Annotated in this window: 225 protein-coding genes and 1 tRNA gene (2 of these 226 cut by a window edge); 128 read left to right on the forward strand and 98 right to left on the reverse strand. The window is 63.9% G+C overall.

The features are described 5' to 3' along the window. From D618_RS0103205 to D618_RS0103230, 6 genes are all read right to left on the reverse strand, one after another. Positions 1–1,436: the 5' portion of an AMP-binding protein gene (locus tag D618_RS0103205; RefSeq protein WP_017670046.1), read on the reverse strand. It extends 343 nt beyond the left edge of the window; the window shows 1,436 of its 1,779 coding nt (coding positions 1–1,436); the start codon lies at positions 1,434–1,436; its stop codon lies off the left edge, out of view. After that, positions 1,433–1,864: a limonene-1,2-epoxide hydrolase family protein gene (locus D618_RS0103210; RefSeq protein ID WP_017670047.1), complete on the reverse strand. Its 432-nt coding sequence runs from the start codon at positions 1,862–1,864 to the stop codon at positions 1,433–1,435. The genes D618_RS0103205 and D618_RS0103210 overlap by 4 nt, the downstream gene beginning before the upstream one ends. Next, positions 1,861–3,087, reverse strand: a complete 1,227-nt coding sequence (locus D618_RS0103215; protein ID WP_017670048.1) for an acetyl-CoA acetyltransferase — start codon at positions 3,085–3,087, stop codon at positions 1,861–1,863. Before D618_RS0103215 ends, D618_RS0103210 begins: the two co-directional genes overlap by 4 nt. A 108-nt stretch (positions 3,088–3,195) precedes the next feature. Continuing rightward, complete coding sequence (locus D618_RS0103220) at positions 3,196–3,876, reverse strand: DUF2490 domain-containing protein (RefSeq protein ID WP_017670049.1); 681 nt, start codon at positions 3,874–3,876, stop codon at positions 3,196–3,198. A gap of 163 nt (positions 3,877–4,039) precedes the next feature. After that, a complete protein-coding gene (locus D618_RS0103225; RefSeq protein WP_152414512.1) occupies positions 4,040–4,642 on the reverse strand; it encodes a hypothetical protein in 603 nt (200 codons plus the stop codon). Between the two features lie 191 nt (positions 4,643–4,833). Next, positions 4,834–4,926 (reverse strand) — tRNA-Ser (locus D618_RS0103230). Positions 4,927–5,209: 283 nt separating this feature from the next. Between D618_RS0103230 and D618_RS0103235 the strand changes: the two genes are divergently transcribed. The 5 genes from D618_RS0103235 to dut all read left to right on the forward strand — a co-directional run bounded on the left by D618_RS0103235 (position 5,210) and on the right by dut (position 9,497). Continuing rightward, positions 5,210–5,995 carry a DUF1134 domain-containing protein gene (locus D618_RS0103235; protein ID WP_051041227.1) on the forward strand — a complete coding sequence of 262 codons (786 nt, stop codon included), beginning with the start codon at positions 5,210–5,212 and terminating at the stop codon, positions 5,993–5,995. Between the two features lie 245 nt (positions 5,996–6,240). Then, a complete protein-coding gene (locus D618_RS0103240) occupies positions 6,241–7,416 on the forward strand; it encodes an amino acid aminotransferase (RefSeq protein WP_026091231.1) in 1,176 nt (391 codons plus the stop codon). A 64-nt stretch (positions 7,417–7,480) separates the two neighbouring features. Then, entirely contained in the window at positions 7,481–7,804 is a 324-nt protein-coding gene (locus D618_RS0103245; RefSeq protein ID WP_017670053.1) for a hypothetical protein, read from the forward strand. A 33-nt stretch (positions 7,805–7,837) separates the two neighbouring features. Next, complete coding sequence (gene coaBC / locus D618_RS0103250) at positions 7,838–9,046, forward strand: bifunctional phosphopantothenoylcysteine decarboxylase/phosphopantothenate--cysteine ligase CoaBC (RefSeq protein ID WP_017670054.1); 1,209 nt, start codon at positions 7,838–7,840, stop codon at positions 9,044–9,046. Next, positions 9,033–9,497 (forward strand): dUTP diphosphatase, encoded by a 465-nt coding sequence (dut, locus tag D618_RS0103255; RefSeq protein ID WP_017670055.1) that lies wholly within the window; start codon positions 9,033–9,035, stop codon positions 9,495–9,497. The genes coaBC and dut overlap by 14 nt, the downstream gene beginning before the upstream one ends. Before the next feature lie 46 nt (positions 9,498–9,543). Here dut and D618_RS0103260 read toward each other — a convergent pair whose 3' ends face one another. The 4 genes from D618_RS0103260 to D618_RS0103275 all read right to left on the reverse strand — a co-directional run bounded on the left by D618_RS0103260 (position 9,544) and on the right by D618_RS0103275 (position 13,513). Continuing rightward, entirely contained in the window at positions 9,544–10,236 is a 693-nt protein-coding gene (locus D618_RS0103260) for a DUF4136 domain-containing protein (protein ID WP_017670056.1), read from the reverse strand. Between the two features lie 112 nt (positions 10,237–10,348). Beyond that, entirely contained in the window at positions 10,349–11,353 is a 1,005-nt protein-coding gene (gene trpS / locus D618_RS0103265) for a tryptophan--tRNA ligase (RefSeq protein ID WP_017670057.1), read from the reverse strand. A 36-nt stretch (positions 11,354–11,389) separates the two neighbouring features. Beyond that, the gene (murJ, locus tag D618_RS0103270; protein WP_017670058.1) at positions 11,390–12,967 is read right to left on the reverse strand and encodes a murein biosynthesis integral membrane protein MurJ; all 1,578 of its coding nucleotides are present in this window, start codon (positions 12,965–12,967) and stop codon (positions 11,390–11,392) included. Positions 12,968–13,006: 39 nt separating this feature from the next. After that, positions 13,007–13,513, reverse strand: coding sequence for a protein-export chaperone SecB (locus D618_RS0103275; RefSeq protein ID WP_017670059.1), 507 nt, complete (start codon positions 13,511–13,513; stop codon positions 13,007–13,009). Positions 13,514–13,718: 205 nt separating this feature from the next. Between D618_RS0103275 and D618_RS0103280 the strand changes: the two genes are divergently transcribed. From D618_RS0103280 to D618_RS0103290, 3 genes are read left to right on the forward strand one after another with little or no spacing between them, the layout of a single operon-like run. Next, entirely contained in the window at positions 13,719–14,381 is a 663-nt protein-coding gene (locus tag D618_RS0103280) for a Tim44/TimA family putative adaptor protein (protein WP_017670060.1), read from the forward strand. 23 nt (positions 14,382–14,404) lie between these two features. Next, positions 14,405–15,730: a murein transglycosylase A gene (locus tag D618_RS0103285; protein WP_017670061.1), complete on the forward strand. Its 1,326-nt coding sequence runs from the start codon at positions 14,405–14,407 to the stop codon at positions 15,728–15,730. Positions 15,731–15,733: 3 nt separating this feature from the next. Further along, complete coding sequence (locus tag D618_RS0103290) at positions 15,734–16,375, forward strand: Smr/MutS family protein (RefSeq protein WP_026091233.1); 642 nt, start codon at positions 15,734–15,736, stop codon at positions 16,373–16,375. Between the two features lie 117 nt (positions 16,376–16,492). Here the strand turns inward: D618_RS0103290 and msrB are convergent, their stop codons facing one another. The 5 genes from msrB to D618_RS0103315 form a co-directional block, all read right to left on the reverse strand. Further along, complete coding sequence (msrB, locus tag D618_RS0103295) at positions 16,493–16,891, reverse strand: peptide-methionine (R)-S-oxide reductase MsrB (protein WP_017670063.1); 399 nt, start codon at positions 16,889–16,891, stop codon at positions 16,493–16,495. Positions 16,892–16,937: 46 nt separating this feature from the next. Then, complete coding sequence (gene holA / locus D618_RS17515) at positions 16,938–17,975, reverse strand: DNA polymerase III subunit delta (protein WP_017670064.1); 1,038 nt, start codon at positions 17,973–17,975, stop codon at positions 16,938–16,940. A gap of 12 nt (positions 17,976–17,987) precedes the next feature. After that, a complete protein-coding gene (gene lptE, locus D618_RS0103305; protein ID WP_026091234.1) occupies positions 17,988–18,488 on the reverse strand; it encodes an LPS assembly lipoprotein LptE in 501 nt (166 codons plus the stop codon). A 120-nt stretch (positions 18,489–18,608) separates the two neighbouring features. Further along, positions 18,609–21,122 (reverse strand): leucine--tRNA ligase, encoded by a 2,514-nt coding sequence (gene leuS, locus D618_RS0103310; protein ID WP_017670066.1) that lies wholly within the window; start codon positions 21,120–21,122, stop codon positions 18,609–18,611. 24 nt (positions 21,123–21,146) lie between these two features. Further along, complete coding sequence (locus tag D618_RS0103315; RefSeq protein ID WP_026091235.1) at positions 21,147–21,590, reverse strand: DUF3576 domain-containing protein; 444 nt, start codon at positions 21,588–21,590, stop codon at positions 21,147–21,149. Positions 21,591–21,995: 405 nt separating this feature from the next. On the opposite strand from D618_RS0103315, the gene D618_RS0103320 reads away from it, so the two are divergent. Then, on the forward strand, positions 21,996–22,619 hold the full coding sequence (locus D618_RS0103320; RefSeq protein WP_238550577.1) for a hypothetical protein: 624 nt from the start codon (positions 21,996–21,998) through the stop codon (positions 22,617–22,619). Between the two features lie 314 nt (positions 22,620–22,933). Continuing rightward, complete coding sequence (locus tag D618_RS0103325) at positions 22,934–23,860, forward strand: hypothetical protein (protein ID WP_152414514.1); 927 nt, start codon at positions 22,934–22,936, stop codon at positions 23,858–23,860. Here the strand turns inward: D618_RS0103325 and D618_RS0103330 are convergent. Further along, the gene (locus tag D618_RS0103330; RefSeq protein WP_017670070.1) at positions 23,814–24,428 is read right to left on the reverse strand and encodes a thiamine phosphate synthase; all 615 of its coding nucleotides are present in this window, start codon (positions 24,426–24,428) and stop codon (positions 23,814–23,816) included. The genes D618_RS0103325 and D618_RS0103330 overlap by 47 nt on opposite strands. Before the next feature lie 23 nt (positions 24,429–24,451). Between D618_RS0103330 and D618_RS0103335 the strand changes: the two genes are divergently transcribed. The 4 genes from D618_RS0103335 (at position 24,452) to D618_RS19990 (ending at position 27,817) form a co-directional block, all read left to right on the forward strand. Further along, a complete protein-coding gene (locus D618_RS0103335; protein ID WP_040370198.1) occupies positions 24,452–25,123 on the forward strand; it encodes a YggS family pyridoxal phosphate-dependent enzyme in 672 nt (223 codons plus the stop codon). A 132-nt stretch (positions 25,124–25,255) separates the two neighbouring features. Further along, entirely contained in the window at positions 25,256–26,023 is a 768-nt protein-coding gene (locus D618_RS0103340; RefSeq protein WP_017670072.1) for a hypothetical protein, read from the forward strand. Then, positions 26,020–27,219, forward strand: a complete 1,200-nt coding sequence (locus D618_RS0103345) for a M48 family metallopeptidase (protein WP_017670073.1) — start codon at positions 26,020–26,022, stop codon at positions 27,217–27,219. Before D618_RS0103340 ends, D618_RS0103345 begins: the two co-directional genes overlap by 4 nt. Positions 27,220–27,541: 322 nt before the next feature. Next, complete coding sequence (locus tag D618_RS19990) at positions 27,542–27,817, forward strand: hypothetical protein (protein ID WP_017670074.1); 276 nt, start codon at positions 27,542–27,544, stop codon at positions 27,815–27,817. Positions 27,818–27,839: 22 nt separating this feature from the next. Here the strand turns inward: D618_RS19990 and D618_RS0103355 are convergent, their stop codons facing one another. Then, positions 27,840–28,592 carry a LuxR family transcriptional regulator gene (locus D618_RS0103355; RefSeq protein ID WP_017670075.1) on the reverse strand — a complete coding sequence of 251 codons (753 nt, stop codon included), beginning with the start codon at positions 28,590–28,592 and terminating at the stop codon, positions 27,840–27,842. Positions 28,593–28,804: 212 nt separating this feature from the next. Further along, positions 28,805–29,821, reverse strand: coding sequence for a tetratricopeptide repeat protein (locus D618_RS0103360; RefSeq protein ID WP_238550578.1), 1,017 nt, complete (start codon positions 29,819–29,821; stop codon positions 28,805–28,807). A 258-nt stretch (positions 29,822–30,079) separates the two neighbouring features. On the opposite strand from D618_RS0103360, the gene D618_RS0103365 reads away from it, so the two are divergent. From D618_RS0103365 to D618_RS18905, 25 genes are all read left to right on the forward strand, one after another. After that, positions 30,080–32,635: a cyclic nucleotide-binding domain-containing protein gene (locus D618_RS0103365; protein WP_017670077.1), complete on the forward strand. Its 2,556-nt coding sequence runs from the start codon at positions 30,080–30,082 to the stop codon at positions 32,633–32,635. A gap of 3 nt (positions 32,636–32,638) precedes the next feature. Then, positions 32,639–33,550 (forward strand): hypothetical protein, encoded by a 912-nt coding sequence (locus D618_RS0103370; protein ID WP_017670078.1) that lies wholly within the window; start codon positions 32,639–32,641, stop codon positions 33,548–33,550. A 46-nt stretch (positions 33,551–33,596) separates the two neighbouring features. After that, the gene (locus D618_RS0103375; protein ID WP_017670079.1) at positions 33,597–35,468 is read left to right on the forward strand and encodes a cytochrome c3 family protein; all 1,872 of its coding nucleotides are present in this window, start codon (positions 33,597–33,599) and stop codon (positions 35,466–35,468) included. A 44-nt stretch (positions 35,469–35,512) separates the two neighbouring features. After that, positions 35,513–36,361, forward strand: a complete 849-nt coding sequence (locus D618_RS0103380) for a phosphodiesterase (protein ID WP_017670080.1) — start codon at positions 35,513–35,515, stop codon at positions 36,359–36,361. 158 nt (positions 36,362–36,519) lie between these two features. After that, positions 36,520–38,691 (forward strand): M3 family metallopeptidase, encoded by a 2,172-nt coding sequence (locus D618_RS0103385; protein ID WP_017670081.1) that lies wholly within the window; start codon positions 36,520–36,522, stop codon positions 38,689–38,691. Between the two features lie 111 nt (positions 38,692–38,802). Next, a complete protein-coding gene (locus D618_RS0103390) occupies positions 38,803–39,792 on the forward strand; it encodes a cysteine synthase A (protein WP_017670082.1) in 990 nt (329 codons plus the stop codon). Between the two features lie 14 nt (positions 39,793–39,806). Next, positions 39,807–40,175 (forward strand): hypothetical protein, encoded by a 369-nt coding sequence (locus D618_RS18895; protein WP_017670083.1) that lies wholly within the window; start codon positions 39,807–39,809, stop codon positions 40,173–40,175. Next, positions 40,175–40,972, forward strand: coding sequence for a hypothetical protein (locus D618_RS0103400; protein WP_017670084.1), 798 nt, complete (start codon positions 40,175–40,177; stop codon positions 40,970–40,972). The genes D618_RS18895 and D618_RS0103400 overlap by 1 nt, the downstream gene beginning before the upstream one ends. Positions 40,973–41,271: 299 nt before the next feature. Then, complete coding sequence (locus D618_RS0103405) at positions 41,272–41,766, forward strand: division/cell wall cluster transcriptional repressor MraZ (protein WP_017670085.1); 495 nt, start codon at positions 41,272–41,274, stop codon at positions 41,764–41,766. Continuing rightward, positions 41,766–42,758: a 16S rRNA (cytosine(1402)-N(4))-methyltransferase RsmH gene (gene rsmH, locus D618_RS0103410; protein ID WP_017670086.1), complete on the forward strand. Its 993-nt coding sequence runs from the start codon at positions 41,766–41,768 to the stop codon at positions 42,756–42,758. The genes D618_RS0103405 and rsmH overlap by 1 nt, the downstream gene beginning before the upstream one ends. Next, on the forward strand, positions 42,755–43,348 hold the full coding sequence (locus D618_RS18900) for a hypothetical protein (RefSeq protein ID WP_017670087.1): 594 nt from the start codon (positions 42,755–42,757) through the stop codon (positions 43,346–43,348). Before rsmH ends, D618_RS18900 begins: the two co-directional genes overlap by 4 nt. Continuing rightward, positions 43,345–45,069: a penicillin-binding protein 2 gene (locus D618_RS0103420; RefSeq protein WP_017670088.1), complete on the forward strand. Its 1,725-nt coding sequence runs from the start codon at positions 43,345–43,347 to the stop codon at positions 45,067–45,069. The genes D618_RS18900 and D618_RS0103420 overlap by 4 nt, the downstream gene beginning before the upstream one ends. Positions 45,070–45,165: 96 nt before the next feature. After that, entirely contained in the window at positions 45,166–46,605 is a 1,440-nt protein-coding gene (locus D618_RS0103425; protein ID WP_017670089.1) for a UDP-N-acetylmuramoyl-L-alanyl-D-glutamate--2,6-diaminopimelate ligase, read from the forward strand. Continuing rightward, the gene (gene murF, locus D618_RS0103430) at positions 46,602–48,020 is read left to right on the forward strand and encodes a UDP-N-acetylmuramoyl-tripeptide--D-alanyl-D-alanine ligase (RefSeq protein ID WP_040370244.1); all 1,419 of its coding nucleotides are present in this window, start codon (positions 46,602–46,604) and stop codon (positions 48,018–48,020) included. Before D618_RS0103425 ends, murF begins: the two co-directional genes overlap by 4 nt. Beyond that, positions 48,020–49,090: a phospho-N-acetylmuramoyl-pentapeptide-transferase gene (gene mraY / locus D618_RS0103435; protein WP_017670091.1), complete on the forward strand. Its 1,071-nt coding sequence runs from the start codon at positions 48,020–48,022 to the stop codon at positions 49,088–49,090. Before murF ends, mraY begins: the two co-directional genes overlap by 1 nt. Then, complete coding sequence (gene murD, locus D618_RS0103440) at positions 49,087–50,412, forward strand: UDP-N-acetylmuramoyl-L-alanine--D-glutamate ligase (RefSeq protein WP_017670092.1); 1,326 nt, start codon at positions 49,087–49,089, stop codon at positions 50,410–50,412. Before mraY ends, murD begins: the two co-directional genes overlap by 4 nt. Further along, a complete protein-coding gene (locus D618_RS0103445; protein WP_017670093.1) occupies positions 50,409–51,647 on the forward strand; it encodes a putative peptidoglycan glycosyltransferase FtsW in 1,239 nt (412 codons plus the stop codon). Before murD ends, D618_RS0103445 begins: the two co-directional genes overlap by 4 nt. Beyond that, positions 51,644–52,834 (forward strand): undecaprenyldiphospho-muramoylpentapeptide beta-N-acetylglucosaminyltransferase, encoded by a 1,191-nt coding sequence (gene murG, locus D618_RS0103450; RefSeq protein WP_017670094.1) that lies wholly within the window; start codon positions 51,644–51,646, stop codon positions 52,832–52,834. The genes D618_RS0103445 and murG overlap by 4 nt, the downstream gene beginning before the upstream one ends. After that, complete coding sequence (murC, locus tag D618_RS0103455; protein ID WP_017670095.1) at positions 52,831–54,243, forward strand: UDP-N-acetylmuramate--L-alanine ligase; 1,413 nt, start codon at positions 52,831–52,833, stop codon at positions 54,241–54,243. The genes murG and murC overlap by 4 nt, the downstream gene beginning before the upstream one ends. Before the next feature lie 110 nt (positions 54,244–54,353). After that, entirely contained in the window at positions 54,354–55,229 is an 876-nt protein-coding gene (gene murB / locus D618_RS0103460) for a UDP-N-acetylmuramate dehydrogenase (protein ID WP_238550579.1), read from the forward strand. Then, positions 55,226–56,176 (forward strand): D-alanine--D-alanine ligase, encoded by a 951-nt coding sequence (locus D618_RS0103465; protein ID WP_017670097.1) that lies wholly within the window; start codon positions 55,226–55,228, stop codon positions 56,174–56,176. The genes murB and D618_RS0103465 overlap by 4 nt, the downstream gene beginning before the upstream one ends. Further along, complete coding sequence (locus D618_RS0103470; RefSeq protein WP_017670098.1) at positions 56,160–57,053, forward strand: cell division protein FtsQ/DivIB; 894 nt, start codon at positions 56,160–56,162, stop codon at positions 57,051–57,053. Before D618_RS0103465 ends, D618_RS0103470 begins: the two co-directional genes overlap by 17 nt. Then, positions 57,050–58,363, forward strand: coding sequence for a cell division protein FtsA (gene ftsA / locus D618_RS0103475; RefSeq protein WP_017670099.1), 1,314 nt, complete (start codon positions 57,050–57,052; stop codon positions 58,361–58,363). The genes D618_RS0103470 and ftsA overlap by 4 nt, the downstream gene beginning before the upstream one ends. A gap of 138 nt (positions 58,364–58,501) precedes the next feature. Continuing rightward, positions 58,502–59,911: a cell division protein FtsZ gene (ftsZ, locus tag D618_RS0103480; protein WP_017670100.1), complete on the forward strand. Its 1,410-nt coding sequence runs from the start codon at positions 58,502–58,504 to the stop codon at positions 59,909–59,911. Positions 59,912–60,048: 137 nt separating this feature from the next. Beyond that, positions 60,049–62,388, forward strand: a complete 2,340-nt coding sequence (locus D618_RS18905; RefSeq protein WP_017670101.1) for an SPOR domain-containing protein — start codon at positions 60,049–60,051, stop codon at positions 62,386–62,388. Between the two features lie 15 nt (positions 62,389–62,403). Here the strand turns inward: D618_RS18905 and D618_RS17540 are convergent, their stop codons facing one another. The 3 genes from D618_RS17540 to D618_RS0103500 form a co-directional block, all read right to left on the reverse strand. Beyond that, complete coding sequence (locus D618_RS17540; protein ID WP_040370201.1) at positions 62,404–63,738, reverse strand: AarF/ABC1/UbiB kinase family protein; 1,335 nt, start codon at positions 63,736–63,738, stop codon at positions 62,404–62,406. 74 nt (positions 63,739–63,812) lie between these two features. Further along, positions 63,813–64,781: a radical SAM protein gene (locus tag D618_RS0103495; RefSeq protein WP_017670103.1), complete on the reverse strand. Its 969-nt coding sequence runs from the start codon at positions 64,779–64,781 to the stop codon at positions 63,813–63,815. Positions 64,782–64,830: 49 nt separating this feature from the next. Next, positions 64,831–65,802 carry a bile acid:sodium symporter family protein gene (locus D618_RS0103500; RefSeq protein ID WP_017670104.1) on the reverse strand — a complete coding sequence of 324 codons (972 nt, stop codon included), beginning with the start codon at positions 65,800–65,802 and terminating at the stop codon, positions 64,831–64,833. A gap of 55 nt (positions 65,803–65,857) precedes the next feature. Here D618_RS0103500 and D618_RS0103505 point away from each other — a divergent pair, with 55 nt between their 5' ends. Both D618_RS0103505 and D618_RS0103510 read left to right on the forward strand, forming a co-directional pair. Beyond that, on the forward strand, positions 65,858–66,820 hold the full coding sequence (locus tag D618_RS0103505; protein ID WP_238550580.1) for a glutaminase: 963 nt from the start codon (positions 65,858–65,860) through the stop codon (positions 66,818–66,820). Between the two features lie 99 nt (positions 66,821–66,919). Continuing rightward, on the forward strand, positions 66,920–67,486 hold the full coding sequence (locus D618_RS0103510) for a hypothetical protein (protein ID WP_017670106.1): 567 nt from the start codon (positions 66,920–66,922) through the stop codon (positions 67,484–67,486). On the opposite strand, the gene D618_RS0103515 is transcribed toward D618_RS0103510, so the two are convergent. Further along, entirely contained in the window at positions 67,449–68,498 is a 1,050-nt protein-coding gene (locus tag D618_RS0103515) for a CaiB/BaiF CoA-transferase family protein (RefSeq protein ID WP_017670107.1), read from the reverse strand. The two genes, D618_RS0103510 and D618_RS0103515, sit on opposite strands and share 38 nt — an antisense overlap. Before the next feature lie 390 nt (positions 68,499–68,888). Between D618_RS0103515 and D618_RS17545 the strand changes: the two genes are divergently transcribed. Further along, on the forward strand, positions 68,889–71,378 hold the full coding sequence (locus tag D618_RS17545) for a TonB-dependent receptor (RefSeq protein WP_017670108.1): 2,490 nt from the start codon (positions 68,889–68,891) through the stop codon (positions 71,376–71,378). A gap of 148 nt (positions 71,379–71,526) precedes the next feature. On the opposite strand, the gene D618_RS0103525 is transcribed toward D618_RS17545, so the two are convergent. From D618_RS0103525 to D618_RS0103555, 7 genes are read right to left on the reverse strand one after another with little or no spacing between them, the layout of a single operon-like run. Beyond that, positions 71,527–72,525 carry a type II secretion system F family protein gene (locus tag D618_RS0103525; protein ID WP_152414515.1) on the reverse strand — a complete coding sequence of 333 codons (999 nt, stop codon included), beginning with the start codon at positions 72,523–72,525 and terminating at the stop codon, positions 71,527–71,529. A 16-nt stretch (positions 72,526–72,541) separates the two neighbouring features. Then, entirely contained in the window at positions 72,542–73,513 is a 972-nt protein-coding gene (locus D618_RS0103530) for a type II secretion system F family protein (protein ID WP_017670110.1), read from the reverse strand. A gap of 57 nt (positions 73,514–73,570) precedes the next feature. Next, positions 73,571–74,848: a P-loop NTPase gene (locus D618_RS0103535; RefSeq protein ID WP_017670111.1), complete on the reverse strand. Its 1,278-nt coding sequence runs from the start codon at positions 74,846–74,848 to the stop codon at positions 73,571–73,573. Next, positions 74,845–75,486, reverse strand: a complete 642-nt coding sequence (locus D618_RS0103540) for a CpaD family pilus assembly protein (protein WP_017670112.1) — start codon at positions 75,484–75,486, stop codon at positions 74,845–74,847. The genes D618_RS0103535 and D618_RS0103540 overlap by 4 nt, the downstream gene beginning before the upstream one ends. Before the next feature lie 30 nt (positions 75,487–75,516). Further along, on the reverse strand, positions 75,517–77,199 hold the full coding sequence (locus D618_RS0103545) for a type II and III secretion system protein family protein (RefSeq protein WP_017670113.1): 1,683 nt from the start codon (positions 77,197–77,199) through the stop codon (positions 75,517–75,519). Continuing rightward, a complete protein-coding gene (cpaB, locus tag D618_RS0103550; RefSeq protein WP_017670114.1) occupies positions 77,196–78,230 on the reverse strand; it encodes a Flp pilus assembly protein CpaB in 1,035 nt (344 codons plus the stop codon). The genes D618_RS0103545 and cpaB overlap by 4 nt, the downstream gene beginning before the upstream one ends. A 41-nt stretch (positions 78,231–78,271) precedes the next feature. Beyond that, positions 78,272–78,745: a prepilin peptidase gene (locus D618_RS0103555; protein ID WP_017670115.1), complete on the reverse strand. Its 474-nt coding sequence runs from the start codon at positions 78,743–78,745 to the stop codon at positions 78,272–78,274. 21 nt (positions 78,746–78,766) lie between these two features. On the opposite strand from D618_RS0103555, the gene D618_RS17550 reads away from it, so the two are divergent. From D618_RS17550 to D618_RS19245, 3 genes are all read left to right on the forward strand, one after another. After that, on the forward strand, positions 78,767–79,750 hold the full coding sequence (locus tag D618_RS17550; protein WP_017670116.1) for an alpha/beta hydrolase: 984 nt from the start codon (positions 78,767–78,769) through the stop codon (positions 79,748–79,750). Continuing rightward, on the forward strand, positions 79,750–80,862 hold the full coding sequence (locus tag D618_RS0103565; RefSeq protein ID WP_017670117.1) for an FAD-dependent oxidoreductase: 1,113 nt from the start codon (positions 79,750–79,752) through the stop codon (positions 80,860–80,862). The genes D618_RS17550 and D618_RS0103565 overlap by 1 nt, the downstream gene beginning before the upstream one ends. A gap of 62 nt (positions 80,863–80,924) precedes the next feature. Continuing rightward, positions 80,925–81,101, forward strand: coding sequence for a YegP family protein (locus D618_RS19245; protein ID WP_017670118.1), 177 nt, complete (start codon positions 80,925–80,927; stop codon positions 81,099–81,101). Positions 81,102–81,120: 19 nt separating this feature from the next. Here D618_RS19245 and rnhA read toward each other — a convergent pair whose 3' ends face one another. Genes rnhA through ispH form a run of 3 tightly spaced genes read right to left on the reverse strand, consistent with a single transcriptional unit; the run spans position 81,121 to position 83,531 of the window. Next, entirely contained in the window at positions 81,121–81,558 is a 438-nt protein-coding gene (rnhA, locus tag D618_RS0103575; RefSeq protein ID WP_017670119.1) for a ribonuclease HI, read from the reverse strand. A gap of 36 nt (positions 81,559–81,594) precedes the next feature. Beyond that, positions 81,595–82,566 (reverse strand): homoserine kinase, encoded by a 972-nt coding sequence (thrB, locus tag D618_RS0103580; RefSeq protein ID WP_017670120.1) that lies wholly within the window; start codon positions 82,564–82,566, stop codon positions 81,595–81,597. After that, on the reverse strand, positions 82,566–83,531 hold the full coding sequence (gene ispH, locus D618_RS0103585; RefSeq protein WP_017670121.1) for a 4-hydroxy-3-methylbut-2-enyl diphosphate reductase: 966 nt from the start codon (positions 83,529–83,531) through the stop codon (positions 82,566–82,568). The genes thrB and ispH overlap by 1 nt, the downstream gene beginning before the upstream one ends. 199 nt (positions 83,532–83,730) lie before the next feature. On the opposite strand from ispH, the gene D618_RS0103590 reads away from it, so the two are divergent. The 9 genes from D618_RS0103590 (at position 83,731) to tatC (ending at position 91,031) form a co-directional block, all read left to right on the forward strand. Next, positions 83,731–84,381: a hypothetical protein gene (locus tag D618_RS0103590; RefSeq protein WP_040370250.1), complete on the forward strand. Its 651-nt coding sequence runs from the start codon at positions 83,731–83,733 to the stop codon at positions 84,379–84,381. A gap of 181 nt (positions 84,382–84,562) precedes the next feature. Beyond that, positions 84,563–86,299: an arginine--tRNA ligase gene (gene argS, locus D618_RS0103595; RefSeq protein ID WP_017670123.1), complete on the forward strand. Its 1,737-nt coding sequence runs from the start codon at positions 84,563–84,565 to the stop codon at positions 86,297–86,299. A 47-nt stretch (positions 86,300–86,346) separates the two neighbouring features. Further along, positions 86,347–86,973 (forward strand): SPOR domain-containing protein, encoded by a 627-nt coding sequence (locus tag D618_RS17555; RefSeq protein WP_017670124.1) that lies wholly within the window; start codon positions 86,347–86,349, stop codon positions 86,971–86,973. A gap of 33 nt (positions 86,974–87,006) precedes the next feature. Then, complete coding sequence (nagZ, locus tag D618_RS0103605; protein ID WP_017670125.1) at positions 87,007–88,014, forward strand: beta-N-acetylhexosaminidase; 1,008 nt, start codon at positions 87,007–87,009, stop codon at positions 88,012–88,014. Positions 88,015–88,115: 101 nt separating this feature from the next. Next, complete coding sequence (locus D618_RS0103610; RefSeq protein ID WP_051041240.1) at positions 88,116–88,856, forward strand: ScpA family protein; 741 nt, start codon at positions 88,116–88,118, stop codon at positions 88,854–88,856. Continuing rightward, positions 88,853–89,497, forward strand: coding sequence for an SMC-Scp complex subunit ScpB (gene scpB, locus D618_RS0103615; protein ID WP_017670127.1), 645 nt, complete (start codon positions 88,853–88,855; stop codon positions 89,495–89,497). Before D618_RS0103610 ends, scpB begins: the two co-directional genes overlap by 4 nt. A gap of 29 nt (positions 89,498–89,526) precedes the next feature. Next, positions 89,527–89,775 (forward strand): twin-arginine translocase TatA/TatE family subunit, encoded by a 249-nt coding sequence (locus tag D618_RS0103620; RefSeq protein WP_017670128.1) that lies wholly within the window; start codon positions 89,527–89,529, stop codon positions 89,773–89,775. Between the two features lie 54 nt (positions 89,776–89,829). Beyond that, positions 89,830–90,192 carry a Sec-independent protein translocase protein TatB gene (gene tatB / locus D618_RS19250; RefSeq protein ID WP_017670129.1) on the forward strand — a complete coding sequence of 121 codons (363 nt, stop codon included), beginning with the start codon at positions 89,830–89,832 and terminating at the stop codon, positions 90,190–90,192. Continuing rightward, positions 90,189–91,031, forward strand: coding sequence for a twin-arginine translocase subunit TatC (gene tatC / locus D618_RS0103630; RefSeq protein WP_017670130.1), 843 nt, complete (start codon positions 90,189–90,191; stop codon positions 91,029–91,031). The genes tatB and tatC overlap by 4 nt, the downstream gene beginning before the upstream one ends. A gap of 1 nt (position 91,032) precedes the next feature. Here tatC and D618_RS0103635 read toward each other — a convergent pair whose 3' ends face one another. Together D618_RS0103635 and D618_RS0103640 are read right to left on the reverse strand one after the other, a co-directional pair. Then, positions 91,033–91,398, reverse strand: a complete 366-nt coding sequence (locus D618_RS0103635) for a hypothetical protein (protein WP_017670131.1) — start codon at positions 91,396–91,398, stop codon at positions 91,033–91,035. Further along, positions 91,398–92,078: an EI24 domain-containing protein gene (locus D618_RS0103640; RefSeq protein WP_017670132.1), complete on the reverse strand. Its 681-nt coding sequence runs from the start codon at positions 92,076–92,078 to the stop codon at positions 91,398–91,400. Before D618_RS0103640 ends, D618_RS0103635 begins: the two co-directional genes overlap by 1 nt. A gap of 134 nt (positions 92,079–92,212) precedes the next feature. Here D618_RS0103640 and D618_RS0103645 point away from each other — a divergent pair, with 134 nt between their 5' ends. The 6 genes from D618_RS0103645 to proC all read left to right on the forward strand — a co-directional run bounded on the left by D618_RS0103645 (position 92,213) and on the right by proC (position 97,078). Next, entirely contained in the window at positions 92,213–93,211 is a 999-nt protein-coding gene (locus D618_RS0103645; protein ID WP_026091243.1) for an adenosine kinase, read from the forward strand. 469 nt (positions 93,212–93,680) lie between these two features. Beyond that, entirely contained in the window at positions 93,681–94,460 is a 780-nt protein-coding gene (locus D618_RS0103650) for a TlyA family RNA methyltransferase (RefSeq protein ID WP_017670134.1), read from the forward strand. A 106-nt stretch (positions 94,461–94,566) separates the two neighbouring features. Continuing rightward, positions 94,567–95,136, forward strand: coding sequence for a TspO/MBR family protein (locus tag D618_RS0103655; RefSeq protein WP_017670135.1), 570 nt, complete (start codon positions 94,567–94,569; stop codon positions 95,134–95,136). Between the two features lie 95 nt (positions 95,137–95,231). Then, positions 95,232–95,501 (forward strand): accessory factor UbiK family protein, encoded by a 270-nt coding sequence (locus D618_RS0103660; RefSeq protein ID WP_017670136.1) that lies wholly within the window; start codon positions 95,232–95,234, stop codon positions 95,499–95,501. Positions 95,502–95,619: 118 nt separating this feature from the next. Continuing rightward, complete coding sequence (locus tag D618_RS0103665; RefSeq protein ID WP_051041230.1) at positions 95,620–96,147, forward strand: YbjN domain-containing protein; 528 nt, start codon at positions 95,620–95,622, stop codon at positions 96,145–96,147. A gap of 127 nt (positions 96,148–96,274) precedes the next feature. Then, entirely contained in the window at positions 96,275–97,078 is an 804-nt protein-coding gene (gene proC, locus D618_RS0103670; protein ID WP_017670138.1) for a pyrroline-5-carboxylate reductase, read from the forward strand. A 3-nt stretch (positions 97,079–97,081) separates the two neighbouring features. Here the strand turns inward: proC and D618_RS0103675 are convergent, their stop codons facing one another. Both D618_RS0103675 and D618_RS0103680 read right to left on the reverse strand, forming a co-directional pair. Continuing rightward, complete coding sequence (locus D618_RS0103675) at positions 97,082–97,951, reverse strand: TIGR00730 family Rossman fold protein (RefSeq protein ID WP_017670139.1); 870 nt, start codon at positions 97,949–97,951, stop codon at positions 97,082–97,084. Between the two features lie 25 nt (positions 97,952–97,976). Then, the gene (locus tag D618_RS0103680) at positions 97,977–98,720 is read right to left on the reverse strand and encodes an extensin family protein (RefSeq protein WP_017670140.1); all 744 of its coding nucleotides are present in this window, start codon (positions 98,718–98,720) and stop codon (positions 97,977–97,979) included. A gap of 255 nt (positions 98,721–98,975) precedes the next feature. Here D618_RS0103680 and D618_RS0103685 point away from each other — a divergent pair, with 255 nt between their 5' ends. The 4 genes from D618_RS0103685 (at position 98,976) to serA (ending at position 102,991) form a co-directional block, all read left to right on the forward strand. Next, complete coding sequence (locus D618_RS0103685) at positions 98,976–99,638, forward strand: ferric reductase-like transmembrane domain-containing protein (RefSeq protein WP_017670141.1); 663 nt, start codon at positions 98,976–98,978, stop codon at positions 99,636–99,638. A gap of 16 nt (positions 99,639–99,654) precedes the next feature. After that, positions 99,655–99,966 carry a PepSY domain-containing protein gene (locus D618_RS0103690; RefSeq protein ID WP_026091247.1) on the forward strand — a complete coding sequence of 104 codons (312 nt, stop codon included), beginning with the start codon at positions 99,655–99,657 and terminating at the stop codon, positions 99,964–99,966. A 153-nt stretch (positions 99,967–100,119) separates the two neighbouring features. Continuing rightward, positions 100,120–101,277: a phosphoserine transaminase gene (locus tag D618_RS0103695; RefSeq protein ID WP_017670143.1), complete on the forward strand. Its 1,158-nt coding sequence runs from the start codon at positions 100,120–100,122 to the stop codon at positions 101,275–101,277. 124 nt (positions 101,278–101,401) lie between these two features. Further along, a complete protein-coding gene (serA, locus tag D618_RS0103700; RefSeq protein ID WP_026091248.1) occupies positions 101,402–102,991 on the forward strand; it encodes a phosphoglycerate dehydrogenase in 1,590 nt (529 codons plus the stop codon). 58 nt (positions 102,992–103,049) lie between these two features. Here serA and D618_RS17565 read toward each other — a convergent pair whose 3' ends face one another. Further along, positions 103,050–103,526: a PilZ domain-containing protein gene (locus tag D618_RS17565; RefSeq protein ID WP_017670145.1), complete on the reverse strand. Its 477-nt coding sequence runs from the start codon at positions 103,524–103,526 to the stop codon at positions 103,050–103,052. A gap of 73 nt (positions 103,527–103,599) precedes the next feature. After that, entirely contained in the window at positions 103,600–103,863 is a 264-nt protein-coding gene (locus tag D618_RS19815; RefSeq protein ID WP_193746670.1) for a MarR family transcriptional regulator, read from the reverse strand. Positions 103,864–104,281: 418 nt separating this feature from the next. On the opposite strand from D618_RS19815, the gene D618_RS0103715 reads away from it, so the two are divergent. Together D618_RS0103715 and clpB are read left to right on the forward strand one after the other, a co-directional pair. Then, positions 104,282–105,169, forward strand: a complete 888-nt coding sequence (locus tag D618_RS0103715) for a CoA ester lyase (protein WP_152414516.1) — start codon at positions 104,282–104,284, stop codon at positions 105,167–105,169. A gap of 99 nt (positions 105,170–105,268) precedes the next feature. Beyond that, positions 105,269–107,848 (forward strand): ATP-dependent chaperone ClpB, encoded by a 2,580-nt coding sequence (gene clpB, locus D618_RS0103720; RefSeq protein ID WP_017670148.1) that lies wholly within the window; start codon positions 105,269–105,271, stop codon positions 107,846–107,848. 136 nt (positions 107,849–107,984) lie between these two features. On the opposite strand, the gene D618_RS0103725 is transcribed toward clpB, so the two are convergent. Continuing rightward, positions 107,985–109,115 (reverse strand): DUF2891 domain-containing protein, encoded by a 1,131-nt coding sequence (locus D618_RS0103725; RefSeq protein WP_017670149.1) that lies wholly within the window; start codon positions 109,113–109,115, stop codon positions 107,985–107,987. Between the two features lie 150 nt (positions 109,116–109,265). On the opposite strand from D618_RS0103725, the gene D618_RS0103730 reads away from it, so the two are divergent. The 7 genes from D618_RS0103730 (at position 109,266) to D618_RS0103760 (ending at position 115,554) form a co-directional block, all read left to right on the forward strand. Beyond that, the gene (locus tag D618_RS0103730; protein ID WP_026091251.1) at positions 109,266–110,693 is read left to right on the forward strand and encodes a circularly permuted type 2 ATP-grasp protein; all 1,428 of its coding nucleotides are present in this window, start codon (positions 109,266–109,268) and stop codon (positions 110,691–110,693) included. Between the two features lie 31 nt (positions 110,694–110,724). Continuing rightward, positions 110,725–111,666, forward strand: a complete 942-nt coding sequence (locus tag D618_RS0103735; protein ID WP_017670151.1) for an alpha-E domain-containing protein — start codon at positions 110,725–110,727, stop codon at positions 111,664–111,666. A gap of 54 nt (positions 111,667–111,720) precedes the next feature. Continuing rightward, complete coding sequence (locus tag D618_RS0103740) at positions 111,721–112,626, forward strand: transglutaminase family protein (RefSeq protein ID WP_017670152.1); 906 nt, start codon at positions 111,721–111,723, stop codon at positions 112,624–112,626. A 103-nt stretch (positions 112,627–112,729) separates the two neighbouring features. Next, the gene (locus tag D618_RS0103745) at positions 112,730–113,461 is read left to right on the forward strand and encodes a peptidase (RefSeq protein WP_026091252.1); all 732 of its coding nucleotides are present in this window, start codon (positions 112,730–112,732) and stop codon (positions 113,459–113,461) included. A 53-nt stretch (positions 113,462–113,514) separates the two neighbouring features. Then, a complete protein-coding gene (locus tag D618_RS0103750; RefSeq protein ID WP_040370257.1) occupies positions 113,515–114,906 on the forward strand; it encodes a sorbosone dehydrogenase family protein in 1,392 nt (463 codons plus the stop codon). Between the two features lie 91 nt (positions 114,907–114,997). Beyond that, positions 114,998–115,234 (forward strand): hypothetical protein, encoded by a 237-nt coding sequence (locus tag D618_RS0103755; RefSeq protein ID WP_017670155.1) that lies wholly within the window; start codon positions 114,998–115,000, stop codon positions 115,232–115,234. Positions 115,235–115,239: 5 nt separating this feature from the next. Then, entirely contained in the window at positions 115,240–115,554 is a 315-nt protein-coding gene (locus D618_RS0103760; protein ID WP_026091254.1) for an HPF/RaiA family ribosome-associated protein, read from the forward strand. A 72-nt stretch (positions 115,555–115,626) separates the two neighbouring features. Here D618_RS0103760 and D618_RS0103765 read toward each other — a convergent pair whose 3' ends face one another. Both D618_RS0103765 and D618_RS0103770 read right to left on the reverse strand, forming a co-directional pair. Continuing rightward, complete coding sequence (locus D618_RS0103765; RefSeq protein WP_017670157.1) at positions 115,627–117,828, reverse strand: M13 family metallopeptidase; 2,202 nt, start codon at positions 117,826–117,828, stop codon at positions 115,627–115,629. 164 nt (positions 117,829–117,992) lie between these two features. Continuing rightward, on the reverse strand, positions 117,993–119,678 hold the full coding sequence (locus tag D618_RS0103770; protein ID WP_081590403.1) for an alkaline phosphatase D family protein: 1,686 nt from the start codon (positions 119,676–119,678) through the stop codon (positions 117,993–117,995). A gap of 215 nt (positions 119,679–119,893) precedes the next feature. On the opposite strand from D618_RS0103770, the gene D618_RS0103775 reads away from it, so the two are divergent. The 9 genes from D618_RS0103775 to D618_RS17570 all read left to right on the forward strand — a co-directional run bounded on the left by D618_RS0103775 (position 119,894) and on the right by D618_RS17570 (position 132,162). Then, positions 119,894–120,304: a hypothetical protein gene (locus tag D618_RS0103775; RefSeq protein WP_017670159.1), complete on the forward strand. Its 411-nt coding sequence runs from the start codon at positions 119,894–119,896 to the stop codon at positions 120,302–120,304. A gap of 525 nt (positions 120,305–120,829) precedes the next feature. Beyond that, complete coding sequence (locus D618_RS0103780) at positions 120,830–122,290, forward strand: hypothetical protein (protein WP_238550581.1); 1,461 nt, start codon at positions 120,830–120,832, stop codon at positions 122,288–122,290. A gap of 77 nt (positions 122,291–122,367) precedes the next feature. After that, on the forward strand, positions 122,368–125,073 hold the full coding sequence (locus D618_RS0103785) for a TonB-dependent receptor (RefSeq protein ID WP_017670161.1): 2,706 nt from the start codon (positions 122,368–122,370) through the stop codon (positions 125,071–125,073). A gap of 259 nt (positions 125,074–125,332) precedes the next feature. After that, positions 125,333–126,175, forward strand: coding sequence for a type II secretion system protein N (locus D618_RS0103790; RefSeq protein ID WP_017670162.1), 843 nt, complete (start codon positions 125,333–125,335; stop codon positions 126,173–126,175). Then, a complete protein-coding gene (gene gspD / locus D618_RS0103795) occupies positions 126,172–128,367 on the forward strand; it encodes a type II secretion system secretin GspD (RefSeq protein ID WP_017670163.1) in 2,196 nt (731 codons plus the stop codon). The genes D618_RS0103790 and gspD overlap by 4 nt, the downstream gene beginning before the upstream one ends. Continuing rightward, positions 128,364–129,962 (forward strand): type II secretion system ATPase GspE, encoded by a 1,599-nt coding sequence (gene gspE, locus D618_RS0103800; protein WP_017670164.1) that lies wholly within the window; start codon positions 128,364–128,366, stop codon positions 129,960–129,962. Before gspD ends, gspE begins: the two co-directional genes overlap by 4 nt. Further along, positions 129,955–131,160: a type II secretion system inner membrane protein GspF gene (gspF, locus tag D618_RS0103805; protein WP_017670165.1), complete on the forward strand. Its 1,206-nt coding sequence runs from the start codon at positions 129,955–129,957 to the stop codon at positions 131,158–131,160. The genes gspE and gspF overlap by 8 nt, the downstream gene beginning before the upstream one ends. 8 nt (positions 131,161–131,168) lie before the next feature. Then, positions 131,169–131,639 carry a type II secretion system major pseudopilin GspG gene (gspG, locus tag D618_RS0103810; RefSeq protein ID WP_040370260.1) on the forward strand — a complete coding sequence of 157 codons (471 nt, stop codon included), beginning with the start codon at positions 131,169–131,171 and terminating at the stop codon, positions 131,637–131,639. Further along, positions 131,611–132,162 (forward strand): GspH/FimT family pseudopilin, encoded by a 552-nt coding sequence (locus D618_RS17570; protein WP_238550582.1) that lies wholly within the window; start codon positions 131,611–131,613, stop codon positions 132,160–132,162. Before gspG ends, D618_RS17570 begins: the two co-directional genes overlap by 29 nt. On the opposite strand, the gene D618_RS0103820 is transcribed toward D618_RS17570, so the two are convergent. The 3 genes from D618_RS0103820 to D618_RS0103830 all read right to left on the reverse strand — a co-directional run bounded on the left by D618_RS0103820 (position 132,163) and on the right by D618_RS0103830 (position 134,937). Then, a complete protein-coding gene (locus tag D618_RS0103820) occupies positions 132,163–133,329 on the reverse strand; it encodes an alpha-hydroxy acid oxidase (protein WP_017670168.1) in 1,167 nt (388 codons plus the stop codon). It lies immediately after the preceding gene. A 126-nt stretch (positions 133,330–133,455) separates the two neighbouring features. Beyond that, a complete protein-coding gene (locus D618_RS17575; RefSeq protein WP_152414519.1) occupies positions 133,456–133,998 on the reverse strand; it encodes a hypothetical protein in 543 nt (180 codons plus the stop codon). 63 nt (positions 133,999–134,061) lie between these two features. Continuing rightward, positions 134,062–134,937, reverse strand: coding sequence for a neutral zinc metallopeptidase (locus tag D618_RS0103830; RefSeq protein WP_017670170.1), 876 nt, complete (start codon positions 134,935–134,937; stop codon positions 134,062–134,064). A 155-nt stretch (positions 134,938–135,092) separates the two neighbouring features. On the opposite strand from D618_RS0103830, the gene D618_RS0103835 reads away from it, so the two are divergent. The 4 genes from D618_RS0103835 (at position 135,093) to D618_RS0103850 (ending at position 138,736) form a co-directional block, all read left to right on the forward strand. Then, positions 135,093–136,247, forward strand: a complete 1,155-nt coding sequence (locus D618_RS0103835) for a patatin-like phospholipase family protein (RefSeq protein WP_017670171.1) — start codon at positions 135,093–135,095, stop codon at positions 136,245–136,247. Positions 136,248–136,274: 27 nt separating this feature from the next. Continuing rightward, on the forward strand, positions 136,275–136,865 hold the full coding sequence (locus D618_RS0103840) for a DUF4893 domain-containing protein (RefSeq protein WP_017670172.1): 591 nt from the start codon (positions 136,275–136,277) through the stop codon (positions 136,863–136,865). A 42-nt stretch (positions 136,866–136,907) separates the two neighbouring features. After that, positions 136,908–137,324, forward strand: a complete 417-nt coding sequence (locus tag D618_RS0103845; RefSeq protein WP_017670173.1) for a DMT family transporter — start codon at positions 136,908–136,910, stop codon at positions 137,322–137,324. A 71-nt stretch (positions 137,325–137,395) separates the two neighbouring features. Beyond that, positions 137,396–138,736, forward strand: coding sequence for an amidohydrolase (locus D618_RS0103850; protein WP_017670174.1), 1,341 nt, complete (start codon positions 137,396–137,398; stop codon positions 138,734–138,736). 12 nt (positions 138,737–138,748) lie between these two features. Here D618_RS0103850 and D618_RS0103855 read toward each other — a convergent pair whose 3' ends face one another. Beyond that, positions 138,749–139,558 carry a division plane positioning ATPase MipZ gene (locus D618_RS0103855; RefSeq protein ID WP_026091258.1) on the reverse strand — a complete coding sequence of 270 codons (810 nt, stop codon included), beginning with the start codon at positions 139,556–139,558 and terminating at the stop codon, positions 138,749–138,751. Positions 139,559–139,680: 122 nt separating this feature from the next. On the opposite strand from D618_RS0103855, the gene panC reads away from it, so the two are divergent. Next, positions 139,681–140,526, forward strand: coding sequence for a pantoate--beta-alanine ligase (panC, locus tag D618_RS0103860; protein ID WP_026091259.1), 846 nt, complete (start codon positions 139,681–139,683; stop codon positions 140,524–140,526). Between the two features lie 106 nt (positions 140,527–140,632). Beyond that, positions 140,633–140,929: a sel1 repeat family protein gene (locus D618_RS0103865; protein WP_017670177.1), complete on the forward strand. Its 297-nt coding sequence runs from the start codon at positions 140,633–140,635 to the stop codon at positions 140,927–140,929. Positions 140,930–140,933: 4 nt separating this feature from the next. Here D618_RS0103865 and D618_RS0103870 read toward each other — a convergent pair whose 3' ends face one another. The 6 genes from D618_RS0103870 to D618_RS0103895 all read right to left on the reverse strand — a co-directional run bounded on the left by D618_RS0103870 (position 140,934) and on the right by D618_RS0103895 (position 146,422). Continuing rightward, positions 140,934–142,982 (reverse strand): S9 family peptidase, encoded by a 2,049-nt coding sequence (locus D618_RS0103870; RefSeq protein WP_017670178.1) that lies wholly within the window; start codon positions 142,980–142,982, stop codon positions 140,934–140,936. A gap of 77 nt (positions 142,983–143,059) precedes the next feature. Next, the gene (locus tag D618_RS0103875) at positions 143,060–144,208 is read right to left on the reverse strand and encodes a GNAT family N-acetyltransferase (RefSeq protein WP_017670179.1); all 1,149 of its coding nucleotides are present in this window, start codon (positions 144,206–144,208) and stop codon (positions 143,060–143,062) included. Continuing rightward, the gene (locus D618_RS0103880) at positions 144,205–145,005 is read right to left on the reverse strand and encodes a glycerophosphodiester phosphodiesterase family protein (RefSeq protein WP_040370207.1); all 801 of its coding nucleotides are present in this window, start codon (positions 145,003–145,005) and stop codon (positions 144,205–144,207) included. Before D618_RS0103880 ends, D618_RS0103875 begins: the two co-directional genes overlap by 4 nt. Next, positions 144,977–145,444, reverse strand: coding sequence for a RidA family protein (locus tag D618_RS0103885; protein WP_017670181.1), 468 nt, complete (start codon positions 145,442–145,444; stop codon positions 144,977–144,979). Before D618_RS0103885 ends, D618_RS0103880 begins: the two co-directional genes overlap by 29 nt. Positions 145,445–145,473: 29 nt before the next feature. Next, positions 145,474–146,145 (reverse strand): hypothetical protein, encoded by a 672-nt coding sequence (locus D618_RS0103890; protein WP_017670182.1) that lies wholly within the window; start codon positions 146,143–146,145, stop codon positions 145,474–145,476. Positions 146,146–146,161: 16 nt separating this feature from the next. Continuing rightward, positions 146,162–146,422 (reverse strand): DUF3572 family protein, encoded by a 261-nt coding sequence (locus D618_RS0103895; RefSeq protein WP_238550584.1) that lies wholly within the window; start codon positions 146,420–146,422, stop codon positions 146,162–146,164. Positions 146,423–146,528: 106 nt separating this feature from the next. Here D618_RS0103895 and D618_RS0103900 point away from each other — a divergent pair, with 106 nt between their 5' ends. Then, entirely contained in the window at positions 146,529–146,891 is a 363-nt protein-coding gene (locus tag D618_RS0103900) for a response regulator (protein WP_026091261.1), read from the forward strand. A gap of 29 nt (positions 146,892–146,920) precedes the next feature. Here D618_RS0103900 and D618_RS0103905 read toward each other — a convergent pair whose 3' ends face one another. Then, positions 146,921–148,168, reverse strand: a complete 1,248-nt coding sequence (locus D618_RS0103905) for an acetyl-CoA C-acetyltransferase (RefSeq protein ID WP_017670185.1) — start codon at positions 148,166–148,168, stop codon at positions 146,921–146,923. A gap of 67 nt (positions 148,169–148,235) precedes the next feature. Next, on the reverse strand, positions 148,236–150,101 hold the full coding sequence (locus tag D618_RS0103910; protein ID WP_017670186.1) for an ABC-F family ATP-binding cassette domain-containing protein: 1,866 nt from the start codon (positions 150,099–150,101) through the stop codon (positions 148,236–148,238). Between the two features lie 260 nt (positions 150,102–150,361). On the opposite strand from D618_RS0103910, the gene D618_RS0103915 reads away from it, so the two are divergent. From D618_RS0103915 to D618_RS0103935, 5 genes are all read left to right on the forward strand, one after another. Then, positions 150,362–150,985 (forward strand): EF-hand domain-containing protein, encoded by a 624-nt coding sequence (locus D618_RS0103915; protein WP_017670187.1) that lies wholly within the window; start codon positions 150,362–150,364, stop codon positions 150,983–150,985. A gap of 99 nt (positions 150,986–151,084) precedes the next feature. Next, positions 151,085–151,819, forward strand: a complete 735-nt coding sequence (locus tag D618_RS0103920) for a response regulator (RefSeq protein ID WP_017670188.1) — start codon at positions 151,085–151,087, stop codon at positions 151,817–151,819. Next, a complete protein-coding gene (locus tag D618_RS0103925) occupies positions 151,816–153,222 on the forward strand; it encodes a HAMP domain-containing sensor histidine kinase (RefSeq protein ID WP_017670189.1) in 1,407 nt (468 codons plus the stop codon). Before D618_RS0103920 ends, D618_RS0103925 begins: the two co-directional genes overlap by 4 nt. A 226-nt stretch (positions 153,223–153,448) precedes the next feature. After that, positions 153,449–154,462 (forward strand): porphobilinogen synthase, encoded by a 1,014-nt coding sequence (gene hemB / locus D618_RS0103930; RefSeq protein WP_017670190.1) that lies wholly within the window; start codon positions 153,449–153,451, stop codon positions 154,460–154,462. Between the two features lie 4 nt (positions 154,463–154,466). Further along, positions 154,467–155,018, forward strand: a complete 552-nt coding sequence (locus tag D618_RS0103935; RefSeq protein WP_017670191.1) for a gamma carbonic anhydrase family protein — start codon at positions 154,467–154,469, stop codon at positions 155,016–155,018. Positions 155,019–155,072: 54 nt separating this feature from the next. Here the strand turns inward: D618_RS0103935 and D618_RS0103940 are convergent, their stop codons facing one another. Continuing rightward, complete coding sequence (locus D618_RS0103940) at positions 155,073–155,327, reverse strand: hypothetical protein (protein WP_152414520.1); 255 nt, start codon at positions 155,325–155,327, stop codon at positions 155,073–155,075. Positions 155,328–155,499: 172 nt separating this feature from the next. Here D618_RS0103940 and D618_RS18910 point away from each other — a divergent pair, with 172 nt between their 5' ends. Both D618_RS18910 and D618_RS0103955 read left to right on the forward strand, forming a co-directional pair. Beyond that, the gene (locus D618_RS18910) at positions 155,500–155,727 is read left to right on the forward strand and encodes a DMT family protein (protein ID WP_081590422.1); all 228 of its coding nucleotides are present in this window, start codon (positions 155,500–155,502) and stop codon (positions 155,725–155,727) included. A 46-nt stretch (positions 155,728–155,773) separates the two neighbouring features. Further along, positions 155,774–156,304 (forward strand): thermonuclease family protein, encoded by a 531-nt coding sequence (locus D618_RS0103955; RefSeq protein WP_238550585.1) that lies wholly within the window; start codon positions 155,774–155,776, stop codon positions 156,302–156,304. Between the two features lie 10 nt (positions 156,305–156,314). Here D618_RS0103955 and D618_RS0103960 read toward each other — a convergent pair whose 3' ends face one another. From D618_RS0103960 to D618_RS0103985, 6 genes are all read right to left on the reverse strand, one after another. Next, entirely contained in the window at positions 156,315–157,298 is a 984-nt protein-coding gene (locus D618_RS0103960; RefSeq protein ID WP_017670196.1) for an aspartyl protease family protein, read from the reverse strand. Positions 157,299–157,378: 80 nt separating this feature from the next. Next, a complete protein-coding gene (locus D618_RS0103965) occupies positions 157,379–159,787 on the reverse strand; it encodes a ligase-associated DNA damage response DEXH box helicase (protein ID WP_017670197.1) in 2,409 nt (802 codons plus the stop codon). A gap of 53 nt (positions 159,788–159,840) precedes the next feature. Next, the gene (locus D618_RS0103970) at positions 159,841–160,521 is read right to left on the reverse strand and encodes an NnrU family protein (RefSeq protein ID WP_017670198.1); all 681 of its coding nucleotides are present in this window, start codon (positions 160,519–160,521) and stop codon (positions 159,841–159,843) included. A gap of 59 nt (positions 160,522–160,580) precedes the next feature. Beyond that, positions 160,581–161,891 (reverse strand): amidohydrolase family protein, encoded by a 1,311-nt coding sequence (locus D618_RS0103975; RefSeq protein WP_017670199.1) that lies wholly within the window; start codon positions 161,889–161,891, stop codon positions 160,581–160,583. Then, positions 161,888–163,306: an amidohydrolase gene (locus D618_RS0103980; protein ID WP_026091264.1), complete on the reverse strand. Its 1,419-nt coding sequence runs from the start codon at positions 163,304–163,306 to the stop codon at positions 161,888–161,890. Before D618_RS0103980 ends, D618_RS0103975 begins: the two co-directional genes overlap by 4 nt. Before the next feature lie 40 nt (positions 163,307–163,346). Continuing rightward, positions 163,347–164,930, reverse strand: a complete 1,584-nt coding sequence (locus tag D618_RS0103985; RefSeq protein WP_017670201.1) for a peptide MFS transporter — start codon at positions 164,928–164,930, stop codon at positions 163,347–163,349. 153 nt (positions 164,931–165,083) lie between these two features. Between D618_RS0103985 and D618_RS0103990 the strand changes: the two genes are divergently transcribed. Continuing rightward, a complete protein-coding gene (locus tag D618_RS0103990; protein WP_017670202.1) occupies positions 165,084–165,677 on the forward strand; it encodes a nitroreductase in 594 nt (197 codons plus the stop codon). Between the two features lie 5 nt (positions 165,678–165,682). Here D618_RS0103990 and D618_RS0103995 read toward each other — a convergent pair whose 3' ends face one another. The 3 genes from D618_RS0103995 to D618_RS0104005 form a co-directional block, all read right to left on the reverse strand. Further along, entirely contained in the window at positions 165,683–165,946 is a 264-nt protein-coding gene (locus D618_RS0103995) for a hypothetical protein (RefSeq protein WP_017670203.1), read from the reverse strand. A 123-nt stretch (positions 165,947–166,069) separates the two neighbouring features. Next, positions 166,070–166,288, reverse strand: a complete 219-nt coding sequence (locus tag D618_RS0104000) for a toxin-antitoxin system HicB family antitoxin (protein ID WP_017670204.1) — start codon at positions 166,286–166,288, stop codon at positions 166,070–166,072. An 8-nt stretch (positions 166,289–166,296) separates the two neighbouring features. Beyond that, on the reverse strand, positions 166,297–167,208 hold the full coding sequence (locus D618_RS0104005; RefSeq protein WP_017670205.1) for an SPFH domain-containing protein: 912 nt from the start codon (positions 167,206–167,208) through the stop codon (positions 166,297–166,299). A gap of 213 nt (positions 167,209–167,421) precedes the next feature. Between D618_RS0104005 and D618_RS17585 the strand changes: the two genes are divergently transcribed. Then, a complete protein-coding gene (locus D618_RS17585) occupies positions 167,422–167,700 on the forward strand; it encodes a hypothetical protein (RefSeq protein WP_017670206.1) in 279 nt (92 codons plus the stop codon). A gap of 23 nt (positions 167,701–167,723) precedes the next feature. Here D618_RS17585 and D618_RS0104015 read toward each other — a convergent pair whose 3' ends face one another. Then, positions 167,724–168,152 (reverse strand): hypothetical protein, encoded by a 429-nt coding sequence (locus D618_RS0104015; protein WP_017670207.1) that lies wholly within the window; start codon positions 168,150–168,152, stop codon positions 167,724–167,726. Positions 168,153–168,374: 222 nt separating this feature from the next. On the opposite strand from D618_RS0104015, the gene D618_RS0104020 reads away from it, so the two are divergent. Both D618_RS0104020 and D618_RS0104025 read left to right on the forward strand, forming a co-directional pair. Continuing rightward, positions 168,375–169,844: a M20/M25/M40 family metallo-hydrolase gene (locus tag D618_RS0104020; RefSeq protein WP_343207516.1), complete on the forward strand. Its 1,470-nt coding sequence runs from the start codon at positions 168,375–168,377 to the stop codon at positions 169,842–169,844. 60 nt (positions 169,845–169,904) lie between these two features. Then, on the forward strand, positions 169,905–171,026 hold the full coding sequence (locus D618_RS0104025; RefSeq protein ID WP_017670209.1) for a zinc-binding dehydrogenase: 1,122 nt from the start codon (positions 169,905–169,907) through the stop codon (positions 171,024–171,026). 149 nt (positions 171,027–171,175) lie between these two features. On the opposite strand, the gene D618_RS19635 is transcribed toward D618_RS0104025, so the two are convergent. Continuing rightward, positions 171,176–171,442: a hypothetical protein gene (locus D618_RS19635; RefSeq protein ID WP_152414523.1), complete on the reverse strand. Its 267-nt coding sequence runs from the start codon at positions 171,440–171,442 to the stop codon at positions 171,176–171,178. Positions 171,443–171,761: 319 nt separating this feature from the next. Then, positions 171,762–172,661, reverse strand: a complete 900-nt coding sequence (locus D618_RS0104035; RefSeq protein ID WP_017670210.1) for a LysR family transcriptional regulator — start codon at positions 172,659–172,661, stop codon at positions 171,762–171,764. Between the two features lie 123 nt (positions 172,662–172,784). Between D618_RS0104035 and D618_RS0104040 the strand changes: the two genes are divergently transcribed. Genes D618_RS0104040 through mmsB form a run of 3 tightly spaced genes read left to right on the forward strand, consistent with a single transcriptional unit; the run spans position 172,785 to position 175,583 of the window. After that, positions 172,785–174,284 (forward strand): CoA-acylating methylmalonate-semialdehyde dehydrogenase, encoded by a 1,500-nt coding sequence (locus D618_RS0104040; protein ID WP_017670211.1) that lies wholly within the window; start codon positions 172,785–172,787, stop codon positions 174,282–174,284. Positions 174,285–174,305: 21 nt separating this feature from the next. Beyond that, positions 174,306–174,707 (forward strand): VOC family protein, encoded by a 402-nt coding sequence (locus D618_RS0104045; protein ID WP_343207519.1) that lies wholly within the window; start codon positions 174,306–174,308, stop codon positions 174,705–174,707. Next, positions 174,708–175,583: a 3-hydroxyisobutyrate dehydrogenase gene (gene mmsB, locus D618_RS0104050; protein ID WP_017670213.1), complete on the forward strand. Its 876-nt coding sequence runs from the start codon at positions 174,708–174,710 to the stop codon at positions 175,581–175,583. Positions 175,584–175,728: 145 nt separating this feature from the next. Here mmsB and D618_RS0104055 read toward each other — a convergent pair whose 3' ends face one another. Both D618_RS0104055 and D618_RS0104060 read right to left on the reverse strand, forming a co-directional pair. Beyond that, positions 175,729–176,718: an aldo/keto reductase gene (locus D618_RS0104055; RefSeq protein WP_017670214.1), complete on the reverse strand. Its 990-nt coding sequence runs from the start codon at positions 176,716–176,718 to the stop codon at positions 175,729–175,731. Continuing rightward, complete coding sequence (locus tag D618_RS0104060) at positions 176,715–177,935, reverse strand: cation:dicarboxylase symporter family transporter (protein WP_017670215.1); 1,221 nt, start codon at positions 177,933–177,935, stop codon at positions 176,715–176,717. Before D618_RS0104060 ends, D618_RS0104055 begins: the two co-directional genes overlap by 4 nt. A 153-nt stretch (positions 177,936–178,088) precedes the next feature. Between D618_RS0104060 and glmM the strand changes: the two genes are divergently transcribed. The 4 genes from glmM to D618_RS0104080 all read left to right on the forward strand — a co-directional run bounded on the left by glmM (position 178,089) and on the right by D618_RS0104080 (position 181,654). After that, the gene (gene glmM / locus D618_RS0104065) at positions 178,089–179,432 is read left to right on the forward strand and encodes a phosphoglucosamine mutase (protein ID WP_017670216.1); all 1,344 of its coding nucleotides are present in this window, start codon (positions 178,089–178,091) and stop codon (positions 179,430–179,432) included. Next, the gene (locus D618_RS0104070) at positions 179,432–179,662 is read left to right on the forward strand and encodes a DUF1272 domain-containing protein (protein ID WP_017670217.1); all 231 of its coding nucleotides are present in this window, start codon (positions 179,432–179,434) and stop codon (positions 179,660–179,662) included. Before glmM ends, D618_RS0104070 begins: the two co-directional genes overlap by 1 nt. Before the next feature lie 110 nt (positions 179,663–179,772). Beyond that, on the forward strand, positions 179,773–180,918 hold the full coding sequence (gene thiD, locus D618_RS0104075; protein ID WP_026091267.1) for a bifunctional hydroxymethylpyrimidine kinase/phosphomethylpyrimidine kinase: 1,146 nt from the start codon (positions 179,773–179,775) through the stop codon (positions 180,916–180,918). 112 nt (positions 180,919–181,030) lie between these two features. Next, complete coding sequence (locus tag D618_RS0104080; protein ID WP_017670219.1) at positions 181,031–181,654, forward strand: superoxide dismutase; 624 nt, start codon at positions 181,031–181,033, stop codon at positions 181,652–181,654. Positions 181,655–181,760: 106 nt separating this feature from the next. Here the strand turns inward: D618_RS0104080 and D618_RS19640 are convergent, their stop codons facing one another. The 6 genes from D618_RS19640 to D618_RS0104105 all read right to left on the reverse strand — a co-directional run bounded on the left by D618_RS19640 (position 181,761) and on the right by D618_RS0104105 (position 187,626). Next, positions 181,761–182,057, reverse strand: a complete 297-nt coding sequence (locus D618_RS19640; protein ID WP_152414524.1) for a hypothetical protein — start codon at positions 182,055–182,057, stop codon at positions 181,761–181,763. A gap of 68 nt (positions 182,058–182,125) precedes the next feature. Continuing rightward, positions 182,126–182,770 carry an inner membrane-spanning protein YciB gene (locus D618_RS0104085; protein ID WP_017670220.1) on the reverse strand — a complete coding sequence of 215 codons (645 nt, stop codon included), beginning with the start codon at positions 182,768–182,770 and terminating at the stop codon, positions 182,126–182,128. Then, entirely contained in the window at positions 182,767–183,693 is a 927-nt protein-coding gene (gene ftsY / locus D618_RS0104090; protein WP_017670221.1) for a signal recognition particle-docking protein FtsY, read from the reverse strand. Before ftsY ends, D618_RS0104085 begins: the two co-directional genes overlap by 4 nt. After that, complete coding sequence (gene mtaB / locus D618_RS0104095) at positions 183,690–185,093, reverse strand: tRNA (N(6)-L-threonylcarbamoyladenosine(37)-C(2))-methylthiotransferase MtaB (RefSeq protein WP_017670222.1); 1,404 nt, start codon at positions 185,091–185,093, stop codon at positions 183,690–183,692. Before mtaB ends, ftsY begins: the two co-directional genes overlap by 4 nt. Before the next feature lie 5 nt (positions 185,094–185,098). Then, the gene (gene dapF, locus D618_RS0104100) at positions 185,099–185,893 is read right to left on the reverse strand and encodes a diaminopimelate epimerase (protein ID WP_017670223.1); all 795 of its coding nucleotides are present in this window, start codon (positions 185,891–185,893) and stop codon (positions 185,099–185,101) included. Between the two features lie 41 nt (positions 185,894–185,934). Further along, positions 185,935–187,626: an EAL domain-containing protein gene (locus D618_RS0104105; protein WP_017670224.1), complete on the reverse strand. Its 1,692-nt coding sequence runs from the start codon at positions 187,624–187,626 to the stop codon at positions 185,935–185,937. Positions 187,627–188,043: 417 nt separating this feature from the next. Between D618_RS0104105 and ffh the strand changes: the two genes are divergently transcribed. The 8 genes from ffh to D618_RS0104145 all read left to right on the forward strand — a co-directional run bounded on the left by ffh (position 188,044) and on the right by D618_RS0104145 (position 193,697). Next, positions 188,044–189,534, forward strand: a complete 1,491-nt coding sequence (gene ffh / locus D618_RS0104110) for a signal recognition particle protein (RefSeq protein ID WP_017670225.1) — start codon at positions 188,044–188,046, stop codon at positions 189,532–189,534. A 35-nt stretch (positions 189,535–189,569) separates the two neighbouring features. Further along, the gene (gene rpsP, locus D618_RS0104115; protein WP_017670226.1) at positions 189,570–190,019 is read left to right on the forward strand and encodes a 30S ribosomal protein S16; all 450 of its coding nucleotides are present in this window, start codon (positions 189,570–189,572) and stop codon (positions 190,017–190,019) included. 90 nt (positions 190,020–190,109) lie between these two features. Further along, entirely contained in the window at positions 190,110–190,583 is a 474-nt protein-coding gene (gene rimM, locus D618_RS0104120; protein ID WP_017670227.1) for a ribosome maturation factor RimM, read from the forward strand. 31 nt (positions 190,584–190,614) lie between these two features. Then, positions 190,615–190,890: a hypothetical protein gene (locus tag D618_RS0104125; RefSeq protein WP_017670228.1), complete on the forward strand. Its 276-nt coding sequence runs from the start codon at positions 190,615–190,617 to the stop codon at positions 190,888–190,890. Continuing rightward, complete coding sequence (locus D618_RS0104130) at positions 190,887–191,261, forward strand: type II toxin-antitoxin system VapC family toxin (RefSeq protein ID WP_017670229.1); 375 nt, start codon at positions 190,887–190,889, stop codon at positions 191,259–191,261. The genes D618_RS0104125 and D618_RS0104130 overlap by 4 nt, the downstream gene beginning before the upstream one ends. Further along, positions 191,258–191,989, forward strand: a complete 732-nt coding sequence (gene trmD, locus D618_RS0104135) for a tRNA (guanosine(37)-N1)-methyltransferase TrmD (RefSeq protein WP_017670230.1) — start codon at positions 191,258–191,260, stop codon at positions 191,987–191,989. The genes D618_RS0104130 and trmD overlap by 4 nt, the downstream gene beginning before the upstream one ends. Positions 191,990–191,999: 10 nt before the next feature. Next, positions 192,000–192,389 carry a 50S ribosomal protein L19 gene (gene rplS, locus D618_RS0104140; RefSeq protein ID WP_017670231.1) on the forward strand — a complete coding sequence of 130 codons (390 nt, stop codon included), beginning with the start codon at positions 192,000–192,002 and terminating at the stop codon, positions 192,387–192,389. Positions 192,390–192,671: 282 nt separating this feature from the next. Next, positions 192,672–193,697, forward strand: a complete 1,026-nt coding sequence (locus D618_RS0104145) for an aspartate-semialdehyde dehydrogenase (RefSeq protein WP_026091268.1) — start codon at positions 192,672–192,674, stop codon at positions 193,695–193,697. Between the two features lie 43 nt (positions 193,698–193,740). Here D618_RS0104145 and D618_RS0104150 read toward each other — a convergent pair whose 3' ends face one another. Genes D618_RS0104150 through D618_RS0104160 form a run of 3 tightly spaced genes read right to left on the reverse strand, consistent with a single transcriptional unit; the run spans position 193,741 to position 196,888 of the window. Continuing rightward, positions 193,741–195,336, reverse strand: a complete 1,596-nt coding sequence (locus tag D618_RS0104150) for a DHA2 family efflux MFS transporter permease subunit (protein ID WP_040370213.1) — start codon at positions 195,334–195,336, stop codon at positions 193,741–193,743. Between the two features lie 15 nt (positions 195,337–195,351). Continuing rightward, entirely contained in the window at positions 195,352–196,461 is a 1,110-nt protein-coding gene (locus D618_RS0104155; RefSeq protein ID WP_017670234.1) for an HlyD family secretion protein, read from the reverse strand. After that, the gene (locus D618_RS0104160; protein WP_017670235.1) at positions 196,454–196,888 is read right to left on the reverse strand and encodes a MarR family transcriptional regulator; all 435 of its coding nucleotides are present in this window, start codon (positions 196,886–196,888) and stop codon (positions 196,454–196,456) included. Before D618_RS0104160 ends, D618_RS0104155 begins: the two co-directional genes overlap by 8 nt. A 94-nt stretch (positions 196,889–196,982) precedes the next feature. Between D618_RS0104160 and D618_RS0104165 the strand changes: the two genes are divergently transcribed. The 3 genes from D618_RS0104165 to D618_RS0104175 all read left to right on the forward strand — a co-directional run bounded on the left by D618_RS0104165 (position 196,983) and on the right by D618_RS0104175 (position 200,302). Then, entirely contained in the window at positions 196,983–197,633 is a 651-nt protein-coding gene (locus D618_RS0104165) for a DsbA family protein (RefSeq protein ID WP_017670236.1), read from the forward strand. After that, positions 197,630–198,397 carry an alpha/beta fold hydrolase gene (locus tag D618_RS0104170; protein ID WP_017670237.1) on the forward strand — a complete coding sequence of 256 codons (768 nt, stop codon included), beginning with the start codon at positions 197,630–197,632 and terminating at the stop codon, positions 198,395–198,397. The genes D618_RS0104165 and D618_RS0104170 overlap by 4 nt, the downstream gene beginning before the upstream one ends. Positions 198,398–198,460: 63 nt before the next feature. Further along, positions 198,461–200,302, forward strand: a complete 1,842-nt coding sequence (locus D618_RS0104175) for a M2 family metallopeptidase (protein WP_017670238.1) — start codon at positions 198,461–198,463, stop codon at positions 200,300–200,302. Between the two features lie 135 nt (positions 200,303–200,437). Here the strand turns inward: D618_RS0104175 and D618_RS0104180 are convergent, their stop codons facing one another. The 5 genes from D618_RS0104180 to D618_RS0104200 all read right to left on the reverse strand — a co-directional run bounded on the left by D618_RS0104180 (position 200,438) and on the right by D618_RS0104200 (position 205,444). Beyond that, the gene (locus D618_RS0104180; protein WP_017670239.1) at positions 200,438–201,013 is read right to left on the reverse strand and encodes a hypothetical protein; all 576 of its coding nucleotides are present in this window, start codon (positions 201,011–201,013) and stop codon (positions 200,438–200,440) included. A 191-nt stretch (positions 201,014–201,204) separates the two neighbouring features. Continuing rightward, positions 201,205–202,830 (reverse strand): SulP family inorganic anion transporter, encoded by a 1,626-nt coding sequence (locus tag D618_RS0104185; protein ID WP_238550586.1) that lies wholly within the window; start codon positions 202,828–202,830, stop codon positions 201,205–201,207. 39 nt (positions 202,831–202,869) lie between these two features. Further along, positions 202,870–203,541, reverse strand: coding sequence for a carbonic anhydrase (locus D618_RS0104190; RefSeq protein ID WP_017670241.1), 672 nt, complete (start codon positions 203,539–203,541; stop codon positions 202,870–202,872). Between the two features lie 35 nt (positions 203,542–203,576). Next, the gene (locus D618_RS0104195; protein WP_017670242.1) at positions 203,577–203,918 is read right to left on the reverse strand and encodes a metalloregulator ArsR/SmtB family transcription factor; all 342 of its coding nucleotides are present in this window, start codon (positions 203,916–203,918) and stop codon (positions 203,577–203,579) included. Between the two features lie 86 nt (positions 203,919–204,004). Continuing rightward, on the reverse strand, positions 204,005–205,444 hold the full coding sequence (locus D618_RS0104200; RefSeq protein ID WP_017670243.1) for an AMP nucleosidase: 1,440 nt from the start codon (positions 205,442–205,444) through the stop codon (positions 204,005–204,007). 188 nt (positions 205,445–205,632) lie between these two features. Between D618_RS0104200 and D618_RS0104205 the strand changes: the two genes are divergently transcribed. Further along, entirely contained in the window at positions 205,633–206,127 is a 495-nt protein-coding gene (locus tag D618_RS0104205) for a YbjN domain-containing protein (protein WP_238550593.1), read from the forward strand. 220 nt (positions 206,128–206,347) lie between these two features. Here the strand turns inward: D618_RS0104205 and rplI are convergent, their stop codons facing one another. The 5 genes from rplI to D618_RS17595 all read right to left on the reverse strand — a co-directional run bounded on the left by rplI (position 206,348) and on the right by D618_RS17595 (position 210,432). After that, entirely contained in the window at positions 206,348–206,953 is a 606-nt protein-coding gene (rplI, locus tag D618_RS0104210; RefSeq protein ID WP_017670245.1) for a 50S ribosomal protein L9, read from the reverse strand. Positions 206,954–206,965: 12 nt separating this feature from the next. Next, positions 206,966–207,190, reverse strand: a complete 225-nt coding sequence (rpsR, locus tag D618_RS0104215; RefSeq protein WP_017670246.1) for a 30S ribosomal protein S18 — start codon at positions 207,188–207,190, stop codon at positions 206,966–206,968. Positions 207,191–207,210: 20 nt separating this feature from the next. Further along, positions 207,211–207,570 (reverse strand): 30S ribosomal protein S6, encoded by a 360-nt coding sequence (gene rpsF / locus D618_RS0104220; RefSeq protein ID WP_017670247.1) that lies wholly within the window; start codon positions 207,568–207,570, stop codon positions 207,211–207,213. A gap of 208 nt (positions 207,571–207,778) precedes the next feature. After that, the gene (locus D618_RS18915; protein ID WP_081590405.1) at positions 207,779–208,921 is read right to left on the reverse strand and encodes a GGDEF domain-containing protein; all 1,143 of its coding nucleotides are present in this window, start codon (positions 208,919–208,921) and stop codon (positions 207,779–207,781) included. A 113-nt stretch (positions 208,922–209,034) separates the two neighbouring features. Continuing rightward, positions 209,035–210,432: a phosphotransferase family protein gene (locus tag D618_RS17595; RefSeq protein ID WP_017670249.1), complete on the reverse strand. Its 1,398-nt coding sequence runs from the start codon at positions 210,430–210,432 to the stop codon at positions 209,035–209,037. A 141-nt stretch (positions 210,433–210,573) separates the two neighbouring features. Here D618_RS17595 and fabD point away from each other — a divergent pair, with 141 nt between their 5' ends. From fabD to mltG, 5 genes are all read left to right on the forward strand, one after another. Beyond that, positions 210,574–211,509: an ACP S-malonyltransferase gene (gene fabD, locus D618_RS0104235; protein ID WP_017670250.1), complete on the forward strand. Its 936-nt coding sequence runs from the start codon at positions 210,574–210,576 to the stop codon at positions 211,507–211,509. Positions 211,510–211,654: 145 nt separating this feature from the next. Further along, entirely contained in the window at positions 211,655–212,392 is a 738-nt protein-coding gene (fabG, locus tag D618_RS0104240) for a 3-oxoacyl-[acyl-carrier-protein] reductase (RefSeq protein WP_017670251.1), read from the forward strand. Positions 212,393–212,500: 108 nt separating this feature from the next. Continuing rightward, on the forward strand, positions 212,501–212,737 hold the full coding sequence (locus D618_RS0104245) for an acyl carrier protein (protein WP_023836488.1): 237 nt from the start codon (positions 212,501–212,503) through the stop codon (positions 212,735–212,737). Positions 212,738–212,963: 226 nt separating this feature from the next. Continuing rightward, positions 212,964–214,220 carry a beta-ketoacyl-ACP synthase II gene (gene fabF / locus D618_RS0104250; RefSeq protein ID WP_026091270.1) on the forward strand — a complete coding sequence of 419 codons (1,257 nt, stop codon included), beginning with the start codon at positions 212,964–212,966 and terminating at the stop codon, positions 214,218–214,220. Between the two features lie 9 nt (positions 214,221–214,229). Continuing rightward, positions 214,230–215,201: an endolytic transglycosylase MltG gene (gene mltG, locus D618_RS0104255; RefSeq protein WP_026091271.1), complete on the forward strand. Its 972-nt coding sequence runs from the start codon at positions 214,230–214,232 to the stop codon at positions 215,199–215,201. A 12-nt stretch (positions 215,202–215,213) separates the two neighbouring features. Here mltG and D618_RS17600 read toward each other — a convergent pair whose 3' ends face one another. Continuing rightward, positions 215,214–215,633 carry a hypothetical protein gene (locus tag D618_RS17600; protein ID WP_017670255.1) on the reverse strand — a complete coding sequence of 140 codons (420 nt, stop codon included), beginning with the start codon at positions 215,631–215,633 and terminating at the stop codon, positions 215,214–215,216. Between the two features lie 220 nt (positions 215,634–215,853). Between D618_RS17600 and D618_RS0104265 the strand changes: the two genes are divergently transcribed. Beyond that, positions 215,854–216,399, forward strand: a complete 546-nt coding sequence (locus D618_RS0104265) for a peroxiredoxin (protein ID WP_017670256.1) — start codon at positions 215,854–215,856, stop codon at positions 216,397–216,399. 82 nt (positions 216,400–216,481) lie between these two features. Further along, the gene (locus D618_RS0104270; RefSeq protein WP_017670257.1) at positions 216,482–217,024 is read left to right on the forward strand and encodes a 2'-5' RNA ligase family protein; all 543 of its coding nucleotides are present in this window, start codon (positions 216,482–216,484) and stop codon (positions 217,022–217,024) included. A 7-nt stretch (positions 217,025–217,031) separates the two neighbouring features. Here D618_RS0104270 and D618_RS0104275 read toward each other — a convergent pair whose 3' ends face one another. The 9 genes from D618_RS0104275 to D618_RS0104320 form a co-directional block, all read right to left on the reverse strand. Beyond that, positions 217,032–217,517, reverse strand: coding sequence for a hypothetical protein (locus D618_RS0104275; protein WP_152414525.1), 486 nt, complete (start codon positions 217,515–217,517; stop codon positions 217,032–217,034). 216 nt (positions 217,518–217,733) lie between these two features. Beyond that, entirely contained in the window at positions 217,734–218,159 is a 426-nt protein-coding gene (locus D618_RS0104285) for a MucR family transcriptional regulator (protein WP_017670259.1), read from the reverse strand. Between the two features lie 167 nt (positions 218,160–218,326). Then, complete coding sequence (locus D618_RS17605; RefSeq protein ID WP_017670260.1) at positions 218,327–219,004, reverse strand: GNAT family N-acetyltransferase; 678 nt, start codon at positions 219,002–219,004, stop codon at positions 218,327–218,329. Between the two features lie 89 nt (positions 219,005–219,093). Further along, positions 219,094–219,522: a winged helix DNA-binding protein gene (locus D618_RS17610; protein ID WP_017670261.1), complete on the reverse strand. Its 429-nt coding sequence runs from the start codon at positions 219,520–219,522 to the stop codon at positions 219,094–219,096. Then, on the reverse strand, positions 219,488–219,940 hold the full coding sequence (locus D618_RS17615) for a hypothetical protein (RefSeq protein ID WP_017670262.1): 453 nt from the start codon (positions 219,938–219,940) through the stop codon (positions 219,488–219,490). The genes D618_RS17610 and D618_RS17615 overlap by 35 nt, the downstream gene beginning before the upstream one ends. Before the next feature lie 32 nt (positions 219,941–219,972). After that, positions 219,973–220,323, reverse strand: a complete 351-nt coding sequence (locus D618_RS18920; protein ID WP_017670263.1) for a hypothetical protein — start codon at positions 220,321–220,323, stop codon at positions 219,973–219,975. 57 nt (positions 220,324–220,380) lie between these two features. Next, positions 220,381–220,857, reverse strand: a complete 477-nt coding sequence (locus D618_RS0104310; RefSeq protein ID WP_017670264.1) for a helix-turn-helix transcriptional regulator — start codon at positions 220,855–220,857, stop codon at positions 220,381–220,383. A gap of 215 nt (positions 220,858–221,072) precedes the next feature. Next, positions 221,073–221,990 carry a cysteine synthase A gene (cysK, locus tag D618_RS0104315; protein ID WP_017670265.1) on the reverse strand — a complete coding sequence of 306 codons (918 nt, stop codon included), beginning with the start codon at positions 221,988–221,990 and terminating at the stop codon, positions 221,073–221,075. Further along, positions 221,987–223,300, reverse strand: coding sequence for an MFS transporter (locus tag D618_RS0104320; protein ID WP_017670266.1), 1,314 nt, complete (start codon positions 223,298–223,300; stop codon positions 221,987–221,989). Before D618_RS0104320 ends, cysK begins: the two co-directional genes overlap by 4 nt. Before the next feature lie 190 nt (positions 223,301–223,490). On the opposite strand from D618_RS0104320, the gene D618_RS0104325 reads away from it, so the two are divergent. Continuing rightward, a complete protein-coding gene (locus tag D618_RS0104325; RefSeq protein WP_017670267.1) occupies positions 223,491–225,236 on the forward strand; it encodes a DUF885 domain-containing protein in 1,746 nt (581 codons plus the stop codon). A gap of 4 nt (positions 225,237–225,240) precedes the next feature. Here the strand turns inward: D618_RS0104325 and D618_RS0104330 are convergent, their stop codons facing one another. Further along, positions 225,241–225,582 carry a DUF2282 domain-containing protein gene (locus D618_RS0104330; RefSeq protein ID WP_017670268.1) on the reverse strand — a complete coding sequence of 114 codons (342 nt, stop codon included), beginning with the start codon at positions 225,580–225,582 and terminating at the stop codon, positions 225,241–225,243. Between the two features lie 103 nt (positions 225,583–225,685). Between D618_RS0104330 and tgt the strand changes: the two genes are divergently transcribed. After that, positions 225,686–226,080, forward strand: partial view of a tRNA guanosine(34) transglycosylase Tgt gene (gene tgt / locus D618_RS0104335; protein WP_017670269.1) — the 5' portion only. The gene runs 745 nt beyond the window's last position; 395 of the gene's 1,140 nt are visible here — the first part of the coding sequence; the start codon lies at positions 225,686–225,688; its stop codon lies beyond the right edge, outside the window.

The raw sequence follows: 226,080 nt of genomic DNA on the forward strand, positions 1-226,080 counted from the left end.
TAGACCCAGTTGCCATTGGCGAGCTTGAACTCCTCGGCCAGCCTTCCGGCAAAGGCGAGGCCTTGGCCGGGGTCGGCCTCATCATGGAACACCGCGACATCGCCGGTGCGGTAAAATCCCTCCTCGTCGAATGCCGCTGCGGTCTTGTCGGGCTCGCCCAGATAGCCCTGCATGACATTCGGCCCGGACAAGCGCACCTCGTAGCGGCCATCGCAGGGCACGAGCTTGAGCGTCAGCCCCGGCGCGGGCAGGCCGATGCCGACGCGGGTCGTCGGGAAATGGATCGCCATGCAGCCTGAGACGGTCTCGGTCATGCCATAGCCGGTGGTCATGTGGATGCGGTGGCCGGTTTCCTGCACCGCCAATGCCTGCAATCGGTCGTAGACCGGCTGGGGCAGGCCCGCACCTCCGTATAACATCAGCCGCATCTTGGCGAAGAAGCGGCTGCGCAGCTGAGCGTCGCTCTCCAGCGCCTCAACCAGCATCGCATAGCCTGCGGGTACGTTGTTGAAATAGGCCACCGAAATCTCGCGCAGGTTGGCGATCGTCTGGTCGAACAGACCGGGCAGCGGCTTGCCCGCGTCGATATGCAGCGTGCCGCCCTCGAGCAGGCAGGTGCGCATGACGGAAGCGCCTGCGGCATGATGCCAGGGGAGCCAGTCGAGCATGACATCGTCCCAGCCCGCCGCCTTGCCGATCATGTCGAGCCCCTGCGCGCCGCACGCTGCCAGCGTGGCCAGCGAATGCGGCACGATCTTGGGCAGGCCGGTCGAGCCGGAGGTCAGCATGTAGATTGCCGCCGCCTGCGGATCGACGGCGGCGATGGCGTCGTCGGCGACCGCACCGGGGTCCGTCACGATGACGTCGGAATACCTTATAGCATCGCTGAAGGCGGTTTGGTCAGTGGCGATGATGCGCGCACCCGCAGGTGCGGTTTCGGCCAGCGCCCTGGCGATCGCCGGGTGCGCATCGGCATAGATCGCGGCGGGCTGCGTCCGCGTCATCACATGGCGCAGCCGCGCATGCTCGCCGCCCGCGAGGCCATAGGCCACGCTGACCGGAACGATGATGATCCCCGCTGCCCAGGCGGCGAAGGTCAGCACCGCGACCGGAAGGCTGTTTTCAGCGATGATCAGCAACCGGCTGCCGCGCGGGACATTGTCGCTGAGCCAGCGGGTCGCGCCATCGATATCGCGCTTGATCTGCGCATAGCTGCGATAGGCCCACTGCCCGTCGGCGCCGCGCCAGCCGATCGCGGGGGCATCGCCTTTGAGGGCGGCGCGCGTCGCGAAGGCGCGGGGGATATTGGCATCAAATTCGCGCAGCGGAACGCGGCTTTTCAGCAGGATCGTGCCATCGTTGCGCCGCTCGACATCGAGGTCTACGGCCATGAACTCCGCCTCGCGAAACGGGGCCTCGGCAAGCTCCACGATCATGCGGCGGGCCGGTCGAGCAGTTCCTTCACTTGGGGCGGGTAGGGCTTGCCGGCCTTGATCGCGTCGACGGTTCCCCGGTCGAGATAATCGCGCCAGCCGATGATGGTGTCGCCGCTATATTCGATCACACCGGCGTACGGCGCGGCGACGCGGACGCCATCGGTGGTGACATATTCGTCCACGCCTTCGACGAACAGCCGGTCGGCGGTTTCGGCATGCGCGAAGATGCGCCAGTTGACCTCGGCAATCGTCGCCCCGAACCGTTCGATGAACGCGCGCGCCTCGGCCTTGCCGCGCGCAGGCGGGGCGATGGCGGCGGCATAATGCCACACGACATCCTCGTGCAGCATGCCGAGCACGGCTTCGGCATCCTTGCGGGTCCAGGCGGCGATCAGTTGCTTGAACTGGTTGAAACGGGTGTCGCTCATGCTGCCTGCTCCACGATAAAGCTGACTGTTGTGGTGGTCGATCCGCCGATGTTCAGCGTTTGCACGCGGCGCGCGCCCTCGACCTGATTGTCGGCGGCGTTGTCCGTCACCTGTCGGTGCGCGTCGAGCAGCATCCGCACGCCGGTCGCGCCGACCGGATGGCCCAGGCCGATGAGCCCGCCCGAAGGGTTGATCGGCAGCTTGCCGCCGATCTCGATATCGCCGTTCTCGACCGCTTTCCACGCTTCGCCGGGCGCAGTGAGGCCAAGATGGTCGATCGCCATATATTCGGTCATCGCAAAGCAGTCGTGCGTCTCGACCGCATCGATCGCCTCGACGCCAGAAACGCCCGCGCGGGTACGCGCGTCTTCGATGGCGCGCCGCACCTGCGGGAAGACATACTGGCTGTCGCCCGCCATCCGCAGCTTGTCGCGATAGCCGAGCGCCGCCGAACGATGGCCCCAGCCTGCAATGCGCGACAGCGATTCCAGCGGAATACCGCGCTTGGCGGCATATTCGCGCGCGCGGCTTTCCGACGCGAGGAAGACGACCGCCGCGCCATCGGTGACCTGGCCGCAGTCGTTCTTGCGGGTGCGGCCTTCAACGACGGGGTTGGCCTCGTCGTTCTCGGTGAAGCTGTCGGGGCCGAACTGCCATTGCCGGGTCTGTGCGTTGGGGTTGCGGCGTCCGTTGGCGAAGTTGATTTCGGCAATGCGGCCCAGATGTTCGTAGCTCAGGCCGTAGCGCGCGTCATATTCCTCGGCGAGGTCGGAAAAGGCACGCGGCCAGACGAACTGCGCGTCGCCGAACTCGCGGCCCTGATAGGCGGCGGCACCCAGATGCTCCGCTGCCTTTTGCCCAGGCACATTGCGCATCATCTCGATGCCGATCACGCAGGCAAGGTCATAGCGTCCCGCTTCGATCTCGGCGGCAGCGGCCAGCACCGAAACGCTGCCCGACGCGCACGCCGCTTCGTGCCGCGAGGTGGGGAGGCCGTCGAGCGCGGGATCTACATAGGCGAAGAAGCCACCGAGCAGGCCCTGGCCCGCAAACAGGTCGCCGACGAAATTGCCGACATGGCCGCTTTCGATCTCGTGGGCGTCGAGCCTGGCGGCGTCGAGTCCGTTTCGGACAGTGTCGACAAAGCCATCGCCTATCGAAAGCCCCTCGCGCTGCCAGTTGCGCGCAAAGTCGCTTTGCCATCCGCCAAGCACATAGACCATCAAACCTCTCCTGCTTTTATGGTATGCTTATACAAGCTAAGCAGGCGGCGCAACCGCGACGTTGTGTCGTGCGGTGCGAGGATGAGGGGCCAGCCCTGGCTCCGATGATCAGAACGTCATGAACAGGTTGACGTTGGCGGTGTGGTCGGACCGATCTTCGCCATCGCGGAAGACGTGCTGGTTGAGATATCCGGGCACAACCTCGATCCCCTTTGCCAGGGGAATGGAAACGCCTGCGAAATTGCGCCAGATGGAAAGGCCGCCACGCTGGACGCTGGTCTGGTTCAGATCGACGAACGGCTCGGTATAGGCGACCAGCTTGTTGTGCGCGCTGATCGGCACGCGCAGCTGCACGAACTGGCGCAGCCGCCATCCGGTGCCATCGCGTTCCTCGAAGGTGCGCTGTTCCAGTCGGGTCCGCGAATCGAGCGTCGCACCGCCCCGGGTCTGGAGCAGGCGGACGTTAAGCTCCTGGTAGAACCGGTGTTCATTGAGTTCGGACGGGCCCACCGGGTCGGTGAACACATAGGCATAGCCCATGCCGATGTTGACCCGGTCGTTCAGCCGGTAAGCGAGCAACGACCGCAACAGCAACTGGCCCAGCCGGTCGGCATCGTTGGTAAACCGCTCCTGCGCCTCCAGCCGGACATAGACCTTGTCGGAGGCAGGAATCGTCGCGAACTGGCCCGTCCAGATATTGAAATCGCCCTCGGTCGCGCGGGCAGGCGCTGCGAGCACACCGGCCACAAGCAGGCATGCCGACGCGCCGAAAAGCAGGCGAAAAAGCATGAACACGCAATCTGTTCCCATATGCTGTGCCGTCAAAACGCGTGTGCGAAGCGGCGGGCTTGTGCGGGAGCGAAACCTGGAGCGCTTGCCCGGAAACGTCCTCGACGCTGGAAGCGCGTTAAGCGGATTGCGGTCCGACAGCAACCTGGCTTTGCGTCAGTCCTTACCGGATCGTGACGGCCTGACTTTCGTCGAAATCGGTGCATCTGTTGTCAGCGTAGTTGGTGATCCTGTCATCGACACAGGCTTGAAGCACCTCGGTGACGCGCAAACGCCCTGGTTCGTCAAAGATCTCGTACATGGGCAGGCCTGTTGCCTCGTCGATGAAACGTCGCCCGGTGTCCGATGTCCTGATCGGAAAGGATATCTTTTCAGGTACATCGTAGATCACGGTCGATTTTGCCGGAAAAAACAGATGGTGCGTGGCAACAAAATCTCGTGCAACCGGATCGAACACGGGCAAATAGATAACATAGCCTTCGCACCGTTCAGAATAACATGAGATGTCATTGTCAGGTTCGATCCGGAGCTGATATTGCAGTGTCGCGACGTCTCCTGTCTGGGCCAGTTTTGCAACGCGATATTGAACCGCCTTGTCGCCTTGCAGATAGGTCCACTTGCCCCACTTGAGCTCGGCGCTGGACGTTGCGGCTGATTGAGCGAACGCCACTCCATTGGGCTGCATCGTCCCGGCAAGCGCGGCACACGCGCAACCCAGGCTCATAGTGGCAACCATTGTCCTTTTCGAAAAGACTCGCATCAGCATCCGATCCCCCCTTGTTCCCCCAAGCCGTCAAGTTCAGGGTGCATCGTTTTGTGAACGAGCAGGATAGGGGTCGGCGTTGTCAAAGTAAACGCGCTGGGGAGCTGGAAAGCATCGGCCAAGCCAAGCCGTTTTCAGCACGACCATATACCCGCTCGACGGTGTCCAGTGGTCCCAGCAGGCTTGCTATAAAGTGGCGGAGACGGAGGGATTCGAACCCTCGGTACCGGATTTACCAGTACGACGGTTTAGCAAACCGTTGGTTTCAGCCACTCACCCACGTCTCCGCATGGCGCGCATTGTTTGCGTGCAAGCCCCTGCCAGGGGGCCGGTCGATTGGCCAGAGCGCCCTATAGCGGTGGGGTGGCCGGGGATCAACTGGTTAAGTAGCCTGTCGCGGCAGCTTTTTTGATATTCTCCGCCAACCCGGAAATCCGGCGCCTGGTGCCGCGCTTTGCCGCCATCGAGACTCGGGTCACCGCGCCATCGACTCGGGTCATCGCCGGTTCATTGTGCCCCGCGCACAAATGCGGGATTCGTTTTGGCACGTGCATGGGCGGGAGGCAGAATATGCGATTGGGCTGGTTCAGACAGGGTCTGGCGGTTTTCGCCATCACGGCGATGGGGCTTGGCGGTTCCCTTGCCGGCGTGGCGCATGCGCAGGTGCAATCCATTGACCCCAATGATGCGATCGACGCCGATCTTCAATCGGTGACGCGCTCGAGTGAGGCAGATCCGGTCACCGAAGGTCCACTCGACCAGGGCTATGATTATGGTGCGCCCGATAGCGGCGTGGCCAATGACAGCGTGATGGCTCCACCACCAGCAACGCCTGCCCAGCCCGGGTTGGAAACGGTTCCGCCGGCCCCCGGCAAGGGATACCAGAAAGACGACCTCATTGGCGCGGCTGAAGGCGTGTTCGGCAAAGGTGCCGAAGGGCTGGCCGGGTTGATCGAGGATATCCTGCGCAAGCAGGGCGAGCCCAATGGCTATATCGTCGGTCGCGAGGCGTCGGGCGCGTTCGTCGTCGGCTTCCGCTATGGTTCGGGCACGCTGCACCACAAGGTGGAGGGCGAGCGCCCTGTCTACTGGACCGGTCCGTCGATCGGCTTCGACGCCGGAGCCAACGCAGGCAACACCTTCGTGCTGGTCTACAACCTGTATGACAGCGAAGACCTGTTCAAGCGGTTCGGCGCAGGCGAGGGCGCGGCCTATCTGATCGGCGGCTTCCACACCAGCTATCTGCGCCGCGGCGATGTGGTGCTCATTCCCGTCCGAATGGGGCTGGGGCTGCGGCTGGGCGTCAACGCGGGATACATGAAATTTACCCGAAACCGCAATTTCGTCCCCTTCTGATCACGGTGTCTCGAACACAAGGGAGCGCCACGCGATAGCCCGCAGGGTCGCAACTGCCAAAAGGGCAAGGGAAGGCCGGTTGTCGTGACGTTGCGGCAACCGGCCTTTTTTGCGTCGCCGGGTGGGGCAGGCGGGCTTTTGGCCTTGCCCCGGCGTGATTGGGTCGGCATGGGGTTTGCGCATTTTCCTGACGCCGGAAGGGTGTTTTCCGGCAATATTCAACCAAGCCTTTGGGGGATTGATCCGTGTTGGAACAACTGAAAGCGCAACCGGCAGACGCGCTGCTCGCGCTTATCAAGCTTTACGCCGCCGACGAGCGGCCCGAAAAGATCGACCTGGGCGTCGGCGTTTATCGCACTGCCGATGGTGCGACGCCGGTGTTCAAGGCGATCAAGGCTGCCGAGGCGCGGTTGCTCGATGGGCAGGACAGCAAGAGCTATCTGGGCCCCGAAGGCGACATGGGCTTTGTCCGCGCGATCATGCCGTGGATGCTGGGTGACTTCGATCCTGCAGGCCGCATCGATGGTCTGCAGACGCCGGGCGGCACCGGCGCGGTGCGCCTGGCGGCCGATCTGCTGCTGAAGGCGGGCGTCAAGCGGATCTGGATGGGCACGCCCAGCTGGCCCAACCACGTGCAGATTTTCAACGCCGTGGGCCTGGCCTGCGAAACCTTCCGTCACATGGATGTGACGACGCAGAAGCTGGACTTCACCTCGCTCGAAACCGCGCTGGACAAGGCCGATGCGGGCGATGCGGTTCTGCTGCATGGATGCTGCCACAACCCCACCGGCGCCGATTACAGCGAAGCGCAATGGCAGCAGATTGCCGAGACGGTGGCGGCCAAGCGCCTGTTCCCGCTGATCGACCTGGCCTATCACGGCCTGGGCCACGGTTTCGAGGCCGATGGCTATGGCCTGCGCACCGTGCTGGGGCAGGTGCCCGAGGCGCTGATCGCGTACAGCTGTGACAAGAACTTCGGCCTCTACCGCGAGCGAGTCGGTGCGCTGTACGTGATGACCGAAAGCCCCGCGCAGCAGCCCGCGATCCAGTCGAACCTCGCTTCACTGGCGCGCGCCAACTGGTCGATGCCGCCCGATCATGGTGCAGCATCGGTGCGGATCATCCTTGAAGACGAAGGCCTGACCAAGATCTGGCTCGCCGAACTCGAATCGATGCGGGCGCGGATGCGCGGCGTGCGCGATGCGCTGGCAGCGTATCAGGCGATCGGATCGGTCAACCTGGCGGCCGTCGGCCATCAGAACGGGCTGTTTTCGGTGCTCCAGCTGAACGCGGACCAGATCGCCGCGCTGCGCGCCGATTGGGGCGTGTACATGGCAGGGTCGGGCCGGATCAACATCGCGGGCTTTACCGACGCGAATATCCCGCACTTCATCGAAGGGCTGCGGGCGGTGACCACCTGAATTATCGGACGCAGATGCGATCTGCCGCACAGCGCAACGTCATCGCGCGGTGTAGGCAGATCGCATGAGCCCCGATTCACACATTTTCAGATTGCGCGATCACGCCATCGCGATCCTTGCCGCTTTGGCTTGCGCGCATGCCATCGGGCTCGTCGAGTTGTCGCGCAGCATTCCTCACGGAGCACTGCTGGCAGCCGGGACAGCGGAGCAGGGGATTGGCCTTGCATTGTGCACGCTTGCCCATGCGCTCGTCCTGACATGGCTTTACCGGCGCAGGATGAAGCCCGGCCCGCTCTACCGCTGCGGTGCAACGCGTCCGTATCGGGATTATGCCAAACCCTATCAGCGCGGCACATCGCAGTTGCTTGAGGGCTGGCACTATCGTTGACCGCAGGCCGTGCAGCAATTACCGCTGCTGGCCATGAAACCACCCCATATCCTCCTCATCGTCGGCGGCGGCATCGCGGCCTACAAGGCGTGCGAGCTGATCCGGCTGATCCGCAAGGCGGGCATGACCGTACGCTGCGTGCTCACTGACGGCGGGGCGCAGTTTATCACGCCGATGACGCTCGCTGCCTTGAGCGAGAACGAGGTGTTCACGACGCTGTGGGACCTCAAGAACGAGACCGAGATGGGGCATATTCAGCTCAGCCGTGAGGCGGACCTCATCGTGGTGTGCCCTGCGACCGCCGATCTGCTCGCCAAGATGGCAGCGGGCATTTCCGACAGCCTGGCGACCACCGTGCTGCTCGCCACCGACACGCCGGTGCTGGCGGTGCCTGCTATGAACGTGCGGATGTGGCAGCATGCCGCGACCCAGCGCAACGTGGCGCAGCTGCGCGGCGACGGCGTGACGGTGGTCGATCCCGATGATGGCGCGATGGCGTGCGGCGAATATGGGCCGGGTCGGTTGCCCGAGCCGGTCGCGATCATGGGTGAGATTGAAGCGACGCTGGCTCTCCCCTCCCGCATGCATCCGGGGCAGACGCTGCCGCTATCCGGCAAGCGCGTGCTGATCACTGCCGGGCCGACGCATGAGCCAATCGATCCGGTGCGCTTTATCGCCAACCGGTCGAGTGGGCGGCAGGGCTTTGCGATTGCCGAGGCAGCCGCTGCGATGGGCGCCGATGTGCAGTTGATCGCGGGGCCGGTTCACCTTTCGACTCCTCCAGGCGTCAAGCGGACCGATGTCGAGACCGCGCGCGAGATGGCGGCTGCGGTAGACGCCGCGCTGCCCGCCGATATCGCGATCATGGTCGCGGCGGTGGCCGATTGGCGCACCGCAGACGCCGCCGATCAGAAGATCAAGAAGACCGGCGGCGCGCTGCCGGTGCTGCATTTGGCCGAAAACCCTGACATTCTGGCAGGGCTCGCGCGCGACGCGCGGCGGCCTGCGCTGCTGGTCGGCTTTGCTGCGGAAACCGAAAACGTCATCGACCACGCGCGGGCCAAGCTCGCACGCAAGGGGTGCGACTGGATCGTCGCCAATGACGTGTCGGGCGACGTCATGGGCGGTACAGAGAACGCGGTGCACATCGTCACCGCACAGGGCGTGGAAAGCTGGTCCAACCTGCCCAAGGACCAGGTTGCGCGCAGATTGATGGAGAAGATCGCCGATGCCGTCCGCTGAGCACCCGTTGCTTGCCATCACCATTCGCCTCAAGCGGTTGCCGCACGGCGAGGAGCTGCCGCTCCCGGCTTATGCAACCGCTGGCGCAGCCGGAATGGATGTCGTGGCAGCAGAAGATCTCGACCTGCTGCCGGGACAGCGCCATGCGGTGGCCACCGGCTTCGCGATCGCGATTCCCGATGGCTATGAGGTTCAGGTGCGGCCCCGGTCAGGGCTGGCGCTGAAGCACGGCATCACCGTGCCGAATACGCCGGGCACCATCGACAGCGATTATCGCGGCGAATTGAAGGTCATCCTGATCAACCACGGCGATGCGCCGTTCGCGATCCGCAGGGGCGACCGCATCGCGCAGCTTGTCGCCGCGCCGGTTCAGCGCGCAGGCTTTGCCGAGGTCGACGATCTGGACGAGACGGATCGCGGATCAGGCGGGTTCGGCTCGACGGGCGTGTAAGACGTCTTCTCTCCCGATCACGGGAGAGGAGCGAAAAGTAACGCGGCTAGCGTCGCTCGCGGATCGGCTTGACCGACTTTCCTTCGGGCGCGATCGAGATCTGGACGGTCTCACCCGACTGTCCGGGAAAATCGGTGAAGATCGCATCGACCAGATTGGGCACCAGATACTGCAGGTTCTTGCTGCGCGACTGGGCTTCGGCCTTGCCTTCGAACAAACGCTGGTTGTCGGCCACGCGATCGATCTTGAGGTCGATCATGCTGGTGTAGACCGTGTAGCTGCGGACATCATTGTTCCAGCCGGGACCGAAGATGAACGGGTCGTAGAAACCATAACCAAAGGCGCGGCGTCCGTAGAAGCCGCCAAACGGTCCGCCCCACGGACCGAAACCACCACCAAAGCCTCCGCCCAGGCCATCGGACACCACCTTCTCGCGGCCATTGTCGACCGCATAGGCAAAGCTGACGACCATGTCGGCGCTGGAAGGATCGCGCGCCGGGACATAGCCGAGCTGCGACATCTGCCGGGTGACAAGGCCTGCATACTGGCCAAACTCGAGCCCGCCCTGCAGGCGCGGATCGGATGCGGTTACAACAAAGCTTTGCCCCTGTGGCGCGGGCAGCGCCTGGAACCGGGCAACATCGGCCTTGAACGGGGTGGCGCAAGCCGAAAGCGCGAGCGCCAGCGCGGGCACCGCGATCAGCGCGGCGCGGCGGGTAAAGCGGCTACGAGCAGTCATGTGTCTCTCCATCGCGGACCGGCGCGACCCTGCGCGGCCCGTATATCGATATAGGGCTAACTGGTCGCGAATGAACCCCGATTGAACGCAATAAGAAAATTGGGCTGTCGGTTCACCGCATCAGCCCAAGCGCCTCATACGCCCCGCTCAGGGTCGGTGCGGCAACGGCGCGCGCCTTGGCCGCCCCCTTGTCGAGGATCGCGTCGAGCGCGGCTTCGTCTTCCTTCAGTTCGATGAACCGCTGGCGGATCGGGCGCAGCGTTTCGACCAGAACTTCGGCGAGCGCGGGCTTGAACGCGCCAAAGCCCTGGCCCGCGAACTGCGCGCACACAGCGTCGGGCGTCTGCTCGGTCAGCGTGGCGTAGATGCCCACGAGGTTGAGCGCCTCGGCGCGGCCTGCCAGATCGGCTGCCAGTTCGGGCAGGGGTTCGGGATCGGTCTTGGCCTTGCGCACCTTCTGCGCGATGCCGTCGTCGTCATCGGTGAGGTTGATGCGGCTCATGTCCGATGGATCGGACTTCGACATTTTCGCATTGCCGTCGCGCAGGCTCATGATTCGCGCCGATTCCTTGGGGATATACGGATCGGGCAGGGTGAACACGTCCTCGCCGAAATCGGTATTGAACTTCATCGCGATGTCGCGGGTCAGCTCCAGATGCTGCTTCTGGTCTTCGCCCACCGGAACGTGCGTCGCCTGATACAGCAGGATGTCCGCCGCCTGCAGCACGGGATAGACGAACAGGCCGACGCTGGCACCTTCGCGGTTCTTGCCCGCCTTGTCCTTGAACTGGGTCATCCGGTTCAGCCAGCCGATGCGCGCGGTGCCGTTGAGCAGCCAGGCGAGTTCGGCATGCGCGGGCACGCGCGCCTGGTTGAACAGCACGCTGCGGTCGGCATCGATGCCGCAGGCAATCAGCGCGGCGGCCATCTCGCGCACGTTGCGCATCCGCGTTTCGCGCTCCTCGTGCACGGTGATCGAATGGAGGTCGGCGAGGAAGAAGAAACAGGCGCTGTCCGCGTCCATCTCGTCCTGCATCTTCACCCAGTTGCGGATCGCGCCCAGATAGTTGCCCAGGTGCAGATTGCCGGTCGGCTGGATGCCGGAAAGGACGCGCATGTGTTTACTCTTTCGCTTGGTTAAAGGGGCACTGCGTCACGCCTTGCGGCGCAGCATCGCCTTGATCTCGCTGACCCGGTACGTGCCCAGCGCCAGCGTTGCGAGCCCATATACCGCCGCGCCGCCGCCACACAAGACGGCCAGTGCGGCGATACGCTGCTCCAGCGGGCCTTCCATCCAGCTTTCGGCCAGGCGGCCGCCCAGCCAGAGCGCGGCTCCCATCAGCGCGGCGGACAGACCGATGCGCCACAGTTTGGCGATCAGCCGTGCATCGGGCTGGATATGCCCCCGCTTGTACAACACGCCGAACAGCAGGCCGACATTGACCCAGGCGGACAAGGCGGTCGCCACGCCGACGCCGACGGGGCCCAGCGGCCAGATGAGGATGAGGTTGCCGATGAGGTTGACCAGCATCGCGGCCAGCGCCAGCCGCACCGGGGTCTTGGTATCAGCGCGGGCGTAGAAGCCCGGGGTCAGCACCTTGATCAGCACATAGGCGGGCACCCCGCAGGCAAAGGCGGCGAGCACCTGTGCGGTAGCCAGCGTATCGGCCGGGGTGAACGCGCCATACTGGAACACGCCATGGATGATCGGGGATGCCGCGACGACCAGGGCCACGGCAGCGGGCATCGCCAGCAGCAGCGCGAGTTCGAGCGCACGGTTCTGCGTGTTGAGCGCCGCGCCTGGATCGCCGCTGCCGATCTGGCGCGAGAGCAGGGGAAGGATCGCGGTGCCCACGCCGATGCCGATCAGCCCCAAAGGCAGCTGGTTCAGACGATCGGCATAATAGATCCACGAAACCGCGCCTTCGCTCAGGTAGCGGGCGGCGAGCGAGGTGGAGATCAGCAGGTTGAACTGGATGGCACCCTGGCCGATCGCGGCGGGCGCGATCAGCACCAGCATCGCCTTGACATCGGGTGAGAGGCGCGGACGCGAGAGCCTGAGCACCACGCCGTTGGCGCGGCATGACAGGATCAGCCAGAGCAGCTGCATCGCGCCCGAGACCGTCACCGCAATCGCCTGCGTCAACGCGGTTTCGACTTCGGTATCGCCCCGGAAGAACAAGAGCGCCACGATCATGCAGATGTTGAGGAGGATGGGGGCAGCGGCGTTGACCCAGAACCGGCCCAGCGAATTGAGAATGCCGCCGAGCAGCGACACCAGAGAGATCAGCCCGAGATAGGGGAAGGTGACAATCGTCAGGTGCCGTGCGAGCGCGAACTTTTCCGGCCCGCCATCGGGAAAGCCTCCCGTCATCGCATAGACGACTGGCCCTGCCGCCAGCATCATCAGCGCGGTGAACAGGATCAGGAACGGCAGCAGCACCGAGAGCACCTGGCCTGCAAACGCCTTGGCGACGTCAAGGCCCGAGCCCGGTTCATCCTTTTCCGCTTCCGCCAGCTTGCGGTTGAACATCGGCACGAAGACGGCGGCAAACGCGCCCTCTGCAAACAGTGCGCGGAACAGGTTGGGCAGCCGCCAGGCGATCAGGAAGGCGTCCGATGCCATGCCTGCGCCGACATAGCGCGCCATCAGGATGTCGCGCACCATGCCCAGCACGCGGCTGACCAAGGTCAGCCCGCCAATGGTGGACACGGCGCGCAGCAGGTTCATGGCAGCAGGCTCATCGGGCGATGACCCGGCGAACGCGGATCAGGCGTTGCCTTCTGCCGGCGGCATCGGCGCGCCGAAATTGGGGTCCTGGCTCTGCTGTTCGTACAGGCCGTTGAAGTCGATCGGCTCCAGCACCAGCGGCGGATAACCCGCATCGCGGATGACGTTGCCGAGAATCAGGCGGATGTTGGGGAACACCATGCGCGGGGTGTCGGCGAACAGGAAGCGGCGGGTCTGTTCTTCGTCCATGCCGCGAATGCCCACCAATGCGCCATAGGCCAGTTCGACCAGATAGGCGGTGCCCTGCTCGGCCTTGGCGGCGATCGTGTAGGTGCACGACATTTCATGGACCTCTTCGCTCAACTGACGCGATTCGGCGCGAAACTGGACGTCGAAGCTCAGCTGGCCGGGCCATTGGAAGCTGTCGGGTGCGTTCGGGTTTTCGACCGAAAGATCCTTCACATATTGAGAGATCAGGCCAGCCTGCGGACCGGTTGCGCCGTTCAGCGCCGGATTTTGCGAAGTGACGGTGCCGTCTTCGGCCATGGAAATTCCCTTTCAATGCTCCGCGCTGCCAGCGCGTCTTGCGCGGCGCTCTAATGCCGCAGCGGCACAGGCGCAAGGCTTGCGACAGCACCACGTATATCCGCCCAAAGCAATTTGCATATTGGCGGACATGCCCTATGTTATGCATTCGACCTGCTGCAGTGTCAGCATTACCTTTCATGCGGGTGGGCAAACGGGAAAACTTGTGACGGTAGAAATCATCATCCTGGCCATGGTTGCAGCGTTTTTGGGCCTCAGGCTCTATTCGGTGCTGGGCAAACGCACCGGTCATGAACAGGAGCCGCTGACCCGCGGCATGGATACTCCCGCTGTCAAACGCCCGGCATCGATCGAACGCCCGCAGCTGGACGACAAGCCTGCGCCACTGACGCCGGGGACGTCGACCGTTTTCGATATCGCTGCCGAACCCGGCATCCGCCAGATTCTCGCATCCGATCGCACGTTCGACGTCGGCCGGTTCCGCGAGGGATCGAAGGCCGCTTATGCCATGATCCTCGAAGCGTTCTGGTCCGGCGACCGCGAGCAGCTGCGCACTTTGTGCGATGACGAGGTCTATCAGAGCTTTGCCGATTCGATCGATCAGCGCACCGCACGCGGCGAGACGCTGGAAAATCGGCTGGTTCGTATCGATGAAGCGCGCATCGTTGATGCCGAATATGAAGCGCCGATGGCGCGGATCACGGTTCGCTTCGATGCCGACATCGCTGCTGTCGTGCGCGGTCCCGATGGCGAGCTGGTCGCCGGCTCGCTGACCGATGCGGTGGAAACGCACGACCTGTGGACGTTCGCCCGCGATCTTCGCAGCAACGATCCCAACTGGATTCTGGTCGAAACCGACCAGGCCTGATGTCGACTCGACGGGGGATTGCGATGCGGCGGCTTGGTCTTGCCCTGCTGCCGCTGGCGCTTGCTGGATGCGCCGGGGTCGTACCCTCGAGCGAGGTTTCGTCTGCACCAGCATCGCCCTCAACGCGGCTTCCCTATGAAAGTGAACCTCCCAGCGCAGGGCGCGCGCCAGCACCAGCAACGCTGCCTGCGGGCGGCGATGGCGGTGCATCCAGCTATGTCATCCCCCGCGCCACGCCGCTGGCGGCTGTTGCCGGGGCGGGGATTGTGGCCAGCGCAGATATTGCCCAGGCGGCGGGGCAGACATTGCGCCGGGGCCCAGCCATCGCCAGCCTGCCGATCGCGCCCGATGACGCCCGCGCTGCGCTCGTCGCCTTTCGGCTGACCTGTCCCTCGGTCACCCGCCGGGCCGATGCCAGCGGTCTGACCCGGCCCGAGGACTGGCGCGCTGCGTGCGAAGCGGCAGGAAGCTGGAGTGATCAGGACGCCGCGCGTTTCTTTGCCGATCAGTTCGAGGCGGTGCAGGTGGGCGAGGGCGCGGCCTTCGCCACCGGCTATTTCGAGCCCGAGATCGCCGGAACACGCACCCGCCAGCCGGGTTTCAACGTTCCGGTCTATGGCCGTCCGGCAGACCTGATCGATGTAGACCTGTCGCAATTCTCCCCCGACATGGCGGGCAAGAAGATTCGCGGCAAGGTCAAGGGCAGCGATTTCGTGCCTTATGACGACCGAACCCAGATCGAGCAGGGCACGCTCAATGGCCGCGCTCCGGTGATCGCCTGGGCAGCGGATGACATCGAGTTCTTTTTCCTGCAGGTCCAGGGCTCGGGCCGCCTGCGCGCACCCGACGGATCGGTGATCCGCATCGGCTATGCCAGCCAGAATGGTCGCGACTATACCGGCATCGGCGCGCTGATGCGCACACGCGGCCTGCTGGCACCGGGCCAGGCGAACATGCAGGGCATCGTCGCCTGGCTGCGCGCCAATCCGGAAGAGGGCCGCGCGATCATGCGCGAGAACAAGAGCTTCGTGTTCTTCCGCGAGCTGACCGGCCCCGGCCCGCTGGGGGCGCTGGGCTATCAGGTCGAGGCGGGCAGCAGCGTGGCTGCAGACCCCAAGTTCATTCCGCTGGGCGCGCCGGTGTTCCTCTCGATGGACCGCGCCGAGCCCAACGGCCTGTGGGTGGCGCAGGATACCGGTGGCGCGATCAAGGGCGCGAACCGTTTTGATACGTTCTGGGGCGCGGGCGACCGGGCGCGGGTCATCGCGGGCGGCATGTCCGCACGCGGCCTGGCGCTGATCCTTCTGCCGCGCGGAAGTTTCGACCGACTGGCGCAGCAGGCGCGCTGAGCCATGAGCCGGAGGCCGCTGACCGATGCGGAGGCGGCACTGTGGAAGCGGGTGATCGCCACTTGCGAGCCGTTCAAGGACAGAGCCAAACCCTCTCCCCTCCCGACTGGTGCAGGGGCAGGGACGTCCGGCAAGGCCGAGCAGCCCGGTGGTGGGCCAGTAAAGTCCGGTTTGCCGATCAGGCCTGCCCCCGGCGCAAAACCTGCGACCTTGGCCGACCCCGCATGGTTGCGAGAGGACTTCCTGCGGTCCAATCCCGCCAAACCCACCCCCGCCTGGACCTTCACGCCTGCGCCGGTCCCTACCGTCAAGGGCAACCTCGACGGCCATTGGGACCGGCGCATGTCCAAGGGCGGCGTGCAGCCCGATGTCACGATCGACCTGCACGGCCATACGCTCGCCAGCGCCTATGCGCGGCTCGATATGGCACTGGGGCAGGCGGTCGCGGCGGACATGCGGCTGATGCTGCTGATCACCGGCAAGGCCCGCGCGCCCGACACCGGACGCGGCGCGATCCGCGCGGCGGTCTCCGACTGGCTCGCCTCATCGCGCCACGCTGCCGATATCGCGGCGGTACGGAACGCCCACCCCCGGCATGGCGGGGATGGGGCGCTATATATCGTACTGCGGCGGCGGCGGGGTTAGTTGACTCCGGCGTCAGCGCATACGTCCCTCGACTACGCTCGGGAACGCGGCATAGGTTGCCGCAAATATACTCCCCCCGCCGCCTGTCCCGAGCGAAGTCGAGGGACGTACGCGAACTCAATCCTCCTTCGGATCGAACTCCAGCGACGCGCTGTTCATGCAATAGCGCAGGCCTTCGGGGCCGGGGCCATCGGGGAAGACATGGCCCAGATGCCCGTCGCAGCGCGCGCAGCGCACTTCGGTGCGGATCATGCCGTGGCTGGAATCGACGATCTCGCTGACCGCTTCGCCCTCGACCGGGGTGGTGAAGCTGGGCCAGCCCGACCCGCTGTTATACTTGGCGTCCGATTCGAACAGAGGCGCACCGCATCCGGCGCAGCGGTACATGCCATCGCCCTTGTGGTCGTTGTACTTGCCGGTGAACGCCCGCTCGGTGCCGCCTTCGCGCAGCACGTGATATTGCTCGGGGCTCAGCTTGGCGCGCCATTCGGTATCGCTGATCTTGGTGTCTGCCATGTATCTCTCCTGGGGAATGATCAACATGGGCCGACTGGGGAAACAGTCAAGATGCGCGTGCGGCGGCGCGGGCGATTTCGAGGAGTTCCTGCTCCAGCAGCAGGGCAGGCCCGGGGCTGGAACGCATCATCGCCTGCTGCAGCGCGAGCAGCCGTTCGGACAGGCGCGCCATTGCCTGCGGCCGGCCCCAGGCGCGCAGCTGCCGTGTCCAGTCTTGCGCGCTGCCTCCGCCCCAAAGCCTGCGGCTTTGCATCTCCTGCTTCACCCAGGCGGCGACATCGCGGGCATTGCCCATGCGCTGGGCGTGCCCGGCGAGCTGCATCACCTGGCGTTGCATCACGATCACCAGTCCCACTTCGGACACTGCCTGTTCGCGCATCCGCTTGAGCTCTTCGGGTAGGCGCCTGAGGTCACCCGACAGCGCGGCGTTGATGATCGGCTGCATCGCGTCATCCTCCGCATCGGCGCGCAGCGCGGTGATCGCCTCGCGGGTCACCGCCTTCGGCTCTTGCGGGGAGGAATCGAGATACAGCGACAGCTTCTCGATCTCCTGCGCCGCCAGCCTGCGATCGGAGGCGGTGAAGGCGGCGATGACATGCGCCAGATCAGTGTCGATGGTCAGCCCCGCCGCGCGGCCCAGTTCGGTGACGATCCGCGCCATGTCGTCCGGCCCGGGCGTCTTGGTCTGCACCGCAATGGCATGGGGCGCAGCCAGCACCGCCTTGGCAATGCGCGACTTGTCGGTGACGCTGCTTGCCAGCATGACCACGGGGTTGACCGCCTTGTCCGCGGCCAGCAGCGCCTCGACTGCGGGCAGGCTCTCTTCGCCACTGGTAGTGACGCGAATATAGCGGGCGTCGCCGAACAGCGAGAGCGAGGCAGCTTCGGCCGCCAGCAGCGAGGGGTCCCTGGCGAGCTGGTTCCCGTCGATATCCGTGCGTTCGATGCCCTTGGGGAAGCTCGCGATGATATCGGCCATCAGCGCCGCGTTGCCGCCATCATCGGTGCCGAAAATCAGGTACAGGCGGATATCGGGGCGCGGCTTGCGGGCCAGCGCATGGATCGTGGCGGCGTCACCCTTCATCGGGGGCCGCCGTCATTGCGCTGCCGAAACCTCGCGCGCGAACAGCGACAGCCGCGTCACGATCTGGTCGGCAATTTCGAGCGACAGGTTCTCGAGCGCGCGGTTTTCCGCCGCGATGGTGGCATATTCGCTGCTGACAATATCGACGCCCGCGTCCGATGCTGCGGTGGCATCGAGCACGATCTCGCCGCTGGCAATTTCGACCAGCTGATAGCGTGCGCGCAAGGTGCGGCGTTCGCGGGTGACCTGGTCGTTGGCGAGCAGACCGAAGCCGGTGATCTTGTCGTCGAGCACCACCTGCAGCCGGAACCGCTGGCTGCCGTTGCCCAGCGCGTCAAGCTTGTCGTCGAGTGCGTTCTTGACCAGCCACCCGGCGCGTCCCTCGATCGCGCCGACGCTGACATCACCCAAAGTGGTCGCCACCGCACCTTGCGTGCCGGACGAATACAGCGGCTGCATCCCGCAAGCGGAAAGGGGCAGGGCGAGCAGCAATAAGTGAGCAATCCGTTTCATCTGCACCGACCTATAGACCAATACCGGTTTCCCGCGAAGGCGGGAATCCATCCCCTGCCATGGCGTTTGCCGCAAATATTTGGAGATGGGCCCCCGCCTTCGCGGGGGACCGGAAGAATGTCACACCACCAGATTGACCAGCCGGTCGGGCACCACGATGATCTTGCGGATCGGGGCGCCGTCCAGGCTACGCTGCACCTTGTCTGACGCCAGTGCAAGCCGTTCGAGTTCCTCGTTGGGCAGGCCCTTGGCCACCGTCAATGTATCGCGCAGCTTGCCCTTGATCTGCACCGCGATGGTGACCTCGTCCTCGACCAGCAACGCCGGGTCGACCTCTGGCCAGCTGGCATCGGCGATCAGGCCGTGGCCCTCAATCAGTTCCCATGCCTCTTCGGCCAGATGCGGCACCATCGGCGCGACCAGCCGGATCAGCCCGCGGATGGCGATATTGCGGCTCGCGGATTTCTCGGCCTTTTCGATGGCATTGGTCAGCTCGTACAGCCGCGCCACGGCCTTGTTGAACGCCAAGGCCTCGATGTCCTTGCTGACCAGGTCGATCGTCTGATGCAGCTTGCGCTCCAAGGCCTTGTCCTGGCCTTCGGCAGCCTCGACCGCGTTGAACACGCGCCAAAGCCGCTGGACGAAGCGCCAGCAGCCTTCGATGCCCGCCTCGCTCCACGGCAGATCGCGCTCGGGCGGGCTGTCGGAGAGCATGAACCAGCGCACCGCGTCCGCACCATAGCGGTTCACGATCTCGTCGGGATCAACCACGTTCTTCTTGGACTTGGACATCTTCTCGACGCGGCCAGCAATTGCAGCTTCGCCAGTGTCGGTGATGATCCAGTCCTCGCCGCGCTTTTCGACCTGATCGGGACCAAGCCATTTGCCGTTGGTATCCTGCCAGGTCTGATGCGTCACCATGCCCTGCGTGAACAGGCTCGCGAACGGTTCGGTCACATCCAGCTTGTCGATCCGGGCCAGCGCGCGCGTCCAGAAGCGGGCGTAGAGCAGGTGCAAAATCGCATGTTCGACCCCGCCGATATACTGGCCGACGGGCAGCCATTTGGCGATTTCCTCGCGGTCGAACGGCTTGTCCGATGGCTGGCTGGCAAAGCGCAGGAAGTACCAGCTCGAATCGACGAAGGTATCGAGCGTGTCGGTCTCGCGCTGCGCCGGCTTGCCGCAGTTCGGGCAATTGACATGCTTCCATGTCGGATGGCGCACCAGCGGGTTGCCGGGGATTTCGAAGCTGACATCCTCGGGCAGGGTGACCGGCAGCTGGTCCTTGGGCACCGGAACGACACCGCAATCCTCGCAATGGATGAACGGGATCGGCGTGCCCCAATAGCGCTGGCGCGAGACGCCCCAGTCGCGCAGCCGCCACACGGTGGTGCCTTCGCCCCAGCCTTCGGCCTCGGCGCGCGTGATGACGGCGGCCTTGGCCTCATCGGCGGTCATGCCGTCGAGGAACGACGAATTGATGATATTGCCCGGGCCGGTATAGGCCTCGTCATGGATCGGCGCGGCTTCCTCGCCTTCGGTGGCGACGACGCGGGTGACCGGCAGCATGTACTTGCGCGCAAAGTCCAGGTCGCGCTGGTCGTGCGCGGGCACGCCCATGACGGCGCCGGTGCCATAATCCATCAGCACGAAATTGGCGATGAACACCGGCAGTTCCCAGGTGATATCGAACGGGTGCAGCGCGCGCAGACCCGTGTCGAAGCCCAGCTTTTCTGCAGTTTCCAGCTCGGCTGCGGTCGTGCCGCCGGCCTTGCAGCGTTCGATGAACGCGGCTGCTTCAGGGTTGTCGGCGGCGATCGCCTGCGCGATCGGATGATCGGCGGCGATCGCGACGAAGCTTGCGCCGAAGATCGTGTCGGGCCGGGTCGAGTAGACGGGGATTTTCGTGTCATCGCCGCTCAGGGCAAAGCTGAATGTCAGGCCTTGGCTCTTGCCGATCCAGTTCGCCTGCATCGAGCGGACCTTTTCGGGCCAGTCCTCGAGCGTATCGAGGCCTTCAAGCAGCTCGTCGGCAAAGTCGGTGATCTTGAGGAACCATTGGCTCAGTTTGCGCCGTTCGACCTGCGCGCCCGAGCGCCAGCCCTTGCCGTCAATGACCTGCTCGTTGGCGAGCACGGTCTGGTCGACCGGGTCCCAGTTGACCGCGCTCTCCTTGCGATAGACCAGACCCGCCGCGTACAGATCGAGGAACAGCGCCTGTTCGTGGCCGTAATATTCGGGCTCGCAGGTGGCGAGTTCGCGGCTCCAGTCGAGCGCGAAGCCCAGGCGCTTCAACTGCTTGCGCATCGCGGCGATGTTGTCGCGGGTCCAGCCGCCGGGGTGGACGCCCTTTTCCATCGCGGCATTTTCCGCGGGCATGCCGAATGCATCCCAGCCCATCGGGTGCAGCACTTCAAAGCCCTGCATCCGGCGATAGCGCGCGATGACATCGCCCATCGTGTAGTTGCGCACATGGCCGATGTGGATGCGCCCCGAAGGATAGGGGAACATCTCCAGCACATAGGCCTTCTTCTTGGGGCTGTTGCTGTCCGCCTTGAAGGACTGGCGCTCGTCCCACACCGACTGCCAGCGGGCATCGGCGGCGAGCGGATTGAACCGCGTAATCTCGTTCATTGTATCCCTCTGAAACGTCGGGGCTTATTCGCGAATGGCAGACTGGCGCAGATCGCGCGCCTTGGTGAGGATGACCTCTTCCAGCTTCTGCACCGTGGCGGCGCGCACCGGGGCATCGACCCACTGACCGTTCTGGTTGACCTGGCGGCTGGCGGCGACGCGCAACGCATCGGCGCGCAGGTCCTGGTCGAGGATCGACACCGTGACCTTCATCCGCTCGGACGGCGACTGCGGGTTGGCATACCAATCGGTCACGATCACGCCGCCGGCGCTGTCGGCCTGCAGCAGCGGCATGAACGACAGCGCGTCGAGCGAGGCGCGCCACAGATAGCTGTTCACGCCGATCGTCGTCACCTGGCTGGCGGCGATATCCGCCTCGGCGCGCTTTTCGCCGCCACCGCATGCAGACAACAGGGCCAGCGTGCCCATGGCGCACAAGCCAATGCGGGCGAAACGGAGAACAGGCATGGCGGCATCCTTATATATCTGACGCGAGAAACAGCGGCCTTCTATAGTTGCTTTGCCGCCTTGGGCAAGCACTAGCGCATGGCCCGGCATGTTCAGCCCGCAGCAAGATTCTGCACGATATTCTGATGCCTGCGGGGTGTGCGTTACCCACCTGAACGCCGGGTGGGCTGCAACCGATTGTGGATTGTATGCAACGGTCGAAGATTATTTTCGCCGTTAAGGTCTTTGGGCATATATGTCCGCGTAATTATGATAACTCTGTCATCAGGGACGGAGCGGGGTCGGATAAAGACAATGAAAACGGGAGTTTCAAAAAAGCTGGTGATATCAGGGCTTTTGCTCGGATCTGCGGCATTGGTGCCGTCGATTGCGCTCGCCTTTTCCTCCGGTTTTGATTCGCGCCCCGTGTCGATCGATGCCCGCGGCGGCATCGGGTCGTTCACCCCTGCATCGGTCGACCCGCGACTGGCCGACAAGCTCAAGTTTTCTGCCCTGCGTGGCGACAAGATGTTCCGCTTCACGCCGGCCGCATCTGCGGCGACCGATGGTCCGCGCGCATTGACGATTGCGGTGCGCGTGCGTCCCGATTCGGCCAAGGCGATCAACATCCGGCCTGACCTTGCCAGCGACAGCGGCCAGGGCGCAGGTCTGGTCCAGATCACCCCGACCGCGTTCAGCCTGGGCGTCGCCAAGGGCTTCACCAAGTTCGCGCTGCCCGCCACGATCCGCCAGCAGGACGAAGCCCTGCCTGACATCAGCAAGCTGGGTCGCAGCGGCGCTGGCACCAAGAGCCGCTTCAGCCCGCGGATCGAAGTGGATGACATCCAGGCACCGACCACCCGCGCGGTTCGTCCGTTCAACGATCAGGGCAGCTATTCGCTCGATGTCGGCGGCGCGTACAAGCTCACGCGCAACCTTGACGTCACTGCCGGCATCCGCCTGCGCAGCGAGCGCGACCGCCTGACTGGCCTCACCAACGAGCAGTATGACAGCCAGGCTGTCTATGTCGGAACCGAATTCCGCTTCTGATCCCGTTGGTTCGCTGACATCGCTAAACATGGCTCCCCTGCGAAGGCAGGGACCCATCTCTTGCGAGTAGCGAGCGGGGCAACCTTGGTGTGTCGCGCCAGCCCAACCCAACCAACCCCGCTCAGGCTGAGCCTGTCGAAGCCGCCCCTCTCTGACGTGCATCCCCTGTTCCTGCCGGTCTGAAGGCGACCCAAAAGATCAGATCCCCAAGCAACCGTCGACCTTTGCTCCGCATTCATTCCAAGTTCAGCACGCGACCCGTCTTGTGTCGTTGATTGTTCAATGGGGAAGTTCGGCTTATGCAGTCGCGTGTATTGGTCCTCACAGCCACTCTCGCGCTCTACGCCGGTCAAGCGGCGGCGCAGCCTTCCAATGCAGCGCCGAGCGATCTCACCGTCCGGTTGGGCGACACGGTTGCAATGGTCATCAATGACCAGCCGGTGCGTTTTCGTCTGACGCCGGATGCGGTGTCGGTGCCGACCGTCAATGCCGATCTGGCAGCCAGAGTCGGCCTCAAGCCCAGCATGATCGGCTATGTGTATCTCATCGGACCAGTGCGGATTGCCTTGCGGACTGATAATGTGAAGTACATTGCAGGCAGCAAATCATTCAAGAGCCGCACGGCATTCAGCGATCGGCAGGTGGTCGATGGTGCTGATGGCGTTGCAGGCCCCGCAACATTCCCTTTCCGACGCACCATATTCGTCTTGCGGGACCCGCAGCCGCGCGACCGGGCGATAACCTTCCGCCTCAACAAGGACATGGGTCTCAGCCAGACCGGCATGAAGATCGATGTCGGTGGCAAACCGGTCTATGTTGCCTTCAGTCTGGACCGGGCCGAAAGCGTGGTGACCGCAACCGGGGGCCAATGGATCTCCGATGCGAATGGCGGACGGTTCAACGGCGATGCCCGCGAAGCGCCGATCCTTTATGACATATCGCGCCCCATCCGCCGCCTCGACCTCGATCGGCCACTGATGCTGGGTGAGCTGGAGATCCGAAATCTTGCAGTTCGCGTTTCGGACATGGGCAATGCTGAAGGCATTCCCGACGGCGCTAAATCCGATCAGGACCTCGACGAGATCGTGGTCACGGCCGACAGCAAGCGTAAGGTCCCGAGTCAGCGGCTCTATATCGGGATGGATACCATCGGCCATTGCGCGTCGCTGACCTATGATTTTGACGCTGGCACTGTCACCTTGATGTGCCCTGATCAGCCTTCGGCTGCGGCAAAGGGCTGAAACGCGAGCATTGCCGGGCGTCGGAAAGCCCGTCGATCGCCGCCCAACCGTTGATGATCCTGGCAATCTGCTGCGAACGCGCTCGCGTCATGCCGCCCAGTGCGATCACCGGGAGGCGCGAGTGCTGCGCGAGGGTGGCAAACCGGGGGACGCCGAGCGAGGCACTGCCCGGGTGCGTGCGGGTTGCGAAGACCGGGGAGATCAGTGCCTGCGCGTGACCTCGCGTGGCATTTGCGCGGGCGAGTTCGCGCAGGTCGTGCACCGTCAGCAGCCGGATCAATCCGCTCGCCGCACCGCCGCCGGGCGCGCCATAGCAGCCATCTGCGCGCCAGCGCCGCGCCATCTTGGCATCGCCTGCCAGCACGATCACGCCGCCGCGCGAGCGGATTTGCTTCGCGAGCCGGTCGAACCGCGCTCGCCGCGCTGTGGGCTCCAGATGATAATGCCGGAACACCAGCCCCGATCCCAACGGCAGCCGCCTGATCGCGCGCTCCAGCACTGCATTGTTGCGCGCGTCGCTGATCAGCCAGAGCGTGGGCAATGTGTTTCCGGGCTGGCGGCGGCGCATGACCGGGCTTATAGCGCCGCCCCATGACTATGCCCAGCCACTCCGCCGCAACGCCGCTCGCCACGATCCGAGCAAATATCGCCCAGTCCGAGAAGATCGCGGGGCGCCCCGCCGCATCGACGACGCTGATCGCGATCTCCAAGACCAAGCCGGCAGACGCAATCGAGGACCTGATCGAACAGGGGCAGCGGGTGTTCGGCGAGAATCGGGTGCAGGAGGCGCAGGCCAAGTTCACCGATCTGCGCGCGCGCCATCCTGACCTGGAATTGCACATGGTCGGCCAGCTGCAGTCGAACAAGGCCGACGATGCCGTCGCGCTGTTCGACTATATCCATTCGCTCGATCGCATGTCGCTCGCCAAGGCGCTCGCCGCCGCGATGGACAAGGCGGGCAGGCAGGTGCCGTGCTTCGTCCAGGTCAACATCGGAGAAGAGGACCAGAAGGGCGGCTGCGCGATTGCCGAACTGCCCAAGTTCCTTGCCGATGTCCGCGCCCTGGGTCTGCCCGTCATCGGCCTGATGGCGGTGCCGCCGGCCGATGTCGAACCAGCGCCCTATTTCGCGCTGCTCGCCAACCTGACGCGCGACCATGGGCTCGATCAGCTGAGCATGGGCATGTCGGGCGATTATGAAACTGCCGTGCGTATCGGTGCGACTCATGTGCGGATTGGCTCTGCGCTGTTCGGCGCACGTTGATAGATCGGTGCACAATTGCCCAGTATTGGGCTAATCAAACTATTGCATCCATAATGGCGTTACTAGCCGAATAGGCTGGATTGATGTAGAAGGCTCTGCCTATACACGCGCTCCGGCAATATGGGGGGCGGTATGCGGGGTATCTTTCAGGCGGTCGTGGCGGCGGCGGTGTTGCTTCAGGCATCCGCGCTGCCGGTTTTCGCGCAGGAACGGTCCGCCGTCCGGCAGGGATTTACGCTCGCACCGCAAAGCGGCAAGACGATCTTGCTGCTGCGACCCTCCGTCCGGGTGGGCGAACAATCGACCGCAGGCATGCCCGAACCGCGCGCCGAGTGGACCGATCAGGCGCGAAATCATATCGAGACCGCGTTGGGCGAGGTGCAGCAGCAGCTTGGCAATGTCGTGGTGGCCGCGCCCGAGCCTTTTGGTGACGATGCGCGCAGCGTTGCCGAGCATATGGCGCTGTTTGCGGCGGTCTCGCGCGCGGTGATTCAGTATCAGTTCTTCGTCGGCAACCGCCTGCCCACCAAGAAGCGCGACAACAAGGCGGGGCAGCTCGACTGGTCGCTGGGGCCGACGGTTGCCAGCCTGCCGGGCGCGGGCGGGGCGGACTATGCACTGTTCCTGTACACGGACGATCACTATGGCTCGACCGGGCGCAAGATGCTGCAGATCGTCGGAATGGTCGCAGGCGTAGGCGTCACGTCGGGCCAGCACATCGGCTATGCCGGTCTGGTCGATCTGAAGACCGGCGATCTGTTGTGGCTCAATGCCGACTTCCAGATGGGCGGAGATGTGCGCGAGGCAGACGGCGCGCAAAAGCGCGTGCGCCAACTGCTCGAGGACTTTCCGGGCAGCGCAATCCCCAAGGATGACACGCCCAAGCAGGCCGCGCCATGATCGCGCGGATTTGGCAGGCGGGCAGCGCGGCGATGCTGGCGCTCGCCAGCCCGGCCCAGGTCGAGCCAACGCTGCCGCCGCCCTACTCCGGCGCCTATCAGCCGCAGGGCATCGACGAGCAGGGGTTGTGGCGCGAGATGGACGAAGAGGAGCGCCGCTTCGCCCAATCGGACATGCTGATCCGCGATCAGGCATTGCAGGCCTATGTCACCAGGGTGCTGTGCGACACGGTGGGGCAGGACCGCTGCGGCGCGACCCGGGTCTATATCGTCCGGGTTCCGATGTTCAACGCCACCATGTCTCCCAACGGACTGATGCAGGTCTATTCCGGATTGCTGCTGCGCGTGCGCAGCGAGGCCGAGCTGGGCGCGGTGCTGGGGCATGAATTCGGGCATTTTGAATCACGCCATTCGCTGCAGCAGCTGAAGGCGAGGCGCTCGGGTAGCGATGTGCTGGCCTGGACCGCCATGCTGGGCGCGCTGGCACCCAGCTATGACACGCTGCGCACCTATCGCAATCTGGAACTCACGATCATTGGCTCGATCTTCCGGTTCGGTCGCGATCAGGAACGCGAGGCCGACAGTCTCGGCATCGGCTATCTGAACACAAGCGCGCTGCGCCCGCAGGCGGCAGCGCAGGTGTGGGAAAGGCTGATGGGGGAGTTTGAGGCCGATGCGCTGGCCAAGGGGCTGAAGAAGCCGCGCTTCGACCGGATTCCCTTTTATGCCACGCACCCGCCAGAGGCAGAGCGCGCCGCCACTTTGGCCTTGCTCGCTCGCCCCGATGCGGCGGCGCGTGACGATGGAGCGGAGCGCTATCGTGCGGCGCTGGCCCCCTGGCTGCCGCAGCTTCTCGATGACCAGATCAAGCTGAATGATTTCGGGGCGAGCGAGTATATCATCCAGACGCTGGCGCAGGACGGCTGGACCGCGCCGCTGCACCATGCCCGTGGCGAGCTGCACCGGATGCGCGGGGCGCCGCGTGATCTGGTGAACGCGGCGCAATTCTATGCGCAGGCGGTTGCGCTCGACCCCCTTCATGCCGAGGCGCATCGCGGGCTGGGCCTCTCGCTCCTGAAGACCGGCCAGACCGTCTCAGGCCAGGCAGCGCTGCGGACCTATCTCGCCCTGAAACCTGATGCACCCGATGCGAAGCTGATCGGGATGATGATCCCCAAAGAGGTGCCAGCACCATGATGTCCCGTCCCGTCCGCCTGCTCGCCGCAACGTTTCTTCTCGCGCTGATGTGCGCGCCATCTGCTGCCTACGCGCACAAGCTTCGCGCGCAGGGAGAGGCGGTTGCGGTGGCCGATTCCGCGCTGACCGTCACGCCGGGGCGCGACTGGAACCGGCTCGACATGCGCATCGGCAAGCTGACCGAAAGCTGGACGCTCGACGGCGAGCAGCTCAACGATGTGACCTTTTATGCGGGGATCGAGCCCGGCAAGCCATTGGTGCGCGAACGCAGCAAGAAGCGCGAACCCTTGCCCAGGTTCACCGCCACCACCCTGCGATCGAAGTGCCGGAACTGCTGGAAGCGACCTATCGCAGCTACAAGCAGATCGGCACGTTCCGCATGCTCGATGTGGCACCGGGGCAGTTTCTGGGGCGTGACGGGGTGGCATTCAGCTATGAATTCGTCGATCAGGACGAGCTGACGCGGCGCGGCGAGGCGCAGGCTGCGATCATCGGCGGCAAGTTGTACATGATCACCTTTGATGCGCCGCGGTTGCACTATTTTGCACGCGGGGTCGACGATTTCCGTGCTTTGGCGACCAGTGCGCACCTGCCCTGACGGCGTTGGGTTCTTTGGCCTGCTATTCGGTCACATCGTCGAGCGTGAAATACCCCAGTTTCAGCGATTTGAGCACCAGCTGGGCTCGATTGGACACGGCAAGGCGACGCCGCGCGTCGGTAAGATATTCGCTGACGGTCTGGTCTGAAATTCCCAGCACCGATGCGATTTCCCAGCTGGTCATGCCGCGCGCGACCAGCTTGATGCAATCGACCTGGCGCGGCGAGAGCCTCTCGTCATTGTTCACGGCGACTTCCGGCAACTGCGATTGCCACAGCGTGCGGGCCTGCTGCCCCGCCGCTGCCCCGATCAGCATCGCCAGCATGAACGGGCGCGGTTTCAGGTCCTGGCCATCTTCCACCACGAAATGGACGGAAATGGTCGGGTGATCGGGCATGTGGCTGGCAATGGTACAACCCGAACCCAGGCCCATCTTGCGCATTTCTTCAAGATATTCACGCTGGATGCGCGTGAGCGGAATGATCGAGCTCAGGTCAGACCAGCGGATGGCACCGCCCCGGCGCTGGCAGGCAGCCAGAATGGGGCTGGTCAGGCTGTAGTCGCGGCGCTGAAAGAGGTCGTGCCAGGTTTCCGGGTAATTGGTGACCATTTCGGGCTTCATCAGGCCCGACTGCACGTGGACATGGCGTGCCAGCGCGGCATAGGCAAAGCCGAAAGGGCGCGCTGCCTCTGCTGTGGCATGCAAAAGCGCTTCCAGCGACGTAGCCGCTTCAATAGCCGCAGACGCGCGCTCGACAAGGTCCAGTTCCGGCATATGACTGGTCTGATTCCCGACAGTTCTCGATGGCCCACAACGGCACGGAGCTGCCAGCGGGAGGAAAGTTAACTACAGTTTAGTCGTTACCTGCTATTTACATCTGGGTAAACAGGCAACCCAGATACGGTTACATTGGTCCAGATCGGAGCTATCTGTCTTGCCGTCGAAAAATTCAGCGGCTGTCCGGTCTGTCGCGCTGCACCGGCAGGTTAGGCACCGGGCACGCCCAGCGCTGCTGCCGCCTCACGCACGCGGCGCTGATCTGCAGCCTTGTTCTTCAGCGCAGCGGTGGCATCACGCAACGCAGCTTGTGCCTTGCCGGTCTCGCCCAGCTGCATGCGGCTGCGCAGCAGCATGATCCAGCCATCGGTATCGCCCGGCTCGCGCTTCAGACGCTCGGCGAGGCCATCGACCATCTGCGCGACCATCATGTCCTGCTGGCCCTGGGGCAGCGCGGCTGCGGCGGCCATCTGGTCCGGACTGGGGCCGGGGATGCCGGCGGTCGCGGTCTCGGCGCCATCGGTCCTGAAACCGGCGGTGGGCGGCGCGAATTTGGCCGAGGCCAGCCGCTTCTCGACCTCGATGCCGCGTTCCTTGCCGACATTGCGGATCACATCCCGGATATCCTTGGCATAAGGCGCGTCGGCCGGCGTTTCGGCGAGCAGGCCGAACCAGTCCTCGATCGCTTCGGCATGCTTGCCATCGATATCCTTGGCGGCGGCGAGGAAATAGCGCGCGCGCGCATCCTTGGGGTCGATCTCGACTGCTTTGCTGAAGGCGGCGCGGGCATCCTGGCTGATCGCCTCGTCCTTGCTGGCCATGACGAGCGCCTCGCCCAGCATCGAATGATATTCCGAATTGCCGGGGGCAAGCTGGACCGCGCGGCGCATGGCGGTGGCGGATTCGGCAAAGCGGCCGGTCTCGAAATAGCTCCAGCCCAGCATGCGCCAGCCTTCGGCATCATCGGGATTGTCGCGCAAGCGCGTTTCCAGCGCGGTGATGACCTCGTCGACCGAGGCAGGCTGGCCTTGCGCATTCAAGGGCGCAACCGGGCCCGATGCTGCGGGCTGCTGGTCGGTATAGACCTTGTATCCTACAGCGCTGACGGCGATCAGCGCGGCTGCAGCCAGTGCGATCCTTCCAGCCCCGAAACCGCCGCCAGATGCGCGGGCAGGGGTATCGGCTGCCGCAGCAGGGGTGGCGGGATCGGTCATGGGGTCTGTCATCTGGGGTCTCTTCGTACGCGTCCGGCGATCAAGCTAGCGGATCGGCCAAAATTTCCAAATTCTAAGTGGTAAAGATCACATTCTTTGCTAGAAATATCGGCATAGGGTTCGCAACCGAATTTGGGCAATTGCTTGCGGCAGCGGGGCATTCTGGCGATAGCGGCACCGATGGGGGAAGTCGGGCTGCGGGTTTCCGGACTGGTCTGATGGCCTGCGAGCGCAGGCGCACCTGCGTCTGCAACTGGGGGACGCGAACCTGTGAGCGAGATTTTCCGCGTTGCGATCATCGGGTCGGGCCCAGCGGGCAAGAGCGCCGCTGGTCGTGCGGCCAGCCTGGGCATGAGCCACATCCTGCTCGAAAAGACCGATCACCTTTCGGACACCATCTACAAATACCAGAAGGGCAAGCACGTGATGGCCACGCCATCGCAGCTGGTCCTGCGCTCCGACCAGGAGTTCGAGGCAGGCAAGCGCGAGGCGATCCTCGAAAAATGGAACGCGCGCACCAGGGAACTGGGCGTCAATGTGAAGTTCAATGCCGAGGCCAAGGCGATCCGGGGCACTGGCCCAGCGATCGAAGGGAGCGTGCATGTCATCGAACAGCGCGCGCGCGATGGCTCTGTCACCAAAAAGGAAATCCAGCGCTACGCCCCGCCCTATGAGATCGAGCTGACCAACGGCGAAAAGATCATGGCGGAAAACGTCGTCTTCGCCATCGGCACGCAGGGCAACCCCAACCGCATGCGCTGCCCGGGCGGTGATCTGCCGCATGTGCAGTATCAGCTGGATGACCCCACCGAATATGTCGACGAGCATATCGTCGTCATCGGCGCGGGCGATGCGGGGATCGAGAACGCGCGCGGCCTGGCCGAAGATTCGGCGCAGGGCAACGTCGTCACCATCGTCAGCCGCGGCCCGGAAGCGACCAGCCCCAAGGAGTCCTTCCCCACTGCCAAGGAAGCCAATGCGCTGGCGCTGCTGGGCGATCGCAATGCCGGCAAGCTCAACATCCGCTTCGAGACCGATACCGCCAGTGTCGAGCCGGGCTGGATCACCTTCAGCACCCGCGATGGCGAAGAGCGGGTGCGCTGTGACCGGATCATTGCGCGCATCGGCTCTGCCCCGCCGCGCGCGTTCATCGAGGAATGCGGCATCGCGTTCACCAGCGCCGACCGGCTCGCGTTCCCGCAATTGTCGCCGGTGTTCGAATCGACCGCGCCGGGGATTTTCGTCATCGGCGCGCTGGCAGGCTATCCGCTGATCAAGCACTGCATGAACCAGGGCTATGACGTCATCGAGTTCATCAACGGCAATACCGAACTGAAGCCGGCGGACGAGCCGATCCTCGAGGCCAAGTTCCGCGACCTCCCGGGGCGCAAGTCGGTGGCCGAATGGCTCGATCTGCTGCGCGAGAACGTCACCATCCTCAACGGCATGAACCCGCTGCAGATGCGCGAGTTCATGCTCGATTCGGATGCCAAGTTCTACCGCAAGGGCGACGTGATCTTCGAACGCGCAGCCCCCGGATCGTCGCTGTTTGCGATCGCGCAAGGCTCGGTCGCGGTGCAGATTGACCCCAATGACACATCGAAGACCGTGCCGATCGGCCAGGGATCGATCTTTGGCGAGGTCGGCCTGATTTCGGGCCGGCGCCGCGGTGCGACGATCATTGCTGCCGAGGACACGATCTGCGTGGAAATCTCGCGCAACGCCGCATTGAAGCTGCAGAGCCAGGTGCCCACCGCCAAGAAGGCGATCGAGCGCATCTCGACCGAACGCCTGCTGCTCCAGATGTTCGGCTCCGGCTTGAAGCCCGCCGACATTGCCGAGGTGGTGCAGACCAGCAAGATCCGCCAGATCAAGCCGGGCGAGGCGATCTTGAAGGAAGGCGACGAGGGTACCGAGATCTATGTGATCCGGGTGGGATCGATGATCGTGGAGAAGGAGATCGGCGGAAAGCCGGTGTTCCTCTCCTATCTTCCCGCAGGCTCGTATGTCGGCGAAATGGCGCTGATCGCAGGCGGACGGCGCACCGCGACGGTGAAGGCGGCAATCAAGTCCGAGGTCATCCAGATCGACGGCGATGCCTTCAAGAAGGTGCTTGAGGCCAACCCCGAGCTGCTCAAGCGCGCCAAGCGCGACATGGCCAGCCGCCAGGACATCAACGCGTTCATCGAGGCGAAGAAGGACAGCTTCTCGGGCGTGGTCGACATGTATTCGGGGGTTGCCAACTTCCTGGTCGAGAACGGCATCGGCGAGGCGACCGACGTGCTGCTGATCGACGAGACGTTGTGCGTGGGCTGCGACAATTGCGAAAAGGCGTGTGCCGATAGCCATGACGGCCTGTCGCGGCTCGATCGCGAGGCCGGGCGCACCTATGCGCACCTGCACGTGCCGACCAGCTGCCGCCATTGCGAACATCCGCACTGCATGGCCGATTGCCCGCCCAACGCCATCAACCGCGGCCCCGATGGCGAGGTGTACATCAACGATACCTGCATCGGCTGCGGCAACTGCCAGCGCAACTGCCCTTATGGGGTTATCCGCATGGACAAGGTGCCGCCGAAGAAGCCGGGCCTGTTGTCCTGGCTGTTCTTCGGCTTTGGTCCGGGTCCGGGCGAGCCAAGCAAGAAATGGTCCTATGCCAACAGCGAGCCCGGAGTCGAAAAGCCCAAGAAGGCGATCAAGTGCGACATGTGCGCCGGCATCGAGGGCGGCCCCAGCTGTGTGCGCGCCTGCCCGACGGGCGCTGCCATCCGCGTCGCGCCCGACGAGTTCCTGACCGTCGCCCGGCTCGAGCAGGAGGAGGCTTGACCCATGGCTAGCAAGGCCCAGCCCGCAGCGCCGCCCGTGCGCAGGAAGACCACCGGTCGTCAGCGCAATTCGATGCATGACGGCTTTTTGCGGCACAAGAACTTCCGCTGGATGAAGATCGCCACGGTGCTGTCGATCACCTGCCTGGTCAGCTATTTCCTCGTGGACGTGCAGCCGCGCCACAATGGCGGGTCGTGGTATGGCTATACCCTGGGCACCATCGGCGCCTTGCTGATCGTTTGGCTCACCTGCCTTGGCATGCGCAAGCGCGCGATCACGCCGGGGGGCTGGTCCTTGAAGGCCTGGACCAGCGCGCACGTGTATCTGGGGCTGAGCCTCATCGTCATCGGCACGCTGCACACCGGCTTCCAGCTGGGTTGGAACGTGCACACTTTGGCCTGGTCGCTGATGATGATCGTGATCATCTCCGGCATCGTCGGCATCTATTTTTACGCGACGCTGCCCGATAACCTGTCGAACAACCGGGCAGACAGTGACGGCGCGGTGACCGAGCGGATGATGATCGAGCAGCTGCGCTCGCTCGACCGCCAGTTGCACGATGCCGCCCAGCCGCTCGATCCTGGCCAGGCCGCCCTGGTGCAGGCCTCGCTCGAGCAGGACCCGTTCGACGGCAATTTCTTCCAGCGCATCGGCAACAGTTACGGTGGCTGCGAAACCCGCAAGGCGATGGCCGAGTTGCGACGGCTACGCGCCTATCAGCCGCGCATGGGCGATGACCCGCTCGACAAGGTCGATGGGCTTTTGCAGCGCAAGGAATCGACTCTGGCGCGGCTGCGCAAGCATCTGCAGATCAAGGCGATGCTGCAGGTCTGGCTGTACGTGCACGTGCCGATGACGTTTGCGCTGCTTGCGGCGCTCTCCGCCCATATCTTCAGCGTGTTTTTCTATTGGTGATCGCAGGTCCGGGGGCGGGGTTTCGGCAAGTTTTGGGGGCAGTTTCATGATGTTTATCGTCCGCCAGGTCGCCTTGAAGGCAGACGGCAGCGAGATTGTCCGCCAGACCGAAGTGGCGGGCGAAGAGCTCTTCATCGGTCGCAATGCCAGCAACGGCGTCCACCTGCCCGATCTGGCGGTCAATCCCGTGCATGCGCGCGTCGAGCGGCGCGGCGGCGAATTGTTCATCACATCGCAGTCGCAGCAGCCGTTCGATATCGATGGCCGCAGCGTGGAATCGACGAAAATCGATATCGCGCGCGGCGCGGAATTGCGTTTTGGCGGTCACATCATCGCGGTGGGGGCAGAGGGCGATGCGGTGACGCTCACCGTCCGCCGGATCGAGGCGGTGTCCGACAGCGCCGAGGACAAGGACGAGGCAGCGATCTATTCGCTCAAGGGCCTGCTGCCGGGCAAAAGGATGAGCGCCTGGGGCTTTGCGCTGCTGGTGCTGATCGCGTGCCTCGCCTGGCCGGTCTATACCTGGTCCAGCTACAAGGATTTGGCGTACAAGGAAAAAGTGTCGCGTCCCGCCGGTTTCCATGCCGACGGCCTGTGGTCATCGGGCAAGATGAGCCAGGCGCACAAGACGCTGAAGGACGATTGCCAGGCCTGCCATGTCGATGCGTTCGTGTCGGTTCGCGACAACGCCTGCATGACCTGCCATGAAAAGGACGCAGGGCCGCACGCGCCAATGACGCGGCAGCTCACCGCGCGCGGGGACCCCACCGGATTTGCCGCCTTCACCCGATTCGTCGCGACCAGTTTCAACAAACCGGCGGGGCGCTGTGTCGAATGTCACACCGAGCATGAGGGGGCAGGTGCTATGCAGCCCACTCAGCAACGATTCTGTGCTGAATGCCACGACGGGATGGACACGCGCTTGACCAATACCAAGCTCGATAACGCCGCCGATTTCGGCAATGCGCATCCGCAGTTCCAGCCTGCGGTGCTGGTGCGTCCGCTCGTCGGCGATGACTCCAAGGCTCCGCGCAAGCGCATCTCGCTCGACAAGCGCCCCCGCGAAAACAATGGCCTGAAATTCCCGCACGACCTGCATCTCGCAAAGACCGGCGGTGTGGCGCAGATGGGGCGGCGGCTGTCTGCCAAATACGATTTTGGCGATGCGCTCGAATGCTCCGATTGTCATGAGGCGGACAAGAACAATGTCGGCTTTGTAGCCGTCGACATGGAGAAGAGCTGTGCGATGTGCCACAGCTTGGCTTTCGACAAGATCGGCGGCACCTATCGCACGTTGCGTCATGGCGAGCCCGAGCAGGTAAAGGCCGATCTGCGCGCCTTCTACCGTTCCACGCCGCCTGCACGCCCGATCAACCTGGGCAGTCTGGCCCGGCAACGGCCCGGTGTGGTGAATTCCAGGCGCACGGCGGCGGATTATGCCCGCGCGGTCAACTTCCGCGGAGGCCGGGCCGATCAGGCGATCCGCCAGGTCTTCAGCCGGGGCGGCGCGTGCTACGACTGCCATGTCGTGGTGCCGCCTTCGTCATCGGGAGCGCTCGACTTCCGCATCGCACCGGTCGCGCAGACCAGCCGTTATCTGCAGAAGGGCTGGTTCACGCATGACGCGCACGACAAGGAAGAGTGCACCAGCTGCCACCTTGCCGAAACGTCGAAGGACGCAACCGATCTGCTTCTGCCCGGCATCAAGAATTGCCGCACCTGCCATGTGGGTGAAACCGGTGAGTCGCTGATCAAGGTGAAGAAACCGGTCGAATCGACCTGCGCAATGTGTCACGATTACCATGCCGACAAGGGGGCTCCATGGCTGCTTCGCGAGCAAGACAAGAAGAAAAAGCGGCCAGAGATCACGGCGGCGATGGCGCATCCGGGCGGAGCGGGAGCCCGGTTGCGACGATAACCGGCGGCCCTGACGATGCCCAGAACGAAGGATCAAAGCCCCGGATGCTGATTGCTCAGATTACCGATATTCATCTGGGCTTCGATCCGGACAATCCTGCCGAGTTCAATCGCAAGCGGCTGGATCAGGTCATCGCCATGTTGCGCGAGATGGACCCGATGCCGGACATGCTGCTGGCGACCGGCGACCTGATCGATCGCGGCGACGAGGACAGCTATCGTCGGCTGAAGAACGCGCTCTCCATCTGCCCTTTCCCGGTTTACATGTGCCTGGGCAATCACGACCAGCGCAACACCTTCCACGCACAATTTCCCGACGTGCCGATGGTCGATGGGTTCGTGCAATATGAGGTCGATGCCGGGCCCATCCGTTTGCTGGTGCTCGATACGCTCGAGGAAGGGCGGCATGGAGGCGCCTATTGCGAGGTTCGCGCCGATTGGCTGCGCGCGCGGCTGGCCGAACAGAGCGATCGCCCGACGCTGATCGTCCAGCACCATCCGCCGATCGAGGTTGGGATCGAATGGATGAACACGCACCCCGAAGAGCCCTGGGTGGAATGCTTGCGCGATTGCTTTGCCGGGCACAGCAACATCATCGGCATGGTGTGCGGCCATGTCCACCGCGCGATCGTGAGCAGCTGGAGCGGCTTTCCCGTCGTGATCTGTCCATCGAGCGCGCCGCAGGTGGCGCTGGAGCTGGCGCCCATCGATCCCGACACGCCCGATGGTCGCAACATGATCATCGCCGATCCGCCTGCCTTTGCGCTACACTGGTGGAACGGGCGCGAGCTGATCACCCATTACGAGACCGCCGATGAGCATGTCATGCTCGCCCGCTATGACGAGCGGATGCAGCCTCTGGTCCGCAGCCTGTTGGCGGAGCGGCCGGTTTAGCGTCCCTGCTTTTCCCTCAAGGCTGGAGTTCTGATCACAGCCATGCGACCAGAGCGCATGGGCGAGGGGTCGCCGGTTGCGCGCATGTCCCCTTGCGACCCTCGCTGCGCTGCCCACATGAAGGACAGCGGACGGGGCTTCGGAACAAAGGGAACATCATGGTGAAGACATTTCTGCTGATCGCAGCATCAGCGCTGGCAGTGGGCGCAGCGATGCCCGCGCTGGCACAACAGGCAGCGCCGGTCGCAACCGATGCGCAATCGAAGCTGATCTATCAGGATTGGACCGGACCTTATGAGGGCGTGCCGCCGTGGGACCAGGTGTCCACCGCCGCGTTTCCCGCCGCGATCCAGGCCGCGATGGACGAGCTGAAGGCCGAGTATGAGGTGATTGCCACCGACAAGAGCGAACCCACCTTCCAGAACACCAACCTTGCGCTCGAAATGGCCGGCGACAAGATGGACCGGGTGTTCGCGATGTGGGGCGTCTATACCAGCAACCTGGCCGACAGGCAGGTCCGCGCGATGCAGGCCGAATGGGCGCCAAAGATCAGCAAGTTCTACAACGAATTGACGCTCGATCCGCGCATTCTGGCCCGCATCAAGTCGGTCTACGACCGTCGCGAGACGCTGGGGCTCGATGCCCAGCAGATGCGGCTGCTCGAGCGTGATTATGACGGGCTGGTGCGCGGCGGTGCGCTGCTCGACGATGCCGCCAAGGCACAGCTGATCACGATCAACAGTGAACTGGCCGGGCTATATTCGACGTTCAACGAAAAACTGCAGGCCGATGAAGAGAAGTACCTCGTCATCACCGACAAGGCCGAGCTTGCGGGCCTGCCCGACAGCTTTGTCGCCTCGCTCAAATCGGCGGCGGAAGAGCGCAAGGTCGATGGCTGGGTGCTGGTCAACACCCGTTCGGTCATGCAGCCAGTGCTGGAGAACGCCACCAACCGGGCACTGCGCGAAAAAGTCTGGCGCTCGTACGTGATGCGCGGTGACAACAATGACGCCAACGATACCAACGCCACGATCGCGCAGATCCTCAAGCTGCGCCAGCAGCGTGCCGAACTGCTGGGTTTCAAGACCCACGCGCATCTGCGGATGGATGACACCATGGCCAAGGATCCGGCACGCGCGATGGACCTGATGATGAAGGTCTGGCCCGCTGCGGTCGCCCGCGTGAAGCAGGAGGTCGCCGACATGCAGGCGGTGGCCGACAAGGAGGGCGCGGGCCTCAAGATCGAGCCCTGGGACTATCGCTTCTATTCGGAGAAGGTGCGCAAGGCGAAATACGATCTCGATCAGAACGAGATCAAGCCGTACTTCCAGCTGAGCAAGATGATCCAGGGCATGTTCGATGCCGCGGGCAAGCTCTATGATCTGGAGTTCAAGGAAAACACCGGCGAGGTTCCGGTCTTCCATCCCGATGTCACCACCTATGTCGTCACCAACAAGCTGACCGGCGAGAATGTCGGGCTGTTCTACATGGATGCCTATGCGCGCACCGGCAAACGGTCGGGTGCCTGGGCGACATCGTATCGCGCGCAGCAGCGGCTGGGCGGGGATCGCAACGTGCTAGCGTCGAACAACAACAATTTCGTCAAGCCCGCAGCGGGCGAGCCTGCGCTGATCAGCCTCGATGATGCGTCGACGCTGTTCCATGAGTTCGGCCATGCGCTGCATTCGCTGCTGACCGATATCGAATATCCCGGACTGCGGGGCACCCCGCGCGACTTTGTCGAATATCCCAGCCAGGTGAACGAGAACTGGCTTCTGACGCCTTACATCCTCAACACCTACGCGACGCACTACAAGACCGGCGAGCCGATCCCGGCGGAGCTGGTGAAGAAGATCAACGCCAGTGAGACCTTCAACCAGGGCTTCTCGACCGTCGAGTATCTGTCGTCGGCGATTGTCGACATGAAGCTGCACAACCGCACCGACCCTGTCGCCGATCCGCGCGCGTTCGAGAAGGCGACGCTGGCGGAAATCGGCATGCCGTCCGAGCTGGTCATGCGCCACCGGCTGCCGCAATTCGGGCACCTGTTCTCGTCGGACAGCTATTCGGCGGGCTATTACAGCTATCTGTGGTCCGAGACGATGGACGCCGATACCTGGGCCGCGTTCGAGGAATCGGGCGATGTGTGGAACCGCGACATCGCCGACAAGTTCCGCAAGACGCTGCTCTCCACCGGCAACGAGACCGAGCGGGTCGAGGCGTACCGTGCCTTCCGTGGGCGCGATCCTGACGTGAATGCGCTGCTCAAGCGGCGCGGTTTCCCCACCACCACAACGGCGGCGGCGACACCGACAGCGGATCGCGACTGATTGCATCGCACCAGCAAAGGTTTGGCGGGGCACGTCCCGTCAAACCTTTGCTAGGGGCAGGGCAACAGCAACTGGCTTGCCGGTCAGCGGGCGCGCGCTTATCTAGCCAGCATGACAACGATCCCCAGTACGCTCGACCTGATTGGCAACACCCCGCTCGTGCGGCTCGCAGGGCCCAGCGAGGCTGCGGGGTGCGACATCTTTGGCAAATGCGAATATGCCAACCCCGGCGCATCGGTGAAGGACCGTGCGGCGCTGTACATCGTGCGCGATGCCGAAGAGCGCGGCACGCTCCAGCCCGGCGGTACGATCGTCGAGGGGACAGCTGGAAACACCGGCATCGGTATCGCGCTGGTCGCCAACGCCAAGGGCTACAAGACCATCATCGTGATGCCCGAGACGCAGTCCAAGGAAAAGATGGACACGCTGCGCGCGCTGGGCGCCGAACTGGTGCTGGTGCCGGCCGCGCCTTATGCCAATCCCGGCCATTTCGTGCACACCTCGCGCCGCATCGCCGAAGAAACGCCGGGCGCGGTCTGGGCGCAGCAGTTCGACAATATCGCCAACCGCCGCGCGCATATCGAGGGTACGGCGGAGGAAATCTGGGCGCAGATGGAGGGCCGCATCGATGGCTTCACCTGCGCGGCGGGCACCGGCGGCACGATCGCGGGCGTCGGCATGGGCCTCAAGGCGCACGATCCCAATGTCACCATCGCGCTCACCGATCCGCACGGCGCGGCGCTGTTCAACTATTTTGCCAATGGCGAACTGAAGGCCGAAGGTTCGTCGGTCGCCGAGGGCATCGGCCAGGGGCGGATCACCGGCAATCTGGAAGATGCGCCGATCGACACGCAGTTCCGCATCTCCGATGAGGTCGGCCTGTACTGGGTGCAGCGGCTGCTCAAGGAAGAGGGGCTGTGCCTCGGTCTGTCGTCGGGGATCAACGTGGCCGGCGCGGTGGAGTTGGGCCGGACGCTGGGCGAGGGCTCGCGTGTTGTCACGATCCTGTGCGATACCGGCTTTCGCTATCTCTCGACGCTCTACAATGCCGAGTGGCTGCGCGCGAAGGGATTGCCGGTCTTTCCCTGGCTGGCCGATTGACCTATACTCAGCCCATGGTCGCAGACAAAGCCCGCAACACAGCCCGCGCCCCTGCGGGTAATCCAATCATGCACCGGTTGCAGATCGGTATCGGCGGCATCTTTGCCGTGCTGGTGACAGTGGCGCTGGCCGACATGCTGTTGCAGCGCGCCGGGACCGAGACCCCGGTGGAGAGCGCGAGCGTCGTCGAACCCGGCATGACAGACCCTGTCGCGCCGCCCGTCGTGCAGCCTCCTGCTGCCAGCGAGCCGCTGGTCGATCTGGGCGTCGTGCCCGATCTTCCGACCGAGGGCACGCAGCACAGCGCAGGTGGCCAGACCCCGGTTGTTGGTCAACTGCAACCCGATCCGCAATCCGGGCCGCCTGCTCAGCCGCAGCAGTGATGCGGTTTGCGTCCGCGCTGATGGCGGCGATGCTGCTGGCAGGAGCGTGTTCGCCTGATCCGGGAGGCACTGGCAGCGCGCAGGACGGCGCTGCTGCCCAAGCCGCAGTATCCACCCCGATTTTCCCCAGGCTGCCGCGCCAGCGCATCGTGCTGATGAGCAGCCTTCCGCTCGTCTATGGCGATGGGATCGACATGGCAGGCAGGATCGCCGGCAAGTCCAGGCCGCACCCGCTGTACAGCGCAATGGCACAGGGGCACGATCTGGTGGTCGCCGACGTGCTCGACGCACAGGCGCTGTCTGGCGCGGGGATGATGATCCTGGTGCAGCCCCGCGCGCTGACGCCGCAGGAATTCGTGGCGATCGATGATTTTGTCCGCGCAGGCGGCAGGTTGCTGCTGTTCGCAGACCCGATGCTCGAATGGTCAGGCCATGCCGGGCTCGGCGATCCTGCAGGGCCGCTGCGCAGCGCGCTGGTTTCGCCATTGCTTGCCCATTGGGGGATCGAGCTGATCGACCCGCAGATCGAATCGGTGCGGACAGGGGATGCGGGCGGGCTGCTTGTCCATCCTGGGAAGTTTGCGGAATTGCCGGGGAAAATTGGGGACGCTTCATGTCGCATCGCGGAGCATGGCCTTATCGCCCGGTGCGCGGTGGGCGAGGGCAGGGCGCTGCTGGTTGCCGATGCCGATCTGCTCGATCCGGCGCTGATCAGCGATTCCGGCGAGTCGGGTCGCGCCAACCGGAAGATGGTGCACGATCTGATCCGCGAACTAACCATGAACGATACGTCTTGAGCCCGGACAGAACAGGGTCTTCCGTTCGTCCCGATTTTGAAGTACTCGCCCCGATATTGCCGGGCTAGACCCAAAAAAACCCTTCCATCCCCAATTCTCCCCTGTTATGGATGCCTTAATCGGGGTTCAACCATTTGTGATGTCCTGCCGACCTGTGGCGCTGATGTGCTGCGGGACGCCGAAGGCTTTATCCATCGCCCAGCGATGGAGCAGCTTTGGCGCGGCAGTGGCGACGCAAGGGAACACCCCCCGGACAGTCAGGGAAACGCATCGGCGCGGAATAAGGGGTGAATTACCAAGTGGCGGAAATCAGTGCCTTTCTTGGTTCTGCACTGACCACCATCGACCTCAAGGGCCGGATGGCCATTCCGGCTATCTTCCGTAATCCCATCATCGCCAACTCCGGCGGCGAAAGCTCGGTCGTCTTTTCGTATAATGCGCAGGCCCAGTGCCTGCAGGGTCATGGCACGCAGCGGCTGGCCGCATTGCTGGAACAGATGCGCCGCCGCGAGGAGCTGGCCAATGAGTCGGGTGAAGAGTTCCGCACGGAGCTGTTCGGCGGCCCGCGCTTCAACACCACCGCCACGATCAGCTTCGATGGCAGCGGCCGCCTGATCCTGCCGCGGATGCTGGTTGCCATGGCCAGGATCGAAAAGCACGTGTTCTTCAGCGGCAACGGCACCGATTTCAGCATCTGGGGCGTGGAGCATCTGCTGACGCTCGACGATCCACGCCTGGCATCGCAGCAGTTCAATGCGCGCTTCCTGATGGAAGAACTGGGGGGCAAGCGCTGATGGCCCGCCCGGAAATCACGACCGCCCAAGGCAACGCCCCGCACATCCCCGTGCTGCTCGACGAGGTGCTGGAAGGACTGGCGATCCAGCCCGGCGAGGTGCACGTCGATGCGACCTTCGGGGCGGGCGGGTACAGCCGCGCCATGCTGGCCGCCGGTGCTGCGGTGCACGGCATCGACCGCGATCCCGATGCGGCCGCCGCCGGTGCGGCGCTGACGGGAGAAGCCGACGGGCGCTTCACCTTCCATGCCGCGCGCTTTTCGCAAATCGCGCAGGTGCTGCGCGAGGCGGGGCTTACGCAGGTCGATGGCATCGTGTTCGATATCGGCGTGTCGTCGATGCAGCTCGATCAGGCCCAGCGCGGCTTTTCGTTCCAGTCCGATGGCCCGCTCGACATGCGCATGGGCCAGGACGGGCTGAGCGCAGCGGACTTCGTCAACACCGCCGACGAGGCCGACATCGCCGACATTCTGTACTTGTATGGCGAGGAGCGCCAGTCGCGCCGTATCGCCCGCGCCATCGTCGCCGCCCGTCCGTTGCAGAGGACGCTGGAGCTGGCGGCGGTGGTGCGCAAGGCCCTGGGCTATCGGCCCGGCGCGCCCAAGGATCCGGCGACGCGCACTTTCCAGGCGATCCGCATCCATGTGAATGGAGAGCTTGACGAACTGCGCGACGGGCTGGTCGCTGCCGAGGCGATGCTCGCTCCGGGCGGGCGGCTTGCGGTGGTGAGCTTCCACAGCCTGGAGGATCGCATCGTCAAGCGGTTCCTGAAGCTGCGCAGCGGCAGCGAAGGCGCAGGCTCGCGTCATCTTCCCGATCTGTCCGGCCAGCGCCGGCCCCCCAGTTTCGAGAAACCCGCCAGGCCGACCCGGGCGGGCGAGGCCGAATGCGCGCGTAACCCCCGCGCGCGTTCGGCCACCTTGCGGGTCGCGATTCGCAGCGAGGCTGAAGCTTGGGGCGCGGACGATGATGCAGAAAGGCGTGCGGCATGATCCTGGCAGTCAAGCGCCTCAAGACGATCGGCTGGATCGCGCTTATCTTCATCGTGGCGATCGCGCTCTATCCCTTGTCGTTGAGCGTGGCGACACTGCGCAGCGACCTGACGCGCACCGAGCGCGACATCCTGCGCACGCGCGCGGAAATCCGCTATCTCGAAACCGAATTCGCCACCCGCGCCAGCCTGGCGCAACTGGCGATGTGGAACGACCTGGAATATGGCTATGAGGCCCCCAGCGCCGCGCAATATCTGGACGGCGAGCGCGAACTGGCCAATCTGGGCGATGACACCAGGCCGCTGGACGAGCCGGTGCGGGTGGCCGCCATGACCATCAAGCCGCAGGCCGAGCCCGCCGCGATCAAGCCGGCAGAACTGGCCGCCAACACCGTCAAGACGCCCGAGCCCTTATCGGTCTCGGCCAGTGTCGCGATCATCAGCCCGGCGCGCGCCGCGACGGCAGCGACCGCGCCGAAATCCGCCAAGGCCGAACCGAAGGCGGAAGGTCGCCGTCTGCTCGATGATCGCCTGCTCGACCGGATCAACCAGCAGGCCGATGCCGAGCTGAAAAAGGTGGGAGGCCAATGACCGCGCTCGCATCCGGCAGCCACAGGGTCCGTCTGGCCAGCAAGCGCCAGCATCTCACGCTCACCGCACAGGTCCGCCTGGTTGCGGTGCTCGCGCTTTTTGGGCTGGGCATGGGCGCTATCCTGCTGCGGCTGACCTTCATCGGCGTGTTCGGCGAACAGGCGCAGGCCGCGTCGCGGTCCGCCATGGTCGATCCGGGTCGCGGTGACATTGTCGATCGCAACGGCGTGCCGCTGGCGCGCACGATCGATGGCTATGCGATCCGGGTCGTGCCTGCCCGGCTGATCGGTGATCGCAAGGTGCTGGCCGGCAAGCTGGCGGCGATCTTCCCCGACACCAGCGAAGAGCGTTTCCTGAAATTGCTCAGCCGTGACAAGCCCACCTATCTGCGCCACCGCGCGGTGCCCGAAGAGGTCAACCGCGTTCACGCATTGGGCGAGGTGGGGATCGAGTTCCCGCGCGAGAAGGAACGCTTCTACCCGCAGTTGCAGCTCGCCGCGCACGTGCTGGGCTATGTCCACCCCGATGGTCATGGCGTTTCGGGCATGGAACGCGCGATGGATGCCGATCTGCTCGATCCCAGGAAGCGGCTGACCCCTTCGGCCTTGTCGATCGACATTCGCGTCCAGGCAGCGCTCGAGGACGAGCTGGGCCGGGCGATGAAGTCCTATGATGCCAAGGCCGCAGCCGGGATGGTGCTCGATGTCGAGACGGGCGAGGTGATGGCGATGACGTCACTGCCCAGCTTCAACCCCAACCGGTTCGATGCCAGCAGCGCAGCGTTCGAGGCCAACCAGGTCACGTATCGCTTCTTCGAATTGGGATCGACCTTCAAGCCGCTGACCGTGGCCGCAGCGATCGACGCGGGCACCGTGACCGATCTGTCGCGTCGCTATGATGCCAGCCGCCCGCTCAAGGTTGCTGGTTTCCAGATCCGCGATTCCCACTCGTCGGGCCGCTGGCTGAACGTGCCCGAGACGCTGGTCCACAGCTCGAACATCGTCACCGCGCAGATCGCAGACGAGCTGGGCCCTGAGCGGCTGCAGGCGGTGATGCGCAAGCTGCACTTCGATCGCCAGGCCGAGATCAACCTGCGCGAACGTGCCAAGCCGCTGTGGCCCGCCAACTGGGGCAGGCTCACCAACATGACCGTCGGCTATGGCCACGGCATCGCGGTGACGCCGCTGCATCTCGCGTCCGCTTATGCCGCAATGGTCAATGGGGGGCTGTATCGTCCGGCGACGCTGATGAAGCTGAACCCTGCCGATGTCCCGCGCGGTGAGCAGGTGTTCAAGGCCTCGACCAGCGCGCGGATGAACCAGCTTCTGCGCATGATCGTGCGCGATGGCACCGGTCGCAAGGCCGAGGCACCCGGTTTCCGCGTCGGCGGCAAGACCGGCTCGGCAGAAAAGCCCGGCGCGGGTGGCTACAAGCGCAGCTCGGTCGTCGCGACGTTCGCTGCCGCCTTCCCGATGGATGCGCCGCGTTATGTCGTGCTGATCATGATCGACGAGCCTTCGGGCAACCAGGCATCGTCCTTCCAGCGCACGGCAGGCTGGACGGCCGCGCCGGTGGTGGCCCGGCTGGTGCCGCGCATCGGCCCGATGCTGGGCATCATCCCCGACGACCGCCGCGATGTCGATGTGTCCGAGTTGATGCCGCTGCTGTGGAAGGCACCGGTCAAGGCCGCCGCTTCGTCCAAGCGGGATGATCCGGCATAGGCGATTATACATGGGCTGTGCGTTGCAGGGGGTTGCATCTGTACGGACCAGACATAGAGGAGGCAGGGATTTTCAGGGTCGGTAAAGGGTACGCAGATGAAATTGGGTGAACTGGCCTCGGGCCTGTCCGGCGATGACGCTGCGCGGACGGTCACCGGATTTGCCATCGATCACCGCAAGGTTGCGCCGGGCACCGTTTTCGGGGCCTTTGCCGGCGCGCGCTTCAATGGCGAGGATTTCATTGCCGATGCCGTCGCCTCGGGCGCGGTTGCGGTCGTTGCCGCGCCCACCGCTCGTGTCGAGGGCGCCGTCCACATCGCCGATGCAGAGCCCCGCCGCGCCTTCGCGCAGATCGCCGCGCGCTTTTTCACTCCCGTTCCTGCTCATGTCGCTGCCGTCACCGGCACCAATGGCAAGACGTCGACGGCGGAAATGACCCGTCAGCTCTGGCGCATGGCCGGGCACAATGCCGCATCGATCGGCACCTTGGGCGTCACCACCTCGGTTGACCAGGCCTCCACCGGGCTCACCACACCCGATATCGTGACCTTCCTCGGCAACATGTCGGGCCTTGCGCGCGAGGGCGTGACCCACGCGATCTTCGAGGCATCGAGCCACGGCCTCTCGCAGTTCCGCACCGAAGGCCTGCCGGTGCAGGTCGGCGCGTTCACCAACCTCAGCCGCGATCATCTGGATTACCACGGCACGATGGAGGCCTATTTCGAGGCCAAGATGAGGCTGATTGATGAGGTTGTCGTCGACGGCGGGCATTTCGTGGCCTGGGCCGATGACGAATGGTCGGCCAAGGTCATCGACCGGGCAAAGGCGCGCGGGCTCGACCTGTTCACCGTGGGCAGCGCGGGCGATGCCATTCGCCTGGTCAGCCGCACCCCGACCCAGCTCGGTCAGCTGCTCGTGCTGGCGCATGATGGCAGCGAGGTAAAGGTCAATCTGCCGCTGATTGGCGCGTATCAGGCGGCCAACGCGCTGGTGTCCGCCGGGATCGTCATCGCAGCCGGCGGCGACCCCAGGCAGGTGTTCGATCACATGGGCCGGTTGCAGCCGGTGCGCGGACGGCTGGAGCGCGCGGTCATCACCCGCGCGGGCGCGCCGGTCTATGTCGACTACGCCCATACGCCAGACGGCCTTCAGGCCGCGATCGAGGCCCTGCGCCCGCATGTCAGCGGCAGGCTGATCACCCTGTTCGGCGCAGGCGGCGACCGCGACACCGGCAAGCGCCCTGAAATGGGCAAGGTGGCCAGCGACCTGTCGGACGTCGTGATCGTCACCGACGACAATCCCCGGTCCGAGGACCCCGCAGCCATCCGCGCCGCGATCATGGCGGCAGCGGCTGGCGCGACCGAAATCGGCGGGCGGCGTGAGGCGATTGCCCACGCCATCGAAACTGCAGGCGCAAATGATATCGTGCTGCTGGCGGGCAAGGGTCACGAACAGGGCCAGATCATCGGTGCCGGCGACACCATGCGCGTGCTGCCCTTCGACGATGTTCAAGTCGCGCGGGAGTGTGCGGCGTGACCCTCTGGACCTCTTCCGAGATCGCTGAAGCGACCGGCGGAACGGCATCGGCGGAGTTTGCCGTGACCGGCGTTGCGTTCGACTCTCGCGAGATCATGCCGGGCGACCTGTTTGTCGCGATGCGTGGCGAAGCGAGCGACGGGCACCTGTACATCGATCGGGCGATGGCATCGGGCGCTGCAGGCGTCATCACCGAGCAGCCGGTCGACCATCCGCACGTTCTTGTCGCCGATAGCGCCGCCGCGCTCACCGCGCTGGGCCGAGCCGCCAGAGCGCGCACGCAGGCGACGATTTTCGGTGTGACCGGTTCGGCTGGCAAAACCGGTACCAAGGAAGCGCTGTTCCAGGCGCTTGACCGCATGGCACCGGGCGCGGTGCACCGGTCGGTGAAGAGCTACAACAATCACGTGGGCGTGCCGCTCAGCCTTGCGCGGATGCCGCGCGATGCCCGCTTCGGTGTGTTCGAAATGGGTATGAACCATACGGGCGAGCTGGCCGAGTTGACCCGCATCGTGCGCCCGCACATCGCCATCATCACCACCATCGCGCCCGCGCACATCGGCAACTTCGTCAACGGCGAGCAGGGCATTGCCGATGCGAAGGCCGAGATATTCGAGGGGCTGGAGCCCGGCGGCACGGCCATCGTTCCGCATGACAATCGTCATTATCAGCGGCTTTATGATGCCGCGCGTCGCAGCACCGACAAGGTCGTGCGGTTCGGCAGCCAGGCGGACAGCGAAGCGCGGCTCATCGATGCCATCCGCGCGCCCGAGGGCGGGTCGCTGGTCACTGCAGAGATTGGTGAGGCGCGCCTGTGCTTCCGTGTTTCGGCACCCGGCGACCATTGGGTGATGAATGCGCTGGCGGTGATGAGTGCGGTGGAAGCGGCAGGCGGCGATCTGGCGGTGGCAGGGCTGGCGCTCGCCGATCTGCCGGGCCTCTCGGGTCGCGGCGAGCGTCGCGCGGTGGCGACGCCCGATGGCGGCAGCGCGCTGCTGATCGACGAGGCGTATAACGCCAACCCCGCCTCGATGGCCGCCACCCTGGCGCTGCTGGGGCAGGAGCAGGCGACGCGCCGCATCGCGGTGCTGGGCGCGATGAAGGAAATGGGCGAGACGTCCGATCATTATCACGCAGCGCTGGTCGCACCGGTCATCGCAGCAGGCGTTGCGCATGTCATTCTGGTCGGCGATGAAATGGCACCCTTGGCCGATGCGCTCGCCAATTCGCTTGAGTGGCAGGGCACAATCGCGCATGTGCCCGCCGCCGATGCCGCGCTTGGAGCGCTGCAGGGACTTTTGGCCAATGGCGATGCCTTGCTCGTCAAGGGGTCCAATTCCGTGGGATTATCCGCACTCGTGCGCGCGCTGGCCGAAACGCCAGCCACATCCGCCGTGGCGCGGGAGGGGGTTTGATGCTGTATCTTCTGGCGCAATATCTAGACTTTGAAGGCCCGCTCAACCTGATCCGCTATCTGAGTTTCCGCTCGGGCGCGGCGATCGTGACAGCCCTGGTCATCGGCCTCATCATCGGTCCGCGTTTCATCATGATGCTGCGCATGCGCCAGGGCAAGGGCCAGCCGATCCGCACCGATGGCCCGCAAACGCACCTCGCCAAGCGCGGCACGCCGACGATGGGCGGGCTGATGATCCTCATTTCGCTCACCATATCGGTGCTGCTGTGGATGGACCTGTCGAGCGCGTTCGTCTGGGCCTGCCTTGCGGTCACGCTGGGCTTTGGCCTGATCGGGTTCCTCGATGATTTCGACAAGGTCCGCAAGGCCAGCCACAAGGGCGTTTCGGGCAAGGTGCGGCTGCTGGGCGAGTTCATCATCGCGGGCGTCGCCAGCTGGGTGATCCTGAACGAGACCGGCACGTTGCTCTATGTGCCGCTCATCAACTACCCGCCGTTCGACCTGGGGCTGTTCTACATCCCGTTCGCCGCGTTCACCATCGTGGCGTTCGGCAATGCCGTGAACCTCACCGACGGGCTCGATGGCCTCGCGACCTTCCCGGTGATCATCGCCAGCCTCACCTTCCTGCTGATCGTCTACATGGTCGGCAACGCCAAGTTTGCGGCGTATCTGGGCATCCCGCACGTGCCGGGCGCTGGCGACCTTGCGATCTATTGCGGCTGCATCATCGGTGCATGCCTTGCGTTCCTGTGGTTCAACGCGCCGCCTGCTGCAGTGTTCATGGGCGATACCGGATCGCTCGCGCTGGGTGGCGCATTGGGTGCCATCGCGGTCGCCTCGCACCATGAAATCGTGCTCGGCATCGTCGGCGGCCTGTTTGTTGTCGAGGCGATGTCGGTGATCATCCAGGTGTTCTTCTTCAAGCGCACCGGCAAGCGGGTGTTTCGCATGGCGCCGATCCACCACCATTTCGAGCAGCTGGGCTGGGCGGAATCGACCGTGGTCGTGCGCTTCTGGATCATCTCGCTGGTGCTGGCACTGGCCGGTCTTGCCACGTTGAAGATCCGTTGATTACTTCGCCCGCCTTTGCCGCGAAACGCTATTGCATCCTCGGGCTGGCGCGCTCGGGGCTGGCAACGCTCGATGCGCTGATGGCATCGGGCGCGCAGTGCACCGTGTGGGACAATCGCGAGGAGGCGCGCGAGACGGCGGTGTCGCATCACCCCGACGTCGTGATCGGCGATCCGATGGAGATCGACCTTGCCGGTTTCGACGGCCTGATCGTCTCGCCCGGCGTGCCGCTCAACCGCCATCCGGTCGCAGATCGCGCACGCGCGGCCAACGTGCCGATCATCGGCGATATCGAGCTGTTCGCGCTGGCCCGGCCCGCCCTGCCGCCGCACCGCGTCATCGGCATCACCGGGACCAACGGCAAGTCGACCACCACCGCGCTGATCCACCATATCCTGCGCGAGGCGGGCGTGCCGACCATCATGGGCGGCAATATCGGCCTGCCGATCCTGTCGCAGCCGCCGCTGCCTCAAGGTGGGGTATATGTGCTCGAGCTGTCCAGCTACCAAATCGACCTGACCTTCAGCCTCGATTGCGATGTGGCGGTGCTGCTCAACATCACGCCCGACCATCTTGATCGCTACAACGGGTTTGAAGGCTATTGCGCGGCCAAGGCACGGCTGTTTGCGATGCAGTCCGAAGATCATGTCGCGGTCATCGCCACCGATGACGAACCGACCCGCGCGATTGCTGCCACGCTGACATCGCCCGTCGAGGTGCACGCTGCCGATATCTCGGCCACCGAGCAGCTGGCATGGCCCGCGCTGCAGGGGCCGCACAACGCGCAGAACATCGCGATAGCGCTCGCCGCATCCGATGCGCTGGGGCTCGATGCGCAGCGCACTCGCGCCTCGCTCGCCACCTATGCCAGCCTGCCGCACCGCATGGAGCGGACCGCCGAACATCGCGGCGTGCTGTACGTCAACGACTCCAAGGCGACCAACCCGGCCTCTACCGCGCCTGCGCTGGGCGCATTCCCGCGCATCCACTGGATCGTCGGCGGACTGCCCAAGGGCGACAATCTGGATGAGTGCGCTGGCCATTTCGATCATGTCGTGCACGCCTACACCATCGGCGAGGCGGGCCCCGCCTTTGCCGATCAGCTCGAACAGGTGATGCCGGTCACGCGATCCGAAATGCTGGCGAGCGCGGTGCGCAGCGCGATGGAGCATGCCAAGCCCGGCGAGGTGGTGCTGCTGTCGCCCGCTTGCGCCTCGTTCGACCAGTTCCGCGATTTCGAGGCACGTGGCGATTGCTTCCGCCAGGTCGTCGATGCGCTGATTGCCCAGGATTTGAGCCAGCAGGAGGATGCCGCGCAATGAGTGATCTGGCTGCCACCGCCCCCGCCACTGCTTCCGGACTTGCCGGTCAGCGCGCGTACAAGCTGCCGCGCAACCTCAGCCGCAGGCTGGGCCGCAGTGACCGCTCGCAGCTGGCGATCTGGTTCTGGGAACTCGACCGCGTGCTGCTGTCGATGATCCTGATGCTGATCGCCATCGGTCTGATCGCGGTGCAGGCGGCATCGCCTGCCAGCGCGCGTCGGCTTTCGACCGCGACCGAAACACTAAGCCCGCTCTATTTCTTCTACCGTCAGCTGGGCTGGGTGATCGTGAGCCTGGGCTTCATGTTCATCGTATCGATGCTGCCCAAGCGCGAGGCGCGGCGGTTTGCGATCATCATGGCGTGCGCGTGCTTCGTGCTGCTGATGCTGGTGCCGATCTTCGGCAACACGGTGAACGGCGCCAAGCGGTGGATCGGCTATGGCATCGGTATCCAGCCATCCGAATTCCTCAAGCCCGCCTATGCGGTGACGATGGGCTGGATCATCTCGCTGCGGATCAAGGATCCCAGCCTGCCAGTGCTCAAGCTGTCAGCAGCGATCACGGCGTGCATCGCAGTGCTGCTGATGCGCCAGCCGGATCTGGGCCAGACGATCATGTTCATCGGCATCTGGTTCATCCTGATGCTGCTCGCAGGCCTGCCGATGCAGGTGGTGGCAGGCGGCGTCGGGCTGGGCGCGGTCGGCATGACGGCGGCCTATTTCTTCTACCCCGTCGCCACGCAGCGCATCAACGGCTGGCTGTTCGGTGCGGGCGAATATGACCATGTGATGTTTGCGCACAAGACGCTCACCGGCGGCGGCCTGATCGGCACGGGGCCGGGGCTGGGCACCGCCAAGTTCAATCTGCCCGAGGCGCACACCGATTATATCTTCTCGGTCATCGGCGAAGAGTTCGGCCTGCTCGCCTGTGCGGCGATCGCCCTGGTCTATTTCGCCCTGATCGCGCGCATCTGCATGCGGTTGCTCGATGAGCGCGACCTGTTCACCATCATGGCGGTGGCAGGGCTGACCGCGCAGCTGGGTGGGCAGGCGTTCATCAACATCGCGGTGAACCTGCAGCTGTTCCCCTCCAAGGGCATGACGCTGCCGTTTATCAGCTATGGCGGGTCGTCGATGATCGCGCTGGGTATCGGCGCGGGATTGCTGTTGTCGCTGACCCGGCGTAACCCGTTCGAAGAGCGCAGCATGCTCGGATCGGACTGGAGCCGCAAATGACCGTTTCACGCCATTATGTGCTCGCCGCAGGCGGCACCGGCGGGCACCTGATCCCGGCCTATGCGCTGGCGCGCGAGCTGCAGCAGCGCGGACATCATATCGCCCTCGTCACCGACGAGCGCGGGGCGAAGATCCCCGGCATCTTCGAAGGCGATCAGGTGCATATCCTGCCGCCGGGCCGGATCGCAGGCGGGCCTCTGGGCTGGCTGAAGGGCATGAAGGGCATCTGGGCGGGCCGGAATATGGCGCTCAACCTGTTCGAGAATTTCCAGCCAACTGCGGTCGTCGGCTTTGGCGGATACCCCGCGCTGCCGACGCTGCTCGCGGCGCAAAAGGCGCGCATCCCGACGATCATTCATGAGCAGAACGCGGTGCTGGGCCGGGTCAACCGCTTCATGGCGGGCCGCGTCAATGCGATCGCCACGGCCTACAAGCAGGTCGATCGGCTCAACGCCAAATATGCCGATCGGGTGCATGTCGTAGGCAACCCGGTGCGCGATTCCGTGCTGGCACTGCGCGGCGAGAACTATCCGCCGCTGCTGGAAGACGGCGTGTTCCGCGTGCTCGTCACCGGCGGCAGCCAGGGCGCGCGGGTGCTGTCCGAAGTGGTGCCCGATGGGCTGGCGATGCTGCCGGTCAACCTTCGCCGCCGCCTGCAGGTGGTGCAGCAGTGCCGCGAGGAAGACATCGAAGCCGTGCGCGCCAAATATGCCGAGCACGGCATTCCGGCGGAGCTGGCCACGTACATGAACGACCTGCCCGAGAAACTGGGCTGGTCGCACCTGTTCATCGGCCGCGCGGGCGCATCGACGATCGCCGAGCTGACTGCTGCCGGACGCCCTGCAATCCTGGTACCGCTGCCGATTGCCACTGACGATCACCAGACCGCCAATGCGCGCGAGATGGTGAAGGCCGGCGGGGCGCGGTCGATCCGGCAAGAGGCGTTCACGCCCAAGGAGCTGGCCAAGCAGATCCAGAAGATGGCGCTCGATCCGCATGCGCTGGAGAATGCAGCGCTTGCCGCGCATAAATGCGGGTACCCCAATGCGGTGCGTGATCTGGCGGACCTGGTGGAAAGTTTTGGCGGTGCGCCGCTGGTCGATGTCATCCGCGTGGCGCCTTCCGCCAAGGGGCATGCCATCGGCGGCGAGGCGCTCGCGCGCGATACGGAAAGAGCAGAAGCATGAAGGGCGTCGGAATCGACATCGGGACCATCCATTTCATCGGCATCGGCGGCATCGGCATGTCCGGCATTGCCGAGGTGATGGCCAATCTGGGTTACAAGGTGCAGGGCTCCGACATTGCCGAGAGCTATGTCATCGATGGCCTGCGCAAGCGCGGCATCAAGGTGATGATCGGCCATGACGCGGCCAATCTGGGCGATGCAGCGGTGGTGGTGACCTCGACCGCGATCAAGCGCGGCAACCCGGAGGTCGATCTGGCACTCGAAACTCGCGTCCCCGTGGTCCGTCGCGCCGAGATGCTGGCCGAACTGATGCGGCTGAAGTCCACGGTCGCGGTCGCCGGCACGCATGGCAAGACCACGACGACATCGATGATCGCAGCAATGCTCGATGCAGGCGGCATTGACCCCACGGTGATCAACGGCGGTATCATCAACAGCTATGGCTCGAACGCGCGTCTGGGCGCAAGCGAATGGATGGTGGTCGAGGCCGACGAAAGCGACGGCAGCTTCCTGCGGCTCGACGGCACGATCGCGGTCGTCACCAACATCGATCCCGAACATCTCGACCATTATGGCAGCTTCGATGCGGTCAAGGATGCGTTCGTCGAGTTCGTCCAGAACGTGCCCTTTTATGGCGCGGCGATCCTGTGCCTCGACCATCCCGAGGTCCAGGCGATCCTTCCGCGGGTCAAGGACCGGCGGATCGTCACTTATGGTTTCAGCGCGCAGGCCGATATTCGCGGCGACAATGTCGTCTCGATCCCTGGCGGCAACCGCTTCGACGTCACCGTGCGCGAGCGCGATGGTTCGGTCCGCCAGATCACCGGGATCGAACTGCCGATGCCGGGCCGCCACAATGTGCAGAACGCCATCGCCGCGATCGCGGTGGGCCTGCAGATGGGCATGGAAGACAGCGACATCATCACCGGCTTTGCCAAGTTTGGCGGGGTGAAGCGGCGCTTCACCAATGTCGGCACGGTGGATGGCGTGACGATCATCGACGATTACGGCCATCACCCGGTCGAGATCCGCGCGGTGCTGGCCGCAGCCCGCGAGGGCGTGCAGAACCGCATCGTCGCCGTCGTGCAGCCGCACCGCTATTCGCGGCTCGGCGATCTGATGGACGAGTTCCAGCAGGCATTCAACGATGCCGATATCGTCTATGTCGCGCCGGTCTATGCGGCGGGCGAAGACCCGATCGAGGGCGTCAGCGCCGAAGCGCTCGCCAGCGGCCTCAAGGCGCGCGGTCACCGCCAGGCGCGCACGATCACCGGTGCGGACGAGCTCGCTGATCTGCTGGCGTCCGAAGCACAGGACGGTGACATGGTCATTTGCCTGGGCGCAGGCGACATCACCAAATGGGCAGCGGGCCTGGCAGAAGCCATCGGCGCGCGGAGAGTGCCTGCGTGAGCCAGTCGGTGCCTCTTGCCCCAGATAACCCCGTTCCGTCTGTCCCGAGCGAAGTCGAGGGACGTATGCGCGACGTCCCTCGAATTCGCTCGGGACAGACGGGGGTGGACGTGCGTGGGAGGCTGACCCCCAACGCCCCGCTGGCCCCGTTGCTGTGGTTCAAGACCGGCGGTGCTGCCGACTGGCTGTTCGAGCCCAAGGACGCCGACGATCTGGTGCAGTTCCTGAGCCAGCTTCATCCGTCCGTTCCGGTGATGGCGCTGGGGCTGGGTTCGAACCTGATCGTGCGCGATGGTGGCGTTCCCGGTGTCGTGGTGCGGCTGGGCAAGGCGTTTGCTCAGGTTGAGCGCACCGGCGACATGACGCTGCGCTGCGGGGCAGGGGCCTCGGGCATCCTTGTTTCATCGACCGCACGCGACGCAGGCATTGGCGGGCTCGAATTCCTCCGCTCGATCCCCGGCACGGTCGGTGGTTTTGTCCGCATGAACGGCGGCGCCTATGGCCGCGAGGTCAAGGATGTGCTGATCGACTGCGATGTGGTGCTGCGCGATGGTTCGCGGCGCACGCTGGCGCTGGCCGACCTGCATTACACCTATCGCCATTCGCAGCTGCCCGAAGGCGCGATCGTCATCGGCGCGACCTTTACCGGATCGCCCGCCGAGCCTGCCGCGATCCAGGCCGAGATGGACCGCATCGCCGCCTCGCGCGAGGCGAGCCAGCCGCTGCGCAGCAAGACCGGCGGGTCGACCTTCAAGAACCCCGATGGTCACAAGGCTTGGGCCCTCGTCGATCAGGCCGGATGCCGCGGCCTGATGATCGGCGGCGCGCAGGTCAGCGAGAAGCACACCAACTTCCTGATCAACACCGGCACCGCCACCAGCGCCGACATCGAAGCACTGGGCGAGGAAGTCCGTGCGCGGGTGAAGGCGCAATCGGGCGTCGAGCTGGAATGGGAAATCCAGCGGATTGGAAATGTAAGGTCATGACGTTGCCCAAGCTCCACATCGCCGTGCTGATGGGCGGCTGGTCCGCCGAACGCGAAGTGTCGCTGATGAGCGGCGAGGGCGTCGCCAAGGCGCTGGAATCGCGTGGGCATACGGTGACGCGCGTCGACATGGACCGCAATGTCGCCGCCGTGCTGGCAGGGATCCGCCCCGATGTGGTGTTCAACGCGTTGCACGGCACGCCGGGCGAGGATGGCAGCGTGCAGGGCATGCTCGATCTGATGCAGATCCCGTACACCCATTCGGGCATGGCGACCTCGGTGATCGCGATCGACAAGGTGCTGACCAAGCAGGCTTTGGTGCCGCATGGCATCCCGATGCCCGGCGGGCATATCGTGCGCTCGGAAAGCCTGTATGCGAGCGACCCGCTGCCGCGCCCCTATGTGCTCAAGCCCGTCAACGAAGGCTCGTCGGTCGGCGTTGCCATCGTCAAGACGGACAGCAATTATGGCGACCCGATCAACCCGGATGCGACCGGTCCCTGGCAGGTGTTCGACGAGCTGCTCGCCGAGCCCTTCATCAAGGGGCGCGAGCTGACCACCGCCGTGCTGGGCGACCGCGCATTGGGCGTCACTGAACTGCAGACCAAGTCTGGCTTCTACGATTACGACGCCAAGTATACCGATGGCCTGACGCTGCACATCTGCCCGGCGGATATCCCCGAGGATATCGCGGCGCTGTGCATGGACCTGGCCCTGCGCGCGCACAACATCCTGGGATGCAAAGGCGCATCGCGCTCGGACTTCCGCTGGGATGACGAGAAGGGTGCGGACGGGCTGTATCTGCTGGAGGTCAACACCCAGCCGGGGATGACACCGCTCAGCCTGGTTCCCGAACAGGCGGCACATATCGGCATCAGCTATGCCGATCTGGTTGAGATTATCGTGGAAAGCGCATTGGGGGGCACCCGGCATGACGACACGGATTAAACGCGGCACATCGGCCAAACGGGGCGCGACCCGCGCCAAGCCGCGCACCGCGCAAAGATCGCGCACCAACGCCGCGCTGGCGCGGCTGCCGTTCAGCGAAGACCAGCTGCAGAAGGCGGCGACCATCGGCGTGCTCGGCCTGCTCGCGCTTGCGGGCGTCATCACCGCGCAGTTCATGGGCCTGCCCGGCATGGTGCAGGAAGAGATGGCGCTGGCCGCCGGGCGCGCGGGCTTCGAGGTCAAGAAGGTCGAGGTGCGCAACGTCGACAAGATGAACGAACTCAAGGTCTACGAGATCGTGCTCGCACAGAAGGACCGGTCGATGCCGCAGGTCGATCTGGAAGAGCTGCGCCGCGAACTCACCCGGTTCAGCTGGATCGCCGATGCCCGCATCTCGCGCCAGCTGCCCGATACGCTGATCGTCGATATCGTCGAGCGCGAACCGCTGGCGGTGTGGGAAGATCGTGGGCGTGTGATGCTGGTCGATGCCGAGGGCGTCGCACTGGAGCCCAGCCCCGGCCAGATCGACCCCAAGATGCTGCGCATCGTCGGCAAGCGCGCCAATGTGCGGATCGGCGACCTCACCGAACTGCTCGACGCCGCGCCCGCGCTCACCCCGCAGGTCAAGGAAGCCGAATGGGTCGGCAACCGCCGCTGGAACCTCACCTTCCACACCGGCGAAGTGCTGGCACTGCCCGAGGGCGACGAGCTGTCGCAGGCCGCTTTGATCAACTTTGCGCGGATGGACGGGGTCAACCGGCTGCTCGGCAAGGGCGTGACCTATTTCGATCTGCGCGATCCTGAACGCGCGTATTTGCGCCGACCACGAAGCCCGGGCAAACCGGAGGGCGATGCGATGGCATCGGCAGCGCAATGAGCGGCGGCAAGGGACGCAAGGGCGGCGCAGCCGTCCCCCGGATCGAGAAGACCTTCGGCGCGCTCGACATCGGCTCGTCCAAGGTCAGCGCGATGATCATCGGACGCACCGATGCGGGCGAATTGCTTGTGCTGGGCACCGGCCAGCGCGCCAGCGAGGGCGTCAAGCGCGGCTATATCGTCGACATGGCGGCGACCGAACTGGCGGTGCGCGAGGCGGTGGAGCAGGCTGAGCGGATCGCAGGCCTCAACATCGATCACGTCCATGTCGGCTGCACCTCCGGAGGCCTCACCAGCACGATCGCCCGCGTCGAAATAGACCTGGGCGGCGGGCGCATCGACGAGGACGATGTCGATCATCTCCTCGCCGCCGGGCGCGAGACGATCCAGCCGGGCGGGCGCATGGTGCTGCACGCGCAGCCCGCGCTCTATACGCTCGATGGCGCGACCGGGGTGAAGAAGCCTATCGGGCTGCATGCCGAGCGGCTGGGCGTCGACATCCACGTGGTGTTCGCCGACGGTGCGCCGGTGCGCAACATCGACCAGACCGTAGCCGCTGCCTATCTGGGCGTCAGCGGCATCGTCGCCGCGCCGATCGCAGCGGGCACGGCATGTCTGGGCGAGGAAGAGCGCGAACTGGGCGTGGCGCTCGTTGAAATGGGCGCGGCGGTGACCAACATCTCGCTATACGCAGGCGGAATGCTCGTGGGTCTGTTCACCATACCCTTTGGCGGCGCGGACATTACCGATGCGATCGCGTCCGCCTTCGGCCTACGACGGGCCGAAGCCGAGCGGATCAAGTGCTTCCACGGCGCTGCCACATCCTCGCCGCGCGACAATCACGACATGATCGACCTGCGCCTGCCCGAAGAGGACAGCAAGCTGGTCGGGGCAGGGGCGCGGCCCGACGACCGGCATTCGATCAGCCGGGCGCAGCTCGTCTCGGTGATCCGTCAGCCGCTCGATTATCTGATCGGTGAGATCACCAAGGGGCTGAAGGAACTGGGCTTCACCGGCGCGCAGGGCCAGCGGATCGTGCTGACAGGCGGTTGCGCCGAATTGCGGGGCCTTGCCGATCACATGCAGGTGGCCTTGGGCCGCACCGTGCGGATCGGGCGGCCAACCGGTCTTGCCGGGCTCCCGGAGGCGCATGCAGGTCCTGCCTTTGCCACGCTCGCAGGGCTGGCGTTGTTTGCAGCGGACGAACCGGTCGACATTCGCAGCATTGCATCGAGCTACCAGCAGGTGCATCGCCATTCGGGCGCGGCCGTTCTGCAGCGGCTGTGGCGGGCGCTGGCGGGGAATTTCTGACAATGCAGCAGCTATTTGCCGACCATTACGCACGAAGCGGTGGAAAAACCCGATTTTTTGCGTGAATTAGCGAATCAATCTGTGCAATGTACACCTTGGAATTTGCTTCAAAATTATGAAGCGCAGGAGAATTAAGGCATGAGCATCACCATCGGACCGCCGACCGTCGACGAACTGCGCCCGCGCATTGCTGTAATCGGCATCGGTGGCGCTGGCGGCAACGCCATCGCCAACATGATTGCGGCCAATGTCGAGGGCGTCGATTTCATCGTCGCCAATACCGACGCGCAGGCGCTCAATTCATCGACCGCCGAACAGCGTATCCAGCTGGGCCCTGAAGTGACCCAGGGTCTGGGCGCAGGCTCGCGGCCCGAAGTCGGTCGTGCGGCGGCTGAAGAAACCGTCGGCGATATCGAGGCGATCCTGGAAGGCACGCATATGTGCTTCATCGCGGCCGGCATGGGCGGCGGCACCGGCACCGGTGCTGCTCCCGTCGTCGCCAAGGCTGCGCGCGATCGCGGCATCCTGACCGTCGGCGTCGTCACCAAGCCGTTCACCTTCGAAGGCACGCGCCGCATGCGCGCAGCCGAAGCCGGCATCGCCGAGCTGCAGAAGAATGTCGACACGCTGATCGTCATCCCCAACCAGAACCTGTTCCTGGTCGCCAATCCCAACACCACCTTCAAGGAAGCGTTCCAGCTGGCCGACGAAGTGCTGCAGCAGGGCGTTCGCTCGATCACCGATCTGATCGTCAATCCTGGCCTCATCAACCTCGACTTTGCCGATATCCGCTCGGTGATGCGCGAGATGGGCAAGGCGATGATGGGCACCGGCGAGGCTGAGGGCGATGGCCGTGCACTCGAAGCAGCTGAGCGCGCAATCGCCAACCCGCTGCTCGATGGCGTGTCGATGAAGGGCGCCAAGGGCGTCATCGTCTCGATCACCGGCGGCGACGATATGCGCCTGATGGAAGTCGACGAAGCGGCCAACCACATCAAGGAACTGGTCGATCCCGATGCCAACATCATCTGGGGCAGCGCGTTCAACCCCGATCTGGAAGGCAAGATCCGCGTGTCGGTGGTTGCCACCGGTATTGATGGCGATGCGTTGCAGCAGACCGAAGATTCGCGTCCCTTCTCGCTGAGCCAGAATGCACCGCGCAGCTTCAGCGCGCCTGCACCTGCACCGGCTCCCAGCTTTGCCGCTGCGCGTCCGGCACCCGCGCCTGCGCCCGCACCGGCGATGGCGGCAGAGCCCGAGGCGCTGGATCTGGGCGTTGCGGCCCAGTCGCTCGATGATGCCGATGCGGGTGCAGACGAGCTGCTGCTGGATAGCGCGAGCGCACAGCTTCCAGAATCGGCAGCGCCTGCTGCTGCGGACCCTGCAAGCAAGGCACCGCGCGTCGCCACCGGCGGTGGGACGCTGTTCGAACGGATGTCCAGCCTGTCGCGGGGCGGTGCTCGCAGCGAGGAAGAGGACGGCGACGACAGCACCGATGCGCCGCCGCTCAACATTCCCCGCTTCCTGGGTCGTCAGAACAACCAGTGACAAAACGGCCCGCCGCCGTTGATTGCGGTGGCGGGCAAAGCGTTCCCGCAAGCTGTCGAATACGCGCCACGCCCTGCCGTGCCGCGATGCTGCCCAAGCTTGCATTCGCCCCGACAAAGGACGACTGACGGGACGATATGGCATTGAAACCGTTTTCGCGTCCGCTGCGCCTGCGCATGGCCACCTGGCTGTGCGCAGCTGCAAGCCTCTCGCTGTTCCCTGTTCAGGCGCAGGAGGAAGGGCCGAATGCGCCTGATCCGGGCGAGACCGGCTATTCCTCGCTCGATGTATCAGCCCCCAAAGGCACCCGAGAATTGCAGAACGCGCTGCAACGGCTGGCGCTGAACCCGGCGGATATCGACGCGCTGATCGACGGTGGCAATGCGGCGCTGCTGCTGGGCGATCCGCAGGCGGCGATCGGCTTCTTCGCGCGGGCCGACGAAATGGCACCGGGCAATGGCCGGGTGAAGGCGGGGCTCGGCTCTGGCCTGCTGCTCAACGAAAATCCCTATGAGGCATTGCGCCTGTTTGAAGAGGCAAAGCGGCTGGGCGTGCCGGAATCGGTGTTCGCATCCGATCGTGGTCTCGCCTATGATCTGGTCGGCAATTCCGACGCTGCGCAGGCCGATTACGAGCTGGCGTTGCGGCGCGGCGGCGACGACGAGACGATCCGGCGTTATGCGCTGTCGCTCGGCATTTCCGGCGACCGGGCCGCCGCCGAGGCACAGCTCGATCCTCTGCTGCGCAAGCGGGATGCTGCTGCCTGGCGCACCCGGGCCTTCGTCCTGGCGGTAAGCGGTGATCCGGAAGGCGCGATCGCGATTGCCGATGCGACGATGCCCCGGCGGATGGCGGCATCGATCCAGCCGTTCTTCCGCTACATGGGCAAGCTGACCCCGGCGCAGCAGGCTGCAGCCGCGCATTTCGGCCAGTTTCCCCAATCGGCGGCGATGGGCAAGGATGACCCGCGCAACCGGCAATACGCATCGGCGGGGACACCGCGTGTCCGGCCTAACCGCGCAGATGCGGGCCTGATCCCCGCGGGCGAACCCCTGGGCCCGACGACTGACAGCAAGGCACGCAAGGTCGCCAAGGTCGACAAATCCCAGCGGCGCAGGCCCGGCAGGCTCTCCAGGAAGGAGCGCGAGGCCATTGCGCTGGCGCAGGCGGAGGCAGCCGCCAAGCCGGTTCCGGTGCAGACCCGGCCACCCGGTCCTGTGCCGCCGTCCGATCTGCTGATCCCCGGGCGCGGGACCGTGCAGACTGCATCGTCCGCGTCAGCGCAGGCTGGCCGCGCCGTCGTGCAGCCGCTGTCGGGCTCCTATGCCGCTGCAAGCAGTTCGCGCGCAACCGTGCAGCCTTTGCCGGCTGTGACCGATCAGAACCAAACGGTGCGCGCAACCGTGCAGCCCTTGCCTGGAGCATCTGCGACGACGGGGACGGCATCACAGCCTGCAGCGGCGTTGCCCGCCGCTTCCGCGCCGGTTCGCGTCGCAAACGCTCCGGTGCAGGCCCGCAGGACGAGCGGTGGCCGGGTCACGACCGCCGCTGCGCCTGTTGTATCATCGCCTTCAGCACCTTCGGCAGCGGGTTCCGACACGCTGCCGACCGTTCAGGCTGATGCCACTCGGGCAGGGCAGCAGGCGGCACAGGGCGCCAGCGCTGCATCGCCGGACGCCCAGGTTGCCAGCATCGCCACGGACAAACCGGTGTTGCTCGCCGGAATGACGGAATTGCCCAAGCCGGGTTTTTCCTCGCTTCCGCCAGCGGCCAAACCGCCCGTGCCAGCGCCAACCGGCCAGTCCTCGCAACCGCTGGCCAGCACGGCAGCCTCGCAGGCGTTCGACCTTGCTCGGGTTGGCGCATCCGCGCCATCCACCCCGGCAACCGTTCAGCCGATCCCCACCGCATCGGAACCCGCGCGCGTCAGTCTGGCCGCGGTGATCGCCAGCATCCAGGTGCCACCTGATGAGCTGGCCCCGGCGCCCGATGCGGTCGACATCACCAAGCTGATGCCTGCGGTCAAGAAGCCTGACGAGACTGATGCTGCGAAGAAGGCCGAGGAAAAAAAGGCGGCGGACAAGCTGCTGGCTGACAAGGCACTCGCCGAAAAGAAGCTCGCGGAGAAGAAAGCCGCCGACAAGAAGCTGGCGGACAAGAAGGCAGCCGAGAAAAAGGCCGCCGCCAAGAAGGCAGAGCCCAAGAACCCCAAGAGATACTGGGTGCAGGTGGCAGGGGGTGCCAACCGCGCGGATCTGTCGAAAGAGTGGAAGCGGCTGACCAGCACCTCGCCTGCCGTGTTCAAGGGCAAGCAGGGCTGGTGGACACCGCTCAACGCCACCAATCGCCTGCTGACCGGGCCGTTCGGAAGCGCCGCAGAGGCTCAGTCCTTTGTGAACACGCTGGCCAAGAACAAGCTGTCGGGCTTTTCGTTCACCAGTTCCGACGGGCAGGAAGTCACCAAGCTGGGCGGCTGATCTCAGGGCGCCGCGTCAGAGCGCGGCGCGGATCAGCCGGCTGACATTGGTGTTGGCCTTCAGGCGGCTGCCGATCAGGAACACGCCCCCGATCTTGCGTTGAATGAACAGCGTATCGACTGGTGGTATCTGCCAGAACGTCCGTTCCTTGGCGAAGGCCATGCCCTCGTCGCGCAATTCCATCGTCATCTCGTTCGAGGTGAAGTCGAAGGGTCCGTCGAGCCGCAGCGGTTCGAACGCCGTGTCGAACATGCCCAGCACTGCCACCTTGTGGCTTTCCGGCGCATCAGGATGCAGCATCCCCAGCGCCAGCCCGCCTTCGCGCATCAGGGCAACATCCCGCTCCATCCCGCCGCGCAAAAGCGTGCGATAGGCATCAGACACCCGGTCTGCCACGACGCGCGTGGCGCCGAAATCGAGCAGCACCAGCTTGCCGCTGGCCGGATCGAAGCGGTAGTTGGCGAAATTGGGGTCGGTCTGCATCAGCTGGAAGTCGAACAGTTCGCGCAGCAGCAGTTCGACCAGCAGTTCGACGATGCGGTCGCGTTGCGGCTGGTCCAGCTGCACGGTTTCTTCCACCGCGATGCTCTCGATATAGTCCATCGCCAGAATGTCGGATGTGGTGAGGTCGGCGTGCAGGGCAGGGACCCGGAAGTGCGGGCTGTCTGCGAGCAACTCGCCAAAGCGGGCGAGGTGGGCCGCTTCATGCGTGTAATTGGCCTCTTCGTGCAGCTGCGCCTTCGCATCGGCCAGCATCGGATCGATATCGAGTTCCGGCGGCAGCAGGCCGGTGAGCTTGATCAGCGAGGCGACATTGTCGACATCGCTGTCGATGCTCTGGCGCACGCCGGGATATTGCACCTTGATCGCAAGGTCACGGCCATCGAGCGTGCGTGCGCGGTGGACCTGGCCGATCGAGGCGGCGGCGATCGGCTTGAAGTCGAAGCTGGCAAAGCGCTTTTCCCAGCCGCGGCCCCAGTTCTGGTTGAGCACGTTGCGCAGCTGGCCCTGCGGCATGTGCTGCGCATCGGAACGCAATCGGGCCAGAATGTCGGCGAGCTCGGGCGGCAGGAAGTCGCCGGTGTCCATCGACATCAACTGGCCCAGCTTCATCGCCGCGCCGCGCATGGTCGCCAGCTTGTCGGCGATCTTGCGGGCATTGGCGGGTGTCAGCAGCAGTTCGCCGACGCTGGGTCGCTTGCCCTGCGCCCATTGCTTGGCGCCATCGACCAGCATCGTGCCGGCAATGCCACCGGCCATGCTGCCGAACCCGGCAAACCGGGCCAGGCGTCCGCTGGGGACAGCCTGTCCGGAGGAAGGTTCGGAACGACGGGTTTTGGGGGGAAGCATGCGGGGTGTTGACCTGTGCGCGCGGCAGCATCGGGATAGATGGGCGCCTGGTCGTTATGTAGGTGCGCTGCGGTTCAGCTGCAACTTGCCCCGCCCAATACGCAGAAGCGGGCGCAATGCGGATGGTTGAGCGAGACGGCGCGCGACGCCTGCGCCAGCGTTGCCCCCATGTCGAAGCCGGGATCATAGGGCAGCAGCGTGCACGCCGCGACGGTGGGGTGCTCTGCCCCCTTGTGCTTCACCACCATCCGGCTGGTCGCGCACATCATGGCATCGGGGCTCTTGCCTAGGATGTCCCAGCAGCCGGTGCTGATCTCGGCGATATCGACGTTCGCATCCATCTCGGGAAACATCACGAAGCGGGCAGGGTTGGTCACATCGATGACAAGGTCATGCCGCGCGAACAGCGCTGCAAAGCCTGCGCGTGCCTGAGCATCACTCTCGTGCGCCAGATGCCGCCCGGCGACCGCGATGGCAAAGCCGTGGCCAGCCAGCCATTGCAGCCCGCTGATCGCCTTGTCCCAGCTGTCCGCGCCGCGTTCTGCCTCGTGCACCGCGTGCGTATAATGGTCCAGGCTGACGCGGATGGTGAGCTTGCTGCCGAAACGGGCGTTGAGGTCGAGCAGCGCCGCCTCGTGCCGCCGCATCGGGCGCATCGCGTTCGACAGCACCAGCACATCGAACCCGCGCGACAGGCACAGGTCGAGGATTGCGATGATGTCCGGGTTCATGAACGGTTCGCCGCCGGTCAGCCCGATCTCGCGGGTTGGCAGGCCGGACAGCGCGATCTCCTCGAGATAGGCGGTGACCTCGGCCAGGCTGATATAGACCAGGGCATCGTTGCGCGGCGAGCTTTCGATATAGCAGCTCTTGCAGGCGAGGTTGCACAGGGTGCCGGTGTTGAACCACAGCGTTTCCAGCCGCGTCATCGCCACGCTGGCGCGCGCTTCGCCCTTGGCGGTGATCTGCGGATCGCGGAACTTGGCCGGGTCTAGCCGGGGGACGCCCTGCATGGCGAAGGGGCTGGCGGTATCGGTATCCATCGGGGCTGATGTATCACCGTGCCCGCGGGTTTGAGCAAGGCCAAATGCGTCAGTCGCTGCGATGTCTGGCCAGGCGCGACGCGAGCGGCGCCGACAGGACCAGCTGGAACTGGTGATAGATCAGCGCTGGCAGGATCACGATGCCCGCCTGGGGGCCCGCGAACAGGATCGCGGCAAGCGGCGCCCCGGTGGCGATGCTCTTGTGCGATCCTGCGAACAACAGGCTGATCCGGTCGGCGCGGGGCAGGCCCATCAACCCGCCCAGACCCCAGGCGGCCAGCATCGCCAGCACCAGCATCACCAGAATGATCGCACATAACAGGCCCAAGGCGCCCCAGCCCAGGGTCTGCATCTGCCCGCCCGCGACGGCAGAGCTGAACGCGACATACACTGCCAGAGCGATCGCGGTACGATCGAGCAGCGTCAGCAAGGGCTTGTTGCGCATCGCCCAGGCGTTGAGCCAGCCTTGCGCGATCTGGCCCAGCGCGAAGGGCAGCAGCAGGATGGCGACGATGCGCAGCACCGTATCGCTGCTGATCGCAGCGCCGCCGTCCGATCCGATCAACAGCGCGACCAGCAGCGGCGTCATGAAAATGCCCGCCAGATTGAGCAGCGCCGATGCCATCACCGATGCGGCGATGTTGCCACCGGCCAGCGAGGAATAGCTGATCGCCGACTGGACGGTCGAAGGCAGGATGCCCAGGAACATCAGCCCGATCACCAGACCCTGCGGCAGCATGCCCGCCGGCGCATTGGCTGCCGCCAGACCGAGCAGCGGCATGAAGGCGAAGGTGAAGGCAAAGATCATCCCCTGCAGCCGCCAGTTGCGCATCGCGACGATGACTTCTGCGCGGGGCAGGCGCAGGCCATGCAGGAAGAACAGCAGGAAGATCGCGACCGAGACCGCATGCCCCGCATAGACGGCGGCCGTGCCGGTGACCGGCAGCAACGCCGCGACCAGGACGGTCAGCAGCAGCATCAGCACGAAGCGGTCGGGGATCAGGCGCGTGAGAATCGACATGGCGGTTCCCCCTGCTATGTTTCGGCCAATGGCGCAATGACCTGGACGGGCAATCGTGCGCGACACCAGCATTGCAGAGGGCAGGGGGCAGGCGATGGATTGGCAATCGATCACGCAAGCGATCGAGAGGGCGGTAGCCCCGCATATCGGCAGCGGCAAGGTGGCCGACTATATTCCGGCGCTGGCGCGGGTCGATCCTGCCAAGTTCGGCATGGCGATCGTGCTGGGCAGTGGCGAGATGATCACGCTGGGAGACAGCCACGAGCCGTTCTCGATCCAGTCGATCTCCAAGGTGTTCACCTTGTCGATGGCTCTGCGCCAGAACGACGAGGCGGTGTGGGACAGGGTGGGGCGCGAGCCATCAGGCAGCGCGTTCAACTCGATCATCCAGCTGGAAAGCGAGAAAGGCATCCCGCGCAACCCGCTGATCAACGCCGGAGCGATTGTGGTCACCGACATGCTGGTCGCCGCCAGTGGCCGCGATGGCATGGTTGCAGAGCTGCTGACGCGCTTTCACCGGCTGTCTGGCGATGACAGCATCGCGATCGACGACGAGGTGGCGCAATCTGAATCGGCCACCGGATCGCGCAACCGCGCGCTGGCGCATTTCATGGCAGCGTTCGGCAACATGGCCAATCCGGTCGAAGACGCACTCCATGCCTATTTTCGCCAGTGCGCGGTGCGGATGAGCTGCCGTCAGCTCGCCCGCTCGGCACTGTTCCTGGCATTCGATGGCTGCGACCCGATCGCCGGCGAACGGCTCATTTCCCGCGAGAATTGTCGCCGGATCAACGCGGTGATGATGAGCTGCGGTCATTACGACAACAGCGGCGATTTCGCCTATCGCATCGGGCTTCCCGGCAAGAGCGGCGTCGGCGGCGGCATATTGTGCATCGCGCCCGGCCATGGCGCAATCGCCGTCTGGTCCCCCGGCCTCAACGCCGCCGGCACATCGATGGTCGGCGCCATCGCGCTGGAGGAACTGGTGGAGGCGACGGGGTGGAGTGTGTTTGGGTGAGGGGACCGAATGGCATGTTTGAGTCATCACCAAATTATGTCGGTCTGCAACCAAGCCTATATCTACCAGTTTGAAAGATTTCCGTGACACATGAGTTAAATGAACGCGATCACTCCGATAACTGCTGCTCATGATGGTCAGCGAAAGGCTGCGGCTGCCCTGTTGTGGAGCCAGCAACGGGGAAAGCTGATTGATGCGTTCACAAAAACAGAGTTTGAAGTCACGCAAACGCTTCAGGTTCTGGCGTCTATCGAAGGACAGGGCGCTGGGATCAAAATCAGCCCAAATCTGCAGGGGCGATTTGCACAGCTGCTTAAGCTTTTCGCTCCTGCTGGGGCATTTGCGTCCGAAGGCAAATCGATTTGGGTGCCGTTGGACGCAATTTCGCGCTTGATCGACCTGCGCAATATGATCTGCCATGGCCGCAGCACATTGTACTTCGATGAAAATGGGCGATGGATCGTCCAGCTGGAAATGCTGACGGTAGTCAAGGGGTGCGCAGTGCCGCGAGAGGCTTTGATCACCCAAGACGCGGTCAAACTGACACTCAAGTCACTGAATGCCCAAGCATCGATTACCGCAAGCCGTCTGGCCCAGCTGCGCAAAAATCTGACGACTCCCCGAAAAGCTACCCCATCCTCGGTACCGGAGCAGGCGTCTCGCTGAACCGTGGCGCAGGCGCGGGCTGCAGGATGCCGTCCACTTCGACGAATGTTCCGCGCTGCTTGTTATGCGGGTGTTCGGGCGCTTCGGTCAGGCTCAGCACAGGGGCAAAGCAGATGTCGGTGTGCTCCATGATCGCGCACCATTCGTCGCGGGTCTTGGTGAGGAACAAAGCGGTGAGCCTGTCCTTGAGCGGGCCCCACTGGCGCGGGTCCATCTGCAGGTCGAACGCCGGGTCGCTCAATCCCGCCTTCTCGCGCAACAGCGCATAGAATTGCGGTTCAATCGAGCCGATCGACACGTATTTGCCGTCCGCGCATGCATAGGTGTCATAGAAATGCGCGCCGGTATCGAGCAGGTTGACGCCGCGCTCGTCACGCCACTGGCCGTTGGCAAGGAAGGTGTAGGTCATCGCCGAGAGCACCGCTGCACCATCGGTCATCGCGCAATCGATCACCTGGCCCTTGCCGGTGCTGCGCGCCGACAGGATGCCTGCAACCATGCCGAAGGCCATCATCATGCCGCCGCCGCCGAAATCGCCCACCGCATTGACCGGCGGGGTCGGCTTCTCGCCGGCGCGGCCATAGCTGTGCAGCGCGCCAGACAGCGCGATATAGTTGATATCATGTCCGGCGAGCGGAGCATAAGGGCCGGTCTGGCCCCAGCCGGTCATGCGGCCATAGACGAGCGCCGGGTTGTCGGCGAGCAGCACATCGGGGCCCAGGCCCAGCCGCTCCATCACGCCGGGTCGAAAGCCCTCGATCAGGCCATCGGCGGTGCGCACCAGCTCGCGGACCTGTGCGATACCGTCTGCCGATTTGAGATCGACCGCGATGACCTCGCGGTTGCGGTTGAGGATATCGCGGTTGCCGGCATTGCCCACCGCGGGCTTCCCGCTGGCCCGTTCCACGCGCACGACTCGGGCGCCATGATCGGCCAGCATCATCGCCGCAAACGGGCCGGGACCGATCCCCGCCAGTTCGATTATGGTCACGCCTGCCAGTGCTCCAGCCATCTTGTCTCGCCTCTTTTTAACTGATCGGTTAAGCGCGGCACGCTAGCGCCGACGCCGTCCATTGCAAGGACCATTTGCCAAACCCTTGCTGCACTGCCGCAGACGCACAGCAGCATTTCCCGCATCTGCGGGCTTACCGTAACGTAAGGCTGATGCTGCACCGCAACACGGCGGTAATCCGCAGATTTCTGCGCATTGCACAAAGATGCAAAAACCTCATCGCGACATTAAAAAATTGCATTCATGCATGCGATGTGACAATTTTCTTCCTGCGCCAGACATCGCCTGAAGAGCGGTGGGAGGGCAACGGCATGACTTATAATGTGCTAGTGGGAGAAGAGGATGCGCACTTTGTGGAAGCCCGTTCTGGGCTTGCTTTGTACTGTCTCGATGACATCGGTTGCTCAGGCGCAGGACGCGCAAGATCGCGAGGCGCCTGAGCGCGAAGTCATCATCGTCACCGCGACATTGCGCGCGGCCGATGTGCAGGACATCCCGATCGCCGTCACCGCGGTCAGCCCGGATCAGCTCGATCGACAGAACGTTCAGGACATCAAGTCGCTGACATCGATCTCGCCCAGCTTCAACGTCCAGTCGTCGCAGACCGAAAGCCAGGGCACCTCGATCCGCATTCGTGGCGTGGGCACCACCGGCAACAATACCGGGCTTGAAAGCTCGGTCGGCGTGTTCATCGACGGCATCTACCAGTCGCGCCCCGGCATTGCGCTGGGCGATCTGCTTGATCTGGAGCGGCTTGAAATCCTGCGCGGGCCGCAGGGCACATTGTTCGGGCGCAACACCTCTGCCGGTGCGCTCAACATCACCACGCAGCGGCCCGACTTGAACGAAGTCAAGGCATTCGGCAATTTCACCTATGGCAATTACGACTTCTTCAACGTGCAGGCAGGCGTCAGCGTTCCGTTGGTGACCGACCAGCTCGGTCTGCGCATTTCGGGTGCCTATCGCAAGCGCGATGGCTATCTGCGCAGCGCCACCGTGCCGGGCGCCGAAAGCGGCAATCGCGACCGCTATATCGTTCGCGCCCAGATGCTCTGGGAACCCTCGCCCGATGTCAGCATCCGGCTGATCGGCGATTATGCCAAGGCGAACGAGAATTGCTGCGATGCAGTGATCGTCCGTGAAACTGAACTGGTGCCGTTCTTTGCCTTCCATGGCCTGCCCAACAACGGCGTCGTCGCTTCCGGGCAGCAGGCGCTCAACCGGCTGCAGACCAATAGCCAGCAGTTCAACAACGATACCGAGCAGTACGGCTTTTCGGGCGAGTTGAAATGGGACATCGGTCCGGTCCAGATGACCTATATCGGCTCCTACCGCCGCTTCGAGGCATCGTCCGACCAGGAATCCGATTTCATCGGTCTCAATGTGTTCAGTTCGGGCGCGGGCCAGGCTGCCGCGCCGACCACGCCGAGCAACGGCGGCCCCATCAAAACGATGACGCATGAGCTGCGCTTCCAGGGAAGCGCCTTCAACGATGCGCTCGATTTCCTCGTCGGCGCCTATTATTCGGACGAGCAGATCGATGAGATCCAGTCGCTGACGCTTGGTCCGGATTACCAGCGAGCCGTGAGCGCGGGCAATTTCGCCAATGCCGCGGGCGTCAATCCTCTGTTTGCATTGACCGCGCTTGGCAATGGCGGCGTACCGGTCAGTGCGGCGGGCAACTTCGCGATCAACCAGTTCCGCCAGGATGCGCAGAGCTTCTCGATCTTCACGCACAACGTGATCAACTTCACCGACAATCTCAGCCTCACGCTGGGTGCTCGTTATGTCGATGAAAGGAAGGAAGGCAGCTTCGATCAGCTCGCGGCGAATTCGCCGGCCTGTCAGGCGATCACCAATGGCGTGATTGCAGGGACCATCCCCGCAGCCCTTCGCGCCGGGGCGCTCGGCCTCACCTGCTTCCCGTTTGCGACCTCGGTGGGCATTACCGTGCCGGGAACCGGGGGCACGGTGCTCGCCAGTTCGATCCCCGGCCTGCCATTGCCGCGCGAATATGATCTGGTCTTCAAGGATGACGAGCTGACCTATACCGCGCAGGTCGCCTATAACAGCAACAACGGCTTCCTCGCTTATGCGGGCTTCAGCCACGGCTTCAAGTCGGGCGGTTTCAACCTCGATCCCGCCGCTGCAGCTTTGGGGGCGGATCCGCGGTTCAACTCGGAAAAGGTCGATGCCTATGAGGCGGGGATCAAGACCGAGTTTGCCGACGGCCGCATCCGGGCGAACCTGGCGCTGTTCCACATGGACATGACCGACTTCCAGGTGCTGGAGTTCACCGGTGTGCAGTTCCAGACGTTCAACGTCGCGGCAGCCAAATCGACGGGTGTGGAACTCGAAATGTTCGGACAGTTCAGCTCGGGCATCTCGGTCAACCTGGCCGTCACCTACGCCGACGCCCGCTATCCGCGCAATTGCGCCGCAGGCGTCGTCGGCACGGCACAGACCTTGGCCACCATCAACAGCCTGTGCGGTGCAGACCTGACCAACGCGCCCAAGTTCACCGGCGTCTTCGGTATCACCTATGACAAGGAGATCACCGATTCGGGCTGGAAGATGCTGGCCAACTTCAACGTCAACTATTCGGACGACCGCCGCACCAGCACCTCGCCGCTGGACAGCAATGGCCTGCCGATCCCGCTCGACATTCAGGACAGCTATTTCAAGATGAATGCCCGGCTTGGTTTCACCACGCCTGACGACCGCTATTCTTTCGAGTTGTGGGGCACCAACCTGAACAACGAGATCACGCGCGGCATCACGGCCAACACGCCGCTGCGCGGTGGGGCAGGCACCCGGTCGCGGATCGGCTTTGTCGAAGAGCCGCGGATGTACGGCATCACGGTGCGCGCAAAATATTGAGGTTTGCAAGATTGATGGGGGACACTGCCTGAACCCCGGCGATGCCGGACACGATCAGGTGGTGAACATCAGTGACCTGGGGCGGCTCCGGCAACGGCAGCCGCCCCTTTTTTCGTCTGGCTTACGCGATGCGTCGCGCGGCCCGGGATCACTGCTTGCCGAAAGCGTCGGCGATCGAACAGGCGGCAGGACCCAGAATGACGACGAACAGCGTCGGCAGGATGAACAGGATCAGCGGGATGGTCATGATCGCGGGCAGGCGCGCAGCCTTTTCTTCGGCGCGCATCATCCGTTCGTTGCGGAATTCGGCGGACAGCACGCGCAGGGCTGACGCCAGCGGTGTGCCGTATTTCTCGGTCTGGATCATCGTGGTGACGACACCGCGCACCGCGTCCAGCGCCACACGATAGGCCAGGTTTTCAAACGCCTGGCGCCGTTCGGTCAGGAACGCCAGTTCGATCGCGGTCAGCGCGAACTCGTCACCCAGTTCGGGATAGGCGCGGCCCAGTTCCTTGGCGACCCGGTTGAACGCAGCATCGACGGTAAGCCCTGCCTCGGCGCAGATCACCAGAAGATCGAGCGCATCGGGCAGGCCCTTGCGGATGGCATCGGTGCGCTTGGTGATGATGTTCTGAACAAACAGGTCGGGGGCCTTGTAGCTGCCGATCAGGATCGCAGCGAACAGGCCGAACTTCTTCATTGGGGTCCAGTCGGGCACCAGCACGCCCAGGCCGTAGATCAGCAGCGCAGCCATGCCGCCCAAGGCGATCGGCAGCACCATGCGGCCAAAGATGATGGCCACGGCGACATCTTTTGAGCGGATGCCGGCCTGCGCCAGCTTCTGTTGCGCGGCCTTCAGCTGTTCGTCCTGCAGCACCCGCAGCGATTGCAGCGTGCTGCGCATCTTGTCGGTGGTGTCGTTCTTGTGAACGATCCGCGCGCGCTTCTTGGCGGTGGATGCGGTGATCCCGGCCTTCAGCTGCTCGCGCCGTTCGTTCAGCGCCTTGACCCGCTTGGCCATGGGATCGCGCACCGTGGTTGCGGCATAGATCGCGATGATCACTGCCAGGGTCGCCACGGCGGCCAGCAGTGTCGCAACCAGGACCACGTCGACCCCCATCAGGGTAGGATTAGCCATGTTCTGCATGTTGTCCTCCCCCCGATCAGATTTCGAAACTGACCATCTTGGCCATGATGAACACGCCGATGGCCATCCAGAGCAGCCCGCCGAGGCCGGCGATCATCAGCCGCTCTTCAGCGAAAAAGCCGGCCAGATAGGCGGGATTGACCCACCAGATCATCAGGAAGACGAGAAAGGGCAGCGAACCCACGATATAGGCCGATGCCTTGGATTCAGAGGACAGCGCCCTGATCTTCAGCTTCATCTGCGAGCGCGAGCGCAGCACGGCCCCCAGGTTGGAGAGCGTCTCGGCCAGGTTGCCGCCGGTTTCCCGCTGGATGGCCAGGGTGATGCAGAAGAAGTTGAACTCGGGCGTTTGCAGCCGGTTGGCGCTTTCCTGCAGCGCGTCTTCCATCGATCGGCCGATCTTGATCCGCTCTGTCACCAGCTTGAATTCCTCGCCCACCGGGCCCGGAACTTCCTTGGCAACGACCTGCAGCGTCTCGGTGACTGGCAGGCCAGAGCGCAAACCACGCACCAGCAGATCGATAGCATCCGGAAAGCGGGCGGTGAACTGGCTGAGCCGGCGTTTGATGAAATGGCCGACGACCATATGCGGCAGGCCAAAGCCCAGCGCGGATCCGATGAACAGGCTCATCATGACCTGGCCGGAGCGAAGATAGACCAGCACCGCGACCGCCAGGCCCAGCCCGACCACGATCTGGGTGAACTGCGCGACCGTCCAGTGCTTGCCGGTCATCGCCAGACGGCGGGCCAGCATCTGGGTCTTGGTCAGCTCCTCGCCGCTCTGGTTGAAGCGCGGCTTGCGGTTGGCGATGGCCTTGCGCATCTGCGCTTCGACCTTGGCGCTGGCGCTTTCGCTGTGCCGTTCGCGGACGGCCAGAACCCGCCGCTGCAGCTCCTTTTGCGATGACGGACCCGCAAAGGCCATGACGACCATCCCGAGGACGCTCGCCAGGCCCGCCGCCAACAGCAATGTCTGCACCATATCCATGCGCCATCTACTCGCAATGTCGGCCCGCCACCCCGCGAACGGGGGTGGCTTTGCCGGTTACTTCTTGCTCGGCTTGGCAGGCAGCAGCGACTTGAAATCGCCAAACTTGCCCAGCAGCGATTTCTTCGCGCCGCCTGTATCCTTCTCGGCCACCGCTTCTTCCTCGGCCAGGCCCAGGCAACGATCGGTGAGCGATTTCATGACCGCGCCCGCCTTGGTCGACTTGCCGGCCTCGCAGAAGGGCTGACCCAGCTTGGCGGCCTGTGCCGCGGTCTTGGGGTCGGCGGGGATCAGAAAATCGATCTTGCGTTCGATCGTCGTCTCGAAGTCTGCCCGGGTGATTTCCAGCGTGGCGGGTTGCACCTTGTTGGCCACCACCAGCACCCGCGCGGCAGGCGCATTGCTCTTGAGCCAGGCGAGCAGACGGATCGCGTCGCGCGCCGATGCCAGGGTCAGTTCGGTTACCAGCACCGCGATGTTCGTATCGGCAACAAGGTGCGGGTAATCGATCAGCATCTGCCTGGGCAGATCGACGACGGTGTTTTCAAAGGCGTGACGGAATTCTTCCTGCAGCTGAAAGAATGCGGTGCCATCGGTGATCAGCGGAGAGCTGATCGGCGCCTCTGCTGACAGGATCGACAGCTTGTCATTGGCCTTGATCATCGCGCGTTCGATGAACAGGCCGTCGATGCGGCTGGGGTTGTCGATGGCGTCAGTCAGGCCGCGGCCCGGCTCCAGGTCCATCGTCAGCGCGCCGGTGCCGAAATGCAGGTCCAGGTCCAGCAGGGCTGTCATGCGCCCGGCATTCTTGCTGAGCTGCCAGGCGAGCGAGGTCGCCACGGTCGATGCGCCCACGCCGCCGCGCGTGCCGATGACCATGATGCTGACATGCGCGCGCTCGGTCGAAACCTCTCCGGCCTTGGGTGCGTTCAGCATCGCCTGCGCCTGCAGGATCGTATCACGGATCTGGTCTGGCCCCACCGGCTTGAGCAGATAGTCGTGCAGACCGCTGGCGATCAGGTCCCGGTACAGGCGCACGTCGTTGACCTGTCCCATCGCGATCACGACGGTGCCAGGCTCGCACACTTCGGCAAGGGCGTTGATATCGTTGAGCGGATCGCCCGATTCCGAAAGATCAACCAGCAGGATGTTGGGGCTAGCGGTGATCGATAGCGACTGTACCGCGTTGCGCAGACCGCCCTTGCTGCATTTTTCCGACGGCCAGCCCATGTTGATGGCCAGGGACCGCACGATGTCGAGCGTCGTATCGTCGCAGATATAGGCCGCGAACGGGTCGCGATTGGCGGTTACGCCTGGTTTCCAGGGTGCGTTCACTGCGATCCTCCCGGCGTTAGCGTGCTTTCCTTGAGACCCTGCGCTCCGGTGGGAGGAGCCTCGCGATACTGCTTGATGGCAGCGTCTGACCGTTGCGTCGAAACCGTCAATGCGCCCGGTTCGCCGCGCACAAGGTCTTCCTTGTTCGCGACCATGGCGGCAATATTGCTGTTCACGGCGCAACCGAAGTTGCTGCTGGTGGCGTTGCGATAGTTCATTTCAAGCTTGGTTTGCCAATCAGGGCATCCCGGCACGTTGGCAAAGCTGCGGGAGACGACAACGCGCACCGTGCCTGCGGCAATCTGGCCACCGGTGACCGGGGCGACATCCCCCACCAGCAGGCCATGGCGCGATGCGGCGGCCTCGATCGCAGCCTTCACGACAACGTTGCGGCCGGCGGGGTCGTCGATCGCGACGCGATCACCATAGCCAAGATCCATCGCCTGAAACCATTCGGCCAGCCGGCGCTGTTCCTGGCTCGGCAGCGATCCGCCCTGGGCGTCGAGATCAAGGGTGTAATTCTCCCGCGAGACCACGGGTTGATGGACGCTTTCGAGCATCCGATTGCTGGCCATGTTGCCACAGCCGGACAAGGTCAGCACGGCCGCTGCTGCGATGGCTGCATGATATGCGCGCATAGATATTCTCCTCAGAGCGGGTCGCTGGCCTTAATCGAACGAAAAACCGGGGGCGGCGGCCATATCGGAAGGCTTGCCGCCATTCTTGCCGGACGCCTTTGCCTTTTTCGCATCGCGCTGCGGCTTTGCGGGGGCAGAGGGCAGCGCGCGCGGCTGTGCGGGCAGCGCGCCGAATTCGGGTGCGCCGCCGCCCTCAGCCGGTGCCACGCTGGGCATGGGCCGGTTGCCGCCGCTGATCCCATCGGACTGCTGGTTGTTGATCAACCGTTGCAGTTCATCGGGGGTGCGGAAGCCATCGGTCGGCATCTTGATGTCATTGGCGTTGACCGGCTTCACCAGATACGGCGTCACCACGATGACCAGTTCGGTCTCGCCCTTGCGGAAGTTCGATGACTTGAACAGGTTGCCCAGCACCGGCATGTCGCCCAGGCCCGGGGCCTTGTCGACCAGGTCCTGCGAATTGTTGCTGAGCAGGCCTGCGATCATGAAGCTTTCGCCAGAACCCAGCTCGATCGTGGTTTCAGCCCGGCGCGTGGTCAGCGCGGGAACCTGGAAGCCCCCCAAGGTTACCGACCCTGCCGACGACAGTTCGGACACTTCGGGCCGGACGCGCATCGAGATGCGGCCATTGGCCAGAACCGTGGGCGTATAGGCCAGGCTCACACCGAACTGCCGGTACTCGATGGTTGTCGCGCCGAAACCCTGGTTGATGGGGATCGGGAATTCGCCACCTGCCAGAAAGTCTGCGGTTTCGCCTGACAGCGTCGTCAGGTTGGGCTGCGAGAGCGTGGTGACGAGGCCAACCTGTTCGGCCAGATCGAAGGCGCTGGCAATATCGACGCCGAACAGACGTCCTGCGGCCTGGATGGCCGTCTTGCCGTCAATTCCGTTGGTAAAGACGGTGGTGGCGCCGCCGGTGACGAACTGACCGGTTGCCGGATTGAACGGCAGCGACAGCGTGCCTGCGGGCAGGCCGAACTGGGCCGACGCATCAATGCGCGGCAGGGTGGTGATATCCAGCGTGTTGCCAATCGAGGCAAAATTGCGCGATGCACGACCGATTCCGAACTGGAAACCGCCGGTCGTGTCGCGAGTCAGCAGGTTCGCGCCGATCTCCTTGACCAGCGAGCGGCTGACCTCGGCGATGCGGACCTGCAGGTTGACCTGCATCGGGGTCGCGGTCGCCAGCCGGCTGATCACCTTGACGTTGTCGCCGACAAAGGCCTGTACCAGTCGCTCGGCTTCGGCGCTGTCCACTGGAGCGCCCACGGTTCCGGTCAGCAGGACCACCCCGTTCAGCGTGCTGACGCGGACCTTGGCATCGGGCATGGCCAGCGTCAGCATCTGATCGATCGAATCGAGGTTCGATCCGACTCGCACGGTGGCCGAATAGACCACCTGACCGGCCGCGTTGCTGGCATACAGGGTGGTCTCGCCTCCGGCCTTGCCGAAGACATAGAGCTGCTTGGACGACTTGACCTGAACGTCGGCGATGCCGGTGTCTGCTACGAACAGATCGGTCATCACGCCGGGCAGCTGGATCAGCTGGCCTCGGCCGATTGACAGGACCAGCGTTTCAGCCGGGCGCTGCGCGGCAGACTGGGCGATGGCCTGGCTGCCGGCAATCGGTGCGATGCCGGTCAGCGAACCGATCGCCGCCACTGCGCCGCAAAGAAGCGCGCCTTTGAGGACTTTGGAAAAACGCATGGTCATTTTCCTCCGACCGAAACTTCGGTCACTGTATTTCCACGCGCGACCCTGACGACCGGGCCGGTGGGCGCGGAAGGTGCGCTGACATAAGCGGCAGGTGCCCCAGCGGGAGCGGATGATCCGTTATATTCGCTCTGGCGACGGTTGCCGCCCGTGGACGGCATCGACCGGCGCTGGAAACGGGATACGTCGCCGCCCGTCACATACGTCACATCGGTGTCGACGGGCCGCGTGGCATAGGCCTTGAGCATCTTGTCTTCGGTCTTGCGATCCGCGCCTTCGGGCAGCTTGATGTCGCCTGCGGCCATCGAGCGTTCCAGTTCGGCTTCGTTATCGGCGATCGAGCGCAGCGACAGGCTGAGCGTGCCGATGGTCTGGGCGACCGCAATCTTTTCCGCCAGCTTGGGTGTGGCTTCCACCGTCACGGTGGTGAAGGCGATGACCTCGGTCTTGCCCTCGGCGTTTTCGGCGTTCACGCGCTGGTCGGTGGCCAGCACGCGCAGGTTGCGGATGATCGTTTCAGACGCGTTGAGCGAAGGACCCTCGTCGCCGCTGACGGACTGCGTCAGCACCAGATCGACCCGGTCGCCGGGAAAGACAAAGCCTGCAACGCCGGTGCGGGCCGAAACTGGCACCGTGACCGCGCGCATGCCGGGGCCCAGTGCCGCTGCAAGGAAGCCGCGGTCGCCGGGCTTGACCAGCGAACCCTGGGTGACGGGCTGGCCAGCGGTGACGGGGTTGCGCACCACGGTGCCGAGCAGCGAATCGATCTTGGACTCGGCTTCAAGGAAATAGGCGTTGCTCACCAGTTCGCTGGGCCAGGGCTGAAAGGCGACACTGTCTGGCGTGATGATGGTGCCGACGGGCAGCGAGCGGTTGGCCACAAGCACGCGCGGGCCGCTGGGGACGACCTGTTGCGGCGCGGCTGTCACTTCTGGCGCGGCCGATCCGGTGAAAAGGCTCCGGGCGAGAAAGGCCGTGCAGAGCGCGATCAACAGCGCTCCTACCAGCAGGATGACTTTCCGTTTATCCATGGCAAAAACAGCCCCCAAAGTCCTTCAGAATATTGATCTTTTCACGCAAAATGGTTAAAAAACCGTTCGCCAACGGGCCACAGCGTCGCAGCAGCGATGGCAACGCCATAGGGCACCTCGGGCTGGCCTTGCTTTTTGCGCAGACGGTGCTCGGCCAGGACGATCAGGGTCAGTGCCGCGCCGACCAGCGACATGATGATCGTGATCCGCGCCATATCGACCCACGGGAACCACAGGGCGACAGCCCCGAGCAGCTTGACATCACCGCCCCCCATCGCACCGATGGCGAACATCAAAGCAAAAAACACGAACACGCCCGCGCCCAAGGCGAGCTGCAGGGCCATGTCTGGCCAGAAGGAAAGTCCGCAGGCCCACCAGAACAGCGGGGCGGCAAGCGCGATGGCGGCATTCAGCCAATCCTCGATCTCGCGGCGCAGGATATCGGTATACGCCGCGTGCAACAGCGCGATTGCCAATGCAGCCAGCAGACCGTAGACGAGAGGACCGTTTTCCATGGGGCTTGGCGTATAGCGACGATGACTTACCAAAAAGTAACCATTGATCGGCGCGCAATTCCTGCAGGTGCCGTCGAAAGCCGCTGGACGGCAGCCGATGGCTGGCCTTTGCGGCGGATCGACTGGATGGCCGAAGGGTCACCGCGCGGTTCGATCCTGTTCATGCCCGGCCGCGGTGACATCTACGAAAAATACCTCGAAACGCTGGCATATTGGCAATCGCAGGGGTGGAACGTCACCTCTGCCGACTGGCGCGGGCAGGGCGGCAGTGGCCGCATGACCGATCACCAATATGTCGGCCATATCCAGGATTTTGCGCAGTGGATCGAAGACATTGCCGGGCTGTGGGCAGACTGGGCGGCGTCGCACCCCGGCCCGCATGTCGTCATCGGCCACAGCATGGGCGGGCATCTGGTGGCGCGCGCCATTCAGGAAAAGCGTATCGACCCTGACGCTGCGGTGCTCAGCGCGCCGATGCTGGGCCTCAAGGGCCTGGGCCTGCCGATGTCGTTCGGCCATCTGGTCACGCGCGTCATGCGCGGTCTGGGCAAGCCTGAACGCCCGGCGTGGAAGGTGAGCGAAAAGCCGGCGTCGCCGCTCGCCATCCGCCAGACGCTGCTGACCCACGACAATGATCGGTACGCCGACGAGCTGTGGTGGTGGGGTGAGCGCCCCGAGCTGGTGATGGGCCCTGCCAGCTGGCACTGGGTCGAACGCGCGTATGAATCGAACATCCGGCTCAATGCTCCTGGCCAATGGGAGAAGGTGCGCGTGCCGATGCTGCTGATCGGCACCAGCGCCGACCAGCTGGTCGACAACAAGGCGACGCTGGCCGCTGCCGCGCGGATTCCGGGGGCCGAACTGCTCGCCTTCGGGCGCGAGGCGCGGCACGAGATCCTGCGCGAGGTCGATCCGATCCGCGACCGAGTGTTGCAGACGATCGACGATTTTCTGGCGCGCAAGGCGATCGCGGCAGAGGCTGAAAGGGTCGAGGCGACCGCCTGATGTCGGACTATGACGTCGTGATCATCGGCGCCGGCATCGCCGGGGCCAGCCTTGCGGCGGAAATCGCGCCGCATTGCCGCGTGCTGGTCGCAGAGGCCGAGGACCGGCCGGGCTATCATTCGACCGGGCGCTCCGCGGCGTTCTGGGCAGAAAGCTATGGCGGCCCCAAGGTCCAGCCCCTGACAACGGCATCCGGCCCGTGGCTGCATTCGCCGCCGCCGGGCTATGGCGACCGCAGCTTTCTTGCGCCGCGCGGGGCGCTGACACTGGCGCGCGTCGGCGAAGAGACACTGCTCGATGTGTTCGAGGCGGATTTCGCCGGGACGGGCGTTGCCATGGAACGCTGGTCCCGCGATCGGCTGGATGCGCTGCTGCCGGGGCTGGCGGCAGATATTCAGGCGGCGGTCTACGAGCCGGATTGCCAGGATATCGATGTCGGCGGACTGCATCAGGCGTTTCTGTCCGTCGCACGGCGCGCGGGTGCGGCGATCGCGCTGCGCGCGCCGCTGGAGCGGGCAGACTATGCCGACGGGCGATGGACGATCACGCTGGCCGGACAGCAGCTTACCACCAAATGGCTGGTCAACGCCGCTGGTGCCTGGGCAGACCCGGTCGCAGCGCGCGCAGGCGTGCGGCCTTTGGGCGTCCAGCCTTTCCGGCGCACCGTGTTGCAGATCCGCACATCGCCGGTGCCGTCGCCCGATCTTCCGCTGACATTGGGGGTCAGGGGCGACTATTATTTCAAGCCCGAGGCAGGGCGTCTGTGGTTGAGCCCGCATGACGAGACCCCCGAAGATCCCGCCGATACCGCGCCCGACGAACTGGACATGGCGTTGGCAATCGACCGTTTCAGCCATGTCGTCGACTGGAAGATCGAGGCGGTCGAGCATCGCTGGGCCGGGCAGCGCAGCTTTGCGCCCGACCGGCTGTCACTGATCGGCTTTGCTGCCGATTGCCCGGGCTTCTTCTGGTTTGCTGGCCAGGGCGGCTTTGGCATCCAGACCGCCCCTGCTGCCGCACGGCTGGCGGCGACGATCCTGCTGGGTCTGACACCCGATGCCATGCTGAGCGGCATCGACGCGCAAATGTATAATCCCGCGCGCCTTGCGTGATCGCACTGGCAGCGCAGGCGCACATTTCATAACATCGGCTCCAGAATGAGGGAGTCGAGTCGATGGCGCACAGTTTCGAGATCACCAAGGACAAGGCCGGCGAGTTCCGCGTGCGGTTCAAGTACAATTCCGAAGTGATGTTCACGACCGAAGGCTATGCCAGCAAGGCATCGGCCAAGAATGCCATCGAATCGATCAAGAAAAACGGCCCGGACGCGCCGATCGAAGACAATAGCTGACCGAAGCTAGCGCCTGATCTTAGCGGCTCACCGCCATGGCAGCGGCGCTCGCCAGCTGGTCGGCGCGTTCGTTTTCCGGGTGACCGGCATGGCCCTTGACCCAGCGCCAGTCGACCTGGTGCCGCGCCACCGCGCCGATCAGCTCATGCCACAGATCGGCATTGCGCACCGGCTTCTTTGAGGCGGTCTTCCAGCCGTTGCGCTGCCAGCCTGCCACCCATTTGGTGATGCCGTCCTTCACATAGGTGCTGTCGGTATACAGCACGACGTTGCACGGCTCGATCAGCATCTCGAGCGCGCGGATCGCGGCCGTCATCTCCATGCGGTTGTTGGTCGTGTCCGGTTCGCCGCCCGAGAGTTCCTTCTCGTGCTTGCCGTAGCGGATGATCGCACCCCAGCCGCCCGGGCCGGGATTGCCCTTGCACGCACCATCTGTGAATATTTCGACCGTTTTCATGCCTGCTCAACCATTGCCTGATGCCTCTGGCCCGGTTCAGCCGAGCAGTCCGGACTGGGCCGGGTCTGCGTAGAACAAAAGCCGCCGGGCAAAGGCCATGGGATCCTTGCGGGTCACCAAAGCATCTGCGGGTGTATTTATCCAGTCATAAGCGCGACTTAAAGTAAAGCGTAACGCTGCCCCGCGTACCAAAATGGGAAGCGCAGCCAGTTCTTCGGCCGTCAGGGCAAGATGGCTGCGATATCCTGCAAGCAATGCTTCAGACAATGCCGCGTCGAATTCGGTGCCGTCGCCGGAAAAGCACCAGGCGCTGTGAGTCACTGCCAGGTCATAGGCGCGCGCATCACGGCACGAGAAATAAAAGTCGATCAGGCCGCTGACCGTATCACCCAGCATCAGCACATTGTCGGGGAACAGATCGGCGTGGATGACCGATTGCGGCAGGTCCGTCGGCCAGTGCGCGTCCAGATAGTCGAGTTCGCGCGCGACGATTCCCTCCAGATCGGGGTCGATCTGCTGCCATTGGCCCGCGCATTTGTCCGCCAGGTCATGCCAGCTGGCCAGCCCCATGCTGTTGGGCCGTCCGCCGGGGAAATCGGCAACCGCAACATGCAGCTCGGCCAGCGCCGCGCCCGCCGCATGGGCTTGCGCGGTATTGGGCGTGCTGAGCGAAATGCCTTCCAGAAATTCGATCAGGCAGGCCGGTCGTCCGCCGAGCTCGCGGATCTGGACGCCCTGCCGATCGGCAATCGCGCGCGGCACGCGGCATCCGCGCTCCGCCAGATGATCGAGCAGCGCCATGAAGAACGGCAAGTCGGCCGGGTCAACGCGCTTTTCGTACAGCGTCAGGATGAACCGGTGCCCATCGGCGCCGCCGCGCGTTTCAACCAGGAAGTTGCTGTTCTCGACCCCTTCGGCGATACCCTTGAAGCTGATCAGTTCGCCTGTGTCATAGTCGCCCAGAAACCGCGCCATCATCTCGGCGCTGACATGCGTATAGACGGCCATCAGGCAGCATCCACCTCTTCGGCGAGCGCGCGGGGCAGCTTGAAGGTGATGCGTTCATCGACGGTCTTGACCCGCTCTTCGGTCAGGTCGAAGTGCCGCCCCAGCACGTCGATGACCTCGCGCACCAGGATTTCCGGAGCGGATGCGCCCGCTGTCAGACCCAGCGTCTTGACGCCGTCGAACCAGCGCAGTTCGATTTCGACCGCGCGCTGGATCAGCTTGGCGCGGGTGCCTTCGCGTTCGGCAACCTCGACCAGCCGCAGCGAGTTCGAGCTGTTGGGCGCGCCGATCACCAGCACCAGATCGCAATCTTCCGCCATTACCTTGACCGCCGCCTGTCGGTTCGAGGTGGCGTAACAGATGTCTTCTGCTTTCGGGCCAACGATGTCGGGGAAGCGCGTGCGCAGCGCGGTCAGGATTTCCGCGGTGTCATCGACCGACAGCGTGGTCTGCGTGAGGAAGGCCAGCCGGGTCTCGTCCTCGACTTGCAGCGTGGTGACATCCTCGACCGTTTCGACCAAAGTCATATGGCCAGGCTCGACCTGACCGAAGGTGCCGACGACCTCGGGATGCCCCTTGTGGCCGACGAAGATGATGTGGCGACCCGCCTCGACCTGGCGCTCTGCCTGCCGGTGGACCTTGGAGACCAGCGGGCAGGTGGCGTCGAGATAGTTGAGGCCGCGTTCGGCTGCCTTGTGCGGCACCGACTTTGGCACGCCATGCGCGGAAAACACCACCGGTACGCCATCGGGGACCTCGTCCAGCTCCTCGACGAAGATTGCGCCCTTCGCCTTCAGGCTGTCGACGACGAACTTGTTGTGGACGATCTCGTGCCGGACATAGACCGGCGCACCATATTTATGGAGCGACAGTTCCACGATCTCGATGGCGCGATCGACACCGGCGCAAAAGCCGCGCGGCGATGCGATCTTGACCAGGAGCGGAGGCTGGGCGGTTTCGGTCATGTTCAGAAAGGCTTTCGTAGTTCAGTCCTTGTCTTAGGCGATGCAGCGCGCGGTGGAAAGCCCAAGCCGCACCGCGTTCGATCGCAAAGCCAGGGACGGAGCGCCGGAAATCTGCCCGTTGCGCTTAAACCCTTGGGCAGATAAGGAGCGATGCACTGTGGCCTCGAAGGATTTTTGTTTGCATATGCCCAATCTGCCCATGAAACAGACCGTTGCCATATTAGGCGCAGGGCTTGCCCTTCTCGGCCTTTCGGGCTGCGCGGAGAAGAACCAGCTGGTGGTGGATTCGGGCGTCGGCGTCGCATCCACGCTGTCGGCCTGTCCCAATACCGCGATCCCCGAGCACACCGGCGACGTGACCGTGTTCAATCCCGCGTCCAGCCGCGATGCCAGCGCGATCGACGTAGTGGCGACGATCACAAACGTGCGCCCCACCTGCGACGAGACCGGCGCGGAAATCTATGCAACGGCGGCATTCGATGTCTTTGCCCGGCGCAGCGACAATCGCGGCCAGCGCACGGTCACCCTGCCGTATTTCGCTACCGTCATGCGCGGCGGCAATACGGTGGTCGCCAAGCGATTGGGGTCGGTGACGCTGAATTTTGCCGATGGCTCCTATCGTGCCGAAGCCAAGGCGACTGGCGCAGGCTATATCAACAAGGCCGCTGCGACATTGCCCGAGGACATCCGCGAACGCATCACCCGCAAGCGCAAGTCGGGCGATGTGGACGCCGCGATCGATCCGCTGTCGGTGCCGGAAGTGCGTAGCGCGCTGCAGCGCACCAGCTTCGAACTGCTCGTCGGCTTCCAGCTGACGCAGGACCAGCTGCAGTATAACGCAACGCGATGAAGCTGCTTTATCCTCTCCCTTCGCGGGAGAGGGACAGCTTCACGCAGTGAAGCTAGGGAGAGGGCGGGGAGCACGACCGGTGCTTGGCTGCCTCTTTCCCACTTCGCCTAGGCAGCAAGCTGCCAAGGCTTCGTATCCTCTCCCGTAAAGGGAGAGGAGCAACGCGACCAAGGCCCTAACCATGACACTCTACACGCTTTTCACCCAGCATCTGCACGAGGCGCTCGACGCGCTGGAAGCCAGCGGCACTCTGCCTGCCGGGCTGGATCGTGGCGCGCTGACCGTCGAGCCGCCGCGCGATGCATCGCACGGCGATCTGGCCACCAACGCCGCGATGGTACTCGCCAAGCCTGCCGGCACCAATCCGCGCGCGCTGGCCGAAGCGATCGCAGGCGAGTTGCGCAAGATCGAAGCAGTGACCGCAGTCGAGATCGCCGGACCCGGCTTCCTCAACCTGCGGCTTGCTCCCTCGGTATGGACCGATGAGCTCAATGCCATCACGCAGCTGGGCACCGATTACGGCCGGTCGGAGCTGGGCAAGGGGGTGACGGTCAACATCGAATATGTCTCTGCCAACCCGACCGGCCCGATGCACATGGGCCATTGCCGGGGTGCCGTGGTGGGCGATGCCTTGGCGACGTTGCTCGAATATTCGGGCCACAAGGTGATCCGCGAATATTATATCAACGATGCAGGTGGCCAGGTCGATGTGCTCGCGCGCTCGGTGCACTGGCGCTATCGCGAGGCCTTGGGGCTGGAAAGCGGCGACATGCCCGAAGGCCTGTATCCGGGCGACTATCTGGTGCCGCTGGCAAAGGAGCTCGCTGCTGAACTGGGCGATACGCATGCCAATGCGCCCGAGGCCGACTGGCTGCCTTCGTTCCGCAAGCGTGCGGTTGCCGCGATGATGGACATGATCCGCGCCGATCTGGCACTGCTCGGCATCCATCACGACGTGTTCTCGTCAGAGGCCGAGCTGCAGGCCGCAGGCAAGCCCGAGGCTGCCGAAGCCGTGCTGCGCGCACGCGATCTGGTCTATGATGGCGAGCTGGAAGCGCCCAAGGGCAAGGTGATCGAGGATTGGGAGCCGGTCGAGCTGCCCTTGTTCCGCTCGACCAAATTCGGCGACGATCAGGACCGCCCGATCCGCAAGTCGGATGGCAGCTGGACCTATTTCGGCGCGGACCTTGCGTACCACTATCAGAAGGCCGAAACCGCCGACCAGCTGATCGATATCTGGGGCGCGGACCATGCTGGGACCGTCAAGCGGATCAAGGCGGCGGTCGCGGCACTGACCGAGGACCGGGCCAGCGGCCCCGCGCGGTTCGATGTGCGGCTGGTGCAGATGGTCAAGCTGATGCGCGGCGGGGAGCCGCTCAAGATGTCGAAGCGTTCCGGCAATTTTGTCACGCTCGCCGACGTCGTGAACGAGGTTGGCAAGGACGTCGTGCGCTTCACGATGCTCACTCGCAAGGCCGATGCGCAGATGGAGTTCGACTTCGAGAAGGTCGTCGAAGCCTCGAAGGACAATCCGGTCTTCTACGTGCAATATGCGCATGCGCGCATCCATTCGATCATGCGCAAGGCAGCAGGCGAGGGGCTTTCGGCATCGGCGGATCATCTCGATCTGCTCGGCACGGAAGAACACGCGCTGATCGCGATGGCGGCACAGTTCCCGCGCATCGTCGAAGCCGCGGCGCTCAATCGCGAGCCGCACCGCATCGCGTTTTATCTGGGCGATCTGGCCGCGGCCTTCCATGCGTTCTTCAACCTGGGCAATGATCGGCCTGACAAGCGTATCGTTATGGCGCACGATCCTGCGTCCAGCGGCGCAAGGCTTTTCATGGCGGCAAATATCGGGCAAGTCATCGCCAATGGCCTGGCGCTGATGGCGGTGGAGGCTGCTACACAGATGTAGCGTCGCCCCAGTTCGGCAAGGCGACTGCGCAGTAATGGGGCGGGTGAATGAGCAATCGGCTGGGTGATGGCGTGGATGACGAACTGAGGGATCAGCCTTTGGGGCTGGATGCCGACGATGACAGGCTTCCGTGGCTCGAGTCAGCCGATGACGCGCCTTCGAACGAGGGCGGCACGGGCCGGATTCTCGGGCTTGTGCTGCTGGGCCTGGTGGCACTGTCGATCGTGTTGGCCGGGCTCTACTGGCTCGGCGGCAAGGGTGGTGCGCCCGAGGGCGATGGCAGCCTGATCGCCGCACCCGAAGGCGACTACAAGGTTCGCCCCAAGGACAGCCAGGAGCAGGAGGTCGAGGGCACCGGCGATTCCAGTTTCGCGGTCAGCCAGGGTGAGCAGCCCGCAGGCCAGCTTGCCGATGCCGCAGGCGCACCGCCGCCGCCCGGTAGCGCGCTGGTGCAGCTGGGTGCGTATACCGATGAAGCGAGCGCGATCGAAGGCTGGGCCAAGCTGAGCCAGCGGCACGAGGTGCTGTCAGGATTGAACCGTCGCATCGCGGCGGCGACTGTCGATGGCGGGACCGTGTACCGCTTGAGCGTGGTGCTCGATACCCCTGCCAGGGCGGGCCAGGTGTGCGATCAGCTCAAGAAAGCTGGGCAAAACTGCCTCGTGGTACGTTGATTTCGTGTCGCGCTTGGCCGACAACTGCGCGCCATGAAACCCGTGATTTTCGGCCTTTCCGGCCACAGTCTGACATCTGACGAACGCGCCTTTTTCCAGGAAAGCGTTCCTGTCGGCTATATCCTGTTCGGTCGCAATATTGACAACCGGCAACAGCTTCGCGCGCTGACCGATGAGCTTCGCGCGCTGCATGGCGATGACCGGCTGCTGATCCTGATCGATCAGGAAGGCGGTCGCGTTTCCCGGATGAAGCCGCCGCACTGGCTGGCGTTTCCGCCGGGCGGGGCGTTCGACCGGCTTTATGATGTCGCTCCGGCAAGCGCGATCGAGGCGGCGCGGGTGAATGCCGAGGCGCTGGCGCTGGACCTGGCCGAAGTCGGCATTACCGTCGATTGCCTGCCGCTGCTCGACGTTGCCATTCCGGGCGGTACGCCTGCGATCGGCGATCGGGCTCTGGGGCAGGAACCGATGCGCGTCGCCGCCCTGGGGCGTGCGGTGCTCGACGGCCTGAAGCGCGGCGGGGTGTTGGGCACGATCAAGCACATGCCGGGGCATGGCCGCGCGATGGTCGACAGCCATATGGAGCTGCCGCGCGTCACCGCGAGCGATGCCGAGCTGGAGCAGGACATCGCCCCGTTTCGCGCGCTCAAAAACGCAGAGATCGGCATGACCGGGCATATATTGTTCGAGGCCTGGGACCAGGAGAGGTGCGCGACGCATTCGCCGTGGATCGTCGAGCAGATCATCCGGCAGCGCATCGGCTTTGACGGGCTGCTGCTCAGCGACGATCTCGACATGAAGGCGCTGGCGGGCGAGGTGCCCGACCGGGCCGCGCGCGCGATTGCAGCGGGATGCGACGTTGCGCTCAACTGCTGGGCGCGGATGGACGAGATGGTCGGAATTGCCAACGCGCTGCCTGATATCTCGGAAGCGTCGCGCGCACGCCTCGACCGCGCTCGCGCTGCGATTGTTCCGCTCGCCGACTGGTCGCATCAGGCCGATCTGATTGCGAAACGTGACGCGCTGCTGGCGCTGGCGTGAACGAATTCGACCTCATCACTGGCGCTGACACCGGCACCGGCGCTGGCACCGCGAGTGCCGCCGTCTCGTCCGACGGCGACTCGCTCTTTTTCCGCACTCCCGTGCCCGCCGCGACCGCAGCGGCAGAGGCATTGCTGATCGATGTCGATGGCTGGGAAGGGCCGCTCGACCTGTTGCTCGATCTGGCGCGACGGCAGAAGGTCGACCTGCGGCAGATCTCGATCCTCGATCTGACGAACCAGTATCTGGGGTTCATCGAAGGCGCGGCCAGCCTGAAGCTTGAGCTTGCTGCCGATTATCTGGTGATGGCCGCCTGGCTCGCCTATCTCAAATCCGCGCTGCTGCTGCCGGGCGACCCCGAGGTCGAACCTTCGCCCGAAGAACTGGCGCTGCGGCTGCAACTGCGGCTGCAAAGGCTGTCGGCAATGCGCGAGGCGGCAGGACGGCTGCTGGGCCGGGACCGGCTGGGCCGCGATGTCTTTGCCCATGGCCAGGCCGAAGGGCTGCGGCTGCTGACGCGCACGCGCTATCAGTGCAGCCTGTTCGATCTCTTGAGCGGCTATGGCCGGGTGCAATTGCGCAACCAGCCGGTGGTGCACATGGTCAAGTCGCGCCGGGTGATGACGCTCGAAGACGCGCTGTCGCGGCTGTCGTTCATGCTCGGCACCGCGCTCGACTGGACCGATCTTCGCGCCTTTCTGCCTGAAAGCGCCGACCCCCAGCTGCGTCGCTCCGCCACCGCCTCGACCTTCCTCGCGCTGCTAGAGCTGGCGCGGCAGGGGCAGGTGGAGCTGGCGCAGGAAGAGCCGTTTGCACCGCTGCAGGTCCGCAAGGCTTCATGAGCGAGATCGCTCCGCCCGACCCGGTCGTGCGCGCGGTCGAGGCGGCGCTGTTTGCCGCGACCGAACCACAGACGCTGGACGACCTGCGTGCACAGATCGGTGCAGAGGCCGATATTGCGGGCGCGCTGGCGCAGCTGGCGGCGGATTATGCCGGGCGCGGCGTCGAACTGGTCGAACGCGGTGGGCGCTGGCACTTCCAGACCGCGCCGGATCTTGCCTGGCTGCTGCGGCGCGAGACCGAACAGACGCGCAAGCTGTCGCGCGCGGCGACGGAAACACTGGCGATCATCGCTTATCACGAGCCGGTCAGCCGCGCCGAGATCGAGGCGATTCGCGGCGTGCAGGTGAGCAAGGGCACCATCGATGTGCTGATGGAGGAGGGCTGGGTAGCGCCTGTTGGTCGCCGTGAAGTGCCCGGAAGGCCGCTGATTTATGCGACCACGCCGGGCTTTCTCACCCATTTCGGCCTGACCAGCCGTCGCGACCTGCCGGGCATCGACGATCTGCGCGCAGCAGGGCTGCTCGACCCTGTCGATCTGGCGCTGGAGGGCGCGCTGGCGACCGACGATTCCGCCGGTGACGCCGACCACTCGTCGGATGAATCGGATTCATTGCTGGAAAACCATGGCGATGAGGCCTAGATAGCCCGCAGGCCTTCAGGAGATTTGCCATGGGATCGTTCTCCCTGATGCACTGGGTAATTGTGCTGATCATCATCGTCCTGCTGTTTGGCGGCGGACGGATTTCATCGATCATGGGTGATGTCGCCAAGGGCATCAAGAGCTTCAAAAAGGGCATGGCCGACGATGAAGACGAGCCGGTTCAGCCCAAGCGGCCCGTGGCTCAGATCGAGGCACCGCCAGCGCGTACCATCGACGGGACCGCGACCAGCGCAACCGAAGAGCGCAAGCCGGGCTGACCCGCGACTGCCTGTGGGCCCGTCGGCGGCGCAGCATGAAGGCGTGACCATGTCATGATGGACATCGGATCGACCGAACTGTTGATGATCATCATCGTGGCGATCGTCGTGATCGGCCCGAAGGATTTGCCGCGCGCACTCTACAAGGTGGGGCAGGTGATCGGCAAGGCCAAGGGCATGACCCGCCACTTCCGCTCGGGCATCGATGCGATGGTGCGCGAGGTCGAGCTGGAAGAGATGGAAAAGAAGTGGAAGGCGGACAACGAACGCATCATGCGCGAATATGCCGCCAACACGCCTTCGCCAGCACCCGCTCCGGCGAAGGAAGCGCTCGATGCACCGGCACCCGTTGATGCCGTGCCCGATGCAGAGCCGACAACCCCAGCCACCGTTGCCGTGACCGAGGGTGAACGATGAGTGCGACCGATGCCGATCGTCCCGAAGACGAGGTCGACGCCTCGCGCGCGCCGCTGCTCGATCACCTGATCGAACTGCGCCAGCGGCTGGTCAAGTGCGTCGTGGCGTTGCTGGTGGCGTTTGGCGTCTGCTTCTACTTTTCAGAGCATATCTTCGCCTTCCTCGTGGTGCCGCTGAAAGAGGCGTTCGGCGATGGCGGCGGCAGGCTGGTCTATACCAAGCTGTACGAGGCGTTTTTCGTTCAGGTGAAGGTCGCGATCTTTGCGGCGTTCTGCCTGGCCTTCCCGATCATTGCCAACCAGTTGTGGGCGTTTGTCGCGCCCGGTCTGTACCGGCAGGAAAAGCGTGCGCTGTTGCCCTTCATCCTGGCAACGCCGCTGCTGTTCACCGCAGGCGCGGCGCTTGCGTATTACATCGTGATGCCCACCGCGTTCCATTTCTTCCTGCAGTTCCAGGGGGAATCGGGCGGGCTCGAGGTCGAGGCGCTGCCCAGCACCGATGCCTATCTGTCGCTGGTGATGCAGTTCATCCTGGCCTTCGGAATCAGCTTTCTGCTGCCGGTGCTGCTGATGCTGCTCAACCGCGCGGGGATTGTTTCGCGCACCCAGCTGACCGGGCTTCGCCGGTACATGATCGTGGCGGCGTTCATCGTCGCTGCGGTGCTGACGCCCCCCGATGTCGTCTCGCAGCTGATGCTCGCGATCCCGCTGGTGCTGCTGTACGAGCTGAGCATCCTGGCGATCTGGTTCACCGACCGCAAGGCGGCAAAGGCCAAGCCGGCGGACGAACAGGCCGGTGGCGACGCGATTGCGTCCGCCCAGTCGGAACCCGCCGAATAAGCTATTTGCGCAAGGCCTCCACGCAGGCGGCGCGGTCGACCGACTGGCCATCGCTGCGGCGCGCATCGATATAGGTCACGATCTGCGCTCCACCCGATCCTTCCGGGTACAAAAAGGCATCGAGCACGCACGCGCCGCCGACGAACTGCAGCTTGCGCGCATCGAATTCGCGCACATCCAGCCGGGGCTGGCCGAACATCCGCTCCAGATCGCGTGCCGATTTGCCCAGCACCGCCTCCAGCCCCTTGGTGTTGAGCGTCGTGCTGCGCGCCGGCGCAATGGGGCGCTGCGGCGCACTGACCTGTTGCGGCGCGGCGCATGCGGCGAGGCCTGCAGCCAGTGCCAGCAAGACGGGATAACGGACCATCAGGATTTCCCCCTGGCCCCGCGCTGGTGGAAAAGATGCGTGGCCATGGCGGCGGCTATAATCGGCGCGAGCAGATTGACCAAGGGTACGAGCAGTAACAGATTGGCGATCAGCCCAAGCACGAAACGGCTGGTCCTTGAACCGGGCGCGTCGCACAGCGCGGGATGCCGCGCCGCCACCATCTCGTCGAGATCGCGGCCGACCAGAACCGCGTTGACCGCCAGGAACAGCATCGGCGCGCCGACGCCGGTGAACAACAGGACCAGCGCAAAGGGCAGGGCCAGCGCATTGTAAAGCAGCGCGCGGCCCAGGCTGCGCAGCGCCATCGCCAGCGACGGCCCCCAGGGCAGGTCGCGCGCGCTGGCGGCGGCCCCAGGATAATGCCTGCGTTCGACCGCGATCACGATCCGGTCGGCGAACAGCTGCAGCACCGCGATCGCCACCACGCGCCACCAGAACCAGAAGGCGATGATCGTGCCGATGGCAGCGATCACGCCGGTCCATTCGGCATAGTCGCCCAGCGGCCCGCCGTAGCGCACGATCGCCCAGGCCAGGCCCTGCCACAATGCCCAGCCGGACAGTGCAAACACTAGCACCGCGCACAGCACGGTCCACAGCAGTGCGCTCAGGATCGCGCGGTCGCTCAGTTGGCCGAGGCTCTTGAAAAAGGCGCTTATCATTGCCTGCCATGTGTCGGACAAATTGCAGGGCCGGTCAATCGCACGCGAATGGGCTTGAACCGGCCTGCCCAAGCCGATAGGCCGCGCGGCAACATTCCGCGCGCTTGCCGCGCCTGCAGAAAGCCTTTGCCACCATGACCAGCCCCCGTTTTGACGTTCTCGCGATCGGCAATGCCATCGTCGATGTGATGGCCGCAGCCGACGAGGCCCTGCTCGCGCGCGAGGGGCTGACCAAGGGCGGCATGATGCTGATCGATGCCGATCGCGCGACATCGCTGTATGAAGCTATGGGTCCGGCGCAAGAAATCAGCGGCGGATCGGCTGCCAATACGCTGGCGGGTCTGGCTGCCATGGGCTGCAACTGCGCGTTTATCGGTCAGGTTGCCGATGATCAGCTGGGCGAAGTCTTCGCGCATGACGTCCGCGCGCTGGGCATCGACTATGCAACGCCGGTGCGAACCGGTGACGACACCCCCACCGCGCGTTGCCTGATCCTGGTCACGCCCGATGGTCAGCGCACGATGAACACGTTCCTGGGCGCATCGCAGTTCCTTCCCGCCAGCGCGCTCGATGCCGAGATGATCCAGGATGCCGCCGTGCTGTATCTGGAAGGCTATCTGTGGGATCCGGAAGAACCGCGCGCTGCCATGCGTGCCGCGATCGACGCTGCCCGCTCGGCAGGCCGCAAGGTGGCCTTCACACTGTCCGACGCGTTCGTGATCGACCGCCATCGCGGCGATTTCCTCGACCTGCTCGACAAGGGCCAGATCGACATCCTGTTCTCCAACGAAGCGGAAATCTGCTCGCTGGCGCAGGTCGACGATTTCGAGGCCGCCGTTGCCATGATTGCCGCCAAGCTGCCGACGCTGGTCGTCACGCGCAGCGAACATGGCGCAATCGCGGTGCAGGATGGCCAGCGCTTTGCCGTTCCAGCCGAACCGATCGACAAGGTGGTCGATACCACCGGCGCAGGCGACCTGTTCGCCGCCGGTTTCCTCGCCGGACAGGCGCAGGGCCATGATGCTGAAACCAGCCTCAAGATGGGTGCGATTGCGGCCGCCGAGATCATCTCGCACTTCGGCGCGCGCTCGTCGGTCGATCTCAAGGCGCTGATTGCGCAGAAGCTTGGCTGAAGATTTGGGGGAGGGGCGGGGCGCTGTTTGCCTCGCCTGTCTGCTCACCGCGCGGGAACCCTTCCGGGGGCGGCGAGGATATGAGAGGGGCCGCCGGAAGTCGAAGCTCCCTGCACGGCCCATCACATGGTCAGCGGCCGGAAGTGCCGCCTTCGGAGTGTATCTCGCGCTTTAACAAGCGCCTGCCCAGACCAGTGGGCAGAAGGCTGTTAGCCGCGAACGCTCCGAATGGACTTGACCGACCCCTTTGCTGAACCATGAGACATCGGATCACCTCCTTTCGCTATGTTGAAACCAAGTGAAGGGCCTTTCGCAAAAGCCCGGGCTGGCCCGGAATTCTGACGATCTGGAAACCTTGCACCCCTGTTGTGAATCATTGCCGGGCCAACGGCAAGTCTTGTAATTCAAATTTTTAGTCCTAAAATCCGGCGCTCGCAAAAGCCAGTCGCTGCCGGTAAAGGCAGGCAATATGGCTGACCAGAAGACCCCCCAAAAGCCGATCAAGCCGCGCAAGATGCGCATCGACCAGCTGCTCGTCGAGCGCGGGTTGGTGGAAAGCCGCGCGCGGGCCCAGGCACTGATCCTGGCAGGTTTGGTCTTTGTGGGGGAGCGCAAGGTCGCCAAGGCCGGTGAGACAGTCCCCGAAGACGCAATTGTGGATGTACGCGGTCGCGATCATCCCTGGGTTTCGCGTGGCGGCATCAAGCTTGCGCACGCGCTCGATCATTTCGGCATCGATGTCACCGGCATGACAGGCATCGACGTCGGATCGTCCACCGGCGGCTTTACCGATGTGCTGCTGACACGCGGGGCTGACCATGTGTTCGCAGTCGACAGCGGCACCAACCAGCTGGCCTGGAAGTTGCGGCAGGATGATCGTGTGACGGTGCACGAGCAGACCAGTGCGCGCATCCTCACCGACGCGCACATCACCAGGGCCATCGATATCGTGGTGTGCGATGCCAGCTTCATCGCGCTCGACAAGGTGCTGCCGGTGCCGATGGGGTTTGCGCGACCTGGTGCCTGGCTGGTCGCACTGATCAAGCCGCAATTCGAAGTGGGTCGCGACCAGATCGGCAAGGGCGGCGTGGTGCGCGATCCGGCCCTGCACACTTTGGTCTGCGAGCGGGTCATGCAGTGGCTGCAGCGCAGCGACTGGCCGGTGACGGGCCTCACGCAAAGCCCGATCACGGGCCCAAGCGGCAATGTCGAGTTTCTTGTCGCAGCGCAAAAGGGACGCAGCTGCTGACCCGAAAACGCAACGATTGCCATGGTAAACCACGCTGGCGCGGGGCTGGCGAATCCGATATGCGGTGGCCGACGCCCTTTCTTTACGGGCAGGAGATTTCGCTTCGATGAATGAAATTGCCTCTCCCATGCAGCTGCGCCTTTCCTTCCTGCGCTGGGCTCTGCTGTTTGTGCCTTTGGTCGTTCTGCTGGGCTTTGGGGTCAGCAATTTTTCCGGTTCGGGCGAGGAAAATCGCTGGTTCCAGGCGTTGCAGAAGCCCGCAGCGCAGCCGCCCGGCTGGGCTTTCGGTCTGGCATGGTCGATCCTCTATGTGATGATGGGCCTGGCCGTCACCGTCGTGGTGACAGCGCGCGGTGCCCGGCTGCGGGGGCTTGCCGTGCTGCTGTTCTTCGTCCAGCTGGCGCTCAACCTGGCCTGGCCGATCTACTTCTTCGCGATGCACCAGGTGACCGGCGGCTTCTATTTGATCGTGGCGGTGTTCGTGGCGGCGTTTGCCACCACCATTGTCTTTGGTCGCGTCCGCCCGCTGGCAGCGTGGCTGATGGTGCCGTACCTTGTCTGGCTGTGCTTTGCCTCGGTGCTCAACAAGCAGATCGACGAGCTGAACCCCAACGCAGAGCAACTGGTCGTGCCGCGCGATGCGCCGCGCATTCAGCTGGCCCCTGCGGCGCAGTGACCGGACGCGGCGGCTTGCGATTGGCGCAAACCGCCCCACATGATACCATCAACACCAAGGTGAGAGGGCGGTTTGCCCTCTCCAAGGAGCCAGTCATGCAGAACAAGTCCGAATTCGGCGGTGATTTCGCCAAGTTCATCAACGGCCTCGCCGGCACGGTCGCCGGCATGAGCCGCGAAGCCGGTGAAAGCGCGCGCGAGCGTACCCGCGAGTGGATTGCCGGGCTCGATTTCGTCAGCCGCGAGGAATTCGAGGCGGTGAAGGAAATGGCGGCCAAGGCGCGCGAAGAGGCCGATACGCTCTCATCGCGGATCGCTGCGCTGGAGGCTGCGCTTGCCGCCAAGGGTGCGGGCACCGGCGAATAAGGCGCATTTAACCTGTCTTTATCCACAGTTTTTGAACAAGCTTCACCACATCACGGCCTAGACCGCGCCGTGGGACCATTGCGTGCAACCGGGCATCGGGTCATTTTGAACCGGTGCCATGGGGCGCGAAAGGACAATTCACGTGAACGAACAGCAGCTTGATTTGGACCGGGAGGAAGCCGCCCCGGTCGACATGCTCGCAGCGCTGTTCGAGGCGCGCGGCTGGCCTTGCGAGATGGTGGGCGAAGACGAGCTGCTGACCGAGGTCAAGGGCAGCTGGACCAGCTATCAGTTGCGCGCAATCTGGCGGCATGAAGACAATGTGCTGCAACTGCTCGCCATGCCCGACATTCGCGTGCCGGACGAGAAATTTGCGGTGATCTGCGAGGCGCTTGCGCTGATCAACGAACAGTTGTGGCTGGGCCATTTCGACATCTGGTCGAACAGTGGCGTCGTTCTGTATCGCAACGGCATGATGCTGGGCAGCGACGCGATGCTGGGGCTCGATCAGGCGCAGCTCGCGGTGGAAGCTGCCATCGACGAATGCGACCGCTTCTATCCCGTCTTCCAGTTCATCCTGTGGGGCGACAAGACTCCGCAAGAGGCGCTGGCCGCGGCATTGATCGACACGCAGGGCGAGGCTTGAGGGCGATTTTGGGCACGGGCAGCTCACGCCCGACCCGTTCCGTTTGTCCCGAGCGAGGTCGCGGGACGCATGCGCAACCGTTCAGAATAACGTCCCTCGACTTCGCTCGGGACAAACGGAGGTAGCTGTGCTGTGCGCTTTCCCCCAATCGCTGCTGGTGATCGGCTCTGGCAACATGGCAGGCGCCATGCTGCGCGGCTGGTTTGCGCAAGGGTTGCAGCCTGACAGTGTCACCGTGATCGATCCGTCGCCGCGCGATCTTCCCCAAGGCGTGCGTCACCTCACAGCGATCGATACCTCGATTTCCCCGCCAGATTGGCTGCTGCTGGGCATCAAGCCGCAGATGCTGGGCGATGTCGCGTCTCAGATGGCCGCGCTCGATCTTTCGGGCACGTTGATCGTGTCGATGCTGGCGGGAGTGGAGATCGCGGGCTTGCGCAAGGCCGTGCCGAGTGCCCGCGCGATCGCCCGGATCATGCCCAACATGGCAGTGAGCATCGGCCAGTCGGTCACTGCGTTGTATTCCGAACCCCTGGCTCAGGCCGAGTGCGACCAGATCGAGGCGCTGTTTGCCATGCTCGGCACCGCCGAATGGCTGTCCGACGAATCACAGATGCACCTTGTGACTGCGCTCAGCGGATCGGGGCCTGCCTATCTGTTCCGGTTCCTTGATGCGCTGGCCCAGGGCGCGGTGGCGCTGGGAATGCCGGAAGATCAGGCCGCGCGCTTTGCGTTGGGCATGGTGCGCGGGTCTGCCGAACTGGTGCAGCAATCACCGGAGACGCCTGCGCAGCTGGCTGAACGCGTCGCCAGCCCGGGGGGCACCACCCGCGCCGCACTCAATGTGTTCGACGCCGATGATGCGCTGGCCCGGCTGGTGCACGATGCGATGGACGCTGCGGCCAGGCGCAGTGTCGAACTGGGCTCCTGACCGTCAGTCGCAGGGCAGGTCGTAGAATGTGCGGATCTTGGCCCAGGCCTCGTCCGCAGTCTCTACAAAGCTGAACAGGTCCAGATTGCCCGGCGAGATCACGCCTTCTTCTGCCAGGGCCTTGAAGTTGACGACGCGGTTCCAGAATTCGGCGCCGAACAGCACGATCGGGATCGGAGCCATCTTGCCGGTCTGGATCAGGGTCAGCAGTTCGAAAAACTCGTCGAAGGTCCCGAATCCGCCGGGGAACACGGCGACAGCCCGCGCGCGCAGCAGAAAGTGCATCTTGCGCAGCGCGAAATAGTGGAACTGGAACGAAAGGTGCGGGGTCACATAGCGGTTGGGGGCCTGTTCGTGCGGCAACACGATGTTGAGGCCAATCGATTCCTTGCCGACGTCCACCGCACCGCGATTGGCGGCTTCCATGATCGACGGGCCGCCGCCCGAGCAGACGACGAACTGGCGCTTGCCATCCTCGACGACGCCGCACTCGCTGGCGAGCGCGGCCAGCTTTCGCGCTTCCTCGTAATATTTGGCCTTGGCAACGAGCCGCTCGGCGACTTGCTTGTCTTCGGGCGTGCGCGCGGCCTCGACCAGACCCTCGGTCTTGTCGGGCGAGGGGATGCGGGCCGAACCGTAAATCACCAGCGTCGAGCCGATGCCGGCCTCTTCCAGCAGCATCTCGGTCTTGAGCAGTTCCAGCTGGAAGCGCACCGGGCGCAGCTCCTGCCGCAGCAGGAATTCGGTGTCGCCAAACGCCAGCCGATAGGCAGGATCCTGGGTCTGGGGGGTGTCGTGCACCGCAGCTTCGGCGGTACGGGCGTCGTCGGCAGCTTTGCGGAAACGCGGCTCTGTCAGGTCTTTCTTGGTCATCTGATGCAATTAAGAGGCGTGCGGCCTATCGGCAATAGCCTTGGCCGCTCATGTCGACATGCAGATGATCGTGGTGCGCGGAATTGTAGTTGGGGCCCAGCACGGTGCCGAAGCGCTTGCAGGCGCTGGCGTGGATGGTGCGCAGGAATGCGCGCTCCTGGTTGGAGCCGTTCCAGCCCTGCTTCACGCTGATTCGGCGGCCGTCGGCCAGCACGAAGGCGGCGATATCGATCGCATTGGCATGGGCGTGCTGCGACAGCTTGGCCGATCCGGCAATCGTGCGGCACGAATAGCTGCCCATCGTTTCGATCTTCACCAGCGGGCTGCCCAGCATCTGCTCGGCCGCGCGAGCGATGCCGAATTGCGCCCACCCTGCAAAGCGCTGCGCCAGTTCGCAACGCACCGGGCCGATATTGCTGACCGCGAGCTCCGCTCCATTGCGACCGACATCCGACAGGCCGATGGTGGAAAGCCGGACGCTGCCCAGCTGCGAGCAGCCCGCGCCAAAGGTCTGGTCGGGGACCGGCGTGAACCGAACCTGCGCCTTCGAGAGCTGGTTGATGCATTGGCGCGTTCGCCCGGCGGGTGGGGCGGGCAGGGCGGCGACGGCGCTGCGTGCGGGTTGCTGCACGGTCGCGCGCGACAGGCCCCGACCTTCGGGCAGCATCGAGCAGCCGGCAATCAGCACCGAGAGGGCGGCAACCAACGCCATGCGCTGCAGTTCAGGCGAATCGATCTGGGTGTGAAAACGCGAATCGTCGCGGCGCACGGCCGACCGGTGGCGCTGATGCCATTTTGCAGAGGGACCGGACGCCGCCTGGGCTGATCCCGGGACTTCGGCAGTGCCAGAGGGGAGCGCTCCGCCATCACGGAAAGCTGGCAGGCCGGTCGCTGCAGAAGGTTCGATGGGGTTAAGACTTTCAGACATTGCAAGGACATTACACAGCGAACTTTAACCCTGCCGTGCCGAGGGTGGTTAATGGGCAGGTAACGACTGCAAGCGCGGCATTGCGCGGTCTTTGCGATGGGGGTACCGCTTGGCGCGACGAATGAGACTGGCAAGCAGAGGCGAGGCGGCACCATGCTGCGATTAATCAACGTGCATCCGTTTTTCTGGGCGCTGCTGGCTTTCCCTGCAGTGGGCATGCTGGCGGGCTTTGTGCAGGATCCTGTCAGTGCATTCGACCTGATCCATCCCAGCGGCGAGTTTTCGGTCCGCTTCATGATCATCGCGATGATGGTCTCCCCGCTTCGAGCGGTGCTGGGGCGCAGGCGCGGGCTCGACTGGCTGCTCGCCCGTCGGCGCGCATTGGGCGTTGCGGCCTGCGGCTACGGCGTGCTGCATCTGGCATTCTATCTCTACGACATGGGCGACTGGGGGATGATCGCCGAGGAGGCGCTGATCTTCAGCATCTGGACGGGCTACGCAGCGCTGGTGATCTTCATTGCCATGGCACTGACCAGCAACAACGCTTCGCAGCGCATCATGCGCGCGAACTGGAAGCGGCTGCAGCGTCTGGTCTACCCCGCTGCGTTGCTGATTGCGCTGCACTGGGTTTATGTCGACGGCGAAACGATGGGGATGGTGGTGCATTTTGTTCCGCTGCTCATCCTGGAAACGGCGCGGGTCGTCCTTATGTTCAAGCGGCGTTCAGCGCGACGTGGCAAAGAGGCGCTCACTGGATAGAGAAGAGGGATCAATTATGAAATTTGCTCAGGCGATGCTGGCAGTGGCCGCAGCCACGGCGATGCAGTTTTCCGGCAGCCCGGAAGCCGCCGCCACCGGCAAGATGAAGTGCGACTCGGGCCCGCAGACGACCTGGAAAAGCCGGACCGATCTTGAGGCCAAGCTGAAAAAGGATGGCTGGACGGTCAAGAAGTCCAAGGTCGATGGCGGCTGCTACGAAGTCTATGGCGTGACCCCCGAAGGTCAGAACGTCGAGGCCTATTTCCACCCGGTGACGATGGAAAAGCTGCTGGTTTCGCAGCGCGGCAAGGTAATTTTCAAGAAGTGATCCCGGCGCCGCCCTGTGCTTTTGTTGCACGGGGCGGCGTGATTTTGAACCCGTCTGCCATTTGGCGATTGCCAATCATGCAATTCGTCCCTAGGGCCGTCGACGGGCCACGCGGTCCCAACGCCGCGCGTGCTCTCTGTAAGGAGAGACTACATGACTGATACCGTTGGCGCGAGCACCACTGTGCTCGCCAAAAAACCTGCAACCCTGCCTGCTCGGCCGTATTTTTCCTCCGGCCCCTGCGCCAAGCCTCCGGGCTGGACGCCGCAAGCGCTTGCCACCGAATCGCTGGGACGTTCGCACCGCTCGAAGATCGGCAAGGCACGTCTGCAATATTGCATCGATCTGATGCGCGAGCTGCTCAAGCTCCCCGACACCCACCGCATCGGCATCGTGCCCGGATCTGACACCGGCGCCTATGAAATGGCGATGTGGACCATGCTGGGCGCACGCCCGGTAACCGCCATGGCCTGGGAAAGCTTCGGCGAAGGCTGGGTGACCGACGCGGTCAAGCAGCTCAAGCTCGATCCCACCATCCTGCGCGCCGATTACGGCCACGTGCCCGATTTGAATGCGGTCGATTGGTCCAACGATGTGCTGTTCACCTGGAACGGCACCACCTCGGGCGCGCGCGTTCCCAATGGCGACTGGATTGCCGATGATCGCGAGGGCCTGAGCTTTGCTGACGCCACCAGCGCGGTGTTCGCTTATGATCTGCCCTGGGACAAGATCGACGTTGCCACCTTCAGCTGGCAGAAAGTGCTGGGCGGCGAGGGCGCACACGGCGTGCTGATCCTCGGCCCCCGCGCGGTCGAGCGGCTTGAAACCTACACGCCTGCATGGCCGCTGCCCAAGGTGTTTCGTCTGGTCTCCAAGGGCAAGCTGGCCGAAGGCGTGTTCAAGGGCGAGACGATCAACACCCCTTCGATGCTCGCAGTCGAGGACGCGATCTTCGCGCTTGAGTGGGGCAAGTCGCTGGGCGGCGCAGAGGGCATGATCGCGCGCAGCAATGCCAACGCGGCAGCGCTCGATGCCATCGTCCAGGCACGCCCGTGGCTGGGCCATCTGGCACCCGATCCTGCCACCCGCTCGACCACCAGCGTCTGCCTGACGGTCGAAGGCGCGGACGAAGCCTTCATCAAGGCGTTTGCCGGATTGCTCGAAAAGGAAGGCGCTGCCTTCGATATCGCAGGCTATCGCGATGCGCCTGCAGGCCTTCGCATCTGGTGCGGCGCTACGGTCGATACCGCTGATATCGAGGCGCTCGGCCCCTGGCTCGACTGGGCGTACGCCGAACTCATTTCCAAGTAATTGAACCGGGCTCCCCGCGAAGGCGGGGACCCATCTCCTGCGCGTGCACCTGGATGCAGCGGTCCGGAGATGGGCCCTGCCTGCGCAGGGGACCGGCACTTTTTTTCCGACAAAGGAATGACCCATGCCTAAAGTTCTCATTTCCGACAAAATGGACCCCAAAGCCGCGCAGATCTTCCGCGAGCGCGGCTGCGAAGTCGATGTCATCACCGGCCAGACGCCCGAAGAGCTTGCCGGGATCATCGGCCAGTATGATGGCCTCGCCATTCGCTCTTCGACCAAGGTGACCAAGGCGATCCTCGACGCTGCCACCAACCTCAAGGTTGTCGGCCGCGCCGGGATCGGTGTCGACAATGTCGATATCCCGTCGGCTTCGGCCAAGGGTGTCGTCGTCATGAACACCCCGTTCGGCAACTCGATCACCACCGCAGAACACGCCATCGCGCTAATGTTCGCGCTTGCCCGCCAGCTGCCCGAGGCCGATGCCTCGACCCAGGCCGGCAAGTGGGAAAAGAACCGCTTCATGGGTGTGGAGCTGACCGCCAAGACGCTGGGTCTGATCGGCGCAGGCAATATCGGTTCGATCGTTGCCGATCGTGCATTGGGCCTCAAGATGAAGGTCGTGGCTTTCGATCCGTTCCTGACGCCCGAGCGCGCGGTGGAGCTGGGCATCGAGAAGGTGACGCTGGATGAATTGCTGGTACGCGCCGATTTCATCACGCTGCACACGCCGCTGACCGACCAGACGCGCAACATCCTGAGCAAGGAGGCGCTCGCCAAGACCAAGAAGGGCGTGCGCATCATCAACTGCGCGCGTGGCGGCCTGATCGACGAGGCGGCACTCAAGGAGGCGCTGGACTCGGGCCATGTTGCCGGCGCTGCGCTCGATGTGTTCGCCAGCGAGCCTGCGACCGACAGCCCGCTGTTCGGCACGCCCAATTTCGTCTCGACCCCGCATCTGGGCGCGTCGACCAGCGAAGCGCAGGTCAATGTCGCGATCCAGGTGGCCGAACAGATGGCCGACTATCTGGTCAAGGGCGGCGTAACCAACGCGCTCAACATGCCCAGCCTCTCGGCGGAGCAGGCGCCCAAGCTGCGCCCCTATATGGCGCTGGCGACCAATCTGGGTCTGCTCGTTGGCCAGCTGGAAAGCGATCGGGTCAAGAGCATCGCCATCGAGGTCGAGGGCGCTGCTGCCGAGCTCGACATGAAGCCGATCACCGCTGCCGTGCTCGCCGGGTTCATGCGCGCGTTCAGCAGCTCGGTGAACATGGTCAACGCACCGTTCCTCGCCAAAGATCGCGGTCTTGACGTGCGCGAAGTGCGGCATGACCGTGAAGGCGATTACCACACCCTGGTGCGTGTCTCGATCGAGACGGCCGATGGCGAACGGTCGGTTGCCGGAACATTGTTCGGCAATGCCACGCCGCGTCTGGTCGAAATCTACGGCATCAAGATCGAGGCCGATCTGGCTGGCCACATGCTGTACATCGTCAACCGTGACGAACCCGGCTTCATCGGGCGTCTGGGTTCGACTTTGGGCGAGGCGAACGTCAACATCGCGACCTTCCATCTGGGTCGTCGCGAGGCGCGTGCCGGAGGTGAAGCGGTGCTGCTGCTGTCGCTCGATGGTGCGGTGGCAGAGCCTGTGCTGTGGAAGCTGTGCCAGCTTGCCGGTGTGAAGACCGTCAAGAGCCTGAAGTTCGACGGATAATCGAGAATTGATGGGATGGTGCCTGCCCGCTGCCGCAAGGCGGGGCGGGCACCTGCCGTCACTTGTCGCGCCGGACCATCGATATGCTGGGGCGGTAGGCATTCGTCACGGGCTTGAACCGTGTGAAGACGTGATGCTCCAGTGGCTTGTTGACCTTGCCATCCCAGTTGCTGCTGTTGAACGACAGGTTTTCAAGCTGCTTGGTGTCGATCCGCAGATCGGATGTCAGCTGTGCGCCGAACTGGCCATTGCGTACCCAGCGAACTTCGGCCTCGAAACGGCCAAGCCCCGGGCGGTCGATCTCGATCACGTCCCCTGCGTGCAGCGGTGCGCTGCAGCGCCCGCCCAGCCCTCCGCTGGAGATATCGCGGATGACCCCGTCTGCACTGCCAAAACGCTCGTGAAACACGGTGACCTTCATCAGGCGGTGCACGCGCGTTTCGCGCTCAGGCACAGGGGCACCCCGCCCAGGGGCGCTGCCGCCGAGGGGGGCGGTGCTGATGCCGGTGGTCAGTCCTTTTTTACCGAAAGACATGATGCGCGTTTCCTCACGCGACCATGCCTATGGAGAAACCTTTAAATTGAGGTAAAATTGATCGCCGGTCTGATCAGGCCGGATCGAAGCGATCCAGATACTGGTCAAATTGTGATTCACCCATTCCGGTCAGCGACACGCGCGTCCTGCGCCGGTCGGAGCGATCGGCGACCATTTCGACATAGCCCTTCTCACGCAACTGGTGGATCAGGCGCAGCGCGGTGCTCTCCGGCGCATCGCTCATCAGGCACAGATCGCTCATGGACAGCTGATTGCCACTGCGTTTTGCCGCCAGCAATGCAATCAACATGTCCCACAACGGGCTGCGCAGCTTCAAGCCAGGGAAGCTGCTTGACCGCATCCGGCTGGACTGCTGTTCGCGCATGATCAGCCGCATCTTGCGATCTGCATCCTGCCCGTTGATACGGGCGGCGTCAGGCCCCGCTTCGGTTCGGATCGGTCTGTGCCACGCGGTGGATGATCGCGCTGTGATGTCTCTGGCTACTGATTTCACGTGCATACCCCTGTGATCGAAACACGCGCCCGCTGGCCATTGTTGTGTAGCATTGGTGTGCCGTGACCGGTCACATCGTTGCGCATGGCTCTCAATAAGGCAGTTCTTGCAGTATCTTCAAGCAGTTACTACCCCGGTTTTTAGGGGGTAAGCTAAGAATTGCGGCGTCTATGCGCCGATCAACATCGACGATAGAAGGCGTTTGCGGGGCACTGGGGCTCTGCTGCGACGGATGATGCCGATGATGATGGACCATAGCCAACCGATGCGATCCTGGCTGTTTGCGCCTGGTGACAGCGAGAAGAAGATGGCCAAGGCCGCAGACAGTGCCGCCGATATTGTGCTGCTGGACCTGGAAGACGCGGTCGCCCCTGAAAGCAAGCCCGCAGCGCGCACGATGGTCCACGCCATGCTCGCCAGCCGGCCCAGCGCACGTGAGCGGCTGTGGGTGAGGGTCAATCCGCTCGATGGTCCGCATACGCTGGCCGATCTGGCCGCCGTCATGCCCGCCAGCCCCGGTGGCATCATGTTGCCCAAGGCGCAGGGACGGCACGATATCGAGCGGCTCGATCATTATCTGTCGGCGCTGGAAGTGGCGCATGGCATTGCCCAGGGGTCGACCCCGGTGATTGCACTGGTGACCGAAACCGCCGAATCGATGTTCCACACCGGCAGCTACAAGGGCGCGCCGCGTCTTGTCGCCATGAGCTGGGGGGCAGAGGATCTGGCCGATTCGATCGGTGCGAGCGACAACCGCAACCCCGATGGCAGCTATGGCTTTACCTACGAACTGGCGCGCAGCCTGTGCCTGTTGGGCGCAGCGAGCGCGGGTGTGGCGGCCATCGAGACGATCCAGGGTGATTTCCGCGACCTGGAGGGATTGAAGGCGCGCGCGGAGCAGGTCCGCCGCAACGGGTTCCGCGGCATGCTAGCGATCCATCCGGCGCAGGTCGATGTGATCAATGCCGCCTTCACCCCCAGCGCCGAAGAGCTGGCGCATGCGCAGATGGTCGTCGATCTGTTCGCCGCCCATCCTGGTGTCGGTACGATCGGTTATCAGGGCGGCATGCTCGACCGCCCACATCTCTCGCGCGCGCAGCAGCTGCTCCGGCAAGCGGGGCAGGGTTGACGAACACAAGTTGCGTCGGGCGCTTGCCGACCCCTTGAGTTGCAAACGTGCAACACTATGTGTGGTCAGCAAGGGCATAGATAGGGCGGAGACACTCCCATGAACCTCGAAAAATTCACTGATCGCGCCAAGGGCTTCCTGCAATCGGCGCAGACCGTCGCGATCCGCATGAGCCACCAGCGAATCAGCCCGGAACACATCCTCAAGGCGCTGCTCGAAGACTCCGAAGGCATGGCGGCCGGACTGATCAGCCGCGCGGGCGGCAATGCGCCGTTGGCGGTGCAGGAGGTCGATGCGCTGCTCGCCAAGGTGCCCGCCGTGTCGGGCGGTGGCGCGCAGCAGACGCCGGGGCTGGACAATGACGCGGTGCGGCTGCTCGACAGCGCCGAACAGGTCGCCAGCAAGGCGGGCGACAGCTTCGTCACCGTCGAGCGGCTGCTGCTGGCGATAGCATTGGCCAAGGGCACGAAGGCAGGCGATGCTCTGGCCAAGGCAGGGCTGACCCCCGATGCGCTGAACACCGCGATCAACGAATTGCGCAAGGGCCGCGCGGCCAACTCGGCCAGCGCCGAGGAAAGCTATGAAGCGATGAAGAAATATGCCCGCGACCTCACCGAGGTCGCGCGCGAGGGCAAGCTCGATCCGGTGATCGGTCGCGATGAGGAAATCCGTCGCACGATCCAGATTCTGGCCCGGCGCACCAAGAACAACCCGGTGCTGATCGGCGAACCCGGCGTCGGCAAGACCGCGATCGCCGAAGGGCTGGCGCTGCGCATCGCCAATGGCGATGTGCCCGACAGCCTGAAGGACCGCCGCCTGATGGCGCTCGACATGGGCGCGCTGATCGCAGGTGCGAAATATCGCGGCGAGTTCGAGGAGCGGCTGAAGGCCGTGCTCGACGAGGTCAAGGGCGCCGATGGCGAGATCATCCTGTTCATCGACGAGATGCACACTTTGGTCGGTGCGGGCAAGGGCGAGGGTGCGATGGATGCGTCCAACCTCTTGAAGCCTGCCCTGGCGCGCGGCGAACTGCATTGCATCGGCGCGACCACGCTCGACGAGTATCAAAAGCATGTCGAAAAGGACCCCGCGCTGCAGCGGCGGTTCCAGCCGGTGTTCGTCGGCGAGCCCAATGTCGAGGACACGATCTCGATCCTGCGCGGCCTGAAGGAGAAGTACGAACTGCACCATGGTGTGCGGATCACCGACAATGCGCTGGTGGCCGCCGCGACGCTTTCGAACCGCTATATCTCGGACCGCTTCCTGCCCGACAAGGCGATCGACCTGATGGACGAGGCCGCATCCCGCATCCGCATGGAGGTGGAGAGCAAGCCCGAAGAGATCGAGGGTCTCGACCGCAAGATCATCCAGCTCAAGATCGAGGCTTCGGCGCTGGGCAAGGAAAGTGATGCCGCGTCGAAGGACCGGCTGGTGACCTTGCAGAAGGATCTGGCCGAGCTCGAACAGCAATCAGCCGAACTGACCACGCGCTGGCAGGGCGAGAAGGACAAGATCAACGCCGAAGCGAAGCTCAAGGAAGAGCTGGATGCGCTGCGCATCGAGCTCGACCAGGCGCAGCGCAACGGCGATCTCGCGCGCGCAGGGGAGCTGTCGTACGGGCGCATCCCGGAGCTGGAGCGCAAGCTGACCGAGGCTGCCAGCCACACGGCGGGCGCGATGCTGCGCGAGGAGGTCACCGAGGACGACATTGCCGCCGTTGTCAGCAAGTGGACCGGCATTCCGATGGAGCGGATGCTCGCGGGCGAGCGTGAAAAGCTGCTCAAGATGGAAGAGCATATCGGCAAGCGGGTGATCGGCCAGCAGGCGGCGGTGGAAGCCGTTGCCAAGGCGGTGCGGCGTTCGCGCGCAGGTCTGCAGGACCCCAATCGTCCACTGGGCAGCTTCCTGTTCCTTGGCCCCACGGGTGTCGGCAAAACCGAGCTGACGCGCGCGCTGGCAGGCTTCCTGTTCGATGACGACAACGCGATGGTCCGCATCGACATGAGCGAGTTCATGGAAAAGCACGCGGTCGCGCGGCTGATCGGCGCACCTCCGGGCTATGTCGGGTACGAGGAAGGCGGCGTGCTGACCGAGGCGGTGCGGCGCAGACCCTATCAGGTCGTGCTGTTCGACGAGGTCGAAAAGGCGCACCCTGATGTGTTCAACGTGCTGCTCCAGGTGCTCGACGATGGCCGCCTGACCGATGGTCAGGGCCGCACGGTCGACTTCTCGAACACGCTGATCATCCTGACCTCGAATCTGGGCAGCCAGTATCTCGCCGGCATGACCGAGGACCAGAAGGTCAAGGATGTCGAGCCGCAGGTGATGGAGGTCGTGCGCGGGCATTTCCGCCCCGAATTCCTCAACCGGCTCGACGAGATCATTCTGTTCCACCGTCTGGGCGAGGAGCATATGGCGCCGATCGTCGACATCCAGGTCGCGCGCGTCGCCAAGCTGCTCAAGGATCGCAAGATCACGATCGACCTCAGCGACAGCGCCAAGAAATGGCTGGGCCGCGTCGGCTATGATCCGGTCTATGGTGCACGGCCATTGAAGCGCGCGATCCAGCGGTATCTGCAGGACTCGCTCGCCGACAAGCTGCTGCGCGGCGAGATTCCCGATGGCTCGACGGTCAAGGTCGAGGATGGCGATGGCGAACTGGTGCTGACGGTAGAGTGAGGCGGCGGCCGCTTCGGCCGGCACCACATCCGCTCAGCCTGAGCTTGTCGAAGGCCCCGCTATGCCGCCTGCGTGGGCGCGGGTCCTTCGACGACGCTGGCTGCGCCAGCTGCTCAGGATGAGCGGACGTTTTTGGTTATCGGGAAGCAACCCCCCGCTTCGTGGTCAGATACGTCGCAAAGCTGCCCAGCCAGTGGCTGCCTTCGTAATTGGCGTCGCTGACCGCCGCGAGCCCGCTGGTCGCGTGCGCCTTTGACGTGGCGAGCAGCGCAGGGATGCGGGCATCGCCTTTCGGCAGCGCGCTCGCGATGCCCTCCATCGCCCAGGCGCGCGAGAGGTTGACGCCATCGAGGTGCACCAGCTTGCCGTCGGTCGGATCGCGGACCTCGCCGGGCACGAGCCAGCCGGTTGAGCCATCCGCCGGGATCTGCGGCAGGAACCGGCCCAGCCACGCGGCGAACTCGGCCTGCGGCATCACGCGGCGCATCAGATCGGCTTCCATCAGGCAGGGCGAGAGGAAATCCTCACCCGACGGCTCGTAGGCCAGCGGGCAATTGATGTCGGCGCGGTGGAATTCGAGCGCCTTGTCCGCCAGCTGCTTTTCGAACGCGGCGTTGCCCGTCTGGCGCGCATAGTCGATCATCAGGCCAAACGCGAAGGCGCTCTGGTTGTGCGTGCCCAGCCGGATCGGATAGGCGAGCTTGGGCAGCCAGGCTTGGGTTTCGACAACGATCCTGTCCTCCAACGGCCGCAGCGTTTCGCGCCAGGCTTTCAGCTTCGGGTCATCGCTCTCGTCGAGTTCCGACACCAGCTGCAGCAGCCAGGCGGTGCCATAGGGTCGCTCGAACCCCTTGCGGCCTTCCGCCTCGATATAGTTCAGTTCGGCGGCGATATTGTCCTTCGTGAAGCTGCGGTCGAGCGCGGCAAGGATGGCGGGCTTCATTGGCGATTGCGGATCGGTCTTCAGGATGCGCACCAGCAGCCAGTGGCCATGGACCGAGCTGTGCCAGTCAAAACAGCCGTAGAACGCAGGGGTTAGCTGCGCCGGGGTGCGCGCGTCGCCGGCGTCATTGAGGACGTGCGAGATCTTGTTGGGATATTCCTTGTGCACGCAGGTCAAGGCCAGCCGGGCAAAGCGATCGTTCACCGCATCGGGGCGTGCGGCGGGAATCGTGACTTCATCGGTATCTTGGCTCGCATCCGGCGAGCCGCAGGCTCCCAGCAGCATCAGGCTGGCCAGCGCCACCCCCATCGATAGTTTCAGCATGTGTGTCCCTTCTGCATGTGCCCGCGATTACACACGACAAGGGGGGCGGGGGCAAGTTCGCCAGGCACGATTTGCGGCGAAATGGCGCGATTTGCGGCGTGTCATTTCCCATCTTGCGGCAGTGCACAATAGCTGTCACATCTTGTGCCAATGACAGGGGATAAACCGCACTTTGATGAGATGCTGCTGCCCGATGGATCGGTGCGCGCGCCCTATAGCGAATTTTGCGACTGGTACAGCGCGCAGGATGCAGCAAGGCTGCGAACCAAGGCGCGCGATGCGGAAAACTTCTTCCGCCGCACCGGCATCACCTTTGCGGTCTATGGCGAGGAAGACGCGAGCGAGCGGCTGATCCCGTTCGATATCGTGCCGCGCATCATTTCGGGCCGCGAATGGGCACGGCTCAGCCGCGGCATCGAGCAGCGGGTGCGGGCGATCAACGCGTTCCTGCACGATATCTACCACCGGCAGGAGATCCTGCGCGCAGGCCGCGTGCCGGTCGAACTGATCGCCAAGAACGATGCCTATCTGCCGCAGATGATCGGCATGGACCCGCCCGGCGGCATCTATACGCACATCATCGGCGTCGATATCGTGCGCACCGGGCCCGACCAGTTTTATGTGCTGGAAGACAATGCGCGGACCCCTTCGGGCGTCTCGTACATGCTCGAAAACCGCGAGACGATGCTGCACATGTTCCCGGAGCTGTTCCGCAAGAACCGGGTGCGCGAGGTTTCCGATTATCCGCGCAAGCTGCGCCGCTCGCTCGCCGCCAGCGCGCCGCGCGCCTGCAACGGCCCGCCAGAGATCGCGGTGCTAACACCGGGCATCCACAACAGCGCCTATTTTGAGCACAGCTTTCTGGCCGACCAGATGGGGGCCGAGCTGGTCGAAGGGCACGATTTGCGCGTGGTCGATGGCCGGGTCGCGATGCGCACCACCCAGGGCTACCGTCCGATCGACGTGCTGTATCGCCGGGTCGATGACGATTATCTCGATCCGCTGACCTTCCGCCCGGAATCGGCGCTCGGCGTTCCCGGGATCATGGATGTCTACCGCGCCGGCGGCATCACCATCGCCAATGCGCCCGGCACAGGCATCTCCGACGACAAGGCGATCTATAGCTACATGCCCGAGATCGTCGAATTTTATACCGGCGAGAAGGCGATCCTCGAGAATGTGCCGACCTGGCGCTGTTCGGAGGCCGATTCGCTGGCCTATGTGATGGAGCATCTGCACGAGCTGGTGGTCAAGGAAGTGCACGGATCGGGTGGCTATGGCATGCTGGTCGGGCCTGCCGCGAGCCGCAAGGAACTGGCAGCCTTCCGCGCCAAGCTGAAGGCGCGGCCCGCCAATTATATCGCGCAGCCGACGCTTTCGCTGTCCACGGTGCCGATCATGACCCGCCAGGGGTTGGCGCCGCGCCATGTCGATCTGCGGCCTTTCGTGCTGTGTTCGCCCAAAGGCATCGACATCACCCCGGGTGGCCTCACGCGCGTGGCGCTCAAGAAGGGATCTTTGGTGGTCAATTCCAGCCAGGGCGGCGGGACTAAGGACAGCTGGGTACTCGACGAATGATGGCGTTTCCGATCACGCAGGGGATGCTCTGATGCTGGGCAAGACCGCAGGCGGGCTGTTCTGGATGCAGCGCTATCTGGAACGCAGCGAAAATATCGCGCGGCTGGTGGACGCCGGTTTTCGCATCGCGCTCACCCGGTCGGAAGCGGCCGAGGACGAATGGGCATCGGTGCTTTCGACCGCCGGCGTGCGCCAGGCCTATTCGCAGCGCTATGACAAGGTCGATGGATCGAGCGTCATCAACTTCCTGCTGCGCGACAAGGCCAATCCTTCCAGCGTGATGTCGGTGATCGAAGGCGCGCGCAACAACGCCCGTCTGGTGCGCACGGCACTCACGCGCGAGGTGTGGGAGGCGACCAACGAGTGCTGGATGACGCTGAAAGAGGCGCTGCGCACTCAGATCTCGGACAATGAACTGCCCGACGTGCTGAGCCTCATTCGCCAGCAGAGCGCACAGGTGCGCGGTGCCCAGAGCGGCACGATGATGCGCAACGACATCTATTTCTTCGCGCAGCTGGGCACGTTCGTCGAGCGGGCCGACAGCACCGCGCGCATTCTGGACGTCAAATATTACGTGCTGCTGCCGTCGCTGTCCTATGTCGGGTCGAGCCTGGACAATGTGCAGTGGGAAACGATCCTGCGCTCGGTCTCTGCCTATCGCGCGTTCCGCTGGCTCAATCCCGGCGAGACGAACCCGCGCAACATCGCGCAGTTCATGATCCTCGATCAGGTGATGCCGCGGTCGCTGGCCTTTTGCGCAGGCCGGATGACGGGCGCGCTCGAGGCGATTGCGCGTGAATACGGCGGGGCAGGGGAGAGCCTGACGCATGCATCAGCGCTCAGCCGGGAACTGGCGGCGACCAATATCGACATGATCGTCGACAATGGGCTGCACCAGTTCATTCAGGACTTCATCAAGCGCAACAACGCCATATCCGCCCTGATCGAACAGGAGTTCCGCTTCTACCATTGAGGTGAGTTGCGAGGCGGATGTTGGGCGCGATAGTATAAGGGTTACGGGTCAACCATGCGGCTGCATATCGTCCATCGGACATCCTATCACTACGACACACCCATGCCGTATGCACTGCAGCGGCTGCGGATGATCCCCAAGGATTCCGCCGGGCAGTGCGTCATCCGCTGGAAGACCGATGTCGAGGGCGGCACCAAGCAGGTCGAGTATTTCGACCATCACAACAACCATGTCGAACTGTTCAGCTTCAATCCCGATCAGCACGAGGTGGTCATCCACTGCGAAGGCGAGATCGAAACCAGTGATCGCGCCGGGATGGTGGGGCAGCATGGCGGGTCTGCGCCCTTGTGGTATTTCAAGCGTGAAACCCCGGTCACGCGCGCTGGACCCGGCATTCGCAAGCTGCTGCGCCAGTTCGACGACCCCGGCACTGCGCAGGGCGATGCGCCACGGCTGCACGCCTTGTCCGGACTCGTCCGGGGAGCGGTAGCCTATGAGATCGGCCAGACAGGCGCGACGACAACCGCAGAAGAGGCGTTGAGCGCAGGGCATGGCGTCTGCCAGGACCACGCGCACCTGTTCATCGCACTGGCGCGGCTGCTGGGCTATCCTGCGCGCTATGTCAGTGGCTATCTGCTGATGAACGACCGGGTCGATCAGGATGCCGGGCACGGCTGGGCCGAGGTGCATGTCGATGGGCTGGGTTGGGTCGGTTTCGACATTTCCAACGGCTATTCGCCCGACGAACGCTATGTCCGCGTTGCCACCGGTCTCGACTATCGCGAAGCCGCGCCGATCGCGGGGATCACGTTCGGACGCGGCACCGAGGCGATGACTGTGACCCTGCAGGTGCAGCAGAGCCAGTCACAATCCCAGTCGCAATCGCAAGGCCACCAGTCGCAATCTCAATCCCAGCAGTCGCAGTCGAATTCCCAGTCGCAGGGCGAGGTGCCGTCGTAGCGGTTTTCCACACCCAAAACCGCAAGCGCACCATTCGGGCTTGACCCGTTGTTGCGCATGACCCCTTATGAACTTCATGCGAACAAAGGGGGAGGACGCTCCTATGACATATTGCGTCGGGATGCGCCTGGACAAAGGGCTGGTGTTCATGTCGGACACCCGCACCAACTCCGGCGTCGATAATATCAGCACTTTCAAGAAGATGTTCACCTGGGAAAAGCCGGGTGATCGCTACATCACGGTGATGACCGCCGGAAACCTCGCGACCACTCAGGGCGTCATCAGCGTGCTGGAAGAGCGGACCAAGGCGCCCGCTGAGCGCAAGCCTTCGATCATGGAAGCGCCCACCATGTTCCAGGTCGCGCGGATCATTGGTGAAACGCTGCGCGACGAGATCAATCGCACCCGGTCGATATCCGGCCAGACCGCCTCGTCCGCCTTCAGCGCGACGATGATCATCGGTGGCCAGATCAAGGGCATGGATCCGAAATTGTTCATGGTCTATCCCGAAGGCAATTTCATCGAGGCGGGCGACGACACGCCGTTTTTCCAGATTGGCGAGACGAAATATGGCCGCCCCATCCTGGTGCGCGCCTATGATCGCGACATGTCGTTCCATGACGCGATCAAGCTGCTGATGGTGTCGTTCGATTCGACCATCAAGGCCAATCTGTCGGTGGCGCTGCCGCTCGACCTGCAAATCTACGCCTCCAACAGCTTTGCCGGTCGCAACCGCCGAATTCATGCGAGCGACCCCTATTACAATCTGATCGCCGACCAGTGGAGCGACGCGCTGAAGACTGCCTTCCATTCGCTGCCCGATTATACCGGCTGATGGTGCTTGCATGGGGTGACGCGCCGACCTAGTTTGGCCGCATGACAAACAAGATGCGCAACACCCTCATTTTTCTGGGCCTTTCCACCGTTCTGGTCGGTGGTGCCGGCTGGTATTTCCTGAGCGGTGATACGGCCACGCTCGACATCGCCGACGTCAGCGGTCCATCGCCGGTAATCTCTGCGCCGCGCAAGGAAATCATCCCGACGATCAACGTTGCCGACGTGAAGGTCTGGGGCGAGGGCGAGGCGCCTCAAGCCGCCAAGGGTCTGGCAGTCGCCCGTTTTGCCGACGGGCTCGATCATCCACGATCGATGCTGGTGCTGCCCAACGGCGATGTGCTGGTGGCAGAAACCAACAGTCCGCCGCGCGAGAACAAGGGCGTCGAAGGCTTTGTCATGCGCATGCTGATGAACAAGGCAGGCGCGGGCGTGCCCTCTGCGAACCGCATCTCGCTGCTGCGCGACGCCGATGGCGACGGCAAGGCCGAGTCCAAGACCGTCCTGCTCGAAGGGCTGAACTCGCCTTATGGCATGGTGCTGATCGGCGAGACGCTGTACGTCGCCAACACCGATGCGGTGATGGCCTATCCCTTCACACCCGGCCAGGTCAAGATCACCGCAAAGGGCCGCAAGATCCTGGACCTGCCTTCGCAGAAACCGAACAACCACTGGACCCGCAACCTGCTCGCCAACGCCGATGGCAGCAAGCTGTATGTCGCGATCGGCTCTGCAACCAACATCGCGGAAAAAGGGCTGGATGTCGAAAAGGGCCGCGCGCGGATCATCGAATACAATCTGGAAACCGGCAAGAAGCGCGATTTCGCCGTCGGCCTGCGCAACCCGGTCGGCATCGCCTGGGAACCCAATTCCGATGCGCTGTGGACGGTGGTGAACGAACGCGACATGCTGGGGTCCGATCTTGTGCCGGATTACATGACCAAGGTGGAAGCGGGCATGCATTTTGGCTGGCCGTGGAATTACTGGGGCGGGTACGAAGACTTCCGCGTTGAGCCTCGCCGTCAGGACCTGCGCGAATACACCCGTCGTCCCGATTATGCGCTGGGCAGCCACGTCGCGCCCCTGGGCCTGACGTTCGCCAGCAAGGCGGCATTGGGTGACGGCTTTGCCAATGGCGCGTTCGTTGCGCTGCACGGCTCGTGGAACCGTAAGCCCGCCGCAGGCTACAAGGTGGTGTTCGTGCCCTTTGGTGCTGATGGACGGCCCGCCGTCACGCGCGACGTCGAGGGCAAGGTGACGGGCGGTCTGCCGGTCGATGTCCTGTCCGGCTTCCTGGCCAAGGATGGCTCTGCCAAGGGGCGCCCTGCCGATGTGACGATCGACAGCAAGGGCGCTCTGCTGGTCACCGACGATGTCGCCGGTATCATCTGGCGGGTCCGCAATGAGCAGGCCGGGGCCAAGCCGGTCGAAACCGCGATGCGCTGACGGGTGAGATCCCGCGCTCCACCAGAGCGATATCGGGAGCATTTGCACGTCAATTCAGGAACTTCCCGCAAATCTTGCGCGTATATTGCGTATGAGCAAGACACACGAAACCACACCGCCCACGACCGATCAGTCACGACTGGCTGAAAAGGCGCTGAAACTGAAGCAGCAGGACGAGCAGCGCGAAGATCCAGAGTATCTCGCGCGTCAGACCGATACCCCCGACGAGGGCAGGATCGACGAACCGAGCGATCACAATCCTCCGATGGGCGCGTTCGACGCCGAGGGGCAACGCCCCGTGCTCGAACGCTCCAGAAAGGTGAGGTGATCGACATGCTGGTACAGTTCAACACCGACAACCGCATCACCGGCGACGAGGCCTTGGCCGCGCAAGCCGAGGAGATCGTCACATCGCGCCTCAACCGCTTTTCCAGCCGGTTGACGCGCGTGGAAATTCACGTGGCCGACGTCAACGGGCCACGCGGTGGTAGCGACGATATTGTTTGCACGCTCGAAGCGCGCCCCGAGGGTGGCAAGCCCGTCACCGTCAAGGGCAATGGCGGCCAGGTGGACGCAGCGCTTCGGGATGCTGCCGACAAGATGCAGGCGCTGCTCGACACCCATTTCGGCAAGCTCCGCACGCACTGATCTGCGTTCCAGAATCGAAAACGCCCGCTGTCACGGCAATGACAGCGGGCATTTTTGCGTTCGTGGCTGGGGTTACCAGATGCGGATGCGCTTTTCCGGCGGCAGGTACAGGTCATCACCCGGCTGGACGTTGAACGCCTTGTACCACTCGTCGAAATTACGGACGGTGCCGTTGGCGCGGTAGTTGGCGGGGGAGTGCGAGTCCGTCTGCAGCTGCTGGCGGAGGAACTCCTCGCGTGACTTGTTGCGCCATACCTGCGCCCAGGCCATGAAGAAGCGCTGGTCGCCGGTCATGCCGTCGATCACCTTGTCTTCCTTGCCGTTCAGGTGGATCTTGTACGCGCGGTACGCCATCGAAAGACCGCCGACATCGCCGATATTCTCGCCCAGCGTCAGAGCGCCGTTGACGCAGGTCTTGCCGTCATCGAGCGGGCACAATGCGCCGTACTGCGCCACCAGAGCGCTGGTGAGCTTCTTGAAATTGGCCTGATCTTCCGGCGTCCACCAGTCACGCAGCACGCCGTCGCCGTCCGATTTCGATCCCTGATCGTCAAAGCCATGGCCCATTTCGTGGCCGATGACCCCGCCGATCGCACCATAGTTCACCGCCGGGTCCGCCGTCAGGTTGAAGAATGGCGGCTGCAGAATGGCAGCGGGGAAGACGATCTCGTTGCGTGGCGGCGAATAATAGGCGTTCACCGTCTGCGGCAGCATGAACCATTCGGTCTTGTCGATCGGCTTGCCCAGCTTCGAGATGTTGTCCTTATAGCCCCAGGTCGTGGCTGCGATCACGTTGTCGAGTGCCTTGCCCGGCGCGATCGTCAGATTGTCATAGGTTTCGAACTTTTCGGTATAGCCGATCTTGGGTGTGAACTTGGCGAGCTTGTCGCGCGCCTCGACCTTGGTGGCATCGCCCATCCAGGTGATGTCGTCGAGGTTCGCCGCCATCGCCTTGCGCAGGTTGCCGACCAGCTCATCCATCGCCGCCTTGTTTTCAGCCGGGAAATAGCGGTCTGCGTAGATCTTGCCGACGATTTCGCCCATCGTGCCTTCGACTGCGGCCACCCCACGCTGCCAGCGCTCGCGCTGCTTCTGCTGGCCGCCCAGCACCTTGCCGTAAAAGGCAAAGTTGGCCTGATCGATGTCCGAAGGCAGCACGCTGGCATTGCTGGACAGGAAGCCGGCCGCCAGCCAGGCCTGCCACGCCTCGATCGGCGCTGTGTTGGCAAGCTGGAACAGACCGCCAATGCCGCTGCCCAGCTTGGCTGCCTGTTCGGGCGTCAGCTTCTCTGCGGCGAGCTCTTCTGCCGTCGGGGTGAGCTGACGGACGACGAAGTCCTGTTGGCCATCGACTCCGATCGCCTTGATGAACGTCTCCACCGGGAAGCCGCCGCCCAGAGCGACCATCTCGGCCTTGGTCATCTTGTTGTAGGTCAGATTGCGGTTGCGGCCGACGGCGCGATCCCAGTGCGCGGTCGCGATCGCCTTCTCCAGGTCATAGACCGTCTGTGCGGTCGCTGCCGGATCGGCATAGCCTGCCTTGCCCATCAGGAAGGTCAGGTACTGCATGTAGCCAGCGCGGATCTTCTGGTTCGCTTCGCTGTCGACCAGATAATAATCGCGGTCGGGCAGGCCAAGGCCCGCCTGGGTCACCTGGAAGATGTAGGTATCGGTCTGCTTGGAGTCGATGTCGACAAATCCGGCCACCGGGCTGCGGAAACCGGGGGTGCCGAACAGCTTGGCCAGGTCTTCGCGGGTCTTGGCAGCCTTGATCTTGTCGAGATACGGCTGGGCAGGGGCCAGGCCCGCTGCGTCGATGGCGGCGGTATCGAGATAGGCGTTGTAGAACGCGGCCACCTTGCCGGCGCCGGTCTTCGGGTCGGGCTTGGTCGCTGCCAGCTCGTCGATGATCTTGCGCACGCGCTGTTCGGACTTTTCCGCCAGCAGCGTGAACGCGCCATAGCGGGTGCGGTCGGCGGGCATTTCGAAGCTGTCGAGCCACTTGCCGTTGACATAGGCATAGAAGTCATCGCCCGGCTTGACGGCAGGATTCATCAGCGTGGTGTCGATGCCCCAGCTGCCCCAGTAATCGCGCGCGGTGGTGGTAATGCCCTCGGCGTCGGGCGTGCCGGCCATTGAGGCGTCGCCCGGCGCTTCGCCGTCCTCGATCAGCAGATCGATGTCGCGCGTCTGGCCCTCGGGCGCTTGTGCGCCAGCAGGCACCGTCGCCAGCGCGATCAGCGCCGCCGATGCAAACAGGATATTCTTGACCATCTGTAGCTCCCCGGATGTCAGTTTTGGCCCGCAACCGTGCGGACAGTCGCCTTGGTTCCCGCGCGATCGCGGGCGGCGACGATGCTGACAGCCTAAGGGGGCGCCTGTGCACCTGCAAAGCTTTTCGGCAGGCGACAGGCTCCCGTCGACAAACGGCGTGATGGTTAAACGTCTGAGTTCTCTGCAGAGGGGCTCCAGCGTGACCAGCCGGGTTCGCAGATCGTCCTGCGGCCGGGCAGGACGCAGCGGCTCTCGGTTCCGGCCAGTTCCATCGACTGCTCACGGATGGTCCGCATCGCGTGCCAGTTCGATGTCGCCCGCTCCTGCGTCAGGTTGACGGTCATATAGCCGCGGCTGCCGGTGTCCGCCCATTTGAGCTGCGAATTGCCGCGCATCAGCGCGCCTGCCACATCCTTGGGCGCGATGGTCGGGGCATAAGCTTCAAAGCCAGGCGATGTGACCGCATGCCCTGCAAACTCGACGCCTGCAGGCTTGCCATCGGCGCTCAGATCGAAGCCCCAGCCGTTGTGGCTGTCGCCCGACAGGACCACAAGATCGGCGTCCGCTGCCTGGGCCGACTTGAGCAGGGCTTCGCGCTGGACCGGATAGCCGTCCCAGGCGTCCATGTTGAACGGCAGGCCTGCCTTGCTGGCGGCAAGCCCTGCCGCAGAGCGCGTACGCACGATCTGCGGCGCATCCTTGGGCACCCAGTCTGCGGTTTCGACCGGCAGCTTGAGCGAGCCCATCACGCATTGCTGGGCCCAGACCTGCCAGCGCGTGCCCGATGCCTTCGACGCCTTGAACTGTTCGCCCAGCCAGCGCGCCTGATCGTCCCCCAGCATGCGGCGCTCAGGGTTCACCCAGGTCTCATCGCGAAATTTGGCCAGTGCGGCTGCCAGGTCCCCACCGCCGGCGAAGGCCTCGGCGAGTTCGGCCGGCTTGTCGCGGCCGGACAGGCGGCTTTCGGTGCGGATGATCGTGGCGAGGTTGCCGATCTGGTAGCTGCTCCACAGCGCGTCGCCGGGCATCAGGTCGGCCACCGGCATCCATTCGCGATAGACCTGTTCGGCGATCCGGCGGCGGGTGGCGTAATCGCCTTCGCTCGCATCCTGATGGTTCTGCGCGCCGCCCTTCCAGGCATCATTCGCGATCTCGTGATCGTCCCACATCGCGATCATCGGCACGCTCTGGTGCAGAGCTTGCAGATCGGGGTCGAGCCGGTAGCTTGCGTACCGCAGGCGATAATCGGCGAGCGTGACCATCTCGTGATCGGGCTGCACCATCCGTCCGGCCAGCGCCTGCGCGCGGGTCGGGTAAACATCGGGCCCGTATTCATAAATATAGTCGCCCAGATGCAGCGCGAGATCGATGTCCTTGCGCGCGGCGGCATGGCCATAAGCGTTGAACCAGCCGAAGGGCAGGTTGGAACACGAGAAGACGCCCAGGTTGAACGCCTTCGTCTCACCCTTGGGCAGCGTGCGCGTGCGGCCGACAGGAGACTTGGTGCCATCTGCAGCGACGAAGCGATAGAAATACCAGCTGTCGGGCTTCAACCCGGCGACCGTCAGCTTGGCGATATGGTCGCGTGCGCCGCTGGCGGTGACGGAACCGCCCGCCTGCGGCTTGGTGAAATCCGGTGTCGCCGAAAGTTCGGCGGTGAGGCGGGTGTCATTGTCGGCGACATAGCGCGTCCACAGCAGCACCGATTCGGCGCTCGGCTCGCCGCTTGCCACCCCATGCGAAAAGCCCCGCGCTGATGCGAAAGCCAGCGCCGCTCCCGGGATCGAAAGTGCGGCCAGGCCGAATGTGCCAGCCTTGATCAGCAGCCTGCGGTCGATCGTCATTGTCATGGGTGCCCCCCTCCTTGAGGAAATTTCTGTTTTGCACATCGGACAGCGCGGGGGCCTTTTGGTCAAGGCCGATGTCGGGCGTGTGACAATCAGGCCAAAAATGTGATAATTACAGAAATATGACATTCAGGCGTAAGATATATGACATTTGCATTGCCAGGACTGTCACACAAGTGTAGCATTTCTCCTGTCACCAACAGAAAGGACATGCCGACATGAGCACCAAAGTTATCGCAATCGCGGCCCTGGCCGCCCTCGGTATGGCTGCTCCGGGCGTTGCCCAGCCTGTGCAGAACCGGGCGGCGGCGACCGAAATCGGCTATGCGGATGGCGCCCTGGGGTTTGCCGCGCTGATGAAGGGCAATTATCCGGTCGCGCTCGAACAAATGCAGGCCGCTGAAAAACAGGTTTCTCCGGCTGCCCGCCGTGATCCCGCAAGGTTGATCAACATGGGTCTGGCCTATGCCAAGATGGGCGATATTGCCTCGGCCCGTAGCCACTATCAGGCTGCGATCGGTGCAGAGCGTTCGTTTGATCTCATCCTCGCCGATGGGCGCGTCATGGACAGCCGTGTGGCGGCACGTCATGCGCTGCGCCGTCTCGACCAGGGCTATGCCAGCCGCTGACGGCCAGGCCTGCTCCTCTTCACGTTCTGCTGACCCGGTTGGACATGGTTCAACCGGGTTTTTCTGTGTCATCGGCTGCCGACTGTGGCCGATTAGCCACCTGATTGGGCCATAATCGCCTGCCGCAAAGGGTTGCGCGCTTTGTTTGCCGAGGTCGCGGGTGCGCGTACGCCCAGCGCCGACCCAATAAAAATCATTGAATTCAGAGTGATGCACTTGAGCTTTGCGTGATTGTCGCACGGCTTACACAAATGACTCCGAAGAGTCACAAACCTGACCTTCCTTTGTCATCAAAATCGCCCCGCAGGTTCATCTTGCCTGCCTATCAGCCCCCCGAACGGCGTTCCAGGGGGTGGAATCAGATCATCTCCGTTCGTTCCTGAAAAGCCGACAGACTGTTCTGTCCTGATTTGCGGAGATTCCAAGATGCTCAATGCACGTGTTCGTTCGGTCCTGATGGCTTCGGCCGCAGCCCTGGTGGTTACCGCTTGCGGCGCAGATGACGTTGCATCCCCCGGTGAGGGCGTGATCGTTGTTCCTGCTCCGGCACCTGCACCCGCGCCTGCGCCGGCCCCCACGCCGACCCCGACTCCTCCTGCTACTGGCCCTGCTGCCGATTGCCCCAACGGCACCGCCAATGTCGGCACGATCACTTTGGGTGGCGGCGCGGTTGCCCGCAACTGCCAGCTTTCGGGCACCATCACGACCAACCTGGTCATCCCGCGTCGCGCTGGGACCGTCTATTCGCTCTCGGGCCGCGTTCAGGTCGGCATCGATGTCGGTGCTGCTGGCGGCGCCGGCACGTCGGCTATCCTGACCATCGAACCGGGCGTCACCTTCTTCGGTTCGTCGGGCGCCGACTTCCTGCTGGTCAACCGCGGCTCGCAGCTGTTTGCCGAAGGCACCGCGACCCAGCCGATCATCTTCACCGCACGTGACAACGTCACCGGCGTTGCTACCGCCAATTCCAAGGGCCTGTGGGGCGGCGTTGTCATCCTGGGCCGTGCTCCGTTGTCGGATTGCGCGACCGGATCGCCGACCAACCCCAATGGCACGCGCACCGATTGCTCGGGCGTGGTCGAAGGCACTAACGCCAATTATGGCGGCGCGGTACCGGCCGACAACTCGGGTCGCATCGCGTTCTTCCAGGTCCGTTATTCGGGCTTTGAAGTCCAGCCGGGCAACGAACTGAACGGCATCACGCTGGCAGGCGTCGGATCGGGCACGTTCTTCCAGAACGTCCAGGTCTACAACAGCTCGGATGATGGCATCGAATGGTTCGGTGGTCGCGTGAACGGTCGCAACCTTGTCGGCCTGGGCAACGACGATGACACGTTCGACATGGATCTGGGCTATCAGGGCTTCAACCAGTTCCTGCTTGGTATCCAGACCGCCAGCGCCAACCACGTGATTGAAGGCGACTCGAACGGCAACGAAAACGCCGAGCCGCGCACCAAGTGGTCGATGGCAAACGCCACCTTCGTGTCGACCCAGACCACCGCTGACGAAGCTGCGATCCTGCTGCGCGGCGGCATGGACTTCGCTGCCTACAACAGCGTCATTTCCGGCCCCGGCTGGTGCCTTGACGTTGACAGCGCGGTGACCATGCAGGCATCGGGCGCTGCAGGCGATGAAGCCGGTCCGCCGCGCTTCGAATCGGTGTTCCTCAGCTGCCCCAACGCCTTCACCAACGACAACAACGTTGCCGTTGCCGACATCCAGGCGCTGTTCACTGCAGGATCGAACAACACCATCAACGGCACTTCGACGCTGTCGGCCATCTTCATCAACGGTGCCAATGAAACCGCCCGTCCGGTGTTCAACGTCACCGGCCTCAGCGCAGCTCTGGGCGGCACGTTCTACAACAGTGCGGCTTACATTGGTGCGGTGCGCGATGCCGCCGACACACGGTTCCAGGGATGGACTTGCGGTCTGTACAGCAGCACGCCTGCCTGCACCGCAGTGCCGGCCATTCCCACGACCTGATTGCAAACCGCTGACCGGTTTCGGGGCGGCGGCGAAAAGCGCCGCCGCCCCTTTTTGATGAATTCTTGGAGGGACCCATGGCGAAATTGACGCCGCTTTCATTCGCTGCACTGCTGATGGCCAGCTCCGGCTTGGTTTCGCCAGTCGCTTTCGCTCAGGAAGCTCCTGCGCCTCAGGCCGACGCGCCTGATGCTCAGGAACCAGTCGAGGACGAGATCGAAATCTCTGGCCCCGGAGCCGGCAGCAGCGGTGAGGAAATCGTCGTGCGCGGTCGCTTCATCCCCAACCCGATCAAGGCCACTTCAGAGGTGCTCTCGGTCCTCAGCGAAGCTGATATCGCCCGCACCGCCGATGGCGACATTGCAGGATCGCTGCAGCGCGTCACCGGCCTCAGCGTCGTTGGCGGCCGCTTCGTGTTCGTTCGCGGACTTGGCGAACGCTATTCGCTCGCGCTGCTCAACGGCTCGCCGCTGACGTCGCCCGATCCGCTGCGCCGTACGGTGCCGCTCGATATCTTCCCGACCAGCGTGATCGCCTCGACCACCATCCAGAAGAGCTATTCGGTCGACTATCCGGGTGAATTCGGCGGCGGCGCGATCAATCTCACCACCAAGTCGGTGCCGCGCGATCCGTTCTTCAAGATCGAGTTCAGCACCGGCGGTGACACGATCACCACAGGCGAAGTGGGCTATACCTATTTCGGTTCGTCGACTGACTTTACCGGTTTCGACAACGGCGCGCGCACACTGCCGGGCAACCTGCGCGATGCGTTCGCCTCTGGAAACCCGATTGCAGCGGGCACCAATTTCACCGCTGCCGAAGTGCGTGACCTGACCGCGAGCCTGGCCAACGCCAACACGTCACTGATCCAGCGCAACAACAACATTCCGGCCAATTTCTCTGGCCAGATCAGCGGTGCAACCAGTTTCCTAGTGGGCGATGTCAACATCGGGATCGTCGGTGCCACTGGTATCAACAACACCTGGCGTACGCGCGGCGGTGTTCAGCAGATTTCTCAGGGCATTGTTCCGGTCAACGGCGTCGATACGCTGAACCCGGATATCGATTTCCGGTACCTGACCACTGAAAACCGGATCGTGGTCAACGGTTTGCTCGGTATCACTGCCGATGTTGGTGAGCACAAGTTCAAGCTCACCAACCTGTATATCCGCGATACGTTGAAGGATGCGTCGATTCGTGAGGGTATCGACGCTCGCGTCACCGATACCCGCCTGATCAACCGCAGCCGTACCAACTGGTTTGAACGCCAGTTGATGAACAGCCAGTTCGTCGGAGAAATGAAGTTCGACGATTTCCGTCTGAACTTCCGTGGCAGCTATGCCAATTCGCAGCGTGAAGCGCCCTATGAGCGGACGTTCGATTACACCTTCAACGCAGTGGCTGGAGATTTCGTCAACGATCTGCAGTCAGCGGGTGAAAGCGCGCGCATTGCATTCAGTGACCTGGATGACAATGTCTACGGCGCGAACATCGATCTGGCCTATGATGCGGACATCGGCATCCCGATCACGCTTTCGGCGGGCTATGCCTATTACAAGAACGACCGTACTTCGGTACGCCGTGACTTCCGCTTCCTGAGTGGCCAGGGCCCGCTGCCCTTTGCGGTTTCGCAGCAACGCCCCGATTTCCTGCTGTCGGACTTCAACGTCTATACGTTCGACGTCCGCCTGGTGGAAACATCGGGGACCAATGGCGCAGCGGCGTATTCCGCCGGCCTGGAAGTCCAGGCAGGCTATCTGCAGTTCGAAGCCAAGTTCACCGACACGCTCAAGCTGCAGGCCGGTGTGCGGTATGAAGATGGCGACCAGTTCGTGCTGCCGATCGACCTGTTCGGTCTGGGCAGCGCCAACCTGGTGGCGACCAACATCAAGAAGGACGACTGGCTTCCCGCCGCGACGCTGACCTGGAACCTGGCTGAAGACATGCAGGTGCGCTTTGCCGCCTCCAAGACCATCGCCCGGCCCCAATTCCGCGAGCTTGCGCCGCAGCAATATCTCGATCTGGAATTCGATCGCACCTTCTTCGGCAATCCGTTCCTGAAGAACAGCCGACTGATCAACCTTGAAGCCCGCTACGAGTATTTCTTCGGGCGTGATGAGCGCGTGACGGCGGCGGTGTTTTACAAGGATATCCGCGATCCGATCGAAAACCTGGGCTTCCGGCAGGGCGACAACTTCTTCACCACCTTCGCCAACGCTCCCAAGGCGACGCTGTACGGTGCGGAAATCGAGCTGGTGAAATATTACGACCTGATCGATCTGGGCGGCAAGTTCTTCGAAGAGCGCCGTCTGCTGATCGCGGGCAATTACACCTACACCAATTCGGACGTGAAGGTGACCGCGCAGGACCAGATCGCCGACCCTCTCAGTGGCAATATGGTGGCAGCGTCCTCCATCTTCCGCACCGGCGGTTTTGCTCTCACCGGCCAGTCGGACCACATCGCGAATGTGCAGTTGGGTCTGGAAGGCACCGGCGAGCGCCTGTCGCAGCAGACCATCCTGATGTCGTGGAACAGCAACCGCGTCACCAACCGCGGCCCCGCCGGACAGCCTGACTTCGTGGAATATACCGGAGCGCGGCTCGACTTTGTGTGGCGTGAAGGCTTCAAGATCTTCAACAAGGTTGGTGAACTCAAGTTCGAGGCACGCAACCTGCTCGGAACCGATTATGCCGAGTTTCAGCAACTGAACGCATCGACGATTCTCAACAATGCCTATGACATTGGCAGGGCGTTCTCGATCGGCGCTTCGATCCAGTTCTGACACGCCATACGGCCGTACGGCCTACGCAAAAGAGGGGGCGGACCGCAGGTCTGCCCCCTTGTCGTTGGGCTATTGCCGATGGCGCGCGCATTGTCGTTCAAATATCTGTCACAAACTGGTAATCCAAGCGTCATCCAGCGCGCCTAGCAGCGTCGGGGGGCCATGGGGATCGGCCTGCAACGGGGAGTGATTCGTGGCATCAGCGGCCCAAACTGGCGCGCAGACTGGCCTAGGTGCTTCGCTCTCCCGATTCCGGTCGGTGCGATTCGAGGCAAAGGGAACAGGGCTGGGGCGCTATCTGCCGACCGGCCTGTACGGCTGGCTGCGCGCGTTGCTGGTGCTGGCGCTGATCATTCAGGTCGCCCGGCTGGTGTGGACGATCGTTACACCCATCGCGCCACTTGGTGACTGGCAGGCGCGCACGGCCAATATCATGTCGCCTTCCGCGCGCGCTGCGCTGTTCGCCAGCTTCGATGGCTTCGACCGGGCGGCAGCGACGGGCGATGCCAGTGCGGCTGTCACCTCGCTCGACCTGACGCTCTACGGCTTGCGCATGAACGAGGCCTCGGGTGGCGGGTCTGCGATCATTGCGGGGTCAGACGGTGTCCAGCGCAGCTACGATGTCGGGGAAGAGGTCTCTTCCGGCGTGAAGCTGGTGCAGGTGCTGTTCGATCATGTCGTGCTGGAACGCGCCGGCAGCCGCGAAAGCCTGTTCCTCGACCAGTCAGTCCCGGCAGAGACGGTGGGCGATGCGCCTCTCGCCGCCGCTGCCGCGCCGGGTGCAGTCGGCGCTCCGCCGGTGGTCCAGGCTCCAGGCCCGATGACACCCGAGGCGATCAACGGCGGCATCGGTTTTGCCCCGCGCATGGAAAATGGCCGTGCGACCGGCTTTGCTGTCACCCCCAAGGCCGATGGCGCCGTATTCGCACAGGCCGGGTTCAAGCCGGGCGACATCGTCGTCGAGATCAATGGCCGCAAGGTCAGCTCTGCCGCTGATGGCGCAGCCTTGGCCGGGCAAATACGGCCTGGCGCGCGCATTTCACTGCTCATCGAACGTGGCACGGAAACCCTTCCCATTGCCCTGATCATCCCGGAAAAATGAAAAAAAACAGCTCCCTTTTCGCGCTGGGCGCGGCTCTCGCCCTGGCGACATCGCTGGCCTCGCCATTGGTCGCACAGCACAGTCTGAACGTGCGCGATGCAGACGTGCGGGCGTTCATCGAGGATGCAGCCTCGGTCACCGGGCGAACGTTCATCATCGATGGCCGGGTGCAGGGCAAGGTGTCGGTCGTCACCGACAGACCGCTCAGCCGCAGCGAATATTTCGAGGTTTTCCTCTCGACATTGCGCGCCAACGGGCTGATCGCGGTGCCCACCGCCAACGGCGCGTACCGCATCCAGCCGACCGATGGCGCAGCTTCCGCGCCGGGCCGGGTGGGCAGCCGAGGTGGGCAGAACGAGTTTGTCACCGAGGTCTTCCGCCTGCGTGCGATCGATGCGACGACGGCGGTCGAGACGCTGCGGCCGTTGGTCAGCCGCGAAGGATCGATCACTGCCAATCGCAGCGGCAATAGCCTGGTCGTTGCCGATTATGCCGACAACATCCGCCGTATCCGTGCGCTGATCGGCCAGATCGACCGCGATAACGCGACAACCCAGGTGATCACGCTGAACCATGCCGGCGCGCGCGAGATCGCGATGACGCTCCAGCAGCTCAGTCCGGCGCCGGGCGGTGGCGCAGAAGGCGGCGGAGGCGGGGCGCCTTTGGTGTCGGTGGTGGCCGTCGACAGCAGCAATTCGGTCGCGCTGCGCGGCGATGCCCCGACGATCGCGCGGCTCACCGCAATCGCCAAGGAACTGGATGCGCGCGCCGCCAATGGCAGCGAAATCCGCGTGATCTGGCTCGATTATGCCGATGCCGAGCAGCTGGTTCCGGTGCTGCAGATGATGGTCGGCGGGCAGGGCGGGGGCGGCGTGCAGCCGATGTCCGCTGCGGCTTCGGCCCCCGCAACCGGCGGCGCTGCGCCGGCAGCGGCATCTGCGCCCATCGGCGGCGCGGTGGGCCTCTCCAACGGTCGCGGCACCGCGATCATCACCCGCTATGAAGGCGCCAACGCGGTGATCATTTCCGCGCCGGTCGATGTCCAGCGTTCGTTGGCCGAGCTCGTGCGGCAGCTCGATATCCGCCAGGAACAGGTACTGGTCGAGGCGATCATCGTCGAGATATCGGACAAGGTGGCACGCGAGCTCGGCGTGCAGTTCCTGATCGGCGGCAAGGATATTCCGTTCCTCGTCACGCCCTTTTCCAATGTCGCGCCCAACATCCTCGACATTGCAGGCGGCATCCTCGCCAACGATCTCGACGAGACCACCACGGTCATCAACGGCGACACCGTCACCACCTCCACCAACAGCCAAGTCGGCGATTTTCTCCGCCAGAACGCAGCCAACCGGATTCTGGGTGCGCGCGGCGGCTACACCGGCTTTGCCGCCGATATCGGCAACAACCGCGTGCTGGGCGCGATCATCAACGCGGTGCAGGAAGACAGCGAGTCCAATATCCTCTCGACTCCTTCGCTGACCGTGAACGACAATGTGCAGGGGTCGATCCTGTTCGGTCAGGAAATCCCGATCAGCACCGGCGAGGCGCTGTCGAACAATTTCGACAATGCCTTCCGCACCATCCAGCGGCAGAATGTCGGCATCGAGCTGGAGGTGAAACCGCAGATCAACGCGGGCAACCAGGTCAAGCTCGACATCCGGCAGGAGGTCAGCTCGATCGTCGGGCCGGTGAGCAACGATTTCAACGAGCTGATCATCAACAAGCGCGAGGTGAAGACCACGGTCACCGTGCGCGACCGCGAGATCATCGCGCTGGGCGGGCTGCTCGATGACAACGAGCGGCGCACGATCCAGAAGATCCCGCTGCTGGGTGACATTCCGATCATCGGCGAGCTGTTCAAGTCGCGCGGGCGTGAGCGGACCAAGACCAACCTGATGGTGTTCATCCGTCCGACGATCCTGCGCACCGCCGAGGATGCGCAGGCTATCGCCGCGCGCCGCTACAATTACGTGCGCGCGGCGCAGATCGAGTTCAACCCCAAGGTCGAGCCCTCGCTCGACACCATCGTGCGCGATTATCTGGGCGCGAATATCCCCGTGGCCCCTGCCGCAGGGCCGGGCGATCAAGTCATCACGCCACGCGCGATGCCGGGCACCGCGCCGCTCGACACCACCACGCTGCCGCCGAGCAATGTGCAGCAGTTGCCGCCCATCAACGGAGGTCAGCCATGAAGATCCGCAAGGGCGATACCCCGGCTGATGCGCCGATCGATGTGCTGGACGAGGCTGCTCTCGACCTTGCCCCGGAACGCACGATGGCGCGGATGATGCTCGACATTCCTTATGGCTTTGCCCGTGACAATGGCGTGGTGATGCTCGGCGAGGCCGATGGACGGATGAAGGTCGCTCTGCGCGAAGGCGCGGACCCCGTGACCCTGCTCGAAGTGCGGCGCTACCTGGCCATGCCGTTCGATGTCGAAATCGCACCGGTCGCGCAGTTCGAGCGGTACCTTTCGGACCATTACGCGGTCGAGGGCAATGCGGCAGCGATGGCGCATTCGATGAACATCGACGGCGGCGACCTGGAGCTGCTGGCGAGCGATCTGCCCAGCGCCGAAGACCTGCTCGACAGCGCCGACGATGCGCCCGCGATCCGCCTGATCAACGGCGTGATCGCCGAGGCCGCGCGCCAGGGCGTCTCGGACATCCATATCGAGCCCTACGAGACAGGCCTTGTCATCCGCATGCGGATGGACGGCGTGCTGCAGGAAAAGCTGCGGATGCCGCCCAATGTCGCGCCGGTGATCGTCAGCCGCATCAAGGTGATGGCACGCCTCGACATTGCCGAACGCCGTGTGCCGCAGGATGGCCGCATTGGGCTGACCATCGGCGGCAAGCTGCTCGACGTTCGTGTTTCGACGCTGCCCAGCCGGGCAGGGGAGCGCGTCGTGCTGCGCCTGCTCGACAAGGAAAACGCCAATATGGATCTGGGGCTGCTGGGCATGAGCCCGCGTACCCACAAGATCCTGGCCGAGGCTTTGTCCGAACCCAATGGCATCGTGCTGGTGACCGGGCCGACCGGATCGGGCAAGACGACCACGCTCTATTCGTGCCTCAAGCAGTTGAACGATGGCTCGCGCAACATGCTGACCGTCGAGGACCCGGTCGAATATGCGATCGAGGGTGTCGGCCAGACGCAGGTCAACCCCAAGGTCGGGCTGACCTTCGCAGCGGGCTTGCGCGCGATCCTGCGCCAGGACCCTGATGTTGTGATGATCGGTGAAATCCGCGATCACGAGACGGCAGAGATCGCGGTGCAGGCTTCGCTCACCGGCCATCTGGTGCTTTCGACCGTCCATACCAACGATGCGATCGGCGCAATCACCCGCATGCGAGACATGAAGATCGAGCCGTTCCTGCTCGCCTCGACCTTGCGCGCGGTGGTTGCGCAGCGGCTGGTGCGGCGGCTGTGCCCCGAGTGCCGCGAACCGGTGCAGGCCGATGGCTCGCTCGCCTCGCTGCTCGGCTTCGACAAGGGCACCGTGGTCTATCGCCCGGTCGGCTGCGATTCGTGCAACCACACCGGCTTTGCGGGCCGCATCGGCGTGTTCGAGGCGGTGCGCGTGGATGAAACCATCCGCCGCCTGATCAACGACAATGGCGACGAGGCGATCATCGCGCGCCACGCCTTCCTCAATGCGCCCAATCTGGGCTCGGCCGCGCGCGAACTGGTGCGCACCGGCCAGACCACGGCGGAAGAGGCGATCCGCATTTCGCGGCGGGAGGCGGAACCGGCGCCGCCGCCGCCAGAAATGATCAATGGCTGACTTTGCCTATCGGGTGATCGATTCGGCCGGGCGCGAGCGCGAGGGGCGCATCCGCGCGCCGTCCGATGCGCAGGCGCGCGCAGCGCTCATCCGCAAGGCGTATCATATCATCACGGTGAGCCCAGCGCCGCCGCGCAAGGCGTTGCTGACGCAGCGCACCGCACGATTGAGCCCAAAGCAGCTCACGCTGTTTACCCGGCAGATGTCTTCGCTGATGAGCGTCAGCCCGCTCGAAGAGGCGCTGCGCACAATCAGCCGCCAGACCGAAAAGGCCAATGCGCGCGAGGTGCTGATCAACGTGCATGGCGGGGTGATGGAGGGTCAGTCGCTTGCGGAATCGATGGCGCGCGAGCCGCGCAGCTTTCCGCCATTGTACCGCGCGATGATCAGCGCAGGCGAAAGTTCAGGCTCGCTGCCGGTGATCACCGAACGGCTGGCGGCGCTCCTGGAACAGCAGGCCGAGGTGCGCGGCAAGCTCATCTCCGCGCTCGCCTATCCGATCATCCTGAGCCTCGTGGCCTTCGGCGTGGTCGCAGGCCTGATGATCTCGGTGGTGCCGCGCGTGGTCGAACAGTTCGACAACGCGCAGACGCAGCTGCCGCTCATCACGCGCATCGTCATCGGAATCTCTGCCGTGCTCGCTGATTACTGGTGGCTGATGGCGCTTGTTGCGCTGCTGGCGGGCCTGGGCTTCTGGCGCGCAATGAAGGTGCCCGCGTTCAAATACCGTGTCGATACCTTCGTGCTGAAGCTGCCCTTCATCGGCAAGCTGATCCGCGACATGAACGCGGCACGGCTGGCGCGGACGCTGTCGACCATGGTGCAGAGCCGCCTGCCTTTGCTCGAAGGCATGAAGCTCACCACCCGCACCGTGCGCAACAGCGTGCTGCGCGAGGCGCTCGAAGAGGCGGTTGAGGCCATCCGCTCGGGCGGGTCGCTGTCCGCCGCGCTCAGGAATGCGGGGACATTCCCGCCGCTGCTGGTGTATCTTGTCGCCAGCGGCGAGAGTGCAGGCCAGCTCGATACGATGCTCGAGCGCGCCGCCGATTATCTGGAGCGCGAGTTCCGCAACTTCACCTCCACCGCGATGGCGCTGCTCGAGCCGGCGATCATCGTGGTGATGGGCGGCGCGGTGGCGCTGATCATCCTGTCGATCCTGCTGCCGATATTGCAGCTGCAAAACCTGACTGGCTTATGAGGACCAATATGCTGAATTTCCGATCCGCGCTGCTGAAGCGCCTCTCGCCCAAGGCGCGCAAGCGCGCTAACGGCTTCACGCTCGTCGAGCTGATGGTGGTGATCTTCATCATCGGCCTGCTCGCGACGATCGTCGTCATCAACGTGCTGCCCAGCCAGGACCGCGCGATGACCGAAAAGGCGCGCAGCGACATTGCGACGCTGTCCCAGGCGCTCGAAATGTACCGGCTCGACAACCTGACCTATCCGGGCTCGGCCGAAGGGCTCAACGCGCTGGTGACTGCGCCGCCGACACTGGCGCAGCCGGGCCGCTATCGCAGCGGCGGCTATATCAAGAAGCTTCCGCAGGACCCCTGGGGCCGCCCGTATCAGTACATCAGCCCCGGCACGACCGGCGCATTCGACCTCTATTCGCTGGGCGCCGATGGCGCACCGGGCGGCGAGAACGAGAATGCGGACATCACCGCCGATGGGGCGTAACTGCCTGAAATCCTCCCCCAGCAAGCTGGGGGAGGAATTGAGGAACGGCTTCACCCTGATCGAGCTCATGGTGACGCTGTTCATCATCGGCCTGGTCGCAGGCGCGGTGGTGCTGTCGCTTCCCGGCGACAGCGCTGCGCTCTCCGAAGATGCCGACCGCTTTGCCGCACGCGTCGCGGCGGCGCGCGATGAGGCGGTGGTGAGCGCGCGGCCGATCGCGGTGTGGATCGCGCCTTCGGGCTATGGCTTTGATGCGCGGCAGGACCGGCAATGGGTGCCGCTGAACGCGCGCGCACTCGCCAACCGTGACTGGAAGCCGGGCACGGTGGCGCAGATCGAAGGGGAGGCAGCGGAACAGGCAGCCTCACCGGGGACGGACCCGGCGGCAGCGCCGTCGCGCGCGCGTTTCTGGTTCGACAGTACGGGCTTGCCCAACATGCCGGTCACCGTGCTGCTGTCGCGCGGGGCGAACAGCGACCGGATCGTCATCAGCGCGACCGGCGAGGTCGGTCGTCCTCGCTGATCACCGCCAGCGTAAATTGTCCCTGCCAAGCTGATCGAGCCGCGTCACCCCCATCAGCTTCATGCCGCGCTCGATCTCGCCGCGCAGGTTGCCGAGCGTCCGCTCGACCCCGCGCTGGCCCCCGGCGGCGAGCGCATAGAGGTACAGCCGCCCGCCCGAACACGCCTTCGCGCCAACACTCAAGGCCTTGAGCACATGCGTGCCGCGGGTGATGCCGCCATCGCAGATGACCTCGATCCTGTCGCCGACCGCATCGACGATCTCGGCAAGCTGATCGAACGGCGCACGGCTGCCGTCGAGCTGCCGCCCGCCATGGTTCGATACCATGATCGCGGTTGCACCGATCGCGACGGCGCGGCGCGCATCCTCGACGCTCATGATGCCCTTGAGGCAGAACGGGCCGTCCCATGCCTTGCGAATATCCTCGGCCATCGTCCAGTCCATGTTCTGGTCGAGCATGGTGTTGAAATAATCCGCGACCGAGATCGCTGCTTCGCTGCCGGCGGCGATGTGGCTTTCCAGATTGGGCAACGAAAACCGCTCGCGCCCCAGATAGTTGAGCGTCCATTTTGGGTGCATCGCAAAGCTCGCCGCCGACGAGGGGGTGAGCTTGGGCGGCGATGTGAAGCCGGTGTGCAGGCAGCGTTCGCGCTTGCCCGACACGATGGTGTCGACGGTCAGTGCCAGGGCGTCGAACTTTGCCGCCTTCGCCGCCTGGATCAGCGCGGCGTTGAGCCCCTTGTCCTTGTGGACATAGAGCTGGAACAGCTTGGGGCTGGCGATGCTGTCGCCGATCTCGGCGAGGCTGACGGTGGCGAGCGAGGAGATACCGAAGAACGTGCCGAATTTCTCTGCCGCCGCGCCCACCGCCTTTTCGCCGCGCCAGTGGAACAGCCGCTGCAGCGCGGTAGGGGAGAGGAAGAGCGGCATGTCGATCTTCCGCCCCATCAGCGTGGTCGACATGTCGATATCGGACACCCCCGCCAGCACATTGGGGACGAGGTCGCATTCCTCGTAGGCGGTGGTGTTGCGGTTGCGGGTGATCTCGTCATCCGCCGCGCCATCGATATAGTGGAACACCGGATAGGGCAGCTTGCGGCGCGCCAGCTCGCGGAAATCATCGACCGTGTGGCAATCGGCCAGCCGCCGAACCGGAAAACGTCGCATCAACAAAAGCCCCCGATCGTTCCAATGCCGTTTTCCGGCGAAAGCTGGATTGCAGGTCGACGGCAGCAATTTCCCGCCCCTGGACTCCGGCTTTCGCCGGAGAACGGGGTGAGTTCAAGAGAACTTTTACTTCAGGCTCGCAGGTGCCGGTGCCGATGGGTATTTGCAGCCGCGCTGCTGGCCGATGCCCTTCAGAAAACTGCGCCGCACGACGCCAGCGTAGACCGCAGCATTATAGCGGCGCTCCTGCGCGGCTGCGCCGGAGATTTCGCGGATGACGCTGCGGAAGGGGATGATCGAGTTGACGATCAATCCGCCCACCTTGCCTGCGGTATCCTTGCGCTTGTCATCCCTCGTGGCTTCATAAGGCACGTCGAGATCTTCGCCCAGCACCGCGTCCATGTCACCGATGGCGCTACGGATCTGCGCGCAGGTCTTGATGCCGACGAGCGAATAGGGTTTGTCCTGAATGGCGATCAGGTTCTCCGGAATGTCCTTCTTGTCGATGCCGACATCCTGCACTGGCTGGTTCACGACATCTTCTGCCACTTTCTCGGTCGTGCGCGGCTTGTCGGTTGGCTGGCTTTGCGCGGTTGCCGGCAGGGCGCTGGTGATGAACGCAAGGCTGGCGAATGTGATGGCGGTGCGGTGCATAATGGATCCCCTCATGTCGGCATCAACCAAGACGCCCGTGTTTCGCATACGCATGACCCGGCAAAACGATGCGCTGGCCTACAATCGCGTCGCGCCGAACGTATCACACTGGGCAGGATTGCCGGTATTGAGCCCCTTTTTCAGCCACGCCATGCGCTGCGCCGATGTGCCGTGGGTGAAGCTTTCCGGAACCGGTCTGCGCCCGGCGGCCTTTTGCAGCGTGTCATCACCGATCGCGTTGGCGGCCGTCAGCCCTTCCTCGATATCGCCGGGCTCTATCCGCTCGCGATTGCGCGCCGCCCATACGCCGGCATAGCAATCCGCCTCCAGCTCCATCCGCACCTGCAGTTCGTTGCCTTCGGCCTCGCTGGCCTGTTGCTGGGCGCGGCGCACCTGGTTCGATCGCCCGCTGATCGTCTGGATGTGATGGCCAACCTCATGCGCGATCACATAGGCCTGGGCAAAGTCCCCCGCCGCGCCGAACCGGGTGGCCAGCTCGTCGAAAAAGCTGGTGTCGAGATAGATGCCGTTGTCGGCAGGGCAGTAGAACGGTCCCATGGCGCTTTGCGCTGCGCCGCAGCCGGACTGGCCGTTGCGATCATAAAAGGTGAGGGTGGCGGGTTGATAGGCCTGGCCCTGCTCGCGAAACAGTGTGGTCCACGTGTCTTCGGTGCTGGCGAGCACCTGGCAGCTGAACTTGCTCTTTTCATCGACCGCGCAGCTTTGTGTAGCGTTCTGGCCGCCTGCCTGCGTCTGGACGGGTGCGCCGCCGGGCAGGCCGCCGCCCTGCATCAGTTCCATCGGATTGATGCCGAAGACCAAAGCGGCGATGCCCAGAATGATGATGGTGCCGATGCCCATCTTGCCGCCACCTATGGGGAAGCGCGGTCCGCCGCCCGATCCGCCGCGCTGGTCGGAAATATTGTCGCTGGTGCGGTAATCGTCGAGCTTCATGCGCGCGGTGTTCCTTCTTGGGCGTCTCGTGACGAACATTAACACTCGCTTGTGCCATTTAGCACCACAGATTTTTCACGCCGTTTGCCTTATTGTGCAGTGCGGAATAAATGAAGCGTACAAGCGCGCCATGCGCTGCACCTTAAGGAAATGTCATGCCTGCCTCCCAGGATACGATCGATACCCAGTCCGCCGCCGTTCCGCTGCCGCCGACCGTCGCGCTGGTGCTGCAGGGGGGTGGCGCACTCGGATCCTATCAGGCCGGGGTTTTCAGCGAGCTGGTGCGCCAGAATGTGCGGATCGACTGGGTCGCGGGCATCTCGATCGGCGCGATCAATTCGGCGATCATTGCGGGCAACGAGCCGGCGCTCGCCTGCCAGCGGCTGCGCGAATTTTGGGAACTGGTGACATCGGGCACGGCGGACCTCGCCTGGGGCAATAGCGATTACCTGCGTGAACTGAACCATTTCGCAGGAGCCGCAACAGCCGCCACGATCGGCGTGCCCGGCTTCTTCCGCCCGCACATGCTGCCGCCGACCTTCTCCTGGCCCGGCACGCCGGCGGCGGTCAGCCTGTACGATACGACGCCGATGATCGAGACGCTGAACCGCTTCGTCGACTGGGACCGGCTGAACAATGGCCCGGTGCGGTTTTCGGTCGGCGCGGTGAACGTGGAATCGGGCAATTTCTATTATTTCGACACGCACGATCCGCACGGACGGCAGATCATCGATGCGCGTCATGTGATGGCCTCGGGTGCGCTGCCGCCGGGCTTTGCCCCGGTGGAAATCAACGGCAAGCATTACTGGGACGGCGGTTTGGTCAGCAACACGCCGCTCGCCTATGTGCTCGACAACCAAACCAGTGACATGCTGGCTTTCCAGGTCGATCTGTTCCCCGCGCGGGGTGACCTTCCGACCAAGTTTGCCGATGTGATGAGCCGCGAGAAGGATATCCGCTATTCCAGCCGCACCCGCCAGGTCACCGATTACTACCTGAAGCTGCGCCGCGAGCATGAGGCGCTGCGCAACGTGCTGGCGATGCTGCCGCCCGAAATGGCGACGATGCCCGATGTCGAGCGCATGCGTGCGCTGGTGGAGGACAATGCGGTCAACATCGTCCATCTGATCTACAACGTCCAGAAATGGGAGAGCGGCATGCGCGATTTTGAATTTTCGCGCGCAACGATGGACATGCACTGGAACCAGGGGATCGAGGCGGTACAGGCCGCGATGAACAAGGGCGACCTGCTGGCGCAGAATATTCTGGACGGAAAGACCGCCGCGTTCGATCTTGTCCCGCATCGCTGAGCGTTACAGGACACAGGAGAGGGAAACATGATTAGCAACATTCGCGCGCTGCTGGCGCTGGCCCTGGTAACAGGTACAGGCGCGCTGGCGGCAGAGAGCTGGCGCACGATCGCGACCCCGGCGGATGCAACACGGCTGGAGCAACGCGATGAAACCTTTGCCGCCGCGCTGGCGGAGGTGAAGGCATCGGAATTTGCTGGCGAGCTGGCGAAGAATCGGCTGCTGTATGACCCGGCGAAACGTCTGGACAATCCGCTGCCCCCCGAGGGCCGCTATCTGTGTTCGACGCACAAATTGGGCGGTCAGTATCTGGCATTCATCGCCTATCCCGATTTCGTCTGCGCGGTCTATGGCAAGGGTGACAGGCGCCAGTTCGTCAAGCTGACCGGATCGCAGCGCCCGGTGGGCTTTATCCACGCCGATGGCAGGCGCAGCGGCGTATTCCTGGGCTCGCTGATGCTGGGCGACGACGCGGGGCTGGTCCCTTATGGCCAGGACAAGGAGCGCGATCTGGCGGGAACGGTCGAGCGCATCGGCAAGGACCGCTGGCGGATCGTGTTCCCCAGGCCGTTTTACGAATCAACGCTCGACATCATCGATCTGCGTCCGGTGAGGTAAACGCAGGTGCCAAGCGGAACCGCGCTGAGTTATTCAGTGATCATGCTGCTGACCGGGATCGGAATTCCGGTCATGGCGGCGCTCAACAGCCAACTCGGTATCAGGCTCGCCAATCCGGCGGCGGCATCGGTGATCCTGTTCCTCTCTGCCATGCTGATCGCGGTGGCCGCGACCGCTGTTGTTGGTCTGCCAGAGATAGCCAAGGTCCGTGCCGCTCCGCCGCACCTGTTTTTTAGCGGTGCATTTGTTGCCTTTTATGTGCTGGCGATCACGTGGATCGGGCCGCGCTTCGGTATCGGCAATGCGGTATTTCTCGTTTTGCTGGGGCAGATCGTGGCTGCAGCATTGATCGATCATTTCGGCCTGTTCGGTGTGCCACGCAGCCCGCTCACAGCCCTGCGGATCGGCGGTATGGTGGTGATGACCATTGGCGTGTTGATGGCCCGGCGGATCGGGTGATCGATTTTTAACTGACATAACAACGGCAAGCCACTAGCCTCCCCTTCAAACTTGTGTCTGGGGAGACATTCATGCCGGTCGTTCAATCGCTTTTCCGCTCGCTCGCTGCGTCCGCTGTTGCCTTAGCCATCGCTTCGCCGGTGCAGGCGCAGGACACGATCCGCGCCGATATCGCCGCTGACATGCCCGGTTTGATGGACATCTATCGCGATCTCCACGCCAATCCGGAACTGAGCTTTCAGGAGGTCAAGACCGCCAAGAAGCTTGCCGATGAGGCGCGCAGGCTGGGCTTCGAGGTCACCGAGGGCGTCGGCAGGACCGGTGTCGTCGCCGTGATGAAGAACGGCGCAGGCCCGGTCGTGATGCTGCGCGCGGACATGGATGGGCTGCCGGTGGTCGAGCAGACGGGACTTCCCTTCGCCAGCAAGGTGCGCGCGATGAGCCCGGCGGGAATCGAGACCGGGGTGATGCACGCCTGCGGGCACGACACGCACATGACCGGCTGGGTTGCCACCGCGCGGCAGCTGGTCAAGCGCAAGGCCGAATGGTCGGGCACCTTGGTGATGATCCTGCAACCGGCAGAAGAGATCGGTTCGGGCGCGCTCGCGATGCTGGAGGATGGCCTCTACACCCGCTTTCCCAAGCCGCAATATGTGCTGGGTTTCCATGACGCCGCGCAGGCGCCCGCCGGGTTCATCGGCTATACGCCGGGCTTTGCGCTCGCCAATGTCGACAGCGTCAATATCAAGGTGAAGGGGCTGGGCGGCCACGGGGCGTATCCGCAATCGACCAAGGATCCGATCGTCCTGGGCGCCCGGATCGTGTCGACCTTGCAGACCCTGGTCAGCCGCGAGCTCGATCCGCAGGATGCCGCCGTTGTCACCGTCGGTAGCTTTCAGGCGGGCGCGAAGCACAACATCATCTCGGACGAGGCGACCCTGCTGCTGACGGTGCGCAGCTATTCGGACGAAACCCGCGCCAAACTGCTCGACGGGATCAAGCGTATCGCCAAGGGCGAGGCAATAGCCGCCGGCATGCCCGATGACAGGATGCCGGTGGTGACGATGAACGACCAGTTCACGCCGGCGGTCTACAACAGCCCGGATTTCACTAATGAAACCGGCACCTTCCTCAAGGCGCGTTTTGGCGACAAGCGCGTGGCGCAGGTGTCACCTTCGATGGGCGGCGAGGATTTCAGCCGCTTTTATCGCGCCGACCCGGACAATATTACCAGCCTGATCTTCTGGGTCGGAGGAGTGCCGCTGGCCGAATACAACAAGGCGAAGAAGGAGGGCATCGAAATGCCCTCGCTGCACAGCCCGTTCTGGGCACCAGAGGCCGATACCGTCATCGCGACCGCCGCCGAAGCGATGATCGCGATGACGCTCAAACTGATGCCGAAAAAGCCCTGAAACGCTAGGGTTTCAGATCAGCTGCGGCTGGCGTTCGCTGGCGCGGCTGCCGACGCCCGGCAGGTTCAGCGCGGAGACCATCTCGCGCAGTTCCTGCCGCGCGATGATGTGGCTGGTGCCCAGGTCCGCCAGATGGCCCTTGTCGAGCAGGGTGAGGCCCGACGGGAACAGCTCGCGATAGACCACGCGCTCCGACAGACCTTGCACATAGCGGAAGCCGACGCGCTTGGAGAGTTCGGCCAGCGCCGCATCAAGCCTGCGCTTGTTGCGGGCATCGGTCTGCTGGGTGCGGTTGCGCAGCACCACCCAGTCGATCTCGACGCCATCGGTCTTGGCGCGCGCCTTGCGCGCCTCCCAGATCAGCTCGGCATAGAAGCTCAGGCGGCGGACCTTGAAGTTCTCAGGGTCCACCTGGCCGATCAGGTCGAAGTCGACGAAGCTGTCGTTGAGCGGAGTGACGAGCGTATCGGCGCGGGTGGCGACGAAGCGGGCGAACTTGTCGTCGCGGCCCGGCGTATCGTACACCACAAAGTCGCAGTCGGCGCTCATCTTGGTGACGAGCTGCTCCAGCCGCGCCTGATTGTCGTCCTGAAACACCTCGAACTTGGGCGTGGGCAGGGAGATGTTGCGCCGCTGCAGCGTGGCGACGCGGTTTTCGAGATACCGGTGCAGCGTGCGCTGGCGCGGATCGAGATCGATCGCAGCGACGCGGAAACCGAGATACGACAAGGCGACCGCGACATGGACCGCGCTGGTCGATTTGCCGGTGCCGCCCTTTTCGTTGGCAAACACGATATGGTGCGGGGACGCCTTGCGCGTCATCATATCCATGGTTTTCAGCCCCTTCCAGCAGGACGACGAATGTGCCAGTGCTGCCTAGTGAATCATGTGCGGGCACGACCCGTACCCTATAGCGGCAGTTCCCTATCGGAGGCTTTACCAAGGTGCAAATCATACGTCGGGTCGACAGGTTGCGGACGGCAGTTTCGCTTCTGCGGAGACAGGGGGGGCAGGTTGCGCTGGTCCCGACCATGGGCGCGCTGCATGCAGGGCATATGCAGCTGGTGAAGGAGGCGCGGCAGCGCGCCGACCATGTCATCGCCTCGATCTTCGTCAACCCCAAGCAGTTCGGCGTCAACGAGGATCTGGACGCCTATCCCCGGCAGGAAGAGGCCGATGCCGCGATGCTGAGCGAGGCGGGCGTCGCGATCCTGTGGGCGCCCGATGTCGATCAGGTCTACCCCTCGGGCTTTTCTACCAACGTCAGCGTGGCGGGGGTCAGCGATGGCCTGTGCGGGGCTGCCCGGCCGGGGCATTTCGATGGCGTCGCCACCGTTGTCGCCAAGCTGTTCAACCAGGTCCAGCCGGATATGGCGCTGTTTGGCGAGAAAGATTACCAGCAGCTTGCCGTCATCCGGGCGATGGCACGCGATCTCAACTTCGGGCTCGACATCATCGGCGTGCCCACGGTACGCGATGCCGATGGCCTCGCCCTGTCATCACGCAACGCCTATCTGACGCCCGAAGAGCGCGCCGCCGCTGCCATGCTGCCGCGCGCGATGCAGGCGGGGATCGCGGTGATCGAGGCTGGCGGCGCGGTTCGCGATGCGACAGACGGCATCGAACAGGCGCTGCTTGCGGCCGGTTTTGCCTCGATCGACTATGTCACGCTCGCCGATGCGGCAACGCTTGCCCCCCTCGACAGGGCAGACAGACCGGCCAGATTGCTGGTCGCCGCACGCCTGGGCACGACCCGATTGATCGATAATATGCCGGTAAACCCATCCTGAATGTAATGTTCTGGCATGGGAACTGCAGTATTAACGGTTTTTTTACCACACTTGCACACTGTCTGCCCGTCGGGTCCCCCCGACCATGCATAGAGGAGCATGTGAGATGGCAAACAGTCTGAAGTCAGCAACGTTTCTGATCGAAAGTAAACTCGCCGCCGCGGCGCGTGGAGATATCAACGCCTATTTCGATCTGGGGGTGGCATTCTCCACCGGTGGGCACGGCGTGACCGTCGACCTTATCGAGGCGCACAAGTGGTTCAACCTTGCCGCCGTGAAGGGGCATGAGGAAAGCCAATTGTGCCGGGCGGAAATATCCGAGGAGATGACCGCACGCCAGATCGCCGAAGCCCAGCGCGAAGCCCGTGCCTGGCTCCAGCAGATCGCTACACGCGCCGCCTGAAGGCTCACCGCGCTGCCTTGCGATAGCGTTCGAACCACGCAAGAATTGCCGAGGCCTTGGCCGCGCTTTGCGACGGCCTTGCCGCGATGCCGCCATGGCTGGCGCCCGGCACCTTGACGAGCGCGGTCGGCACGCCGACGAGCTTGAGCGCGGTGTAATATTGTTCTGACTCGCTCACCGGGGTGCGATAATCCTCGCTGCCGACGACAACCAGCGTCGGCGTCTTCACATTGGCGACCAGCGACAGCGGCGAACGGGCCCAATAGCTCGCCTGATCTTCCCATGGCAGCTTGCCGAACCAGTATTTCGCAAAGAATGCAGGGCCATCGGCGGTCAGCGCCTGGCTGGTCCAGTTGATCACCGGCTTTTGCGTTGCCGCCGCGCGGAAGCGCGTCGTCTTGCCGACGATCCAGCTGGTCAGCACTCCGCCGCCCGATCCGCCGGTGACGAACAGCTGGTCGGGATCGGCCACGCCATCGGCAATGGCCTTGTCGACGATCGAGATCAGGTCGTCATAGTCGTTGCCGGGATAGGCATGATGGATGAGGTTGGCGAATTCCGCGCCATAGCTGGTCGATCCGCGCGGATTGACCGAGACGACCGCATATCCCGCCGCTGCGTACAGCTGGTTGTCGGTCGAGAAATGCGGCCCGTAGGCGGAGAAAGGTCCGCCATGAATTTCCAGCACCAGCGGAACGCGCGTACCGGGCACATGGTCGGGCGGCAGAGTCAGCCAGGCTTCGATCTCGCGTCCGTCAAAGGTCGAGGCCGTGGTGATCTTGCGTACTTCGCCCAGTCGCTTGGCCGCCATCAGCGTGCTGTTGAGCCGGGTCAGCGCCCGGGTCTTGCCACCGCTCGCCAGCATCACATCGGCGGGCCTTGTCGCGCTTCCGCCCGAATAGGCGACCGCCCCGGTCTTGGCGACGCTGAACGATCCGCCCGAATAGGGGCGGTCGAACGAGGGGCCGGAAAGTCCTCGAACGATTTCGCGCACCGATCCGTCAAGGCCGATGCGGGCGACCAGCGTTTCGCCATGGTCATCATATTGCGCCATCAGCGCCTGACCGTCGGGAGCCCAGGCGATGCTGTCGATGCTGCGGTCGAGCGCAGGCGCGATCGCGCGCTTGCCGGACCCATCGCGGTTCATCACATAGGCCTGCGTATTGTGGTAGCCGAGCAGCTTGTCGTCAAAGCCTAGATAGGCGATCCGGCTGCCATCGGGGGAGACGACGGGCGAGGCGTCTGGGCCGTCGCGGTCGGTCAGCGCCGTGATTGTGCCGCTTGCCACTTCAAGGGCGTAGATTTCCGCGTCCTGGGGGTCGTTCTCCCAATCAGGCGAGCGGTTGCCGGCGAAATACAGCGTCTTGCCGTCCTTGCTCCAGGTGAGGCCGCCGCCATCGTGATAGGGACCGAAGCTCAGCTGGCGCGGTGCGCCACCAGTCGCAGGCACGACGAAGATCTTGTCGAAGCCGGGCTTGAGATAGCCTGCACCATCGGCGCGGTACGACAGCAGGTCATAGGTTTCCAGCGGTGCTGCCCATTGCGCGCCCTCGGGCTTTTCGGGGGCCTTGCCCAGCTTCAACCCTTCGGCGGGCACGAACATCGCATAGGCCAGCTGCGTGCCATCGGGTGACCAGGCGATGTTGCCCGGGCTTTCAGGCAGCCCGGTGATGCGCACCGACTGGCCGGTGCCGACCCAGCGGACATAAAGCTGCGGCGCGCCGCCTTCCGCGGTCGAGACATAGGCGAGGCGCTTGCCATCGGCCGACCAGCGCGGCTGGCTGTGACTGCCAGGCCCGGCGGCCAGCGGGGTCATCTCGCCGCTGGCGCTGTCCACCAGCCAGATCGACGAGATCGCCTTGTCGGCCATGATGTCATTGGCGCGGCGGACAAAGGCGATCCGGCTGCCGTCAGGCGAAATCTGTGGATCGGCGGCAACCTCCAGCGCGAACAGGTCCTGGCCGGTCAGGCGGCTATCGGGCGCATCCTGCGCGAAAAGGGCAGTGGGGCTGACAAAGGCGAGCAGCAGGGCAGCAAGACGGGTCGCGCGCATGGGTCTGGCTTTCTGTAGGAAGAACAAGGGCTTGGAGATAAGGATCGAGGCGATCGTGCGCCCCGACGCCCCGTTCGTCAAGCCTGTCTATCGCCGCGTCGGAAGGGCAGCATGTCGGTCAGCATCTCGCGGTCGGCGGCAACGGCGGCACGTTCGCGCATCAGAAAATCGCCCACTGCCCGCCGAAATCCGGGGTCGGGAATGTAATGGGCCGACCATGTGAGCTCAGGTGCATAGCCGCGCGCCATCTTGTGCCCGCCCTGCGCGCCTGCTTCCACCCGGGTGAGCCCGCGTGCCAGCGCTGCATCGATCGCCTGATAGTAGCACAGCTCGAAGTGCAGGAACGGCTTGTCGACGGTGCACCCCCAATAGCGTCCATACATCGTGTCGCTGCCGATGAAGTTCAGCGCGCCCGCAATCGGCTGGCCTTCGTAGAGCGCCAGGATCAGCAGGATGCGGTCCGCCATCGTCTGCCCCATCAGGCTGAACGCCTCGCGGGTGAGATACGGCTGACCCCATTTGCGCGCGCCGGTATCCTGATAGAAGACCCAGAACGCGTCCCAGTGATCCTCGGTGATCATGTCGCCGGTGAGGTGGACGATCTCGACGCCCTCCTGCGCCCTCGCGCGCTCCTTGCGCAGGTCCTTGCGCTTGCGCGAGGTGAGCGACCCCAGAAAGCCCTCGAAATCGCCGTAGTTCTCGTCATGCCAGTGGAACTGCGTATCGGATCGCAGCAGCCAGCCAGCCTGTTCGAACAGCGGCAATTGCGCTGGATCGATAAAGGTGGCGTGGACCGATGACAGGTTGTTCTGCTCGGCCAGGTTTTGTGCGGCCGTGAGGATCGGCAGCGACCAGACCGGATTATTGAGCAGAATGCGCGGGCCGCTGGCAGGCGTGAACGGAACCGAAATCTGCAGCTTGGGATAGTAACTGCCGCCGGCGTTCTCCCAGGCATGTGCCCAGCTGTGGTCGAATACATATTCGCCCTGGCTGTGGCTCTTGAGATACGCAGGTAGTGCGGCGACCAGCGCGCCATCCTCTGCCTTGATGGTGATCGGGGCAGGCGTCCAGCCGGTGCCGCGCCCGACCGAACCGGAGGCTTCGAGCAGGCTGAGAAAGGCATGGGAAACAAAGGGGTTATCCGGCCCGGCCAGCGCGTCCCACTGGGCCGCATCGAGCGCAGCGATCGAGCGGCCCACCTCGGCGGTGATCGCTCCTTCGCTCATGCGGCGGGCGCACTTTCCATGCCAGCGTCACGCTCGAAGATCGGCGCGTCGGCATGTTCGGCCGCAATCGCGTGCTGGTCGGCGGTGCGCACCGTCCAGGTCAGGACCGGAATCCCGCGTGCCCGCTGGCTCGCTGCAAAATTGCTGGGAAGGTCGCGGATGTCATAGGCCAGGAAATCAGGCTTGGCGTTCCACAGATCGCGATGGCGTTGCAGGTTGCCCTTCCAGCCGCGATCATCCTCCTCGGTGATCACCAGGCCACGCGTGATATGCTTGGCCTGGCGGCGGAACCAGCCGCAGACGGCCGGGTCGAAGCTCATCACCGCAGCCTTGCCGCCATAGCCTTCGAGCGCGCGGCGCACCGCCAGGCACAAAGGCGCGACATGGCCGGTTTCGGTCTTGATCTCGATCAGGATCGGCGCGCGCCCGCGCACCACACCCAGGACCGCGCCCAGCTCTGCGATTGCGCCGTTCTGGCCCATCAGGCGGACCTGGGTCAGTTCCGCCGCTGTCCTGCTCGCGACGCGGCCCTGCGCCAGCGTCAGGCGGCTGAGCGAGAAATCGTGGAATACGACCGCGCGATTGTCGGCGCTGCGCTGGACATCGCACTCGATGCCGTGGCCTGCCGCGATCGCTGCGGTGAACGCAGGCAGGCCGTTTTCCAGAACAGGCCCGTCCCACATGCCGTCGTGAAGCCCGCGATGGGCGTACGGCTGCTCACCCAGCCAGCTGATGCGGCGCAGTTCTGGCGGCGGCGCCAGCCAGCGATCAAGCAGGCCGAATGGCGACAATGGCATCGATTTCTACCGCTGCGCCCAATGGCAGCACAGGTACGCCCACCGCGCTGCGCGCATGCTGGCCTGCAGGTCCGAACACCTGGACCATCAGGTCCGATGCGCCGTTGGCGATCTTGGGCTGGGCGGTGAACTCGGGGGTGCTGGCGATGAACGCGCCCAGCTTCACGATCCGCTCAACCCGGTCGAGCGAGCCCAGCGCCGCCTTCATCTGCGCGATCAGCATGATGCCGCAGGCGCGCGCGGCAGCTTCGCCCTCTTCGAGCGAGACATTTTCGCCGAGGCGGCCTGTGACGACCTTGCCATCAACAAACGGAAGCTGGCCCGAAATGAAGAGCATGCCGCCGGCCTCAACTGCGGCGACATAGGATGCCACGGGGGCCGCGGGCTGGGGCAGCTCCACTCCGATTTCGGCCAGTTTCTGTTCGATCGTGTCAGTCATGTCATGTCTTTCCTGCAATGGAACGGAGTTCAGGCGGCAGCCTGAACCGCTGGGGCAGGGGCCCCCAGTGTGAAGCGCTCGAGCACCCACGCCAATGCCTCGTCCCAGCGGTCGATGCGCGCATGGGCATGGCCTGCGGTGGCAGCGCAGGCGATGTGCGGGGCGAGGCCCTCTTCGCCGACCATATGCAAACGCCACACTTCGGGCACATGCTCCGATGCGGATTCATGGTGCTGCGGCAGGTCATCAACAAAGATGGCGACGCTGGGATTGTGTTCGTCGACGATCCGGCGCAGCGGCTCGCCCTTGGGGCCCTGGTTGCAGACCACGCGGTGATGGATGCCGAACCGGGCAAGCTGTTCGCTGCGCGCTGCCTGACGGTCATCCATCAGATTGGTGAGCACGACGATATCGGCATGTTCGCCGATCGCCTTCAGCGCTTCGATGGCGCCGGGGATCGGCATCTGGCGGTGCATTTCAGTATCGAAGAATGCGCCCAGCAGCGGCCAGATATCGCCAGGCTTGATCGCCTCGCGCGTTTTACGGTCGATCAGCGCCTTGGCGAAATCCCCGCCGGAAAAATCGAAATCGATGTCATGGATCTCGCCCAGCCACTCGCGGAACGGGGCAACCATGTACAACAGCACCTCGTCGCAATCGGTAATCAGCAAGGGACGGGCAGAGGTGGTGGGCGTGTTCATGTATTCTCCATCGGCGTCAGCACTGGCGTTCCAGTTCGATGCGGGCATTGACCAGCCGGGCAGGGCTGATGCCCACCGCTGCAGCGGCCGCCACCAGATCCGTTTCGTTGCCTTCCAGGTATCGGATGAATTCCGCCAGGATACCGGGGTTTTCGGCGCCGTTGCGCAGGTCGTCAGCCGTCATTCCGGTCAGGGCCAGCAGCCGTGATGCCCGCTCCGTATCGCTCAGAAGCCATCCCAGAGCCAGCAGCGCCAGGGTGGCTGAATCGTCTGTCACGTGCCTGTCCGTCCTGATTGTGTCGCCCACGGCTTTCGCCTACATCCGCATCCCTGAAGGTCAATCGCCGGAGCCTTCCGGCCCAGCAAATTGGATAAGCGGTTCAGTGGCAAAAAGAGTGATGGTTGTCGAGGATAACGACCTTAATCGCAAACTTTTCTGCGATCTGCTCACCGCGCACGGTTTTGCCGTCGAAGGGCTGGCCGACGGGCGCGAGGTGATGGAGCGCGCGCGGCAGTTCGTGCCCGGGCTGATCATCATGGATATCCAGCTGCCGCATGTCAGCGGGCTGGAGCTGATCGAGGCGATCAAGGGCGACCGCGACCTGCGCCTCATCCCGATCATGGCGGTCACCGCTTATGCGGGCAAGGGCGACGAGGACCGCATCCGTGCGGCAGGCGCAGAAGGCTATGTGTCGAAGCCGGTGTCGATCGGCCCGTTCATGGCGGCGGTGAACGCGCTGGTCTGACAGCGCGCCCACCGTTCCACGATTGATTATCAGATACGTTCGATGATGATCGCAGGGGCCATGCCGCCGGCTGCACACATCGTGATCAGGCCATAGCGGCCACCCGAACGCTCCAGCTCGTCGAGCGCGGTCCCGATCAGCATCGATCCGGTAGCCCCAATCGGATGGCCCAGCGCCATCGCGCCGCCGTTGATGTTCACCTTCTCGCGGTCGAGATCGAGATCGCGGATGAACTTTTCCGCCACCACCGAAAACGCCTCGTTGATTTCCCAGACGTCGATATCGTCCTTGGTGAGGCCTGCCCGCTCGAGCGCCTTCTTCGCGGCGGGGACGGGGGCGTTGAGCATCAGCGTCGGGTCATCGCCCATGTTGACATAGGTGACGATGCGCGCGCGGGGCTTCAGGCCGTTCTTGTCGGCATAGTCCTTCGAGGTGATGAGCACGGCGGCCGCGCCATCGACCACGCCCGAGCTGTTGCCTGCGTGGTGCATGTGCTCGATCTTCAGATCGGGATAGCGCCGGTTGATCTGCTTGCGGAAGGTCGTGCCGCCGATTTCGAAGTCTGCCATCCCGGCAAAAGCGGGCTTGAGCGCGGCGAGGCTTTCCGCCGTGGTGTCGGGGCGGGGAAATTCTTCCTTGTCCAGCGCTACGCTGCCATCGGGATTGTGCACCGGGACCACCGACTTGTCGAAACGGCCTTCGGCAATCGCACGGGCAGCGCGCTGCTGGCTGACCAGGGCGAGCGCATCCAGGGCTTCGCGCGAAATGCCTTCCATCGATGCGATGGCATCGCCGCACACGCCCTGATGCGACTGGGGGTGCAGCTCGTCGAGCGCGGGGTTGTGCGATCCCATCAGTGGAGGCGGCATGCCGGCATTGGCTTCGGCTGCGCCCACGGTCTGGGTGTAGCTCATCATCTCGGTGCCGCCCGCAATCACGCAATCTTCCATGCCGGACATCACCGCTGCGGTCGCGAGGTTCACCGAGGTGATGCCACCGCCACAGAACCGGTCGAGCGTCATGCCGCTGGCCTTGACGTCATAACTCGCAGCGAGCGCTGCCATGCGACCCAGATCGCCGCCCTGCTTGCCCTTCTGCGTCGAGGTCGACCAGATCACATCGTCGACGGTTGCGGTATCCAGGCCGTTACGGTCCTTGATCGCCTTGAGCACGGTGGCGGCGAGATCCTGCGGGTGAAGGTGCGACAATGCGCCCTTGCCGGGTTTGCCGACACCGCGCGGGGTGCGGACAGCATCGATGATATAGGCGTCGGCCATTCAGGTATCCTCTCGGTTATTGCCATTTAACCGATCAGTTAAACCATCGCCGCAGCGCCGACAAGCGTCAATTGAGCGCTTCGAGCTTCTCGTTGCATTCCAGCCAGGCGGCTTCGGCTGCGGCGAGCTGATCGCCCAGCGTGGCGCGGCGACGTGCCAGTTCGCTCATCGTCAGCTTGGTGAGCTCGGGCTTGGCCGACGAGGGGTCGAACATCGCGCGGTCGATGTCGGAGCACTGCGCCTGCAGTTCGGCCACGAGCTTTTCTGCGGTCTTGACCTTGTTCTCGATCTTCCGGACCTGGTCGCGGTGGAAGGCGTCGGCCTTCTTGTCCTTCTTCGACATCTTGGGCTTGGCCTCGCCCTTGGGCTGGTTGATGCCCAGGATGAAGTCCATGTAGTCGCGCATGCTGCCGTTATATTCGGTCGCGGTCCCGGCATCGACCAGCACCAGCCGGTCGGCGGTCAGCTCGACCATGTGGCGATCATGGCTGATCAGGATCACCGCGCCGGTATAGGCATTGAGCGCCTGCACCAAAGCCTCGCGCGCATCGACGTCGAGGTGGTTGGTCGGTTCGTCGAGGATCAGCAGGTGCGGCGCATCGCGGGTGATGAGCGCCAGTGCGAGCCTGGCGCGTTCACCGCCTGACAATGTGCCGACCTGCGAGATCGCACGATTGCCCGAGAAGCCGAACCGGCCCAGCTGCGCGCGCACGGCAGCTGGCGTGCGGCCCTTCATCGCGCGGGTCATCTGTTCGAGCGGGGTGCTGTCGCTCTCCAGCTCTTCCACCTGATACTGGGTGAAATAGCCGATCTGCATCTTGCCGGCGGTGTTCATGTCGCCTTCCTGCGGAGGCAGTTGCGCGGCGAGCAGGCGGGCGAGCGTGGTTTTGCCGTTGCCGTTGCGGCCCAGCAGCGCCAGCCGGTCATCGGGATCGATGCGCAGGTTGAGGCGGCGCAGGATCGGGTTGTTCTCGGCATAGCCGACCGCCGCCAGATCGAGCGTGATCAGCGGCGGGCGCAGCTCGGACGGATTGGGGAAGTCGAAGCTCAGGCTCGGGTCTTCCATCAGCGCCGTGATCGGCTGCATTTTGGCGAGCATCTTGGCGCGTGACTGCGCCTGTTTGGCGGTCGAGGCACGGGCGCTGTTGCGCGCGACATAGTCCTGCAGCTTGGCGCGCTGCGCATCCTGCGAGGCCTTGGCGGCGGCGAGCTGCGCTGCGCGTTCGGCGCGCTGGCGCTCGAAGCTGTCATAGCCGCCCGGATACAGCGTCACCTTGCCGCCCTGCAGGTGCAGGATATGGTCGACGACGTTGTTGAGCAGGTCGCGCTCGTGGCTGATGACGATCAGCGTGGCGGGATAGGCCTTGAGGAAGTTCTCCAGCCACAAGGTTGCTTCCAGGTCGAGGTGGTTCGACGGTTCGTCGAGCAGCAGCACGTCGGGCTGCGAGAACAGCAGCGCGCCCAAAGCGACGCGCATTTTCCAGCCGCCCGAAAAGCTGTCGAGCGGGCGGTTCTGCATCTCGTCATCGAAGCCGAGGCCGGTGAGGATGATCGCCGCGCGCGAAGGCGCGCTATAGGCATCGATCGTCAACAGGCGTTCGTGCAGATCGCCCAGCCGGTCGGGATCGGTGCAGGTTTCCGCCTCTTCGAGCAGGCTCGTGCGCTCTGCGTCGGCAGCGAGCACGGTATCGAGCGGGGTCATCGCGCCGTGCGGCGCTTCCTGCGCGATATAGCCCAGCTTTGCGAGCTTTGGCATGTCGATCTCGCCGTCATCGGGCTCGAGTTCGCCGATCATCACCTTCATCAGCGTGGATTTGCCCGCGCCGTTGCGGCCGATCAGCCCAATGCGGCTGCCCGGCGGAATGGAGGCGGTGGCGCCGTCCAGGATCGTGCGGCCGCCCAGACGGACCGTGATGTTGTTCATCGAAAGCATGGGGGCCGCCTATCAGGACACAGCGCATTCGCCAAGCGTGTATGCTGCAACGCAGCGCAATGTCGGTGCGACCTTGCGCGAATGTGAACGAAGGGTCAGATCTGATACACTTTGCGACACTTTTGCGCTTTATCCGGCAAAGCTGTGCGACATTGCGCCTCTAGAACGGTTCTCAAGGAAGTCGTCCCGGTCTCACCCCCCCCTTTGCACCGGCCGGGGCGGCTTCCTCCCTTATGGAATTGATTTAGAAGGAACACCCCATGAAGAAGACCCTTATTGCAGGCGCCGCGCTTGCCGCGATGCTCACTGGCAGCATGGCTATTGCTCAACCGGCTCCGGGCAAGATGCGCGGCCCCGATGCCAACCAGGATGGCGTTATCACTGAAGCCGAGGTCCGCGCCCAGGCGCGCACGATGTTCGAGCGCATGGATTTCAACAAGGACGGCAAGATCGACAAGGCCGACCGTGAAGCCCGTCAGGCCGAACGCTTCAAGATGCTCGACACCGATGGCAGCGGCGAAGTGAGCCTTGCTGAAATGACGGCTGCCCGCGAAGCGCGTGAAGCCAAGCGTGCCCAGCGCATGGAGATGCGCGCCGAAGCCGGCAAGGGTGAGCCCGGTGCTCGCGGTGGCGGCAAGTGGCGCGGCGGCCCCGGCATGGGCAAGCGTGGTGGCCATGGTGGCGGCATGCGCGGTGGCATGATGCGCCTGGACACCAACAAGGATGGCGCGATCACGCTCGCCGAGTTCGAAGCCGGTGCGCTGGAGCGCTTCAAGCGGCAGGACACCAACAACGACGGTCAGGTGACCAAGGCCGAGCGTGACGCGGGGCGCGAAGCGATGAAGCAGCGCTGGCAGGAAAAGCGTGCCGCCCCCAAGGGCTGATCGCCGACCTGATGACCATCTTCCGGCTCCGATGCAGGTTCCCCGCTGCACCGGGGCCGGTTGCCTTTGCCGCCGCCGCGCGGCACATGCGGAACCACAATGACTGAAGCGCCCCACATCCTGCTGATCGATGACGAACCTAGCCTGCGCGAACCGCTGGCCGAGTATCTCGTCGGGCAGGGCTTTGCCGTGACCGAGGCGGGCGATGCGGCTCGGGCGCGCAGCCTGATGCGCGACCAGCGCTTTTCGATCCTGCTGCTCGACATCATGATGCCCGGCGAGGACGGCCTCAGCCTGTGCCGCCATGTCGCGGCGCAATCGGAAATCCCGGTCATCCTGCTCACCGCCAAGGGTGAGGCGATGGACCGCATCATTGGGCTGGAGATCGGCGCGGACGATTATGTCGTCAAGCCGTTCGACCCGCGCGAGCTGGTGGCGCGGATCAAGACCGTGCTGCGCCGCGCCGCGCGCTCGCCCCAGGCGCTTGAGGACGAGGTCCAGGGCTTCGAGTTCGATGGCTGGCGGCTCGATACCGTCAAGCGCCGACTGATCGACCCGGATGGAGCCCTGGTTCCGATCTCGACCGCCGAGTTCAAGCTGCTTCTGGTGTTCTGCGAACACGCGGGCCATGTGCTCAATCGCGATCAGCTGCTCGATCTGGCGCATGGCCGCGAGGCGCATCTTTTCGACCGCGCCATCGACAATCAGATCAGTCGCCTGCGCAAGAAGGTGGAGGCGGACAACCGGACCCCACGGCTGATCAAGACCGTGTGGGGCGGCGGCTATACGCTCGCTGCCAAGGTGCGCCGTCTGGCGAGCACTGACACGCCATGACCCTGCTCCAGCGGCTGTGGCCGTCCAGCCTTGCCGGTCGCCTGCTGCTGACCATCGCGCTTGCCTTGCTGGTCGGGCAATTGCTGAACGCTGCGCTGATGGTGCGCGCCCAGCGCGAGCAGGCGATGGACCGGGTTGCGGCAGAGGCAGCTGTGCGGCTGATCGCGGCCACCGACCGGCTGGAGCAGGGCCGCCCCTTGCGCGAGCGCAATTTCGGACGAATGGGACGTGCACCCGGCTTCAGGTTCCGGCGCACCGACCTTGCACCCGGTAGCCCGGTGACGCCGGACATGCGGCCCATTCCTGAATTGGTCGCGCGACTGAACGAGATCCTCCCAACCTATGGCGTTCCATACCGCAAGATCGAGGCGGTGGCCGTGAAGGCCCCGCCGCGCGCCCGCCGTGTGGAGCGGCTGGCGGCGCAGATCGGCGGGCGCAGCGATAACCAGGTCCGCGAGCTGGCGCTGATCGCGCTGCAGCGATCCGACGGACAATGGCTCAGCGTCCGCGTGCCGGTGGCGGAGGCTTCCGGGCGCATCGTCGCCACCATCATCGCGCAGACGGTATTGCTGTATCTGGTGATGCTGGTACCTCTGGTCTGGCTGACGCGGCGCATCGCGCGATCGATGGGCGCGCTGCGCGATGGCGTGGCGCAGTTCGAACAGACCCAGCAGGCGCAGCCGATCGAACCTTCCGGCCCCAGCGACCTTGTCGATCTCACCCGTTCGTTCAACGCGATGAGCGCGCGGATTTCCGCGATGCTCAACGAGAAGGACGTGATGCTGGGCGCGATCGGGCATGATCTCAAGACCCCGCTGGCGGCGCTGCGCGTACGCGTGGAATCGGTGCCCGACGAACGCCAGCGTAGCCGCATGGTTGCCAGCATCGACGATATCACCCGTACGCTCGACGACATTCTGTCGCTGGCGCGCATCGGGCGCACGGGCGAGGTGGCAGAGCCGGTCAACCTGGTCGCCTTGGTCGAGATGATCGCCGACGAGTATCGCGATCTGGGCCAGGATGTCGAACTGGCCGATTGCGAACGGATCGTCGCTCCGCTGCAGTTCACCTGGATCCGCCGCGCGTTGCGCAACGTCATCGGCAACGCGGTGCGCTATGGCGCGCGGGCGCGGATCAGCATCGCTCGGCAGAACCGGGCGGTGGCCATCACCATCGATGATGATGGCCCCGGCATCGCCGATGATCAGATCGAACGGATGTTTGAACCGTTTACCCGGCTGGAGGCCTCGCGCAACATGGCGACCGGCGGTACCGGCCTGGGCCTTACGCTCGCCCGCGCGATCGCGCACCAGCATGGCGGGGCGCTGACACTGGCGAACCGGCGCGCTGCGGATGGTACTGTCGAGGGCCTGCGTGCGGTGCTGACGCTGCCGGTGGGGTAGCGCGTACACCCAGCTGTGTTGTGAACGTCCCTCGATTTCGCTCGGGATAGGCGGGCTGGGGAGTGATCGGCTTCAGACACGGCTCATATGTTTGTCGCTGCTGATCCGCTGAAACCCCGTCCCGTGTTCCCGAGCGAAGTCGAGGGACGTTGTGCAACTCAGGAGAGATTTGGGCGGAGCCGCAACACACCTTCCCCTTCCCGCAACCAGCCGCTAATGCTCTTGCATGACGCACAATTCTGCCCCGTCCGCCTATCCCGCCACCCGGCTTCGCCGCACCCGCGCCACCGCGTGGAGCCGCAGCATGGTGCGCGAGACCAGCCTTTCGCCGGCCAACCTGATCTGGCCGCTGTTCGTCACCGAAGGAGAGGGGGTTGAAGAGCCGATCGCATCGTTGCCCGGCGTGTCGCGCTGGTCGGTGGACCTGATCGTCGAGCGCGCGCGCGAGGCGGTGGCGCATGGCATTGCCTGCGTGGCGCTGTTTCCCAATACCCAGGCCGACCGCCGCAGCCAGAACGGCGAAGAGGCGCTCAACCCCGACAATCTGATGTGCCGCGCGATCCGCGCGATCAAGGCAGCGCTGGGCGACAGCATCGGCGTGCTGACCGATGTCGCGCTCGATCCGTACACCGCGCACGGCCAGGACGGGCTGGTCGATGACGAAGGCTATGTGCTGAACGATGCGACCGTCGCGGTGCTGGTCGGCCAGTCGCTCAACCAGGCAGCCGCCGGCGCGGACATCATTGCGCCATCGGACATGATGGACGGCCGCATCGGCGCGATCCGCGCGGCGCTGGAAGCGCACGGCCACCACAATGTCCAGATCATGAGCTATGCCGCGAAATACGCGAGCGCCTTCTACGGCCCGTTCCGCGACGCAGTGGGTTCGTCAGGGCTGCTCAAGGGCAATAAGAAGGGCTATCAGATGGACCCGGCCAATGCCGAAGAGGCGTTGCGGGAGGTGGCGATGGACATCGCCGAGGGAGCTGACAGCGTGATGGTGAAGCCCGGAATGCCCTATCTGGATATCGCCGCCAAGGTGAAGCAGGCGTTCGGGCTGCCGACCTACGCGTACATGGTGTCGGGCGAATATGCGATGATCGAGGCGATGGCCGCGGCAGGCGCAGGAGATCGCGACGCGGTGGTGCTGGAAAGCCTGCTCGCCTTCCGCCGGGCAGGGTGCAGCGGCATCCTCACCTATCACGCGCTGCACGCGGCCAAGCTGCTGGCGAAGGGTTGAAGCCATGGACGACGTTTCGATCATCAGCCTGCACGGCAAGACCCCGCGCATCCACGACAGCGCCTTCATCGCGCCGGGTTGCCGCATCATCGGTGATGTCGAGATCGGCCCCGATGCGAGCATCTGGTACAATTGCGTGATCCGCGCCGACGTCAACCGCATCGTCATCGGCGCGCGAACCAATGTGCAGGACGGCACCGTCATCCATTGCGACAGCCCGCGCCCCGGCCAGCCCGAGGGCTTTCCCACGCTGATCGGCGAGGACGTGCTGATCGGCCATATGGCGATGGTCCACGGCTGCATTCTGGAAGACCGTGCGTTCGTCGGCCTGGGCGCGATCGTGATGGACGGTTGCCGCATTGGCGGCGATGCCATGCTGGCGGCAGGCGCGATGCTGACGCCCGGCAAGTCGATGCCCTCAGGGCAGCTGTGGGGCGGGCGTCCGGCGCAATACATGCGCGATCTGCCCGAACCGGCGATCATGGGCATGCGCATCGGCGTTGCGCATTATGTCGAGAACGCCAAGGCGCACAAGGCCGCGATCGGCAGCGACTGAGCACGGGCCAATCCAGGCGAGGCTGGCGTTACCCGTGGTCGCGGCAGGCCGCACTCACCGCTTGATATAGTCGCGCGGCGGCACGAAGCGTTCGCCGCGCGCCCGCGCCATCATCGCCTCGTCGGCAATCGCGGTCTTGCGCTCTACCGCTGCAATGCGAGCCTTGCGCCGCGCCATCATGCCGCTTTCCTCGCCAATCGCCGTCGCCATCTTCCGAATTTCCTCACCGCGCGTGCCGATGATCAGCGCCATGAAGACCGATGCGAGCGAGATCGACAGGAATGAAATGAACAGATCGTCCGGTGACATACTGACCCCCCATGTTCTGGTGTTGAACAAGATGTGGGTGTTCCTGGTTAAGCCGCTCTTGGCACCAAAGGTTAAGCAGGCGTTGACGACAGATTTATCTTCTCTTTACCTCCTGAATGCGCGCGCCGTCCCCTAACAAACGCACATCACCCCCATTGCCGGAATGAATCCCATGCCCAGCCAGATCGCCCCCACCGTGCTGCTGCTCGCGATATCGAACATCTTCATGACGACGGCCTGGTACTGGCACCTCAAGGGCGGCCCGGAGGCCGCTGCGGCGCGCCCGGTGTTCTGGGTGATCGCGATGAGCTGGGGGCACAAGGCTGCGTTCGCCTGCATCATGGCAGGGGTGGGGTTTCTCTTCATCGGCAAATCAACGAGCCGTTCGTCGCAGCGGTAAGGTTTGTTTTACGAGTTCGGCACATCGTCGCGGCATGGCCAGATCCGTGCCCGCACATGCCCTTGCCCGCGCGCGCCGTCACGACAATTGGCGCCTGACGGGTCTTGCGATTGCGCTGGCTGCCCTCGTCGGCTGGAACCTGCCTGACTGGATCGGTCCGGATGCCAGCGCACCGACGGCTTTGTACGGTGTGATGACCTCTCGCACCGCTGCAGCATCGGGCGACAGCATCGCCACTCATTTCCCGATCTGTTCCAGCGGCTTGCGCTACACCTGTGTGATCGATGGCGACACGTTCTGGCTGCGTGGCCAGAAGATCCGGGTTGCCGATATCGACACGCCCGAAGTGTCGTCGCCGCGCTGCGCCGCCGAATTGCAGCTGGGCCGCCGGGCGACCGACCGCATGCAGCAATTGCTCAACGCCGGGCCTTTCGCGCTCGAACCTGCCGACCGCGCCGAAGACCGCTATGGCCGCAAGCTGTTTCGCGTGACGCGCGGCGGCGAAAGCCTGGGCAACGCACTGGTCGGCGAAGGGCTGGCGGTCTGGTACGGCAATGGTCGCCCCGATTGGTGCTGACCTATAAGGGTCAGATTCGCGCACGCCCGGGCTTGCGCGGGGCGTCCGATGGCATGTCGAACAGCACGCGGCGCTGCTTGAAATCGATCATCATCCGGTTGAACAGCCGCAGCGTGCTCATCCCCAGCAGCAGTGCCGGCGTCTTGTCGAGCCCCAGCTCGCGGAATGCCTCGGCATCGGCGAACACGACCGGGACATAGTCGAATTGCGCACGCCCTAAGCGGAAATCGCTGGCCAGCCCGGCATCCGCCAGGATCGTCTGACCGGTGACCGAAGTGAGGCTGGCCTGCTGCGTGTTGATCGCGCTTGATGTTCCCAGCCGCTTGAGCAGCGCCAGGTTGCCGATGTTCGATTCCGCGCCGGTATCGATGACCACGCTGACGCGCTTTCCGCCGATGGTGGCATCGGTGAAGATCAGCTGGCCCGACCGCCGCCGGGCGCTGACCACGATTTCAAAATCGCTGGTGCGCACGCGCTCGGTGACATCCTCGACCGTGATCGCGTTTTCCAGAAAGTCGAACAGGATGCGCTGGTCCTGCAGCCCATCCAGCCCCAGTATGCCGTCTGCACCGATGTGCTGCGGCTCGAGGATGGGCGCGACCAGCTCGCCATAATTGCGGCGGCCCAGTGTCACCTCTGGCAGGTAGACGGTCTGCACCATCTTGGTACCTGCAATGCTCACCAGCCGGGCGATCTCGGCCAGCTCCAGCGACAGGACGGACGCGATGTCGCGCGACACCACGGTGCGTTCCGACCCGGTATCGATCATGAAAGAAAACGGCCCGCGCCCGTCGATGCCGACCGGCACGGTCATCCGGTTGGCGCGATCGCGGTCGATGGTGATGGTTTCGGCATCCAGGCCGGGGCCATCGGCGGCGGTGATTTCGCCTAAGGTCGTTTTTGGGTAAAGCACCGCCTCCTGTGCCGAAGCGGATGGGGCAACCGCCAGTGCTGCCATCAGCGTGAACGCACCGGCCAGCGGGCGAAACAGCATTGTTCTGATCCTCTCACACGCCGAGCTTGAACCATGTTTGCGTGCACGGCCCATCTATCACACGGCCGGATGCGTGCCAATCAATCCGCGCGCATCGCGGTGGCGGCCAGGCTCTCGGCTTCTACGAGCAATGCGTCGTCGGTGGACCCTTGGGCCACGCTTTCGCGCCCGATCATTACCAGCACCGGCACCGCCAGCGGGCTGACCCGTTCCAGATCGATATGCAGCATGGTACCCGCCGCGCGGTCGAGCAGATCGCCCAGCCGCCCGACATCGGTCATCCGCGCGCGCGCATCGGCCCAGGCGGCCTCGAGCAGCACATGGTCGGGCTCGTACTTGCGCAGCACATCGTAGATCAGGTCGGTCGAGAAGGTGACCTGCCGCCCCGACTTCTTCTTGCCCGGATGCTGGCGCTCGACGAGCCCGCTGATCACCGCCACCTCGCGGAAGGCGCGCTTGAGCAGGTACGAATTCTGCACCCAGTCGGTGAACTCGTCGGCAAGGATATCGGCGGAAAACAGCGCGGCAGGGTCGGTCACCGGTTTGAGGCTCCACACCGCCAGCGCATAATCATTGGCCACGAAGCCCATCGGTTGCAGCCCGCGGCTCTCCATCCGCCGTGTCAGCAGCATGCCCAGCGACTGATGCGCGTTCCACCCTTCGAACGGATAACACACCATGTACTGCCGCCCGTGGTGCGGGAAGGTCTCGACCAGCAGCTGGTCGGGCTCGGGCATCGCCGAGCGATAGTCCTGCATCTCCAGCCATTCGCGCACGTCATCGGGAAAGCGCCCCCAGCCCGCGCGATCGGTGAGGAAGCTGCGCACGCGCGAGGACAGATGCGTGGTCAGCGGCATGCGCGCGCCGTTATAGCTGGGGATCTGCGTCGCCCTGGCCGAGGCCTTGACGACGAGGTCGAGGTCCTTGATCCGCTCGACCTCCAGCCCCATGCCTGCGAACACGAAGGTATCGCCGGGGGAGAGCTGGGCGGCGAAATCCTCTTCGACCCGGCCCAGCGACCGCCCGTTCTTGAAACGCACGTCGAGCATCGGCGTGTCGACGATGATTCCTGCGTTCAGGCGATATTGCGCAGCGAACTTGGGGTGCACCAGCCGCCATGTCCCATCGGGCAGGCGCAGCAGCCGCTTGAACTTGTCATAGGCCTTCAGCGAATAGCCGCCGTTCTCCACAAACCCCAGAACGCGCTGGAAGGCAGCGCGGTCGAGCGCGCTGTAGGGCAGGGCCGATTGCACCTCGGCCAGCATCGTATCTTCGTGGAACGGTCCCGCGCAAGCCGCGCCCAGGATGTGCTGCGCCAGCACGTCGAGCCCGCCAGGGCGAAAACTCTCGCCATCGCGCTGGCCCTCGGTCACCGCATCGAACGCGGCCTGCGCCTCGAGATACTCGAAACGGTTGCCGGGAACCAGGATCGCGCGGCTCGAGCAATCGAGCCGGTGGTTGGCGCGGCCGATGCGCTGCAACAGCCGCGACGATCCCTTGGGCGCGCCCATCTGGATCACGCAATCGACATTGCCCCAGTCGACGCCAAGGTCGAGGCTGGCGGTGGCAACCAGCGCGCGCAGCTCGCCCCGCGCCATCGCGCCTTCGACCTTGCGCCGCGCCTCGACCGAGAGCGATCCGTGGTGGATGCCGATCGGCAGATGCGCCTCATTGAGCTCCCACAGCTTCTGGAAGATGAACTCGGCGAGGAAGCGCGTGTTACAGAAGACGAGCGTGGTCTGGTTGCGGGTGATTTCCTCCAGAACCTGCGGCACCGCATAGTGGCCGCTATGGCCTGCCCAGGGCACGCGGTCGTCGGTGATCAGGATCGACAGGTCGGGCTCTGCGCCGGGCTCGCCCTCGACCAGCGCCACGGTGTCGATATCGCCATAAGGCGCCAGCCAGCCGCGATAGGCATCGGCATCGGCGACAGTGGCTGAAAGCGCCACGCGGCGCATCTGCGGCGCAATGCCCTGCAGCCGCGAGAGCGAGAGGCTGAGCAGATCGCCGCGCTTGGAGGCGGCAAAAGCGTGGACCTCGTCGATGATCACGGTCTTGAGCCCCGCGAACATCTCCGCGCTTTCGGGGTACGAGAGCAGCAGGCTCAGCGATTCCGGCGTGGTGAGCAATATGTGTGGCGGGCGGGCGCGCTGCCGCGCCTTGCGGTCGGAGGGCGTGTCGCCGCTGCGCGTTTCGATGGTGATGCCCAGGCCCATTTGCTGCACCGGGGTGAGCAGATTGCGCTGCACGTCGTGCGCCAGCGCCTTGAGCGGCGAGATATACAGCGTGTGCAGACCGTCATGGACGGTGCCATCGGCGAAATCTCTCAACGTCGGGAGGAAACCTGCGAGCGTCTTGCCTGCACCGGTCGAGGCAACGAGCAACGCGTGCCGTCCTGCATCCGCCTCAGCCAGCATCGCCATCTGGTGCTGCCGGGGCGACCAGCCGCGCTGCGCAAACCAGTCGGTGATGATTTGGGGCAGCGCCATGGGCAGGATATAGGGCGCAGCAGGGGTGAACTAAAGGGGCAGGGCCGAAGGCTTTACCACCAGCGGAAGATGCCGGCTGCGCCCACGCCCAGCGGCATGTGCGCCCATTGCGATGCCAGCCACACGATCGTCCCGCCGATCAGCGCCAGCCAGCCGGGAAAGGCCAGACCGCGACCAAAGGGCAGAAAGCTCGTGCGCGCCTGCCAGTGCAGCCAGGCATCGCCCATGATGACGAACTTCTTGCCATCCTGCAGCTTCGCCCCGACCAGCGCCAGGATTATGATCGCGCCGCACAGGATCAGGGTATCAAGCCGTGGCGCGACCAGCATATGCGCAATGCCCCACAGCGCGAAGCTCCACATCATCGGGTGCCGCGTGATGCGGAACACACCCGCTGGCTCCTTCACCGCGATCTTCTTGGCGGCGGCTTCAGGCACGGGCAGGGCGGGGTTGCCGATCAGCGAGCCTGCAAACAGGATCGATGCAATCAGCATTAGCACGGTGCTGATCATCCAGATGCCATCGCCCGGTGGCCAAAGCGGCGCTGTTACCGGCGCGCGCTTGAAACCTTCGACCATGAGGAACAGCGTGGCGAACGACACCACGGTGTAGGCGACCTGGAAACCCTTGTCTCCCAGCCTTGCAACCATGGGCGCGCGCAGGGGGTGCGACATCGCAAAATGGCTGCCAACAAAGCCGATGGCCCCCGCCATCAGCATGGCATAGCCCTGCATAGCCGCTCTCCCCCATGCACCGCGCGCCCCAGCGACGAGCGGTCTCGTCAGACGCTATATTACCGATCGTACGCCTTGGGCAAAGCCCCTTCCTGCGGCGTGCGATACCGATCGCGCAGCCGCGCCTGGCGGTTGTCGAGCGGTTGCTGCACGCCATCGATCATCACCGCGACCGGCGCCGATGACAGTTCGAGCGGATCGCCATCCCAGATCACGACATCGCCCTGGCGGCCGGGCTTGAGGCTGCCAAGCATCGCATCGACGCCCATTGCCTGGGCAGGACCCGAAGAGATGGCGGCAAACGCCTGGTCCCAGGTAAGCCCGGTAGCCCCCGGCACGCGCTGCAGCGCCACCAGATTGCCGGCATATTGCGGCGAATAATGCAGCTTGTGCGCGTCGCTGTCGTTGATCATGCCGATCGCAACCGTCACGCCCGCGCGCTTCATGCGGCCGATGTTCGACTGGGTCGCGGCGGTCTTCTCGAACTCCGATGGCAGGTCGTTCAGCGCCGAGGCGATAACGGGAACCTGTGCGGCGGCAATCTGACCCGCGACCAGCCAGCCTTCCGACACACCCACCAGCACCAGCTTGAGCAACGGGAATTCCTCGCGCAGCTTGAGCACGTTGAGGATGTCGGCCGCGCGCTCGACATGCACCATCAGCCGGATTTCGCCGTTCACCACGGGCACCAGCGCCTCTGCGTCCTGCCGATTGAGCAGCGCGTCATGCGGATGCGCCGCGACCCCGCGCTGGCCGTTTGTCAGGGCGCGCGCCTCGATCAGCGCGTTGCGGAATTCAAGAAAGGCCGAAGCCCGGCTGCCGCCCGCCTTGGCAGAGCCCGTCTCGCCCAGTTCGACGAACTGGAACGCGCGCGCCTTCGTGACGGCGTCATAGTCATCACCCAGATCGATCAGCGCGCCCATTCCGGCAAAGATCGATGCGGGCGCTGCAGGGGCCACCACCGCGCGGGTGATGCCAGCGGCGCGATTGACCGCGATCGGCGCAACCTTGGCGTTGATCGCGGGGACAACGTCGATTGCGGCGGAAAAGTCGCCGCGACCGGCGCTGCTGTCGTTGGTCTCATTGACGGCCTCGACCTCGATCAGGCCCAGCCGACTGAACCCTGCGAACAGGCCGGGCGTGACCCAGCGTCCGGCAGCATCGACCACCTGCGCACCTGCGGGCACGGCAACGCCGGCGCCAGCAGCCACGACCTTGCCATCGCGCAGCACGACGGTGCCACCCTCGATGGGTGCGCTGCCATCACCGATGACGACCTTGCCGCCGGTGATCGCGATGGTCTGCGCGGCGAGCGGGGTGGCGAACAGCGCTGCTGTCGCGACGCCTGCGGAAAAGAGAGCCTTGATCATTTCGTGTCTCCCTCGCCGGGCTGGCCCAGCTCGAAATCGCTCACCGGACGGCGCTTTGGATCGTTCGCGTCATACAGCATCGCGCCATCGATCCAGACCTTTTCGGGCCGCGCATAGACCGAGAGCGGGTTGGCGTTCCACAGCACGACATCGGCCATCTTGCCGGGCTTGAGGCTGCCGGTCTTGTCGGCGATGCCCATCGCCCGAGCGGGGTTGTAGGTGAGCCAGCTGATCGCGGTGGCGTCAGTAATATTGAAGCCCATCCGGCGTCCATCGCCCAAGGCCTTGGCCGCTTCCTGGTTCAATCGCTGGATCTGGTCCTGATCGTCCGAATGGATGATCGTGCATGCGCCGGCATTCTGGATGATCGCGGCGTTTTCCGGAATGCCGTCATAGGATTCCATCTTGAAGCCCCACCAGTCGGCCCAGACCGCCGAACAGATGCCGTTGGCCTTGAGCAGATCGGCGATCTTGTAGCTTTCGACCGCGTGGTGGAAGGTGGAGACGGTGTAGCCGAACTCCTTGGCCATATCGATCACGATCGCCATTTCATCGGCGCGATAGCAGTGGTTGTGGATCTGGATCTTGCCTTCCAGCGCACCTTTCAGCGTATCCATGCCGATGTCGCGGGTAGGGGGCGTGCCGCCCTTGCGTTCATACTCGTCCCAGCGCGCCTTGTATTCGGCAGCGCGCGCCCAGGTCTGGCGGTTGACGGCCAGGTTGCCCATGCGGCTGGCGGGCTTCTGATTGCGGCTGCCATAGACCCGCTTGGGGTTCTCACCGCACGCCATCTTGAGGCCGTAGGGCGCGCCGGGGAACTTCATCGCCTGCATGGTGCGCGCAGGCACGTTCTTGAGCGTCACCGAGCGGCCACCGAACAGGTTGGCCGAGCCCGGGAGGATCTGCAAGGACGTGACGCCGCCATTGGCCAGTGCGCGGCTGAAGCCGGGGTCCTGCGGCCAGACCGAGTGCTCGGCCCAGACATCCGCGGTAACCGGGCTGGTCGCCTCATTGCCATCCGAATGCGCCTGCACGCCGGGCGAGGGATAGTCACCCAGGTGGCTGTGGATGTCGATGATGCCTGGCGTCACGAACTTGCCGGTGCCGTCGATCACCATGATGTCGGCGGGGATCGGGGTGTCCGCGCCGCCCACTGCGGTGATCTTGCCATCGGAGAAGAACACCACGCCATTGTCGATCTGACCGCCCTCGCCATCGAAGATGGTGACGTTGCGGATCGCGGTCGGCGCACCGCCATAGGGCTTGTAGGTGCTGGGATACGGGTTCTCGTCAAAGCTGACCTTGGCCGCCTTGGGCGCATTGCTGCTGGCAGACGATGGTCCTTCGGTGCTGGTCGTATTGGCGCAGCCGACGACCAATATGGCCGCCAGCGGCGCAGTGAGCCCGTATCGCATAACTATTTCCCTGTCGCAGTTCGGTTTTGGTGTGCGCAGCTCAGGCGCCGCGCGTGGCCGGATTGACGCCAGCGGCCTGCGGCTCGGCAAGCTCTGCCTCGCCCGCCAGCGGTTCTGCGTCCTTGAGCGTATCGAGATGCATCAGCTTCTTGATCAGCGGGGACACCAAGATCACGCCGACACCCACGCCGATCGCGATCCAGCCGATGTTCGAATACACGTCGAGCACCGTCTGCTGGCCTGCGCCTTCGCCGCTGGCTGCTTCCGAACCGGTCGCTGCCGCGATCAGCCCGGCCACGAAATTGCCCGAGGCCGATGCGAAGAACCAGGTGCCCATGATCAGCGATGCCATGTGCGCAGGCGCCAACCGGTTCATCGCGCTGAGGCCGACAGGCGACAGGCACAGTTCGCCGGTGGTGTGGAGCAGATAGATGAGGAAGATGAACAGCACCGGCGTCGGAACGCCCGCGCCACTCGCCGCCGCGCCTGCCACCAGCACCAGAAAGCCTGCACCCAGCTGCATCATCGCCAGACCGAACTTGGCAGGGGCCGAAGGCTCAAGCCCCCGGCGGCCCAGCCAGGTCCAGATGCCCGCAAAGAAGGGTGCGAGCAGCACGATGTACATCGCGTTCACCGACTGGAACACCGACGCGGGAACCCCGCCACGATCGACATAGCGGTCGGTATAAAGGTTGAGCGAGGAGCCGGCCTGTTCGAACAGCGCCCAGAACAGGATCGACCCCAGAATCAGGAACATCGCCGCGAAGATGCGGTCGCGATCATGCGGTTCCAGCTTGGTGACGGCGGTCAGCAGCACATAGCCGACCAGAATGACACCCGAAACCAGCAGCAGCCAGCCCACGACATCCTGATACTGGATCAGAACCCAGATGCCGAGCACGGCGGCAATGCCAACGGCGTAGATCAGCCATTCCTTCTTGATGCCCATCACCGGCGCTGCCAGCGCGACCGGATCGGGCGCTTCGCCGCGACCGCACAGCAAAGGCTTGCCGAGGATGAACACGATCAGGCCGAGCAGCATGCCGACACCGGCCGCGCCGAAGCCGTACGACCAGCCATAGACCTCACCCAGATAGCCGCATGCCAGCGAGCCCAGGAACGCGCCGAGATTGATGCCCATGTAGAAGATCGTGTACGCGCCATCGCGGCGCACATCGGTGCGCGGATAGAGCTGGCCGACGATCACCGAGATGTTCGCCTTGAGGAAGCCCGATCCCACGATGATGAACGCCAAGGCCAGCCAGAAGATGCTGAGCGAGGTCGGATCCTGGCCGCCTGTTCCTTCAAATCCCATCAGCGCATGGCCGAAGGTCAGAATCACCGCGCCGAAGGTTACCGCCTTGCGCTGGCCCAGATAACGGTCGGCCAGATAGCCGCCCAGCACAGGGGTGATGTAAACCAGCGCGGTATAGGCGCCGTAGATGACGCCCGATTTCTCGTCGGAAAACAGCCAGTGCTTGGTGAGGTAGAAAATCAGCAGCGCGCGCATGCCGTAATAGGAAAAGCGTTCCCACATTTCCGCGAAAAACAGCACGTACAGGCCCTTGGGGTGACCCAGAAACGTGCCTTTGGAATCGCCACTCACGGCATATCCGCTGGCCATAATCGCTTTGCTCCCGTCGATTTTATCATGGCGGCCAGTCCCCGGGTCCGCCATAGCGTGGGCGCCAACCTAGACAAAAATGCGCAGGTGTGAAGCGCCTTGTTGCAGTTGGTACCAACAGGCCTTTTTCCCACCGGCTGACCGGAGCTTCGCGTGACCGAATTCAACGACCTTTCCTCGCTGACCCGCTACCTTGCTACTCGCCGGTCGGGCAGTCCGCGCGCCATGATCGCGCCCGGCCCCGATACTGCGCAAATCCGCGAGATCGTGGAGACCGCACTGCGCACCCCCGACCATGGCAAGCTGAACCCCTGGCGGGTGGTGCACGTGGCGAGCGACCAGCGTGATGCGCTGGCGCAGGGGCTGACCCAGGCCTATCGCGCGGAAAAGCCCGAGGCTGGGCGGCTGGAGATCGAGGCGATGGAGACCTTTGCGCGCCATGCGCCCGAATTGCTCGTCGTGCTGTTCAGCCCCCGCGAATCGAGCAAGATTCCGCTGTGGGAGCAGGAGCTGTCCGCAGGCGCGTTCGTGATGAACCTGCTGCACGCCAGCCATGCACGCGGCTTTGTCGGCGGCTGGATCACCGGCTGGCCGAGCTACAGCAAGGCGGTGCGCGACCTGTTCGGATCAGAACCGGAGCAAATTGCGGGCTTTGTCTATCTGGGAACCGCAGGCCAGCCGCAGGAAGAACGGCCCAGGCCTGAATTCGACGCGGTGTTCAGCGAGTGGCAGCCTGCGGCAGGCTGACCTGGCTAGAGCTGCTCGTCGCCTTCGGGCGCCTCGTCCTCGCCATCCAGGCCTGCCGCAGCTTCGTCAGCAAACTCGCGCGTGATCGCCGCATCCAGCTTGTCGAGCGGTTCTCCCTTGGTTTCCTGCTTGTGCGCCAGCTGCGCTGCCGTGTCCCAGGCCTTGGCTGCGGACAGGGCGATATCCCGCCGGTTGGAGAGGGTTTCGCTGGCCGCCTTGGCGATCTGCAGGCTTTCCTGCTCGCGGCAGAATTTCTCGGTGACGCGCACGCATAAGCTCCTTGGCGTTTGGATCTGCTCACCAATCGAGCGAAGGGCGGCGCACGGCTGCGCAACCTTGCGCTGGTCCCGGCGGATGTCCGGACGATAGCACCACAGCGTGAAACAAGCGAACTATACCTGAGGCATGTCCGTTTCGTCCTTCGGCGGACGGCCTCGGGGCCGCTGCTCGGGCGCGGCCACCCTGATCCCCCGCCGCGCCAACGCCTCGCGCAGCAGCACCTCGATTTCCGCATTGACGCTGCGGAACTCGGCTGCCGCTGCGCGCTCGATTGCCGCGTGAAGCGACGGTTCGAGGCGCAGGGCGAAGGGTTTCTTGGGCGGCGCAGCCATGGCTCAGATCAATAGAGCGACCCGGCGTTGACCACCGGCTGGGTATCGCGCTCGCCGCACAGCACGACCATCAGGTTGGATACCATCGCTGCCTTCCGCTCGTCGTCGAGGTTGACGACATTCTTCTCGCTCAGCAGCGCCAGCGCGTGTTCGACCATCGTCACCGCGCCCTCGACCAGCCGCGCACGCGCAGCGACCACGGCTTCGGCCTGCTGACGGCGCAGCATCGACTGGGCGATCTCAGGCGCATAGGCCAGATGCGTCAGCCGGCATTCGTCGATCTGCACGCCAGCGGCGGCGACGCGCTCCTGCAGTTGCTTTTCCAGCTCGTGGCTCACCTCTTCGGCATCGCCGCGCAGCGTGACCTCGTCGACATTGAAATCGTCATAGGGGTAGCGTGCGCCGATCACGCGGACCGCGCTCTCGATCTGGATGTCGACGAACTCCTGGTAATTCTCGACATCGAACAGTGCCTTCGAGGTGTCTGCCACGCGCCACACGACGTTGGTCGCGATCTCGATGGGGTTGCCGCGCAGATCGTTGACCTTCACCTTTTCCGACGTGACGTTGTGAACGCGCACCGAAATCTTCTTGCGGCTCAGCCACGGCCAGCGCCAGCGCAGCCCGGTGTTGCGATCGGTACCCTTGTAGCTGCCGAACAGCTGGATCGCCGCCGCCTCGTTGGGGTTCAGCATGTAGAAGCCGCTGATGATCAGCAGGAATGCAAGCGCACCAATGGCAGCGATGGCCAATCCCACCAGATTGCCACCCTTAGCCATGGCCACACCCAGCACCGGCATCGCCATCGACACAAGCATCAGCAAGAGGAAGAGATAGCCATTGAACGTGCTGGCCTGGCTTTCATGGCTGGCCACCATGGCCCCCGTTGGCTGGCTGCCGATTGGCGAATGGTCCTGCATGCGAAACTCCCTCCGATTCGAAAATATGATATCATAATTATATCAAAAATCGCACGCGGCAAGAGGGTTTGCGCCTGGGGCAGGGGGAAATATGCAGTCCGTCACAACCGGCATTCGACGGTCTGCTATCTCAGCAGTCGAACGGTTCATCGCCATAGGAAACCGTTTCGCCGTCCATGCGTAATGCAACGGACACTTCTGAGGAAACCGCTCATGACGATGCACTATCCCATGCTCGCCTTCGATCCCGCCACGGCATTGGCGGCAGGCCGTTCATTTGCCCGGCGGATCGCCGAGCGCGGCTTCATGCCCCTGTACCGTTCGGGCGATGTCAATCACTGCCCCGGGTGTGGCGGCAAGAGCTGGCATGTCGGACGGATGAGCGCGGAATGTGCGATCTGCGAGACGGCGATCCCGCTGGCAGATGTCGCCGCGCAGCCGATGCAGCCGCTTTATCACGTAACCCGCAGCCGGACCGTATCAGCTGATTGACAGCGGGTGTCGCAGGTGTCGCGCTATGCGTTGCCGCGCACCATTCTGCCCAGCACAGCCGGGTAGAATGCCTTTTCTTCCCAGCGGACGCGTGCTTGAAGCCGCTCGCTCAGTCCGTTGAACACGGTCAGGAAACCATCCGGGTCACTGGTCACCTTGCGCTGCGGCCAGCTGGCATTGCATTCCATTAGGTCGCCGCGCCATGCGAGAAGTTCGTCGTGGAATCTGCGGATGAGGGCCGTTTTCGCAGGGTCATCCCGCAGGCGGGGCGCGTGGGCGTTGATCAGCGCAATCTCTTCACCGCAATGAACATTGACCATCTTCGACAGCGCCATGCGCTGTGCGGGAAGATCCCGCAATGCTTCGGATGACCCCGTCGATACCGTCGCCACAATTCCCTTGGCCATGCCGACAAGCTGGTCATGATGGTCGGCAAATGCTGTGCTCGTCATGAACCGTGCCCGTCCTAGCGATGCCCACCGGCAGAAGGTGGCACCGTCTGCGCAGTTTTAAGTTGGCTAAGTTTACAGGAGGTTACCGCTTGCACCGTTCGTCGCACTGATCCACTCTGGCTTATCCAAGCCATCGAGGGGTCAGCCACAATGTCCACATCAAGCCCATCTTCCGCCAGTCGCCGCGACATGCTCCGCTCGGCGGCCCTGCTTGGATCCGGCGTGGCGCTGACGGCCGGCGGTGGCGCTGCCATTGCAGCGGCAGACAGCGAGATGGCGCGGATCCGCAAGGCGGCCGAAAGCAACCGCGATGCCGACATCCGGCGCATCCAGGACTGGATAAAGCTGCCCTCGATCGCGGCGGAAAATCTCAACATGGCAGAAGGCGCTGCCTATATGGCCGACCTTGCCAGGTCGGCAGGCTTCACTGGCGTCACCACGGTGCCATCCGATGGCCACCCCGGCGTATTCGGCGTAATGGACAACGGTGCCAAGCGGACGCTGGGCATCTATTTCATGTACGACGTCAAGCAGTTCGATCCGGCGGAATGGTCCTCGCCGCCGCTGGAGGCGCGCATCGTCGACAAGCCCGGCTGGGGCAAGGCGATTGTCGGGCGCGGCGCGATCAACCAGAAGGGCCCGCAGGCGACCTTCCTGGCCGCGCTGCACGCCATGAAAGACGCCGGCGTCAAGCTGCCGGTCAACATCGTGTTGCTCGCAGAAGGCGAGGAAGAGATCGGGTCGCCCAACTTCAGGCAGATTGCCACCAACCCCGGGGTGCTGGCCGCTCTCAAGCGCTGCGAGGGCATCTTCATTCCCGCATGCTGGCAGGGCGCAAATGGCGAGGTGCAGGTCAACCTGGGTTCCAAGGGCATCATCGAGCTCGAACTGATTGCCAGCGGAGAAAAATGGGGGCGCGGGCCGAAGGGCGACGTGCATTCCAGCTACAAGGCGATGATCGATTCCCCGACCTGGCGGCTGGTGCAGGCGCTGCAAACCCTTGTCTCGGCTGATGGCAACAACGTCGTCATCGGCGGCTGGTCAGAGAATGTCCGCCCGCTGACGGCGCGCGAAAAGGCGCTGATCGCAGAAGCGGCCAGAGGCATGGACGAGGCCCAGATGAAGGCGTCGTTCGGCGTCACCCACTGGATCGATAATCTTCCGCTCGAACAGGCGCTTGTCCGGCTGGCGCAGGAGCCAACCGCCAATATCGAGGGGCTCGTCGCGGGCTATACCGGCCCCGGTGGCAAGACCGTGCTGCCCGGCAGGGCGGTCGCCAAGCTCGACTTCCGCCTCGTCCCCAACCAGACCCGCGCCGAAGCCGAAGCCAAGCTGCGAGCGCATCTCGACAGCCAAGGCTTTACCGACATCGAGGCCAATGTCTCGGGCGGCTATGACCCCACCGAGGTCGCCGAGGACAGCCTGCTGATCAAGGCGGAAATGGCCGCCTATGCCAAGATGGGGGTGAAGGCCAATCTGAACCCGCGGCTGGCGGGATCGTGGCCGGGCGCAGTGTTCACCGCCCCCCCGGTGAGCATCCCCGCCGGCCATTTCGGCATCGGCCATGGCAGCGGCGCGCATGCCCCCGACGAATATTTCGTGGTGGACTCCAGCAACCCCAAGGTTGCCGGGATCACCGATGCGACCATGGGTTTTGTCGAGATGCTCTACCAGATGGCCGCTGTCCGCTAGGCGGTCGCGAACCGCGCGTCGTGCTTGCAGCCGCGCGCCTGCCACTGCATGACAGCGCGCATGAAGATCACCGCAGCCATTCTCGATAGCATCGGCCACACCGGCCCGTTTGCCGATAGCCACCCGTTGCGCCTCGCCGAGGTCGATCTCGCTCCGCCGGGTGCGGACGAGATGCTGGTCAAGATCGAGGCGGCGGGGCTGTGCCATAGCGACCTTTCGGTCATCAACGGCGACCGGCCGCGTCCGATGCCGATGGCTCTGGGGCATGAGGCAGTCGCGACCGTCATCGAACCGGGCGCGATCGCCGCCAAGCATTTCGCGCCGGGCGACCGCGTGGTGCTGAGCTTCCTGCCCCTGTGCGGATATTGCCCCAGCTGCCATTCGGGTGAGGGATATCTCTGCGGCAACGGTGCGGCGGCGAATGGCGCGGGCACGTTGCTGGGCGGCGAGCGGCGTCTGTCCGAGAACGGCACGCCGGTGCAGCATCATCTGGGTTCGTCGGCATTTGCCAGCCATGCGGTGGTCGACCGGCGCTCGGCGGTGAAGATCGACAGCGACATTCCGGTGGAGATTGCAGCTCTCTTCGGCTGCGCGGTGCTGACCGGCGCGGGCGCGGTGCTCAACAGCGGCGCGTTGCGCGCGGGCGAAAGCGTGGTCGTCTATGGCCTGGGCGGCGTCGGCCTTGCCGCGCTGATGGCAGCGATCGCGGGCGGCGCGCATCCGGTGATCGCGATCGACCCGGTGCCCGCCAAGCGCGCGCTGGCGCTGGAACTGGGCGCGCTCGCCGCCGTCGATCCGCAAGATGGCGAGGACGCGGTGATCGCGGCATTGGGCCGCAAGCCCGATCTGGTGATCGAGACCGTCGGCAAGGCGGCAGTGCTGGCCAAGGCGTACGGCCTGGCGCGGCGCGGCGGGCGGATCGTCACCGTGGGCCTGCCCAACCCGGCGGACATGCTCTCGATCCCCGCGGTCTCTTTGGTCGGCGACGGCAAGACGCTGATGGGCAGCTACATGGGCAACGCCATCCCCTCGCGCGACATCCCCCGCTACATTGCTTTGTGGCGCGCAGGCCGGATGCCGGTGGAGAAACTGCTGAGCTCGGTGAGCCCGCTGTCCGAGATCAACGCGCTGTTCGATGAACTGGCGAGCGGGACGGCGATTAGGCAGGTGGTGGTGCCTTAAGTAACACCGTCCACTCAGCCTGAGCTTGTTGAAGGCCCGACTATACGGCTAAAGTGGGCGCGGGTCCTTCGACTTCGCGGGCTGCGCCCGCTGCTCAGGATGAGCGGGGGTGGTTAGGCAGTTTTTCACGAGGATTGAAGTTTGACGCTTCAATTGAGCAAACGGCTTTCATGGGGTTCGATTTGTTGCTCGGTTCCCGGTGGATATTCTCTCAGGTGCAAATCCCAATCTTCACCGGCCCGGATTAGCTGAATGTGAAAACTCGGCCCTTCCCCTCCGCTGTTCATATACCAGCAATGGATAAGATTGCCGTCGACAGCTAAGAATTCAATGCCTTCAGCATGGACATAAGAGCCAATTTGCTGGTGAATTGCTTCTGCGATATCGAGCGCGCCAATGCGTTTTAACCGGGCCATTCCCCATGTATTTATCTAGCCATGACTAATTGCAAGTCACAAACTCCGCTCAGCCTGAGCCTGTCGAAGGCCCCGCTATATGGCCAGCGTGGGCGCGGGTCCTTCGACTTCGCGGGCTAAAGCCCGCTGCTCAGGATGAGCGGGGGTGGTGCGGGGTTCGCCGAATTGCCCTCTCCCCTTGCGGGAGAGGGAGGAGACGCCGCAGGCGTCGGAGGGAGAGGGGGTGTGCGCTTCCCCCCTCTCAACTGCGGCTAGCGAACTGCGCTCGCAAGCCTTCGTATCTCTCCCGCGAGGGGAGAGAGGGATGTTGTTGCGAGCCTCAGGTGGCGGGGGTATCAACCACCCCCGGCGCGATCTTCCGCGCGACGTCATCCAGCCAGCCGATAAACGCATCCACCCGCGCGAGCTTGCGCATGTCGCGGTGTACGACCAGCCAGAAGCTGCGGTGGATGGTCACGCTGCCTTCCAGCACGCGCTCCAGCCGCGCGTTCTGCTCTCCCATGAAGCACGGCAAAATGCCCACGCCCGCCCCGGACGCGATCAGGCTGTGCTGCACGTTGATGCTCGAGCTGGTCAGCACCGGCTCCAGCCCGGGGCCGATCTCGTCGAGATAGCGCAGTTCGTCGGCATAGATGAAATCGGGGATATAGCCGATCAGCGGGTGGCGGCGCAGGTCGTCCACGCTGGCAATCGGCCCGGCGGCGGCGAGGTAATCGCGGTCCGCGTAGACGCCGAGCTGATAGTCGACCAGCTTGCGCACCTTGAGCGGCCCGGCAGTCGGCCGCGAAAGCATGATCGCCAGGTCCGCTTCGCGCTTGCTCGGGTTGAGGAAGCCGTTGGTCGCGACCAGCTCGATGCGGATCGCGGGGTGGCGGCGGTGGAAATCGGGGAGGTTGCGCGCAATGATCCATGCGGCGAACCCCTCGGCAACACTGACCCGGATGGTTCCGGCAAACACCGTCTGCTCGCCGGTCAGCTCGGTGCGCGCATCGACCAACGATTGCTCTGCGCCTTCCGCATAATGCAGCAGCTTGCGGCCATGTTCGGTGAGCGCGATGCCCTTGCCGCTCGCCTCGAACAATGTGGATTGCAGGTCGCCCGACAGCCGCGCGAGCCTCCGCGCCACGGTGGTCGGGTCGATCTCGAGCCGCCGCGCGGCTTCCGCCACAGAGCCCGCGCGCGCGAGCATCAGGAAGATGCGCAGATCGTCCCAGTTCATATCGCACCCGCTCTCCGACCATGGCTTTTATGCAGCCTGTTGTGACGTTTTTACGCAATTGCTTGCAGTTATGCCAGAGGCTAATGCGCTCCCTAAGCGACAAGCACATTCAGGAGAGCGATCATGCGCACCGTCACCCACCGTCTGGCCAGCGGGACCACCGTCCCCGCCAGCCCCCGCCAGTCCGACATTTTCGATCCCAATAGCGGCACCGTGCAGGCCAAGGTCGATCTGGGCGACAAGGCCGTGCTCGATGCTGCGGTCGATGCCGCGCTCGCCGCGCAACCCGCCTGGGCCGCGACCAACCCGCAGCGCCGCGCCCGCGTGATGTTCAACTTCAAGGCGCTGGTCGAAGCGAACATCGATGAACTCGCCGCGCTCCTTTCCAGCGAGCACGGCAAGGTCCATGCCGACGCCAAGGGCGATATCCAGCGCGGGCTTGAGGTCATCGAATTCTGCTGCGGTATCCCGCACGCCTCGAAGGGCGAGTATACGCATGGCGCGGGCCCGGGCATCGATGTCTATTCGATGCGGCTGCCGATCGGCATCGGCGCTGGCATCACGCCGTTCAACTTTCCCGCGATGATCCCGATGTGGATGTTCGGCCCCGCGATCGCCACCGGCAACGCCTTCATCCTCAAGCCTAGCGAGCGCGACCCCTCGGTGCCGGTGCGCCTGGCCGAACTGATGAGCGAGGCGGGGCTGCCCGATGGCATTCTGCAGGTCGTCCACGGCGACAAGGAAATGGTCGACGCGATCCTCGATCACCCCGCGATTGCTGGCGTGTCGTTCGTCGGATCGTCCGATGTCGCGCATTATCTCTACCAGCGCGGCGTTGCTGCCGGAAAGCGCGTCCAGGCGATGGGCGGCGCGAAGAACCATGGCATCGTCATGCCCGATGCCGATCTCGACCAGGTGGTCAAGGATCTCGCAGGCGCTGCCTTCGGCTCGGCGGGTGAACGCTGCATGGCGCTGCCGGTCGTCGTCCCCGTGGGCGACGAGACCGCCGACCGCCTGCGCGCCAAGCTGATCCCCGCGATCGAGAAACTGCGCCTTGGCGTCTCGTCCGATCCCGATGCCGATTACGGCCCCGTCGTCACCGCCGCGCACAAGGCCAAGGTCGAAGGCTGGATCCAGACCTGCGTCGATGAAGGCGCAGAGCTGGTCGTCGATGGCCGTGGCTTCACGCTGCAGGGTCACGAGAACGGCTTCTTCGTTGGCCCTACCTTGTTCGACCACGTTACCACCGAGATGAGCAGCTACAAGGAAGAGATCTTCGGCCCCGTGCTGCAGATCGTCCGCGCCAAGGATTTCGAGGAAGCGGTCGCGCTGCCCAGCAAGCACCAGTATGGCAACGGCGTCGCGATCTTCACCCGCAACGGCCACGCGGCGCGCGAATTTGCCGCGCGGGTCAATGTCGGCATGGTCGGCATCAACGTGCCGATCCCGGTGCCGGTCGCCTACCACACCTTCGGCGGCTGGAAGCGCAGCGCGTTCGGCGACACCAACCAGCACGGCATGGAAGGCGTGAAGTTCTGGACCAAGGTCAAGACGATCACCTCGCGCTGGCCCGACGGCGCGGTCGATGGCGGCAACGCCTTCGTCATCCCGACAATGGGTTGATTGGGGGCTGATTGCGTGAGGCTGGCCTACACCGCCTATCTGGTCCGCGAGTATGACGAGGCCATCGCCTGGTTCGTCAGCGCGGTGGGTTGGACGCTGCTCGAAGACACGGACCTCGGCGGCGGCAAGCGCTGGGTTCGGGTGGGGCCACGCGACGGCGGCGAGCTGCTGCTGGCGCGGGCGACCTCGGCCGAGCAGGCAGCCGCCGTCGGCAGGGAAGCAGGCGGGCGTGTCGCCTTCTTCGTGCACACCGGCGATTTCGACCGCGATTACGCGCGGATGCTGGCAGCGGGCGTCACGTTTGCTGAGATCCCGCGCAACGAGGCCTATGGCCGGGTCGTGGTGTTTGCCGACCTGTATGGCAACCGGTGGGACTTGATCGAATCGCGCGCAGACGCGGTTGAAGACAATGGAGAGACGTGAATGGCAACCATCGGATTTATCGGCCTGGGCAACATGGGCGGCGGCATGGCCGCTAACCTCGCTAAGGCGGGGCACAAGGTCATCGCGTTCGACCTTTCGGGCGAGGCGCTGGCGCGGGCAGGGGCGGCGGGATGCAACCCCGTCTCCGACCCCGTGCAGGCGGTCAGCGATGCCGATGTCATCGTCACCATGCTGCCCGCGGGCAAGCATGTTGCCTCGGTCTATAACGAAACCGTGTTCGGCGCGGCGCGATCGGGCACGCTGCTGATCGATTGCTCGACCATCGATGTCGATACCGCGCGCGATGTCGCAGCAGCCGCCAAGGAGCGCGGGCTCGAGGCGGTGGATGCACCGGTCTCGGGCGGCATCGCGGCAGCCAATGGCGGCACGCTCACCTTCATGGTCGGCGGCAGCGCGCAGGGTTTCGCGCGCGCCGAACCGATCCTCGCCGACATGGGCAAGGCGGTAATCCATGCGGGCGACAATGGCGCAGGCCAGGCCGCCAAGATCTGCAACAACATGCTGCTGGGCGCGACGATGGCCGCGACCTGCGAGACCTTTGCGCTGGCCAGGAAGCTTGGGCTCGACCTCCAGACCTTTTACGACATCTCGTCCAAGGCCTCAGGCCAGAGCTGGTCGATGACAAGCTATTGCCCCGTCCCCGGGGTCGGCCCTGCCAGCCCTGCCGACAACGGCTATGCGGGCGGCTTTGCCGCCGCGCTGATGCTCAAGGACATGCGGCTGGCGCTGGAAGCTGCCAAGGCCAACGGTGCGCAGGTGCCGATGGGCGAGCGGGCGGAGGCAATCTACGCGGCGTTTGTCGAAGCTGATGCGCAGGGGCTCGACTTCAGCGCGATCATCACCGCGCTGGAGTAAGCGCCTGGGGGCGGTGTCAGCGCGGGGCCTTCGACAGGCTCAGGCTGAGCGGAGGGGGGATGCGCGGGGCAGCGTGGCGATGTAATGCCCAAAGCCCGCTCAGCCTGAGCCTGTCGAAGGCCCCGCGAAACCCTTTGCGATAAGCTCAGATCCGCACCATCTTCATGCCCATCTCGCCATAGCGCTGGCCTGCTGTGGCATCCCTTGGCGCGGCGGCATCGAGCGCATCGAGATCGGCGCGGGTCAGCGTGCCGTTCACCGCCGCCATCGAATCCTCCAGCGTCGCGCGGCGCTTCGATCCTGGGATCGGCACCACATCATCGCCCTGTGCCAGCAGCCACGCGAGCGCGATCTGCGCCGGGCTGACGCTGTGCGCCGATGCGACCTTCTTCACCGCATCGACGATGGTCATGTTCGTGGCAAAATTCTCGTCCGAATAGCGCGGGTCGTTGCGCCGGTAATCGCCTTCGGGCAGGTCCGAACGCTGCGTGATCTGGCCGGTGAGAAAACCGCGCCCCAGCGGGCTGTAGGGCACGAAGCCGATGCCGAGGTCCTGGCACAGCGGCAGGATCTCGTCTTCCACGCCGCGCTCCCACAGCGAATATTCGCTCTGCAGCGCGGCAATGGGGTGGGTGGCGTGCGCACGGCGGATGTTGTCTGCGCCCGCTTCGGACAGGCCCAGAAAGCGCACCTTGCCCTCTTCGACCAGCCGCGCCATCGCGCCGACGGTCTCCTCGATCGGCACATTGGGGTCGACGCGGTGCTGGTAATACAGGTCGATCACATCGACGCCCAGGCGCTTCAAAGAGCCTTCACAGGCACGGCGGACGTTCTCTGGCGAGCTGTCGACGCCGCGATAGCCGCCGTCCTCGATCCTGAAACCGAACTTGGTGGCAATGACCAGCCGGTCGCGGCGTCCCCGGATCGCCTGACCCAGCAGCTCCTCGTTGACATACGGCCCATAGACCTCGGCAGTGTCGAAGAAGGTCACGCCCAGCTCGATCGCGCGCTCGAGCGTGGCGATGGACTCGCGGTGATCGGCCTGGCCGTACATCGCAGCGCCGATGCCCGCCATCGGCATGCAGCCCAGGCCCAATGCAGAGACGTCCAGACCCCCCAGATTGCGATAGATCATTGCGTGTCTCCTTCTGCACGGGCGATAGTCGTTGTCACCGCCATGTCCATCGTGACATTGCCCAGGGTCCGCATGATATCGGGGAACACCTCGATCGCCAACAGCAGCGCCAGCGGCTCGATGGGCACGCCCATGGCGATGCAGATGGGCGTGATCGAACCGATGAAGCTGATCGATCCGGGCAGCGACACCGACCCCATCGTGGTGATCGCCGCAGCAGCCAGTCCCGCCAGCAAAGCCACCGGGCCCAGCTCGACCCCCATCAGATGCGCGACATACACCGCGACCGCCATGTTCATTGCAGGGCCCGTGGCGCGAAACAGCGCGACAGCGATCGGCAGCACGACGTCTGCGGTGCGCTCGCCAGCGCCAAGGTTGCGCACGCCTGTCAGCATGGCGGGCAGCGAAGCGAGCGACGATTGCGTGGAAATCGCCACCGCTTGCGCCGGGATCGACGCGCGGAGGAACGCCAACGGACCGATCCGCCCGCCGATTGCCGCGATGACAAAGGCCGTGATCCACACCACCGATCCGACCGCGACGACTGTCAGGACATAATGGCCAAGCGCGCCGAATGCAGCGCCGCCCGCCCGCGACCCGACCACCAGACCCAGTGCGAACACGCCGATCGGGGCGAGGGTCAGCACCCAGCCGATCAGGATGATCATCGCATCGCCAATGGCGCCGAAAAAGCCCTGCATCGGGCGGCGCTCGTCTTCTGGCAACCGGGTCAGGGCGAAAGCGAAGGCCAGGGTGAAAACGATCAGCGGCAGGATGGCGTCATTCGCGGCTGCGGCGATCGGATTGGTCGGTACCAGCGCGCGCAGAAAATCCGTGAACGGGGGGACTTCGCCGGTGGGTTCGGCGTTGGCCAGCGCCCCCTGCAGCGCCGCGCGGGCGGCTTCGGGCAAGGGAAATGCGCCCAGCAGCGCGGGGGTTACCAGCGCCGCCATCGCGGCCGATAGCCACAGCAGCACGATCATCGTGGTGATCGTGCGCACCGTCAGCCGGCCTGCGGTCGCCATCTGGGCCGTGCGCAGGATCCCGGTGATCAGCAGCGCTACAACCAGTGGAACCACCGTCATCTGCAGGCCGCGCAGCCACAGCGATCCGATCAGGTCGGCGGCCTCGATGGCACCCGGCGCGCCGTTGCCGATCGCGATCCCCAACCCGATGCCGATGATAAGGGCTCCCAGGACCAGCAGTGTTTTCAGCATTCAAAAGCCCCCGTCATGTTTTCGCCCTGCCTGTGCGGCGCAGATTTTCCGTGGTTCTTTACCCCATTGTGTCACCATAGATGTGCGCGGATGGCTGGCAAGCGGCAACGCAATCGGTTACGTGCACTACCCGGCAATTGGGGAAGAATATTCGTGACACGCAAGTTTTTCGGAACAGACGGCATACGCGGCCGCACCAACAGTGGTTTCATGACCGCCGCGATGGCGATGGCCGTCGGCCAGGCGGCAGGCGCGCACTTTCTGCGCGGCACGCACAAGCATCGCGTGGTGATCGGCAAGGACACCCGGCTTTCCGGATACATGATGGAGAACGCGCTTGTCGCGGGCTTTACCAGCGTGGGCATGGATGTGGTGCTGGTCGGGCCGATGCCGACACCTGCGGTGGCAATGCTCACCCGGTCGATGCGCGCCGACCTGGGCGTGATGATCTCTGCCAGCCACAACCCGTTTCAGGACAATGGCATCAAGCTGTTCGGCCCCGACGGCTTCAAGCTGTCTGACGATGACGAGATGCGGATCGAGGCGCTGCTGGAGGCGGGCGAGCCCAAGCTGGCGGAATCCGAATCGATCGGCCGGGCCCGGCGGATCGAGGATGCGCGCGGCCGTTACATCCATGCGGTCAAGGAATCGCTGCCCGACCGGGTGCGGCTGGACGGCCTCAAGATCGTGATCGATTGCGCGCATGGCGCCGCCTACCAGGTCGCACCCTCGGCCTTCTGGGAGCTGGGCGCGGAGGTGATCGCCATCGGCGTCACCCCCAATGGTCTCAACATCAACGATCGCGTCGGATCGACGCATGTCGAGACACTGCAGGAGCGCGTTGTCGCATCGGGCGCAGATATCGGCATCGCGCTGGATGGCGATGCCGATCGGCTGATTGTGGTCGATGAAAAGGGCGCGCTTGTCGATGGCGACCAGATCATGGCGCTGATCGGCGGCAGCTGGGCGCGGCAGGGTCGGCTGCGCGGCGGCGGTGTGGTCGCGACTGTGATGTCGAACCTGGGGCTGGAGCGTTACCTGAAGGCGCAGGGGCTTGACCTGATCCGCACCAAGGTGGGTGACCGCTATGTGCTCGGCGCGATGCGGGCGGGCGGATACAATGTCGGCGGCGAGCAGTCGGGGCACATGATCCTGCTTGATCATGCCACCACCGGCGACGGCACGGTTGCCGCGCTGCAGGTGCTGGCCGAGCTGGTGCGCGAGGGCAAGCCGGCGAGCGAACTGCTCCACCTGTTCGATCCGGTGCCGCAGCTGCTGAAGAATGTGCGCTTTGCTGGCGGAAAGCCGCTGGAGAACCATCGCGTGCAGCAGGTGATCGCAGACAGCGAGGACGAACTGCGCGGCAAGGGGCGGCTGGTGATCCGGCCATCGGGCACCGAACCTGTGATCCGCGTGATGGCCGAAGGCGACGATGCCGCGCAGGTCGAGGCGGTGGTGGATCGCATCTGCGCGGTCGTTGCAGAGGTCGCGCTCTGATGCTGGAAATGCGCCCCGATTGCGAACGCTGCGGCGCCGATACGCCTGCCGAGGCCCCCGGCGCGTTCATCTGTTCGTTCGAATGCACCTTCTGCGCCGAATGCAGCGAAGCGCTGGACGACATCTGCCCCAATTGCGGCGGCGAACTGGTCGACCGCCCGGTGCGTCCGAAGAAGCTGCTGGCCAAGTTTCCGGGATCGGCCGTGCGGAAGTTCACGCAGCATGGGTGAGCACATCCTCCGCACGTCGCTCCGTTTGTCCCGAGCGAAGTCGAGGGACGTATGCGCAACGGTAGCGCGCGCGTCCCTCGACTTCGCTCGGGAATGCGGGAGAGGTTAGCGTGCCTAGAGTTACCCGCATCCTAACCATCGCAGGCTCGGATTCCGGCGGTGGCGCGGGCATCCAGGCGGATATCAAGACGATCACGATGCTGGGCGGGCATGCGATGACCGCGATTACCGCGATCACCGCGCAGAATTCGCGCGGGGTTGATGCGGTGCAGGTGCTGGGGGCCGACATGGTCATCGCGCAGATCGATGCGGTGGCGCGCGACTTCGGGCTGGATGCGATCAAGATCGGCATGCTGGGTTCGCCCGCGGTTGCCGAGGCGCTTGCGGACTGGCTGGCGGGGCAGGGCGGCGTGCCCGTAGTGTTCGATCCGGTGATGATCGCGTCAAGCGGCGCGGTGCTGGCCGATGCTGCCACCATCGCGGCCTTCCGGCGGCTGATGGCCTGCGCGACGCTGGTCACGCCCAACCTGCCCGAACTCGATGCGCTGGGCGGCGAGGCGGCGGTGCTCGACCTGGCGCCGGCGCTGCTGATCAAGGGCGGGCATGCCGGGGGCGACACCGTCACCGACCGGCTGGTGACCCACGCAGGCGAAATTGGGCGCTGGGACGATCCGCGCATCGACAGCCCGCACAGCCATGGCACCGGCTGCACGCTCTCAAGCGCCATCGCGACGTTGCTGGGGCAGGGCGTTCCGCTCGAGCAGGCGGTGGAGCGTGCGCGGACCTTTGTACGGCTGGCGTTGCGCGATGCCCCGGCGTTCGTCGCCAGCAACGGCCCGATGGGGCACCATAGCGTGCGCAACGATGCGCTGAGCCCCGGCTGGCACCTCAATCAGATCACGCTGGGCGCAACCGATTATGCCGCCTCGGTGACCTTCTACCGCGCTTTGGGCCTGCGCCAGATCGTCGACAGCCCGGATAACTATTATGCCCGGTTCGAGGCGGATAATGGCGCGACGCTCTCTATCCATGTCGGCGAGGATGCAGGCGGAGCAGTGGCCTATCTCGAATGCGCCGATCTCGACGCGCGCGTCTCGGCGCTGGCATCGGAGGGGTTCGCTTTCGACCAGATGCCGCAGGACGAAAGCTGGGGCTGGCGCGAGGCGCGGCTCAGCGATCCGGCGGGCAATGTGCTGTGCCTGTATTTCGGCGGCGAGAACCGGCGCTATCCGCCGTGGCGCATCGCAACCGATTGAGCCACGCGCCGTAATTGCTGCAACCCCTTACGCTTTGGCCCTTTACCCGCAATGGCAATTGCCCATATGCGTTTCGGCAACAGATTATCCGTTCCCAAACAGGAGATGACCCATGGCTTTCGTCCTTCCCGCACTTCCCTTCGACAAGACCGCCTTTGGCGACATCATGTCGGCTGAAACCTTCGATTATCACCATGGCAAGCACCACAATGCCTATGTCGGCAAGGCAAACGACATGGTGAAGGGCACGGACCTCGAAGGCGCGAGCCTCTCCAAGGTCATCGTCGCCGCGAAGGACAAGGGCAACAAGGGCCTGTTCAACAACGCCGCGCAGATCTGGAACCACACCTTCTTCTGGCATTGCCTCAGCCCCGAAGCACAGACGATCCCCGGCTCGCTCGAAGAGCGCATCAATGCCGATTTCGGTTCGGTCGCCGACATGAAGGACAAGCTGAAGGCAGAGGCCGTCGGCCATTTTGGCAGCGGCTGGGCGTGGCTGGTGCTGAACGGCGACAAGCTGGAAATCACCTCGCTGCACGACGCGGATTCGCCGGTCGCGCACGAAGGCATGAAGCCGCTGCTGACGCTCGATGTGTGGGAACACGCCTATTACATCGACTACCGCAACGCGCGCCCCGATTACCTGTCGACCGTGCTCGACAAGGCGATCAACTGGGAATTCGTCGCGCAGAACCTCGACGGCAAGGGCACTGAGCGGGCTGACCAGGAGGGTTGATAGGTTGTGATAAAACTCCGTCCTTCGCAATTAGCCGAGGGACGGAGCGTCACAATCAATATCGATTTCACGGTCAATGTAATCTGATCACACAGATTATTTGCTTTTAACTCCTGCGGGTATCTAGAATTTTATTGCAAATAGCCGCGCCATATTCATTGCCCGCTTTCTTTATGTTCTGCCATTCATCTGAAGTAAATTCTGTTTCATCGTATTCGGCATACTCTCTAAGCCCGAAGTATGTCGAGAACACGATAACCGATCCATTTTCCTGTGTTTTGGTTTTACAAGCTACTGTCCTACCATCCCGTCTTTTGCCGTAGACATAGAAACCTACTGCATTCGGATTGCCAAATGCCCCGTATTTAGCCAAGAAACGAACGTTTCTAATATCGCTTCTCATTTTTGCTTCCTAAGCAAGTCTCAATTATCATCTCAACGTAGCTGGGTCATCGTTTGCAATCAACGAGACTATTCTCCCTTTGTCCCCTCGATCGCCAGACCATGCTTCATCAGCATCGGGATCTGGCTCATCGCGAAGAGGAACGACAGCGCGGTGACGCCCCAGACCTTGACCGTCAGCCAGGTCTCGAAATCGAGGCTGTAGCGCAGGCCTTCGTTGATCAGCGCCATGCCTGCGAAGAACAGGCCCCAGTTGCGCGACAGCTTCATCCAGCCGGTTTCGTTCAGCCCGTCATAGGCGGCCTGCAGCAGATAGCGCAGCAGCGGGCGGCCGGTCATCCAGCCGCCGAGCAGCAGCACCGCAAAGGCGGTGTAGATGATCGTCGGCTTGATCTGGATGAAGCTTTCGTCATTGAAATACACCGTCAGCGCGCCGAAGCCGACGACCAGCACGGCGGACAGCCACAGCATCGGCGAGACGCGGCCGAGCTTCCATTTCGAGACTGCCACCGCCACCAGGATCGCGGCCATGAACGCCAGCGTGCCGTTGATCGCGGCGCGGGTCGAGGCGAGCGCGGCGCCGTCGCTCTGGGTGAGCTTGAACACCGCGAAGAAGATCAGCAGCGGGCCGAAATCGAGCAGCAGCGGCAGGAAGCTGCTCTCTGATTTCTTCGGCGCGGCAACGGCGGCGCTCTGGGGCAGTTCTTCGCTCATTTCGCTCCTCCGGCGATCACATGCGCCAGATATTCGGGGTCAAAGGGCCTGAGGTCATCGATGGTTTCACCGACGCCGATGGCATGAATGGGAAGGCCGAACTTTTCCGCCGCCGCGACCAGAATGCCGCCGCGCGCGGTGCCATCGAGCTTGGTCATCACCAGACCTGTAACGCCGGCGACCTCCTTGAAGGTCTCGATCTGCGACAGGGCGTTCTGCCCATTGGTCGCATCGAGCACCAGCACGACATCGTGCGGCGCTGCCGGGTTGAGGCGGCCCAGAACGCGGCGGATCTTGGACAGCTCGTCCATCAGCTCGCGCTTGTTCTGCAACCGGCCTGCGGTGTCTACGATCAGAACATCGATGCCCGTCGCCGTCGCCTGCTTGACCGCGTCGAACACGATGCCCGCCGCATCGCCGCCTTCCTTGCCGCTGATGATCGGGATGCCCAGCCGTTCGGCCCAGACCTTGAGCTGGCCGATCGCCGCTGCGCGGAAGGTATCGCCTGCCGCCAGCATCACGCCATAATCCTGTTCCTGGAACAGGTGCGCGAGCTTGGCGATGGTCGTTGTCTTGCCCGACCCGTTGACGCCGATCACCAGGATCACCTGCGGGCGCGGGAAGGCGATGATGTCGAGCGGTTCAGCGACATTGCGCAGCGACTTGGCGATCTCCTCGCCGACGATCGCGCGCAATCCGTCCTCGTCCAGTCCGCGCTCGAACCGTCCTTCGGAAAGCCGCGCGCGCACCTTGCCCGCCATCTGCGGCCCCAGATCGCTGACGATCAGCGCCTCCTCGATCTCGTCGAGCTGGTCCTCATCAAGCCGCGACTTTGTGACCAGCCCGGTGATGTTCTGGGTCAGCTTGTCGGACGTCTTGCGAAAGCCGCCCAGCAGGCGCTCGCTCCAGCTGCCCTCGCTCATATTCTTATCTCCGCTGTCAGCGTGTCGCCATCCTGCCCTGTGATCGTCACTGGCACGATCCTTCCGATATGGGAAGGATGCGCCTCTGGCAAAGCGATGCGCACAAAGTTTTCGCCATGGCCGGTGCGCCCGTCGCGCTCGACCAGCAGGTTCTGGTGGGTGCCGACCAGCGAGCCGCGCCAGCGATGGGCGCGGGCCGAGGCTGCCGCGCGCATTTCGGCGGCGCGCGCCTTGACCAGGGCGCGATCGAGCTGCGGCATCCGCGCGGCGGGCGTTCCGGTCCTGGCTGAGAAGGGGAAGATATGGCCGTGGACGACATCGCAGGCATCGAGGATCGAGAGGTTCTGCGCGTGCATCGCGTCATCCTCGGTGGGGAAACCCGCGATCAGGTCTGCGCCGATGGCGATGTCGGGCCGCTTCGCCTTCATCCGCTCGACCAGCGTGATGGCCTGGGCGCGGCTGTGGCGGCGCTTCATCCGCTTGAGGATCATGTCGTCACCCGACTGCAGCGACAGGTGTACGTGCGGCATGATGCGGGGTTCGCCGGTGATCAGGTCGAACAACCGGTCGTCCACCTCAACCCCGTCGAGCGAGGACAGGCGCAGGCGTTGCAGCGCTGGCACGAGCTTGAGAATACGTTCGACCAGCATGCCCAATGTGGGCGATCCGGGCAGGTCGGGGCCATAGCTGGTGACGTCCACCCCGGTCAGCACGACCTCGGCATAGCCGCGCTCGACCAATGCGCGCACCGCATCGACGACCGCGCCTGCGGGGACCGAGCGGCTGTTTCCGCGGCCATAGGGGATGATGCAGAAGGTGCAGCGATGGTCGCAGCCGTTCTGCACCTCGACAAACGCGCGGGCATGTTCGGCAAAGCTGGTGACCATGTGCGGCGCGGTCTGGCGCACGGCCATGATGTCGGAGACCTTCACCCGGTCACCAACATCTCCGAGTTCCCGAGCGAAGTCGAGGGACGTTTCGCTGCCCTCGCGCGCACGTCCCTCGACTTCAGCAAATGGCTGAAGTTTATCCTGAGTGACGCCGACAGGCGGCGTCGAAGGGCTCGGGACAGACGGAAAGGGGAAGAAAGCTGGGAGCAACTTCTCCACATTCCCCAGCACCCGGTCGACCTCGGGCATCGCGGCGAACATCGCAGGGTCGGTCTGCGCCGCGCAGCCGGTGACGATGACCTGCGCGTCGGGCCGCGCCTTGCGGGCCTTGCGGATGGCCTGGCGGGTCTGGCGCACCGCCTCGTTGGTGACCGCGCAGCTGTTGATGACGATCACGTCGTCGCGCCCCGCGAGCAGCCCGCGCATCGCCTCGCCCTCGGCAATGTTGAGGCGGCAGCCCATCGAGATGATCTCGGGGCCGGTCGGGGCAGGGGCAGGCAATGCGGACATGATCGTCAGAGGTCGATCTCGCCGGTGAAGACGTGGCTTGCGGGCCCTGCCATGCGGACGGTGCTGCCGGGCTGCCAGTCGATGGTGAGTGTGCCGCCGGGAAGATGCACCGCCACCGGGCCCGTCACCAGCTTGCGCCGGATCGCGGCCACGGCGGTGGCGCACGCGCCTGTGCCGCAAGCCAAGGTCAGGCCCGCACCGCGTTCCCACACGCGCAGATGGATGCCATCGTCGGCGATCTGCGCGACATTGACGTTGACGCGTTCGGGAAACAGCGGGTCCTGCTCGATCAGCGGCCCCAGCCGGTCGAGTTCGACCGCGTGGGCATCGGCCACGAAGAAGATGACATGCGGGTTGCCCATGTTGACCGCCGCAGGGTCGGTCAGATGCTCCCAGCCTACCGGCATGGTCAGCGTATCCATCGGATAGGCCAGCGGGATCGCATCCCAATCCAGCGCGGGCAGGCCCATGTCGATGGTCACTGCGTTCTCACCCAGCTGGCCCTGCAACAGGCCTGCCCCGGTCGCGATCGTCACATCGCGTCCGGCCAGCGCAACCACGCAGCGCGTGGCATTGCCGCAGGCACTGACCTCGCTGCCGTCATGGTTGAAGATCTGCATGAAGAAATCGGCATTCTGCGCGGGGCGCATCACGATCAGCTGATCGCAGCCGATGCCGAGGTGGCGGTCGGCAAGCGCGCGCACCTGATCAGCCGTCAGTGAAAGATCCTGGTCGCGGGCGTCGAAAACGACAAAGTCATTGCCGAGCCCATGCATCTTGTGAAAGCGAAGTTGCGCCATGGCGGCGCTTTATACGCTGGGTCGGCGCTTGTTAAGCGCTATCACTCGCCGCGTGCGGCGCGCAGCTGCGGTTCGGTCATGATGACAGGCTCGTCCTGCGCTGAAGTCTGCTGCTGCGCCCAGCCCAGGCCCAGCAGGTTGCGATCCGCCAGCAGGCGGCGTGTCTGCTCGACCGACAGGGGCTGACCAAAGTGGAAGCCTTGGCCCTTGGCGCAACCAATCTCGGTCAGGTGGGCGATCAGATCGCCATCTTCGATGCCCTCGGCGGTGATCGGCAGCCCCATGGATGCACCCAGCATCGCGATGGTCTGAACGATGGCGCGGCTTTCCTTGCTCTCGTTCATCGATGTGACGAAGCTGCGGTCGATCTTGATCCGGTCGAACGGCAGCGCGCGCAGATGCGCCAGCGAGCTGTAGCCGGTGCCGAAATCGTCGAGTGCAACGCGCACGCCCTGGTTCTTGAGGCTGCCGATGATCGACTGGGCCAGGCCCATGTTCTCGAACAGGCAGCTTTCGGTGATCTCGATTTCCAGTCGGCTGGCGGGGAATCCGGTTTCGACCAGCAGCTTGACGATCTTCTGCGCCAGCCACGGATCGCGCAGTTGCACCGGCGAGATGTTGACCGAAATGGTCAGGCTCTGGTCCCAGCCACGCGCATCTTCCATCGCCTGGCGGATGACGCAGGCGGAAAGGTCGCCGATCATGCCGGTGTCTTCGGCAATCGGGATGAAGATGTCCGGCGCAATCTGGCCCAGCTCGGGCGAGTTCCAGCGGGCGAGCACTTCGAAGCCGATCAATGTGCCGGTGGCAAGGTCGATCTGCTGTTCGTAAAAGGGTACGAACTCGCCGCGCCCGATGCCGATGCGCATCCCCGATTCGATCTTGTTGCGGAACTGGACTTCGCTTTCCATGCGCGGGTCGAACCAGCAATAGCGGTTACGGCCGTGCTTCTTGCTCGCATACATCGCGATGTCGGCACGGCGCATCAGCACATCGAGGCTGTTGTCGCACAGGTCGGCACGGGCCACGCCGATCGACGCGGTCACGGTGAGTTCGGCATCGCCGTTGCTGGCAGGTCCGGCAATCGGCTTGCTGACCTGTTCGATCAGGTCTTCGGCCACGCGCTGAACCGTTTCAGGGAAGTCGGCGTCGAAGATGAAGGTGCAGGCAAATTCATCGCCGCCCAATCGCGCGACATGGCTGTTGGGGGGCATGGTGCCCTTGAGCCGCCGCGCGACTTCGACAAGAACCTTGTCGCCCGCATCATGGCCTTGGATATCATTGATATTCTTGAAGTTGTCGAGGTCGAGCATCAGGTACGCGACCGTCATGTCGCGCCGCGCTGCCTGGGCGATCAGGCTGGCGGTGGCCTCGCCGATCGCGCGCCGGTTGAGGCATCCGGTCAGCGGGTCGGTGACGGCGAGCGTCTTGGCCTGTTCTTCGGCGCTCTTGTGGTGGGCGATCTCGCGGTGGAGCGCACTGTAACGCCGCCAGCCGAAGATGATTAGCGCGATGTTCAACAGCAGCGCGGTCACTGCGATATTGTCTGGCGAGACGGCGGCGCCGTAATAGCGGCCGATCACATCGGGCAGCACGCTGCCTGCCGTGCCGACGAACATCAGGATGGCTGCGGTCATGATGCCGCCTGCGACGAAATCCCGCCCCCGAACGGCGCGACCGGTCAACTGGTCGGTGCGGCTGTTGCTGCTGCTGGCGGTGTTTTCATGAAGCACTATTCATCCCCTCAACCGGCGTGAGGCAACCGGTCGAATGGCGAGAGACTAGGTCACGAGCGTTAAAAGAGTGTTTATGCTGAAACCATCATTATGGGGGGAAGTTCAGCTTTGCTGCGGGTTACGGTGGTAAACCACCAGTTAATGGCGTGGTCCGGCCATTCCTGGCAGGGTGCCCAGGCAAGCGGGGCTTGCCAGCGACAGTCGATTGCGCTAGGGGCCGCATCAGCTTTTTGCGCAGACCCTGTGCAACGGGCATCCAGTTCAGCCGCCAAGGACCGCAATGCCGGTTCAAGTGCGCGCCGGTCGGCGAGGTTTCGCCCACCGGCGTTTTGTGCGTTTGGCGCAACATGGGCGGGGTGTTCTTGATCGGGGCTGCATGGGCATCCATGTGGGCGAACAGAAGGAGAAGCGGATATGTTCGATAATCTGACTGATCGCCTTGGTGGCGTGTTCGACAAGCTGCGCGGTCGTGGCGCGCTGAAGGAAGAGGACGTCCGCTCGGCGATGCGCGAGGTCCGCATCGCGCTGCTCGAGGCCGATGTCGCGCTGCCCGTTGTCCGCGATTTCATCAATACCGTCACCGAACAGGCCGTGGGCCAGTCGGTGCTCAAGTCGGTCGCGCCGGGCCAGCAGGTGGTCAAGATCGTCAACGACGCGCTGACCGAGATGCTGGGCTCCGAAGCCAGCGATCTCGATCTGGCCGTCGCCCCGCCCGCCGTCATCATGATGGTCGGTCTGCAGGGTTCGGGCAAAACCACCAGCACCGCCAAGATCGCCAAGCTGCTCAAGGAAAAGCACGGCAAGAAGGTCATGATGGCCTCGTTGGACGTGCAGCGTCCCGCCGCGCAGGAACAGCTCAAGGTGCTGGGCGAGCAGATCAATGTCGCCACGCTGCCGATCGTCGCGGGCCAGATGCCGGTCGATATCGCGCGGCGTGCGCTGCAATCGGCCAAGCTGCAGTCGTTCGATGTCGTGATGCTCGATACCGCAGGCCGCCTGCATGTCGACCAGCAGCTGATGGACGAAATGAAGGCGGTCGCTACCGAAGCGACGCCGAAGGAAATCCTGCTCGTCGTCGATTCGCTGACTGGCCAGGACGCGGTCAACGTCGCGCAGAACTTCTCCGAGCAGGTGCCGCTGACCGGCGTCGTGCTGACCCGCATGGATGGCGATGCGCGCGGCGGTGCTGCCCTTTCGATGCGCGCGGTTACCGGGCGCCCGATCAAGTTCGTCGGCATGGGCGAAAAGATGGACGCGATCGAGCCGTTCCATCCGGGCCGGGTCGCAGGCCGCATCCTGGGCATGGGCGATGTCGTCAGCCTGGTCGAAAAGGCCGCAGCGACCGTCGAGAAGGAAGACGCCGACAAGCTCGCCGCCAAGATGTCCAAGGGTCAGTTCGACATGAACGACCTGCGCACCCAGCTGCGCCAGATGACCAAGATGGGCGGAATCGGTGCGCTGGCCGGCATGATGCCTGGCATGAAGAAGGCCAAGGCCGCGATGAGCGCCAGCGGCGTCGACGACAAGGTGCTGGTGCATATGGACGCCATCATCGGATCGATGACTCCCAAGGAGCGCGACAAGCCTGCATTGCTCAACGCCAAGCGCAAGATCCGCATCGCCAAGGGATCGGGCACCACCGTTCAGGACGTCAACCGGGTGATCAAGATGCATCAGGAGATGGAAGGCGCGATGAAGAAGATCCGCAAGATGGGCGGATTGAAGGGCCTGGCCGCGATGTTCGGCGGCGGCGGAGGCGGCGGCGGTCCTCTGGGCGGCGGCAAGATGCCGAACGAGGATGACATTGCCGGGCTGCTGGGCGGCGGTGGCAAGGGCATGTCCGGCGGCTTGCCGGGTCTGCCCAACGGGCTTCCCCCCGGATTTCAGAATTTCAAGAAAAAGTAATTTAAGTTCAAGTATCTCAGAAAGGTAAGGTTCACATGTCGATTTCCATGCGTCTGTCGCGCGGCGGTTCCAAGAAGCGCCCGTATTACAAGATCGTCGTCGCCAACAGCCGCGCGCCGCGCGACGGCAAGTATCTTGAGCAGATCGGCGTCTACAACCCGCTGCTCGCCAAGGATTCGGGCGAGCGCGTCAAGATCAACGAAGAGCGTGCGAAGCACTGGCTCTCGGTCGGCGCACAGCCCACCGATCGCGTTGCCCGTTTCCTCGATGTCGCCGGCATCAAGGAGCGCAAGGCTACCGTGAACCCCAAGAAGGGCGAACCAGGCGAAAAGGCCAAGGAACGCGCTGAGGAAAAGGCGGCCAAGATCGCTGAAGCCGAAGAAGCCGCTCGCGCTGCTGAAGAAGCCAAGAACGCACCGGCCGAAGAGCCTGCTGCTGAAGAAGCACCCGCTGAAGAAGCCGCTGCTGAGCAGGCTGAAGGCTGAAGATGAAAAGCCCCTCCCTTTCGGGGGAAGGGTTTGGAGTGGGGCCTGCGGTTGCAGGTCCCCGCTTGCTCTCCGATGATGGGTACACGCATGTCTGACCGCCCGATAACCCTGGCCGTCATCATCGGCGCGCATGGCATCACCGGCGAAGTCCGCTTGAAGCTGTTTGGCTCGGGCCTGGACGGCGTAAAGGCGCACAAGAGCTTCAACCTTGGCGCGCTGACGCTCAAGACGCTGCGTCCGCAAAAGGACGGTGGCATCGCGCGCTTTGCCGAGATCACCGACCGCAACGCCGCCGAAGCCGCACGCGGCACCGAACTCACGGTGCCACGCTCTGCGCTCCCGCCCTTGGGCGAGGGCGAATATTACCACGCGGACATGGTCGGTTTGCCCGTGGTGTCCGAAACCGGCGAGCCTTTGGGCACCGTCCGCGGGATCGAGGATTTCGGCGCGGGCGACCTGCTCGATATCGCCAAAGCCGACGGCAAGACCTTCATGGTCCCGGTCGCCGCCGCCGATATCGGCGAGGACCGCATCGCGATTGACCCCGTCTGGGCCGAATAGTATATACATCGCGTATATACAGGAGGCCGTGATGGGCAAGGAATACCGCGCAAAGAGCTTCAAGTCGGGCAATTCCGTCGCCATCCGCATGCCTGCGGCACTGGGGATCGAACCCGATCGGGAGTGGACGATCACCGAACAGAATGGCGAATATGTCGTTCGGGAAATCGGCGCGCCAAGGCGCAAGTTCAATATCGATAAGGTGGCGGGGTCAGCGACCAACCTCAAACCGATCAAACCCGAGGACAGGGTGTTTGAAGAGCGGCCGCTGCGGTGGGATCTATTGGGCGGCAGTGACGGTTCATGAAATACCTGCTCGACAGTAACGTCATCATTGCCCTGACGATGAACGCAGACGATCGTGTTGTCGGTCGCGCCGGTGAGTGTTTTGAGGGGGACATCGTCACGTCCGCCATCGCGATCGCCGAGGTTGCGCTCGGATCGGTTCGGGGAAAGCCCCCTGGGTTCGCTCAACTGCAAGCATTTCTCGAGGAAGTACCGGTTTTGGCCTTCGATATCGCCGCAGCCCGCGCCTATGCCGCGTTGCCGTTCAAGCGTCGCAGCTATGACCGGCTGATTGCTGCACAGGCATTGTCTCAGAATCTTATTATGGTCACAGACAATGAGAAGGATTTCGTCGACATCCCCGGCCTCAAGGTCGAGAACTGGACCCAATGACCTTCGCAGCTCAAATCCTCACGCTCTACCCCGAGATGTTCCCCGGACCGCTCGGCCAGAGCATTGCCGGGCGCGCGCTGGCCGAGGGGCGCTGGTCGCTGGACGCCATCCAGATCCGCGACTTTGCCACCGACAAGCACCGCAGCGTCGATGATACGCCCGCAGGTGGCGGGGCAGGGATGGTGCTGCGCGCCGATGTGCTGGCGAGCGCGGTCGATCATGCACTCGAGCGCTCGCCAAACGCGCCGGTGATCGCGATGACGCCGCGTGGTGCACCGCTCACTCAGGCGCGGGTACGGCAGTTTGCCGATGGTCCGGGAGTGACGATCCTGTGCGGACGATTCGAGGGGTTTGACGAGCGCCTGTTCGAGGCGCGGCCGATCGAGGAGATTTCGATCGGCGATTACGTGCTTTCGGGCGGAGAAACCGGGGCTTTGGTGCTGCTTGACGCTTGCGTTCGGCTGCTCCCCGATGTAATGGGCGCCTCTTCCAGCGGAGACGAAGAATCGTTCGAGAACGGTTTGCTCGAATATCCGCACTACACCCGACCTCAAATCTGGGAAGGGCGTGCGATCCCCGAAGTGCTGCGATCGGGGGATCACGCGAAAATCCGGGCATGGCGTGACAGCCAGGCTGCGGAGATAACACGGCTAAGGCGGCCGGATCTTTGGGAGCGCCATGGGGGCACTCCGGATCAGTCGCCCTCTGGTGCGCGGCGAAAAAGATAGGACAGGTCACATGAACCTCATCCAGACGCTCGAAGCAGAAGCTATCGAGGCATTCAAGGCTACCAAGTCCATCCCCGAGTTCCGGGCTGGCGATACCATCCGCGTCGGCGTGCGCGTGGTCGAAGGCGACCGTACCCGCGTCCAGAATTACGAAGGCGTGTGCATTGCACGCTCGAACCGGGGCCTCGGCTCCAACTTCACCGTGCGCAAGATTTCGTTCGGTGAAGGCGTCGAGCGCGTATTCCCGCTCTATTCGCCCAACATCGATTCGATCACCGTCGTCCGTCGCGGCGTCGTGCGTCGTGCGAAACTTTACTATCTGCGCGGCCTGACCGGCAAGCGCGCTCGTATTGCCGAGCGTCGCGACAACCGTCCCGCCAAGGGCAGCACCGAAGCCTGATCGTTTCACGACAGTCTTTCGAATTCTGCAAAAGGGCGGTCCACCAGGGCCGCCCTTTTTCGTTGCCACCCTGCTGCACCTGCACCGTTCGCCTTTGCCCACCGCAAAGCACCGGCGCGAATATTGTGTGATCGAAGTCGTTCAGACGGGGTGGTTTGTTTCTTAAGCTGCGAACATTGCGCAATAATATCTTCGAACTGGCGCATCCTTGCCACTCGCAGCTTGTATTGCCGGGGTTGAGCCGCTAGGCGCCCCGGTGCATTGCACTGGAGGAATTGATCCGTGGGTTATCGAGTAGTCGTTGTCGGCGCGACCGGAAATGTCGGGCGTGAAATGCTGGCCATCCTGGCTGAGCGCGAGTTTCCGATTGAAGAACTGGCAGCCGTTGCCTCGTCGCGTTCGACGGGCACGACGGTCGAGTTCGGCGATACCGGCAAGATGATCAAAGTGCAGAATATCGAGCACTTCGATTTCACCGGCTGGGATATTGCGCTGTTCGCCGCTGGCTCTGCCGCGACCAAGATCTACGCGCCCAAGGCCGCCTCGCAGGGCTGCGTCGTCATCGACAACTCGTCGCTCTACCGCATGGAGCCCGACGTGCCGCTTATCGTGCCCGAAGTGAACCCCGATGCGATCGACGGGTACAAGGCGCGCAACATCATTGCCAACCCCAATTGCTCGACCGCGCAGCTCGTCGTGGCGCTCAAGCCGCTGCATGATGCCGCGACGATCAAGCGCGTTGTCGTTGCCACCTACCAGTCGGTCTCCGGCGCGGGCAAGGACGGCATGGACGAGCTGTTCGAGCAGTCGCGCAACATCTTCGTCGGCGACAGCGCCGAGGCGAAGAAGTTCACCAAGCAGATTGCCTTCAACGTCATCCCGCATATCGACGTGTTCCTGGACGATGGTTCGACCAAGGAAGAGTGGAAGATGGTCGTCGAGACCAAGAAGATCCTCGACCCCAAGATCAAGCTGACTGCCACCTGCGTGCGCGTGCCGGTGTTCGTCGGCCACTCCGAAGCGGTGAACATCGAGTTCGAGAACGAGCTGAGCGCCGAGGACGCACAGAAGATCCTGCGTGAAGCCCCCGGCATCATGCTCGTCGACAAGCGCGAGGACGGCGGATACGTCACCCCGGTCGAATGCGTCGGCGATGGCGCGACATACATCAGCCGCGTGCGCGACGATAGCACGGTCGAGAACGGCATCTCGCTGTGGTGCGTTTCGGACAACCTGCGCAAGGGTGCGGCGTTGAACGCGGTGCAGATCGCCGAACTGCTGGGCCGCCGCCACCTCAAAAAGGGCTGAGACTGACGGACCGGCGGCGCATCTGCCGCCGGTCCTCACCCTTTCACTCGCCGATATGCACCGGCGCGCTTGCCATGCCCTGCGGGCGGCGGAGCAGGAGGAGCAGGGGGATGGCGGCGAGGTTGACCAGCATCATCGCCCAGAAATCATCGATATAGGCGACCATCGCGGCCTGGCGGTTTATCTCTGCATTGACCGCGAGCATCGCGGCATCGCCCAGCGCACCGAACTTCTGCGCGGTGTTGGGGTCGATCGCTGACATCGACGTATCGGTGATGTGCGACGCCAGATCGCTGTGGCTCACCTGGATGTTGAAGCTGAGCAGCGTGGTCAGCACCGAGATGCTGATCGAAGCGCCCAGGCTGCGTGACAGATTGAGCAGGCTGGCCCCGTCGGTGCGGTGGCGCGGCTCGAGCGTGGCAAAGGCCATCATGTTAAGCGGGATGAACACCAGACCCATGCCGAGGCCCTGGATCAGTCCCGCCACCACCACGGGTTGCCAGCTCATCTCCAGCGACCAACCGGTCATCATCCATAGCGACACCGTGGAAATCATCGCACCGGTGACCATCACCCAGCGGGGGTCCATCCGTGTCACCAGCCATCCGGCAGCGCCCATGCTGACCAGGATTCCCAGCCCGCGCGGGGCGAGCAGCAATCCGGTGTCCAGCACCGAATAGCCGAACAGCTGCTGCAGCATCGGCGGCAGCAGCGCCATGCTGGCGAACATCACCACGCCCACCACCAGCATGAAGATCAGTGCGGCCGCCATGTTGCGGTTGGCCAGCATCGCGCGGTCGAACATCGGGTTCCTGCCCCAGATCATGTGCACTGCAAAAACCCAGAGGCACGACACGGCGACCGCGGCTTCCAGCAGGATCTCCGGGCTGGAAAACCAGTCCAGCTGGGTGCCGCGATCGAGCATGATCTGCAGCGATGCCAGGCCGAGGGCCAGCATCGAAAAGCCGAACAGGTCGAACTTGCGGTCGGTGGGGTCACGGCTGGGGAGCAACCAGACCAGCAGCGCGACGGTGACGATGCCCACCGGCACGTTGACCAGGAACACCCAGCGCCAGCTGTAGTTCTCGGTCAGCCATCCACCCAGCACAGGCCCCATGATCGGCCCGATCATGATCCCCATGCCCCAGATCGACATCGCCTTGGCCTGCCCGCTGGGCGGGTTGATGTCCATCAACACGGTCTGCGACAGCGGACCGATGAATGCGGCGCTGATTCCCTGGATGGCGCGGAACAGCACCATTTCCGTCAACGTGGTCGCCGCCCCGCACAGCATCGAAGAGACGGTGAAGGCGATGACAGCCCAGATGAACAGGTTGCGCGAACCGACGCGCTCGGCCAGCCAACCGGTGATCGGGATGGCGATCGCGGTGGCGACCAGATAGCTGGTCAAGGCCCAGGTGATCGTGTCTGCGGTGGCGCTGAGGCTCGATTGCATATGGGGCAGGGCGACGTTGGCGATGGTTGTGTCGAGGATCTGCATGATCGTCGCCATCATTACGGCCAGTGTCAGCAGGCCCTTGTGGCGCACGGCCATGGCGGGCACATCCGAAACGCCCGGCGGCTGGGCGGTGCGCGCCGGAGGAGGGGTGCCAGAACGGGGCGCGGCACGGCTGGCCATGTTGCGGCGGGACCCCTAGCGCCGCTTGCCGGTATCGACAGTGACCTCAGCAGAAAGTCCCGCGATCAGCTTGGGTGTGCCACGACTGTCCAGCCGGATGCGCACCGGCACCCGCTGTGTCACCTTGACCCAGTTGCCGGTGGCGTTCTGCGCGGGGAGGATGGAGAATTCAGAGCCGGTGCCCGCGCCGATGCTGTCGACGCGGCCCGTCAGCTTGAGATCGGGATAGGCGTCCAGCCGCACTTCGGCAGCCTGTCCCACCCGCATGTGGTGCAGATCGGTTTCCTTGAAATTCGCCTCGATCCAGCTGCGGTTGTCGGCAACGATGGTCAGCGCAGGCAGGCCCACGACCATCGATTGGCCGGGCTGCAGCCGCTCGGCCTGCACCACGCGTCCGCTGACCGGTGCGCGAACGATCGTGCGGTCAAGGTTGAGCGCGGCGGCATCGCGCCGCACCATGGCCTGGGCGACCGCGGGATTGACACCCGGCATCGCGCTGCCCGTCGTCAGCCGCGCGCTGGCCTCTGCGGCTTCGGCCTGTGCGGCACGGAGTTGCTCGCGCGCAATCTCGACCTTGCGCTCGGCCTCGTCGAGCCGCGCCCTGGTGGTAAAGCCCCGCTGCATGAGAGCCTGCTGGCGCTCCAGATCGATCTGCGCATAGGCAATGGCATCGCGCGCAGCAGCAATGCCGACGCCGGTCGAGCGTGCTTCGCTCGCGAGCGTTGCAACACTGACCTGCGCGCCGGCGATATCGGCGTTCGCCTGGCGTACGGCCAGCTGGTAAGGCTCAGGATCGATGCGAAACAGGATATCGCCCTGGGCGACCGTCATGTTTTCGCGCACCCTTGCATCGATGATCCGTCCGCCCACCTCGGGCGAAACCGCGACCTTGTCCTGCTGCACATAGGCATTGTCGGTGGTGACATAGCGCCCGCCGGACAGCCACAGATATCCGCCCACCGCCGCCAGCGCCAACGGCACCGACAGCATCAGCGCGCGCGCTGGCCAGCGGCGTTTCTTCCCTGGTTCAATGACAGGCGGGGCAGGGCGATGATGGCTGTCCTCGCCTGCGATGGAGCTTGTCCCGCTGGTGTCGGTAGATTGGCCGTTGTCTGCCTCAAGCATCGACTGTCTCCCTGCGCGAAAGATTGCTCCGCATCCGTTCCACCAGCCTGGCCAGGACGGCGCGCTCTGAATCGTCAAGCCCGGTCAGTGCCAGCTCCTGCACCTGGTCTGCCTCGCGCTGGAGCTGCGCCATCAGCGGCTGTGCCTTGTCGGTCAGGTAGAGGTTCCAGGCGCGGCGATCGGTCGGATCGGGCTTGCGGCAGACCATGCCCGAATCGGCCAGCCGATCGATCATTCGCGACAGGGTGATCGGCTCCACCTCGAGCAGATCGGCCAGCTCGCTCTGGCGCATGCCTGGCTCGCGATGCAGCCGCGCCACCGCCCGCCATTGCAGGCTGGTCATCCCCAGATCGCGAATGTTGGCATCGAACATGCGCCGGAAGAGCCGCGCGGTGTCATTGACGAGAAAACCTATCGAGTCGTTCATAGCTATCAACATAATAGCATATGATATTAAATCAATTGAGGGGTGGTGCGCTTGGTGATTGCATTGCCGGGACGGTTTTGGCAGTCTGTATGTCATGACATTGACAGCTGACATTTTCTGGTCGTTCCGCTCGCCCTACAGCTATCTCGCCATGCGGCGATATCGGGCGATGGAGGAACGGTACGACCTCAAGCTCAACCTTCGCCCGGTCTATCCTCTGGCGGTGAGGCAACCGGATTTCTTCGAGAAAAGCCAGCCTGGCTGGCTGCGCTACACGCTGACGGACGTGTTCCGGCTGTCGCAATATCTGGGGATTCCGTTCTTTCCGCCCAACCCGGACCCGATTGTCCAGAACATCGCGACGCGGACGATCGCGACCGACCAGCCCTATGTCTATCGCATCACCCGCATGGGGCAGGTGGCCGCGCGACAGGGCAAGAGCCTGGCGTTCTGCGACGAGGTATCGCAACTCATCTGGGGCGGCACGGCGGGCTGGCACGAGGGCGATCATCTGGCAGGCGCCGCGCAACGGGCTGGGCTGGACCTTGCCGAACTGGAAGCGATCGCTGCATCCGACGCGGAGGCGCTTGACGCCGAGCTCGCTGCCAATCAGGAAGCGCTCGAAATGGCGGGCCATTGGGGCGTGCCGACGCTGGTCTTCGATGGCGAACCGTTTTTTGGCCAGGACCGGATCGATCTTGCCATCTGGCGCATGGAGCAGGCTGGCCTTAAAGAGCGGGGATGACCGAACCCACGTACAGCATCGCTACCACCCGCATCCGCTCGTTCGACGGCACAGAGCTTGCCGTGCATCAAACCGGCGAGGGCAGGCCGCTGCTGCTGCTGCACGGGCTGTTCTCGAGCGCCGAGACCAACTGGATCAAGTTTGGCCATGCCGCCAGGCTGGCAGGGGCCGGCTTTCGCGTGATCATGCCCGATCTGCGCGCGCACGCGCAAAGCGGCGCACCGCATGACCCTGCCGCCTATCCGCGCGATGTGCTGGTCGATGATGCGCTGTCGCTGATCGAGACGCTGGGCCTTGACGACTTCGACCTGGGCGGTTTTTCGCTGGGCGCGCGGACGACGGCCAAGCTGCTGGCAGCAGGCGTCACCCCCGGCAAGGCGATCATGGCGGGCATGGGCTGGGAAGGGCTGACCGGATGGGGACGGCGGCGCGATTTCTTTGTCACCGCGATTGACCGGCGCGACGAGGTGAAGCGCGGCGATCCGCATTTCATGGCGGTCGCTTTCATGAAGACGCAAGGGATCGATCCGGTGGCAGCGCGGCTGTTGCTGGACAGCTTTGGCGAGGTCGATACCGATGCGCTGGTGGCGCGTGACGTGCCGGTGCTGGTTGTGTGCGGCGCTGATGATCAGGACAATGGCAGTGCGCCTGAATTGGCGCGGCAACTTGCCGATGCGACCTATCGCGAGATCAAGGGCACCCACATGTCAAGCGTGCTCGAGCCGGCTTTGGCCGAAGAGATAGTTTCATTCTTGACCACTTGACGCTGCGACCCGGCAGTTCCATCGTCCGTGCCTGAAAAGTCGAACGACAAGGGATTGCCCCAGATGAAATGCCTGAAATCCATCGCCTCCGTGATCGCATTGTCGGTTGCGACCGTGTGCGCCCCTGCCTTTGCCGAAGAGGTCGCTCCGCAGATCGCCGCCTCCAAGCCGACTGCTGCCGATGCTGAAGCCTTCATCGCCCGCGCTGAAAAGGAGATGTTCGATTACACCGTCTCGGCCAGCCGGGTGTTCTGGATCAACGCCACCTACCTGACCGACGACACCAATGCGCTGGCCGCAGAGGTGGGGGCGCAAGGTACCGAGATGCAGGTGCGGTTCGCGCTGGAAGCGGCGAAGTTCAACGATGTTGCGGGCCTCAGCGAGGAAACCCGCCGCAAGCTCGACAAGATGCGCGGTGGCATCGTGCTGCCCGCGCCGACCACCGAAGGCGCAGCCGCTGAGCTCAACACCATCGCCACCAACCTGCAGTCGATCTACGGCAAGGGCAAAGGCACGATCGATAGCAAGCCGGTCAACGGATCGGACATCGAGGCCGCGATGGGTGACAGCCGTGATCCTGAGCAGCTCAAGGAAATGTGGGTCAGCTGGCACGACAATGTCGGCGCGCCGATGAAGGACGACTATGCGCGCATGGTCGACATTGCCAACCAGGGCGCGCGCGAACTGGGCTTCAAGAACGTCGGTGCGATGTGGCGCGGCCAGTACGACATGAGCGCCGACGAGTTCGCCGCGCTGACCGAGAAATTGTGGCAGCAGGTCAAGCCGCTGTATGACGACCTGCATTGCTACACGCGCACCAAGCTGAACGAGAAATATGGCGATGCGGTACAGGCCAAGACCGGCCCGATCCGCGCCGATCTGCTGGGCAACATGTGGGCGCAGGAATGGGGCAACATCTATGATGTCGTAGCCCCCACAGGCGCAGGCGACATCGGCTTTGACGTCACCGAATTGCTGACTGCCCAGAAATACGACCCGATCAGGATGGTGAAGGGGGGCGAGGCGTTCTTCTCGTCACTGGGATTTGCACCCTTGCCGGAAACCTTCTGGCAGCGCTCGCAGTTCGTGAAGCCGGCGGACCGTGAAGTCATCTGCCATGCGTCCGCCTGGGATATCGACAACAAGGACGATATTCGCATCAAGATGTGCATCAAGGTGAATGCCGACGATTTCACCACCATCCATCACGAGCTGGGACACAATTACTACCAGCGCGCTTACAACACGCAGGATCCGCTGCACCTCGATGGGGCCAACGACGGCTTCCATGAGGCGATCGGCGACATGGTCGCGCTGTCGATCACGCCCGACTACCTTGTCGAGATCGGCCTGCTCGACAAGTCCAGGGTGCCCGGCGCTGACAAGGACCTGGGCCTGCTGCTGCGCCAGGGGATGGATAAGCTCGCGTTTCTGCCGTTCGGCTTGCTGGTCGATCGCTGGCGCTGGGGCGTGTTCGATGGCAGCATCAAGCCTGCCGGTTACAACGATGCGTGGACCGCGCTGCGCCTCCAGTATCAGGGGATCGTACCACCTGCCGACCGCCCGGATGATGCGTTCGACCCCGGAGCCAAGTACCACATCCCCGGCAACACCCCATATACGCGGTACTTCCTCGCGCGGATCCTGCAGTTCCAGTTCTACAAGGCCGCCTGCGACATCGCGGGATGGAAGGGACCGCTGCACCGCTGCACCTTCTACGGCAACAAGGACGTGGGGACGCGGCTCAATGCGATGCTGGAAATGGGTGCGTCCAAGCCCTGGCCCGATGCGCTTGAAGCGTTCACCGGATCACGCGAAATGGACGGCACCGCGCTCGTCGAATATTTCGCGCCGCTCCAGACATGGCTGAAGGAACAGAACAAGGGCAAGCAGTGCGGCTGGTAAGCCGCGCCACTTGCCCTTGCTGAATGGTATGGAGTGGGGCCTGCCCTCCTGAAGCGGGGGGCGCCTCTATCTGGAAAACAGGCCCCGAGGGACCGCGCATGAGGGAATCGCGCGCGGTCCCTAACTGTTGGTCGATCAATGAACCTTATAGGGTGCACCGGCGGCGCTGGCCGTCGAGGGCACAACGTTCTGATCGACATAATCGCTGTTTTCGTCCGCCGCATTGACGGGGACGTTCTTGTTGCGACGGCTCAACGCGACCGCAGCGGCAATCAGGGCAATCCCGCCTGCTGCCAGGCCCAGGGCCAGAGCCGGATGGGCACGCGCCTGCTGCGCCGCATAGCGGCTGTTTTCGCTGACCTTCTCCGAAAGTTCACGCGCAGCAACAGACAGACGCTCGGTCGCGTCGTGCGCGAACTCTTCTGCCTTGTCGCGCAACGGGCCAATCTCGTTGGTCAAGGACTTTGCGTTGTCCGAAATGATCGTCGCTGCTGCGTTCGCATTGCGACGCGCCAGATCGGAAGCGATGCGCGCATTCTCCGCGATCACATCTCCGGCCATCTTGGCGGTTTCGGTCGCCTTGGTACGCAGTTCTTCACGGTTCTCGTTGACCGATGCAAAGGCGCTGGTCGCCTCGGCGCGTGCGCGCTCTGCAAGGTTCAGCGCATCTTCCTTGATCCGCGCGGCGGCAGTCTTGATGGCGTCACTCATGGTCGTCTCCTTATTGTCGGGCCGGACACGCGCAGAGCATCTCCAGCATCGCAACCAATACGCCGCGATTTTGGCTTTGTTCCCTCGGCATCGACCAGAATGTCATTTCTTTCGATGACCAGACGCAAAAACGGCCACCGGATCGCTCCGGTGGCCGTCTTCATCATTGCCCAGATGTTATGCCTGTTGGTTCAGGCAGCCGGTTCAAGCACCGGCTGGGCTTTTTTTGGCCCGTCTCCCGGTCCATCGTGACCACCATTGTTGTCGGTGGCGTCCTGCATCTTCTGATACGGAGAGGCATAGCGGTCCCGCAAGTCCTTCCACTCCATGACCATCGTGCCGCCGGTTGCATTGTGCTGCTTTTCCCATGCGCCCAGCATGTCGAGACAGGCGTGATCGATATGATCAAGATGTTCGACATGGACGTGCACTTCGCGGCCCGACTTCACCGTCTCCAGCACGCTGGCCAGCCGCGGGATCGAGAAGAACGTGGCGGAGCCATGCAGGAAGACATCGGTACGGTTGGCCATCTCGTCATCTTCCAGATCAACCCGAACGTGCGTGAAGGTGTAGACGACCTTCGCCGTTGCCAGCACGAAGCCGATGATGACGCCGGTGAGCAGATCAAACACCACGATGCCGCCCAGAGTGGCGAAATAGATGACCAGCTCGACCTTGCCATAGGTGGCGATTTTCTTGATCTGCGCGATGTTGACCAGCTTGTAGCCGGTGTAGACCAGGATCGCGGCGAGGGCGGAGGTCGGAATATAGGCGAGCAGCCAGGGCAGGGCGGCCACCGTGCCGAGGATCCACACGCCATGCATGATCGCCGAAAGCCGCGACTTGCCGCCGGCCTGGACGTTCGCCGAAGAGCGCACGATCACGCCCGTCATGGGGAGCGCACCCACGGTACCGCACAGCATGTTGCCGATGCCCTGCGCGCGCAGTTCCTTGTCATACTTGGTGCGCGGGCCGGTGTGCATCTGGTCGACAGCCGTCGCGCACAGCAGCGTCTCGGCACTGGCGACGAAGGCAAAGACGACGCCCAGCAGGATGATGTCCATCGAGAGGCCGCGCTGCAACGCTTCCATCGTGGGGATGTTGAGCGAGGCGACGATATTGTCGGGTACGGTCACCCGGTTGATGTCGAACCCGGCGAACAGGGCGACGAGCGTGCCCACGATCACCGCGATCAGCGGCGCGGGGACAACGGCCAGCGACTTGGGCTTGAACTGGTTCCAGATCAGGATCGCCGCGATCGTCGAAACACCGACGATGGCCGCCAGATGATGGCTGTCCATCGCCATCGGGAACACCGCCTTGTAAATCGCTTCCGGGATCGACAACAGGTTTTCCAGACCGCTTCCACGCGGGCTGTCATCGATCATCACATGGAACTGCGACCCCAGGATCAGCACGCCGATCCCAGCCAGCATGCCGTGGATCACCGAAGGCGAGATCGCGCGGAACCACTGACCGAGCCGGGCGACGCCGGCGACGAGCTGGAGCGCGCCAGCGATAAAGCCGACAACGCCCATCATGATCAGGCCATGTTCGTCGACCAGCTGGTAGCATAACACCGCCAGGCCGGCAGCGGGGCCGCTGACCTGAAGCGGGGACCCGGCCAGCGATCCCACGACGATCCCGCCGATGATGCCGGTGATCAGACCGAGGGCCGGCGGCGCGCCCGATGCGATCGCGACGCCAAGGCACAGCGGCAGCGCCACCAGAAACACGACGACAGAAGCGAGCAGGTCTTGCGGCCAGCTCTTTTTCATCGTCTCAAATTCGCCCAACGGGGCTGTAGTCGCGGTCATCATCATGCTCCTGGGGGCAGGGAGGTTATGCTGAAATTATCAGGCAGCACATTCGTGTTTGGCAAGCGCTATCGCCGCCATCTCGCTGGCGTAATGTTCATGGACTGGGATGAACGTCTCTGTTTCCGCGTGATATGCCTTCACATCGCCGGTGCGGATGTCATACACCCAGCCGTGCAGCTGAAGTTCGCCTGCTGCCATGCGCGCCGCGACCGACGGATGGGTTTTCAGGTGGTTGAGCTGAAGGATGACGTTCTGCTCGAGCAGCAGGTTCATCTTGCCGGCTTCATCGAGATCGGCACCGATGTGGTTGACCACTTCAACGGCAGCGCGGGTATAGCCCAGCCACTCGCGGACATGGGGCAGGCTGTCGAGACCAGCCAGGTTCATCGCGCCCTTCATCGCACCGCATTCGGTATGGCCGCAGACAACAATGTGCGGAACCTTGAGCGCAGCGACTGCAAATTCGATCGATGCGGTCATGCCGCCGGTCTGCTGCGTGTGTGGCGGAACGATGTTGCCCGCGTTGCGGCAGATGAACAGCTCGCCCGGCTCGGTCTGGGTGATCATCGCGGTTTCGATGCGCGAGTCAGAGCAGGTGATGAACAGGGCTTCGGGTGACTGGCCCTTGGCCAGGCTTTCGAACAGCTCCTGCTTTTCAGGGAAGACTTCGGTCTGAAAGCGGACAACGCCGGCGGCGAAATGGGGCATGGGGAGGCTCCTTTGAGGCTATATGGGGAGGACGATCAGGACCAGAGTTCGCGAACCTCGCGAAGTTCTCCGGCCAAAGCGGCTGGAGCGCGGGCCTCGACAAAGGCAAGTCCGTCGGTAATCCAGCCGGCAATCTGCGGCTGAGCCAGGCGATAGAGGTGCTGGCGACCAAGGCGCCGTTCCTCCACCATCCGCGCAGTACGCAGCAGGCTGAGGTGCTGGGATAGCCGGGTAGGGGGAAGATTCAGCTTCTCCGCCAACGTGTTCACATCGCACTCGCCGGTGCGCAGTTCCTCGATCAGACGAATCCGGTCAGGATGCGCGATCAGCTTGAAGACTTCGGCCAACTCACGGGCAATGTGGACGCGCTGGGGCATGCCCTCAAGTTAGGGTTAGCCTGTAACCTTCGTCAATCCATACCTGCAAATATATGCAGATGTTACGGTAACTCAGCCCGCCAGGCTCAACGAAATGGGGGTTCGTTGAACGCGCGCAGCTTGCGGCTGTGGAGGCTGTTCGTCTCCTGCCGCAGGATTTCGCAGGTGCGGATGCCAATCTGCATGTGTGCCGCGATCGCCTCTTCATAGAAGCGATTCGCCTGACCCGGCAGCTTGAGCTCTCCATGCAGCGGCTTGTCAGACACGCACAGCAGCGTGCCGTAGGGGACGCGGAAGCGATAGCCTTGGGCGGCGATGGTGGCGCTTTCCATGTCGATCGCTACCGCGCGCGACTGCGAGAAACGCAGCGCGCTGGCCGAATAGCGCAACTCCCAGTTGCGGTCGTCGGTGGTGACCACCGTGCCGGTGCGCATCCGCCGCTTGAGGTCGGCGCCGCTGGTGCCCGAGATCTCCTCGGCTGCACCGGCCAGCGCCTGCTGGATCTCTGCGATCGGCGGGATGGGAATTTCAGGTGGCAGCACCTCGTCCATGATGTGGTCGTCGCGCAGATAGGCGTGGGCGAGAACATAGTCGCCGATCCGCTGGGTGGGGCGAAGGCCGCCGCAATGGCCGATCATCAACCACACTTCAGGCCGCAGCACCGCCAAGTGATCGGTGATCGTCTTGGCATTGGAAGGGCCAACGCCGATGTTGACCAGGGTGATGCCACCAAAGTCCGGTGCGATCAGGTGATAGGCGGGCATCTGGTGCCGCCGCCACGCGCTATCGGCGACGAGCTGGCTGGGGTCGGCGCCGGATTGATCGGTGTACAGTCCGCCTGCGCCAGACAGGGCGGTATAATGGCCCTTGCCGATCTGGCTGCATGCCCAGCCGACGAATTCGTCGACATAGCGATGGTAGTTGGTGAACAGGATGAAGCGTTGCACATGCTCCGGCGGCGTGCCGGTGTAATGCCGCAGCCGCGCCAGCGAGAAATCGGTGCGCAACCCATCGAACAGCGACAATGGTCGCTCTGACCCATGACCGAATGACAGGAAACCGTCAGCGATCTCGTCGCCGATATCGGCCAGCTCGGTTGTCGGGAAATACCGCGCCAGCTCAAGCGGCGTGATGGTCCCCAGACCAGATCCGGAAAGCCCGTCGAGCACGTAGGGAAAGGGGATTTCCTGCTGGCTTGGGCCGACCGACATGGTCACATCGTAATTTTCGCGCAGCAGGGTCAGCTGCTCGGTAAGATAGTCGGCAAACAGCCGCGGGCGGGTTACCGTGGTGGAATAGACGCCCTGGGCGTTGAGCCGTCCGAACGATAGCCCGGGCACCGTGCCATGTTCATGGCCATCATATTCGACCCGCAGCAGCGGATAGCTGAACGCGCCGTTGAGGCGAAGGGCGGGATCGGGCGGGGTGCCATGATCGACAAACGCGCGAATGGCAGACTGCAGATTGGCGACGGAGCGTTCGTAATGCTCGGTCAACTGATCGATGATTGTTTCGATGGTGCTCATGTTCAGCGCATAACGACATTCAATGCCGAATTCAATCGGCTCGCCGGAACGCGATTCCAGGCTGTTGCAAGCGGGCGGGCGCCGCCTATGATGACGCAAAGCACAGGCGAGGGGATAGAGCGATGACCATGCTGAACACAGGCTCGACGTTTCTTGGACGTTGCGTCCTGGCCGCAGCTGCCTTGACCATGACAACCGGTTGGGCGCACGCGCAGGGGGCGGCCGCAGGCAACGCCGATGACCGTGTCGAGGTCAATGCCTTCACCCCTGCCAGCGTGCGCGAGATCCTGGCTCCGTTTGGCGCTGCAGTGACCATCGCGGATCGGCAGACCCCCGAGGGACGCCCGTTTGTCGAGGCGAGCTTTGGTCAGCTCAAGATCAACATGTTCTTCACAGCCTGCCCGCCGAACGAGCCCAACCAGTGCCAGGGGCTGTATCTGCTGTCGTTCTGGCCCAAGCCTGCAGAGCGCAATCCGCAGAACCTCGCGCAGGCCGCCGGCGATTTCAACCGGATGTACGAATTCAGCAAGGCCGGCATCTCGGTTGCCGGCGAACCCTTTGTCGCCCGCTATCTGATCAGCGATTTCGGGGTGAAGCGGGGCACGCTGCGGCGCGAGGTGACCAACTTCGTCGTGCTGGCCCAGAGGTTCAATCAGGAAGTCGTCTCGCCGCCCGTGCAATGATCCTTGCACAGACAGATGGGCACAAGATGACCAACGAAAGGTGGGATCAATGAACCGGAAGGGATTTGCGTTGATAGCGGCACTGGCCGCCGTTGTGCTGGGATGCATGGTGGCACTCGGCGTGCTTTGACCCGGATTGTCTCATCGGCTGCGATGCCCAACAAAAAAGCCGGGCTCCATCGCTGGAACCCGGCTTTTCGTGATTGGCTGTGAAGCCCGATCAGGCGGCGTCTTCGCCGTCTTCTTCGGGTTCATCCGTCTGGATGAGGCCAGGCTCTGCATTGGGGTCGAACTTTTCGACGAACCCGGCAGGCTTCTGATCTTCTTCAAACATCTGCTGCATCACGTCGACACCGGCCTTCTGCAGCTCGGCTTCGTCGTCGCTGCGGGCGACGTTCACGGTGACGCTCACCGAAACTTCGGGGTGCAGCGCGATCTTGACCGGGAATACGCCCAGCGTCTTGATCGGACGTTCCAGAATGATCATCGCCTTGGTGACGGCGGTGGCACCATCTGCAACCAGCGCATCAGCGATGTCGCGAACCGAAACCGAGCCGTAAAGCTGGCCGCTGTTCGACGAGGCGCGGATGAGCACGACCTGCATGCCATCGACCGTTTCGGCGCGCTTGGCAGCTTCGTCGCGCTTGGCAACGTTTTCGGTTTCGATGCGCTCGCGGTTGGCTTCGAAGACCTTGCGGTTGGCTTCGTTGGCGCGCAGGGCCTTCTTGTTGGGCAACAGGAAGTTGCGGGCGTAGCCGTCCTTGACGGTGACGACGTCACCGATCGAGCCGAGCTTCTCGATCCGTTCGAGCAAAATGATCTGCATGTCTCTTGCTCCTTACTTCACGATGTACGGCAGCAGGCCGACGTGGCGTGCGCGCTTGATGGCCTTGGAAAGTTCACGCTGCTTCTTGCCGGAAACGGCAGTGATGCGGCTGGGAACGATCTTGCCGCGTTCGGACATGAAGCCCTGAAGCAGGCGCACATCTTTGTAATCGATGGCGGGAGCGTTCTTGCCCGAAAACGGGCAGGACTTGCGGCGGCGGAAAAATGGGCGTGCCATGTGTCTTTATCCTTCCTGGCTCAAGCGTCGCGGTCGCGGCGGGGGCGACGTTCGCGGTCCTGCTTGCGCATCATCACCGACGGGCCGGATTCCAGCTCGTCAACGCGCACGGTCAGATAGCGGATGACATCTTCGTTGATCGACGTCTGGCGTTCCAGCTCGGCGACAACGCCAGCGGGGGCCTCGATGTTCAACAGCACGAAATGTGCCTTGCGGTTCTTCTGGATCTTGTAGGCGAGGTTGCGCAGGCCCCAGGTCTCGGTCTTGGTGACCTTGCCTGCGTTCTGTTCGACAATCTCGGTTGCGGTCTGGGCCAGCGCGTCAACCTGGGCCTGTGACAGGTCCTGGCGCGCCAGAAAGACATGCTCGTAAAGCGGCATGTGCAAGGCTTCCTTTGTTCATCTGCCGATCGCTGATGTGCGCACCATGCGACACACCCCTCCGGCTTTCTTCGATGCCCTCAAAAGACGTCAGTCGTCCGAAGGCAAGCGCCGGCTAATACCCAAAAGGCGCAGGAAAGCAAGTGTGGAGGCAATAAAAAGCGGCATTGAGCTCGGGAAACCTTCTCTGGCGGCCTGGCAGCCTGATTTAATGGTGCGAACTGTAGATCAGCACCTGGTTGCGGCCAGAGTTCTTCGCCTCATACAACGCAGCATCGGCATTGCGCAGCACCTGGCGATTGGGCTCACCTGGAACGAACGGTGCGACTCCGGCGGAAAATGTGATCCGGCCGATCGGCGCGCCATTGTCCCGGTTGACCAGAGTGCGTTCGGCCAGTTCCTCGCGCACCACATCGATCTGCTGCTTGGCCTCGGCCGTGCTGGTGTTTTCCAGCACGATCACGAACTCTTCGCCGCCGTGGCGGGCCAGGTGGCAGTTGCCACGCCCGAAGCCATCGAGAACCTTGGCAACCAGCTGCAACACGCGGTCGCCTGCCTCATGCCCATGCGTATCGTTGACCTGTTTGAAATGGTCGATGTCGATGAAGGCGACCGACAGCGGTTCGAAACGCTCCTTGGCGCGGATGGTCGCGGCAGAAAACTGCTGTTCGAAGGCCCAGCGGTTGGGCAGCCCGGTCAGCTGGTCGCGCTGCGCCTTGTCGTTGGCTTCGTCGAGGCGGTTGCGCATCTGGCTGAGCTTCTTGGTGCTTTCGTCCAGGCTCTCGCTGGCCTTCTTGGTCGATTGCATCATCTGCGTGGTGATCTTCAGCAGCGCCTTGAACTGCGCCTCGATCGGCATGTCGGCCTGCTCGGCAGGGTCGAGATCGCGCATCCAGTCCAGTCGCGACTGCAGCGCTTCGGCATAGGCCATGCTTTCCTTGCCGCTCTTGCTCAGGGTCTTGAACCCGCCAGACAGCAGGGCTTCGCTCTCGGCGACGAGGGCGTTGAGGTCCTTGACCTTCATCACGCCTTCGCACTCGTCCATGATCTCCGCGACCATTTCGGGTGACAGGCGTCCGTTGGTATCGAGCTTGCGGTTGACAGCGGTGCGCAGCGTGCTGTTGCCGCCGTTGAGATATTCCCAGCCCAGCTTGTAATGGTCTGGCAACGGGTCGAGCTGCACCTGCTCAAGAAACGAAAAGACCTTGAGGTACATCTGCTTGGTGATGTTGCCGAAGGCGGTTTCCTGCTTTGGAGCTTCTTCTTCGACCTTGGCCTGACCCGCCAGAATTGACGCGGCAAGCCTCATTCTGTCCCTGAGATTGCCACGCTGCGCCTGAGGTTCTGCCATCGGTTGACCCAATCGTCCTTAATTTAACATTCATCACCCTTAACGACCGGCATCAGCCCCGATTAAGGGGCAATTTGCCTTGAAGTTATAATATTTTGGGATGGACAGGCGCGTCAGGTCCAGGATGCCTGCGCCACCGGAAGGCCAGCATAGCGCGGCTGGTCGATCAGGCAATTTTCTGCTGCCAGCCGTCGCAAATGGTCGTGCAGCGCAGGGGTCATCGCTGCAGGGTCGTGCCGTACTGCCTGCATGAGGCTGGTGGCATCAAGACCCATCTGTTCCAGTCGCGCTGCCTGTGCCGACTGGAACACCGGACCCAGCGCCGCATCCCGTGCGGCCATGCCCAGGGCGTTGATCGCGACCCTGGCCTCGAACCGCCTGTGCCCAGTGGCGGAGGCGGCGACCTGAGCATCCAGCCACAGGCTCACCGCGTCGACCAGTGCCGCGCCGGTCGGAACACCATGTTCGGGCAGCCGCTTGGTGGCAGGCCAGACCATCGGCGCTGCGACGGACGGCAGTTCGTCGGCCAGCATCAGCATCAGGTCGATCTCCACCTCGGATACGCGACGGCCGATGACCAGGCGTTCAGGACCGCTCTGGTCGCCGCGCCGCCAGATATCGGCCATCACCAGGCAGCACACGCCCCACCAGAGGCAGGAATATACCAGCCAGAAGCGGAAACGCGCCGGGTCGACGCGCACTCCGGTCATGGCTTCATACTGTTCCAGCATGGCCTCGGGACGGGCGATGCCGCCCAGCGGCTTTTCATAGTGGCCAAAGCGCCAGCTGGGGATGCAGCCAAAGGCCAGATCCTGCACCGGATCGCCCAGATGCGCGAGCTCCCAGTCGAGTACGGCGGAAAGCCCGTCCGGCGTGATCAGCAGGTTGCCCATGCGAAAATCGCCATGGCACAGGCGCGGCTCGACAGGCGCGGGCAGTGCGCGTTCCAGCCAGCCGAACGCCAGTGCGTAAATGGGTGAGGTCCCTCCCAGATCGCGCCAGCGGGCTTCCAGATCGGCAAGCATGTCTGCCGGTGCGCGATACGTCAGCGATTTTGGCAGGCGCGCAGGCGCGATGGCATGGATTGCCGCCAACTGTTCGGCCCATTGGCCAGGCAGCCGGTCCAGCGCAGGAATGAAGGCGGGGTCGCGCAGCAGAACTTGGGGCAGGGCCTCGCCTGGTGCACAGGCCATCACGAAGCCTTCGCCCAGCCCGTCCTCGGGGGTCAGCCTGGCGCGCACGGCGGGTACCATCACGCCGAGTTCACCTGCACATTCGATGACATCGGCTTGGCCATCAAGGCTGAGCGCGCCGGAATCGATGGCAGCATCATCCCCGTGCAAACCTTCGGGCATGCGGCGCAGGATCAGGAGCTCATTGCCCCAGGCGAAGCGCCAGCTTTGCATGCTCGCGCCGCCCGAAAGCCGCTTGAGGTTGCCCAGCGGACCATCCCCGCCCAGCGTCTTGCGGCAAAGCGTTTCCAGCCGGGCGGCAAAGAGTGTATCATCCATTCCGTGGAGTTAATTGATCAATTAACCTGCTGCAAGCACCTTGCAACGCCGCGGCAAGGTGGATAACGGGCGGCGCTTGACGCGCGGGGCTGGAGGGCTCGAGCGCGCTTGAGGCAGATCGGGCGAGGGACAGCTAAGGTCATGACACGCGCATTCATTTTTCCAGGGCAGGGCAGCCAGAAGGTCGGCATGGGCAAGGCATTGGCCGAAGCCAGCGCCGAGGCACGCGCGGTCTTTCAGGAGGTCGACGAGGCTTTGGGGCAGAACCTGTTCCAGCTGATGTGCGACGGGCCTGCAGACGAGCTTCAGCTGACCGAAAATGCCCAGCCCGCCATCATGGCCAATGCCATCGCGGTGCTGCGCGTGTTGCAGCATCAAGCGGGCGATGCGCCGGTGCCTTTTGCCTATGTCGCAGGGCACAGCCTGGGCGAATACAGCGCATTGTGCGCTGCCGGGTCGCTGGACCTGGCCACCACCGCGCGGCTGCTCAAGCTGCGCGGACAGGCGATGCAGGCTGCCGTGCCGGTCGGCCAAGGCGCGATGGCGGCGCTGCTGGGCATCGAGTTCGACGAGGCGGTGCAGGCAGCTGCACAGGCCGCCGGCGACCAGGTCTGCGCCGTTGCCAATGACAATGCCTTTGGTCAGGCGGTCATCTCCGGCCATGCCGCTGCTGTCGAACGCTGCCTGCCGATCGCCAAGGAACTGGGTGCGCGCAAGGCAATGATGTTGCCGGTCTCCGCGCCGTTCCATTGCGCGCTGATGCAGCCTGCCGCAGACCGGATGGCCGAGGCGCTCGCCGACACCGTGATCAACGCTCCGTGCGTGCCGCTGTTCGCCAACGTCACTGCCGCGCCGGTCAGCGATCCCGCACAGATCCGCACGCTGCTGGTCGATCAGGTCACCGGCATGGTGCGCTGGCGCGAGTCGGTCATCGCGATGCGCGATGCCGGGGTCGATCACTTCATCGAGCTGGGCGGCAAGGTGCTGGTGCCGATGATCAAGCGGATCGTCGAGGATGTTGCCAGCGAAAGCCTGGTCGAAATGAGCGATATCGACAGCCTGCTCGAGATGGTTTGATAGAGACCAATAACCCCATCAACCCCGCCCGCTCGGCCTGAGCTTGTCGAAGGCCCCGCATCGACACCAGCGTTTTCCCGAGGCCTTCGACAGGCTCAGGCTGAGCGGAGGGGGCTAGGGTGAGGCGCTACTAGGAGAATTTCGCATGTTCGATCTTACAGGCATGACCGCACTGGTCACTGGCGCAAGCGGTGGCATTGGTTCGGCGATTGCGCGCGGCCTTGCTGCGCATGGTGCGCGGCTGGCGCTGTCCGGCAGCAACGAGGCCAAGCTCAACGAATTTGCAGCCACGCTCGGCGGCGATCATGTGGCGCTGGCGTGTGACCTTTCCGATCCCGCAGCCGTCGATGCGCTGGTGCCGCGTGCGGTCGAGGCGCTGGGCTCGCTCGACATCCTGGTCAACAATGCCGGCATCACGCGCGACAATCTGGCGATGCGGATGAAGGACGATGAATGGTCCGATGTCATCCGCGTCAACCTGGAAGCCGCGTTCCGCCTGTGCCGCGCGTCAGCCAAGCCGATGATGAAGTCGCGCTTTGGTCGCATGATCTCGATCACCAGCGTGGTCGGCGCGACTGGCAACCCCGGCCAGGCCAATTATGCCGCATCCAAGGCTGGGCTGGTCGGCATGTCGAAGGCGCTGGCCGCAGAGCTTGCCAGTCGCAACATCACTGTCAACTGCGTCGCTCCAGGCTTTATCGCGTCGGCCATGACCGAGGTTCTGCCCGAAGCGCAGAAATCGGCCTTGCTCGGGCGCATTCCGGCAGGCAAGCTGGGCGAAGGCGATGATGTCGCCGCAGCCGTGGTCTATCTGGCCAGCCGCGAAGCAGGCTATGTCACCGGCCAGACGCTGCACGTCAATGGCGGCATGGCGATGTTGTAACGCAGCGAGCCGTGCCAGCCCTCTTGCCAGCCGCGCAAAGCGGCATTAGGGCGGGCGGTGAATGTCAGTTCGCAAATTTTAGTTACACACAAATCGAAGGAAGTCTGCATGAGTGAGACTGGGGACCGCGTTAAAAAGATCGTGATCGAGCATCTCGGCGTTGAAGCAGAGAAGGTCACCGAAGACGCAAGCTTCATCGACGACCTGGGCGCAGACAGCCTGGATATCGTCGAGCTGGTCATGGCGTTCGAAGAAGAGTTCGGCGTCGAAATTCCTGACGATGCTGCCGAAAAGATCAGCACCGTCAACGATGCCATCGAATATATCGACAGCCACAAGGGCTGATCAGCGGCGACCACAGGGGCTGGGCCCATTGCACCGGCACGACGCCGCTTCGGCCAGAACATGGCGGGCTGCGTTGCCGTGCAAAAGCGGTGGCCCATGTGAAGAGTAAGATGGCTTCCCTGACTGTCGCACTGCGACCGGGGAGGCCATTTTTCGTTTTAGCGAGCAGCGGCATGGCGGCAACGCCTGGCGCGCGCTGCGCCAGAAGTTTTCAGGAGTGAGGCGAATGCGCCGTGTAGTCGTTACAGGTTTGGGTCTGGTCACGCCGCTGGGTGCGGATGTCGAGACGGCATGGAGCAATCTCATCGCCGCCAAATCGGGCGCAGGGCCGATCACCCGGTTCGATGCCAGCGATCAGAAGTGCCGCATCGCCTGCGAGGTCAAGCCTGCCGATCATCCTTATGGCTTTGATCCCAACAAGCGGGTGGATCACAAGATTCAGCGCCAGGTCGATCCCTTCATCATCTATGGCATCGATGCGGCGGGCCAGGCGCTAGAGGATGCCGGGCTCACCGACATGAGCGAGGAAGAACGCTACCGGGCCGGCTGTTCGATCGGCTCGGGGATTGGCGGACTGCCGGGGATCGAGAGTGAATCGCTGCTGCTGGCCGAAAAGGGCCCGGGCCGCGTGTCGCCCCATTTCGTGCATGGCCGCCTGATCAACCTCATCTCGGGCCAGGTCAGTATCAAATACGGTCTGATGGGCCCCAACCATGCGGTCGTCACCGCGTGCTCCACCGGAGCACATTCGATCGGCGATGCAGCACGGATGATTGCTCTCGACGATGCCGATGTCATGGTGGCGGGCGGCGCGGAAGCCACAATCTGCCCCATCGGAATTGCCGGTTTCGCCCAGGCCCGCGCGCTCAACATGAGCTACAACGACCGCCCCGAACAGGCCAGCCGCCCGTATGACCAGGACCGCGATGGCTTCGTGATGGGCGAGGGCGCAGGCGTCGTCGTTCTGGAAGAATACGAGCGGGCCAAGGCGCGTGGCGCAAAGATTTATGCCGAGGTCGTGGGTTATGGCCTGTCGGGCGACGCCTATCATGTCACCGCGCCGCACCCTGAGGGCAGCGGAGCCTATCGGTCGATGGAAATGGCGCTCAAGCGCGCCAACATGACGCCAGCCGACATTGACTATATCAACGCGCACGGCACTTCGACCATGGCGGACACCATCGAACTGGGCGCGGTCAAGCGATTGTTCGGCGATGCCATTTCCAATGTTTCGATGAGCTCGACCAAATCGGCCATCGGCCATCTGCTCGGCGGCGCAGGCGCGGTCGAGGCGATCTTCTGCATCCTTGCGATCCGCGACCAGATCGTTCCGCCGACGCTCAACCTCGACAACCCGAGCGAGGGTTGCGAAGGCGTTGATCTGGTTCCGCATACGGCCAAGAAGCGCAAGGTGACCGCCGTGCTCAACAATTCGTTCGGTTTTGGCGGCACCAACGCCAGCCTCATCATGAAGGCGGTATAACGCATCATGCTGCGCCGATTGGGATGCATCGTTCTGGCCGGGGCGGCCGCACTGGTGCTGCTGATCGGCGGCAATTTCTACTGGGGCTGGACCGCGTCCGGCCCTGCGACGCAGCAGCTCTCGGTCGTCGTGCCTGCCGGTAGTTCGCTGGCCCGCGCGGCGCAGGTGCTGGAAGAAAAGGGCGCGATCAGTTCGGCGGGAGCCTTTCTCAATCGCGCCAAGGTGTTCGGCAGCAGCGATCCCATCAAGGCGGGCGAGTTCGTCATTCCGGCAGAGGCCAGCAACGCGCAGATCCTGAACATCCTGCAGGGCGGTGAGGTGGTACTGCGCATGGTCACCGTGCCCGAGGGCATGCCGAGCATTCTCGTGCACGAAAAACTGATGGCCGAAGACCTTCTCACCGGCGAGGTGCCCGTGGCCGAGGAAGGTTCGATCCTGCCCGAAAGCTACAGCTTCGAGCGCGGCGAAAAGCGGATCGCGGTGATGCTGCGGATGCAGAAGGCGATGCAGGACACGATTGCCGAACTGTGGCCGAACCGCTCACCCGACACCGTGGTCAAGACACCGCAGGAAGCGGTCACGCTGGCCGCGATCGTGGAGAAGGAAACTGGCAAGCCTTCCGAGCGCCGGATGATTGCCGGCGTGTATTCCAACCGCATCCGCAAGGGCATGATGCTGCAGGCGGACCCGACGATCATCTATCCGATCACCCGCGGCAAGCCGCTGGGCCGTCGCATTCGCCAGTCCGAGATTGCCGACGTCAACGATTACAACACCTATGCGATGACCGGGCTGCCCAAGGGGCCTATCACCAACCCCGGTCGTGCGTCGATCGAGGCGGTGCTCAACCCTGCACGGACCGAGGCGCTGTTTTTTGTTGCGGACGGGACCGGCGGGCATGTGTTTGCCAACACTCTGGCCGACCACAACCGCAACGTCGAAAAATGGTTCGCGATCCGCCGCGCGCGCGGCGAAATGTAAGCGCTGTTCGCGCTACCGGCTCCAGCGCCGCTTCTTGGCGGTGAGCGCCAGCCAGATTTCAAGCGCCACCGATCCGGCAACAAGTGCCTGAAAACCAAGCACTTCGGCGGTCAGGTTGGCAGGGTCTCCAAACAGCCACGCATTCTGCAGCACCAGGCCAATCGCCGATGCGACAAACAGCCATAGCGCGATCCGTCGCCGCAGCAGCAGCGCGATAACGCCCGCCGTGCCCGCAAAAGTCGCCAGCACGAACCCGTAGAAGGCGACGGCCGGGCGGGCGGCGTAGAGCGCCTGCTGTTCCGGTGCGAGCTTGCTGACATCGCCCAATCCCAGCACCGGATCAAACAGCAGCGCCACCAGCCCGATAACATTCCAGGCAAGCAGAGCGATGGCCAGCAGCCAGAACCAGCCCAGCGGCCGTGACATGATCATCGAAGGTTCCCTCCCGATACGTCCAAAATGAAGCGATTTGCGGATCGCGCAAGCATGGCATGCATCCGTGCGCCCGGTCTAATCGAGAGTCGCTGCCAATGCGATCAAGTCATCGAAAAAAGCGATTAGAGCCGCATAATGTTTTCATTTCACACTTCGCCGCGCTATCCCTAGATGTTGCACTGCAAAACATATTCCCCATCGTTCAAGGAGATTCCGCATGATCGGTCGTAACGTTCCCAATGTCTGCCTGAAAACGCGCGTGCGCGACGACAGCATCGAGGGCCCGAACCCCTTCCGCTGGCAGGACCAGCTGACCGGCGATCTGCTGGAAGGCAAGCGCGTCGTCATCTTCTCGCTGCCTGGCGCGTTCACCCCGACCTGCTCGACCTCGCAGGTTCCCGGCTTTGAAGCGCTGTATGACGACTTCCTGGCCGAAGGCATTGACGAAATCTACTGCGTGTCGGTCAACGACGCATTCGTGATGTACCAGTGGGGCAAGTCGCTGGGCGTGCAGAAGGTCAAGCTGCTTCCCGATGGCTCGGCCGACTTCACGCGTCGCATGGGCATGCTGATCCGCAAGGACCATGTCGGCTTTGGTGAGCGCAGCTGGCGTTATGCCATGGTTGTCGACAATGGCGTGATCACCGACTGGTTCGAAGAGCCCGGCATCAACGATCACGGTCTGGACAGCGATCCCTATGGCGAAACCGCCCCGGAAAACGTGCTGGCCAAGATCAAGGCAAAGCAGACAGAACCGGCCTGAGCCGGTTCGCCAACTGATCCCTAACGGGTCGCAAGCGGGGGCGCGGTGCAGCAATGCATCGCGCCCCTTTGCGTAGGGCCGGATGCGCGATAAGGCTGCAGCCGTGCGACGCGAACCGATCATCATGACAGCCAGCATGGGCCCAGGCGACCAGGCCTGGGCAGATGGCCTGCGCAGGACGCATTTTCCGCCCGAGCGCAACGTCGTTGCAGCACACATCACGCTGTTCCACCATCTGCCCGGACATTGCGAGGCGGAGGTGGTGGCGCGCACCCGGGCGCTTGCCGCCGAATTTGCCGCCCCGCCAGCGCAACTGAGCGAGGTGATGCACATGGGGCGGGGCGTTGCCTATCGGGTGCATTCGCCCGGGATGATGGCAATCCGCGAGATGATGGCCGAGGGACTGCACGGTCTTCTTACCGCGCAAGATCAGGGCGTGCCGCGGCTCCACATCACGGTGCAGAACAAGGTGGAACCCGCCGAAGCACGCGCGCTGTATGCAGATCTGGCCGCCGGGTTCAGCCCCCGCCCGCTCGCCATGACCGGGCTGGCGCTGCATTTCTACAAGGGTGGGCCATGGGAGCCGATCGGTAACTGGGCGTTTCGGGGCCGCGCCCGCGTGTGAACTACGGTCAGGTCCGCAGCGCTCGCAAACCTGTGCGCGCGGAGATCGCCAGTGTCGTCACCACCGCCGTTCCGGTTAGCGCAAACTTCAGCGGCGTCAGCACAATCTTGGTACCGAGCCAGTCGGCACGCCCGCTGAGCGCGAGCAGTTGAACGATGTTCTCGGCATAATCCGCCATCATTCCGGCCAGCATCACCATAGCCACCCAGCGCGCCGACGGACCCGCCAGCCGCAGTGCCAGCCCGGTGAAGAACGCGCCATAGGCAAGCGGATACAGGCCGTCGTAGATCAAGGTGGCATGGGCGTGCACGTCGCGCTGCCAGGGGGTGAACTGCGCCATCAATGCTCGCGCCGAAGCGCCATCGAGTGTCAGGTCGAGCAGGCCGCCGATGGCCTCTCCGGTCTGCCGCAGAAGCGCACCCAGCAGCACCATCGCCGCAAAGCTGATCGCCAGGGCGGTCGTGCGGGAGAGGGGCGGCACTGGGCTGGTCAAGACTTCACTCCAGATCCGCAAACGGCACCGGCGGTATTGCCCCAGCATGGCATGCAGCAACGGTGAGGCAAAGCCCCGTTGTGTTGGGGTTTGCGACAATTGTCTGCGGGATGAGCCACGCGCTTGCACAGTGCGCGTGGACAATCACTGCTGTCAGATGCTGAGCTTTACTCGGCCAAATCACGCCGCGCCGCCAGCGGCGCGGCTGATGTCAGGTCAGACGACTTTCTTCTTGCGCCCGCCGCCACGACCCTGCTTGCCAAGGCCAATCTGCAGCGCCAGTTCACGCCGCCGTTCGGCATAGCTGGGAGCGACCATCGGGTAATCGCGGGGCAAGCCCCATTTTGCGCGATAATCATCAGGCGTCATGTTGTAGTGCACCATCAGGTGGCGCTTGAGCATGCGGAGCTTCTTGCCGTCTTCCAGGCACACCAGATGATCAGGCTTGATCGAGGAGCGGATCGGAACCGCCGGCTCCTGCGGCGCTTCGGGCTGCACGGTCTCGCCCTTGCTGATGCCGACCAACGCGCTGTGCACCGACTCAATCAGTTGCGGAATTTCCGAATTGGCCAGCTTGTTGTTGCTGACATGTGCGACAACAATATCGGCGGTCAAAGACACCAGCGTTTCGAGATCGTCCATGATAGTTCCTTGCCCTTTTGAAAGGTCCATTATGGATCAATCGATAGTCCGTATTGGAGGGAATGGAAAGCCGTTGTTTTGGATCGCCACACTGATTGTGCGTCTGCCTACTTGGGCAAGTTAATCTCGCGTCGATAGACCGGTATTCACCGCCCGGGTCTGGCTGATCAATGTCCGGGCAAGTTGTGCGCTATCGAATTGTCTGGCGCGCACGGACTGTCTCCCAGCGGAATATACCGCGCCAGCGCGGTCATGATGTCGCGCATGCCTACAAGCTGCGGGGCGCTGGCGATTCTGTGGATCGCAGGCCGGACGGCGAGGCGATAGCCGATCACTCCCGCTTCGGTCTCCCGCCGTTCCGCTCCGATCGACAGGATGAAGCGGATCGCGGGCATGTTCTCGGCCAACGTCTGGATTTCCAGTTCGCAAATCCCCTCGACCTCGCAATGGATCAGCAGCACCGTCGTGAGCATGCGGGCAAGGCCGATGCCCTGATAGGCATCGAGCACGGCGACGGAAAACTCGCCGATTCGGGGGTGGTCGTCGCAGCGGATGGCGTGGACTGCGCCCACTGCAGGGTTTTCGTGCCCATCGACATGGATCGCCCCCCAGGCGATATGATCATGACCGTCTGCGTCGACCAGCCGTTCGATCACGGAATCGGACGGCATCGGTTGCACCGAAAAGAACCGCAGATAGCGGGATTGTTCTGAAAGCTTGGCAATGCCCTCGCGCATCCGCAGTTCATCGGACTGGCGCACCGAACGGATGCACACCGGCTTGCCGTCGGCGGCGTGCGTCTGGATGATCTCCTGGTGCAATGCGTGCGGTCGCGGGCTGGGCATTGTGCGCCTCCATCGGTCAATGCCGGTCATAGTCGCACAGGTTGGCAATGATTCGCAGGCCAAAGATCAACGCCTGCAGTTGCGACGGGTCAGACCGCTGCCATTTCCTCACGGAGTGCATCGACCCAGTCGGCGACGGAGCGGAAAGCCTTTTCGGTCATGCGCAGGTAGACCTTGCGGTGATCGCGCGGATCTTTCTCCCGCCGCACGAGGCCGTCCCTCGCCATGCGGTCGATATAGCGCAGAGATGTGGTGGCCGGTCGCCGCGATGCCAGGCACGCGCTGGTCACCGATATGTCGCGCCCGGTGATGTGGCCGACAAACAGGTCGAGCAGCATGTCCCACGCCGGGTCGGACAACAATTGTGCATCGGCTATGCCATCGCGATTGGCCCTCAGCTTCAGGTACCGGCTGGCCGTTTCTGCCCTGGCCTTCCATGGTTCGTTCGAATCCAGCAACGCAGCCGCGGGCTGCTTGTCGGCATCAGGCAGGAGGATCAGGCAATAGAACTGGGTCATTACGGGGTACCAGACGTCTGAACTCGCGATGATCGAGATACACCCCTGCCACCATGCTCAACAGCAGCGGCACCACCCAGAAGGTGGCGACGGCCGAGTAGATCTTGGGCAGATAATCGGGGGCGATGATCGTTGCGAAATGGGTGGCGACGGTCAGCAGCTGAAAGGCGGTGATCCACAACGGCCAGTAACGGTCGCTGCGCAGGGCAAACACATAGGCGGCGACCAGATAGGCCGCATCGACCGTGAACAGCGGCCAGTGCGTCTGCCGCCATTGCGTGTCCATGGTCTGCGCGGCCCAGGTGAGCAGGGTCGCGATCACGAAAAGGCCAACGGCCTTTCTGCCCTCAGCCTGGCCGTGCAGCCAGACAAAGCCGCAGCTCAGCGATGCGAGCAACCAGAAGATGATGGAAATCATGGCGTCTGATCATCGCATCGCTGTGCCTTGCGTCAACCGAATGTGGTCTCGTCTTCACGCGCATCTTGCTGGAGCGACCCTGCAAGTGGCGTCTCACCGGGGCAACCGACGCTCATCGGAGCCTGGTCGCTGCGACGCTTGATGGCCGTCAGGTGACCGACGAGCTTGACCATGCTGTCGCGTGCCGAGATCAGATGACCTGTGCTTTCGTGGATCGTGCGCAGCGCAATCTGCGAATCGCGGGCGGGCACTTCAGAAAGCGCACTGGCTTCCAGCATGGTCATCGAAAGCCGGGCGGCGTCGAGAAGCGCCCGGTCATAGCTTGCAAAGGACGAGCGGGTATCCCCTGCGACGATGCGGACAGCGTTGCCATCGATATGCATGATTCATCTCCTTGACGCACCGCGGGCGGTGCCTGGGTTGCCAATCAATGCATCAGATCAGCTGAACGCCTTGAGCGCGCCGCTCAACACCAGCGCGAAAGCCGTTGTGTAGATCAGGGATAAACCTGCAATGCGCAGGATCGCCTGAGTCTTCTGGCCGCCGTCCAGCGTTGTCCTGATGCCGCCAAGGGGAGGAAATCCGATGCGCGTCTGCCACTGGCTGGTGGTCGGCGTGCGAGGATCGTCTCCCTCTGACGAAGCAGGACGTGTCACGGCATATGCCATGTCGGCAACGCCTGGCGATTTGAGTTCAAATGGTTTGAATGCCGCAGATTGCGGGCTTTCGACAAGCCAGCGGGCGGCTGTGCGCCGGTCGGGTGCCCCCATGCTCTTCTTGGCGCGGTGCAGATACTGATCGACCGTCATCGGTGTCAGGCCCAGCTGCTTGGCGATTTCCTTGGAAGTATAACCGTCTGCCACCAGCCGCAGACAGTTGACCTGCACATCGGTCAGTCCTGCGTTCGTCTGTTGCAAACCCGCCCCCGTCTAGCCGATCCATCCGCTTTGGATTTCATTAACCTTCACATCGGACATATCTGATTTGATTTACAAATGGAATTGTTCCGCGCAGGCGCGCGCCATTTGCTGCCATTATGGCACAGACAAACGCGCCGCCGCGACGCCAGTGTACCGCTGGTGTTTACGCCTGCACGCTCCATTGCTGCGCCGTGCGTGCGCGAATCGGGGATTTATTCGGGCAGGAAGTCCGGCACCGACAGATAGCGTTCGCCGGTATCATAGTTGAAGCCCAGGATCCGCGATCCCGCGGGCAGGTCCGACAGCTTCTGCGCGATGGCGGCCAGCGTGGCCCCCGAGGATATGCCCACCAGCATCCCTTCCTCGCTGGCTGAGCGGCGCGCCATGTCCTTGGCATCGGCCTGATCGACCTGGATCACGCCGTCGAGCAGGCGGGTGTGCAGATTGCCGGGGATGAACCCTGCGCCGATCCCCTGGATCGGGTGCGGGCCGGGCTGGCCCCCCGAAATCACCGGGGACAGGCCCGGCTCCACCGCGAACACCTTGAGCGCAGGCCAGTGCTTTTTCAGCTCTTCCGCGCAACCGGTGATGTGGCCACCGGTACCGACGCCGGTGATCATCACGTCGATGGGAGCATCGGCGAAATCGGCGAGGATCTCCTGCGCGGTGGTGCGGACATGCACCGAGATGTTGGCCGGGTTCTCGAACTGCTGCGGCATCCACGATCCCGGTGTCTGGTCGACCAGCTGCTGTGCGCGCTCGATCGCGCCCTTCATGCCCTTTTCGCGCGGGGTCAGGTCGAAGGTTGCGCCATAGGCCAGCATCAGCCGCCGCCGCTCGATCGACATGCTCTCGGGCATCACCAGCACCAACCTGTAACCCTTGACCGCTGCGACCATGGCCAGGCCGACGCCGGTGTTGCCCGATGTCGGCTCGATGATCGTGCCGCCGGGCTGCAGCGAGCCATCCGCCTCAGCCGCCTCGATCATCGCCAGCGCGATACGGTCCTTGATCGATCCGCCCGGATTGGTCCGCTCCGACTTGATCCACACCTGCGCGTCTCCGAACAGGCGGTTGATGCGGACGTGCGGGGTCTTGCCGATGGTCTCGAGAATGCTGGCTGCGATCATATCGGTGTCTTTCCTGCAGAGGGCGCCGTGGTCTCCGGCGCTGGAGAATGGGTGCTGGCTTCTTCCTCGGCAGGATCGAAGCTGCGCGCTGCGCCGATCTGCGGAAACAGCCGGGCCCAGAGCGCTGTGATCAATATAGCACCGCTGCCGCCTGCCACAACCGCTGCCACTGGACCGATCAGCCAGGCGAGCATGCCGGAAAAGGCATCGCCCAGTTCGTTGGACGCCGATACGGTAAGCAGTGACACCGCAGAAACCCGGCCGCGCTTGTCATCCGGCGTGTTGAGCTGAATCAGCGACTGGCGCACATAGACGCTGAACATGTCGGCTGCGCCTGCGATGAACAGGCACGCCATTGAGACGATCAGGATCTTGCTGAAGCCGAAGACGATGGTCACCAGCCCGAACAGGAAGACGCTGGCCAGCATCTTGTTGCCGACATTGGTGCGGATCGGGCGGAACGAGAATATCAGTGCGACCAGCCCGGCCCCTGCGGCCGGTGCCGACGCCAGCAGCGACAGCCCTTGCTCGCCCACCTGCAATATGTCGCGCGCGAACACCGGCAGCAGGGCGGTGGAACCTGCCAGGAACACCGCGAACAGATCGAGCGTGATCACGCCCAGCACCAGCTTGTTCTGCCCGACATAGGCCATGCCGTCGATGATCTGGGCAATCGGTCCCTTGCCCTTGTCCATGATCGTGCGCGGCACAGGACCGACGGTGAGCATGGCCAGCCCTGCCAGCGCATAGAGGCTGGCGCTGACGATATAGGGCAGTTCCGGGCGGATGGCGTAGAGCGGCCCTGCGATCGCGGGGCCGACGAGCATCCCCGACTGCCAGGCGATTGATGACAGCGCGATCGCCTGCGGCAGCGATGCCTTGGGCACCAGATTGGGCGCCAGCGCGCTCAGCGAGGGGCCCAGAAAGGCACGTGATGTGCCGAGCAGGGCTGCGATCAGGTACAGGATCGGCAGGGTGATGAGGTCGTTGGCGGTGGTCCAGGCGAGAATTCCGGCGATCGAGGCCTGGCAGAACAGCACCGTGCGGGCAACAAACCGGCGGTCCATGCGATCGGCGATCCACCCGACCAGCGGGGTCAGCACGAACAGCGGCGCAAACTGCAGCAGCCCGATCATGCCCAACCGCGCCGAACTGGCAGCGATGTCCATCGTCTCGCGCGCGATATTATATGCCTGCCAGCCGACGATCAGCATCATGCAGTATAGCGCAAGCATCGACGCCAGCCGCGTCAGCCAATACGCACGGTAATTGGCGATGGTGAAGGGGTGGGGTGCGGCAACCTGATCCATTCCGGTGCGGTAGGCGAGCGGACAGCGGGCGGCAAGCAAGATGAACTTGACCGTACCCTGCGCGCACGTTGTGCGACTGCGAAAGAAAATCCCTTCCCAAGCATCTCGCTTGGTGTCAGCAATGGATGACAAACAGACTCTTTCCCGGAACGGGAAGGGTCTGCGTCGCAACAATCTCGCGAGGTCGCGCATGAACTGGTCGAAAAAGCTTCTTGCTGCAGCATCGCTCGCCGTGATGGTGACGGCGTGTGGAACCGTGCCTGCCGACCCGGAAACCCCTGCCGAAAAGAGCATAGGGATCGATACCGCGTCCGATTGGGGCAAGTTCGTCGACACCTTCCTCACCGGCTATTTCCCGCGCAACCCGGATTTCGCTGTCTACCAGGGGCGGCACGAGTTCGATGGCAAGCTGCCCGACTGGTCCGAGCAAGGCCTGGCCGATCAGGTTGCGTTTCTCGAAAAGACGCTCGCTGATGCCGAGGCGATGGACGCTGCCAAGCTGAGTGCCGAGCAGAGGTTCGAGCGCGATTATCTGATCGCGGTCGTGCGCGGCGAGCTGTTCTGGCTCAAGGACGCCGACTGGCCGCGCCGCAACCCGGCGTTCTATGCCGGGACGCTCGACCCTTCGGTCTATGTAACCCGGCCCTATACGGATGTTACCACTCGTGCCAAGGCGTTCATCGCTTATGCCCGCGGCATCCCCAAGGCGGCCGAACAAATTCGCGCGAACCTCAAGACCCCGCTCGACCCTTATGCGATCGATTATGGCGTCAACGCCTTTGCCGGATATGCGACCTTCTTCACCGGCGATGCCCGCGCCGCGTTTGCCGATGTCGGCGACGAGGCGGTCAAGGCCGATCTGGAGTCCGCTACCGCCGAGGCGAGCAAGTCGATGCAGGGACTGGCGGACTGGCTGACCGCGCAGAAGACGACCGCCAAGGCCAGCTACGCGCTGGGCCCCAACCTGTTCGGCAAGATGCTGGCAAGCACCGAGATGGTCGATCTGCCCATTGCCGAGTTGAAGGCGATCGGCGAGGCGGACCTCAAGCGTAATCAGGACGCGCTTGCTGCAGCCTGCGCGCAGTTCGCACCCGGCGCGAGCATGGCCGACTGCATGGCCAAGCTGTCGCTCGACAAGCCCGAGGACGGCCCCGTGGCCGAAGCGCGGCGGCAGTTGCCCGATCTGCGCGCGTTTCTGGTCGACAAGGATCTGGTGTCGATCCCGGGAACCGAAGAGGCCAAGGTCGAGGAATCGCCGCCGTACAATCGCCAGAATTCGGCCTATATCGACATTCCCGGGCCGTATGAGAAAGGCCTGCCATCGGTCTATTACATCTCGCCGCCCGACCCCTCATGGGCGCCGGAGGTGCAGGCCGAATACATCCCGCCCAAGAAGGACCTGCTGTTCACCAGCGTGCACGAGGTCTGGCCGGGGCACTTCCTCAACTTCCTCCACGCCAACCGCGCCAAGTCGTTCTTCGGGCGGCTGTTCGTCGGCTATGCCTATGCCGAGGGCTGGGCGCATTATACCGAGGAGATGATGTGGGAAGCAGGGCTCGGCAAGGGCGATCCCGAGGTCCACATCGGCCAGCTGGCCAACGCGCTGCTGCGCAACTGCCGTTACCTGTCGGCGATCGGCCTGCACACCGGCGGAATGAGCGTGGAGCAGTCGCTGACCATGTTCCGCGAGCAATGCTATATCGACGAGGGCAATGCCCGGCAGCAGGCGCTGCGCGGCACTTATGATCCGGGCTATCTCAACTACACGCTCGGCAAGCTGATGATCCGCAAGCTGCGCGCCGACTGGACCGCGGGCAAGGGCGGACGCGAGGCGTGGAAGGCGTTCCACGATGCCTTCCTGTCTTACGGCGGCCCGCCGATCCCGATGGTGCGCGCTGCGATGATGGAAGAGCCTGCGCCCAGGGCGGTGTTCTGACGGCTCAGCCCTTGGCTGGAACCGGGGGATCGTTGTCCGCAACTTCGGTCAGTGAGCCGCCCATCGGCTCGCATTCGCCTGCCTCGGTGAACTTCCAGGCGTTGCCCTGATAGTCGACCGTCGAAGTCCCGGCGCAGCTGGTGCCGGGGCCGGCGGCGCAATCGTTCTGCTTGGCGAGCGCGATGCCATAGCATTTCTCCTGCGCGGCCAGTTCGGTCGCGGCCTTGTCGATCGCCTTGGCGCTCGTCTCTTCGGCCGGTGCGGGTTTTTCCGACGAGCAGGCCGCAAGCGAGGCCGCGGCGATCAGGGCAGAGGCGAGGGCGGTCAGGCGGGTGTTGGGCGACATGGTGCGGCATCCTGTTTGCGTTGGTCCAGACAATCGCTGACATAGGCCACGCGAATCGTCAAACCTTTGCCCCGTCGGTTCAAAATCGCTAGAGGCCGCCGCCATGACCGACAACCAGCCCAGATTCGCCTATTCTATCACCGCACGCGACGGCAAGGCGCGGCTGGGCGAGATTGCCATGAAACGCGGCACCATTCGCACGCCCGCGTTCATGCCGGTCGGCACGGCTGCCACGGTCAAGGGCATGAAGCCTGCCGAGGTGCGCGCGCTGGGTGCGGATATCATTCTGGGCAACACCTATCACCTGATGCTGCGTCCGGGTGCGGAGCGGATGGCCCGGCTCGGCGGCCTGCACAGCTTCATGGACTGGTCGCGCCCGATCCTCACCGACAGCGGCGGCTATCAGGTGATGAGCCTGTCCGCGCTGACCAAAGTGACCGAAGAGGGCGTTGCGTTCCGCAGCCATCTTGATGGGTCGCGGCACATGCTCAGCCCCGA

It is taken from the genome of Blastomonas sp. AAP53, assembly GCF_000331245.1.
Lineage (GTDB): Bacteria > Pseudomonadota > Alphaproteobacteria > Sphingomonadales > Sphingomonadaceae > Blastomonas.

Excerpts from the sequence above, each read along its gene's own strand:
- D618_RS0103210 (WP_017670047.1), bottom strand. The coding sequence starts at position 1,864 with ATGAGCGACACCCGTTTCAACCAGTTCAAGCAACTGATCGCCGCCTGG.
- D618_RS0103215 (WP_017670048.1), bottom strand. The coding sequence starts at position 3,087 with ATGGTCTATGTGCTTGGCGGATGGCAAAGCGACTTTGCGCGCAACTGG.
- D618_RS0103220 (WP_017670049.1), bottom strand. The coding sequence starts at position 3,876 with ATGCTTTTTCGCCTGCTTTTCGGCGCGTCGGCATGCCTGCTTGTGGCC.
- D618_RS0103225 (WP_152414512.1), bottom strand. The coding sequence starts at position 4,642 with ATGCTGATGCGAGTCTTTTCGAAAAGGACAATGGTTGCCACTATGAGC.
- D618_RS0103235 (WP_051041227.1), top strand. The coding sequence starts at position 5,210 with ATGCGATTGGGCTGGTTCAGACAGGGTCTGGCGGTTTTCGCCATCACG.
- D618_RS0103245 (WP_017670053.1), top strand. The coding sequence starts at position 7,481 with ATGAGCCCCGATTCACACATTTTCAGATTGCGCGATCACGCCATCGCG.
- coaBC (WP_017670054.1), top strand. The coding sequence starts at position 7,838 with ATGAAACCACCCCATATCCTCCTCATCGTCGGCGGCGGCATCGCGGCC.
- dut (WP_017670055.1), top strand. The coding sequence starts at position 9,033 with ATGCCGTCCGCTGAGCACCCGTTGCTTGCCATCACCATTCGCCTCAAG.
- D618_RS0103260 (WP_017670056.1), bottom strand. The coding sequence starts at position 10,236 with ATGACTGCTCGTAGCCGCTTTACCCGCCGCGCCGCGCTGATCGCGGTG.
- trpS (WP_017670057.1), bottom strand. The coding sequence starts at position 11,353 with ATGCGCGTCCTTTCCGGCATCCAGCCGACCGGCAATCTGCACCTGGGC.
- murJ (WP_017670058.1), bottom strand. The coding sequence starts at position 12,967 with ATGAACCTGCTGCGCGCCGTGTCCACCATTGGCGGGCTGACCTTGGTC.
- D618_RS0103275 (WP_017670059.1), bottom strand. The coding sequence starts at position 13,513 with ATGGCCGAAGACGGCACCGTCACTTCGCAAAATCCGGCGCTGAACGGC.
- D618_RS0103285 (WP_017670061.1), top strand. The coding sequence starts at position 14,405 with ATGCGGCGGCTTGGTCTTGCCCTGCTGCCGCTGGCGCTTGCTGGATGC.
- D618_RS0103290 (WP_026091233.1), top strand. The coding sequence starts at position 15,734 with ATGAGCCGGAGGCCGCTGACCGATGCGGAGGCGGCACTGTGGAAGCGG.
- msrB (WP_017670063.1), bottom strand. The coding sequence starts at position 16,891 with ATGGCAGACACCAAGATCAGCGATACCGAATGGCGCGCCAAGCTGAGC.
- holA (WP_017670064.1), bottom strand. The coding sequence starts at position 17,975 with ATGAAGGGTGACGCCGCCACGATCCATGCGCTGGCCCGCAAGCCGCGC.
- lptE (WP_026091234.1), bottom strand. The coding sequence starts at position 18,488 with ATGAAACGGATTGCTCACTTATTGCTGCTCGCCCTGCCCCTTTCCGCT.
- leuS (WP_017670066.1), bottom strand. The coding sequence starts at position 21,122 with ATGAACGAGATTACGCGGTTCAATCCGCTCGCCGCCGATGCCCGCTGG.
- D618_RS0103315 (WP_026091235.1), bottom strand. The coding sequence starts at position 21,590 with ATGCCTGTTCTCCGTTTCGCCCGCATTGGCTTGTGCGCCATGGGCACG.
- D618_RS0103330 (WP_017670070.1), bottom strand. The coding sequence starts at position 24,428 with ATGCGCCGCCGCCAGCCCGGAAACACATTGCCCACGCTCTGGCTGATC.
- D618_RS0103335 (WP_040370198.1), top strand. The coding sequence starts at position 24,452 with ATGACTATGCCCAGCCACTCCGCCGCAACGCCGCTCGCCACGATCCGA.
- D618_RS0103340 (WP_017670072.1), top strand. The coding sequence starts at position 25,256 with ATGCGGGGTATCTTTCAGGCGGTCGTGGCGGCGGCGGTGTTGCTTCAG.
- D618_RS0103345 (WP_017670073.1), top strand. The coding sequence starts at position 26,020 with ATGATCGCGCGGATTTGGCAGGCGGGCAGCGCGGCGATGCTGGCGCTC.
- D618_RS0103355 (WP_017670075.1), bottom strand. The coding sequence starts at position 28,592 with ATGCCGGAACTGGACCTTGTCGAGCGCGCGTCTGCGGCTATTGAAGCG.
- D618_RS0103360 (WP_238550578.1), bottom strand. The coding sequence starts at position 29,821 with ATGACAGACCCCATGACCGATCCCGCCACCCCTGCTGCGGCAGCCGAT.
- D618_RS0103370 (WP_017670078.1), top strand. The coding sequence starts at position 32,639 with ATGGCTAGCAAGGCCCAGCCCGCAGCGCCGCCCGTGCGCAGGAAGACC.
- D618_RS0103375 (WP_017670079.1), top strand. The coding sequence starts at position 33,597 with ATGATGTTTATCGTCCGCCAGGTCGCCTTGAAGGCAGACGGCAGCGAG.
- D618_RS0103380 (WP_017670080.1), top strand. The coding sequence starts at position 35,513 with ATGCTGATTGCTCAGATTACCGATATTCATCTGGGCTTCGATCCGGAC.
- D618_RS0103385 (WP_017670081.1), top strand. The coding sequence starts at position 36,520 with ATGGTGAAGACATTTCTGCTGATCGCAGCATCAGCGCTGGCAGTGGGC.
- D618_RS0103390 (WP_017670082.1), top strand. The coding sequence starts at position 38,803 with ATGACAACGATCCCCAGTACGCTCGACCTGATTGGCAACACCCCGCTC.
- D618_RS18895 (WP_017670083.1), top strand. The coding sequence starts at position 39,807 with ATGGTCGCAGACAAAGCCCGCAACACAGCCCGCGCCCCTGCGGGTAAT.
- D618_RS0103400 (WP_017670084.1), top strand. The coding sequence starts at position 40,175 with ATGCGGTTTGCGTCCGCGCTGATGGCGGCGATGCTGCTGGCAGGAGCG.
- rsmH (WP_017670086.1), top strand. The coding sequence starts at position 41,766 with ATGGCCCGCCCGGAAATCACGACCGCCCAAGGCAACGCCCCGCACATC.
- D618_RS18900 (WP_017670087.1), top strand. The coding sequence starts at position 42,755 with ATGATCCTGGCAGTCAAGCGCCTCAAGACGATCGGCTGGATCGCGCTT.
- D618_RS0103420 (WP_017670088.1), top strand. The coding sequence starts at position 43,345 with ATGACCGCGCTCGCATCCGGCAGCCACAGGGTCCGTCTGGCCAGCAAG.
- D618_RS0103425 (WP_017670089.1), top strand. The coding sequence starts at position 45,166 with ATGAAATTGGGTGAACTGGCCTCGGGCCTGTCCGGCGATGACGCTGCG.
- mraY (WP_017670091.1), top strand. The coding sequence starts at position 48,020 with ATGCTGTATCTTCTGGCGCAATATCTAGACTTTGAAGGCCCGCTCAAC.
- D618_RS0103445 (WP_017670093.1), top strand. The coding sequence starts at position 50,409 with ATGAGTGATCTGGCTGCCACCGCCCCCGCCACTGCTTCCGGACTTGCC.
- murG (WP_017670094.1), top strand. The coding sequence starts at position 51,644 with ATGACCGTTTCACGCCATTATGTGCTCGCCGCAGGCGGCACCGGCGGG.
- murC (WP_017670095.1), top strand. The coding sequence starts at position 52,831 with ATGAAGGGCGTCGGAATCGACATCGGGACCATCCATTTCATCGGCATC.
- D618_RS0103465 (WP_017670097.1), top strand. The coding sequence starts at position 55,226 with ATGACGTTGCCCAAGCTCCACATCGCCGTGCTGATGGGCGGCTGGTCC.
- D618_RS0103470 (WP_017670098.1), top strand. The coding sequence starts at position 56,160 with ATGACGACACGGATTAAACGCGGCACATCGGCCAAACGGGGCGCGACC.
- ftsA (WP_017670099.1), top strand. The coding sequence starts at position 57,050 with ATGAGCGGCGGCAAGGGACGCAAGGGCGGCGCAGCCGTCCCCCGGATC.
- ftsZ (WP_017670100.1), top strand. The coding sequence starts at position 58,502 with ATGAGCATCACCATCGGACCGCCGACCGTCGACGAACTGCGCCCGCGC.
- D618_RS18905 (WP_017670101.1), top strand. The coding sequence starts at position 60,049 with ATGGCATTGAAACCGTTTTCGCGTCCGCTGCGCCTGCGCATGGCCACC.
- D618_RS17540 (WP_040370201.1), bottom strand. The coding sequence starts at position 63,738 with ATGCTTCCCCCCAAAACCCGTCGTTCCGAACCTTCCTCCGGACAGGCT.
- D618_RS0103495 (WP_017670103.1), bottom strand. The coding sequence starts at position 64,781 with ATGGATACCGATACCGCCAGCCCCTTCGCCATGCAGGGCGTCCCCCGG.
- D618_RS0103500 (WP_017670104.1), bottom strand. The coding sequence starts at position 65,802 with ATGTCGATTCTCACGCGCCTGATCCCCGACCGCTTCGTGCTGATGCTG.
- D618_RS0103510 (WP_017670106.1), top strand. The coding sequence starts at position 66,920 with ATGAACGCGATCACTCCGATAACTGCTGCTCATGATGGTCAGCGAAAG.
- D618_RS0103515 (WP_017670107.1), bottom strand. The coding sequence starts at position 68,498 with ATGGCTGGAGCACTGGCAGGCGTGACCATAATCGAACTGGCGGGGATC.
- D618_RS17545 (WP_017670108.1), top strand. The coding sequence starts at position 68,889 with ATGACATCGGTTGCTCAGGCGCAGGACGCGCAAGATCGCGAGGCGCCT.
- D618_RS0103525 (WP_152414515.1), bottom strand. The coding sequence starts at position 72,525 with ATGCAGAACATGGCTAATCCTACCCTGATGGGGGTCGACGTGGTCCTG.
- D618_RS0103530 (WP_017670110.1), bottom strand. The coding sequence starts at position 73,513 with ATGGATATGGTGCAGACATTGCTGTTGGCGGCGGGCCTGGCGAGCGTC.
- D618_RS0103540 (WP_017670112.1), bottom strand. The coding sequence starts at position 75,486 with ATGCGCGCATATCATGCAGCCATCGCAGCAGCGGCCGTGCTGACCTTG.
- D618_RS0103545 (WP_017670113.1), bottom strand. The coding sequence starts at position 77,199 with ATGACCATGCGTTTTTCCAAAGTCCTCAAAGGCGCGCTTCTTTGCGGC.
- cpaB (WP_017670114.1), bottom strand. The coding sequence starts at position 78,230 with ATGGATAAACGGAAAGTCATCCTGCTGGTAGGAGCGCTGTTGATCGCG.
- D618_RS0103555 (WP_017670115.1), bottom strand. The coding sequence starts at position 78,745 with ATGGAAAACGGTCCTCTCGTCTACGGTCTGCTGGCTGCATTGGCAATC.
- D618_RS17550 (WP_017670116.1), top strand. The coding sequence starts at position 78,767 with ATGACTTACCAAAAAGTAACCATTGATCGGCGCGCAATTCCTGCAGGT.
- D618_RS0103565 (WP_017670117.1), top strand. The coding sequence starts at position 79,750 with ATGTCGGACTATGACGTCGTGATCATCGGCGCCGGCATCGCCGGGGCC.
- D618_RS19245 (WP_017670118.1), top strand. The coding sequence starts at position 80,925 with ATGGCGCACAGTTTCGAGATCACCAAGGACAAGGCCGGCGAGTTCCGC.
- rnhA (WP_017670119.1), bottom strand. The coding sequence starts at position 81,558 with ATGAAAACGGTCGAAATATTCACAGATGGTGCGTGCAAGGGCAATCCC.
- thrB (WP_017670120.1), bottom strand. The coding sequence starts at position 82,566 with ATGGCCGTCTATACGCATGTCAGCGCCGAGATGATGGCGCGGTTTCTG.
- ispH (WP_017670121.1), bottom strand. The coding sequence starts at position 83,531 with ATGACCGAAACCGCCCAGCCTCCGCTCCTGGTCAAGATCGCATCGCCG.
- D618_RS0103590 (WP_040370250.1), top strand. The coding sequence starts at position 83,731 with ATGAAACAGACCGTTGCCATATTAGGCGCAGGGCTTGCCCTTCTCGGC.
- argS (WP_017670123.1), top strand. The coding sequence starts at position 84,563 with ATGACACTCTACACGCTTTTCACCCAGCATCTGCACGAGGCGCTCGAC.
- D618_RS17555 (WP_017670124.1), top strand. The coding sequence starts at position 86,347 with ATGAGCAATCGGCTGGGTGATGGCGTGGATGACGAACTGAGGGATCAG.
- nagZ (WP_017670125.1), top strand. The coding sequence starts at position 87,007 with ATGAAACCCGTGATTTTCGGCCTTTCCGGCCACAGTCTGACATCTGAC.
- scpB (WP_017670127.1), top strand. The coding sequence starts at position 88,853 with ATGAGCGAGATCGCTCCGCCCGACCCGGTCGTGCGCGCGGTCGAGGCG.
- D618_RS0103620 (WP_017670128.1), top strand. The coding sequence starts at position 89,527 with ATGGGATCGTTCTCCCTGATGCACTGGGTAATTGTGCTGATCATCATC.
- tatB (WP_017670129.1), top strand. The coding sequence starts at position 89,830 with ATGATGGACATCGGATCGACCGAACTGTTGATGATCATCATCGTGGCG.
- tatC (WP_017670130.1), top strand. The coding sequence starts at position 90,189 with ATGAGTGCGACCGATGCCGATCGTCCCGAAGACGAGGTCGACGCCTCG.
- D618_RS0103635 (WP_017670131.1), bottom strand. The coding sequence starts at position 91,398 with ATGGTCCGTTATCCCGTCTTGCTGGCACTGGCTGCAGGCCTCGCCGCA.
- D618_RS0103640 (WP_017670132.1), bottom strand. The coding sequence starts at position 92,078 with ATGATAAGCGCCTTTTTCAAGAGCCTCGGCCAACTGAGCGACCGCGCG.
- D618_RS0103645 (WP_026091243.1), top strand. The coding sequence starts at position 92,213 with ATGACCAGCCCCCGTTTTGACGTTCTCGCGATCGGCAATGCCATCGTC.
- D618_RS0103650 (WP_017670134.1), top strand. The coding sequence starts at position 93,681 with ATGGCTGACCAGAAGACCCCCCAAAAGCCGATCAAGCCGCGCAAGATG.
- D618_RS0103655 (WP_017670135.1), top strand. The coding sequence starts at position 94,567 with ATGAATGAAATTGCCTCTCCCATGCAGCTGCGCCTTTCCTTCCTGCGC.
- D618_RS0103660 (WP_017670136.1), top strand. The coding sequence starts at position 95,232 with ATGCAGAACAAGTCCGAATTCGGCGGTGATTTCGCCAAGTTCATCAAC.
- D618_RS0103665 (WP_051041230.1), top strand. The coding sequence starts at position 95,620 with ATGGGGCGCGAAAGGACAATTCACGTGAACGAACAGCAGCTTGATTTG.
- D618_RS0103675 (WP_017670139.1), bottom strand. The coding sequence starts at position 97,951 with ATGACCAAGAAAGACCTGACAGAGCCGCGTTTCCGCAAAGCTGCCGAC.
- D618_RS0103685 (WP_017670141.1), top strand. The coding sequence starts at position 98,976 with ATGGGGGTACCGCTTGGCGCGACGAATGAGACTGGCAAGCAGAGGCGA.
- D618_RS0103690 (WP_026091247.1), top strand. The coding sequence starts at position 99,655 with ATGAAATTTGCTCAGGCGATGCTGGCAGTGGCCGCAGCCACGGCGATG.
- D618_RS0103695 (WP_017670143.1), top strand. The coding sequence starts at position 100,120 with ATGACTGATACCGTTGGCGCGAGCACCACTGTGCTCGCCAAAAAACCT.
- serA (WP_026091248.1), top strand. The coding sequence starts at position 101,402 with ATGCCTAAAGTTCTCATTTCCGACAAAATGGACCCCAAAGCCGCGCAG.
- D618_RS17565 (WP_017670145.1), bottom strand. The coding sequence starts at position 103,526 with ATGTCTTTCGGTAAAAAAGGACTGACCACCGGCATCAGCACCGCCCCC.
- D618_RS0103715 (WP_152414516.1), top strand. The coding sequence starts at position 104,282 with ATGATGATGGACCATAGCCAACCGATGCGATCCTGGCTGTTTGCGCCT.
- clpB (WP_017670148.1), top strand. The coding sequence starts at position 105,269 with ATGAACCTCGAAAAATTCACTGATCGCGCCAAGGGCTTCCTGCAATCG.
- D618_RS0103725 (WP_017670149.1), bottom strand. The coding sequence starts at position 109,115 with ATGCTGAAACTATCGATGGGGGTGGCGCTGGCCAGCCTGATGCTGCTG.
- D618_RS0103730 (WP_026091251.1), top strand. The coding sequence starts at position 109,266 with ATGACAGGGGATAAACCGCACTTTGATGAGATGCTGCTGCCCGATGGA.
- D618_RS0103735 (WP_017670151.1), top strand. The coding sequence starts at position 110,725 with ATGCTGGGCAAGACCGCAGGCGGGCTGTTCTGGATGCAGCGCTATCTG.
- D618_RS0103740 (WP_017670152.1), top strand. The coding sequence starts at position 111,721 with ATGCGGCTGCATATCGTCCATCGGACATCCTATCACTACGACACACCC.
- D618_RS0103745 (WP_026091252.1), top strand. The coding sequence starts at position 112,730 with ATGACATATTGCGTCGGGATGCGCCTGGACAAAGGGCTGGTGTTCATG.
- D618_RS0103750 (WP_040370257.1), top strand. The coding sequence starts at position 113,515 with ATGCGCAACACCCTCATTTTTCTGGGCCTTTCCACCGTTCTGGTCGGT.
- D618_RS0103755 (WP_017670155.1), top strand. The coding sequence starts at position 114,998 with ATGAGCAAGACACACGAAACCACACCGCCCACGACCGATCAGTCACGA.
- D618_RS0103760 (WP_026091254.1), top strand. The coding sequence starts at position 115,240 with ATGCTGGTACAGTTCAACACCGACAACCGCATCACCGGCGACGAGGCC.
- D618_RS0103765 (WP_017670157.1), bottom strand. The coding sequence starts at position 117,828 with ATGGTCAAGAATATCCTGTTTGCATCGGCGGCGCTGATCGCGCTGGCG.
- D618_RS0103770 (WP_081590403.1), bottom strand. The coding sequence starts at position 119,678 with ATGACAATGACGATCGACCGCAGGCTGCTGATCAAGGCTGGCACATTC.
- D618_RS0103775 (WP_017670159.1), top strand. The coding sequence starts at position 119,894 with ATGAGCACCAAAGTTATCGCAATCGCGGCCCTGGCCGCCCTCGGTATG.
- D618_RS0103785 (WP_017670161.1), top strand. The coding sequence starts at position 122,368 with ATGGCGAAATTGACGCCGCTTTCATTCGCTGCACTGCTGATGGCCAGC.
- gspD (WP_017670163.1), top strand. The coding sequence starts at position 126,172 with ATGAAAAAAAACAGCTCCCTTTTCGCGCTGGGCGCGGCTCTCGCCCTG.
- gspE (WP_017670164.1), top strand. The coding sequence starts at position 128,364 with ATGAAGATCCGCAAGGGCGATACCCCGGCTGATGCGCCGATCGATGTG.
- gspF (WP_017670165.1), top strand. The coding sequence starts at position 129,955 with ATGGCTGACTTTGCCTATCGGGTGATCGATTCGGCCGGGCGCGAGCGC.
- gspG (WP_040370260.1), top strand. The coding sequence starts at position 131,169 with ATGCTGAATTTCCGATCCGCGCTGCTGAAGCGCCTCTCGCCCAAGGCG.
- D618_RS17570 (WP_238550582.1), top strand. The coding sequence starts at position 131,611 with ATGCGGACATCACCGCCGATGGGGCGTAACTGCCTGAAATCCTCCCCC.
- D618_RS0103820 (WP_017670168.1), bottom strand. The coding sequence starts at position 133,329 with ATGCGACGTTTTCCGGTTCGGCGGCTGGCCGATTGCCACACGGTCGAT.
- D618_RS17575 (WP_152414519.1), bottom strand. The coding sequence starts at position 133,998 with ATGAGGGGATCCATTATGCACCGCACCGCCATCACATTCGCCAGCCTT.
- D618_RS0103830 (WP_017670170.1), bottom strand. The coding sequence starts at position 134,937 with ATGAAGCTCGACGATTACCGCACCAGCGACAATATTTCCGACCAGCGC.
- D618_RS0103835 (WP_017670171.1), top strand. The coding sequence starts at position 135,093 with ATGCCTGCCTCCCAGGATACGATCGATACCCAGTCCGCCGCCGTTCCG.
- D618_RS0103840 (WP_017670172.1), top strand. The coding sequence starts at position 136,275 with ATGATTAGCAACATTCGCGCGCTGCTGGCGCTGGCCCTGGTAACAGGT.
- D618_RS0103845 (WP_017670173.1), top strand. The coding sequence starts at position 136,908 with ATGCTGCTGACCGGGATCGGAATTCCGGTCATGGCGGCGCTCAACAGC.
- D618_RS0103850 (WP_017670174.1), top strand. The coding sequence starts at position 137,396 with ATGCCGGTCGTTCAATCGCTTTTCCGCTCGCTCGCTGCGTCCGCTGTT.
- D618_RS0103855 (WP_026091258.1), bottom strand. The coding sequence starts at position 139,558 with ATGACGCGCAAGGCGTCCCCGCACCATATCGTGTTTGCCAACGAAAAG.
- D618_RS0103865 (WP_017670177.1), top strand. The coding sequence starts at position 140,633 with ATGGCAAACAGTCTGAAGTCAGCAACGTTTCTGATCGAAAGTAAACTC.
- D618_RS0103870 (WP_017670178.1), bottom strand. The coding sequence starts at position 142,982 with ATGCGCGCGACCCGTCTTGCTGCCCTGCTGCTCGCCTTTGTCAGCCCC.
- D618_RS0103875 (WP_017670179.1), bottom strand. The coding sequence starts at position 144,208 with ATGAGCGAAGGAGCGATCACCGCCGAGGTGGGCCGCTCGATCGCTGCG.
- D618_RS0103880 (WP_040370207.1), bottom strand. The coding sequence starts at position 145,005 with ATGCCATTGTCGCCATTCGGCCTGCTTGATCGCTGGCTGGCGCCGCCG.
- D618_RS0103885 (WP_017670181.1), bottom strand. The coding sequence starts at position 145,444 with ATGACTGACACGATCGAACAGAAACTGGCCGAAATCGGAGTGGAGCTG.
- D618_RS0103890 (WP_017670182.1), bottom strand. The coding sequence starts at position 146,145 with ATGAACACGCCCACCACCTCTGCCCGTCCCTTGCTGATTACCGATTGC.
- D618_RS0103905 (WP_017670185.1), bottom strand. The coding sequence starts at position 148,168 with ATGGCCGACGCCTATATCATCGATGCTGTCCGCACCCCGCGCGGTGTC.
- D618_RS0103910 (WP_017670186.1), bottom strand. The coding sequence starts at position 150,101 with ATGCTTTCGATGAACAACATCACGGTCCGTCTGGGCGGCCGCACGATC.
- D618_RS0103915 (WP_017670187.1), top strand. The coding sequence starts at position 150,362 with ATGAAGAAGACCCTTATTGCAGGCGCCGCGCTTGCCGCGATGCTCACT.
- D618_RS0103920 (WP_017670188.1), top strand. The coding sequence starts at position 151,085 with ATGACTGAAGCGCCCCACATCCTGCTGATCGATGACGAACCTAGCCTG.
- D618_RS0103925 (WP_017670189.1), top strand. The coding sequence starts at position 151,816 with ATGACCCTGCTCCAGCGGCTGTGGCCGTCCAGCCTTGCCGGTCGCCTG.
- hemB (WP_017670190.1), top strand. The coding sequence starts at position 153,449 with ATGACGCACAATTCTGCCCCGTCCGCCTATCCCGCCACCCGGCTTCGC.
- D618_RS0103935 (WP_017670191.1), top strand. The coding sequence starts at position 154,467 with ATGGACGACGTTTCGATCATCAGCCTGCACGGCAAGACCCCGCGCATC.
- D618_RS0103940 (WP_152414520.1), bottom strand. The coding sequence starts at position 155,327 with ATGTCACCGGACGATCTGTTCATTTCATTCCTGTCGATCTCGCTCGCA.
- D618_RS18910 (WP_081590422.1), top strand. The coding sequence starts at position 155,500 with ATGCCCAGCCAGATCGCCCCCACCGTGCTGCTGCTCGCGATATCGAAC.
- D618_RS0103960 (WP_017670196.1), bottom strand. The coding sequence starts at position 157,298 with ATGCTGTTTCGCCCGCTGGCCGGTGCGTTCACGCTGATGGCAGCACTG.
- D618_RS0103965 (WP_017670197.1), bottom strand. The coding sequence starts at position 159,787 with ATGGCGCTGCCCCAAATCATCACCGACTGGTTTGCGCAGCGCGGCTGG.
- D618_RS0103970 (WP_017670198.1), bottom strand. The coding sequence starts at position 160,521 with ATGCAGGGCTATGCCATGCTGATGGCGGGGGCCATCGGCTTTGTTGGC.
- D618_RS0103975 (WP_017670199.1), bottom strand. The coding sequence starts at position 161,891 with ATGATCAAGGCTCTCTTTTCCGCAGGCGTCGCGACAGCAGCGCTGTTC.
- D618_RS0103980 (WP_026091264.1), bottom strand. The coding sequence starts at position 163,306 with ATGCGATACGGGCTCACTGCGCCGCTGGCGGCCATATTGGTCGTCGGC.
- D618_RS0103985 (WP_017670201.1), bottom strand. The coding sequence starts at position 164,930 with ATGGCCAGCGGATATGCCGTGAGTGGCGATTCCAAAGGCACGTTTCTG.
- D618_RS0104000 (WP_017670204.1), bottom strand. The coding sequence starts at position 166,288 with ATGGCTGCGCCGCCCAAGAAACCCTTCGCCCTGCGCCTCGAACCGTCG.
- D618_RS0104005 (WP_017670205.1), bottom strand. The coding sequence starts at position 167,208 with ATGCAGGACCATTCGCCAATCGGCAGCCAGCCAACGGGGGCCATGGTG.
- D618_RS17585 (WP_017670206.1), top strand. The coding sequence starts at position 167,422 with ATGACGATGCACTATCCCATGCTCGCCTTCGATCCCGCCACGGCATTG.
- D618_RS0104015 (WP_017670207.1), bottom strand. The coding sequence starts at position 168,152 with ATGACGAGCACAGCATTTGCCGACCATCATGACCAGCTTGTCGGCATG.
- D618_RS0104025 (WP_017670209.1), top strand. The coding sequence starts at position 169,905 with ATGAAGATCACCGCAGCCATTCTCGATAGCATCGGCCACACCGGCCCG.
- D618_RS19635 (WP_152414523.1), bottom strand. The coding sequence starts at position 171,442 with ATGGCCCGGTTAAAACGCATTGGCGCGCTCGATATCGCAGAAGCAATT.
- D618_RS0104035 (WP_017670210.1), bottom strand. The coding sequence starts at position 172,661 with ATGAACTGGGACGATCTGCGCATCTTCCTGATGCTCGCGCGCGCGGGC.
- D618_RS0104040 (WP_017670211.1), top strand. The coding sequence starts at position 172,785 with ATGCGCACCGTCACCCACCGTCTGGCCAGCGGGACCACCGTCCCCGCC.
- mmsB (WP_017670213.1), top strand. The coding sequence starts at position 174,708 with ATGGCAACCATCGGATTTATCGGCCTGGGCAACATGGGCGGCGGCATG.
- D618_RS0104055 (WP_017670214.1), bottom strand. The coding sequence starts at position 176,718 with ATGATCTATCGCAATCTGGGGGGTCTGGACGTCTCTGCATTGGGCCTG.
- D618_RS0104060 (WP_017670215.1), bottom strand. The coding sequence starts at position 177,935 with ATGCTGAAAACACTGCTGGTCCTGGGAGCCCTTATCATCGGCATCGGG.
- D618_RS0104070 (WP_017670217.1), top strand. The coding sequence starts at position 179,432 with ATGCTGGAAATGCGCCCCGATTGCGAACGCTGCGGCGCCGATACGCCT.
- D618_RS0104080 (WP_017670219.1), top strand. The coding sequence starts at position 181,031 with ATGGCTTTCGTCCTTCCCGCACTTCCCTTCGACAAGACCGCCTTTGGC.
- D618_RS19640 (WP_152414524.1), bottom strand. The coding sequence starts at position 182,057 with ATGAGAAGCGATATTAGAAACGTTCGTTTCTTGGCTAAATACGGGGCA.
- D618_RS0104085 (WP_017670220.1), bottom strand. The coding sequence starts at position 182,770 with ATGAGCGAAGAACTGCCCCAGAGCGCCGCCGTTGCCGCGCCGAAGAAA.
- ftsY (WP_017670221.1), bottom strand. The coding sequence starts at position 183,693 with ATGAGCGAGGGCAGCTGGAGCGAGCGCCTGCTGGGCGGCTTTCGCAAG.
- mtaB (WP_017670222.1), bottom strand. The coding sequence starts at position 185,093 with ATGTCCGCATTGCCTGCCCCTGCCCCGACCGGCCCCGAGATCATCTCG.
- dapF (WP_017670223.1), bottom strand. The coding sequence starts at position 185,893 with ATGGCGCAACTTCGCTTTCACAAGATGCATGGGCTCGGCAATGACTTT.
- ffh (WP_017670225.1), top strand. The coding sequence starts at position 188,044 with ATGTTCGATAATCTGACTGATCGCCTTGGTGGCGTGTTCGACAAGCTG.
- rpsP (WP_017670226.1), top strand. The coding sequence starts at position 189,570 with ATGTCGATTTCCATGCGTCTGTCGCGCGGCGGTTCCAAGAAGCGCCCG.
- rimM (WP_017670227.1), top strand. The coding sequence starts at position 190,110 with ATGTCTGACCGCCCGATAACCCTGGCCGTCATCATCGGCGCGCATGGC.
- D618_RS0104125 (WP_017670228.1), top strand. The coding sequence starts at position 190,615 with ATGGGCAAGGAATACCGCGCAAAGAGCTTCAAGTCGGGCAATTCCGTC.
- D618_RS0104130 (WP_017670229.1), top strand. The coding sequence starts at position 190,887 with ATGAAATACCTGCTCGACAGTAACGTCATCATTGCCCTGACGATGAAC.
- trmD (WP_017670230.1), top strand. The coding sequence starts at position 191,258 with ATGACCTTCGCAGCTCAAATCCTCACGCTCTACCCCGAGATGTTCCCC.
- rplS (WP_017670231.1), top strand. The coding sequence starts at position 192,000 with ATGAACCTCATCCAGACGCTCGAAGCAGAAGCTATCGAGGCATTCAAG.
- D618_RS0104150 (WP_040370213.1), bottom strand. The coding sequence starts at position 195,336 with ATGGCCAGCCGTGCCGCGCCCCGTTCTGGCACCCCTCCTCCGGCGCGC.
- D618_RS0104155 (WP_017670234.1), bottom strand. The coding sequence starts at position 196,461 with ATGCTTGAGGCAGACAACGGCCAATCTACCGACACCAGCGGGACAAGC.
- D618_RS0104160 (WP_017670235.1), bottom strand. The coding sequence starts at position 196,888 with ATGAACGACTCGATAGGTTTTCTCGTCAATGACACCGCGCGGCTCTTC.
- D618_RS0104165 (WP_017670236.1), top strand. The coding sequence starts at position 196,983 with ATGACATTGACAGCTGACATTTTCTGGTCGTTCCGCTCGCCCTACAGC.
- D618_RS0104170 (WP_017670237.1), top strand. The coding sequence starts at position 197,630 with ATGACCGAACCCACGTACAGCATCGCTACCACCCGCATCCGCTCGTTC.
- D618_RS0104175 (WP_017670238.1), top strand. The coding sequence starts at position 198,461 with ATGAAATGCCTGAAATCCATCGCCTCCGTGATCGCATTGTCGGTTGCG.
- D618_RS0104180 (WP_017670239.1), bottom strand. The coding sequence starts at position 201,013 with ATGAGTGACGCCATCAAGACTGCCGCCGCGCGGATCAAGGAAGATGCG.
- D618_RS0104185 (WP_238550586.1), bottom strand. The coding sequence starts at position 202,830 with ATGACCGCGACTACAGCCCCGTTGGGCGAATTTGAGACGATGAAAAAG.
- D618_RS0104190 (WP_017670241.1), bottom strand. The coding sequence starts at position 203,541 with ATGCCCCATTTCGCCGCCGGCGTTGTCCGCTTTCAGACCGAAGTCTTC.
- D618_RS0104195 (WP_017670242.1), bottom strand. The coding sequence starts at position 203,918 with ATGCCCCAGCGCGTCCACATTGCCCGTGAGTTGGCCGAAGTCTTCAAG.
- D618_RS0104200 (WP_017670243.1), bottom strand. The coding sequence starts at position 205,444 with ATGAGCACCATCGAAACAATCATCGATCAGTTGACCGAGCATTACGAA.
- D618_RS0104205 (WP_238550593.1), top strand. The coding sequence starts at position 205,633 with ATGACAACCGGTTGGGCGCACGCGCAGGGGGCGGCCGCAGGCAACGCC.
- rplI (WP_017670245.1), bottom strand. The coding sequence starts at position 206,953 with ATGCAGATCATTTTGCTCGAACGGATCGAGAAGCTCGGCTCGATCGGT.
- rpsR (WP_017670246.1), bottom strand. The coding sequence starts at position 207,190 with ATGGCACGCCCATTTTTCCGCCGCCGCAAGTCCTGCCCGTTTTCGGGC.
- rpsF (WP_017670247.1), bottom strand. The coding sequence starts at position 207,570 with ATGCCGCTTTACGAGCATGTCTTTCTGGCGCGCCAGGACCTGTCACAG.
- D618_RS18915 (WP_081590405.1), bottom strand. The coding sequence starts at position 208,921 with ATGGCAGAACCTCAGGCGCAGCGTGGCAATCTCAGGGACAGAATGAGG.
- D618_RS17595 (WP_017670249.1), bottom strand. The coding sequence starts at position 210,432 with ATGGATGATACACTCTTTGCCGCCCGGCTGGAAACGCTTTGCCGCAAG.
- fabD (WP_017670250.1), top strand. The coding sequence starts at position 210,574 with ATGACACGCGCATTCATTTTTCCAGGGCAGGGCAGCCAGAAGGTCGGC.
- fabG (WP_017670251.1), top strand. The coding sequence starts at position 211,655 with ATGTTCGATCTTACAGGCATGACCGCACTGGTCACTGGCGCAAGCGGT.
- D618_RS0104245 (WP_023836488.1), top strand. The coding sequence starts at position 212,501 with ATGAGTGAGACTGGGGACCGCGTTAAAAAGATCGTGATCGAGCATCTC.
- fabF (WP_026091270.1), top strand. The coding sequence starts at position 212,964 with ATGCGCCGTGTAGTCGTTACAGGTTTGGGTCTGGTCACGCCGCTGGGT.
- D618_RS17600 (WP_017670255.1), bottom strand. The coding sequence starts at position 215,633 with ATGATCATGTCACGGCCGCTGGGCTGGTTCTGGCTGCTGGCCATCGCT.
- D618_RS0104265 (WP_017670256.1), top strand. The coding sequence starts at position 215,854 with ATGATCGGTCGTAACGTTCCCAATGTCTGCCTGAAAACGCGCGTGCGC.
- D618_RS0104270 (WP_017670257.1), top strand. The coding sequence starts at position 216,482 with ATGCGCGATAAGGCTGCAGCCGTGCGACGCGAACCGATCATCATGACA.
- D618_RS0104285 (WP_017670259.1), bottom strand. The coding sequence starts at position 218,159 with ATGGACGATCTCGAAACGCTGGTGTCTTTGACCGCCGATATTGTTGTC.
- D618_RS17605 (WP_017670260.1), bottom strand. The coding sequence starts at position 219,004 with ATGCCCAGCCCGCGACCGCACGCATTGCACCAGGAGATCATCCAGACG.
- D618_RS17610 (WP_017670261.1), bottom strand. The coding sequence starts at position 219,522 with ATGACCCAGTTCTATTGCCTGATCCTCCTGCCTGATGCCGACAAGCAG.
- D618_RS17615 (WP_017670262.1), bottom strand. The coding sequence starts at position 219,940 with ATGATTTCCATCATCTTCTGGTTGCTCGCATCGCTGAGCTGCGGCTTT.
- D618_RS18920 (WP_017670263.1), bottom strand. The coding sequence starts at position 220,323 with ATGCATATCGATGGCAACGCTGTCCGCATCGTCGCAGGGGATACCCGC.
- cysK (WP_017670265.1), bottom strand. The coding sequence starts at position 221,990 with ATGATCGCAGCCAGCATTCTCGAGACCATCGGCAAGACCCCGCACGTC.
- D618_RS0104320 (WP_017670266.1), bottom strand. The coding sequence starts at position 223,300 with ATGGATCAGGTTGCCGCACCCCACCCCTTCACCATCGCCAATTACCGT.
- D618_RS0104325 (WP_017670267.1), top strand. The coding sequence starts at position 223,491 with ATGAACTGGTCGAAAAAGCTTCTTGCTGCAGCATCGCTCGCCGTGATG.
- D618_RS0104330 (WP_017670268.1), bottom strand. The coding sequence starts at position 225,582 with ATGTCGCCCAACACCCGCCTGACCGCCCTCGCCTCTGCCCTGATCGCC.